This is a genomic window from Paenibacillus sp. LjRoot153 (genome assembly GCF_964253085.1).
In the GTDB taxonomy this organism is placed as follows: Bacteria; Bacillota; Bacilli; order Paenibacillales; family NBRC-103111; genus Paenibacillus_E.
In genome coordinates this window covers 3,170,927-3,401,612 of sequence record NZ_CAXUQH020000001.1, presented here as the reverse complement: position 1 = coordinate 3,401,612, position 230,686 = coordinate 3,170,927, and the positions used below count along the sequence as shown (strand labels likewise).

Genomic DNA, 230,686 nt, shown 5'->3' with positions numbered 1-230,686 from the left:
GCACCCTCTAACGCTTCCCTGCGATCCGTTGTCGCTTGAATCTGAATCGATAGGCCATTCTCATGGATATCTCTTTGGCAGAGCTCCGTCACCATCTCTAAATTATGTGGATTAATGTCTGTAAAAGCCACTTGAATGTTATGAAATTCAGGTACAGCTAATAAATCTCGTAGTAATCCACGTGTGAATCCGATACTTCCTGCGCCAATGAATGTTACCTTAAATGCCATATATATCGCCCTCTCTATCACTTCGTCTATGCTTCACATTGTACCAAGCAAAGAGAGAAAACGTTATCAAATTTCTAACCTCATTGTACGCCATGTGTCAAAAATCCTAACTTCCTTCTGGATACATATGCTTGTGCGTGTTCATCGACTTGCGAAAATCAGTAGGCGTAATATTCGTGTGCGCCTTGAATAACATATGAAAATACTGACGACTGCCCACCCCGATATACTCAGAAATATCCGCAATCGGAATGTCTGTTTCGAGCAGCAGCATTCGTGCTTTTTCCATTCTTATTTCGGTTAAATATGCCATCAGGGTTTGTCCTGTCACCGCTTTGAATATGCGCTGTAAATAGCCTGGATGTAAATTCACAGCCCCTGCAATCTCTTTAACTTGAATCTCACGATCGTAATTTTGATGCATATAATCCATGCTTATCTTCACATACCATTCGCTTTGCACCAAACTATTGCTTGCAGATTCACGGCGTAAACGAGCGATTCGGATCAGCAGTTGAGCAATCAGCAGTTGAATCATCGACTCACTCTTGTCCGCTGGCTTATCTAGCTCTAGCACCAAACTTTTCATCACATGATAAACTTCATCTGGATCACGCAGCACTAAGTAAGCGGTCTGAACTTCCAATAAAGAGTTCAATTGTTTCTCTTCCGCGGCAAGTTGTTGTAAAGAGGGCATCACGCCCTGATGCGGTGTAAAGCGAAATTCCACATTGAGCATGCGACATGGCTCATCATCTTCAACAATAAGTCGATGGGCAATATTGGCATTGAGAAGAATGAATTCCCCTTTTTTCAATTTAACTCGTTCAGTTCTTGTTGGGGAAAGCTGTATCTCTATCTCACAAAAACCTTGTATGGTATACATGATCTCAGTCGCATCATGTCGGTGAAAGGGCATATGAAAGCCTTGCCATTGTTTAAAATAATAAGCAACCACTTGAGGATGACAGGGGTGATCCGGCGACAAAGCAGGAAATAATCTTGTTGATTGTGGCATCGGGAACTCCTTTCCATCCGTTCATATGATCATTGTACTCCCCTGCCTTCAAAAAGAAAATCCCTTCCATAAGGAAGGGATTCGTCATACATTTAGTCTCGATCCGTGTACTCATCATTCGAAAAAGGATGACTTAAATTATCCATAATTTCTTCAACAGCCTCACTTATCATATCCGTCGGAGTTGTATCTTCTTCATCTGGCAGTGTTGGAATTGTATCATTGCAAACGTGATCGAAATAGTGACTTTTGTCCATCGACATATGCCTCCTCATTCATATCTTCCTAATAAACTGTACTCGTTTGCTTGTTTTGTACACTTTCCGCTTACTTTATTCACAACTTCCCTAATTTCCACAAATCGCACGCAAGATCTCCTTGCCTAAATGGTTGATATGAAGTAAATTAAACCTATATGAACGTATATCAACACAAATAAACCAACTCTAAGGAGAGATTAAACCATGGATATTCGCTATGCGTCCCACCCGAATGAAGTTAAACAATTTGATACTGAACGTTTACAAGCTGAATTTCAAATCCAATCGTTATTTACTGAAAACCAAGTGACATTAGTTTACTCACACGTTGACCGTTTTATTATTGGCGGAGTTTTGCCTACAACTGAAACGCTTAAATTAGAAGCTGACACGAAAGAAATGGCTGCTGACTACTTCTTAGAGCGCCGCGAAATCGGCATCATCAACGTAGGAGCAAGAGGAACAATTACAGTTGATGGTACAGCATACACGATGGATTCCAAAGACTGCATTTACATCGGTCTTGGCTCCAAAGAAATTTCCTTCGCAAGCGATGATGCAGCGAACCCAGCGAAGTTCTACTTCAACTCCACACCAGCTCACACAACGTACCCAACAGTGAAAGTGGCGATTAGTGAAGCGACACCTGCTCACCTAGGCAGCATCAACACTTCTAATGAGCGTACAATTTATAAATACATCCACTTGGACGGCATTCAAAGCTGTCAACTTGTTATGGGTATGACATTATTGAAACCAGGCAACATGTGGAACACAATGCCGACTCATACGCACAACCGTCGTTCTGAGGTTTATTTCTATTTTGACATGCCAGAAGATGCCGTTGTCTTCCACATGATGGGTGAACCGCAACAAACACGTCATGTTGTTATGCGCAATGAGCAAGCTGTTATCTCACCAAGCTGGTCTATTCACAGCGGTGTTGGTACGAATAACTACACATTCATTTGGGGTATGGCTGGCGAAAATCAAATGTTTAACGATATGGACGCAGTTGCCATGCAAGATTTAAAATAATCGGTAATCCCATTACAAGAACGGATGAATCCCGATGAATCCATTACGTAGATATGAAACGATCATGGAAGTTTTACTCGCTCAGAAAGAAGTCACCGTAAATGAGCTGAGTGAACGTCTAGAAGTAACAGGAAAAACCATTCGCGAGGATTTAGCCAAGCTCGAAGAAAAAGGGCTGCTTATCCGCATTCATGGCGGTGCTATGCTAGCTCAAAGTGATCAGTTAGGCATTCTCTCTGCGAAAGAACCGAATATCAAGCATGCCGACAAAAAATCGGAGATTGCATCTCTCGCACTCCGGTACATCCAGCCTCGCGATATTATCGCACTGGATGGCGGCTCGACAACGCTTGAAATTGCTAGGCGGCTGGATAATCAGCCGCTTACCGTTGTAACCAACGATCTTTACATTATTTCTGAACTTGTCCATAAGGATGAAATTCGGCTTGTCGTGCCTGGCGGTTATCGTCTGCGCAACATGCTTGCCGGTCCAGAAGCTGTAGACTATGTGCGAGGCCTCAACATTCAGAAATCGTTCATTTCTGCCACTGGGGTGCATCTGCAGCATGGCTTTACGATTTATACCAATGATCTAGTTGAGTATAAGCGGGCCTTAATAAGTGCCAGTGCAACCGTCTATGGGGTTATCGATCACTTCAAATTCGGACAATGTGCGTTGCGAACCTTCGCATCCCTTTCTGAGGTAGCTATGATTTTAACCGATAGCGGGTTGACGGAAGAAACGGCTCAGCAGTTCCGCGAAACGGGCATCCAGATTGAAACACTTTAAGAATAAGTTGCAAAGTTGAAACCTATAATTTCTTTTTTGGAAAAGGAGTACGTTATGACACTTTTTAATCTCTCGGGAAAAACAGCATTCGTTACAGGTGCTTCAGGCGGCCTAGGCCAAGCCATGGCTATCGGTCTTGCAGAAGCAGGCGCAAACGTAATTGCAGTATCCTCATCTGAAAGCGTTCAAACCGTTGAAGCGATCCGCGCATTAGGCGGCAAAGCAGAGCTTATCGCAGCTGATCTAAGCAATGAAGACATCCTTGAAGATGTTGTTGCTAGAGCGATTGGTATTTACGGCGGCATCGATATTCTAGTGAATAATGCGGGTATTATCCGTCGTACACCAGCAGTAGACCACGCGCGTCAAGATTGGCACGATGTGATTGACCTGAACTTGAACTCGGCTTTCTTCCTTTGCCAACTGATTGGTCGTCATATGATCGAACGCGGCAGCGGTAAAATCGTGAATATTGCCTCGATGCTAACGTACCAAGGTGGAATTAACGTGCCAGGTTACACAGCAAGTAAGCATGCGATTGCAGGTGTGACGAAAGCATTAGCGAACGAGTGGGCAGGAAAAGGCATCCAAATCAATGCCATTGCTCCCGGCTATATGACAACAAATAACACGGCTCCAATTCTCAAAGATGAGAAACGTACGGCTTCTATCACTGAGCGTATTCCAGCCGGCCGTTGGGGTTCACCAGAGGATTTGAAAGGTCCTGTTGTCTTCTTGTCTTCGGGTGCTTCCGATTATATGAACGGACACGTGCTTTGCGTGGACGGCGGATGGATGGCCAGGTAGATGGGCATCGGGACACTCGCTCATACCGTCGGCCATCTGCCCTTGAAGGAATTGACAGCGAAGTTAAGCGGACGAGGCATCGACTTCGTTCAATTAGCACTTAGTAAAGCGATTAGCGATTATGATTTAAGTCTTGGGAAATTAAGCCCAGCTCTCGCCTATCATATTGGCGAGCAATTTCATCGCGCTGGTGTGCGGATTGGCGTGCTCGGATGTTACATCAATCCCATTCATCCCGATCCGCAGCAACGTCGCTATGAAATCGATAGATTCAAAGAGCATTTACGGTACGCCAGAGACTTTGGCACATCCATAGTCGCGACTGAAACGGGTGATCTGACAACGTATCTTGCGGATGATGCTAGCGGGTATGAGGCCAAAGGATGGTCCATCCTGAAGCAAACGGTTGAGGAATTAGCAGAAGAGGCCGAGCGTTGGGGCGTTCATATCGGATTAGAACCGGTTTTCACGCATACTTTATCCAGTACAGAGAAAATGGCACGAATCCTAGAAGAAGTTCCTTCTAGCACGTTGGGTGTCGTTTTCGATCCCGTTAATCTGCTGCCTCCAACTGTGGTTGAACCGCAAGATCAAGGAGCTTTCTTGGATCATGCCTTCGCAACTTTTGGCAGCCGAATAGTCCTGACTCATTTGAAAGATTATGTAGTCAAAAATGGTCAAAAAAATGAAATTGAGTCCGGCCAAGGAATATTTGAGACGTCAGCTTTCTTGAAAAAGCTGCACCAATACAAGCCAGGCGTTGATATTTCATTGGAGCGACTCGAAAATCATACGATCGAAGAAACGTTTAAGTATGTTAGAGGTCTTTTATAGTGAATCGACCCCCGATCTCTCCCTGGAGAGGTGTCGGGGGTTTCTCATTACACTAGATACTTAGGACACGGTCGCTCCTCTTCACTTTTTAATATCCGCTTCAGTAAGTACTTCGAATTTATCGCCGAGGTGCTGCTGCAGCGCCTTCAAGGTCGCCACACCAACGGCAATATCCTCCTCGCCTGCCCCTCCGCTCACGCCAACCCCGCCAATGACTTGACCGTTGACCACGATAGGAAAGCCACCTACAAAAATAGCAAACTTCCCCGGCATCATGGCGTGAATGCCAAACGCTTCCCCATGGATCGTCGCTGGCCCGCCAGGTTGATTAAACAGGTGCGTCGAACGTCTATGCCCACTTGCCGTAAAAGCTTTCGCCATTGCCAGCTCAGGGCTCGTGTTGCGTGCCCCGTTCATTCGCTCTAAGGCTAACAAATAACCGCCTTCATCGACGATACAAATCGTTTCTGCCGCTTGAGCTTCCTCCGCAGCTTGAATACCAGCAGCAATCATCACCTTCGCTTCCTCGATTTCTAGCTTCAAGACGGATCTCATGATGCATGGCCTCCTTTGTCGAACCTTATCCGCTTGGCACATTACAATCTCACCTTCGGCACATTTTCCATTTATATGGGGTTTTCGGCGGAAAAAGTCGCATGAGTGACTAGCTAACGAGAATTTTGGCGTAAAAAAAGCCCACACAATCTCCACTGAAGGAGACTGAATAGGCTTGATGCAAATGTTACTTATTCGGTTGTTGCGCGCGAGCTGGTCGGGTCGGACGTTCTACCCAGTTCTCACGGCTCATGCGTTTCACTTGATTAATTGGATTCGAAAGATCAATCACTTCTGCTTTAAAAGGCTGCTCTGCTGCAAGCTTCTCTTTGTAGCTTGTGCCAGGTGCAGGACCGCCTCCACCATTCCGTTTTCCCTTGTTCCATACGCGATTCTTGCTCATGCCACCACTCCACCGTTTTTTGTTTAAGTGTAATGGCAGTTACCAAAAAACGCAAATGCAGATTTCACAATAGAGCAAGCTGGATGCGCGGTGACGTTGGACTAATGGAAAAAGTTGAATTTACGGCGCAAGGAACCTCGAACTACTCTCAGCCTTCTATATCGCCACTGCCTATTTCCAAGCACACACTCTGACTTCTATACCACCACTGCCTTCCTCCAACCACTCACTCTGTAAAATAACTGGAAAACATGAAGCTACTTTCACACAGAATCGCTAATGAAAGAGAATAACTGGAAAACCTACAGCTAATTTTCACCGATTGGCTGATATCAAACCAAATCGCTGAAATTAGCTGCATGAAATCCAGTTATTTCAGATTTTCAAGCAAATTCAGCGAAATTAGATGTACATTTTCCACTAATGACGTGGCGGAAGTGGGGATGGCCTGTTTGACAAGGGGCGCTGATTGTCTGGTGAAACGCCTAGAGGAGCGCTAGTTCCCCTAACTTTACAGATCGAACGCCTTCGCAAGCAAGCGATACGAATGCAATCGCGCTTCGATGTTATGGATCGGCGAGACAACCATGATTTCATCCGCTTGATAAGCTTCATTCAGCTTCAAGATCTCTTCTTTCACTTGCTTCGGTGTACCAACTATCCGTCTGTGGCGGCCATTGCGAATCATGGCATAGTCATTCTCCGTATACGGGTAATTGAGCGCCGTATTCACTGACGGGAACGACGGCAGCAGCATCCCACGACCTAAAGACAAGAAGAATAAGTCCGTGCTCAGTGCCAGTTGATTCGCTTCTTCCTCCGTATCCGCGCAGATGACCAACACGGCTGCTAGAGAGTGTGGCTTCTCATTCAAGATCGACGGTGTAAAATGCTCGCGATAAATTCGCAGCGCCTGCTCACAGTCCGCATTCCCAAAAAATTGCGCGAAGCCGAAAGCAGCCCCCTGATCAGCAGCAATTCTTGCGCTGTCATAGGAAGAGCCGAGCAGCCAAATTTCCGGTGCCGTCGGAATGATCGGCGATGCATGCAGAGCGGCGAATCTATGCCCCGCTGGAAGTGAATCATATAAATAACCCGTCAAATCAGCGATTTGCTGAGGGTATTGGTCAACACCTGTATATTTGCCCTCTTGCAGCGCACGTGTGGATATCGGCATGCCGCCTGGTGCACGGCCAAGCCCAACGTCAATACGCCCCGGATGCAGCGCCTCCAACAAGCGGAAGTTTTCAGCAACTTTATATGCGCTATAATGAGGCATCATGATGCCTCCAGAGCCTAGTCGGATGCGCTCTGTTTTGGCAGCCAAATGCGCGATCAGAACCTCAGGACTCGAATGCGCCAATGCTTGTGAAGCATGATGTTCCGACACCCAGAAGCGGCTGTAGCCAATTCGATCTGCTTCTTGTGCGAGTTCAGTCGTCTCAGCCAACGTCTGCGCGGCATTACGACCTTCTCCAATTTGCGATTGATCCAAAATACTTAATTTTAACACTTGAATTCACCCCCACATAACTGTAACATAAAAAAGAACAGAATAGCAAAAAACACGTATATCCACCTAATAGCTTCTCCAATTCACGAATTTAATGTAAAAATCACATGAACATTCATAAAGTGACAGAATCTCTTATTTTACACCTCTACCAAACTTATCCATAAGATGGTATTTTATTATATACATCCTAGCGAAGGAGCGATTGCCATGAAAACTATTTACGAGAATTATAGAGGTTTCAAAATAAACAAAGATGATAGCACCTATAACGCTATTCACGCGGATCGCATTATTTTTACGCAATCTCCGTTAAGTCAAGTTCTTGACTCCATCGATCATTACATTGATGTGACAGGAATTTCTGATTCATCTGAAGACCTATCTGCCTTTCCACAAAATTAATCAAGCACTTCCACAAATGTGGATATAAGAATGAATTGGAGCACCTACTGTCACCTGGTTGAAATGAGAAGTAATGCCGTAATAGAGCTACGGCGGTATGTACGTGGATGCAAAAAACGCAACTGTCCTTTTTGGGACTGTTGCGTTTTTCTATTTCTCAGTGACAATAGCAACTACAAAATCACATGTTTCACCTTCATTAAATCCGCGACTTTCTGAAACTGGGACGCATTGTGCCCAATCGACATCGCGCAGTGATGCGTCGGCGCTTCTGCAAACCAGCGTGACATGTACGCATCCGGATGCTCACGGAACCTCACCGGCGTCTGTGTGTTGCCGATTTTCATAATCGGCCCGTTCGTGGACTCGCCTTCGCTGGAGATCAGCTTCAGCCTCCCATCGCCAGTCTGCGTCACGTTCAGCGTCGTGATCGCGCCCGTCTTCACCTTGGCTTCGACGGACACGCCGGTCCCTTGCTTGCCGTGATACAGCCCCATGCCGCGCAAAATCGGCTTCCCTTCGGAAATCGCGATGTGGAACGGACCGTCATGGCCAAGCAGAATCGTCTCGTCGATATAATCCACGACGACAATTTCCGAGAAGGAGCCGCCGACGCCGAGAATATCGCTGATTTTCATCGCGACAGCCGTCTTCAGGTCTCCTTCACCTGAGCAAGGAATGCCACGCGCCGTAAGCAGCGAGTTACCGACAATGAAGCCGCCTTGCAGCTTCTCGTACTCACCACCAGGCGCGCCATGGTAATAGTACGACAAGGCGTCTAAATCATAGGTACGCACAAGCTTCTCTTGCGCGGCAGCTACCCGACATGACCACTCCAGCTGCTCTTCCGTTGGCTTCTTCGCAATCGGATCCGAAGGGGAATCACCGCTAATTTGGAACATGTCCTGCAGTTCATCCAGCTTCCTCTTCACATCCTGCGGAGTCACTTCTCGCAGCATGCGGTCCAGATCACACATTTCAAGCACTTCCACGTGAAGACCTGTCTGTGCAGAAATCATCGTAAAATCACTGTACATATCGAGCATCCCGCTATAGGTATTGCCTAAGAAACCGAAGCGGCTATGCTGCAAGGTTCTAGGTACTCCTGCTGCCCGCACCCACTCTTCAATCTCTTTCCACGCACGCACCGCTTCACGGCGCTCATGTGTCACTTCATCCGTCAATGAGATGGCTGGCGTATAGTCAAGACCCAGCATGCCATTGACAACTCGGAATGGGATACCAGATCGGTTGAACACATTAGCAAACTCAGGCACTGGACAAGCGCCACAATGCGCCAACCATTCTCCTGTCGTCGACTGCTCATAATTAAGTCTCGCTGTTGGCTGTAAATTAAGGAACACAACAGGGGCTTTACAAATTTGATGCACTGGCAATACGGTAGAACTCGTGGAGTATGTTGCTGCATGGCAGAAAACAAGATCTACTTGCCGTTCATTCAGCCACTCCCCTGACTTCCGTCCTTCCCCTTCCGTATCTACGAGCCCGTAGTAATAGACGTCTGCCCAGGCGGACATTTTCCGCTCAATGAAACGTCCATATTCTTCTAATCGCTCTTTTAAACCGGGGAACTGCTCCCAATATGCTCGGAGTCCAACAGAATATAATCCAATTCGCGGCTTGAGGCTTGCCTTAATCGCTGGGTAAATTGACATTGAAGCATCTCCATTCGTCCATAAATAATAGCTTTATAAACTAATTGTAATGGCTTACAATCAAGATAACATCCAAGGATCTTGGTTAAAAATAATAGAATCTTGTGACGATCTCGGAGGCACTTCTCTCATGAAAGAAAATTTCACTACCGCGTGGTCGGAAGACTCGATTCGTTTCATCTCTAGCCCCTCCACATTTGCCAAAACGAACCTGTTTTATGTACAAGAGATAGGTCACTTCTATACGCTTCCTGGCTATTTTACAGAACGGGAAGGACTTGATTCCTATTTGATTGCTTATATTTTGAAGGGTGCAGGTCAACTGACTTATCGAGATAGCACATATCCATTAGGAGCTCATCAGTTATTTTTCATCCATTGTGATAGCTATCATCACTATTCAACTAATCCCCAAGAGCCCCTCGAGCTACTCTGGGTCCATTTTCACGGGAGTGCTGCAACAGCCTATTATGATCACTATGCAGCGTCACGCGAGCCTGTTTTACAGTTAAATAACCAATCGTCCGTATCAACTTTACTGCGTCAAACCTTGCAAATCCAACAACAAAGAAACGCGGCTACAGAGTTCCTCACATCGAAGTTTCTCGTTGATCTGCTGACGGAGATCGTCCTCTTCGCACAGCAAATAGGCTTATCCGAATCGGACAAGCCTGCTTATATCGATGCTATTTGTCAGACCCTGGAATCTAAATTTACAGAATCCATCTCATTAAACGAGCTTGCTCACCAACATGCGGTTAGCAAATACCACATGGCCAAACGGTTTAAGCAATACACAGGCTTCTCGCCTCACGAATACGTGATTAACATCCGAATGACTCATGCTAAAGAACGCTTGAAATACTCCGATATGCCTGTATCCGAAATTGCAGCCACCCTCGGCATCGACAATGTCAGCCACTTCATCAATCTGTTCAAAGACCGCACCGGTGACACGCCGCTGGTCTATCGCAAGAAATGGCAGCGGCCTCGGTAGAGAGAGCGAGATTTAAGGGTTGCACATGCACTTTGCAGCTCTCCTGCCCTACTTCAAATCCGTCTCATCCAACACCGCCGGAATCTCAATCCATACCCGTACTCCCTGATCCTCCCGCAACGCATACTGCAGGCCAAAGCCTTCCCCGAAATGCAGCTGGATCCGCTTTTGCACATTAATAATACCGAATCCCTTGCTGCTCTCTTTCCCCTGCAAAATGGCATTCAACATCCCGATATCTGCGGGTCGATAGCCGTTGTCCTCTACGCTGATAATCAGTTTACCTTCCGTATGCTTCACCTTGATCCAAAGCTCCCCATCATGGCTCATATTCTTGATTCCGTGGAGGATGGCATTCTCAATAATCGGCTGCAGGAGCACCTTCGGCATTAGAAAACGTTTGGCCTCCTCTTCGATTTCCCAATACGCCTTGAACGCATACTCATAGCGGAATAACTGGAGCCGTACATACGCCTCGGCATGATTGATTTCTTCCATCACCGGAATGAGGAGCTTGCCCTTACTAAGCCCAATCCGCATAATGAGCGACAAATCCTTAATCATTTCGGCCGATTCCGCCGCCCCCTCCATTAACGTGTGCCAGTAGACGGACTCCAACGTGTTATAGAGGAGATGTGGATTGATTTGTGTATGCAATATCGACAATTCAACTTCCTTATGCTTTAATTCAAGCTCATATTGATCATAAATCGTCTGATTCAATCGATTCGTCATCCGGATGAAATGATTACTCAGCAGTACGATCTCATTTTTACTTTCTGCATGCATGGTAATGGCCAAAGGTTTTCCTGGGTGATAGGAATTCGTAATGCGAGCCAGCCTGGAAATCGGCTTCAAGATCGATTGAATAAAGTACATACTCGCCAAAATCAAAATCAGGAAATAAATCAACATAATCCAATCCACAAGGCGCTGGACTGAGATATGATCACTAATAATCGATTCGACTGGAACACGCATTAGCAGTTTGGTTGCCGTTATCTCACTCGTGTGAATGACCGACATGATCTCTTCATTGTTCTCGATTTGCTTATAAACCCCTTCTTCCTTACCTTCGGGCACACCCATTTTCGAGCCAATCCCGAAAGCCTCGGTATTCGTCGCCAAGACGGTGTTATCGGGATCTAGCAACAGGATTTGCGCATCTTTGTACTTATCAAAAGGGACGAAATCCATCTGCAATGGCGTTTCAATGCCCGAAACAACCAAGTAGCCGATAACCGTTTCACCGTTGTAAATACTGTTCAATTGCCTCAAATAGGCTACAGTTTGTGTGTTGTTCGGGTTATATCCGAATTTATCAATGACTCGAATAATCCCCTTTCCTTTCGCATTACTAACCGCTTTATACCACGAAAGATCCGTCATATCCGTCGAATAGAACACCCCGTTATTCAACAGGTCAGAATTAGGGACGAACGAATATAACTTATCCTTATCCGAGAAAAACAACGAATACCGCACGGCATTCGTGGAATAATTGTTCAAATATTTATCTAACGTTTTGAAGATCTCAAACCGTTCATATTCGGAGGATGACGGAACGCTTACCAGTTGTTGGATTTCTTGCGAAATCATAATTTTTTCCGTTTTTTCTTCAAAATCGCTGCTTTCACGGTCCAGTGTCAAATGACTTCCCCGGACTAATTGGAGCAGAGCTGTCCCTACTTGTTCCTCTGTAATGGATTCCAGCTTCTTGGCAACGACCAAATCCAACACGAGTGTTGGAATCACAACGAAGACGATAAGCAGCAGGATCAACTTTTTCATCAACTTCATATTTTGCAGCATTTTGCGCATCCCCTCTTACCATCCTTTCAAAAAGCTTTCCGTCAAGCTGCCAGTAGCAGCACCGTTGTTAGTTAGGCTATCTGTACGTTCGCTATGCCGGAAAGAAACTCCTTTAAACGCAAAGAAAACGCCTCCAGAATTCACTTTCTGAAGGGCGCTTCTTCCTATCCTTTCACACTGGATACCGATAAGCCACGAATCATAAACTTCTGGAAAATCAAGAAGAAAAGTACCGGTGGGAGCATCGCCATGGTCAACACCGCAAATCGTACACTCCATGGAATGACTGAGTTGGAATACACCACATAGCGATAAATACCAGTGGCCAGCGGGTACATGCTTTTATCCGTCATTACGATATTCGGCCAGTAGAAATCATTCCACGTTGTCGAGAAAGACAGCATGAGCAGCGTGCCAATGATCGGAGTTGACAGCGGAACCGCAATCCGAATGAAGGATTTGAATTCACTTGCCCCATCGATACGCGCAGCTTCCAGGACTTCCTTGTGAATGCCATCGAAGAAATTTTTGAGCAGCAGCATGAAATAGGCATTCGCCGCCGCGGGCAACCAGAACGCCCAGTAGGTATTGATCATCCCTAAGCTTTTCAAATTCAAAAAATTAGGTACGATATACGTTGCAGGCGGAATCAACAGTGTCGAAAAGAAGAAAAGTGTTATCCATCGCTTGAACGGGACTTTCAAATGAGATAACGCATAGGCGGCTAACCCGATAAATAGAAGGGAACAGACCACATTCCCAACATAAATCACGAGCGTATTTTTCAAAAAGGTCACTAATGGAAGGTCGAAGCTATTGAATGCATCATCATAATTTTCCCAAATCCAATGCTTCGGGAAAAAGGTTGGCGGAAAAGTGAAAAACTCTTCCCGCGTTTTCAGTGAGCCAAAAAACGTATTCAGAAACGGATAGATCGTCGTAACCGCAATCGCCACGATAAGCAGCACCATGAGGGTGTAACCGAGTTTGACGGAACCTTTTTTGAAATCATGCTGGGAGATTAACCCACGTTCACCTTGCTTCACGCTTTCTCCCCCTTACGCTGCATGACGTTGTATAGGATGGTCATCCCTATGAGTGCGAAGAACATCAAGCTGCCCATAGCACTAGCTTTACCGAATTCGAGATCGCGGAACGCCGTGTGGTTAAGCCATAGCAAGTACGTCAACGTTGCATTATTCGGACCGCCATCTGTCATCGATAATTGCGCTTGGAAGCCTTGAGAGGTCGTGATTAGTTGAAGAACAAGCAAGAGTCCCATTAAAGTTTTGATGCTAGGCAAAATGATATAGCGAACACGCTGCCATACACTTGCACCATCGATCTCAGCGGCTTCGTATAAATCCTTCGGAATCCCGACGATCGCCGCAATGTAGATTAACGTAGCACCCCCAAAGCTTTGCCATGTTTCAAGAACAACAATTGAAGCCATCGCTAATTTCGGACTAAAGAACGAAACTTGGTCGATGCCTATTTTCTGCAACAGACTGTTAATCGGCCCTACGGCATCAAAGAACCACATCCACATACCGTACAAAACAATGGCGGGCACCGCACTAGGTAAATAGCTGATGATACGTGCTGCCCCTTGAAACCGACGAAGCTCAGAAACCGCGATCGCGACTAATGGTGGGATCCAGAAGCCCAGAATAATACCCAAAGCCATATAGATCAATGTATTCTTAATTGAAATCCAAAGCAGATCATCCTTCAGAATACTCATATAATTTGCTAAGCCAGTGAAATGATTGCCATCTACAAAATCAACGTTATAGAAGCTATAGAAAATCCCTTTGAAAATTGGCACCCACAGAAAAATAATGAATAACACGACTTCCGGCAAAATAAACAGCGTACCCCATAAATACCAGTTCATTTTCTTCTTCGACACTTTGCTTACTGCGATAGGTTGTGAACTCAGCTCTGCATCCATCCTAAACACTCCTTATAGTGAGAAAACCTCTACCCACGACCACTCCAAAATAAGCGGCCGCAGGTAGAAGTAAGTTAGGCTTACCTATTCGACCTTCACTTTGTCAAACGTCTCCGTTTGCACTTTGGTCGCGGCTTCAGACAGTGCTTTTTTCAAGTCCACATCTTTCGTCGTAAACACTTTTTGAATGACATTCGCCATTTCCGTATAGTACTTTTGAGCTTCGTATTGCGCTTCTGGCTTACCATCCCATAGAGCCAACAATTGCGGATCGTATTTGAAGACGTTATCATATTTCGCTAATAAATCGGTATACTTTTTACCGAAATCTGAGGAATCTTTCCAGTAGTTGATCGGTTGCGGAATGTACACGCGGTTTTTACCTTTACGATCTTCGATTTCTTTCTTCGTGGAGTTCAAGAAATCATCCGTGAAATACTCATCCGTAATCCATTTGAATGCCATTTCTTGTTGATCTTTATCGCTCTTCGGATTGATGACACGATAGTTACCACCAAGAACGCCCGTATGCTTACCGCCTTTCGTAAATGAAGGCATAGGATACACAACGAGATCATCCTTGCTGATGCCGCCTTCATTGATCGCCGTATCCGCTGCGTTACCGCTTCCGCACATTACCATCGCACCGCGTCCTTGGGCAAAGGCATTCAATGCATCGCCATAACCTAGAGCCCAGTTTTGTGGAATCAGGTTCTCATCCTTTAGTTTTTTGTAGAATTCAAGCGCTTGCAAACCAGCTTCTGAATTGAAAACGCCGACTACTTTACCGTTTTCTAGCTTTTGAACATCGCCACCGGCTGCATAAAGGAAATTGGTCCAGTTCCATCCTGCTTCGGGTCCTTTGCCCATTGGAATAAAGCCTGCGATCCCTTTGGCTGGATCATTGATTTTGCGAGCTGCAGCGAGCAGATCGTCCCATGTCCAATCCATAGGAGGAAGCTCAACACCTTTATCTTTGAACAACTTTTTATTCAATGTAATCGTCATGACATAACCATCAATCGGTACACCGTAGGTCTTGCCGTTCACAACAAATGGCTTGGAAAGCAGATCATTCATATCTTTGGCATGCACCCATGAACTCATGGAATCGGTAATATCGGCAACCCATTTCTTATCAACAAGCACCTTACCTTCCGTAGCATATGTTGTATACTCAGTTGGCGCACTGTTCGAAGCCATTTTGATCCCGATTTCGAGCGGATTGTACTGCCAGTCGTCTTTTTTGAAATCTGCATTCGGGAATTTCGTTTTAAATCGAGCAATACGCTGATCCAATTGATCATTTTTTTCTTTTTGATCTGCTTTAAAGCTCTGTGCCGTAATCGTTACTTTTTTCGCAGCTGGTGCAGCTGTTACAGCAGCTGGCGTGGATTCTTTTGCCGCTGGAGCTGGGCTTGTCGTGCTTGATGTTCCATTGCTTGAACTACACCCTGCGATCAATACCGTTAACGCAATCGCACTCATTGTAGACGCTTTCTTTACTCTCATGTTTGGTTCCCCTTTCGAATCGCTTCTCACTTGTCGTTGCCACAGTTTTGATTATAAGGGGAGTTCAAAGCAAGGGCGATGTGTCGTATTACGCTAAGTATGTCGTATGTTACGCACCTGATTGCTTCACTTCTGAGATATTAATTCCGAAATGTTTTTTGAATATTTTGCTAAAATGCTCCGGAGATTCATATCCGATTTCTTCGGAAATCTCATAGCGTCGTTTATCGGTCGTCAGGATCAGACGCTTCCCTTCTTCCATCCGCAGCTTCGTGACATAGTCCCAGATGTTCGTTCCCATCACTTTTTTAAACAAAAAACTTAAATAATTCGGACTTAGATGCACCGTATCAGCAATATCCTGCAGTTTCAACCCTTTGTTGCAAAAATGCCCCTCAATATACACTTTCGTCTCAAATACGATTCGGTTATTCGCCTCATCTACGCCAGCTATGGTTAGGTCGGGATTCGAATTGATGCTGTCTTTATCCTCAATATAGAACATGTAGTGGCCCTTATTGGTCTCACAACAAGATAAGCTCTCGAGCGCTTCCTTGTACATCACCGGCCACTGCGTAATGCCTTCACGTATGCGGCTGATTCCGATCTGACTCTTCACATTCAAATATTTCAGCAGATTGGTATGAATCATTTGAGCTACCATCAACAGCTGGTTCACCCGCATTGAGCCCCTGCTCTCCTCTTCCGTTATTTGCAGCAGCAAGGTGAAGGTGGAATTGTGATTATTGAAAACAAGATGGTTCCACTGACTCGCGGTCTCCTCCATAATGTTCAAAGCTGCGTATTTCAACAAACTGCGATCCTTCAACGTGGATATTTCCTGATCATGAATACCGCCACGTTCTAATGATAATTTGATGGTCAACATGCTAAAATACGTGCCATTCATACGATTATCTAGCGTCTCTTTTATGGTAGGTACCTCGGACTCATGTATCATTCCAGTCACCAATTCATTCAAATAATAATTCGTCTCATGCGTCATATGGCCAGGCAGGGTACGCGAGCCTTCCCAATTCGCAAAGCGCTGACCCTTATCTTCCTTTTCCTTCAACAGCTTGGTCACAACGGAAATGAGATGGGGCGGCGTAATCGGCTTAACCAAATACTCTTTTGCTCCAAAACGGATCGCTTTCTGTGCATACTCAAACTCACCATGTGCCGACAAAATCACTATCGGAATTGAAGGATCCTCTAAGAAAATATTCTCGATCAACTCGATGCCATTCATTTTCTCCATCTGAATATCTGTAAATACTAAATCTATTTTCTCCAAATGTATAAAATCCAGCGCCTCAAACCCGTTATACGCGATGAAAACCTCGTTAATGTCCAACTTGGACTGCTTCAAAATCGTCGCAACACCCTTGCAAATCATCGGCTCATCATCTACAACCAAAATATTAACCATGCTGCCACCTCGTTCATTTACTTGCCATAATTCCATTTTATTGTACAACAATCGATGTGAATATGTGTTTTATTACGTTTATTGTGTGGGATGTGTGGATTAGGGGCGTGGAGTGAGTAACTCGATTTTTTGGAGTTACAGAGCTATAATTGCCGCTGTCGCCTCGCGTAACTCGATTTTTTCGAGTTGGATACACCAAACCTTTCGCTTCCAAATCTCGCAATACTTTTCTACAAGTCTCGCTTTTAAGCTGAAGCCATGTACTTACGTCCGTCACTCGAAAAGGTTTATTACCTAGTAACGAGAATCTCAAAACTTCCCGCTCATAAACAGGCAGTTGGAGCAATCCAGCACCTTCCACGTTACCGATTCGACCGATTAATCCATACAGGTTTCTTTGACAGAAACTCGGCTTTCTTTCTAGTTCATCTCGACTATATGGGAAGTAGGTGTAACCGAGTATCGCAACTGAACGCGTACGCGCCCTCTCAAATGAGAAACGGTCTCTCGTGATTTTCTCCGCATGGGTGACGAAACTGTCTTCCTCGAAAACGGTCCGTATTTTAGGGTGAAACACGTCGCCATATATTTTCACACCTGACAAGCTCGTCATTTCATATTCAAGTACCAATCCATCCAACGAACCCAAAACAGGCAGAAGCGCTTCTTCCAAAAGTTTCTTCGTTCCTGTCAGGTCCCTCTGAAACATCTCCAGCCTCTGACCTGCCTAACCTGCTCTTCCCAAAAAAATTTTCATACTCCTTCTCGAACACTGCGATCATCTCCTCCAAAAAATAAAACGCCGCCAGCTCAAAAAAAGAGCTAGCGGCATATGCTTTACGCTTAAAATCATTCTTATCTTCAAGATACCAAATTACTTGACACTTAGCAAAATGAATCTGTTTCTAATCATTACATCATCTCTTAATTAATTTGAAGTCATCATAATGGAAACCTGGTGCAACTACACAGGAAACCAGAACGGGTTCATCGCCTAGCGGTCGCGCCATTTGCCATACATGTGCTGGGACAAGAGCCTGTGGATGCTGACCGTTCAGCACATCAGGACCTAGAATAATTTCTTGTGTCGCTTTAGGTTGCTCACTCGTTCCTCCTAATGTAAGCACGATCGGGCTGCCGGAGTGCCATAACCATAACTCGTCGGACAATACGGTGTGCCATTCCGAAAATTCATCTGGATGAAGCAGGAAATAGATCGAAGTTGCTGCGTAACGCGAACCGGAGTAGGCTTCATTGAGTACTTCTTTAGGGATCTCGAATGAGGCTTTCCATAGTTCCTTGTACCATCCACCCTCAGGATGCGGTTTCAAATCTAACGTTTGAACAAGTGGTGAAAGTTGTTTGGTAATCATATGATTTCTCCTATTTCTCTCTAAACTTACAAAGTATGAATTATACCATAAGGAAGTCTCATATTGTATATGTAAGAATTTCCGAAACCGCCAACCGATATGTACGTATTGAAAAAGGAATCCATCTAACAAATGCTGGGAAACGAGGGATGAAGATGTCAGATAATCTAAACCTTCAATTGAGGGTAGCGAAAGAACGGATGTTTCGGCTGCACAAAGCAGAACGCAAAAGAGAAGATCTTCTGAATAGAGCATATGAACAGGAACGTCTCATACGACGGCTTGAGTTACAGCTTGAATCGGAGCAGGCAGATGTAGAGCGATTGACGCGACTTTCACTAACAAATCTGTTCCACACGATTCTTCGTAGTAAATCCGAGCAACTTGAAATGGAACGGCAGCAAGTCCTTACCGCTGCACTTCAGTTAGAAACTGCCAAACAGGCGCTTCTGGATGCACAGAATGCCTTGATTAAAGTCGGTGATGACCTCGCCAACTATCAACGTGCAGAAGACGACTATAAGAAGCTTATGGCTGTGAAGGAATCCGCACTCTTAAACGCACCACTATTATCAAGTGAGCTGGAAAGAATGGACGACAACATCGATGATCAGAAGCTTTTGGTGAAAGAGCTGCAAGAAGCCCTAACTGCTGGAAAGCTTGTACTAGCTTCTTTGACAGATGCTTCCACTAGTTTGGAGAAAGCTGAAAATTGGGGAAAATGGGACTTATGGGGCGGCGGTGGCATGATTAGCACCCACGCAAAACATAGTCATGTGGATGATGCCAAACGGTTTATTCATCAGGCTAATCACCAGATCCTGAATTTCCGTGATGAACTAACCGACTTGAATCGGAGTTTTCATATTGAGATTGATATCAGCGACACGTTGAAAATGGCCGACTATTGGTTTGACGGACTCATTGCAGACTGGATTGTCCAAGGACGTATCACAAATTCACAAAGCCAAACACTCTCTGCAATGAATAAAATTCGACCCGTCGTTACTCAGTTGCAAAAGGAGTTTTCAGCCGCAGATGCGACTCTATCAGAACTGATTACGAAACGGATCAATTGGATCGAAGAGTCTAGCTTGGACAGTTGATACAAAGAGCCACTCCCAACCAACGTTGAGAGTGGCTCTTTCCATATCCCAGCTTCTATTTCATCTGCTGTAACAAATTCATACAATAAGCTTCACTTTGTAAGGAACGAAAGCAACATCACCAACTAAAGCGGCTTGGTCATCTATCCTCGTACTAGTGTGCACATTTTAGAGTTATCGGTAATTCAAATCACTCACTAATAACGCCTTTTCTTAAAATAATATTGGCATACAACGCCTTTTCACTCGTCGCCACAATGGCATATGCTTTCTTCGCTCGCTCATAAAATGCGAATCGTTCCACGTACTCAATAGCTGGTGTTGCGTGTTCACTGATGATCTCCTCATATTCGCCCCAGATCGGTGTTTGGGCAGGATCTCCAGGAACGACTGCCATAAGCGCGACAGGCTGATCGCTGTATGTATCCAGTGGATACAAGGATAATACCGCTTTCAACAATTCCGGAACCCCATGACCATCAGAACGTAATAGACGATTCGCATGACTGGCTGCCGGGAAATTCCCGTCTGCCAAGATGATTTCATCCCCATGCCCCATCTCCATTAGCACTTTGAGCAACTCAGGCGAAAGGATAGAAGGTATTCCTTTTAACATCATCAACATCTCCTAAATAAGTTTGTGTTACCGATAACTCAAAATTAACAACTTTATGTCTTGCTGTCAATCCTTTATTTCTATACAATATGAAATAAACGGCTACATCGTCCTCTTAAGCGGAGTACGCTTCATCAAAAGTCTAGCCCTTGTAATGTGCGAAACATATACTTTCTATGATTTCAAATTAAACGATATTAGGCTGGCAAAGGAGATTAGCACGTGATAACAATCTATGACATCGCCGAGAAGGCCGGTGTTTCCGCGATGACGGTTTCCCGTGTTATCAATAACACGGGTCGTATCAGCGAAGAAACGCGTAAACGAGTGCGGAAAGTCATGGAAGAGCTCCACTACATTCCGAATGCATTGGCACGCAGCTTAGTTTCCCAGAAGACGCATCTCATTTCCCTGCTCATTACGGACATTACCAATCCGTTCTATACCACACTAGCACGAGGCGCTGAGGATGCAGCCAAGAAGGCGGGTTATCGCTTGCTTTTTGCCAATAGTGATGAGGATTATGCGAAAGAAAAAGATTACGTCGATATGATTCTATCTACACGTGTGGATGGTGTTTTATTTGCGCCGGCTGGCGATCATTCTCGCGACAACTTATTGCAATTACAGAAGCATCAGATTCCTTTCGTTGTGTTGGACCGTGAAATCCCTGGGATTGATGCGGATGTCGTCCTTGGTGACAGCAAAGAAGGTGCCCGTAATCTAGTCGAGCATCTGATTGCGCTTGGGCATCAGCGTATTGCCTTAGTTAACGGTACACAGGACGTTTCAACAGCTCGATTGCGATACATAGGCTATAACGAGGCACATCGTCTTAACGGACTTACCCTCGATGATTCGCTCGTGGTCCATCTCGGGTATCGTGATTTCCACGATGACTCCGCTCTCGACGGACTGCTCCAGCTTGATGAGCCGCCTACGGCTATTTTTGCAGCCAACAATATGTTGGCCGTTGGAGTCATTCAATCGCTGCGCCAACGAGGCTTACAAGTGCCAGGGGACATGTCTGTCGTTTGCTTCGACGACTTCGGACCCGCAGGTGCGATCAATCCTTTCCTCACCGTTGCCGCACAGCCCGCTTATCAATTTGGGCAACTTGGGATGCAGCTGCTAATTGAACGCATTGAAGGCGGAACTAGCGATGTGTCTCGCAGAGTCATACTGCCCTCTGAGCTCATCGTTCGCTCGTCAACACAACCTCTCTCGTAGAGATAGCGAGCTATTGTTCTTCCCATTTATGAACAATAGCCGCTACAATCTCTTCCTTTGTCTCCTCGGTTAATCCATTCCGAAGTTCAGTAATAAATTCAATAAAAAGCAGGGATAAGAGCTCATTCATCTCCATATTGAGCGGTTGATGATGTTTCCAATTCATATCGTCGAAAAAAACACGCATCCGATTGACCTCGGCTGGGTGCAGTCTGACGTTGAGGGTTAAATGAGCAGCACTATCCGAATCGCCCTCCTGAAAGGAAAGTCCCCATTGAAAACCGGGTACAGTTCCCCCGTTCGGTCGCTCATTCGTGTTTACACGGGCAACAATTCCTCCAAATTTGCTTCTAAGCTGTAAAATGTATGTATATAGATCCTTCCCCTTGCGCACATGATCCATAAAATTATCAAATAATAGTTTGACTAGGAATGTTTTGTTGATTCCGCTTAACTCTTCTTGTGATGTATAGACAATATCCTCCAAGAAAGCATCTGCTCGGTTAAAATAATCCCGAGGTGCCCTCACTTTAACCGTCTGGTAAATATCCGTATCCGTTGCTCCCCGTTGAAATAAGCCCGTCCATGATTTTAGTGTGAGCATCCCGAATTCCCCCTTCTTGTCCCCTCTTAAACTATTATTCCAAATCTAGCAGAAAAATGACTACAACTAAAATGAGACTGCCAATTAAATCTTAGCGAATATGACCTCGGTCATACTTATTTTTGGTGGTGATCAGCGCTTTCATTGTTTATGATGAGACTAAGTAGTATAGCGGCGATCTAATGAAGCTGGAGGATACACACATGAATGCAGTAACGACACGGAAAGCGATAGTAATTGGAGCGGGAATCGGTGGATTATGTACGGCCTTGTCACTTCAGCAGCAGGGATGGCGAGTCTCGGTTTACGACAAGGCATCATCACTGAGGGAAGCCGGGGCTGGAATCGTACTCGCAGCCAACGCCATGAAAGCACTCGATCTGCTTGGCGTAGGGGGAACAGTCCGGAACGTGGGGGCACCTGTTGTTCAGGCTGACATTCGAACCTGGGATGGCACAATGATTACGAGTCTCCCAGCTGCCAAACAAGCGGTACTATACGGAACGCAAAGCTATGTCATTCATAGAGCTGACTTGCAAGCAATTCTTGCGCAAGCAGTAACGGCGACAACTCCTATACAGACCAATAAACAATGGATCGACGGGAAACACAGTGATCGAGAAGTAATCGCTATTTTCAAAGACGGTACACAGGAGGAGGCTGATGTCATTATCGGTGCCGATGGTTTTCACTCTGCCGTACGAGAACGACTTTTTGGGCAAAGCCCAGTCCGTTATTCGGGATATATTGCTTTAAGAGGAGTTTGTACACAGGAGGAGGCGCACAACACAAATGATGGCGGGGGCTTCGAGGCGCTGGGACCGGGAAGACGCTTCGGCCTCTCGAGTCTCGGCAACGGCCGTGTATTCTGGTTTGCCGCAATTAATGCACCACAAGGAAAACTACCTCCGGTTGAAGAAAGGCAATCTGAGCTGCTACGTCAATTTCACGGTTGGTACAGCCCAGTCGTGTCAGCTATTGAAGCAACGGAAGCATCAACCATCCTGGCCCATGACATCGTTGACCGCCCCCCATTACCAAGGTGGAGTTCAGGCAGGATGACATTGCTCGGCGATGCCGCACATCCGATGCTGCCCAATTTGGGACAGGGAGGTGCGCAGGCAATTGAAGATGCTATTGTACTAGCAAGGTGCCTCCGAAATCGTGAAATTCCGGCTGCACTTTCAGCATATGAGAAGGAGCGAATGGCTCGAGCTAACCGAATCGTGCGAATGTCTCGGTCAATGGGACGAATGGTTCAACTTGAGAACCCATTACTGATCTACTTACGCAATAAGCTGCTAGCATCCTTGTCTGATGCCCGTTATATAAGCCGCTTCGATCCTATCATTGGTTATGAGGTGTAGTATAGATATAAAATCTTTTTTACTGCTAGATACTGCACATTGGCTACTTTGCAACATAAATTGGTTTAAGCGCAGATATGTCAAAGCTGCAAAACCGGTATGCTTTAAAGCCAAAGGGTGAACATAGATGGAGAATACGAAGTTAGATGACTTAAGAGATCGAATTGATGAAATTAATGAGAATCTGCGAGAGCTGCTCTCCGAGCGAGCACGCATTACCCAAGAGATCGGCCAGGAGAAGGAAAAGCAAGGCGTGCCGAAATTCGACCCGCTTCGCGAGAAGAAAATGCTAGACGCCTTGGTTGCTCGAAATACAGGTCCTTTCGATGACGATACAATTCGTCACCTTTTTAAACAAATATTCCAAGCCTCACTGACCTTACAACAAACGGTTCACAAAAAGCAACTGCTTGTTAGTCGTAAACGGCAGCAGGAAGATACCATCATCCATCTTGGTCCTGCTACTATTGGCGGGAGTAAACCGATCATGATTGCAGGTCCTTGCTCTGTGGAAAGTGTTGAGCAAGTACGCACTGTTGCTGCCGCATTAAAAAGCGCTGGCGTGACCGTGCTGCGCGGCGGTGCCTTCAAACCTCGAACATCGCCTTATGATTTTCAAGGATTAGGCTTAGAAGGTTTGCAGATCCTCAAAGCAGTCGCCGATGAGTTCGGACTTCAGACGATCAGTGAAATCGTGGATCCCGCACATATCGATATTGCGGGTCAGTACATCGACGTGATCCAAATTGGCGCGAGAAATATGCACAATTTTGAACTACTGAAGGCGGCAGGCGAGGTTCGTATGCCCATTCTTTTGAAGCGCGGCTTGTCTGCTACGATCGATGAATTCCTGCATGCTGCGGAATACATCCTATCTCGCGGCAATACGCAGGTTATGTTGATTGAACGCGGTATCCGAACCTATGAGCGGGCAACGCGAAATACACTCGACATCTCGGCAGTTCCGATTCTGAAGCAAGAAAGCCATTTACCTGTCCTGGTCGATGTGACCCATTCCACGGGACGCAAGGACATCTTCGCCCCTTGTGCTAAGGCCGCTTTGGCCGCAGGAGCGGATGGGATAATGGTAGAAGTCCATCCGAATCCGGCCACAGCTCTTTCTGATGCTCAGCAGCAGTTGACGATTGAGGAGTTCAATCAATTTTATGCGGCGATTCAGCAATCCGGATTGTTTTAACAATTATTCTCGATTCCCACTCAAAAAAAGCCCCCAACCCACTGCAAGTGGAATCGGAGGCTTCTTACCTATACCGTTTTATCTACAAAGGAAATTTTATTGTTTTCAGCAAATTTTTTCAACTTAGACGCCATAGCCGCGATGTCAAAACGGTTCAACGTTCTGTTATAGACCCAACGTGGAGACTTGCCTGTCAACTCAATGATAATTTGACCTGGCGCGTGTACAATCTCTTTAATATTCTCCGCACCCAGCACTAATTCACGAGCTAGACCTCGCTTCGAGAGATTCGTTTTGGTCACTCGCAAGTACGGTCTCCGCACGAAATAAATGAGTACACCAACTACCAAATAGCTAAGCGTAGTATACCAGTACATTTTGTCCCCTTCGGTTTTCGTCAACGTAAACAACAAGAAGAGCGAAACTACGATGAAAAACGCAGCCAATAGAATGCTTCTTCCTTTAAATACGACCGGACGATCCGGATCCGTTGAAATAGGCGCCTTCCCTTGTTTGGTACGGGTCAGGTTTGCCTTTTTCGTATTTTTACTTACCATTCTTTCCCACTTGCGTGACATGCCTTTCACTCCCTGCATAATAGTTACCATACTTCTCTTCTCATAATCCCATACTTGCGGCAGAATGTCGATATTTAGCTTGGACGCGTAGGCAAAAGGAGCCCTCTCAGGCTCCCCCTCTACCTTATTCATTCACATTCGAATTGTACAGATTTCCTCCGCCTGTACGCACATCGTTCGCCGCTGTGGTCCCTGTTGCCGCACTTGTTGCATAGACGACGTAGCCTGTCGAACTATCCAAATTCACGGTATTATTATTAAAAGAATTATTCACACCAGTCGCATATTCCGTACCATGCGTACGAACTTGGAAGGCATCTACAACGTTCGCGTTGCCATTTCGATATCCTTGATTATAGCGAACGATCGTATTCACACCTTTTACGTCAATGAAGCTGTCTGCGCTATTCGCCCCACTTATACCCGTACCATTAAACGTACAGTACTCGATAATCGTTCCGCTCGCGCCTTCCTTCACATCGATATGCTCTGCTGTAATACCGCCATCGAAATTCGTATGACTAATCACGTTTCCTGTTACAACATGCTCATAAGGCGAGCTGGAATCGGAACCAACATAAGCACCTTCCCCATACCCTGCTTGATACAACCCTGTATCGTAAATAAGTGAGTACGTCAATGTATTGTAGGAACTGCCGTCCCGGAAATGGACACCCTCATCGCCAACATAATGAACTTCTACGTTGTTCAGCAGATTGTTATTGCCGTTGTCGATGATAATTCCTTTCTGCGCATTCATGATTTCAACATCCCGGATCTGCCAATAGTTGCCCGTCAGGTGAATACCATAGGAGCCATCGTTCACATTCACGCCCTTGAGCACAGCTGGATTAGCAGCATCACAGCTCTGCAGAACGATCGGGTTGGAAGCTGTTCCACTTTGATCCGAATAGAATAATCCTTGCCCGCCTGGATCGCCGCTGGTCAAACGATCACCAACATAATTGCCAGGGGCAAGCAGAATGATAGATCCTGCTGTCGCATTTTTCATGGCATTTTGAATGGCGGCCGTTGTTGTCAGTGCATTCGTACAACCAGTTGGTGGCGTTCCCGCAGAGGTAGTTACATTGATCGTGCTGCTTTGACTCGAAACATTCCCAGCCGCGTCCTTCGCTTTAACATAGTAGCTATACGAGGTAGACGCCGTTAAGCCAGTATCACTTGTGAAAGTGCCCGTAACTGTCTTGAGGAATGAGCCATTCCGATACACATCATATCCCGTTACGCCTACATTATCTGTAGATGCACTCCAGCTTAGATTGATTTGACTGCTGGAAGCTGCTGTGCCGCCCAATCCACTAGGAGCTGTCGGCGCTTGAGTATCCCCTCCCGTTCCACCGCCGCTTTCGACAACAAGCTGCGGCTTATTCGAGGCATTCTCATTACTATTCAATGTAGTGTATTTACCCACACTTTCTTGCAGTGCAAATGAAACAACACCATCTCCTGCTGCTTGTGAAGTCACATAAGCTGTAACATCAATCTCGTTGTAAGTCGTTGTCGTATTAATTGCAACACTACCTGCTGAGCTGCCGACCGTTGGTTTCGTACTCCAGGTAATCGCGGATTGCGTCCAGCTGTCTGTCGTTTGATACGCGGATAATACCGTTGACGCGGATGCACTGCCATAAATGCGAAGCTTGGCACTCGTTACGCCCGAAAGGCCAGAGAGACTATATTTGAGATACGTATACCGAGATGCACCTGGATCATTTTTCACATACAACGAAGTGGCTGTTCCATAATTGCTTGTCGGGTTACCTTCATGCACATAGGAATCATCAGAAGGGCTTAGTGTGGTTGTCGCCGCTCCTGCCACTACTGGAATTGCAAGCAGCATTACGGTTGAGAATAGCGTGACAATCCCTGCCTTACCTTTCCATGCTTTGAAAAGCTTAGTCATTATTATTCCTCCTCTGACTCCATTAGATAGCGCTTACAAATAGAATTATAAGAGATCATCGCATGCACATGTTTCCTGCTATTGTTCAGAACTTGTACTGTGTTGCTGTCTTTTATACCTGCATGCGATACGACTTCGGTGTCGTTCCAAGAACAGTTTTAAACACACGTGAAAAGTATGAACCATTCTGAAAGCCCACCTCCTGAGCGATAAAGCTAGCAGACTTCGACGTGGTCTCAAGTAGGAGACATGCTTCCTTTAATCTGCGGGAAATAATAAATTCCGTTATGGTACGTCCCGTTGATTGCCTGAAAATATGAGATAAATAAAAGGTGGAGAGATGCAAATCATCCGACATCCGTTGCAAATCAAATTTATCCTTGTAATGCCTTTCGATCCATTCCGTGATCTGCCCAGCCGCATGGTTACTGCTCAGCTTTTCCTTCTGTTCCTGGCAAATTTCACATTCATAAGGCTCAAGCTGCTGAAGTATGGATAATAGGCATAAGACAAATTCTTCTTGCTGTTTATGCGTCGAGACACGACTTAGTTTGCTATGTAAATGTTCATAAAATTTGGCTAGATGCTGCTGCTGAGGGATCACATGATTGGTTAAGGATTGCTTCCAAAGTGTGTTAAACCAGGTACGAATACCGCTAAACGCACGCAGCGCTGTATCCAATCTGTAAGGATCAAACATAAGGATAGATCGAACAAATGGACCTTGAATTTGAATGCGATGCAATTGAAAAGGTTGGAAAATCAGAAGGCTGCCTGGCTCAATATTGTACCAGCGTTTGTTCACTTCCACACGGCCTATTCCTTCATACACATAGAGGAATTCCATACAAGAATGAGCATGATAAACCTCCCAATTCTGCATTCGACTTGATTTCTCATGATTCAGATGAAAGGGTTCTTTAGTGACATCTACACTTGTGCTAAGTTTCAACAGCTATCCCTCCCGATTTTGGAAATAGTTGGACGCTTTAAGCGAGCGTGAGCACACTCTATCACTTTCTTGCACAAAACAATTGTACAAATTCTAGGATTTCCTGTGTTTTGTTTAGGTCGATGCACGCACAAAAAACAGATCCTGCCATTTTCCCTTACGAGAAAATAAACAAGATCTGTTTAACATAGCATGTTTATACGTTGACCTTATCTGTACGTTTTTCCGGAGCTTCCAGATGCTCAGGCGCTTCTTTCCCTTCGCCGACGAGCTCCCTGGCTGAATTTTTAAATTCATGCAAGGTACGCCCTACCGCACGACCAAGCTCAGGCAGCTTAGACGGCCCAAACAAGACCAACACAACCACTAAAATTAACATGAGTCCAGGTAATCCAATATTTTGCAGCATACGCACATCATCTCCGTTTCCTTAGTCCTGGTTATGGTGCTTTGGATACACAGCTACAGCTTCAATTTCAATTAACCAGTCAGAGCTAACAAGGCTTGCAATACCAACCGTAGAACGTGCTGGCTTCACAGGATTCGCTTCTGTACCAAAAAATTGCGCATAAGCGTCAAACCAGCCTTGATAATCAAATTTACCTTCTTTAGCTGCATCTGGCGTAACATAGACTCGAAGATAAGCAACATCTGCAAGAGTGAGGCCTTTATCCTTTAATTGCGTTTCAATTGCCTTGAGAATACCTATCCCTTGTGTTTTCGTATCCCCATAGCGTTCATATACGGTCTTGCCTTCTTTATTGATAACAGGCGGCACGGTACCGCTTGTGAATAAATAGGAGGATCCCGCTGGAACCGATACACCTGCAGCAATCGAAGAAGCAGGATTACCATAAAATTCGACTTCGTTAATAGGCTCTGCATTATATTTACTTGACTTCTCTGTCCCAGCCGCATAAGCACTAACACAAATTAGACATGAACCAACGGTAGCTGCTACGATCGTCTTCCACTTTTTCGTTATAATCATCATGATTCACTCCTTCTCCTCTACTCTTTCATGACACGCTCATGTATCTCGGTAACGACTTTCCGCGCAGACTCAATAGCCCCGGCTTGCCAAGCAGTGATATAACTGATGTGCTCCCCTGCCAAATAAATACGTCCATCTGGTTTGCATAGGGTTGGATAGTAGTTCTTACGATCGTCTGCTGTGTAAGAAGCCCAGCCGCCGAGATTATATTTAATCTTCTTCCAATCCACGGAGAAAGAGGTTTCAAACTCCTTGTGGTATTGCGGATGAATCTTCGCACCTTGGCTTAAAGCATAATCCTCTCGGGCAGCAAGTGACATATTACCAAGCTTATCTGCATTTCCTCCGAATGAATAATAGCCTAATAGAATTCCTTTTTTGGAAAAATAGTCATTCGGCGGGTAATAGATATTGGCAATATCCATATTCGTCAATGAGCTTCCGCCATAAATCATCTCATCTTCTTCCCAGAAGCGGCGCTTGAATTGAAGACCAATTTTTCCTGCAGACGCATAGCTAATTTTAGCGATAGCCGTGGACATTTCGGGAGAAAAGTCTGCTTTAATGTTCTTGAGGACAGGAAGCGGTATGGTACAAATGCAGAAATCGCCAGCAATCTCTTTATTTGCTCCGTTATTCAAGTCCTTATACAAAATACGAACGCCATCGGAAGACTGTTTAATCTCGTGCACTTCCGAATTGAATTGAATTTTATCGCCAACGCGTTTCTCGAACGCCTTAGCAATCATATCCATCCCACCTACAGGGTGGAACATCATCATTTGCTGATCATAGCCATACTCACTACTGAGAAATTGACCAAAACCAGAATTAATAATCGCTTTTAAACTAAATGGATCCTTGCGAACACCTGCGTCAAATTTACCGCCCGGCTCTTCCACATAGCCAGCTCTACTTGAGCCTTTATAGAACAGATCCGCATTCAAATCTCCTTCACTTTTTAAATACGCAACGAGTTTCGTTTTTTCTTCTGTCGTCAAAGGTAGGTCTAACGCACTCTGATTTACAGCCTTAGCCAGCATTTCTGCGACATAACCACGTACATCGGCTTTGGCCTGCCGCTTAGGAATTTTTACACCTGACAATTCGCCTACATTTTCATTATAGTAGTATCCGCTCTCGTTCACATTGTTAAAGGGTTCTATGGCAACACCGAATTTACGGGCATAATCAAGCGTCACATGAAATTGTGGGATCCGCATCGGCCCTGCGTTGAAATACATGCCATTATCGAAGCGAGCCACCTGCTTCGTGCCACCGATCTCTGTAACCGTCGTCCCTCTGCGAACCGTCCACGCTCGTCCGCCTGAACGTGCTCTCGCTTCCAGAATGGTACATTGATAACCTGCCATTCCCAGTTCATATGCCGCTGTCATCCCAGCAATCCCACCACCTAGGATGATGACTTTCTTTCCATTGCGATTGGTCGATGTAAGATCCCTTCCCGATGGCGGTGTATAGTCTGCGGCTTTCATCGTTTCCGGGGAGAGTAGGCCTAAAGTACCCATCACACTGAATATTGCGGCTGACCCTCCTAATTTGCCGACTGTTGTTAAAAATTGTCTACGTGTAATTTGATCTTCTTGGATCGGTGTCTTCTCCATGCTTCCATCTCCTCGTGTTTAAGTTTGGCTATCCGCTACTTAAACTTAACAGCGAGGGCATGGATAAGTCACCAATTTGTGTTAGAAAACATCACATAAATTCTAGTTATACTAAGATAACCAACGCTTATTTGATCGTTTTTCCAGATAATGATAGAGTTTCATTAATAAATGTCACTTATAAGTTAGTTAACCTTACATTAAACTGGAGGGATAGGCTGATGATGACAAAGAAAAAGGTAATTCAAATTGGTGTAGTGAGTGAACTAACAGGGTTAACAGAAAGGCAAATTCGATATTATGAGGATCGCAAGCTTATTTTTCCAGATAGGAGCAAGGGAGGCGTTCGTAAATACTCATTCGAGGATATTCAAACGATTATGGATATACATTCAAAGCTAACTGACGGCTTTCATACTGTAGAATTAAGACGAATGCTTGCCGGTTCCTAGCACTTTCATATCAATTAGACTGGAGGACTCCCATGCAAATTAAAGAAATGATGTCACTGGTCGAGCATTTAACAGAATTGCGTACACGCATTATTCGTGTCCTTTTTGCCGTAATCCTTACTTTAATCTTTGGTTTCATTTTCGCCCAGCAGATCTTAACTTACCTCAAACACAGCTCTACAGCATCCGGTATTTCGTGGCACGTATTCTCACCAATGGATGGCATTCGTATTTATATGTTAATTGCATTCGCAGTTTCTCTCACATTGACTCTTCCGTTCATCCTTTACCAAGTATGGGCTTTCGTCAAAAAAGGACTTACGAAGGAAGAACAAATCGCCACACTGCGATACATCCCCTATACGTTCTTATGCTTCTTAATTGGTTTAGCTTTTGGTTACTTTGTTGTGTTCCCGATGTGCATACGGTTTACAGTGGGAATAACCGAAAACCTTGGTTTAACGCAAACCTATGGTGTTGCTCAATACTTTAGTTTTATGCTCAATATTATTATTCCGTTGTCTCTAGCCTTCGAACTACCAATTGTCGTTATGTTCCTTACGAAGTTGAAGCTGCTGAACCCTAAATTACTACACAAAGTCCGCAGATACGCCTATCTGATTCTTATTATTACAGCGAGCTTGATCTCTCCACCTGATTTAATCTCGCATCTGATGGTAGCCATCCCTTTATTTGCTCTGTATGAGATCAGCATTTTACTGTCTCGTTTCGTTTATAACGGGCAGCTTCAAGAAGTGGAACAACAGCACCTCGAATATAGCATCTCTTAAAATAGTGCTTCTCTCTTATTGTTCAACTTTCTCAATTCGGATATAGTTACTTCATACTTCTGCCCTCAGAAAAAGGTGAACTATGCGAATTGAACAGCTTAACTATATCATCGAAGTTAGTCAAACCGGCTCTATTTCTTTAGCAGCTGAAAAGCTTCACGTATCCCAGCCTAACATCTCTCAAGCGATTGTCAGCTTAGAGGAAGAGCTTGGCGTGAAGCTTTTCAATCGTTCACGCATTGGAGCCGTACCTACAGAAGATGGAAAATTAATTATTAGCAAGGCTATAGAAATCATGAATAAAGTGGAAGAACTTAGAGAAACGGCAGGTTTTCAATTCAATCAACTGTCAGGCTCACTTTCCATCGCCTCCGTACCGAGCCTTTGTTTAAGTATTCTGCCTCCAACATTGGCTATCTTCAAAGATAAGCACGCTGATGTAGAACTTGTCATGTTGGAGATGAATTATCCACAGATTGTTCAAGAGGTCCTCGGTGGACAAGTCGATTTGGGACTCATCGCTGTCTCAAGAAATTTTCAAAGTCCCCATACGCAGCTGATCTCGGAACATTTGATGGACTGCCGAATCATGGCCTATGTGGGTAAAAAATCCCCTTTATCGCAGCGAACTAGTATCTCTATTGAAGAACTCCTTCTTGAACCTCTTTTGATTTCCTCTGATTACCTGATCAACATATTCAAAAAGCACGGAGATCCAAAAATCTTATTTAAGCTCGGAAATTCAGAAGCAGCTAAACGGATTATTGCTGAAGGAATCGCGATTGGCTTCTATACGGTAACGGGTATGCGTAATGATCCTTATTTGGAAACGGGAAACATCGTTGCACTCGAAGTCACTGGCGTGGATTTCGGGGTTTCTTTCCAAACCTTACGCCTTAAGACCCGCCATCTGTCACTGCCTTGTAAAGAATTTACTAAGGAACTCAAAACCATTATTGCCGCAATGTGACATCCGTGATCTCACATATCAACCATTCTAACCTTGATTCCTACTATATCTGCGAAAAACCATAAATCCCCTTATTAGAGCTCGAAATAATGTGCCACATTTGTCGAAATTAGACTAACATTATTTAGGGCTTTTCCCTCATTGTCCCTTCCATTTCTTTCAGCTATAGTTACCTCATATCAAAAATCTAGGCATATTCAATACACCCATCTCATATCATGTATAGTTGCTTATTTCTGAAAACCAAATGTAATTTTGCAGAAAACTAAGTTGAACCTTGAAGGGATGTTGATTTCGTATTCTTACTCTAGAGAAAATCCAATTCATCGAGACACAATGTATCAATCCGCAAGATGCTATTATTATTCGCCTGCTTATCGAGGGTGTCGCCCCTCACGAAATTGTTTATTTAAAAAGTAATTCCTTAGATGAAAAAAAACAAATACTTACCGTCTCTGATGCCGTAGGGGGCAAAAGGTACATCCCAGTTTCCAAGCTTTGCGTGGAACGGTTTCAAGCCGCTCTGAAACAAACCAAATATATAACGACCTCGTGCAATCCGCTTCAACCTAAGAAAATTACGGACTTAAGAAATAGTCCTTTTCTTATCAAAATGAGTATGACCGACTATGTCGCAAATCGAGCGATGATTACCGAATTGGATTCTGTTATTCTACGAACGATTTACATGCGACTACGCCGTTTAGCTGAGTATTTCTCCCTTCCTGAGCTTACTCATTTAACAACAGTTAAGCTTGAAATGAAACAACTCGCGATGGTATAGCGTAATCACATTAAAGGCCAATTGGCCTTTTTTTGCGCAAAAAAAATGGATCTCCTTTTTCCCGGAGATCCATCTGTTTCAATCGGTTTGAAGACGATGAACACGTTGTCTTCGTTTCAATAACTCTGGCAGCGTAATGCCTAGCATCGTAATAATTACACCTAGCCATTGCAGTCCACTTACAGATTCGTGGAGAACGATGTAGGACATAATAACAGCCGTCGGCAGCTCCGCTGCGCTCATGATCGTAGCCATACCGCCGCCAATACGTGGAACCCCAATCGCAAAGAACAATGGTGGGATCACGACACCGAACAAGGCTAGCAGCAATGCCCATGGCAATAGTGATTCATGCAACGATCCATTCCACAAGAAATGAGGTGGAAAGATCAGCATGACGATGATAAAGGAGCCTGTTTGCATCACAGCACCTCGTGTGATTGGCGCAATTTGCTTAGCAACCTTACCACTCATGGCAATAAACAACGCGTATGTCAATGCGGATAGCAATCCTAAGCCCACTCCAAGCCAAGAGGGTGCTTCTACCATGCCTTTTAGATAACCACTTGCCATAATAATGCCTACAAATAAGAAAATAAGTGCGATGAGTTTATCTTTGCTAGGACGTTTACGATCCATAATAGCTTCCAGGACAATACCAATCCATGTAAATTGAAATAATAAAAGAATGGCAAATGATGCTGATACATATTGCAAAGCTGCATAATAAAATATCCCGGTTAAGCCTGAACTTGTCCCTACTAACATAAGCAGTAGAGCATTTCGAGGTGAAACACGAAACGTTTGGGCTTCCGCTGATCCTTGTTTAGCTGATTTGGCAGTTACGAACGCCATGATCCACATCATGATTAGTCCAAAAAAGATTTGTGAGCCAACCACCTCACCCACATGAAAACCAGACTCGTAGGCCTTCTTTACGAATGTTGATAACAACCCGAAACTGCAGGCGCCAGCTAATACATATACGTAGTATTTCATGCTAACGACCTCAATAAAATATCTCTGACCGTGTCTCTTGTCATCACTTTGTATTGGCCAATAGCTGGCTTCATAAATGATTTATGCACCAATTCCTCGATACGCTGATCATCAATACCATAATAACCAAGCTGACTCGGCGCTCCGAGGGAATCCCAGAATTGACGTAAGGCCCCAATACCTTCCATGGCCACTTCGTGATCCGTTTTTCCCGAGTTATCGATTCCGAAAACGGACATAGCCAACTTCTTCATCCGCGAAGGATCATCTTCCGCACAATGCGTCATCCAGTTTGGGAATACAATGGCGAGTCCCCCTCCGTGAGGGATGTCGTAAACGGCGGATAATCCATGCTCAATTTGATGAGATGCCCAATCGCCACCATCTGTCCCGCAAGACAACAATCCATTGAAAGCAGTAGTTCCTGCATACATGATCGTCGCACGATGCTCGACATCTTGCAGATTAGACAGTAGCTTCGGTGCTGCTTCCATTACGGTCAGCAAGACAGCTTCCATGAAACGATCCATCATCGGGGCATGTTCGGTTCGATGGAAATATTGCTCTAGTACGTGGGACATCATATCCACAATCCCATATACCGTCTGATCCAATGGAACGGATGTGGTATAGGCAGGGTCCAAAATAGAAAAAGCCGGATATGCCAATGGACTACTCCAGCCGCGCTTCTCATTTCGATCCCAATTGGTAATGACAGAGATGTTATTCATCTCCGAGCCTGTCGCGGCTAGTGTTAATACTGTCCCGAGCGGCAGAGCCTTCTGCGGTTCAGCTTTCCTTGTAATGATGTCCCAAACATCTCCCTCGTAATAAACACCAATAGAAATGGCTTTGGCGCAATCAATGACACTTCCGCCACCAACAGCAAGGATGAGATCTATCTGATTCGCACGGCATAGCTCAATACCTTTTTTCACTGTTGTCAGTCTCGGGTTAGGCTCAACGCCAGACATTTCGACAACAATCCCTTGCCTATCTAAAAGCTGCTTCATCACAGCATCGTATACACCATTTTTCCGGATACTACCTCCACCATAAACAAGCAGCACGCGTTTCCCGGTATTTCCTAGCTCTTGTTGCAATTGCTTGATCTGACCTTCGCCAAACCATAATCGAGTCGGATTAAACTGAATAAATGATTGCATATGTGTGTAAACTCCTTCGATGACTAATATCTACAGAAGTATATCACAAGTCGATTTCAATAGCATTGGTAACACCTTTGGTATAGACACATCCTTTCCATGAGAAAAACCGCACACCTTTTAATAAGATGTACGGTTTGGAGCACTTATATGCGATGTAAAGGAAGTGAGAATGAAATGCTGCAGCCCTGACCTAAGCGGCTTTCCGCCCAAATTTGCCCTCCGTGATACTGCACTATTTCCTTGGCTATTGCGAGTCCTAACCCGCTTCCGCCTGAGTTGCTTCTCGATTTGGATACCTTATAGAACCGTTCGAAAATATGCGGTAGATCTTCCTCGCTAATCCCCACGCCCGTATCCGTTACCTGAATAACAAATTCAGAAGGCTCTTCCCTTATCTGGGCATGAACATGAATAGAACAGCCTCTGGTTGAAAATTTAATTGCATTATAAATAATATTAGCATATACCTGCTCAATCCGATCCACATCCACGGTCAGCATGTCCTGCCCATCCATCTGCGCCATATTCAGTGTGTAGGTAATCCCAGCATTTTGTGTATCTAGTTCGTATTTAGCAAAAAGCTGACGAATCATCGTCACACACGACGTTGACGCAAGCCTGAAATGGAACTGCTTCGTTTCAAGTCGACTCAGCTGATACAAATCCGTAATTAATCGTTGAATTCCCACGATGCGCATATGTACCACGCTCAAGTATTTTTTCTGCTCCTCAGGTTCCTGGATGACATCATCCAGAATTGCTTCTACATAACCTTGGATCGATGTAAGTGGAGTCCCTAGATCGTGTGAGATATTCGATAAGAGATCACGCCGCGAAGTCTCCATCAAGATTAACTCATTCGTACGTTCTTTTACCTTGGACTCCAGATCATTGTATAATCTAGCATTTTCAATAGAAATCGCAGCTTGAGCTGATAATAACTTGATCACATCTAGCCGATCTGATGTAAATGCATTGCGAATTAAATTATTTTCCAAATAAAAGACGCCGACTAGATTCCCTTGATGTAGAATCGGTTCACAGAAGATTGATTTACTCTCCGCCTGTCGTATGTATGGATCGTACGAGAAAAGCGTTGATTTCTTCGCATCATCTAACACGATTCCCTCTTTCATACGCGCAACATACTGGATCACGGATTGGGGAACATTATCACGTGATTCGAGTAAAACAGAGCTAACCATACAGGAATCCTTCCCCGCACTCGCAAGCATCTCTGCTTCAACGTACAAACTATCCTTATCTTTCAGAACAAGAATACTTCTCTCTGCACCCGAAGAATACGTAACAATCTCCATCAATCGTTTAATTAGCTGCTCTAGATTCACTTCACTCGAGAGGGAACGCGATGTATTCATAATCGTTTTGAAATCAATAGCTTGCAGGGAATAGTCACTGATTTTGGTTGTTGCCCAATCTGGAGACTCGCCTCGACCTGTAAAATAAGCCGGATATCTAAGTCTTAGATCATCTGCTTTCGCTTTCGCCCCCCAGTTGACATAACCAAAGTAAGCATCAACGAAATATGTTTTAGCGAATTTTTCGCGGCCACTTTGCTTGTAATACTTCCCTGCAATTTCGCAAGCTATTGCTTCATGTTGAATAAATCCTTGCTCGCGCGCTTGTCGTATTGCAGATTCATATCCTTGTTCGGCTAATTGCCCAAAACCCCTCACACGATTCCATTCTGCATGCATGAGCAAGGTGAGATGAGCATAGTTCTCAGGACAATGAGCTGTCCACTTGTCCATTTTTCTAAGCATTTTCTTAACTCGCCTAGCAAGCCATTTCTGTTCATCACTTGTGACCTCAGGAAATACCGCTGCAATAGAGAGGACATAATAGAAGTAATTTTCAGGTATATGAAATAAACCAAAAGATGCAGCTTGATATAACTCTGTCGACTTCCCTGTCTTCACCGCATCTTCAAAGTAACCGAACAAGAAGTACAGCATCATTTTTTTCACCGAATATACATGGATAATTACCTGATTCGGGTGAAATTTAAGTTTACTAACGAATTGTTCTTCCTCTTCCTGATGATTGCCGAAAAGAATCGGATTCACTGACATTCCTTCCAAATTTAAGGTCAGCATTCGCAGCATCTCGAGCATGAGCAACGTATCATGATGATTCGTCTGTTCCAAAATACGATAGTTTTTAGCCAAATCTTCTTTAACTTCTGCGAGTACGGCTCCTTGAAAATCCTTCATAAGCATTTGATAGGTTAGCGCATACCCTGCAAAAACGAGGTCGCCGTCTTCAATGCCGCACCGAAACGACTCTTTCAAATGTTCCAGGCAGAGTCGTAACGATTTCACCCAAGGGGTAATAAACAATCCCAAAGAGAAATAACTTTTACTGCGATATTGGTGAGACTGAAACCTTGCGTTCATACGCTCGCCAAGTTGACCATATTGATAGCCCCGCTGGTAATCCCCAAAGCCCGATCCAAGAATCAATCCGTACGCGCCATAAACATACGCCATGGAAGGCGTATTCCCATACTTCAAAGCAAGCTGTGTCATAATTAACATAAAAGGGACGAATAAATTAGTATTTACGAAATAGGCAGACACCGCGACACTCATCATCAGATCAATTAATTTCATCCGAAACTTGTCTTCCATAATCGGTAAATCATATAGCTGGAGCGTACTTCTTCGCCCTATCAACCTTCTCACATTCAAGTAAGTCATGACGATGTACATGTTGGATGGTGCTTCAGATAATCGAATGCCATGCTCCGCTAAAGCTTTTAACCCAACCTTGATACTCTGGTGATGCTTGCCAATATTCGTGTGCAGGACCACTTGCAGGTTATATACTTCTAGCTTCTGCTCATTTGATAATGGCCCTTGCAGCAATTGCTCGTATAGAGTTTCTGCTTCCTCTGCTTGACCACTCAGATAGAGGCCTTCCGACTTCTCCAAGCGAATCGCAAAACTTAATTCCTCCTGCTCAAAGCCCTCAATCTGATCCATTACTTCTAATGCTTTATTAAAATATTGGATAGCTGAACGGTACGCATTAGAGGATTTTGCTTTGCGTCCCGCATTATAATTAAATTCGAGTAATTGAATTAATTCATGATGCATGCTGAGCAGAGCTGAACCTAAATTTAAATGATTAACAATTTCAAGCAGACGCTTCTCAATCTCGTCATTCGCTAGTTCTTTAAGCAGCATTCGAGCAATGCTTAGATGCATCCCAGGCAGCTTCGCTTCCTCAACGGAGCCATATACAGCTTCCTGGATGGAATCATGAACAAACATAAAACGGATATCTCTCGCAGCCGCTTTTCCCTGGGCGTCGTTATAGAATTTGTAATCCGTACCTACGGGGATAATCAAACCATTCTGTATCGTCACTTCCAGCTCTTGCAAAGCGTCAACGAAGGATTTTCCCATAATAATACCCAATGCTTCCAAGTCAAAAGAAACACCTAAACAGGCAGCTAAGCGCAATACATTCTGCGTATTAGGCGGCATTCGGTCTAATTTCTCAGCAAGAAGAAACATCAGATTGTCTGTAATTCGCAGTTTTTGAATCTCGTTCATATCCCAGATCCAACGATTCTCCTTATAATTAAAGGAAAGCAAATCTTGCTCATGCAAAGCCGTCAGAAACTGTTTGACGAAAAACGGATTGCCTCCGGTCTTCTGCAAAATAAGCATAGCCAGCTCTGTGACTTGCTCCTCATCCGAAATCAATGACTCGGCTACCAAGGTTCGAACATCCTCTAGCTTCAACGCTCTTAGCACGATTCGATCCATAACAAGGTGCTGCGGCAGCTTATCGAGTAATTGAACATGCATAGAAGACAACCAATTCGTATCATACTCACCGCGATAGGAACCAATAAATAAGAAATATTTCATTTGTGTATTGTTCAATAGCAGATCCAAAAATTGTAAGGAAGCCGTATCTGCCCACTGTAGATCATCTAAGAATAGAACGATCGGACGATCCTTCCCCGAGAAAATCAACAAAAATTGCTGCAGCAAATAATGTAGGCGGTTCTGCGTTTCTTTTTGTGGAAGCTGCTTCGCGTTGGGCTGTTCGCCAATCAGTAAAGCTAACTCAGGCACAAGATCGATAATTACTTTGCCGCTTGTTCCTAATACACTGAGCAACCGATAACGGTACTCTTCGATTTGGCGATTTTCACCTGTTAGCAGCTGCCTCACTAGCTCTCGCATCGCTTGTGATAGAGCGTGATAGGAAACGTGCTGCTTATTCGGCTCGAATCGCCCTGAGAGGAACCATCCACGGTCTTTCATAATCGTTTTCATCGTTTCTGCAATTAGGAACGTCTTACCAAATCCAGACTCCCCTGTAACCCATACCGCTTCCAGGGAGCCATGAATAGCTTGCTCATACACATGCAGCAGCTTATCGATCTCTTTATCTCGCCCATATAAGCCTTGTGGAATCTGAAATCGATCTGTCATATCATACATTCCTACAGTAAATCCTTGAATATCCTCTCCTGCGTTGATTCGCATCAAGCAGTACTCGAGATCCTGCAGGATGCCATACGTGCTTTGATAGCGATCCTCGGCATTTTTGGAAAGAAGCTTCATGACCATATCTGAAATCGGCTTAGGAATACCGCTCAATAATTCCTCAGGCGGCGAAGGGGTCACGGCTAAATGACCGTGAATTAATTCCACTGGATCTTCTGTTTGAAACGGCAATCTCCCCGTCAGCATTTCATAGAACGTAACACCTAATGAATAATAATCCGTCCGATAATCGATGATCCGATTCATGCGCCCTGTTTGCTCTGGGGACATATATTGAAGCGTTCCCTCTAGCATTAAAGGATCCAGCATTTCTTGCCGTTCTCTTGTAAAAGAAGAGATGCTGAAATCGCCCAGTTTCATAATTTGCTTTTCCCAATTCACAAAGATATTGCTAGGATTAATATCTTTATGTATGACATACCTTTTATGGACCTCTCCAACAATCTTGACGATTTGAATGGCAGCTGTTAAGAAGTCCTGAATGGACTTTCTGAACATTGGGAATAAATTTGCTAATGCTTCGCCATCAAAGTCTTCTAAAATCAAAGCAAAATTATTCTGGAATTTTGGAAGGGATAATGGTTTAAGCACGCAGGGAATATCCAGCATCTTCCCAATCTCATACTCGCGCTTAAGTCTGGCAATATCTGAAGATATCGGAAAATCAGAACGAAGTGTCTTAATCATTACTTTCTCCATAGACTGCTTTTGAACCGCACGATATAGGACAGTCCGTTCATCCTGGTGGATGGGTCTGATGTACTCAAAATCCGGAAAAATCAACCTAAAACCCCCTCACAAAATTGCCTGTCAGAACTTAGAATTTAGAACTTTGCCATTCCAAGGAAGTCCTTTTTCGAAGCGCTTCTTGTCATTCTGTCGAAAAACCTTTAACACATCGATATTACCCATCTCGAATTTATACATGTCCCATATTTCACATGCTAACTCTGTTGATTCATCTTGCCTCAGTAAGGCATTGACCGCTCGTCTTGCTGCTTCATTAGCCCCTTCCATCGTCGCAAGATTCGTGTTCGTACGCACATAATCTGACGCTAAGAAGAGATTTGGAATGCCCGTGTAAGCTTCAGGCCGATCTTCCCACGTACCGACACGATTAATGAACAGAAGGGCTTCATTCGTGCAAGCTTGTGCCACTTCATCATATTGAATGTCACTATCCAAAAACCAGGAATGAAGATTCTCGTCCCTCAAAATAACGGCGCCATCTACATTCAGACTTTGCTTCATCTGAGCCCACACTTCTTCCTTAATTTCTTCCGGTGTACAATGCGTTGCCGGCTTACCGTATAGAATACCAGGGGCATCCCAATCAGAAATATCAATGGAGAGCACCCCTTTGACACTGCCATCACCATATTCACTTAAATTGACATCTGGCCAAAATTGTTTCTGGGAAACGGAAGTCAATGACCATGGTGCATCCAAGTAAATCACATGACCATGCGTTACCGGGACGTCCTCTTTCAAATAATATTGAATACCGTTCATCCATGCGACCGAATCCACGAGTCTCTGAATACCCTGAAGTGATGGATCCGCCTCGAGCATAGCCTCAGTAATTAACGGCCCCATCACCTCAACAGGGAACGCAGCGATATAGTAATCCGCTTGAATGTGGATCGTCTCTCCGTTCTCAGTAATCTCCGCACTGCGAATAACCCCATCAACGCAATGGATACGCTCCACTTTGGCATTTAAATGATAGTCGACGCCTCGCTCCTGAAGAAATGTCAACCATGGGTAGATCCATTTGTCATTCGTTGGCCCATTCAAGAGACGCACAAAACTCTTTCCTGGCGTAGATAGATTAAGCGTCATCTGAGCAGCTACAGGCCCTACAGTTTGCGTACTTGCAACTTTGGATTGACAGGCAACCAGCGTTTTGGTGAACCCAGCAAATATATTCTGGAATGCAGGAGATTGCTTCTCCGCCTCTATGAAATCCCACCAATCGATCGTTTCATATTCCTTACGAATACGCTCTTCACAGCTTGTCATGACTTGCCATAACTTCCGACCATATTGCTCTAAATCTTCTGTCGTAAGCCCCAGCTTATGACTCATCAAATCCTTCGCCAGTACAAAATTATCCTTGTTGACTACGATTTTAGCAGGGAGAGGCTGCAGTGGCGCTGTATTGGTAGCGATATCTAATCGCGTTACTTCCATTAAATTATCATAGACAGTTTTATTTTCGTAAGGTATACGTTTCAACGTATCAATGACATGCCGATAAAAGCGCGGGAATAAACGAAAGCCGTGTTCTCCCGGCAGATCCCTTCTTCCACCTTTTCCGCTACCTACAAAAGGCATACTTCTTGCTTTCCCGCCTGGAATACTCTTAAACTCGTAAACAGACACTTCATATCCTCGTCCGATCAGCTCATGAGCAGCACTCAACCCAGCAACACCGCCACCCAAAATTGCGACCTTTTTCAACATGCTTCCTCCTCATTTTGGCTTAATTTGTCAAAATTTATGATTTCTCTATCATATCATTTAGGTCCTCTTACGCATAGAATAATCCTACTAAAATATAAGAGAGTAAGTTTGCAGTTGCAGTAATTGGCTCAATTTTCTCAAGAATATTCCAATATGAAGGAAAAAGATGTACAGTTAAGTTAATTAACAATTAGATTTCAATAACGACTGCTCCTAAATTCCTATCCGCCTTCGAATCCTTTATAATAGAAAAGTAAACCAATCATACACGCCAGAGAGGATGGTTATTCCATGCCCGATCGAATAGGTACACGATACGTGCCAACTACACAAATCGTCTCTTTCCCTCATGGAACTCTCCATTATGGTGATGATGTATTTCTGACTCGCAAAGTCTTACTGTATCGTAAAGCGCTTCGTCACAATCAACTCGGTGTTGATTATATAAGCTCACTTCAGGATAAAGCCGCGTTTATTCACGATGGATTTCATCACATGTTGGATACTTCTATCGCCGAGGATGCCGTCACCATTATTTTGCAAGCGAAAAGCGGTTCACTGTTTGCTCATTCTATGTTTAAACGCAAATGGACCTATGCTGCCGTTGTTGCGATCATTAGCGACTTAGGAGTTTCCTTGCTGGATGCCATGGAAGACAAGATTACGGGTTTTTCCGTACGTCCAGATAATTTATGGTTAACCGATCAGAATAAACTTTCCGTCATCAACTATTGGGAGACAGATGAGCCCCAAGAGCAAGGAGCCGTTGGCCTTTGCCGTTTAATGATTCAACTACTCACAGGGAGCGAAACGATTTCAGATGCATTCGAGGTTATGCACACGAGTCTGGAGCGCGCTTCGATTCCAAGCGCGACGACAGAGCAGAAATTAGCTTTAATTCGCCTCATCAAATTTATTTGTCATGGGCAGTCCTCGCTCTCTTCGCTCGTTTTCGGACTGCGGAGCTTACCTCCTTCTGTCCCTAGCAACAAAAGTATAAAACAAGCTGAGCCGATCCTTGAGAAATCCCCTGAAGTGCTGCCAACAGCACAATATGAGAGCCATACCCGTTCTAATCGCTCGGCTAAACTGATTGCGCTAGGCGCCGTTTCAGCTCTCGTGATTGGAATTATCTCCGTGTGGTATCTGTGGCCAGAGCCAAAAGTTGTGCAAACTGTCGTCATCATCTCTCCGACGCCTACAAGTACGCCAATTGCAACCAGTAGTCCAAGTGCCACACCAAACGCTAAGCTAACGAGCATGAATGAAGCCCCCGAGGAAACTGTCGTACCTAATCTAGTAGGCAAAACACAAGCGGATGCGGAACAATTGGCACTAGCTGCCGGACTCCACTACAACTTCGTCATTGAAACAAGCACACAGACGAAAGGTACAGTAACGAAACAGGAACCAAAAGCTGGAACGAAAGGCTTGGTCGGGGATAATGTAACGTTTTGGGTGAGCAAGGGGGCACAGTAAAGAGACAAGAGTGGCAAAGAGTCAACGCGAGCGCTGTACGGCGCCAGGAGAGGGATGAACGCGAGTAAAAGGCTCATGGTGAATAAGTGAAAGATCATTGAGCATACAGCCAGAATGACGCGCTAAGTGACTGCTTGGGTGAGCGAAGCGGCACAGTTATCACACACCAAGCACATAATGCACGCCATTCAGCTCACTCCTCTGCAACATCCAGTTGCCAGAACCATCTCGAGCACCATTTCGGGCTCCAGGCCCAGCTTTAACTGGAATACCTACAGCTAATTTTAGGTAAAATAGCTGAATTTTACATTTAGATGGATAAACTCCTGTTAAATTTCGGATTTCTGCTGATTTGGCAGGGAATGTCCGAAAATAGCTGGAGTTTTTCCAGTTATTTACCTTTTCTCAGTAGATTCAAAGGAAATAGATGGACATTTTCCATCTATTTCACATTTAAGAGCCAACAGAGGTATGATCACCTCTCGAAAGGGCTGTCAGCAGAACTCTCGGCATCTTCGCAGGTATCTACTTCCCCATTCAAAACACGCCTATTCACGCAAACTAAGAATCAACTAGTTACCTAAACACCAAGCTCTCCTCCACAAGTAGCTAATTTGGGTTGCGCTCGAGAAGTTTCGGAACGTCGAGCGGCAATTCGGTTCTCACTGAATTGCGGTATGCAGCCTCCCGCGGCAAACAAAAAAGCAGTTCTAGTCGCTAACGACTCGAACTGCTTTCCATTTTAAGCGTGGAAATCTTGACCCGAACGAACTTCCTTCACATAACCCGCGCGGATAACGAAGTCGCCGAAGTGTTCTTCAGCTTGACGCTCTTTGGCGTAATGAGGGATGATCGTTTGCAAGGAATCTAGAATTTCGGATTCACCGATGTTTTCTTTGTACAATTTATTCAAGCGGTTTCCTGCGAATCCGCCACCGAGGTACATGTTGTACTTGCCTGCAGCCTTACCGATAAACGCAAGTTCAGCTAGCATAGGTCGTGCGCAACCATTCGGGCAACCTGTCATCCGAATCGTAATTTCCTGTTCACGAAGGCCTACACCTTCAAGAATGGACTCAACTTTCGTAATTAAAGAAGGCAGGTAACGTTCCGATTCCGCCATCGCGAGTCCACAAGTTGGGAACGCGACACACGCCATTGAGTTTCTACGCAATGCAGAATAGTGAAGACCATCTGTAATGCCGTGATCTTTGATCAGGTCTTCAATTTTCTTCTTTTTCTGAGCGCTTACGTTGCCGATGATCAAGTTCTGATTCGACGTGAGTCGGAAATCTCCACTGTGGATCTTAGCAATTTCACGAAGACCCGTCATCAGACGATAGTCTCCATCATCCATCACGCGACCGTTCTGAATGAACATCGTGAAATGCCATTTGCCATTGCTACCCTTCACCCAACCATAACGATCACCGTTGGATTCAAAATGGAAGGAACGAGCTGGTTCAAGGTTCCAACCCAAGCGCGTTTGTAGTTCATTCACGAACCACTCAATACCGCGATCGTCGATTGTGTATTTGAAACGAGCATGCTTACGAACGGAACGATCACCGTAATCGCGTTGGATCATGACTGTTTTCTCAGCTAGATCAACAGCCTGCTCCGGTTTAATGAAGCCGATCACTTGACCCACTTGCGGATAAGTTTTGACATCACCGTGTGACATCCCCATACCGCCACCGACGGATACGTTAAAGCCCACCAAACGGCCTTCTTCAATTACCGCGATGTAACCAAGATCCTGTGAGTAAACGTCTACATCGTTGGATGGTGGAACTGCGATACCGATTTTGAATTTACGCGGCAAGTACACAGGTCCGTAAATTGGCTCTTGCTCTTCCGCGTCGCGGCTATCGACGATTTTCTCGCCGTCTAACCAAATCTCATGATACGCTCTCGTACGTGGGTCCAAGTGGTTCGAGATGCGATTCGCCCACTCATATACCTCGCCGTGAACTTCGGATTGGTATGGATTCGGGTTACACATCACGTTACGATTCACGTCGCCACATGCAGCAAGTGTACTAAGCATGGACGCATTAACTTCTTGAATCGTTTTCTTCATGTTCCATTTGATCACGCCATGCAACTGGAAAGATTGACGCGTCGTAAGACGAATGGTGCCATTCGCATACTTCTGAGCAACGCGATCCATCATCAACCATTGGTCAGAGGTTACGATACCGCCAGCAGCACGTACACGCAGCATGAACTGGTAGGCAGGCTCTAGCTTCTGCTTCGCACGTTCGTTACGTAAGTCACGGTCGTCCTGCATGTAGCTGCCATGGAATTTCATCAAACGGTTATCATCCTCGGGGATGGAACCTGTGATGCGATCCTCAAGCGTTTCTTCTAGACTTCCGCGCAGGTAGTTACTGCGAATTTTAATTTGTTCAACATCACTATGCGGCGCACTATTCTTCGATAGTAAATTATTTTCTGACATCTTGAGCTTTCTCCTCTCGCGATCGCGGGGATCCCGTATTAATAAACATCCCGTTGATAACGTTTTTGCTGTTGCATATTAGCCAAATATTGCACGGATTCTTCGTTATTTAATCCGCCCTCTTGCTCAAGAATCGTGAGCAGCGCAGCATTCACATCGTGTGCCATCTTCTTCTCATCACCGCAAATATAGACAACAGCGCCTTCTTGCAGCCATTGATAAAGCTCGCGACTTTTCTCTAACATGCGGTTCTGTACGTATACTTTTTGATCCGTATCACGGGAGAAAGCAACGTCTAATTTCGTTAGAACGCCATCTTTCAACCAACGCTGCCATTCAACTTGATACAAGAAGTCTGTAGCGAAGTGTTGATCCCCATAGAATAACCACGTTTTTCCATCTGCACCCGTCTCTTCTCTCTCAGCAAGGAAAGAACGGAATGGCGCTACGCCAGTGCCAGGTCCAATCATAATGATCGGCGTTTCTGGGTTCTCAGGCAGCTTGAAGTTCGGGTTGTTCTGAATGTATACCGGCAACGCTGCACCTGATTGTGCGCGCTCTGCCAAGTGAACGGAACACACACCATAACGATTACGTCCATTCGCTTCATAACGAACCGCACGCACTGTGATGTGTACTTCATCCGGTGAAGCCTTGGATGAACTTGCAATCGAATACAAGCGAGCAGGCAATTTGCGAAGCACAGCTACGAATTGACTAGCAGACACACCTTGTAAGGAGAAGTCTTGCACCAAATCCAATAGATCGCGACCAGCAATGTATGATTTCAACTCAGCTTCATTGCCAGCAGCAACAAGCGATTGGAGCTTATCGTTTGACGTCAGCTTTGCCACTTGCTCCAGTAAAGGTTTCGTCAATACCGTGATTTCATAATAACGAAGCAGCGCTTCTTGCAAAGGACGCTCTTCCCCATTTTTGTTTACAGCAACTGGCGTGCTAGCATTCCAGTCCATCGCTTGAATCAATTCATTGACAAGACGTGGATGATTCTCCGGGAATACACCTAAGCTATCGCCTGGTTCGTATTGCAAATTGGAACCCTCTAAGGAGATTTCCACATGGCGCGTTTCACGATCGGAGCCGCGGCCATTCAAGTTCAAGTTCTCAAGTACTTCCGCTTGGAACGGGTTCGTTCTGGAGTATTCCGACTCCGCGGAAGCTGCACTTCCAGCTACGGCTGCTGCGCCACCAACGGAGACACTAGCTGAAGAAGCGTTCAAAGCGTTAAGCACGCTTGTAACCCAAGCCGCAGCCGGCTCATCAAAGTCAACATCGCAATCAACACGTTCAGTTAAGGATTTACCACCAAGCTCCTGCAATCGCTTATCAAAATCTTTACCCGTTTGACAGAAGAATTCATAAGATGTATCACCCAGCGATAGAACTGCATAACGAAGCTCTTCTAATTGGGGAGCTCTTTTGCTATGAAGGAATTCGTAGAATGAGATCGCATTATCAGGCGGATCGCCTTCACCGTGTGTACTTACAATCATGAGTAGGTTTTGAACCTTCTTCAGATTGTTTGGTTTGAAGTCGCTCATCGAGGAGAGCGTGACTTGGAACGCTTGCTCTTCTAGCTTCTTGGCAAGCTTTTTAGCTAATCCATGAGAATTACCTGTTTGGGATCCGAAAAGCACAGTAACTTCTTTCGAAATGACAGGTTGACTAACTACAGCCGTTGGTACGGAAGTAGCAGGCACTGCCACTGAATTTGTCGAACCTTGTTGAGCTGTTAGATAGCCACTCAGCCAAATACGTTGCGTATCTGTTAACGTTGGCAGGACACGGTTGAGCAATTCGACTTGCTCTTGGTTAAACGGACTGTTTAAGACTTGAAGTTCCAACAAAATCCACCTCATCAGCATGTATTGATAAGCTTTGCTATTTTTCGCACTATTTTTACTCTCCATTGAAAACTAACATAGTGCGCACCTTAGGTCAATTAGAATCATCTTATGAGACTTATAAGGGGAATTGATATATGGTTAAATTGGTACTTTTCATGCAAAAAATGACCCCATTTCGGGGTCATTTCAACATTTTCTGACATATTTAACCTTTCACAGCTGACCCTACGGTCATCGCTTTCTCAACTTGCTCACTGAAGAGGACATATACTAAGACCGTTGGCAAGCTTGCAATTGTCATCGCCGCCCCCATCGCGCCCCAGTTCGTTGTAAACTGGCCTTGGAAGAACAGTAATCCGAGCGGTAAAGTTTTCAGCGATTCTTTGGTAATTAAAATGAGTGCCATCGTGAATTCATTCCAAGAGGATAGGAATACGAAAATGACCATTGTCGCCATTGCCGGCTTGATAATTGGTAAAATGATGGTATAAAACGTCCGATATATGCTCGCCCCATCCATACAAGCGGATTCTTCAAGCTCGACCGGTATGGAACGAAAAAAGCCGTAAAACACCATGCTGGAGAACGAAATATTAAATGCAATATAAGGAACGATGAGTGCACCATACGTGTTGGCTAAGTGGAAATCACGAACAAGAATAGCCAATGGGATCATGATCACTTGGACGGGAATGAACATCCCAATGACCACATAGATTCTTGCCACCTCTTTGAAGCGCCATTGCATGCGAGCAACCGCATAGGAAAACGTTACGGAGAGGACAATCGTCCCTACAACGGTGCAGGCTGCCACGAGCAGGCTGTTGCTAAAGTACTGCGGTACATTAAATTTGGACCAAGCATCCACATAATTTTCGAAGCGAAAATGAGTTGGAATCCCGAAAGGATTCGTTACGAAAATTTCATTATTATTTTTCAGCGAATAGAAGATCATCCACAATAACGGATACACCGACAATCCCGCATACACCCATAAAAGGATGCCAAGGAGCGGATTTTTTTTACGTAATTTGAGTAGGCCGTTCATCTTTAACATCCTCCTTAAAGTTTTCGTAAGAAAACTGGCTTCGTAAGCATTAACTTAAAAGGTAATACGTTCACGTGCGATAAGTTTATTAATCGCTAAAGTTACGATCAAACATTCAATAACAAGGAACGCTGCTGCCGCACTGCCATAACCGAATTCGCCAACACGGAAAGCAGAACGGTACATCAGGTACGTCAACGTGTAAGTGGAGTTACCTGGCCCGCCGCCTGTCATGATAAACATGTTAGCAAAAGCATTCAACCCGCCTGTAATCGCGAGGACTAGGCAAAATTTGTACGTCTCTGCGAGCATCGGAATCGTAATCTTCATATGTGCTTTGAATTTGGAAGCGCCGTCGATACGTGCAGCCTCTAAGTACTGTTCAGGTACAGACTTCACAGCCGCAAGAAGCAACGCAAACTGGTAGCCCATATACTGCCAAGCATTTACGAAGGCAATCGCGAAAATCGCTGTTTTGCTGTTCGTCAACCAGTCTTGACGATAGGAGATGCCTAGCGCTTCAAACACCTTGTTGATCAACCCATACTCACTGTTATACATCGCCAACCAGAGCTGACAGACGACTGTAATCGAGAGCACGACCGGAATGAAGTAGGAAATGCGCAGAAGCTTACTCCCTTTGAAGCCCTCGGCTACGGCAAAAGCGAGCACCGACCCGATCCCAATTTGCACAATGGCTAGGATGCCTGCAAACACGAGTCCGTTATAGAGGGACGTATAGAAAATACTGTCTTCAAACAATCGCGTGTAATTATCTAGGAAAATAAACGTGCCTTCGCTCAAACCATCCCACTCGTAGGTACTGCGGTAAAAGGTTTGTAAAATCGGATAAAACACGATCACTGTATACAAAAGGAGAGCCGGCAGCGTGAACAGCATGATCGCCGCTTTATTTCCCATGAATTTGCGCATGTCATCACTTCCTTTATAGAGTAGAAGACTCACCATAGGACGAGACGTTCCACGGTGAGTCTTCCATGTCATAGAATCACATTTATTTCGCTGTTACGGCTGCTTTATTCAAATCTTTCACGAATTGATCGGACGTATAGTTACCTGTCATTAGGTTTTGTGTAGCATCTTCAAGTGCTGCTTTGAACTTCGGATTGGACAAGCCCCATGAGAACGCAGTTGTGCTTGTGATTTTCGGAATATCCTTGGAAAGCTGATCCATCATAGGAGGGAACTGCTTCACAATCGGCTTATCAACTTTAGTAGCTACAATCGGGTTACTGCGGTTCGTGAACTTGTACTCGGCATATTTCAAGGAGATGAACGATGCAACTTTCGCTGCCAGCTCTTTATCCTTCGTGTTTGCGGAGACGGCATATCCACCTGGACCACCGCTGCCACTGAATGCTGTTTTACCTTTTTCATAAGCGGCTGCATCAGCTGCTGGCAAGTACATGTAACCGGCTTTGTCGCCAAGTGCTTTCGTAGCTGCTTCAATTTCCCATTGACCGTTAATGAACATGGCTGCTTTTCCTTCATGGTAAAGTGCCGCGGCTTGATCATAGTTCAAGTTCGTTGCGCCTTTTGGCAGCATGCCTGCTTTCACAAGTTCAATGATTTTATCAGCAGCTGTTTTGTACGCCGCGTCTTCTGCTTTGGCCGTACCTTTATCCAACTTGTTGATACCGCCTGGCTCAGCACGTGTTACGAACATGTCATACAGCGCTACGCAAGGCCATTTCTCTTTGGCGAAAATGGAGAGCGGTGTAATACCCTTCGAATTAAAGGTTTTAACAGCCGTCATCATTTCATCGTAGGTTGTTGGCACTTTCACGCCGTTTTGTTGGAACAGATCTTTGTTGTAGTACAGGAGAGCTACTTCATTTCCTGCATATGGGAATGCGTATGTGTGACCATCATCCGTCACCAATGTGTTCATGGCGCTTGGCTGCATTTTGTCCTTGAAGCCAAACTTCGTTACATACTCATCCAACATCAGGATGTTATTGGACTTTTTGAACGTGTCAATAATGTCTAGACCTGCTTGGAAAATATCTGGCAAATTACCAGTCGCTGCATACGTCTTCAACTTCTGACCATCATCTTGTGCTTGGATATCTAGCTCTAGCTCGACATTCGGCATTTCCTTTTTCAATTCAGCTACCGCATAGTCATAAGGTGTTTTCGTATCTTCATCTGCATATTGCGCATAAATTCGTAGTTTTACTGGTTTCGCATCCGCCTTAGCCGGTGCTGTCGTTGCTGCAGCTGTTGCTGCTGGTGCTGCGCTGGTTGTTTCTTTCGGTTTTTCTGTGGAACCGCAAGCTGCTAGGCTAGTCGCCGCGAGTAAGCTTACGAGAGTAACTGCCATCTTTTTCATGTGTAGACCTCCCAATAATTCTTGTGCGTTTCTCCTCTTTACATCCTCAGTATAGAGGCAAAAACCCACAGTGATAATGGAATAACTGAGGGCTTCTTGTAAAATCCGCACATTCGTGTGCAGTCGTTATAAGCGATTATTTTCATACTCACTGGGCGAATAGCCGAAGAATTTTTTGAAGCTTTTGCTAAAATAACTAGGGTCATTGACCCCAATCTGCTCCGCAATATCTGCCAACCGAATGTTGCCCTTGCCTAGTAATTCCTTCGCTTTGTGCATACGCACATGCGTCACATAATCCGTTACGGTCATCCCGATTTCCTTCTTAAATATTGCCCGCAAATAGCTAGGGTTAATGAACACCTGCTGGGCAATCTGATCCAATTGGAGCTCAGAATCCATATATTGCCCCTCGATGTATTCTTTGGCCGATTGAGCAATCTTCGAGGATCTCGTCTTCTTGTGCTTGTTCGTATATTGAATCGCCTTAGCGAAAAGCTCCTTGATCCATGTCGATGTGCTTTCTATCGAACCCAAGCGCTTGATTTCACTATAGGGATAAAAGGTTTCGCCGAAGCAATCCTCAATGGGATGCCCCATCTCCGTGACGTAGGACAGGCAAACAGAGATTAGTCCCATGGAAATCACATAGGTATACTCCAATGACAACCTTTGCTCCCGAATGGATTGGAAAACTTCTTCCAGTTTATCATCTACCTTATCCGCATTATGCATGCGTAAGAGCACGAGGAGCTCCTCGTTGACTTCCGTTGGGTAGAGTGCCTGCTTGCCAGAATCGAGCACACTGGAACCATATGAGATGACGCGATCGTTTCCTAATACGAACTTGTTCTGTAAAGCCTCTAACGCTTCTAGGTACGAGGTTCGAATACCGCCGTAGCCAGACTGACTCCGACCGACACCAATGGTGATCGTGAATTTCAAATACTTTTTGATCAGAAAAATGAGCTTCTCATACCCTTCCAAGGCAGGAACCTCGAGTTCTCTGTTCCCTTGGTGCTCCACAAGACAAATAATCCTTCCTTCTGGTCCGTTGAAAATAAGATGATGCCCGGTTTCCTCCAACGCTTCGTTCAAAATGTTCGTAACGGCATATTTCCACAGTAAACGCTCGCTCACTTGGTTCCATTTGACATCCATATGGTCAATCTCAATACACGCAACGACGAACAATGAGGAGGCGAAAGATTCCCCGAGTTGCTGGAGCTTCTGGGTCGTTTCCTCTGGGGACTGATGATATTCACTGCTAAGCAAATGGTTCAAGTAGCTTTCTTTCATCAATTGCTGATTTTCCTTGAGAGTGGATCTTTCTTCCCTCGCTTTTTCATGTTCTTTCTGCAGCTTCAGCAGCGTTAAAATGAGTTCATCCTTGGAAAAAGGCTTGAGGATATAGTCTTCCACGCCGAGCTTTAGCGCCTTGCGCGCATAATCAAATTCATTATGTCCTGTGATGAGCACCACACTCGTAGCCGGGTAGTGCTCCTTTAACTGCTCAGTAAGGGTTAATCCATCCATGAAAGGCATTGTGATATCTACAAGCGCTATATCAGGTTGATGCATTTGAACTTGCTCGAGGGCTTCGATCCCGTTCTTCGCTTCGGCGCAAAGTTCAAAGCCATAGGCCTCCCAGTCTAATGCTGAACGCAAATATTCACGGAAAATCGATTCATCATCGACGATTAATATTTTCTGCATACGTTACTCCTCCGTACTCTGAAAAGGCAGCCATAGTGTAACTTCCGTGCCTTGTCCTTGTTCACTTGTAATTTGCAATCCATATTCATCTCCATAGTACAATTGGATGCGGTCATTCACATTCTTGAAGCCATATCCCACGGCCTCTTGAGGAGATTCCGTCTTTTTCACAATGGATTTGAGCCGATCTGAATCCATGCCCACGCCATCATCTGCGACAATGATTTTTATTTTGGCATCGACAATTTCGCCTGTTACCTTAAGAAGTCCAAGACTTCCTTTCGTTTTGAGCCCGTGATAAATGGCGTTTTCAATAAGCGGCTGTATGGTCAGTTTCGGAATTTGACCGCTTAGCACATCGTTATGAATATCAAACTCATACGTAAATACATCAGAATAGCGAATTCGTTGGATGGATAAATAATCTTTCGCAATACGAATTTCTTCTTCAATCGTGATGGTTTCGCGGCCTTTACTAAGCGCAGCGCGATAGAAATCGGCCAGTGCTTTCGTTGTCCGCTGCACATCGCGGGTTCGTCCCATTTCTGACAGCGTGTAGATGACATCCAACGTATTATATAGGAAATGTGGCTTAATCTGCGCTTGAATGAGCGCGAGTTCGTATTCACGCTTCTTCTTTTGCTCCCAATTAATGTTGGTCAATAGCTCCTGAATCCGCCGAATCATGGCATTAAAGCCAGAAGACAGCATCCCAATCTCGTCCTCCGAATTCACTTGGAATTCGATGTCTAAGCTGCCCTCCTTAACCTTCTTCATATATTTCGTGAGCCCCATAATAGGCTTGGCAATCAATTGAGAGAGCATGCCTGCGCCAAGAAGCGCAAAAAAGAGGCAGACAATCCCCAACAGCGCGATGAGTAATGTAATTTTGCGCGTATCTGCCGTTAACGAGGCTAGAGGTGCCATCGAGATTAATTTCCAACCGAAGCTAGGTACGTCGGAACTTACGACGAGCGTTTTCTCATATTCAAATGAAGTGGGCTCAGAAGAATGCTTACTAGATGTGATCCAACGCTTCATTTCAGGAATCGCCACTTCTTGGAGCACATCTTCTGGATGCTGCGAAGAGGTAACAACACCTTCATCATCAACGATAAAGTAGCTTCCATCTTGGATCGAACCGATTTTCTGATAAATCGCGGATAAAGAACTCTCTTTGATATTGAGTACAAGCAGACCAAGTTTCTGCCCTGTATAAATATTCACGATCCGTTTGCCCAAGGTCATCACCGTTTCTTGTGAACCATTGGTTAAATAATCTCTGCGCTGCATGGGGAACCAAATGTTATTCCCGCTTGATGTATCAATTTGCTTCAACATGGGACTGCTCGTGATCCAATCGCGATTCCGCTCCATGAGTACATTCGAGCCATATATCCGATTATTCGTATCAATGAATGCTGCTGACTGCACATCGGGAAAAACAAGCAAAGCAAAGCTAAGTTGATTCGTGATCTGCGTGTACATTTGCAGGCTAGCTTCTGGTGCGGCTAAGGATTGTGGATCCTCGACAATAACCTTGTTCAGATTGATCGTTAGCATATTTGCGCAGCTCTCTACGTTCGTTAACATACCTGTAATGCGGGTAATGATGAGGGAGGAGTTGTCCGACACATTTTTGATCGTTTTTTTGACGATTGCGTTCGTATACACCTGGTTCGAAACGAAACCCAGCACAAACAGGGGGACAAAGATAAGTGGAAAATAAATGAGAATGATTTTATATCGGATGCGTTGGTTGCGAAACCAGTGTGTTGTAGGAATCAACTTCTGAAGTATGTGCATGAGCGTGCCCTCCCTTTAGCGAAAACAAAAAATCCCCTACCGTGCAACGTCAGGAGCTCCCTGTCCGTTACATTGTAAAGGATTCATACCTTTTTTTAAACTCGCCACTTGGGGCGAACATTAACTTGTGCTTTCTAAAGTGTTATCTCGGAATAAACTAATCTGTCTAGCTTGAATTTCTAATAGTAAAAACATAAGAAATTCCTTACTCAGCTTCATCCGGCTTGCATTTATATAGGCATCAACAAGCGAGTCATTGGAGATGGCTTTCAAATTTTCGCGATCATTCATTGTGCAACAACCATTTCGATTTTTCTTCTAGCATCGACATCATTTTTTTCATCGATTGTAGGATTTGTTCATCGGAGGGCAAGCATATATTGCCATAAGATTGTTGTACAACATCCGTTAACACCGAATCAAAAATGCCATTAAACTGCTCTGATTTCACATGAACCCCTCCTAATTTTCATTTATTTGGAAATTCTTATTACTATCTTATCTTGAAGCGAGTGAAAAAACAGCGCATTTTTTTTTGCATCTCTTACATCTTTTTTTTCTATATTATGTAATTTCGTTTGCATTCAGGGAGTCGTGACAAACGGTTTGTGGCGTGGGTTTGCGCAGGATAGTACGTAAGAACTATGTCGAGGTAGTGCGTGAGTAGTGCGTGGGAAGTGTGGAACGAATTAACCTCCAAAAGCACATGTCGCGCTTGTGTAAGTCGATTTATTCGACTTACACAACTCCAAAACCCCATGACGCACTCGACGAGATGATTCGATCTTCTCATTCTGATTTTTCCACTGGCTCAGGTCCGGTTACTGCCACGCAACGTATAGTCCGAATTTGCCGAACTAATCCCACTGAGTGTTTCATTAAAGTTTAGTTAGTCCTAAATAGCCGAACTAAATCGCCCCAAACAACTCTCACGCGAGGAAAATGGCTAGTTAGTTCGGTAGAATCGGACTATTGGGCATTTTCACAAGTAATCCTCGTATTAATTCGGAAATATCGGACTAAATATCAGCTTCAGCAGGCGAATCCGAATAGCTTACGCACTAGCCGCGCATTCACCTAACATCAAAAACGCCGCCACCTCCGGTTTAACGGAGATAGCGGCGTATGCCAGCATTACTTTTAATCGCGATGATGCTGATGATGCTCAACAATGCTCGATGCTTCCATTAATTCTCGCATGACGTCTGAACGCAACTGTTGATTCGTGTATTCACCTTTTACAAATAGATGCCCCTTCTCACTGGAAGTATAACGTGGCGGAAGCTTGTTCAGCGCGATTGCCAATATATCTTCTTGGCAGGTTAAACAATCACACTTCAATTCATAGTTCTTCCGAAATTCTTCAAACAACTGCTTAACCACGGTTTCCATTGCGTTGATGACAGTCATCTGTAACTCTCCCTCTAAGAACATTCGATAAGTCTATTATACTCGATAAACTTAGAATGACAAAGATAAGGAGTTTGTGCGTTGTACTTGAAATTGATAAATTCCTGAGCCAAGCTCGATCCTTACATCGCCTTCGTCTTCCCTAGCACCTCGAATGCCCGCTATGGTATCTATCTTCTGACCCTGACATGTCACTTCCGAAAGAGTCGATCCAACTAAGATGACCTCTCCGCTAGTGTTTGGCGGGAGCTGGAACGTATACCGGATAACACCTTCTTCTGCGATAGCCCATTCACTGCGAACCTCCCCGTAATTCGTGTTGAGGGATGCTTTAGCATGCGTAAGCCCAGAATCTGGCCGAGGTCGGAAGGTCATGCGTTTGTACCCTGGCTGCTGGTCGTCGGAATCCAAACCAGCCACTTTCCGATACAACCAATCGCCAATTGCACCGTATGCGTAGTGATTATAGGAATTCATATCATCGCTCCAGAACGTACCATCCGGTTTGATGCCATCCCAATGTTCCCAAATCGTTGTAGCCCCTTTATGAATCGTGTACAGCCAGGAAGGATAATCCTCTTGCATGACAAGCTTGACAGCCACATCATGATAGCCATTCTCTGTAAGTACATGACACAGATAAGGTGTGCCGACAAAGCCCGTCGTTAGATGATAATTTTGCTCTTTGACGTATTCCACAAGGGTCGCTGCCAAGCGTTCCCGTGTGCTTCCCTGTACAAGTCCGAACATCAACGGAAGCACATGCGCAGTCTGCGTATGTCCTGCCAGCCTGCCGCTTGGCGTCACAAACTCCGCAGTGAAAGCTTCAACGATGCGCTCATAGAGCGCTGAGAATTCAGCAACATCTTCTTCGCGTCCTAGGACTTCAGCTGTTTTGACAAAAAGCGAAGTCGAATACGCATAGAAGCAAGTTGCAATTAAATCTTTCGGCGTTGCCCCGATATAACTGCCTTCTTTGGCGTCCAGTCCGAGCCAATCACCGAAGTGGAAACCCGTTTGCCACAAGTATTCATTCTCACCTTGCTGACGGATGTAAGTAATCCAACCTTTCATACTGTCATACTGCTCTTCCAGCACACGCTGATCCCCATAGACCTGATAAAGTGTCCATGGACAAATAACCGCCGCATCTCCCCAAGCTGCAGAAGAATGATCTTTCTCTTTAAGCACATTCGGGATCACGAAGGGGACGCCACCATCTGCGCGCTGATCCGCTTTCAAATCTCGCAACCATTTACTGAAAAAGAGCGCCACATCATAGTTAAAGGCCGCTGTACGAATGAACACCTGCGCATCCCCCGTCCACCCCAGCCTCTCATCACGCTGCGGACAGTCTGTCGGCACATCGAGGAAATTGCCCCGCTGCCCCCACACGATATTGCGTTGCAGTTGATTCAAAAGTTCATGCGAACATTCAAACGTCCCCTTCGCCGCCATATCTGTGTGGATAACCAGCCCTGTAAAACACGAAGCATCGAATGCAACACCCTGTGGCCATCCCATAACTTTGACGTAACGGAAACCTTGAAAGGAGAAATGAGGTGCATAAGATTCTTCATCCAGCCCACTGCAAACGTAGGTAACCGATTGCTTGGCCGACCTCAGATTGCCAATATAGAAATCCCCTTGTGCATCAAGTACTTCTGCATGCAGCAGTTCAATGCGTGTACCCGCAGGCAGCGTTAATCGCATCTGTACTTTCCCTACCATATTTTGCCCAAAATCAAGCACAGTCTCCCCTGACGGGGTTACGATGACAGCGACAGGCTGCAGCTGTTCCGTCACTCGGGAGGGTTCATTCTCTTGCATAACCAGTGTTTCCTTGCCATAGCCGAGTTCAACACTCGGAGCCCATGCTTGGTCATCATAACTCGGCAGACTCCAACCCGAAAGCTCTAAACCAGCATCATAGATTTCGCCATGATATAGCTCTGACATACGAACTGGCCCAAGTGACGCTCGCCAGGAGGAATCGCTGACTACGATCACTTCGGTACCGTCCTCATAGACGATATGCATTTGCATGAGCAGTGCCCTTACGCTTCCAAAAACATTCCGCTGCTGTGTCCACGCTAAATTCCCTTTGTACCAACCGTTCGCCAATACCGCGCCAATGGTGTGCTGAGTCCCTGAGATCAGACTGCTCGTAACATCGTAGGTCTGAACCTGCAGACGTTGCTTGTAGCTGGTCCAGCCTGGCGTTAACTCCCAATCGCCAACTCTCGTGCCATTGAGCTCCAGCTCATATACACCGTGACTTGTCGCATAAATCGTCGCCTTGCGAATCTGCCCGCTTACTTGGAAAGTTTTCCGAAGGTAGTAGGCTTCTTCCGCATCCGGGTCTATATGAGAAGGATCTGGCGTAATCCATTCCGCTTGCCAATCCGCTATTTGAAGCTGCCCCATTTCCCAGTAAGCGATTTCACTCCATGGCGATGCCAAACTAGATTGATTCCATACCTTTACGCGATAGAAATAACGAGTCCGCGGCAGCAGCTCAGGTCCTGCATAGGCAACAAGCACAGATTGATCCGAAGCAATACGGGCTGTATCCCAAACCAAGCTCGCTGGTTCGAAATCACCTGGGTGCATACTCACCTGAATCTGATAAGCTGATTGCACGGTAGCGTTAGTGTCTGCTTCGAGCTGCCAAGTAAAGCGTGGTTGCGAAGTGTCCAATCCGATTGGATTAACTTGATATTCACAATGCAAAGCAGAAATTCGAATAGAACTCATAGGTTTCTCCTCCTAGATACACGGGCTGTCGTGTGAGATGTGCATGCTATTCATTGCACCTTTACGACTAATTGTAGAGTATCCCCCCTCTTGTTTATAAGGTGTATCCGGACATTTATATAGGTGAAATACGACAATATCTCTTTTGTATTGCGATACCCTTAATTTCCATGTATAAATCGAATAGTATAAAGTTATATGAACTCATAGATAGGAAGGCGCTAATTATGCTACAAAAAACACATAGTGTCGCTGGAATGATTGCAGCCGAAATCGTACTCATTCATGGCGACATCAGCTTCTTCACATGGGATGCCGCAGGTTCTCTATTACTCGGTTGCTTAGCGGGTACCCTAGCCGATGTAGATAAACCAGGTTCCACCATGGCCAAGGTTCTCTTCCCTTTATCTGCACTGCTTCATGTTTTGAAAATCAAACATCGAACATTGACGCATTCCTTGCTTTTCATGGCGCTTATCTTGATGATTAGCTTACCTCTGCCCCCTTTATATTTTTGGGTATTCATCCTAGCGTATGCTTCACATCCGTTAATCGACCTTCTCAATGATCGTGGTGTCCAGCTCTTCTGGCCAATCCCGTTCAAAATCCGACTGCTCCCCAAATGGATTGCAATCGATACGGGCTCCCCGAGTGAAACTGTATTTCGTTGGTTTCTACTCGTTGCCTGTCTTGTACTTCCATTTTGGAACTATGTGTTGCCATATCTGCCTTATTCACTTACAAAATGAAACAAAAAAATCGCTGATTTGGCTGACCAAATAGCGATTTTTCTTCATATCTACTATTGCATAGGTATCGATAGTTCAAAACAAATAAAGCCTTCCTCCAGTTTAACTTCTATCGTTCCCCGATAATACTCAACGCGTTCCTTAACAACCGGCAGGCCGAGCCCTTGATGTCCACCTTCTGACTTAGTGCTATAGCCGATTGCGAACAAATCCGTGTCATCTTCCAGATTAAAAGTTGGATTCACCCGATTCTTCACGGAAATCTTCACATCGTTCGATTCCTTCCAGCCTTTTACAGAAACTTCTCGCTCTTCTACTGGGAATTTATTCGCCTCATCAAATGCATTATCAATGAGATTACCGATAATTTTCACGAGATCGACCGATTTCACACCAAGAGACAACCCATCCAGACCTGTGAATTCATAGCTAAAAGAAACTTTAGTTCGCATCGCAAGCGTTATTTTCGATTGAATCAATGCAGCGATAGCTGGCTGACCAATTCGAATAATATCATTGACTTCATTAATTTCCTCAATTAATTCCTCCATATAGCGCAGTTGATCCTCTTTTTCCCCGTTTGTCAATAAGGCATATAGGGTTTGAACATGATTTAGGAAATCATGTCGTTGACTACGTATCGTTGCAAACATAAGGTCTACATTTTGAATATACATCTCTTGTGTGGACTGAACAGCTGTTTCACGTGACTTCGTAATGAATCGGAATACCAGAAATACAAGAATACAACTGAATACGGTAAACAGAACAATGATCAGAGCAACACGAATTAGTTGGTCATTTAACGTCTTTTGTATGGACTGGTAGTCCGAAACAATGGCTATCACATAAGGAATTTCTCGCTGAACATCCGTTATTTTCTCTTTAATTGGCACATACACAAATGTCTTAAGAATCGGCTTTCCTTCGTAGCTTTCAACCACACTTACTGGCTTTTCGTCCTGAATGGCTCGTTTGAAATTCGTAAAATCATTCACATGGATGATGTTATGCGTACCAAATAGCACAGGACGGTCATAAATGGAAACATACATAATACCATTCGGTCTCGTATATTCCTTCGGCTTCGTACCGAATGTGATCCCGTTTAATCCGGAAATTTCTATAATATCCGGATTGGACGTTAGTGTTTTTTTGACAATCGTATCTGCGCCAATAATATCCTTGAACTTCTTAATTTTATCTACATTCACAAATACACAAATGATATAATTCGTTTCCCCATCGTAATAATAACCAAATTTACTCACATCGCTTGTGCCCGAAGCAGGTACTTCATAAATCCCCGCCCAGAAATTAGGAAGTTTTTGCCCTTCAGGTATCGTAACATTGTGATTTTTCATCAATTGGTCAAAAGCAGTAAACCAATACCCAAACGTAATTGTGCTTGTGAGCGTAAGTTCATTGGGATCAGAGGATTTACCAACCATGATATCATCACCGATGCCGCTGCGCTTCATAAGCGAAAATCCATCGACACCTGCTTCTGCTGCAAGTGTAGCTAGCTGTTCATTCGTCACCTTCTCGATATCTGGATCCAGTTTACCTTTGGCCAATATAGCTGCAGATCGCAATTGTTCCCCAATCAGATCCTCTACGAAGAAAGCTCCCGCTTCCGACTGCTCAATCGACGTTCGGATTTGATTCGCAGTCGTTGCCATCTGTTCTGACATTGCCTGCGTCAACAGGGATTTCGCATACCAATAATAGGAGCTATTGTTCGTAATTAATAACAAAATTACAATAATAAAAGTGATATAAATAATTCTTCTGTTTACTCTCATGAAGTTGTCACACTTTCCCATTTTGTATGCTAGACATTACAAGTCTATGCAAAAAAAATTTATGATGCATTTTGTCGAATAGCGCAGATATCGCTACCACGTTATGTTAGTATAGTAGCTGGAGAAATTGTTGTCTATTAATTAAAAGGTATTCTCACCTTTATTTGGTAATATTATAAAATTGCGGGAGGAATCTTCATATGTCAGCAACTGTATTAATCACTGGTGCATCCTCAGGGATAGGTGAAGCCTTTGCTCGTAAATTGGCTGCTAAAGGACATCCACTCATTCTTGTAGCCCGGTCCAAAGCTAAATTAGACGAGCTAGCCAACGAACTGTCCCATACATACGCTATTGAAGTGGATGTAATCGCTATTGACTTAACAAGCGTGAATGCTGCTGCTGAAGTGTACAAACAAACTGAGCAGCTTGGCAGGCATGTTGGACTGCTCATTAACAATGCTGGCTTTGGTTTAAGTGGCGAGTTTCTAGCTCATTCCACTGACAAATATCAACAACAGATCACTTTAAACATTGCCGCTGTTGTGGATCTAACACATTTCTATTTGCCTGCCATGGTTCAAAAAGGAGAAGGAGCCGTTATCAATTTAGCCTCCTTATTAGCCTTCTTCCCGTTCCCGTATTGCTCCGTGTACAGTGCAACCAAAGCTTTCATCCTTTCTTTTACTGAATCCTTATGGGAAGAATATCGCCACAAGGGGATCCAATTTCTAGCGTTGTGTCCAGGTCCTACAGATACGAAGTTCTTCGATAGCGCCAAGGAAGTTGAAACGAAGAGCAAGCGGACACCTGAACAAGTCGTTGACACAGCACTGAAAGCACTTGGCAAACGTTCATCTTTCGTCCTTGATGGAGGCAATAATGCCTTCACTGCACTACTCGCACGGATCCTTCCGAGAAAAACAATCCTTAAGATGTTTGGGTCGGCCATTCGCAAATCCATGCAGCATAAATCGTCTTAATTCAGGACATCACAAATAATTCCTCCTGCCGATTGCTTTACTTGTTTCAAGGACTTTAGTAGTATAGCTAATATCGAATGAAACGAGGTGCTAGACTTTTGTCCAATGATGAAATCATATTGACCCCTAAGGGTTTACGCAGTTTAGAGCTAGAACTTGAAGATTTGAAAACAGTGAAGCGTAAAGAATTAGCAGAACGTATCAAATTAGCGATCTCATACGGTGACCTAAAAGAGAACAGCGAATATCATTCTGCCAAGAATGACCAGTCTTTCATGGAAACACGCGTCCTCACGATTGAACGGATGCTCAAGAAGGCCAAAGTTGTGAAGAACACAGGTACATCCAAAGTGCAAGTTGGTTCCACTGTCGTATTGAATGACGTTGAATTCGCCGAAAAAATCGAGTACAAAATCGTTGGTTCTCAAGAAGCCAATGTCAACGAAAATAAAATTTCGTATGAAAGTCCGCTTGGCATCTCCCTCATGAATAAGTCGGTAGGCGATGTCATTAGTGTGAACGCACCAATGGGCATCATAAGCTATGAGTTGCTTGAGATTCGAATTTAAGCGCTAAATAAAGAAAAGCAGTTCGTAACTAGAAGCTCTAGTTATGAACTGCTTTCTTTTATTGGACAGCTTGGAGGAACGCAAACGCCTTTTCCATCTTCTGTATATAGGCGTCATCTAAGCTCGAACACATCCATTTCACATGTCCATCCCCCGTACCTAGCAGCTGGTCGCTATCCTGCAACACCTGCATTAAGTGATTCACAGTCCCTTTACTTCCATCTACAATTTGAATGTGATTCGGTAGGATCTGACTCAAAATCCCATTATAAAAAGGATAATGTGTACAGCCGAGTACAACCGTTCCAAATGTACTTAGATCAAATGGAGCCAATTTGGCCTTAAAATAATCCACGATCTGCGGACCATCCATAATGAGATTTTCACAAAATTGGACCAACTCCGGAAGCGGTACGGAATCAACCATCCCCATATCATCGATGCGGGATACGAGTTCTCTGTATTTCGCCTCCTGAAGTGTAAGCTGCGTGGCGAATACGAGTACTCTTTTGCCTGATGAACGATTCATCTCTACAGCTGGTTTCACAGCAGGCTCCATCCCAATGATAGGGATCTGGTGGATTCTCCGTAACTCTGCAATCGCGATACTCGTTGCTGTATTACAAGCGATGACAAGCGCCTTAATATCTTCTTGAATAATGGTATCAACGGATTGCTTGACGAAGGTTAGAACCTCATCTTTCGATTTAACACCATACGGAACATGCGCGGTATCTGCAAAATAAACAAAATCTTCCTGAGGCATTCGCTTCATGGCTTCGTTCAGAACCGTGATTCCACCTAAACCTGAATCAAAAAAAGCTATTTTCATCCTATTCACCCTATTTATTATCGTTCTGTCATAAAATACGTGTTCAAAAAGTCCAGTTTTTAAAGTAGTCCTGCTGTGATAAGTCCGTTCCTTACTCCTTCTTCATCCACATGTGTGGTCACATGATCAGCGTATGGCAATAAATCTTTATGCGAATTACCCATTGCGATGCCGAAGCCGACATAGGAAAGCATTTCCATATCATTCAAACCGTCACCGAATGCAACCGCATCTTCCGGCTTCAAGCCTACCAACTCCAGCATTGCGGCGATGCCTTGTGCCTTGGATCCGCCAGCAGGCAGGACATCCATGGCATGTTCATGCCAACGAATGAGCTTAAACTCCGAAAGCAGCCCTTCATACAAATGCTCATCTTTCGCTTCACAGTGGAGGAAAATTTGATAAATATCGTTCGATTTCCAGAAATGCGGATCGTAGCTTGGTAAATCAACCTTCAACGAGGATACGGAGTTATGTACAAAAGGGTGATCCTGTGCATCCGTTGCAAACGCATGCTCGCCTTCGAATACGAGAGAATGCTCGTGTGTTGCTGCCAGCTCGACCAAAGCTTCGATCGCGCTTTTGGCAATTACGCGGTGGTAAAGTGGCTCACCTTTGTAGACCGCATATCCGCCATTTAAGCATACGTAGGAATCAATGCCAAGCAGCTCCGCCAGTGGCTTGATAAAATAAGGTGCTCGTCCTGTTGCGATAACGGGTTCGATCCCGCTCTTTTTCAGTTGGTGAATCGCCTTAACGGTGCTTTCAGGCACCTGCTTGTCCTCATTAATTAACGTGCCATCAATATCAAAAAATACAATTTTGTACACAGTAGGGTTCTCCTTTGCATTCGGAAGCAGCAGTTGCCGCCCCATGTCTCTTTCTCTCAATTAAACACCAAATGCCCGGAAAAAACAAAGAAAAAAGAGAATCCCTTGGGCTTCTCTCCCACTTTGCCTATACAATACTATCAATTATGCCAAAGGCTAACGCCTCTTCTGGACTCATGTACCAGTTCCGTTGATGTTCCTTCACACGAGCCAGCTCTTCCGCTTGAAGATTCGTTTTGGACAAAATGCATTCATCATAGATGTTTTGCAGCCTCTGCGTTTCATCCACACGATTTTTCAAATGCTCCAAATGACCATCAATATGCGTGGAAACGGAGTGATACATGAAGGTACTCAGTCGTCCTGCATGCCTTTTGTGCCCGCTGACTGCGATCAGCAGACTCATACTAGCCGCTAGTCCGTAAACATAGGTGTGAATGGGTGTTTTACTGTTCTCGATCACATTAATAAGACCAAAGCCATCGTATACACTGCCTCCGTTACTGTTGATGATCAGGTCGATGGGCACGCGTTTAAAGTCCTTTTCCTTCTTGTCTTTGTCATCATCATATTGATTAATTTTCATAATTTGCTCGACAATCGGTTTCACAGAGGTCTTATTGATGCCATCGAATAGATAAAGGGTTCTGTCACTCATAACATGCCTCCTGTCCGTATGGCCTTGTATTACAGTAGTCTATTCTCGGTTTGGAAACTTTGTAACTCTTTGCGTGATGTTTTCAGATTTTTGGGCGAAAAAGAGCCCCTCCTACCCCGCAAAAGGGAAGAAGCGGCTCTCCTAGCTACTTTTAGTAAATACTCACATTATCATATTTGCTGTTCGCCCGATGCGAGTAAAGTCCAAGTTGTCCCGAGGTGAAACTCGTATCTGTCGTCGTCAGCAGTTTAATTCCGTTCACCCAGAACTCTAGCGTGCTGCCATTCACCACAGCTTTGAAGTCATACCAAGTTCCTAAGGTGAACGTGAAAGGCACGGTGACGAGATCGGTAGTCGTACCTCCGACGACTTTCAGGATCTTCAGACTATTCGTGGACTTATAGTACATGAAGGTATAGTAATTGTTCGCATCCACGCGACGTGCAACGAGACCAATACCAGCTTGATTGTTGGCATCGAAGCTGTCAGCTTTGACTTTTGCCGCAACCGTATAGTTCTGCCAAGTGCTCAATCCGGAATACGCGTTGATATTGGCAGCTGCATTGTTCGACTGGTTATACACCTTCGTCCCATCGGTAACAACGCTCCAGGTGCCACCTGTTATTGCCCAGCTTGAGGCTGAACCCGACTCATAATCATCGCCGAAAACGGGTGCCACGCTTACATTATCAAATTTGGCATTTGCTCGGTGTGCGTACATTCCGATTTTCCCTGCAGTGATCGTCGTATCCGTCCCGGTTAGCTGCTTCGTCCCATTCACCCATAGCTCTAGAGTGGACCCGTTCACGACAGCTTTGAAGTCATACCAAGTGCCTATGTTGAATGTAAAAGGTGTCGTAACGACATCCGAAGCAACGCCAGCGGAAATCTTGGTAATTTTCAACATATTCGTCAGCTTATAATACATAAAGGTATAGTAATTGCTGCTATCCACGTACCGAGCCGCTACGCCAACTCCAGCATAATTCCCCGCATCGAACGCATCCACTTTGAGTTTTGTAGACACCGCATAATGCTGCCAAGTACTATCACCGATAAAAGCAGTAGCTCCACCAATCGTTGTATTCAATTGGTTATATACCTTCGTGCCATCCGTAACGACGCCCCACGTTCCACTTGTTGTCGACCACCCTGCTGCTGTACCAGACTCGAAGTCATCACTCAGAAGTACGATCGAATCGGTGCTCGTCATGCCAGGAGTGTCGTCTGTTTGGAAACTAATCGTAACCGTATCCGACGTACCGCCTGCTTCACTGAACGTTAAGGTCTTGGAGTAATTTGAATTTGGTGACAAACCGAACGTATTAATTGTAAAATAGATCTCCCGCTCCCCTCGCAAATTCCCTGAGGATTGTGTAAGCGCAAGCCAATCCCCTTGACCGCTAGCCGTCCAATTCGTGCTCAAACTGCCGCCTTTATTGACGATCTTCAATTTATGCTTTTGAGAGCTGTTCGTCACATTCTTAACGCCAACGTTGATGCTTGCGGGGACATCAATCTTCGCTGCTGGAACGCTCCCCAATGCACCAAGTTGATTCGTTTCTTGGAACTTCGTAATCGTTCCCTTTTTCGCCGTTAATTTCAATTGCAGCCATTGTGCAGAGACACCTGTAGGCGGCGTAAACGAAATCGCTTGCTCCACTTTGTTGCCATACGGCACCGAGACATTAAATGTACCCGTTTGGAAACTCGTGTAAGTGCCATTCACAGGATTCAAATATCCCGCTTCCCAATTCACATCCACACTCGTTCCGTCCTGCTGCTCATCGTTATACACAATAATTGTTCGAGTTGTAGCCGTACCTCCCGAAAATATAAGAGGTGAAGCCCCGATCAAATTATTCTTATCCCCATCCTTATCAAAAGCAGCAACAGGTGAGTACGTATTATGGGTGTACTCATACGAATCTGACTTGATAAAAGTTGGTTTCGCTGGATCATACGCGTTAAACACAGGTCGATCAATCGCGACCGGCTTTAATCCTGGTGCCGTCTTATTCGACCATGTCGGATACAACGTATCCTCCGTCACTTCATAGGCATAGATCCAATTCGCATAATAGCGAATATCCGCAAAACCCGCATACCTCATCGCTCTGGTCATCCGATCTGCCGCACGATGCCAAACCGCCTGTGAAACGAGATTATCGTTCCATATATCCTTGGCTAACGTTGAATTATACGTTCCATTCGCATTGAGCGTCGGCCATCCACCCGAAGGTGTGTAGGCTTCCCCCTCGCCTTTCGGCTTCGTACTATTATTCGTGTACAGTCCATACATCGTGCTATTGTTCAACCAGCCTATTTGGTAACCGCCCGTATAGTGATGATTCTCTTGATCTGCCGTTGTAAAGTCATCCTGAATAATTGGTTTCGATGTATCAATCGATGTGATTGCCGCTGCAATAGTTGGATGTAGAATTGTCGTATTGCTGCTCGTTGAACTCCAATTTTCATTTCCACCGCTCCAGATCACAATACTTGCATGATTCTTCCTCGCATTCACCCATTGTTTAACCCATTTCGTTATGTGATCCATCGCATCAGTTGTATAACTATGCACACTGTGATACTGCCAGTAAGGCGTCTCATCAATGAGAAGTAAGCCGATTTCATCCGCATAGTCGTATACTTGCTTGATCCCTCCGTGAATGTGCGTTCGCGCAACGTTGTAGGTGGTTTTCCATTCATCCATGGTTTGTTTAACCTCTGCAATGCTCGCATTCGCATACGATTGCGATGAGCTGTTCGCTGCGCCATGTGCGCTCCCTGTTGCCCAGTTGAACTGCAGCGCATCTCCGCGGAGGTTCGTTTTGATGCCATTCAGCTGATAGTAATTCGTATTTACGGCAAACTGTCTAAATCCAAACCGCGTTGCCAAACTGTCGATTGTAACTGCACTTTGAGTAAGACTCGTGTTCAAATAATAAAGCTTAGGATCGTGTGTCCACCAATACTTCGAATTCGTCCAGGAAACTGCTGACCATGTTACTGTTTGTGAACTGTTGGCCGCCACAGTCACGGTCTGGTCAGAGAAAGTCATCTCTGTTCCTCCGCCAACGAGCTGCGCACTATTCTTCACAGTGACCGTTTGGCTGATCGCTGTCGCGTTCGTCACCGTCGTTTTCACCGTCATTTCGTCGTCGAAAGGTGACGTGTTATTTTTCAAATCGGTGATGACGAATGTATCTGAAACAAATACTTTGGGATAAGCCACTAACGCTACGTCATCGTTGATCCCGCGACCTTGCCCCCAACTCTGATTGTCCACACCAATAGGATATAGGGATTTTCCACTTGCATCCTTGGCATCGGCTGGCAGCGCATAGTAACCCCACACACGTACTTCTAACGTATTCGTCCCCCCAACAATAGCCAGAGGTGTGATATCCAGCTTATACGGCAGTCTCGTCATCAAGTAACCGTCTGTTTCTGTCGCAAGTTGTGTGCCGTTAACGAACACTTTGGACAGCGGGCCGATATTCTCGAGGTCAAGGAAAATTTCCTTCCCTGTCATTGATGAGGGCACAGTGAAATTCCGTTTATATACGCCATAATTCAGTGTATTCCATGATGTTGGGTACCCGAAGCCAGCAGGTGAATCCCAATAAGAAGGAACCGTAATATCATAACGGGTCGCTCCGCATTCGGATAAAAGTCCCACACACCATTCAATGAAACCTGCTCCCGACTCGTATCTGCCTGTGCGTTGTTTGTCACTGAAAACAGTGTACTTATCACTAACGAAGTGAATAACAACAAGACGATCCTTAGATTCATTTTGCCTAAACTCCACGGTATTCGCATCTAACGTCCTCCTTCAAATGAGTGATCCACAACTAATGGTAAGCGCTTATACATCTTCCCCTATCAATCCCCTCCTCTCATTCGCAGCCTCTTATTTCTCAATTCGCTTGGATAGACACATCCTGTTCATCCACCATTATCGCCACACGACACTCGACGGATTGGGTTAACTGAATCTGAATGTTCACACGACCTTCAACCTCATTCACCTTCAAAAGCTTCAACTGCCACGCCTCACTCTCATTCGTCTCACAATCAGGCAAACATAACGTTGCGATTACCGTTTTTTGTGTAAAAGATTGACGGTACGCTATGACAGGGATCGCTTGCTTCATGCCATAATGAACTGATCTCCACCCCTCTTTCGTCGAAAGAGACGCCTGAGCCCCTGCACTCCCAGCCCAGTACATCCGACAACCCGCTATCTTATCTTGCTCCTCCTCGAATGAAATTGCCGCTTCCAAGACCTTATCAACCCTACGACCCCGATCCGCAACCCTAGCTTCATTGGACAAATGAAAATTCTGCTCGATATCATGCATGCCTACACCTTCCAACCAATCCACGACAAGGAGGAACGGTAACTCCTTCCCCATCAGAAGCCATCTCCGATGCGTAACCGGCTCACTCAAACGCGCATAACCATGATGCGATGCATCAATGAAATCATAAACCTCGCAAGACAACCAGCGATGTAGCTCAACAGTCGCTTCCGGCTCTCCCCATTGCTGCGTCGATAGGTACGGTGTTTGATCCTGACCATCGACCGTGATCGTGTTATGCGCGCAAGTTCCTTTGAAATACCGCCGCCATTCTCCCTCTTGATACGTGTATCGGCCTGAATCTCCATATATCAAACGTCCACTATGCATCCATTCAAAATGCAGCGCATCCGCATGACCATGTGCCCCGCCCAGCGGTGCTGCGTCAAAGAACACATACTGCTGCGCATCTTGCATCACATAATATCCCGAATCGGGGAAGGCTACGGTTGACCGAATTTCCTTCTCCGTTCCTCCCATCCGCTCCGTCCAATACACGAACTTCTCGCTTCCTAACAGCCAGAGCATATCCTCACTGATCTCGCCTTGCTGGCAGATGGCTTCATCCTCACAAATTGCGCCTATAAAACCGACTTTCGCTCGCACATGCGCACCGCTATCCGAATCGGATAGCGCGACAGCCTTACCATCTGGCCGAATCGTCGCTACGCTAAAAGCCACCATCGATTTCAGCTTTTCCAGATAGCTGTTAGGAAAAGGATGCCCCGTCTGCTTCGCCAGTAGAAACGGCGTTCCAAACATATCCAAGCTGGCCGTATGATAATGCGGTGTCAGCTCATTTTGAATCCCATCCGCACGAATCTGATCGTGCAGACAAAGCATAAGCCGCTCTTGGGCAAGCTGGCGCCAATATGGCGCCTCCGCATGATCAGCAAGGAACGTGCCAACCATGAACAACCCTTGCATATGCATGGTGGCATGATTGATCGAGGTTTCTCCCAGATACCTCGACAGAAACGTCGCCTGTTCGGCCAAGCTGTCTCGCCACTTTCTTTCAAAATCACCATCCAACAGCGCACTATGGCTCATCAACATATATCCCCAGACCCAAGATTGCACACGCAATCCCACTTCGAGTAATCGCCATGGACCAGGCCGTTGGAAATACACCATCTTCTCGTATGTTAGCGAGGTTGGCTTGGGATTCTGCTCGATCCAACTCGTGATATGCCGCTTATAAGCCTCCACATACCGTTCATCACCTGTTAATAAATACGCAATTCCCAAGTCGCGCAGATGCCAATGTCGATTGAGAATCCATGTATACTCCAGGTCCTCCGTAGGATTGTACAACCAATCAGGACTCAAACCGTGATCGATCCACTCTCCTGCAGCCATCGTATAGGGAAGCTTGAACTGTCCCCCACAGGAATGGTCAGCTTGCTCCAAAATTTGTTCCACACGTAGAGGAAAATACGCTTTAAACGTCCCAGCCGCTTCACACAGCTCCGCATTGGTCAGATAAAATTGCATCATATTCTCCTTCACTCATTCGTATTAACCTTTGACCGAACCCGCTGTGACACTAATGAACGATTTGTTGGCAAGGATATACACGACGAGTATCGGCAAAATCGACATACAGGCGCCAGCGAGCATAATGTGCGTCTCCGCAGCGGCTGAAGTGCCATAGCGCAGGCTGGCTAGCCCTACGGTCAACGTTTGAAGCGCTGGCTTCGTCATCGTGAATACCAACGGCAGAATGTATTCGTTCCATGCGTTTCGAAACACGAACAACCCAGCAACGCCAAGCCCAGGCGCTAATAACGGCAGGATAATCCGCCAGTAAATACCATACACACTGCAGCCATCAATTTTCGCAGCTTCATCTAGATCACGCGGAATTCCTTTGAAGAAACCAATCAACGTAAAGAACGTTGCTGCATGACCACTAATCAGAATGATCACAACGCCCCATAAGGACTTGTGCAGATTCAAATGCACCATCAATTCGAATTGCGGGCGCAGTACAACAGCGCCGATCGAGATGAACATCGTGGACGCGAGCAGCGCCACATAGACTTTTTTACCTGTAAACTCCTGTCGATCCACCGCATAAGCAGCTAACGAAGCTACAAGTAGACTGCCTATTGTGGTTGCAATGCTGACGAACAAGCTATTCATTGTAAAATGAGCGAAATTCGCCCCCTTCCACGCTTTCACGTAATTGGAGAACTGCCAGACGGATGGCCAGAACGTCGCGCCTGTAGTTACTTCTGCATTCGTTTTGAAAGAACCAAGCACAGCCATGATGACCGGAAATAAGGTGAACACCACAATTAGAATCAGAAATACCCAGAGAATGAGCTTACCTGCTAGTTTCGCAATTATCAGTGAGATATAGGAGGGTAGCGAGGTTGTTTTGTTATTCGTTATACGAGTTGGAACCGTCTGCATATATGCCTCATCTCCTATTCGTTAATCTGATTCAAGCGTTTAGATAAGTAGAAGTAACCTAACGTTACAACGCCTACAATCAGCGCGGATACGAAACCAACTGCACTCCCGTAACCGATTTGTTGCTGTACAGCACCGCCGGCCGACGATACGGGGAAGAAGAGCTTATACACGTAGAGATACATGACTTCTGTTTTCCCAATGGGCCCGCCTTCGGTCAACACCATGATGCTCTCATAGCCTTTTAAGGCTGCTGTTATGGCGAGTAGTACGATCATTTGCAGCACAGGGCCTAACATAGGGACAGTGATGTAAATAAATTTCTTCCAACCATTTGCCCCGTCAATTGCGGCACTTTCGTACACGTCCTGCGGTATATTTTGCAATCCGGCGAGGAACAGCAACATGTAATTCCCGATGGCACCCCAAATGGCGATGATGATCATCGTGAGCATGGCGAACTTCGTTCCCAGCCAATCGATATTCGAATGGATAATCCCGTATTTCACAAGATATTGATTAAGAATTCCGTTATACGAATTGAAAATGACGTAGAAGACGACGGACATAACAGCTGTACTAATGACCGTTGGTAGAAAATAAATGGCACGAAACAGATGACGTCCACGCAATGCCCCACTAAGAATCACGGCGAGCACTAAGGCGATGGGTAAGGTTAGAATGATTTTGCCCCCAGCATACACCAAGGTATTGATAACAGATTGCCAATAAGTGTCATCCTCATACAGTCTTCTGAAATTATCTAAGCCATTGAACGTTTTAGCACCATAACCAGGATAGCTGTAGAACATATAGCGCATGGCCCACCCTAACGGGTAAATACTAAGCACCAAGGTCAGAAAAAGACTCGGAAATGTAAGGATATAAGGGGCAAGCGCATGCTTTCGTTTCATCATTGCAAGGCTCCTTTCTGCTTGAGAAAAAGCGCTACCCGCTTCAAACACACGGTTTCAAGCGGATAGCCTCCTCTTCTAGCGTGATCTTATTTAACTAAACTGCCTTGCAGATTTTTCGCATCAAAGTCAGGAATTGGTTGATTTTTCGTCGTACCCGTTTGCCTAGCTTTATCCAAAGCGGTGTTATAGCGTGTCGACAGATCTGTCGTTATTTTATTCACATCGCCGCCCTCTAGGATGTATCTCAAGGCTTCATCGCCCAAATTCTTACCTTCCGGAGTCACCGCTGGGACAACTGGGAACAGAGCGTCATATTTGTTAGGTAGGAACAAGTCCATATTAGCGAAACCTGGTTTCTTCGCAACGGCCAGAACGTCCGGAACAGCGGAGATCCCTACGCTATCTTCTTGGTATGTTTTCAACACTTCCGGTCCGTACATCGTTTCGATGAATTTCCACGCTTTCGCTTTGTTCGCCGATTTCGCACTCATCGCGAGCCAAACCGTCGCATTCGAGAAAGGCGAAGCGCCATTGATTGTGCCATCTACCGTAGGAAGCGGCGCCGCACTCCATTTGATTTTCGCTGGGAATTGGTTCTTGTATACACCCGGTTCACTCGCATGGTTGATGTACATGCCGATTTTACCTTCCGCAAATTGTGCACGGAGCGGGTCGATATCAAGTAGTTCAAAACCAGGAATCATACTGCCATCCTGCTTCATTTTGCGCAGAGCCTCGAGCATTGGGATTTGACTAGCGAAGTCGAACTTGCCTGTTTTGAAGTTAAAGCCATCCAGGATCCCTGTGCTCAGCGCGACAATCGGTGAAGCGGAACGGCCAAAGCCTCCGTTATTTTTGAAGTTACCTGCGAAGCCATAAGCACCAATATCCTTCCCAGCAACGGTAAGCTTCTTGGCTGTTTCGACCATTTCATTGATCGTTTTCGGCGGTGCAGTAATACCCGCTTTTTGGAAAAGATCGACGTTATAGATAAGGCGCCAAGTGATACCATAGTTCGGCAAAGAGTAAATTTTATTATCCACACGGTTCCCGTCGTCGATGATGAGGTTCTTGAAACGGTTTTTGAATTCAGGGGTCATGTAGGTATCTAATGGTTCTAAGTAGCCTTTCTTGATGAACGGGGCAAAATTAGAGCCTGATGTCTTAATAATGTCCGGTGCTTGATTACTAGCGAAAGCAACATCCAAAGATTGCTCATAGTTGTCAGCCATGATCGTGACTTCTACTTCGATATTGTCCTTATTCTCGGCATTATACTTCGCGATCTCCGCTTTGATATGATCCGATGCACCACGGTCGTTCGTCCAGTAAGTTAGCTTTGTTTTGGGGCCGGCTGCTGCTGCTGGCGCTGCGGAACTTGCCGCTGCTGTTGCTGCAGCTGTTGCTGCAGGGCTTGCAGATGTATCCGCTGTATGGCTGCTCCCGCAAGCAGATAAGGTGACTAGCAGAGCTGCGGATGCAGCGAGATGAAACGGTTTCTTACGCATAAATGGTTGGCCTCCCTTTTCTTTTCCCATGTGTTTACTTCTAAAGTGTAAGCGAATTCACTCTAGCTGTGAGGAGGGTAAAACCACTATTCACTAGGAAAATATGATTGTATTAGGACGGTTTATAGATTTGCTTGAACTCCGTCGGTGTCATCCCGACATGTCTCTTGAACACGTCTGTGAAGTAAGAACGATCCTCGTAACCCAAATGAATCGCAACTTCTTGCACCTGCTTATCATCAAGGAGCATCTCCTTTGCCTTCTCGATTCGCAGTCCGTTCATGTAGTTGATGAGCGTCGTCCCTGTCACCTTTTTGAACAGATTCGCAAAATAACTGCCGCTCAAATACACATGCTTCGCTAAATCAGTGACCGTTACATTCTTGTCCAAATTCTCTCTCATATAGTGAATCGCCTGGGCGATGACCGAATCCGCTTCCAGCTCACGCTGCTTCTGCAAAGCGTCGCAACCTGCTGAAACCAATTGATCGAGTAATTCATTTAACTCACGCAGCGTCAAGCGCTCCCCCTTTTTCAGAAGATCCAGCTTCGCTGTCAGTTCGTCCATCCCACTTGGCATCGTAATTTTCTCAGCGAAAATGCGATTCATAAGCAGCCCTAGCTCATAGCACACATTCATCACATCGCTAGGTTGTACCCCCGAATAGCTATGTACAATGCTCTGCAGAAGAGGCAGTGCTCTCTCTTTATTGCCCATGCGCAAGTAATTGAACAACTCTTTTTCTTGCTCGGCACTATGTCTAGAACGTGTAACAGCATGATGTTGAATATCTTCATAGTAGAAAACACTATTCCCGCCTGTATAGAAATTGTGGGACAAGGCTTCCGTTGCCTGCTGATAAGATTGGGGCAGCTCGTGAATCGTTCTGGCCTCAAGTCCGACACCGATAGAGATCGTGTAGCGTGAGTAGTTCAGCATATGCTCGCGACACTGTTCAGCCAGCGTAACGATATCCATGTGAGTTGGCACATTCAGCAGACAAATGAAGCCGCTCAATTGCTCCCGGAATACAATGGATTTCGTGACAGAAACGAGTGTTTCTTCGAGGATGTTTTTTACCGCAAACCGGGCCAGTTCAACGTCATGAATGCCATGGGTATCCACTTGCTTCGCAAAGCCATCGATTTCAATGCACATAATGATGAGGCGCTCCCGATTTAGATCGAGCTTCAAATAGTCCCAACGCTCCTTCAGTCTGGATTCATTGGCGTTGTAACGCAGCAACAGATGCAAATATTCTTGACGCAGCAGCGGCATGCTTTCCTTAATTTGGCGTTCCATTTCGCTTTGTTTGGCAAAATGGACACGATCCAGCTCAATTTGCTCTTTCGCTTTCTGCACAACCGCTTCAATCGCCGTTTTCAAGAACGGCTTCGCTATAAAATCGAACGCACCTAGACGAAGCGCTTGCTGCGCATATTCGAAATCCGTATAGCCGCTGAGTAGGATTACTTTGCAATTGGGCATCACCGCTGTGATCGCTTTCGTCATCTCCAAACCATCCATTCGCGGCATCCGAATATCCGTTAAGACGATATCTGGCCTGAGATCTAAGACCATCTGCAAGCCGTCCTCTCCATTGCCTGCTGTCCCTACTACTTGCACACCATGTATGTCGATTTGGATCAAATCAGCGATCCCTCGAACGACACTTCTTATATCATCAATGACACAAAGTGTTATATCAGCCCTATTCATGTAAGACTTCCCCCTTAATCGGTATCGTTATATACACCTTTGTCGCTTCAAAAGGCTCACTCGAGAGAACCATCGTTGCCTCGCCGCCATAGTACAGTAGCAAGCGGTTGAAGACATTCCGAAGCGCATAGCCTTTCTTCTCTGTGTTAGGATGATTCAGGCTCAGTTGCAGCTTATCTGCATCCATGCCGGAACCGTTATCTTCAACAACAATATGCAGTTGTTGATGATCGGATGTAAGTTCGATACGAATCTTACCGCCAGATTCCATATGCTCAAACCCGTGAAGCAAACTATTCTCAACCAAGGGTTGGAGCATGATTTTCATAATGGGCAGTGCTAGGCTGGTATCACTGCTTACTACAATTTCAAAGTCAAAAAGCTCCTCATAGCAAAGCTGTTGTATCGTCAAATACTGCCGCACATGAAGTAGTTCTTTCTCGACCGTCGTCCATTCTTCGCCATGATTGAGGCCTAATTGAAAGAGCTGTGATAAGGCGATGACCATCGACTTGGAGTTGTCCAATTCGTCCGTTTCCATTTTCCAAATGATCGTATTGAGTGTGTTATATAAAAAATGCGGTGAGATCTGTGCCTGCAACGCCTTGGCTTCGGACTTGCGTTTCTCTCGTTCAGCGTCCTTCACTTCGTCGATGAGTTCATTGATTTCCAGCAGCATGCTGTTAAATTTATGGCCTACCTGACTGACCTCATCTTGATAATGGCTCTGGAATCGAACAGACAGATCATTGCGTCCTACCTTACTCATCAGCATTTGCAGATGATACAGCGGCTTCAGCAAAATCGCCGAAAGCACATTCGACACCAGTACCGCCATAATGATGCAGACGAGCATAATGATGCCGGTCGCCCATTGAATCCAGCTCAAATCCTTGAGTAGATCTGATCTCGATTGGACGCTGAGCAGCAGCCAGTCCGGATTGAATTGTAAAGTCGCGTAGTTGACTAGATCGTATTGCGCTGCTATGCCGACCTCGAAATGCCCCCTTGAGCTCGTCCCGATGTGTTCCTCTAGGAATGTTTTGTCATAGCTTTTGGGCAGGTTTGGTTGGTTTAGCAGAACACTATCGGCGTTCCGATTTACCAGAAATAAATTCTGATCTTCCTGCTCTGTGTGCCGGTCGGACAGCATGCCTTGGATCGCCTTCTCGTTCAAATTCACAACGAAATACATGTTCGGGCTCTCACTAATGGATTTCATAACTAATGAGATGACACGATCTTTCCCTTGAAAAAGAAGATCTTCATGCCCTTCGACCCAGAAGGGCTCTTTGGTCGATTGCGCTTTCTCGTACAGCGGCGAGTCATAGAAGGAGTATCCTTGATTCCGATAGTAGCTAGCAGAATAAAATTCCCCAATCGGCGTCGCGATAAATATCGACTCTATTGACGGCTCTGCCAGCTTCGCCTGCGTGAACGCCGAGTTCATCGCCGTCATATGCCCGTAGTAGCCATCCTTCTTGCCGGCAGCCGAATCCTTCGACATTTGGACAAACGGCTGGGAGATCATAATATTCAGCACCGAAACAAGAATTTGCTTCGCTTTCTCATCCAGCACACGAGCGGATGTGTTCAAGTTATCCTGGCTTAATTGAAACGTATTCCGCTCGATGACACGCGCACTTATATAATAAGACAGTCCCCCAGTCGCCGCGATCGAGATGGCAATCAGCAGAACGAACGACACCCACATGCGCTTCTTTAGCGTAAGTTTGTACAATATGGTCTTCATGAACGGTGCACCCCCATGCTCACATTGTATCGCAAACGCTTTCAGGAGGGATATAGAATTTTCCCGTGCATTGCAACCTCTCACATCCACTAGCTGAGCTAAACCTTAGTCACTTTAACGTGCTAAACCCTACCATCCACCAGCTATCTACTTCCACCACGACTCCCCTCACTCTCGTGAAGGGGAACGTGGGTGCACTAATCGAGCATTTTGGGCCGATTTCTGGCATAAAAGGAACGTAGATGCGCTATTTAAGTCATTACACCAGGATTTATACATTTCAGTAAGAATAAGACATCTTCGTTCCCTTAAATCGCCATATTTCGAGATCTCGTACATGTGAACTGTAACCTTGGATTTCAATTGCAGCCCTAGCATCCCCGGCATATAGGCAAAATCCAAATAGCGATATTCATTCTCTCCTCATTTGGGCATAAACAAAACGCCGCTTCCACCACGATCACTGAAAGGACTTACTCCTCAGTAACCATGATAAAAACGGCGTGTGCTTCACGACCCATTTCATTTTATTTGATAATAGTATACTAGTTTAAAGTGGCATCATACCAGAAGAAAATTGCGTTTCATTCCATTTCGGTACGAAGTTGATAGTCTGCTAGAGAAACCGTTTGATCTTCTGAAACATGGACGCCTTCAGATTCTAGCAAAAACCGCTGCAGCTGCGCACCCTCATCATCTTGGATCACGATTTCTCCACGAACATTGAGGACTCTGTGCCAGGGGAGACGAAACTTTTTGCTCATGGCATGCAGAATTCGCACAACTTGCCGAGCTGCTCTTGGACTCCCGGCTTGCCGCGCGATTTGGCCATACGTCATCACTTTTCCTTCGGGAATGGATCGGATGACTTCGAGAACTCTCTCCGTAAAAGGTGTCATTGTACCGGAAGGAACTTGATGCATACAGGCTGAGACATCTCAAGTACACTGCCAGTTGGGACTAGTTTCCCAGTCGTCTCATCGCGCGCAAAGCTAACGATATTGTCGGAATCTTTATTCGCGACTAGGACAAAACGTCCATCAGGCGAAATCCCAAAATTTCGTGGGTGCTTCCCAAGGGTTGGTGCATGTTCCACGACAGAGAGCTTTCCTGTTTGCTTGTCAATGGCATAAACTACGATGCTATCGTGTCCGCGGTTGGAACCATAAAGGTAGCGTCCGTCAGGTGAGACGTGGATGTCTGCGCACCCATTTTCGCCATCGTAGGAGGCTGGCAGGGTTGGAATCGTTTGGATTTCTGTTAGTTTACCGTGTTCTTCATCATAGCTGAATGCTGTAACCGTGGAACCGAGCTCATTAATCACATACCCGTACTTATAGGATGGGTGGAAGGCAAAATGGCGCGGCCCCGACCCAGGCGTGACAGACACTTCGCCATGTGGAATGAGACGCTTAGCGGCAAGATCGAGTTTGTATAGAATAATTTTATCAAGGCCTAAATCACATGCACCTATGAAACGATTCGCACGATCAACGAAAACGGAATGCGCTCGCGGCCGATCCTGTACGGGAAGTAGGCTCGCACCATGATGCTGCTGAATGTCCGCGGAAGTCCCAATCAGGCCATCGGCTATAATTGGAGATAAGCCAACCATACCACCATGATAGCTCGTAACCATTACGACTTGATTCATGTTGTCTAGCTGAATGTGGCATGTTGTCGCAGGCAGCGTGTTTTCCTGATTAAGTAGTGTTAATTCACCCGTTGCTGGCTGGATGGTGTAGGCACTAGCTGCTCCACATTTCTGACCTTCCGCACCAACACCTTCACCTAGTGCGTATAATCGCCAATTTGCTGCATCGACAGCTAGAAAGGTTGGATTTTGGAGACCCGTTACGTTATGGGTAAGCGCTAAGCTACCTGTTTCTGCATCAAATTGTGCCGTATAAACCCCCGGATTCTTCGCTTCGGCATAAGATCCAATAAAGGCTAAAGTTTGTTTCGTTTGTTGCTGCTTGTCCACGGATGTCACTCCCATTCATCTAATTTCACTATGAGCATTATCTCAAATCTGCCCCGTGTGGGCAACTATTTGATTAACTGTGGGGTTGGAGAAGTGAGATTAGCGGGAGAGTAATTTTCGCATGTTTTCTGCCATGAAAATTACTCATGGTCAACAACGCAAGGTAATCTACACAGATAACCTTTTTAGGTTGTTGACCATAAGTAATAATACCCGATCCAGACCGGCTAGGACGATCCTTCTCTATTTAAACAGCAGATGAAATATACACAGAGTAAACGGCATTTTGTGTAACGTTCATATTTAGGAATACTGAAATTGCATCATTTCTTATGACAGGGTTACCAGCTATATTACTGGTCCATGTTACTGTGGCATTTGGAGTGACTGCATATGGAGCACCATTGGAAATACGCACAGGCTGCGCTCCTACATCTGTAGGTCTAATTGAGAAAACTATGGTTCCAGTAAGGGCAGCCGTAGTTGTAAGAGTAATTGTAGATATGATGTTAGCTGCTAACGGTGCCGCTGCAGTATTAATAACATCAAAACATACTTGGAAAAGATACACTCCAGCAGGTAAGTTGTTTACATCTATTGCCCCAGAAAAAGCAACTACGCTTCCATTCGCAGCATCGACATAAGGTACCATATTGGAAAGCGCTCCAGGCGACCCTGCTAAACGTTGAAATCCTGCATTATTTCCACCAAAATTAAGAATTTTAGTGAAAGTAGTTGGTGTCGCTCCGGTTGCACCAGTTGCTCCAGCTGCTCCTGTTGCTCCTGTTGCTCCGGTTGCTCCAGCTGCTCCGGTTGCTCCCGTTGCTCCGGTTGCTCCGGTTGCCCCTGTTTCTCCAGTTGCACCAGCTGCTCCTGTTACTCCAGTCGCTCCGGTTGCACCAGTTGCTCCTGTTGCACCAGCTGCTCCGGTTGCACCAGTTGCTCCTGTTGCTCCAGTTTCACCTGTTGCACCAGCTGCTCCGGTTGCTCCTCCTGCTCCTGTTGGCCCAGTTGCTCCGGTTGGTCCCTGTGGACCACCAGCTGGTCCCGTCGCTCCGGTCGCTCCTGTGTCACCTGTTGCACCAGTTGCTCCGGTTGCCCCTGTTGCTCCGGTTGCTCCTGTTGCTCCAGCTGCTCCAGTCACTCCGGTTGCCCCTGTTGCTCCGGTTGCTCCTGTTCCTCCAGTCGGTCCAGTCGGTCCAGTCGGTCCAGTCGGTCCAGTCGGTCCAGTTACTCCTGTTGCACCAGCTGCTCCTGTCGCTCCTGTCGCTCCCGCTACTCCTGCTGCTCCTGTTGCTCCTGTTGCTCCTCTCTTCCCTCTCTTCCCTCTCTTCCCTCTCTTACAACACTTTGATGATGAGGACGTTGTCGTGCATGTTGTCGTGGACGTTGTTGTACAACAACAATCTGATTTCGATTTTTTCGGGTTTTTACTCATATAAATTTGTAGCTCCGGCTCAATCGAATCCACGACATGTTTAAGTTCCTCTTTATTTAACCGCTCCAATTATTCCACCTCTTTTTCATTGATTTAATAGTTTATGAACTAGAAAATATATTGCGAGGGCTAGAAGAAAAAACAAGCGTTTCCCTAGTAGAGTGACATTTCGCATGAAATCTTAATACTATATTATGTAAAAATACAACTTACAAGAGGTGGCAGAATGAGCATCAATGGTAATCTTTCTATCCCACATTTTCACATTACTGTAATTCCCGAGCAGCTCGAAAAATTAAACAAGAACGTGCACTTAGAGCTATGGATCCCAGCAGTCCTTCGCCTTGATCAAGATGAATATCAAATAAAGCTGGCATATCGTGGCTCGCATACCCGTAAATTTCCAAAAAAATCGTTTCAGGTCAAGTTCATTTCACCAATGGTGTACAAAGGAGAACGGGAATTTCATCTCAATGCCGAATATGCAGACCCCTCACTCATAAGAAACAAGCTTTCCTTTGACTTTTTTACCCGTATCGGTACCCTATCACCACAAACCTACCATGTGCTGCTGTCTATCAATGAACAATTTGCCGGTATTTATTTGAAGCTTGAATCTGTAGATAATCATTTTTTACAAACAAGAGAATTGCCGGACGGGCCGATTTATTACGCCATAAATTCGAATGCCAATTTCTCGCTTCTTAATCCTAAAACCTCTGAAGTTAAGGACTCCCTTGAAGAAGGGTATATGAGAAAGTGCGGAACGGCTGCGGACGATGCCGATTTACGCACGTTTATTTATAAAATCAACACAACCCCAGTCGCTCAATTTGAAGCCGAAATTGAAAAGCTGTTGGATGTCGAGAGTTACCTTCGGTGGTTAGCGGGAGCCGTATGCACTCAAAACTTCGACGGCTTTATTCATAATTACGCTTTATACCGAAATAGAGAAACAGAAAGGTTTACTATCATTCCGTGGGATTACGACGCAACCTGGGGAAGAAATGTGAACGGACACGTACTGAAGCATACGTATCTTCCGATAGAGGGGTTTAATACACTCACTGCGCGTATCTTGGACGTGTCCTCGTTTCGCTCATCATATTGTAGTCTTTTGCTTGCCATTTTTCGCGAGCATTTTACGGAGATGGCACTGGAGCCTGAAATTATTTCACTGCAGCAATTGCTTCATCCATTTATCCATCTTGATCCTAATAAAAAAGACGGCAATGGCATATTTTTAGACGAGCGAGGATTCATTCTTTCTTTTATCGAGAAGCGGAGGACATTTTTGATGGAGAGTATAGAGTCGTTTCAAGCCCAAAAATAAGGTAAACAAAGCTCAACCTCTGACCAGATCGTCCACATATCGGACGAGCGTGGGCTTCAACCTTAGGATCTCTCCACTAGTTGCCTGTTAGCTACGAAACGACTTGGCACGTACCTCGAATTAACTTGCATCTATTTGTTGTACCTAGCTTTGCTAGGCGCGCTAAAACATAAAAACCCCACTTCATCGAAGCGGGGCTTACTCTATCTATTGTCGCCTGCTTCTTCAGCCGGCAATTAATTCCTACACCTTACGCGAAGTCAACTTCGCTTGGGTCAACAACATCAAGTAGTCGTAGCCGCCAGCCTTGGAGTCCGTACCGGACATGTTGAACCCGCCGAACGGGTGCACGCCGACAAGCGCTCCTGTACATTTGCGGTTGATGTACAAGTTACCGCAATGAACGGTCTCCAACGCTTCTGCGATGCGATCTTCGTCCGTGGAGAAGTAAGATCCCGTCAACCCAAACTCCGTATCGTTGTACATCGCAATCGCTTCTTGCCAATCTACGGCTTTCGCGATCGCTAACACAGGTCCAAAAATCTCTTCCTGCATCAAGCGCGCTTTGCCGCTCACATCTCCAAACACGGTTGGCTGAATGTAATAGCCATTACCTTCTGCTTTGCCGCCACCTACTAGCAGCGTGCCTTCGCTTTTGCCAACTTCGATGTAGTCCAAAATCCGCTCATACGATGCTTTATCAATCACCGGTCCTGCCGCGAAGTTCAACTCCGGCAGACCGCTCTGTAGTCTGTTCGTGTATGCGACAACCTTCTCCACCACTTCATCGTAGACGGACTCTACGATAATCGCACGGGAACCCGCGGAGCATTTCTGACCTTGGAAGCCAAAAGCCGAAGCCACAATCGCAGCAGCAGCTGCATCTAGATCCGCCGTTTCGTCGACGACGATGCCGTCTTTTCCACCCATTTCAGCGATTACTCGCTTAATCCAAATTTGTCCTGGGGCCACATCAGCAGCCAAACGGTTGATCCGTAAGCCAATTTCTTTCGACCCCGTGAAAGAGATAAACCGAGTTTTCGGATGCGTCGTCAAGTAGTCGCCAACTTCAGCACCGCTGCCTGGAATGAAGTTAATGACACCCGCAGGCAGACCAACTTCTTCCATCAAAGCAACGAATTTATGTGCGATAACAGGCGTCGTAGAAGCTGGCTTCAGCAATACCGTATTCCCCGAAACAACAGCAGATACCGTCATCCCTACGCAAATCGCAAGCGGAAAATTCCACGGCGGAATTACAACGCCAACGCCAAGTGGGATATAGGAAATCTGGTTGTTCTCACCAGGAATTCTTACCAAAGGTTGTGTCTCATTGATCCCGCTCAAACGGATCATTTCACGCGCATAGAACTCGATGAAATCGATCGCTTCCGCGGTATCGACATCGGCTTCTACGTAGTTTTTGCCGGACTCAAGAATCATTAGTGCTGAGAATTCATGCTTCCGATCACGCATAAGCGCGGCTGCTTTGAATAAATATTCCGCGCGTTCTCTAGCGGGAACCTTTTTCCAGGACTCGAAGGTTTCGAGTGCAACGTTCATTGCTTTTTCAGCCAAAGCTTGATCCGCTTTACTCACGTACCCGATCACTTCATCCACATTGCCTGGATTGATCGATGTAATCTTCGCTTCTGTCATGATCTTCTCAGTACCAATATATAGCGGGTACTCGAGCCCAAGCTCGCCTTTCACCTTTGCGATCGCCGCTTGCATCGCCTTCATATTGTCCTCTAGAGCAAAATTCGTAAACGGTTCATTCGTGTATGGAATTACCTTTGTTGATAATGTAGTCATGTATAATGGCTCCTCTCCGAATAGAAAGCTTATTTTTATTTGAACATATTCTTAAGAACAAACCAGACATTCGCTGGACGTTCTGCTAATCTTCTCATGAAATATCCGAACCAATCGACGCCATACGGCACATAAATGCGGACACGATAGCCCTCTTTCACAAGCTGCTTTTGCAGGTCTTCACAGATCCCATAAAGCATTTGGAACTCGAACTGATCTTTCCCGATGTTATTCTCACTCACGAATTGCTTTGTAAAATGAATAATCGCCTCATCATGGCTCGCAACCGCGGTATAATGCCCGTTCATCAAATGCTTTTGAATGATCACTTTGTAATTCTCATCGACTGCACTTTTCTCTGGAAAAGCAACCTCTGGAGACTCCTTATAAGCGCCTTTAACCAATCGCAAATTCGCGCCTAGCTCATGTAGATCATCCATGTCCTTCAAAGTACGGAACAGATATGCCTGTATCACGATGCCTACATTTTCGTATTCTTGACGCAGCTCCCGGTAAATATCAAGCGAGACCTGACAGTGCGCATAATCCTCCATGTCAATCCGGACAAAGTTGCCATGCATCCGCGCACGCTCCAGAATCCTTTTCATGCTGCTTACGCAAAGATCTCGGCTAATATCTAGCCCTAAGGAGGTCATTTTCAACGATAAATTGGAGCGAACACCCGACTCCGCAATCGCATCGAGCGTTTGGATGCACATCGCAGCCGATTCCAACGCTTCTTCCACGCTAAAAACAAACTCGCCCAAATGGTCCAACGTCGCCACGCGGCCATCTTGATTCAATCCACGCACCGCATTGATCGATTGTTGAATCGTTTCACCAGCTACAAAACGTGCTGCGCCAAAACGGAGTCCATATTTCTTCGCTAAGCGATTGGCTGCGCGACTTTTGCCTAGGGATTGAAATATATTACGCATCATGAGTTCCATCTGTGGTTGCCTCCAAGGAGAAATTGTACACTTATGTTTAATTTATAATCGAATTATACACTTAATTTTTGATTTTGAACACTATATGTTTAAATATTTTTAGAACTTGTACAATCTTTCTTAAGAACCATTCATATCTGTACAATATTCAACTAAGGGCTGGGATGTGTTGAATCGTCTACCTTTTCATGGTAAATTAAAACCAAATATGGCGGATAAAAGAGGGTTAACATGTTCATTCCTGAACACTTTCCATTGCACACACAGTTTCAAACACTTCCTATAGAGACGACACTTACGGAGCTCACTTCTATTCTTCAAACAGGAACAGCCGCTATCGTTCAACAAGACCGTGTCGTAACGTTATTTACACCAGAGGATGCAGAGTTGTTAAAAGCTTTTCAATCATCTTCGGTGCTTGCACACCTTGTAAACATGGACTATTTTAAAATTCCTAGTTGTTCAATGAAGGAGCTTAGCAATCAAGACCACATTCAAAAGCTTATACGTGGAAGAATTCGCCCCTTTCTCTGCATCAAGGAACAAGACACCCTTCTAGGTTATGTCAGCCTTGCTGCGTATGCTGATTACGTGATGAAAGAGGGGCAGAAGTGGTACGCCTACTTCACTGCCCTAGCCGAAACCGTAACCGACGCCGTAACCGTCGTGGACCGAGAAGGGGCCGTGATTTGCTGGAACCTAGTCGCGGAAGATCTTTACGGATTGCCGCGTGCAGACATTGTGGGGAAGCGAATTGGGGAACATTTTGACGTCGAAACCTTGATGGTTCTGAAAATACTAGATGAAGGCAGGCTCATCCGCAATACGTATCACCGGCCAAGACCTGAGACGCATGTCCTCATTAACGCTTCGCCGATCAAAGATGCCGCAGGCACAATCATCGGCGGTATCGCGACAGAACAAGATATTACCCAATTGGTGCGATTGAACGAACAATTGACTACCGTTGAGTCAGTTGGGCTTCCTAGTGAAGCGTCGCAAGAGGACCCTTTTGCCCTTATTAAAGGAAAGGGGCCAGCCATCGGCAAGGTTATCCAATGGGCCAAAAAAGTCGCGGCTACGGATACCCCAGTCCTACTCATCGGAGAATCAGGGGTTGGGAAGGAGCAGCTCGCGCAAATTATTCATCAATCGAGCTCACGCTCGATGCATCCTTTTTTAACCGTACATTGCGGCATTGTACCAGCAGGCATTTTGGAGACGGAATTGTTCGGCTATCAAGGCGGGGCATTTAGTGGAAATGAAAGTGGTCAACCCGGCAAATTAGAACATGCCAAAGAGGGTACACTATTTATTAACGATATTGAGAAAATGTCTCTGGAACTTCAAGCCAAGCTCTATCGCTACATCACGCAGCAAACGCTTGTCCGCTCCGGTGGCAATCAACCGATCAATGTTCAAACGCGCATTATCATTGCAACCACGCAGGATCTAGCTAGCAGGGTTGCTTCCCAAGATTTCAGAACTGACCTTTACTATGCGCTTAATGTCGTCTCTATCCGTATCCCTCCTTTGCGTGAACGGAACGAGGATATCCCGGCGATGGTTCATATGTATTTGAAGCAATTTTCGATGCACTACCAGAAGCCAGCACCTGTCCTTTCCCCCGAAGTGATTCTGGCGCTGTCCCAATACGATTGGCCTGGCAACATTCAGGAATTGAAAAATGTCATCGAGCGGTGCATTATTTTAAATGAAGATGAGATGCTCACGCTTGAACATTTGCCACCTGCCCTCCAAGAGCAGCAGCCAAGTCTGATTCAGGATGCAGAAGCGTACGGTTTTCAACTGAAGGAAAAAGCTACAGAAACGGATGAAATCACGTTAATCGAAGAAGCTTTAGCCAAAACAGCGGGTAACAAAAGTGCAGCAGCAAAGTTACTTGGGATCTCTCGCGGAACGCTTTACAATAAGATGAAAGAATTCGATTTGGAGTAAATAGAGTGCACGTAATAAGAAAAAGCTCAAGTTACTACCATTCATCCCTAGTAATAGACTGGGTAATGAATAGGAGTTACCTTGAGCTTTGTTATTAATAACCTAACTATTATCTAAACATTAGTTAATCGTAATACCTGCACTAGCAAAGCCTATTACAGTTTCCAGAAGATCCAGACCGCCTGTATCGAGGGAGAATACCATTAAGAGGCGATCTTGTGCTGCAACTGCCACATTAACTGGAAGTATTGCATTCCTAGTCGTACCTATATTAATTAAACCAGTTAATGCTGGAGTCAACGGTAATACAGCAGAGGTCGGCGAGAAGATATTGCTGCCTGCAGCTGCTCTATATAAGGTTGCCCTGATCGTGACTGGGCTTGCCACCGTGACGCCAAGCGTAACACTGAAAAATGCAGATATAGATGTGACTGTTCCGGCGCGAGGCGAGGAGAATGCGAAGTCGAGAAGTCCACCGCTTGCCGAGAGATTGATAGTTGCTCCACCAACAACAACATTATCGACTGAACTTCCGAAGCCGATAAGGCCTCCAGTGTTGAGCACACCTCCTATAACCGATGCTAATGCTACTGGAATACCTGATGCAAATGGAATAATGGATCCCGGTCCGGCCGCTCCCGTTGCTCCTGTCGCTCCAGCTGCTCCCGTTTCACCTGCTGCTCCAGCTGCCCCCGTCGCACCTGTTGCTCCGACTGCACCAGCTGCTCCGGTTGCTCCGGCTGCTCCAGCTGCTCCCGTTGCTCCTGTTGCCCCGGTTTCACCTGCTGCTCCGGCTACACCCGTTGCTCCGGCTGCCCCTGTTGCTCCTGTTGCTCCGGTTTCACCTACTGCTCCGGCTGCCCCCGTTGCTCCGGTTGCCCCGGTTTCACCTGCTGCTCCGGCTGCCCCTGTTGCTCCAGCTGCTCCCGTTGCTCCTGTTGCTCCGGTTTCACCTACTCCTGGTCCCGTTGGTCCCATTGGTCCCATCTGACCTGTTGGCCCCATTGGTCCCATTGCTCCCACACCCGTTGGACCCATCGGCCCCATTGGTCCCATTGCCCCCACACCCGTTGGACCCATCGGCCCCATTGGTCCCATCGGACCCAAAGGACCTAACGGACCCATTGGTCCCATTGGTCCCATTGGTCCCATTGGTCCTGCTATTCCTGGTGCCCCGGTTGGTCCGATGCCCCCAATTCCGTATGGTCCTGTTGCTCCACGAGCCCCTGTTTCACCCTGCGGCCCCATCGGTCCATGGTCCCCTTTATCGCCTTTGTGACCTCTCTCACCTTTTGGACCTGTTGGACCTGTTGGTCCATGGTGTCCATGGTGACCTTGATCCCCTTTAGGACCTGTTGGCCCTGTTGGTCCTGTATGACCTCTTTTGCCTTTATCGCCATCTTCGCCTTTTTTCCCTTTTGGCCCTATTGGTCCTTGCGCTCCAGTTGCACCTGTTGCTCCTGTTGCACCGTGTGCGCCTGTTGCTCCTGTTGCACCGTGTGCGCCTGCTTCTCCGGTTGCACCTGTTGCACCTGTTGCACCGGCCGCTCCCGCTGCTCCAGTAAAGCCTCTGAAACCACGTGGACCGCGATTTCCTTTTGGACCTTTTTTACAGCATTTTCGCTTGATTTTCACGATAATAATCTTGCGGCAGTGCTTTTTCACTTTTTTCTTACGTTTGTGACAGCCACATCCACTAACTTTATGGAGCTTCGCCCCACTTTTTTTAATTATTAAACGCTTTTTCACTGTCATGGTACTTTTCTTTTTGCCAACTAAGAGACTCAATTACAACACCTCCTGTGATGCTTCATCATACGGATTATCCCAGGGGTTTGTCTGTACTTTTTGGCATTAGATGGTTGTCCATTACAAAATATGCATATGACTATATGTATTGAAAATGTGTTTCTTCAATAGAAGTAAGAGTTAAAGCTACCTACCTCGAGGAGGTTGAATGCAAGTCAGCCACTACCAAATTAATATGACGTACAGTTTATTATAATAAAAGTAGGCAAGTTGGTTTGGATAATCATACTGGTAATAGTGAAATAATAGTAAAAATTACACAAAAAAGACTCTATTTCCTAGATTTCATTCCTATCAAACATCTTAGGGTAATGAAAACTGACAGAATAGAGTCAATTATAAAACTGCTCCAAGTGCAATAGTTGTCATAGTAATTGCTCCACCAGATTCAAATGGAACATAGGCGCCTGATCCAGGTATACCTGTTGCTCCGGTTGCTCCTGTTTCTCCTGTTGCCCCTCTGTAGGCCTCACTTTGGACGTAAAAAAGGCATCCGCAAAACTGCGGATACCCTGCTCAATCTACCTTTGGTCACTAATTGAAGCATTGCTATTATTGGATGATAACACTGTCAAAGGATCGTAAGGCGTACCAGCTATTGTACCAGATAACAATGCAATATCAAATGCATTTATTGGAATTCCCCATGAGTTGCCTGAAAAAACAAAGATCGCCTGATCAACTACAAATCCACGAGTATTATAAACTACATTACTAATGATTTGACCAGTTGAATTTGGATTTAAATAAGCTGGTTGCCTGAGTGAATAAAAAATATTATTTTGAACAATTAGATTTGTTACATTAGATTGCGTTACAAATCCACGATTTACTACCCAACCTGTTGATGGTCCTGCTTGAGGCGGTCCATAAATAATATTATTAGTAAGCATATGATTTGTTCCGGCTAGTTGAATAAACTCAGTCGCATAAGGAACATCACTAGTAATTGTCAATCCGTCTATTGTTACACCATTACCCGTAACAAGAAAAGGAATTACGGCAGCTTGTAACGATATTAGGGTATCAGGATATCCTCTTAATGTTACCCCAGCTTTATTAATTACTATTTGCGAAACAAGAGGATAAGTTCCTCCTAATATATGAACTATTCCTGTTGGGGATACAGCCGTCACACCTTGTTGTATTGTACCAAATGGACTAGCCTGTGTACCATCTCCTCCAACTGCTCCTACTTGAACAAATACTTCAAATGGGTTGGGTTGAATCGAACCCATTGGTCCGGTTGCTCCTGTCATTCCCCGTTCACCAGTTGCTCCTGTTGCTCCTGTTGGTCCTATTGCCCCATCTGCTCCTGTTGCTCCTGTTGCTCCAGTTGGACCCTGTGGACCACCAGCAGGTCCCGTTGCTCCTGTTGCTCCTATGTCACCGGTTGCACCAGTTGCCCCAACTTCTCCTGTTGCTCCTGTTGCTCCTGTTGCACCAGTTGCTCCATCTGCACCTGTTGCTCCTGTTGCTCCTGTTGCTCCTGTTGCACCAGTTGCCCCAACTTCTCCTGTTGCTCCCGTTGCTCCGGTTGCACCAGTTGCCCCAACTTCTCCTGTTGCTCCCGTTGCTCCTGTTGCACCAGTTGCCCCAACTTCTCCTGTTGCTCCCGTTGCTCCTGTTGCACCAGTTGCCCCAACTTCTCCTGTTGCTCCTGTTGCACCTGTTGCTCCTGTAGCTCCAACTGCTCCTTCTACACCCGTTGCTCCGGTTGCTCCATCTGCACCTGTTGCACCTGTTGCTCCTGTTGCTCCTGTTGCTCCATCTGCACCTGTTGCTCCGGTTGGTCCCGGTGGACCACCAGCTGGACCCGTTGCTCCGGTTGCTCCTATTGCTCCTGTAGCTCCTGTAGCTCCAGCTCCTGTAGCACCTGTCACTCCTGTTGCTCCTGTAGCACCTACAGTTCCTGTCGCACCAGTAGCTCCTGTTGCTCCTGTCGCGCCTGTTGCTCCTGTCGCACCTGTAGCACCTGTAGCACCTGTCGCACCTGTAGGACCTGTCGCTCCTGTTGCTCCCGTTGCTCCTGTAGGACCTGTCGCTCCTGTTGCTCCCGTTGCTCCTGTTGCTCCTGTTGCACCTGTCGCTCCCGTTGCTCCTGTTGCTCCTGTTGCTCCTGTTGCTCCTGTTGCTCCAGTTGCTCCTGTCGGACCATCACCACCATCAGGAAATTCAATTTCAATTTCCCCACCGTTGTACAATTCAATCTCAATTTCCTCGACCTGAATCCAATCTATGTCTTCTAGAAAATCCTCAAGCTCGGACATTCTTTGAATGGGGCCATCGCCTATTTCGAACTTTATTTTGTATTCTTCTTCGTTAAAGTACTCAATTTCTATTTTTTTGATGTTCATTATTCCCACGATTCCAATTAAATTCATTAACTGAGCAAGTTTACTCAAAGAACTTACACCTCCTTATGATTTTAATACTAGTTACCTGCAATAAAGATATGTTTCTTTTAATAACACCAACCTCCCTTGCTTAAAATGAAACTACTCTAGTTTCCTCGTATAGTATATGTGTACAAACTTTCAGCGCATGGACGAATGAGAGAGGACAAATGATTGAAAAAAACATTATTTGTAAATTATTGATTGAATTAGGTGATGAAATTCGGGACTAGAGCCTTTCATCGCACTTCTAAACACATTTCGAACATGTAATAGTTGATAGACTTCAACTCATATGTACCTCAAAAAGAAGCGGCTGCGCCCAAATTTATGGGGAGCAGTCGCTTCTTTTATAAACCTGATGTATCCATAATATACTGCATCACCGTATCTACCTTTTTATCGCTAGGAACAAGAATTCCTAATCCATTATTCGTGCTAACGCGATGGAAACTTAGAGAGAAAGTCGTTACTTTTAAGAAATCTTCTATTGCTGTCAACACACCGTTTTCTTCCCCATATTCCTTCAGCGCATTGTACTGGGTTTCATTAATACCCCCTGTTTCAACGAGCTCGCTGGAGCCAGCTAACATCCCTTTTTGCGCATTTGGTTTAAGGTATTGGTTGGGAATGGTTTCCGGAAAGTAGTAAGAATCACGTCTTCCATATGGCCACTCCGTATCATGAAGAATGACAATCGGAAATTTGCCTGATCTAGTTGCCATTTGCTCAATTGCCATTAATTCATGATAAACGGTGTACCAATTATGGTCTCCGTCGATGAGAAATACATCTGCAGCTTGAATCTCTGATAATACCTCCAGACTGTGCTTTTTATGAACGACTAATTCCTCTGAAAATACAGCTTCATAAGCATAAGTATTAAATCCCGGTGCAGGATCAATGACCGTTAGCTTACCGTTCATCATTTTACAAAACTCAAGCAATTTTATGGTGGTACGACCACCTAGGAAAACGCCAATTTCTACAATGTGTGTAGCCTCGTATTTGATTAAAATGGGTTTAATTATTTTTTCAAAAAATCGATTCATACCGCACCTCCTCTTTGATCACCATATTCTGTCAAAGGAATTTTGGTTCGATATAAGCATCCTGTATACAAAAGATTCTCATGGTAAGGGGCATACCCTTTACTCACATGCCGTGCCCTCTAATTGAAACTATGAATAGTTTAGAAAGACCAGATTCAATTTTATTCCATGTATAGAAAGTGAGTGAACACGTTGATTACCATAAGTCTGTGCCTAATCGTTAAAAATGAGGAGAAAACACTTCGATCTTGTTTATCTTCCGTTGCGAAAGCGGTTGACGAGATCATCATCGTAGATACCGGTTCTACCGACCAAACGAAATCGATTGCAAGCTCCTTTACGGATCACATCTACGATTTTAAATGGATAGATGATTTCTCGGCAGCGCGTAACTTTGCTTTTCGGCAAGCCACGAAAGACTACATTCTATGGTTGGACGCGGATGATATTTTAAAGGAAGAAGATTGCAACAAGCTCCTAGCGTTAAAAACTGATCTGGAGCTATCCGTCGATTCGGTCACGATGTTTTATAATTATGCGTTTGATGAATTTGGCACCCCGACTTTCAGATTTAAGCGCAATCGGTTAGTAAAACGAGAGAACAAGTTCAAATGGATTGGCGCGATTCACGAATATTTAGAGGTTAGCGGGAATATTGTGGACTCTGACATTACCGTTACGCATTGCAGAATCCATACGAAGAGCGACAGGAACCTCAAAATATTCCAAAATAGACTGCTGCGTGGTGAGACGTTCACACCAAGGGATTTGTATTACTACGCGAATGAATTAAAAGATCATAACAAGTATGCAAAAGCAATTATTTATTACAATAAATTCTTGGCGAATGGCAAGGGCTGGGTGGAGGATGAAATCTCCTCTTGCAGTAATCTAGCGGATTGTTACCATCAGCTAGGCAACAGTGAAATGGAATTACAGTCCGTATTCCGATCCTTTCAATATGACAGCCCGCGTGCTGAGTTCTGTTGTCGTCTAGGCTATTATTTTCTAAACCGTAAGCAATACGAACCAGCTGTGTTTTGGTACAAATTAGCTTCAGAACTGCAGGTCCCTGCACACAATTTGGGATTCTCTAATCCTAAATTTTCAACATGGCTGCCACATCTACAGCTCTGTGTCTGTTATGACCATCTAGGGCAACACACCAATGCTTATAAGCACAATGAAATTGCCCGCACCTACAGACCCAAAGATCGGAGTATCCTGCATAATAAAAAGTACCTTGAATCCGTTCTGCATCTTTCGGACAGCTCCGAAGCCGCAGAAAATGAGAAATGAGAAAACAGCGGCTGCGCCTAATGAACCGAGGCGCAGCCGCTGCTTGTTGTTACTATCAACTTTCCTCATCAATGATTGCTTGATATATGTCAAGATATTTATCTGTCATCCCGCTTGTAGTAAACTGCTCAAGCACATATTCGCGGAGCTCATAAGGATCGGGCAGTGTCTCATGGATCAATTTGTTCCCCATCTCTTGAACAGAGCGGCATATTAATTGAGGAAAACCGCTCATCACCTCAGGAACAGATCCATTTGGCAAGGCCAAGACAGGTGTTCCACATGCCATAGCTTCAATCATGACGAGCCCAAAGGGCTCCTCAACCAGCGTCGGAAATAACATGCATCTGGCATGCTTCAATAAATCTTGACGCGCTTGACCTCCGACTTCACCGACATATTGAATAGATGGATTCGACATGGTCTTGGAAAGAATCTCCTTATGGAAATATTCATGATCATAAACGGGTCCTGCAATAATTAACTTTTGGTTAGATCGCTCCGCCGCTTCAATCGCATGATGAACACCTTTGTAAGGAAGAATAGCTCCAATGTATAGCAGGTAGTCACCCTTTTGATCAGAAAATTGAAATTCATCGGGGTTTAATCCGTTATAAACGACGTGATCATGAGGGCTGCCGAATAAGTCCCGATGTCTTTTGCTCAAATATACGGCATGTTTCACCGGATTGGTTAATGGATTATGGATCGTACAGACGGTCGGTACAGCGAGTTTCTTTTGGCCAACAACGGAAAGCTGCGTATGGTCATGAATGATATCGACCCCTGGTGGCAATGTTAGCTTTACAAAACTAGGAATTTGCCACATGTCATGACCGACATGTAAATAAGGCATCAGCTTCCCTCGAATCTGACTTCCAAATGGAGCATATAGAATAACTTCATGACCACGATCTGCAAGCTCCTCTGCCAACGTATAAACTACTCGCTCTATACCGCCGTATTTTACGGGTGGAACGGGAAGATAATCTGGACTTATCAGAGCAATCCTCATTCCTTTTCCCTCCTACAAGTTTCCAATGAGACACTATTTATTACGAATAGGTATATAATGTCGTTCTATTCGGAATGGCTTTTCTCGTTCCACAAGCTCTGAGGGATTGTATCCAAACTGATCAAGCTCTAGCCCAGATATACCTAGCGACCATTTCTTGGAAAACCGTTCTGCATTCGAATAAGCGCTTGCTGAATAATTGGTCTTGTTCGATTGGAATGTACTTCCTCCATAATGATGAACATAAACGTCATTCGCTACCCACAGACTTTGACCGCTGATTCGGGCTCGCAAACAGAAATCATCATCCTCATAATTCCCTGGGAAAAACCTTTCGTCCAGTCCGCCAATTTTAGCAATGAGATCTTTATGAAAAAGCATGCAATGCCCGATTAATTTAAGAGGGAAGAAGCCTTGATCTTTATGCTGGAGCGACCAATGTAAGGCGAAAACCTCCATCTCCGCAGAGCTTTTATAGGGAACATTGTAGACGAGCTGCGACCAAGCGACATTATTAGAACGAGGTCCAACTATAGCGATGTTGGGGTCCCTCTGAAGGCATCCCAGTAAACGAACCAACCAACCTCCGGTCACTACCGTATCGTTGTTCAGCAAACAAATGTAATCACCATCAGCTTCTGCGATCCCTTGGTTGTTTCCAGCAGCAAACCCCTTATTTTCTTGATTGCATATAAGCTTAGAGGAAGGGACTGTCCGTAAATATTCCACGGTACCATCCGACGAACCATTGTCTACAAACACAAACTGAATCCTAATGCTGTCATCCGCATGACGTAAAATACTTTCCACGCACTCTTTCGTAAATTTCAAGCCGTTCCATGTAAGCATGACTATGGAAATAAGCGAAGACATCCCATTTCCCCCTTTCAACTCGCCCCTTTATCATCTAAAATCACCATATTATAAGTATTCATTTGATTTTCATATGGTGCAGGCTCGGTGGAACAACTATTTAAACAGAAAAAAAGCCCCTTTCCTAACTTCGGAAAGAGGACATAGGGTTAGCATTCAGCACCGCTCATCTCATTAGTAAAAAATCGTTTATACTCTTTCGGTGTTAGTTTAGTAGCAGACTCCCCTACGTAATGGAATTGCAAGGCCCGACGTTTCTTGGTTGATAGATTATATGGTGTTCCATGCTTGAGTAATCCGTGGAACAAAAGTATACCGCCAGGTAACAAAGGTACCGCGACATCTTTCTCCACTTGTACATGAGCATCACAAAGCTGCCAGTCTCGAATGGCATAATGTGGCGTCGCCCCATCGGCATGGGAACCAGGTATGACATGCATACAACCATTATCCAGCGAAGCCTCATCAAGGGCAATCCATACGCCGACCACAGGTTTCTCATAAGCCAAATTCCCATAGGCCATATCTTGATGCCACGGTTTCTCTCCACCTCCGTGTGGAGGTTTAAGCAATGCCATATCCTGAACTAACCGCGGTGTTTCTCCCAAAATATCTTGAACGATGGCAAGAATCGCAGGATGCTCCGCAATTCCTCGCAAGCGATCATCCACCTTAACGAACTCATGTACCTTTCTAAATGCTAGTTCCTTCTCTTCGTCCGTATTCAATTCACTCTTCGGCTTCGAGAATTGGATTATTGCCCCTTTATTATCTTTAAATATAAGCTCGTACAAGGCTTCTTTCGAATTCTGAATGTCTTCCTCATCTAATACATGTTCTACCGCTGCGAAGCCATTTCTCCAATAATCAGCGAGATGAGTCTCATTCCAATTTTTACTGCCTTCAATTTTGTCTGCAATACGGTCGTAACGGTAAAGTCTTGCTGAAATTTCTTCAGGTGATTGCTCGGTTGGTTCAGTTCTAGCCATAACGGTTACCCCTCCGTTTAAATAATTTAACTATTCATAGCTTTATTATATGAATAGAAAATAGTAAAATAAATGCATTCAAGCACTATACAATTTGCACTATTTTACATAGAGGAGCCGTGAGTCTTGATGACCATTTTCACATCGCAAGCGATTCAACTTAATCCCTATTTCGGTAAAGTAATCTGTGAAGTGAATTGGAAATGGAGCAGCCGCGAGAATGAGCCTTTCCAAGACTTCGATTTCTGGTATGTATGGGATGGTGAAGGGGAGGTCACCTTAAATAGCAAACGTTACCACGTTAGTGGCGGCGATTGTTTCCTGTTTAAGCCAGGAGACCTATCCAGTGCTAGGCATAATCCAGAACACCCGCTTACCGTTACGTATATTCATTTCTCTGCCGAAGGGGATCATTCGTACCCGATGTCATTGCCTTCTTTCGTTCATTTCGATCCCTCCGAGTTCCATGAGAACTATCTAGATCGTTTCGTACAAGTACGACACACCGAGGCGTATGGGCATGAAGAAGAGGCGAAAACGCTGCTTAAGTTGATTCTATTGCTTTTTGAACGTCAAGCACCTGACCATCAACCTCAAGGTGATCCGGCGCGGCGCTCGATGAATCGTGTGATGATGGATATCGCGGCCCACATTCGGCAAGATCCCGGACGGCAGCATAGTATCCAAGATTTAGCTAAGCAAGCGCATCTCTCTCCACGTTATTTCTCTTTAAAATTCAAAGAAATCATGGGCCAGACGATTGAATCGTATCTGATCCAATCCAGAATTGAGCGTGCCTCCTATTTGCTTAAGCTAGGGATGAATGTCAGTGAAGTCGCTGAAGCGCTGGGTTATCGAAGTATCTATTTCTTTAGCCGCCAATTCAAAAAAGTAACAGGAACGAACCCCTCTCAGCTTCGCTCTTGATAAATATTTTTTGCAACTTTGGCTGAGCATGATAAAATGTACATTCACGACAGCATCGCGCTAGTACATCAAGGAAGGTTAGGTCATCATGCATTCATCCAATTTATTACGCTCGTTTAACTTTTTGTATTTCGCTTTACTTGCCCTCTTCGTCTCCTTTCTCCCCGTCTATTTAGACGCACAGGGACTTTCCACATCACGAATTGGACTGATCATCGGGACTGGTGGCTTCATCGCCATATTTTCGCAGCCATTATGGGGCATGATCAGTGATCGGACGAAAACCATCAAAAAAATCATGCTACTTCTCCTCTTCTGTTCCACCATCATTGGGTACTTGCTGTACGATTCCAAGAGCTTCATCGTGCTGCTTCTATTTACTATGTTGCTTTACTTTTTCTTAATGCCGTTAGATCCGTTAACGGAAAGCCTTAATTTCCAGACCGCGGAACGCCTTGGCACGAGCTATGGTTCCATCCGTACTTTCGGAGCGGTTGGCTACGCCGTGATGTCTTTAATAGTTGGCTACGCGGCGCAATATTTCGGCATTCATAGCTTGGCCTACCTTTTTGGCGGCATTGGTATGTTGAGCTTAATCATTTGCTTGGCGTTGCCTGATGCTCCTGTGACTGGGAAACCAATCTCCCTGCGCAGTTTGCGAAATTTTCTAAGTAATAAAGAAACCATTTGGTTCATGGTCCTAATCTTCATTTGCGCAGTCCCGCAACGGATTAACGATACGTTTCTTGGTGTCTATATCCGTGAATTAGGCGGGAGCAATCATTTGGTTGGCATAGCATTCTTCTTCGCAGCTGGAAGTGAAATTCTTGTATTTGCCTTAAGCTTCTGGTGGCTTCGAAAAGGCAAGGAACTAGCGCTTATTTCATTCGCTGCCTTCTTCTATTTCTTGCGCTTCTTGATCAGCGCTTGGATGACGGATCCGCATGTGCTTGTTGCGATTCAGCTCCTCCAAACGTTTACATTCCCGATTTTTTACTCAGCTGCGATTCAGTACTTGTATCAGATCGTCCCTGAAGAGTGGCGCGCAACTGGACAGACCGTGCTAGCTATCATCTTCTTCGGGGTCTCAGGTATCGTCGCTTCTTATCTTGGCGGATGGTTCTATCAAGCCTTTGGTGTACACACGTTATTTACCTGGGTGTCGGTCTTGTCATTCTCTGGATTCTTGTTAAGTCTGGTGCTGCGTGCGGTCTATCGTAAACAGAAGCTGGCAACCTAAGCTTTTTCTGCTAAAATGATAGGATAGAGATGAAACGGGGGCACATCATGGATTACATTATATTAGATATCGAATTTAACGGCCGCAAGTTTGCCAGTGATTTACCAATGGAAGTGATCGAGATCGGCGCGGTTCGACTAGACGCTACACTTAATCAAGTAGATGAATTCTCAGCCTTGATTAAGCCTGTATACTTCTCCAAATTGAACGCATTTATTAAGAAAAAAACGGGGATTCCCCAAGAAGATATTGATGAAGCGGCTGGTTTCCGCAAAGTGATTGCCGACTTCTTGGCTTGGCTCGGACGGAGTGATGAATTACTGCTTGTCACATGGGGTGGTGAAGATCTCAAGCGAATCGTGTTTGATACGCGAATGCACAAGCTAGATGATGCGTATTGGATGGCAGCCCACTATTTCGACTTATTGAAAGGGTTCACCCGCTTCAAAAAAGTAACGAACGACGTCAGCGTCGAAGCAGCACTTGTTGATTTGAACATTGTCGCTGAGGGTACAGCTCACAGAGCCTTGGACGATGCGAAGATGACAGCGGAGGTATTCCGCTCGATCTTCACCGAACTGGACTTTGAACGCAAACAGCAGTACGTGGATATGTACACGAATGCCAAGGAACGCAGGCTGATCAAAACAGCCGTGAAAACCATCACGACACAGAAAGTCGTTCCGACCTGGGAGCTTTTCGTCGAGAAGTATTTCGCTGATAAAATCGAGGCAGCCGACGCTAAAAAAATCGCCGAAATGCAGACGCTATTCGCCGCGGAAGTCGCGAAAGGTGTGCCAGCGGCAAAACCCACGGGGAATACAGCGGCTTCGGGAAATACGGCACGAAATACAGCAGGAAATACGGGGACTTCGAGTTAACGTCACCCACAACGAAAAAGCCAATCCGACCGGTACCACTTGCTTAGCAAGTTATCGATTGGATTGGCTTTTTATGATTTCAACTATTACAGCTGATCTACACCTAGACGGTTCGAATAGAACCCAGGGATCACCTTGTCTTTGGTCGTCTTAGATCCGCCTAACTGCAAGGAAAGCAAAGTATCTGTTAGCTCCATAAACCACATCTCATCTTTGATGCCAAGGGCTAAGTCGATCATACTGCGTACGCCATCCTCTGAATCAAGTCCGCTTATTGGTAGTGTCTTCACACTGGATAGTTTCACTTCAATTTGATGTCCAATAACTTCATCTTGATCGGAAGCAATGACATGAACGAAGGCGATACCATGCTGCCAAGCGATCGCTTCCACATACCCATGAACCATTTCATCTTCACTTGTTGTTGCGACTACCCAATCACCAATTGCAACATTCAACATACGCCTCGCCACCTTCACTCGAAATGTTAATTCATACTGTAATTATAATAATTACAGTATAAATTGTCAAGTGGCGCTCTATTTCAAGCCAGTCGTTGCAATCCCGTCAATAAATTTCTTCTGAGCGAAGAAGAATACGAGTAAGAGTGGAACCGTAGCCATTACGGATGCTGCCATTAATAAGTGCCAATCCGTACCTGCTGTATCGGTGAATAACTTCATGGCAATCGGTAATGTAAACAATTTCGATGAGCTGATGTAAATTAACGGATCAAGGAAATCTTCCCAACTATTTAAGAAAGTGAAAATAGACAATGTCGCGAATGCCGGTGTTGCCATCGGCACCATAATGCGCCAGAATGTCTGCCATGGCGTACTGCCATCAATTTCAGCAGCCTCGTCCAAATCCTTCGGAATTGTAATGTAAAACTGACGAAGTAAGAACACGCCGAAGATTCCACCCGCACCAAGCATTGGCGGGATGATTAACGGGAAGTGATTATTCACAAGCCCTAGCTTAGAGAACCAGATAAAGTTCGGAATAATCGTAACCTCATTCGGGATCATCATCCCGCTTAAGAGAATGAGGAATAACGTATTTTTGAATGGAAAATGAATCTTGGCAAAAGCAAAGCCGGCTAACGCACCGAAGATGCACGTTCCAACGGTTACGATAATCGCGATATACAGGCTGTTCGCATAATGGGTTAAAAATTGCGGCTGCGTCGTAAATACTTGCGAATAGTTAGACCATACAATCGGACTCGGAATCCATTGCGGAGGAAACGAAAATATTTTCGTTTGATCCTTGAGTGATGTGGTCAACATCCATACAAATGGCATCAAAATAACTGCCGAAACGATGGTTAGAAGGAAATACGTTAACGCATTTCCTAGCATGCGCATGGATTTATTGCTCATGATGCACCCACCTTTTTCTGAAACTCCATTGTACCATGGTAAGTACGAGTACTAAGAAGAAGAGGATAAACGCAACAGCGGATGCGTAACCAAGATCATACGTTTTAAAAGCTAGCTTATAGATGTAGTACACGAGCACACTTGTACTATTTCCTGGACCACCATCGGTCATAACACTGATCTGCGAGAACACTTTCAGTGAGCCGATTAGCGTAATGATTAACGTTAGGAATAAAGATGGCGATATCATCGGTAACGTAATTTTCGTAAACTGCTTCCACTTGGATGCTCCGTCAATCGTTGCAGCTTCATAGTACATTTTCGGTACATCTTGCAGCGCTGCTAGGAAGATCACCATGTTCATACCTACTTTTTTCAATACGCTAACTAGAATCACGACTGGCATTACTAATTTGGTATTGTACATCCAAGCAGGTCCGGTTATACCGAAGAAATGCAATATTTGATTCACCAGCCCGGCATCCGTTGCGAATACATATTTCCAGACGATCGCCCACACGATGATGGAGGTAACAACTGGCGTGAAGATCGCGGTACGGAAGATGCCAACCCCAGGAAGTTTTGTCGATAATAGAAGAGCAAGTCCCAGCGCTAGAATGAGATTAAGCGGGATTAGTCCGGCCGAGAAATAAAACGTATTTTTCACAGATGTCCAGAACAGCTCATCCTTTGTAATGATTTGCACATAGTTATCTACACCTACAACTTTCGTTGCATGTAAAAGTGAATAGTCGGTAAAGCTAAGTCCGAAAGCACTAATAATGGGTCCAGCCATGAAAATCAAGAAACCAAGCATCATAGGTGCAATAAACAAATATCCATACATCGCATTTCTGCGTTTGGTTCGACTGAAAGTATTTCTTTTCTTCTTAACTGCGGCTGCTCCTGGCACCTCGAGGGTGGCCGTTCTATACGTTGCCATGGTGTTCGCTCCACTCCTTTGTGAGAAAATGGCCAAGCTGTTACGGCTTGGCCACAGATTCCGTCCGATTATTGCGCTAGAACCGCATTAACGTCTGTTTCCATCTTTTTCAGGATGTCAGGAACGGTACCTGCTTGTGTATAGATCGCATCGAAGTGCAGCTTCATTTTGTCATCAATTTTTTGGAAGTTAACGAATCCTTGACGTACGCGAGCAGCAGCCATTTGATCCAATACCGCTGTTTTCATGCTTTCAGGAGATGGTCCTTGTTTCAAGAAGCCATCGGAGTTTAGAACCGATTTACGACTTGGTACGAAGAATTGTGATGTGATTGCCATATTTTCTTTGTTACTCAAGTATTTAACGAATTCAATTGCTTCAGCGGTATTCGCGTTGCCTTTAGGAACCATGTAAGCTGCGTATCCAAGCGTAGTTCCTTGACCGCCAGCTGCTTTCGGCATAGGTGCGATATCCCACTCGAAATCTTTGATCGCTTTCGCTTTGCCCATGTAGCTAAGCAAATCTTGTTGCATCCCGATTTTGCCGGATTCGAACGCCGTTTGGTCACCTGGCTTCGGATGAACCTTAGTTTTGAACATGGAATCACTGAAGAATTGCAGGGCTTGCTGACCTTGTGGTGTGTTTAATGCTAATTTCTTACCATCTTTGGTGAAGAAATCAGATCCGTATGCCCAAACCAACGTTTGTAGTGACTCGATCCAGCTTGGGCCCCATCCGCCTGGGCGAATCAAGTTCATGCCGTAGATGCCTTTATCCGGTTGCGCAATCGCTTGAGCTGCTTTATTCATTTCATCATATGTCCAGTTGCCATCTTTATAGAGTTCAGTCGGTGTTTTCAATCCTTTATCTTTGAACAAGTTTTTATTGTAGTACATCATGTTCGGCGGTGTGGAGAACGCTACCCCATACAATTTGTCTGCTTTGGTCACGAGTTCTAAAGTGGATGGAACGATATCGCTTGCATCGTAGGCCGTATCGGTTTTAATCGCTGAAAGATCTTCCATTTGTCCCGCTTCTAGGAATTGTGGAATCCCTCTTTCCAACATCCAGATCACGTCTGGCGCTGTTTTGGAAGCGAGCATGACGGACATTTTCTGCAAATAATCAGCCGATGGAATGATCATGACTTCTACGTTGACATTCGGCTTCAACTTTTTATAATTCGCAATCATGTCTTCATACATTTTCTTATGCGCGTCACTGCCCCAAATACTGAAAGTCAGCTTGACGTCCTTCGCTGGCGCTTTCGTTGCATCCGCTGCCTTGGAGCTAGCAGGAGATGTTGAAGCTGTGGATGTCGTTTCTTTCGTCGAGCCGCATCCTGCAATAAAACTACTAACTAACAATACGGAAGTCGTTAAGAGTAGAGCTTTCTTCATTGTGTTTAGTCCCCTTTTTCATTATGTGGTATGAAGCGCTTTCATACTCTTATTATAAACCTTGCCTACTTTCAGGATAACGCCACAAAATCCATAAAAGGTTCAAAATAGCAAGGTAATCGCTGCCCAAATCAAACCTATTACTGTTCCCGAAACTCGGATGGTGTACATCCAGAGTGCTGCTTAAACAACGATGCGAAATATTTATGATTGGCAAAACCACACATCATCGCCACCTCGGCAACCTTTAATGTCGTTTCCTTCAACAGCTTCCTCGCCTTCTCCATGCGTCGTTCTGTCACGAAATCCGACAAGTTCTGGCCCGTTTCCCGCTTAAACATATCGGATAAATATTTCGGATGCAAGTACACCCGTTCAGCTAGAAACTGCAAGGAGATGTCCTGATTAAGATACTCATTTACAAGCTCTTTCACTCTGCGAATTAATAAACGGTCTTTATCGTCATTGACGACCGTCGCCGTTGTAATCTGGTTGGGCTGCTTCGTTGCATTGATCTGCTCACTAATTTTCTGCAACACCCGGGCTAGCTCTACACGTTCAATGGGCTTCAATAAGTAATCACTTACCCCATAACGCAAAGCTTCTCTGGCGTAAGCAAATTCATCATACCCGCTGATCACGACAAATAAGAGACTCGGGTGAGACTCTTTCGCTCGCTTGATCAACTCAATCCCATTCATTTCACTCATGCGAATATCGGTAATAATGAGATCCACTTGATCTTGCGTTTTCAACCAATCCAACGCCTCACGGCCGTTACTTGCTTCGGTTATGCGCAGTTTCGAGGTAATCACATCTTCAATAATTTTCTTAAGACCCTGCCTAATTTTCTGTTCATCTTCAACTAGCAAAATATTCATCTGACTATTCCTCCCACTGAAATGGTAAACGAATACAGAAGGAGGTGCCTTCGGGACCCGTATGTGCAATTGACAAACCGTACGACTCGCCATATAAAATCACAAGACGCTGATGTATGTTACGCAGGGCAAAACCTTTCGACTTCTTATCGGAAAGCAAACCTGATTGCTGACGTTCTGGTTCAATTAAGCGTTGTTCGACTAGCTTTCTGCGCTCTGGATTAATGCCCTTCCCGTTATCCGTGACATATACATAGAGATCCTGCCCCTCTGCTTTGGAGGTAATCTGAATCGTGATCGGATCCTTGCCGAGACCGTGTTCAATCGCATTTTCAACTAGAGGCTGAAGAATAAGCTTAGGGACCATCGCATACTCGTGCGAGAAATCCACAAGGATTTCAGCGCTCAACTGATCTTCTAGACGGAAGCTCTGTATATTCAAATAGTTTTGGACAAATGCCAATTCATCCTTCAAATACACGAATCTCTCTTGTTTATCCACCGTATACCGCAGCAGCTTTCCTAGGCTCGTGATAACTTGAGATAGCTCGTTATTACGCTCTTTCACCGCGACCATATTAATGGATTCTAACGTATTATACAGAAAATGAGGATTAATCTGACTTTGCAGCGCATTCAACTCGGAATCCTTCTCTCGCAAGCGAAGCTCGTACATCTCTTTAATCATAATATCTAGGCGAGAAACCATGCTGTTAAAGCCTTCTGTCAACAAACCGATCTCATCATTCGAATGAATTAAGGCTCGCTCTTGAAAATCACCACTCTGAACGCGTCGCATTTTGCGCTGTAGATGTAGGATTGGCTTCACAAGCCGATTTGATGTGAACATGGCCGCGATGAAGGCGAAGATGAGTGAAGCCGCTGAAATCCACAGAGTGAAACTCGTGAGCTTGCGTGCATCTGTCAGCAGATCCCCCTTAGGGATCGTCCCTACAATTCGAAGTCCGCCATACGCGGTTGTTCGCAAAGAAGTAAGCGTATCTGAAGAACTCATACCAACAATATCATCATAGGATGGGATGTCTGCTTCTTCCGTAAAAGGATAAATGGGCTGCAAATTTTCATTGAACACATATAACTTACTATTTTTAGACACCTTGACCGATGAGAGGATTTTCTCAAAGCCTTTACTCGTCAAATCAACCTTCACATAGCCGAGCTCGCGATTCGTAAGCGGGTTTTTGATCAATCGGGCAAAAGAAAAAGCTTCCTTCGGCTTATCGAGATAATAATTCCACTCCACAGGGGGCAGAATGACTAATCCGCCATCTTTCTGCTTCACCTGCTCCATCCAACTCGATGTGCTCGGCTCCCAGTTGCCTTTAATCGTTTCGGTTAAATTGCTGAATAACGTGCCGTCCAGTCCAAAAATGAACACACCCTCTAGCTCGGTCCGATCAATAATAATGGAAGTAATGAGTTGACTCATTTTGGTTTGCTCTTCAATTCCCTTGTAACTGCCGCCTTCGGTTGCTACTTTATGCTTTTCTAGAATTTGCAATAAATTCGGGTCGTAGTACAGCGCAATCGTGATTCGCTCGAGTTCTTTCACATACCGCTCCAGGTTAATGGACAGTTGTTCGGCAATTTGATCGGAATAGGCCTTGGCATCTCTTTCGACATTGGCCGAATACTTCTGATAGGTTAAATAACCACTAAATAAGAATGGCAACGTTATCATTAGGCAAAATAAGACGAGAAATTTCATCCGTATGGACACGAACGGCAATTTATTTAACCTCACAAGCTTCCCCCGCTTTAAATGCGTGCTAGTATTGTAGGAAAGTATAATTTGTCCCTGTAAAATTTACAAGTTAGTCCTGACATTTTATAATAGAGACATGTGTTCTTATCGTTGGTTTCTAAAGGAGTTTACTCATGTCTTCTACACCTGTTTTAAATGATGACCAATGGCCGAAATTGCTCGAATATGTAGCTGAAACGTATAACGAAGTTACGCTAAGTCGGGGCTTTCATTTCTATAAACAGCAGATGGTTACGTCTCTGAATATTGCAACAGAACTTAGGAAGGTTAACGCCGTTGTGGAAGAGTTTGGCGAGAAATGTCAGGTTGGGATTGACCTGAATCTGTTGAAAGCAAGCTCCTGCACCTGTCCTGTTAAGACGGCCTGTAAACACGTCGCTGCAGCTTTGATGGAGCTGGCAGATCGCCAAGGCTATCCAGCCTCCCAAATCATGAATGCCAAGATGGCGCTGAAACGAGTAGCTGCGCAATCCTCTAACGTGTCTACGTTGGAGCAACTGCCTGGGATGACTGTAGATGGATGGCACAAATTCATGGAGCATTACACCTACCATCTCAAACCATCCTACGATCAATGGAACTATGTTGAATTGCTGCGGGGGCAATTTGCGAATCTCAAGCGTACACCGATTCGGTTCTCCGAAACGGATCTGTTTTATTTCGAATGCCATCAGCGGCTGTTCATTTTGCGTAAAATCATTGAGCAGAATGCCCAAGCTGGTGTCACGTTCTACACGGCTGCAACCGTCTATCATTTGAGTGATGAGCTGGATGAGTGGTTGAGAGAAACGGCTGATTCGTTGGATGACGGGCAGCATGGGGAGAGATTCACACAAACTACCGCTTATCTTCGCGCGCAAATGGCGATTGAATCACCAAAGAAGCTGCACCACTTCAGGGTGTTTACGACGTTCTGGGCTTATCATGTTGCAGCTGAGGAACGCCTGATAGCCTCTGAGATAACCGCTTTCGAAGAGATGGAAGCAGCAGATCTCTCCTTTTCCCTATGCGCTGGCCGAGCCTATCTGTATCTTCGACAAGGAAGATCCCATCTGGCCTGGGATACCTTAGCCTCACACGCGACATTCAAGGAAGCGCCCACGATTCTGTTCGTACCATACCTTGACTACATGAAGCATGCTCAGGATTGGCAAGAGATTGTTCAGTGGTTGCGAAGATTGAGTTCTTTCTATCATGGAAAAAGACATCTCGAAGTCGACGTCTACGTCTCCTACTGGAAGCTTGTCGTCGCTGAACGGCCTGAAGCGGAGCCAGACATGTGGCAGTCGTTAGAAGAGCTTTTGCCAACTACGTACCGGATCATTGAAACCCTCTACTATGAGAAGCGCCAATGGAAGCCGTGGATCGAAATGCAAATTGCACAGGGCTACGACCCTTTTACACATCGAGTGAATGTGCTGCAGCCCATTGAGAAGGAGTCGCCTGAGCTACTACTACCTTATTATCATCAAGCGGTGGAGCACTATATTCGGCTCAAAAATCGTCATGACTACAAGGCAGCAGTACGGCTGCTGAAACGTTTGGAAAAGGTATATAAAAAAATGAAGCAACCCGAACGATGGGAAGCGTTCTTCACCCGATTCGTCAGTCGGTTTAGCAGGCTGCGTGCCTTGCAAGAAGAATTGAAGAAAGGGAAGCTGCTAGAATGAGCACCAAACTGCACGAAATGTCGTTATGTATGTCCCTAACGGATAGTGGAGATGCCTTGCTCTGGGGCTTCAAAGATGGCCGCGATGTCTCGGGTGACCACTTTCGTAAGCTCTTATTCACGTGGCATGAGCCTTCGCTCTATGGCACTTTACTAGAAACGCAGCAAGCTGGCGAGCTTGTTGTGACGATTCTCCCTGCGGAGCAGGTTCTTGCCTTCTTTGCCGAGCCCAATTTCATGGATATTGTGAGCTGGGAAATGGGCACTGAATCTGCAAAGATGATGTTACGTGTTGCTCCACTTCTCTATGAAGCTGCTCAGAAAGGGCTCTATTTACCCAGCTATGAGGACTTCCGCAATGGTCAGTTAGTATGGACTTGGGATCGAAATGCGGAAGAACTGGCAGACGTGGATTGGCACATGCTGGGGAGCATGGATGACCTTGGCGAGGCTGGTTTGCGCGCCGCCTTTTCGGCTGCCGTCGTAGAAGCACATTATGCAGATGCGACTGCAATGGCCGATTTGCGTCGAGATTACCCGGCATTGTTTGCGACGAATCGGAAGGCCAACATCGCGGACGATTCTCCCGCTGCTTTTACGGAGAATGAATGGCTCTCTGCCATGGGCTGGCGACCAGACTTAGCACCTTTCCGCCCTGCTCTGCAGCTGCTTGAGCCCGATGAGCTTGAAGAAGACTGGCGGTTGCGACTCGTACTGCAGGACAAACATGACAGTACCCTTCTGACCCCGATCAGGCTGCATGTGGATGGAACTGCTTCAGGCCAATGGGCGTCGGAGTGGACGCCGCATGTGGTGGAGCGTGCTCCCGGCTGGGTAACGCGCTTATTGGAAGCACTGCCTCGCATGGCCGATGATGGAGAACTGCTCGCTCATCCGATGAGCGATGACTCGGCCTGGACGTTCCTGACCAAGGACAGCCGCATTTTGCTGGAGGATGGCTGGAACGTCATGCTGCCAGCTTGGTGGGAAGCCGCAGCGAAGCGGAAGCCTCGCCTCAGTGCCAAAGTCGCTGCAGAAGCAGGTAGCGGTGCCGGCGGCGGTGGCGGTGGCAAAAGCGAGTCCTTGTTCGGCATGAACTCGCTCGTCAATTTCGACTGGCGGATCGCCATCGGAGATTCCGAACTGAGCGAAGCGGAATTCAACAGCCTGCTTACCCGCAACGAACGGTTAGTTCGTTTCCGAGGGCAGTGGATCTATTTAGACCCTGCCTTCTTAGAACAAATCCGCCGACTCATGGACAGCATCGATCCAGCTGAGGGCTTGTCGCTGCAAGACATTTTTCAGCTGCATTTGTTGAGTGAGTTAGAGCGGGATAAGGTAAAATCCTCCTCCTGGGACGGCGATCATCTCGATGAGATTGATCCTGAAGAGGAAGCTCGCTTACAACTAGAAGTGGAGTTGAACGGACATCTACTTAAGTTAGTTCGACAGCTAGGACAGCCTTCCGATCTAGAGCTCATCCCCGTGCCGCAAGGGCTTCGCGCCGAGTTGCGCGGCTATCAGCACCAAGGGTTTACTTGGCTAACCTATCTGAGAAAGTTCGGCCTCGGCGCTTGCTTAGCTGATGATATGGGACTTGGTAAAACCGTCCAATTCATCACGTATTTATTGCATCACAAGCCGGTTTCTGAGCAGCCTGCGTTACTGATTTGCCCTACTTCTGTACTGGGTAACTGGCAGAAGGAGCTTGCGCGTTTCGCACCTGAACTTACTGTTATGCTGCACTATGGGAAAGGTCGTTTGGGCGGAGCCGCACTGGATGATGCTTTACAAGGAGTCGATATTGTCCTGACTTCCTACACGACAGCACTTATGGATCAAGAAACTCTTCAGCCATACATGTGGAGCTCCCTCTGTTTGGATGAAGCTCAGAATATTAAAAATGCCCAAAACAAGCAATCCGCCGCCATCCGCTCATTGAACGCTGTTCATCGTATTGCCCTTACGGGTACGCCGATTGAGAATCGATTATCAGAGCTGTGGTCCATCTATGACTTCCTGAATCCAGGTTATCTCGGAAATCAGCGCGGTTTTCAAGTTCGCTTCGCGAATCCGATCGAGAAACATCAGGATACGGAACGGACTGCGCAGCTTCAACAGTTGGTTAAACCATTTATGCTGCGCCGTAAAAAGAAAGATCCTGCCATCCAGCTCGATTTGCCGGATAAGCTGGAAATGAAGGTCTACATCAACTTGACGGCAGAGCAAGGCGCGATGTACGAGCAGACCGTCAAGGATTTGATGGAGCGCATGAAGAAGCTAGAGGGCATGGAGCGCAAAGGCGCGATCCTTGGCGCTTTGACACAGCTGAAGCAGCTGTGTGATCATCCGATGCTGCTCACGAAGGAAGCGGAACTGGCGGAGGGAATGGCTCAGAGCGAAGAAAGCCGCGCTGAGTTGGTGTTGCGCTCGGCGAAGCTGGAGCGGCTTGTTGCGATGGTCGATGAGCTCCGCGACGAGGGCGATTCGTGCTTGATCTTCACGCAGTATGTGGGCATGGGCCGCATGCTGGCGAGTGTGCTCTCCGCGCAGCGCGGAGAGCCGGTGTTCTACCTCAACGGGAGCACGCCGAAGCAGGATCGCGACCGCATGATTGAACGGTTCCAAGCCGCTGACGGCGAAGGACCGAGTATTTTCGTGCTGTCGCTGAAAGCCGGCGGCGTCGGGTTGAATTTGACCGCGGCGAATCACGTGTTCCACTTCGACCGCTGGTGGAATCCCGCGGTCGAGAACCAAGCGACCGACCGCGCGTATCGAATGGGCCAAACGCGGAACGTGCAGGTCCACAAGTTCATCTCGCTCGGCACACTGGAAGAGCGGATCGACGAGATGCTCGAAAGCAAAATGAGCCTCAGCGACAACGTCATCTCCTCCTCCGAAGGCTGGATAACCGAGCTTTCGAATGATGAGCTGCAGGATTTGTTTACACTGCGGAAATCTTGGTAATTGGTAGTGACATTGCGATGAAAGGGTTGTCTCCGTGTAGATTCATCTACGGGAGATGGCCCTTTTCTGCGTCGTTGCAGAATGGCGGCGGCCTATGCGGCCAACTCTCTCGACTTAGTTCCCTCATGCGTCTTAAACACCACAGCTCATCCGAATGTTATACTAGACGTATATAATTCATCAAATTTCGACATCAACTTTCACAAAAGGAGACCCAACCATATGTTTCAATTGAAACTTGTCATACCAGCAACTTCCCTGCTCCTGACTGCAGCACTACTCTTGGGCAGTACACCAGCATCCGCAGCCTACTCACCCTCCGTTAACGCATCTACGAAACTCGTATATGCTTCCGGCAAAAACTTCACAGTCAAAACGGTCACGGTTGACCTTACCGATCCAATGCTTGAACTTGTTCCTGCTTTAGCAGATGGTGGTATCGGACATGACGACGCTATGCAATCCATCGTGGAGCGAGAGAACGGTGTCGCGGCGATTAATGGAACATTTTTCAATGCCTACGAGTCTGATCCATATATTCGCTACCCCAACGGGACGCTGCTGAAGTCTGGTGAGCCGATGCATTCTGGGGAAAATCAGACGCTTTTTCTAAACAAAGATAAGGTGCCTGACATACAATTCGTCAATCTCGACATTGCCATTCGCACCAGTGAAGGCGGCGGTACTTACACCATCAACCCATGGGGTATTAACAAATATTACGGAGACACGAGCACTGATCAGATTGTCTGGTATACATCGGATTTTGGCCGCTGGATCGGCTTCCCGAATGGTACCAAAGTGGTGATCAGCGATGGACTTGTCACACGGATTACGCAGGAATCTGTATCGGTCCCGGATGGTGGCTATGTTTTATTCGTCGGCAACAGCGCCAATAATAAACAAAACGTCCTAACCAAACTGGACGTAGGTGACAGAATCACGAAGGATATTCTTGCGAAGGGTGAGGGCGGAAGTAATCTTGACGCCAAGACCTGGCTGTCCGCCATCGGCGTAGGTCCAAAGCTCGTAACAACCGGCGTCTCGGATATCAATGTGAGTAGAGATGGCTTTACAGATCCGAAAGTCACACAATCCTCCGCGGCAAGAAGCTTCGTTGGGATTGACGGCTCTAACCGCCTAGTGATGGCCACAGTACCTAGCGCCACCTTGTCAGAGCTAGCTGCGATTTCGATTGCGCTTGGATTGAAAGAAGCGATGAATATGGATGGCGGCTCCAGCTCCGGACTTTATGCGAACGGCACCATGATGACCTATCCAGGTCGAAAGCTTAGCAATGCTCTTGTCGTTCGCAAATTGGACAAGCCTAAAGTACAAATTGATATTAACGGACAATATATCTCGGATTTTACCGGCTTCATCGATAAAGAAACAACTGTTGTACCTATTCGTCCTTTTATCACAGCAATGAACGCCAAATTTACCTGGGATGCGTCAACGCGAACAGCCACGATTACTAATGCTGGCGTTACGTTGAAGCTGCAGGATGGAAGTTCTGTCGCTACTGTGAACGGAAAATCCGTTTCTGTCCCTGTTCCCTTGCAAATCATGGGTGACAGCCGGATGTATGTCCCGCTTCGCCTCGTTGCCGAATCGCTCAAAAGCACGGTCGACTGGAACAGCAAACTGTACCGCGCATCGGTGCGCTTGCCTTAATTTCATCCTATAGTTACAAAAAAGCTGGCAGTTCAAACATGAGAAAATGTTTGAACTACCAGCTTTTTATTATGAGATGATCTGGCTCTAATCGGCATTAGAACTTCCTCACAGATTGGAAATGATGGCTTCGATCTTTTTCTGCTGTTCGTTGATTTTCGGAACATATTCCGAAAAAGACGGTGACAATTTATCTTCAGCTAGCCTATTCAGTTGTAACTCAAGCGCAGCCTTGTACCGGTCCGAGTCCTGTAAAAAACCTACCTCTCTTGCACATATCGTCAATTCGCTCCAATCTGCAAATGAAGATATGCCGAGAGTGCTTTGATTTTGTCCGAAATGAATGCGGAAATAACTGAGAGGTTCAGGTAAATAGACGGCGTTGCCCCGAACAAGAAGCGAGAGCCATGTCGCCAAATCATTGAGGGTCGTAAACTGTCTGCCGCAAAGAATGCCGAACGGTTCTTTTAAATCCCTTTTTCGAAAAAGCACAGTAGTCGGCTCTCCGATCACATTATGTCCGTCACTCAATATGTCATCGCCAAAATCAATTCCGTTCAACACCGTCGTCTCATTGTACAATCTTCGTGTTGCATATACAGCAGATCTTTCGTTCCCGGATCCATCGATCAATTGGCGGTAAGAAGTAACTAGCGCGACATCCGGTATCTCTAGATAGCATGCCATCATTCGTTCAATTTTCTCAGGGTGAAACAAATCATCATCCATTAAATAGTTCACATATTCACCAGAGGATAGTTCATAACACTTGTTCCAATTTTTAACAAATAGCACGGTGTCGTTTTTAACATACTTGATATTCGGATATTGTGCCAGATAGGGCTGCATCATAACCCATACGCCCATGTCCGTGCTATCATCACATATGATGATTTCAATATTTGGATAGGTTTGATGAATGGCACTTTCTAGCGCTAACTTCAAATAATGGGGCCTGTTATAAGCAGGGATCAGAATACTGACAAGCGGCTTCCTTTCCATATCATTCCTCCATTTACTGGGTCGTTGTTTCATTATCTTTTCGGAGAACTTCTGGCAGTTGACCAGTAAATTTAACTGCTCTTTTCCAAACATACGGGTGTGTGGGGTGAAGATCTTCGCTGCCTTCCGACCAACTCAACCACTTATTGTAGTACCAAGCTTCACGGTCAAAATCTAAAGCATGGCCCCACGAATTAATTTTGCGGTATACCTCTTCATCACCAAGTACATAACTTCCGTGATAACACAACGAATCGAGTACTTTGATTTTCGCAGAGTATCCTGAACCGCGATGGCTAGTAAACCAAATGTTGCGCTTGCAGTTCATAGCTATATTAGGACGATAACCATATACACTGGATCCCGCTTCATTTACCAAGATGTAATCCCAAGATTTCCAGAAACTGCACCAAGGGGTTTCATAACAGTCATAATCAGGTTCGCTGCTGATCGTGTCAATCATCCTTGCATAATCTTCATTAGTATAGAATTCATCTGCATCTTGAACGATTAAGAAATCAAATCCATCCTCTCTGGCTTTTTTCAGACAAGCGTTCCTCTGGTCGTGTTCCCAGTCCCAAACCCCGTGAATGATTTCTATTTTATCAGCGTATTTAGATTGCATTAATATATTAAGATCGGCAGTGTTTGTCATGACGTCTCTGGCTTGAGGATTGTAACTCCACGGGACTTTGCTATATGCGACGTAAATCTTTTCAACAAATGGATCGCAATTTTCTAACATCTTTAAAATAAATTGCTTTGAATCAAATAGGAGAATATGTGCCGCAAATCTTTTAGGCGTTGTAACCACTATTTTCAACCACCCTCACCATGAAGTTTATCTGTTCCAATTTCCATAGAAACAGGATAACGCTTACTGTCCTGAATTCTGTTTATGATCCATTTGTTTCGAAAACATGCTCATAAATGTAAAGGTTTCTCCTTTAATTGGATGAATCCAATAATAATGAGGAGCTATTTTTGCCGCCTTCATTTCATCGTAAGAAATAGGTTTTACAGTACGCACGTATTGCAGGCTTTCATCATAATTCCATGGATACTCCCGGCACTTTCCTCCATATTTCATAGCGAGTGTGGCATAGAGCATTTCTTCCATTGCAAAGGTATCCGTTGCCGCCAACAATTGCTCGAGTTGATTATAATCGGTCTCATCCAGTATTTTCCTAACTATGGAACGGCGATAAACTTGTGCGGGATTAAAATAGCGTACAAAGTAGTCTGTCTGGAAGAACGGTTGCCAGCGATGCCATTCATTCCACAGCGTAACCCCCGGATAAAATTGCGGATTATCATGTACTGAACGTTGTATTTGCATATGAGCTCCCATGCAATCATAGCCTTCCATTACCTCTTCGATGAACGACTCAAAACCGTGCTTGATAAAAAGCACGTCAGAGTCCAGATTAATGAGGTAATCGTACTCAATGTTCGTTTCTTCCAGCCAATTCATAACATCATATAGAAATCTGCCTAATTTTCCGTATTGTAAGGGCCTGCTGTACGGACAAATGGGAATGCCTTGGCAACTGCCGAAGTCCTTATTTGTCCCTCCGTTGTATAGTACAATCCTGGCATTCGGAATGTAATGTCGAATATTTTTTAATTGCTCTGTTAGCACACTTTCGTTCTCATGTGCCAATATTGTAAAACAAATCATATAGGATCACATCTTTCAAGATAGATTGAACCAGCTTAAGTAATCGATTCGAAACCCGTGTGTCGCTGCCCGTTGTTTTAAGTAAAATTGCGGTGAATATAGCTGCCATGTTTATACGATATGCGCAAATATTGATGGTTTCTCATCCAGGAGTCCACCCGTTTCTCGAACAATTCACCTCCGTATACCGGGTATCTTTGCGATGCCGGATGTTTTTCATTGTAGATGCGCGCTCTGAAGTCCTCCGTACGAATCAGATAGCATTGATCCGAAAATCCATACCCCAGATAAAATTGATCATTCTCCTCTAGAGATTCCTGCTTCGCATACTCGTAGCTAAAGTTCCAGGTCGGATTTGCAACTTTGATTCTGGGGTCATCTTCCATATTCTGAAGCGCTGGCTCCACCCATTCGAGCGGCCCCGCTAGGATCGAATCACTGGAGAAATGGAGCAAATAATCCGCCCTGCACAAGTAAATAGCGACGAGCTCGGAAATGGAATAATAATAGCCTCCGTTAAAACTGTCTTTATCGATTGAAAAGAAGTCCAGCGCCTCACTTGCATAACGATCAACGAGGGTATAGGTAGTGAGCACGCCACTTTGAACCAGCTTGTCGGCATAAAAGCTAACCTCTTCTGGATCGTTCACGTTATTGATGTATAAAACTGCTTCCTTGAACTGAAACCGATTGTAGCGAAGATTTGTTTCCAGACGCGGTGTTTGAAGAAGGTGACGCCAATCCTTTTCATAGCATTTCGTCTCAAAGGTCACGTTCCACCGTTTCATATAACGCCTCCTTTCTCAGACACTACGAAAACCTTGCTCATAAGATATGCCCTGGCAGGTCCGCCTGCAACGGCTAGAACCCCATAGTTCATCCAATAATTCCCAAGAAGGGGCTTGTCTATAATTACCAGTGCTCCATGGTACAAAAAAGACAGCCTGTAAGTAGAGGGATCTACTTACAGCTGTCTTTTGGTATCTAACATATATGGCCTAACCAATCAATCTAGCTTAGTGCAAACCTTCTAACGCAACGTCTGCTCGTGCTTCTTGATGTGCTTCCGTCTTGCCGCGGCGTAGGAAGAATCCGAGAACAACTCCGCACATCGCGATAATCATCATACAAGTGAAGGTATACCCGAATGCATCAGGAGCTACGGATAGCATCGACTTTTGCATATCTGCAGGGGAGCTAACTGGCAGCTTCTGCTCGGTAATCAACGTTGTCACACGTGAAGTTAAGATCGTTACAACGATCGCAACACCGAAGGAGCTGATAACTTGCTGCATCGCACTTGTCAACGAAGTAACTCGGCTGACGAGGTCTTGCGGAGCTTTTTTGATCAAATGGGAGTTAATTGGCATCATCATGAGCCCCATACCGGCCCCAGCCATCGCTAGTGGTAGAATAAGATCCGTTCTTTGCGTGCTCAAATCCAAATGAGAATACTGGAAAATTGCCCCGGAAACCAAGGTAAGACCGATAACAACTAACCAACGAATTCCAATTCTATCGAATAAATAACCGCCAATTGGCATCATAAGTCCAGACGCGATCGCTTGCGGGAACAGGGTCAAGCCGGTATCAAATGCACCGTAACCACGGGCTTGCTGTAGGAATTGCGGGAGAAGGAATATCGCCCCAAACATACAGAATTGGATCACCCATTGAATGAATATACTAAAGGAAAAATCGAATGATTTGAAAACGCGAAGCTCAAGCAATGGAATTTTCGTTCTGAGCTCAACAATGACGAAGGCAATCAAAGCAACGGCGCCAACGATGATACCACCAAGCGCTTTATCGGATGTCCAACCTGAAGCACCTTGGGAAATACCATAAGATAGCGAAGCGAAAGCAATCGGACCCAGGATCATACCTGGAAGGTCGAAGCCAGCAACTTTTTTACGTGCCACAACAGGTAATTTCCACAATCCGAAAATAAAGCTGAAAATACCTACAGGCAAATTAATGAGGAAAATCCAGTGCCAAGAATGGTATTCGACTAACCACCCAGACAAGATTGGCCCAATAGCTGGCGCTAATAAAATAGGTACGCCTAGCATACCCATGACTTGCCCGATTTTGTTAGGCGGACTAAGTCTGTATACATACGCCATAGCGACTGGCATCACGAAGCCCCCGCCTAAGCCTTGCAGTACGCGGAAAAAGATCAACATTTCTGCCGTGTTTGGTGTTGCACATAATAGTGATGCAATTGTAAATAAAAGTACGGACGTCAGGAAAACATTTTTTGCTCCAAAACGGTCAGATAACCACCCCGCTAATGGAATTACCGCAGCGGATGCCAGCATATAACCAGTTACCGCCCATTGAATTGTAGGTAGATCTGTTTTAAAGTCAACCACTAACTTCGACAATGCAACGTTCATTGCTGTCGTGTCGAGGATAACCATGAATATGCCCGTAATAATAGCAATTAGCGGCACCAGAATGCTTGTAAACTTAAATTCCGGCTCTGTTCCACCGGATACAGCTGTTTGACTCATTCCTAACTCCTCCTTAGACAATTTCTCTCTTCACGTGTTACAATATTTACAGGACAATTGTCCGCTACCCCATATTACGGACAATTGTCCGCAAAGTCAAATGATTTTTTCATGGACGATCTCTCTACCAGGAGGCACGAAAATATGAAACATCCAGAAGATCATCATCAAGAAATCTGTGAACTTGTAAAGGATGCAATTTCACCAAGCAGTCGCCGTGGCGAACGTGATACGGAGTATCGTCGTCGCATCCTTTCTGCTGCTCGCACACTTTTAGAAACGAATGATATAGAATCCGTCACGATGCATCAAATTGCGAAGGAATCCGGTGTGGGCCAAGGAACCTTATACCGCCGTTATACGCATATTGGCGATGTGTGCAGCGATTTGATTAAGTCAACGACTACGCGGTTTATTGATATGCTTGAGGAAAAGTATACAAAAGTTGATCCTGTTGGACCAGGACTTGCGCAGCTATCCGCTTGTATCCATGATGTCATTGATTTCGTCGACGAGAATGTCACTCTCTTGTCCGTCATCTCTTCCATGCATGCGGACAAACGCAGCATCAGCATTCACAAAAAGCCCTTCTTTGTCAGACTTCGCAATATCCTAGCTCCACTCATTCAACATGCCATTGAAAATGGCGAGATCGAGGACATTGATGTCACCTTGACGGTCAATACGCTTCTCATTTCCCTTTTTCCGGAACAGTATTTGTACCACAAAGACGTACTTGGTTATACGAAGCAGCAGTTTACTGATGGCATATGTCGACTATTTGTAAAAGGAATATAAATGGATGAAATCAGATATGAATGCAAGTCAGCGTACCTTTTGGAAGAAATATATGGCGAAAGCGAGAATTGATGTCGACTATGCAGCGTACACGAAAGTCACACGAAGCTGGAACGATGAGATCCCCGCGTGTCCTGTCAATCGGCTGTATTTTATTATGGAAGGCGAAGGTTTTCTTAAAATAGGCAATCAAACCTACTATCCGCGTCCTGGCGAGCTCTACCTTCTTCCTGCTGGCAGTGACCAAGCCTATGGCACAATTAGTGAGGATACCTTCGGTAAGTATTGGTGCCATTTCACTGCGAAAATCGGTGATCTGGATCTCTTTCAGATTTTGCACACTAGCCCATCGATTGTCGTCAAGGACACGTTAGCCCTTGGGCAAACGTTCGAGAAGTTGATTGCTCATCGTCGAAGCGATGCTTTATCCGCCGAATTTCGGGTGACGGGCATCCTTCATGAACTAATCGCGGATTTCATCGATGGCAATGCTGCCGTGAAGCTGAATTTAGCTACGACCCCAACCCACGAGAAAATGAATGTTGTGCTGCGCTACATGGAGCAGCATATGGCGGATCAGGTTTCGATTGAAACGCTGGCCCAGCTCGCTCATTATCATCCGAATTATTTCATCAATGCGTTCAAACAATTTACGGGGTACTCCCCGATCCAATATATGAACCATTTGCGCTCCGAAAAAGCCAAAGATTTGCTCCTGACGACGGAGATGAATGTCTCCCAAATTGCCGATTCCTTCGGCATGGAATTATCGTATTTCTCCCGGATGTTCAAGGAGCAGACGGGATTTAAACCAACAGCGTTCCGCGATCTGCGGCCGCGGTGAGTTTGGGATTCAGTTGGTTGACTGCAACGCTCGATGTACCATTAGCCTCAGCCACACAAGCATAAGCACCAACACCAACACCAACACACCCAACACCAACATCAACACCGCCGCCGCGCCACTTTTAACTGTAAAATAGGTAGTTAATTTCTTATAAAACTAGCATAGAAGTGAATTAGATGGACAACCTCCATCTATTTTCGGGAGATTTGCCATTTTCGGCTGAATATGCCTGAATTAGCTGTATGTTTTCCATTTATTTCATTTCAATTGATGTTTTTGAGTAAATTAACTGTATGTTTTCCATCTATTGGTGGGCGGAGGGGCTGGGTTACTTGGGTGAGCAGGTGTTTGGGAGGACTGGTTACTTAGGAGTGCTTGGTGTTGAGAGGACTGGGTTGCTTGGGTGTGGTAGTTACTTAGGAGTGCTTGTTACTTGGAGTGCTATTTACTTGGAGTGTTGGTTGCTTGTGCAGCGGGCTTGGAGTGCTAGTTACTTGGGAGTGCTGGTTACTTGGAGTCCTAGTCACTTAGGAGTGCTGGTTACTTAGCAGAGCTACTTACTAGGTAGGAGTAATTTCTTGAATGAACAGGTGATTGAATAAGTAGATTAGTGGTGGTTGTGCTACATTCGTACATTGAAGGAGCTGTCAACCGTAAGTGTAACCGAGCCAAATGCGAGGTTACACTCCCCCATAAACAACCAACCCCCATCACATTGATGGGGGTTGGTTGTTTATGGTTAGTACCTTACGGATAAAACGCGTTTTTAGCGGTGGTCGTTGGACACCAACGCGCGCCTAACAGGAACTTAATGAGTGTGTCCTTCGCTCGCTCCGTACCAACGTAGCGCAAGGATTCAGCCGCATGCGCACGCACGTAGCGGTTCTCATCATCCAGTGCGATTTCCAAGTGTGGAATCGCTGCCTCGGCACTTGCCCCTAAACGGGACAAGGCCAAGCTGGACATGAACCGCACCTGCGCACTTTCATCCCGCAGTGCACTCCCTAAGCATTCCACCACTTGATCGTGCCCTGATTCCATAAGACCAAGGGCATCCACAACTGCGCAGCGGATCGTCTCCGACGGATGCTGCATCAAGCTAACAAGTGCAGGTACTGCCTCGCTGGCGAATCCTCTCAATTCTCCAAGCGCGAACACTGCATGCGCGATGACCTCTTCGGAATTCGCTTCCGCCCCTTCTTTTGGACCCGATTCCAACGCTGCAATTAATCCGCTTACTGCCTCTCTACCCGCTACGGATAAGCCATAAGCCGCAATTCGCGACACATTTTTATCCTCGCTATGAAGTGCTTGAAGCAATGCTTCTACACCACTTTGACCGCTTGCCGCAAGCTCGTATGCCGCATTAATGGCTTCGGGCTCGAAGCAGCTCAACCCCGCTGACAATTCCTTGATCCGCTGCGGATCAGAAGTAATCGTATCAGCCAAACTGCCGACTTGTCCCGACAGCCAATTCCACGTTTCTTCCCACATCAAATCATGCTCAGCGATCGGCAGCTGCAACCCCTCCGGTTTGCGCCATCCGCTTTCTTGATTGTTCCAGCTTGGCGATTGCGGAAGCTCGGTCCGCATAAATTCAAACTTCAACATGTAACGGGGCTGACCCAACACATTCGGAGTGGAGCGGTGCCAAATATCATAATGTATCAGCGCAAACGTCCCCGCTTCCCCACTCGCCAAAATCTCTGCCTCTTGTTCATTCCCTTCAAAAGTACGAGATTCATAGTTTTGCGTACCTGGAAGTACGCCTGTCGGCCCTAATTCCACAGGTGTATCCTGTGGGAAATACATAATCATTGCCCATTGCGGGTGATGATTGCGCATCCTTTTATAACCCCAATAGCTATCTTTATGCCAACCGCCGGCTACGCTAGAAGCATTGAAATGCCCATGGCGATGCGCATGCATCATATAATTAGGTCCCAGCACACTGGTTAACGCTCCCGTTACAACGGGATGATCGAAAACTTTCTGCAGCTCGCGGATTCGTGGTAATAGATTGTTTCCTGGATTGCCTTCCTCGGTGTACACCGTGTTCAACTGCTCTACCAAACTTTCATGAAATTCACGTGGAAAAGCTGTTTTGAGAATCAGGCAGCCATTCGTAATAAACGATCTCATTTGCTCATCAGTCAATAATAAGGGTGTATTGCTCTGCATTGTCTCTGCCTCCTTGGCAAGTAAGGAATGTGTGAACCATGCTTTTATTATATGAATGATGATTCGGACATTAAATAAACAATCTTAATCCGTGCTAGCACAAAATTAAGGTATTATTATCAACCTAGTTTAACATTGGCGCACCAATACGCTTTGCATATCTCTCCTATTTTGGTATAAAGTTAAGATGAAATCGAATAATTGCTAGTCTTACACCCAATTTCCTATCCAATCTTGTGATCGAAAGAACTTTTTATACATTTTCAAGAAAAGAGATGTTACGCGATGACTTACCCTCAGGATTTAAAAGAACGAACGCCGCTTTGGGACAGCAACTTCCCTATCCGATTCTATAGAAACCAACCCTCTCCTCTTGCAAAGGATGATACTATTCTCAATTTGCATTGGCATGAGCATTTTGAAGTTATCGATATGCAGGTAGGTAAAGCGGTGTTTCACATCGCCAGTCGACCCTACGAGGTCAAAGCTGGCGATCTACTTTTCGTTCCTGCTGGTGCGCTGCATGTGGGCTATAGCTTGGAGCATGAACCGATAGAATATGTAGCAATTGTGTTTAATGCATCTTTGTTACGAGTGATAAATCCCGATCCGATCTATGAAAGATATATACTTCCGTTCCTGGAAGGACGCATTCTCCCACCCGCTATGCTAAAAGCAAATGATGAGCAGGCCGCCCCCTACCGCCGACTTATTCGTGAATCGACGGTTGAATTTGAACAGAGATATCCCGCTTATGAACTAGTGATCAAGCATAATTTCCAGCTGTTGTTCACCTTGCTTGCTAGGCAATTTCTACCGGAGAAATTCGTTGCCAAACCTATGCCAGCGCGTCATACTGAAGCGTTCAAGCCATTAATTCAAAAGATGGAAGCGCAGCTATCTGAGCCTCTATCCGTGGAACAAGCAGCGCGAATTGTGAATCTGAATCCGTTCCATTTTTGCAAAACCTTCAAAAAACTAACCGGACGCACTTACATCGACTATATGAATTGGCTGCGAATAAATGAATCGGATCGTTTACTTCGTGAAACGGAATGGACTGTAACAGAAATTGCCGAGCGAATCGGCTGTGGGAATGCGAACTATTTTACGAAGCTTTTCAAGAAATATCGAGGCTTCCCTCCCTCTGAGATACGTAGAAAACAAGAAAAAACTTAGCTGTACTTGCAAACGTCAAGGCGAACATGTAAATGCGGCACGGCCCATATGAGGAGCACAATGTTGGAGGGAACTCTTCTTTTGGAGCTAGCGGGAAGAGATCTTTTTGGCAGGAAATATGTGAAGTGGCTGAAGGCAAGATGACGAAGGCTGAAATATTGGATCAGTAGGAGTTCAGCCTTCATCGCATCGGTCCTAGCTTATAGAAGCGCGGGCATGACGTAACTATAGACGGCAATAAAGTGGCAGATACTTCCCGCCAGTACAAACAGGTGCCAGATCGTGTGATGGTAGCGTAATTTGTGCCAGAGGAAAAAAGGAACACCGCCAAGGTAGCTCATTAATCCGAGCCCTAGCCAAGTAAATGCCATATGAGGCAGTCGCACATAAAGTGGCATAATAAAGAGCATCATGAAGGCTCCCATGCCTAAATACATTAGCAGCCCCCAAGGCATAAAACGTTGAATGATAATATGCACATACCTTACACCGCCGAAGGCTAGCGCCCAAATGACGATCAGCAGCTCACTCGCAATGCGGCTATGCCAGGTAATGAGCAGGAAAGGCGTATAGGAACCCGCCATGGCGATGAATATCGCCGCGTGATCCAGCTTCTCGAAGCGTCTCCCCCACATGGGTGAGCGAGCACCATGCAGCAGTGTCGAGGACACATACAGTAGGCAAAAGGAAACTCCGAACACTGCGTTGCTCGCCGTGTACAGCGAATCTTCAAAAAGCGCAGACCGCTGCAAGAGCAAGATCAGCCCATAGACGCTTAAACACACGCCAATCCCATGGCTAACCGTGTTTAAGCGTTCTTCTTTTCGTGCAAGTTGATCCTCCATGGGCCAAGACACTCCTTTCGCGTGTTTGTACTAGTTTTTCCCATGGAGGTGGCGCGTATGTATGAAATGTAGTGCGGCGGTGAGTACACTTGCCACTGCTGCGCCTGAGTTAGTCGGTTTCACTGACTAACTCCACTCCAATTGCCACTCCTGCTCGCGAATTAGTCGGTTTCACCGACTAATTCCAAGGCAATTGCCACTCCTGCTCGCAAGTTAGTCGGTTTCACCGACTAATCCCACTCCAATTGCCGCTGTTATACGCAAGTTAGTCGGTTTCACCGACTAACAAACCACTTCCCTCAGTTCTTACCATGCAAGAGGGTTACCGCCTTTTCAGTAAACATGAACTTATGACTTCTGGCTAATCCACCACCAATGGGTAAAACTAATCCTTTCTCTACTAATTTGCGTAAAATTTTTCCACATGCATCTCTTTTAAGCTGCAACCACTGGCTCACTTCCCTCACTTGAAACGGCTTATTACATAGCATGGCAAACCTCAAAACCTCCCGCTCATACACCGGTAGCTCGAGCAACCAAGCTCCTTGCGTGTTGCCGAATCGGCCTATCCATTCGTACAGATTTCTTTGGCAGAAACTCGGCTTTTTCTCGAGCTCATCTCGACTATATGGGAAATACGTGTAACCGAGCATCGCAACGGATCGAGCACGTGCCCTTTCGAATGAGAAGCGATCTCTCGTAATTTTCTCTGCGTGCGTGACAAAACTGTCTTCCTCGAACACGATCCGCAGTTTGGGATGACACACGTCCCCAAATATCTTCATCCCTGACAAACTTATCATTTCAAATTCAAGTTCCAAACCTTCAAACGTTCCCAATACAGGCAACAGCACCTCCTCCATAAGTTTCTTCGTACCCGTCAGATCCCTTCGCAGCATTTCCAGTCTCTGACCTTGTGCAAGTCGAACTTGCTCATTCCAAAAGATTTCATACTCCTTCTCAAACACGCCAACCGCCTCCTTAAAAAATAAAACGCCGCCAACTCCTACAAATAGGAGCTAGCGGCGTGTGCTTCACGCTTTATATGATTGCTTCTTCACAATATCAAAATCTAGAACACTTCGCAAAACAAATATGATTCTCCTCCTGAGGGATCGCGTTATAAAAACGTACATTTCAAGGCCGAGTTCCTGAGTGCTCCTTCTTCTTTTTAAGCAACAAAGCAGTCAACTCTTTATGATGCTTGAACATGATGAGAAGTGTATTACCTACCCATATCCACAACAGCATCGCCGCCGCATCCCTCACGTACAGATAAACGCCCAAAAGCAGCATCCCGATTACAACCTGCTGACCATCTACCTCCGACGATATCGGTTTCCATTTGTTAATGACCTTCATCCCACCTAGCATGACTGCCAAAATAATCGCTAACGCAAGTGACACTTCAAACTGTGTCAATCCGCTCCAAACGCCGAAAGTGACGGCGATGGCTTTGCCCCCTTTTCCACGCAAAAATGGCGAAAACGCATGCCCAAAAATTGGCGCCAATCCGATAGGAATCAAAGCATATCCCGTCATCCCGCCAACTTCCACTGCCAATAGAATGATGAGATACCCTTTGATAAAATCGAGCAATACCCCCGCAATGCCCAGCCGATATCCCGCCGCTTTCCACAAATTAAGGGCACCTGGGTTGCCGTCCCCGACGGTTTTCAAGTTTTTCCGAGCTAACCGACCTAACCAATAACTAAACATGAGCGCACCTGATACAAAAGCACAAATCGTCCAAACGATGATCATTGCTTTCGCCTGCTTCCTACTTTGACGTGCCGCCCTTTCCAGGCCACATGCCCTAGAAATACGACCTGATACATCGAGTACAGCATGACCATAATGAAAAATAACGTGGACACAATGTGTAGCACAGGCGTAACAATGCCGAAAATTCCAACGTATTTTACAAAATAAAAGAGCTGTGCCATGTACAAGAGGTAGCCGATTAAAAGCGGAATGCCCCATGATGTCGTTAGGAAAAAAGGGAAAGCTGCTGAGAGGATCAGCCCAATGACCCAAATCGCGGTAAGTGTAAGGGTACCTGCTTTGAGTTTAGATGTGCCTAGGACAGCGCCTTTGCCGAAGCCTTGGATCTGACTTTTTAACCCCTGAGGATACATCCGAAAAGAGACTAGCCCATAACCGATAAAATTGTTCACTAAGATGCCTGCCCTTGCATACGTAGCACCGAGATTCAGGTCATCCAGCATTTCCGATTTGATGCCTTCATGGCCTTTGACCGATTCGTAATCTTCCCTAGTCGTTAAAATACAAGACCCATAGAGGCCTTTCTGATTATTATTTTTCTCAAAAGGAGACGTAAACGCAAATACACCGAGCACATTAAAGATGAGCGCTAGTCTCTCTCTTAGATTCTCCGTGTAATGGTAGGGAACGATTGACAATACTCCACCTAATTTATTCCGCGCTTTTACCAAACATTCTAATGCCCGCGGTGCAAATCGAATATCTGCATCCAGGAAAGCAATGAGATCGCCGGTGGCGTGGGAATAGCCGTTCCATACGGCCCAGTTTTTGCCCGTCCACCCGTCAGGCAGCTTGGGATTGGAAATCACGGTAACACCGTAATCTTTAGCGATTTCCTTCGTGTGATCCTCCGAAAAATCATCCACCACGATGACTTCATAGGGTTCCAAGGTTTGAATTTTCAATGCATGAAGAAGGTGAGGGAGATTGTCCGCTTCATTCCTAGCTGGAATAATGATAGACAACTTAACTTCATTCAGAGCTTGATCGGTGCTGCGGGGTATCACTTGTCTTCTGAAGATCATGAAACCAGACAGACACCCTAGGACACATATGACTAGCAACGCCATCCTTGGAACTCCTCCTTCACATCACACTGTTAACGGATCCTGAGCGAGACATTTTCCGATCCGGGAATACAGGCTATATAGATGTATATGAAAGATCAATCGCTTCTCATGCGAACAATTCACTCGGTATGTTATAATATTGCTTATCACTTACTAGGAGGCATACCTTGCCTATGAAAATCTATGTCATCCTCTCTTTTGATGGGGAAACACTTGAGAATGTTTATGTCGGTCCCGACGAGGAAAAAGCGCTCGCGTTTAAACCAGCTGATTTTGAAAATTGCGATGCACTCTTTGTGGAAATTTGGGAAGACGGGGAAAAGACCGATGATTTCCGTTTAGAAGAGGAAGAATTGGAAGACGATGATGAGCAAGAAGAGGACACAGAATTAGATAAAGAAGAAGACAATGAGGAAGAAGTGAAATAAACTTCCGTCTATATAGAATAGAAAGGTTGATTACATATGGCTTATGCGTTCGCGATTGAACCAGCTGCGTTTACTCGTTTTGATGAAGAGTCCGAGCTGATCGAGCAATGTAAAGAATGGGGTTTAGTTTCTGAAAAAGCGGTAAAAGCGAAAGCCTTCTTCTATAAAGGGAATAGCCTTAATATAGCATGCAATATCGTCGGTCTCGTGGATCCCATGACGGCTGTCATTGAATTGGATACGAATCAGCTGCACTGCATTCATCCCTCCTATTTGAAGGAAATGCAGGCTGCGAACTATAGCCAGCGTGGTGCGGCTCTAACTGAAGATGCTGCCGTAACGGACGAATTGGAGACTGCTGAGCCGGAAGAAAAGCCAGCTAAATCAGCAAAAAAGGTGAAAGCTGAAGTTATTTCTGAAGATGGACAAGCAGCTCCTGCTGAGAAAGCGCCTGCTAAGGAAAAAACGAAAAAAGAGAAAGCCCCTAAACTGGAGCTTCCTGAAGAAAAAGTGAAAATGAAGGCCACAGTTACCGAGTTTACGACCGTACCGAACAACTTCTCAGACACCGATGATGAAGTTATCATCTATGAAGCTGTATCCATTCTGGATCCAGCAATTGAAGTCGGCACCGCGTGGTCGAGCCACAGCGCAACGCTCAAAAAGCTCGAGCTCGCCGTCGGCGACACCGTCATTTTCGAGTGCAAAATCGTCGCGAAGAAGCTGAGCAAGCATCCGGTGCCTTATAAGATCAATAATCCGGGGAAAATGCAGAAGGTAACGGATTAAGGAACTGATAGAGCTTCAGCCCCTTGTGGGGGCTGGAGTTTTTTGTTGGCGGGGCGGCTGCGCGGTAAGCATGCTGATACTGCAAGCGGAATAAGGCCCAGAAGGGGCCTTATTTTCTGGTGCGCTGGCTGACGGGCTGACTTTAGCGCCCTAAATGGGCGCTATTGCCTTCGCCGCGCTCGCTTTTCTGGCGCTTCGCGCACTTTAAGGCCCAAGAAGGGCCTTATTCCTCGCGCGACGGCAGGCGAAACTGACTTTAGCGCCCTAAATAGGCGCTATTGCCTTCGCCGCGCTCGCTTTTCTGGCGCTTCGCGCACTTTAAGGCCCAAGAAGGGCCTTATTCCTCGCGCGACGGCAGGCGAAACTGACTTTAGCGCCCTAAATAGGCGCTCTCCCCTTCGCCTCGTTCATCCCCTCCACTTCGTCCCACGGCATAAACTCATCCTCATCCACTAAAGACTATTACCTCAAAACCTAGCTACTCCACACATCATCCCCGCCAACATACACACTTCACACAAACGATATGCGAACGAGCGACATGGACACATACCACACACCTAAAAGCAGCTAGATTTGCACTTGAAATTCAGATCAATTGAAAGCAAAAGAGCCATAATCCTCACCTACGGACCGACGTTCTCAATTAAGTTATTATATCTCTCCCATCACCTAACACACCATCTCCTGTTGCCAAAGGCACTCTGCAAATTCACCCCCACATGCTATAATTAGCATTGAGAAAGGTGCTGATCAGATGGCTCCCAACCTGACAACCATGCAGCCGGTCGAAACGATCGGTATGCTTGCGGATTATCATTTCCCGCCTTACATTACGTTGGCCCATATGTTCCATGCTCCGCAGGGATGGGCGATACGCAACCGAGAGATGACGCAGTTCATTTTACAATATGTTGTGGATGGTTTTGCTCATTATCCTGTTGAAGACATCCCCTACGAGACGCGCCGCGGTGATCTCTTATTTCATCGTCCGAATGAACGTCACTCGATTATTAAAGAAGATCATAGTCCTTATGTATGCATTTCACTTGTCTTTCATTTCGGTACGTCTGCGTTCCCATACGAAGATATCTTCAAACATAAGCATCTGCTTGGTAATTTCGCGGATCATCCGGTAGAAACGATGTTATCCCAACTTGTTTCGCATTACCGCCAGCCAGGACTTGTTCATCAAATGCACTGTCAAAGCTTACTCATGCGTATCCTTGCTGAAGCCGCGCAAGCTTTCGAATCGGGTTCAACCCGCGCCAAAACGGATGCACTCACGATGCCCAAACTCGTCTTAATCAAAAACTATCTCACTGAGCACTACAGCCGCGAAATTCAAATTAGAGAACTGGAAGATGTTTCTGGGCTCAGCAAAAATTACATTTTGACCTTATTCCGCCAACATGTCGGCATGTCTCCTATGCAGTATTTGACGTGGATTCGCATCAACAAGGCAAAAGAATTAGCCATACACAGCAGCCTTTCCTTCAGTGAAATTGCAGATCGCGTCGGCTATTCGGATGTCCATACATTCGGACGCATGTTCAAGAAAAAAACGGGGCAAAGTTTAACTCAGTTTTGTTCGAATTTGATCTATTCTTAGATCGTCGGGAGGGGGCTGGGATAGCGACTGGTCGAGGTTGGATCGAGATGGTGGCGGCGACTTTTCGGGGCTGCCCCTCCCCCTCCAACACTAATAACTGGAAAATCTATAGCTATTTCAGCGTAATTTACGCAATAAATGAAATTAACTGGATTTTATGTTGCTAAATATGTCCTTTCTACCCATTTCGGCCAAATTCCCACTAATTAACTGTAGATTTTCCATCTAATCGCCTAAAGTGAGGATTTCCCTAGGATTTAACTGTATTAAATCCAGTTATTACCACAGGTCGGAGATTGCCGCCTCATCGCCCACACAACAAAAAGGCCGTCCCCCCTTAGATTCATCTACTTGGAGGAACAGCCTTGTTTTCACCTATCTTTACTTAAGCACGCCAATATTCCGTATGCGTATACCGATACGTCGTTGGCACCCGCTTCGTACCTATCGCGAAAGCGCCTTTCGGCTGATAGTCATACGGAGTTTCTCCCGACGTATAGGCCGCTTCTTTGCGCTTTTCGATGCAATCGACGAGCAAATGCTGCTTCAACGATAAATACTCTAGCGTATGCGGACCAAATTCCGCTTCGATTTCACCAGGGCGGAACTCGTAGTACACGGTACGGCGAAGCGCATTGCCATCTCCCTCAGGTGAGCCATGCAGCAGCTGAATATTGTGGAAAATGACATCCCCAGGATTCATTGGCACGGGTACAGCATCGCTGACATCAAAGCCTGGAAGCGCGCAGCGTTCCTCGGCAACATCAACTGCCCAATGATTCGAACCAGGAATAACCCACAAGCATGACTTCAGATCCGCCTCATCCAAATAAAAATCAACATTGAAAATCGGTCTCGGATCTGTACAGCCCTCAGGCACTAACGCATCGCGATGCCAAGGCACGCTGGCCGCTTGATTTGGAATTTTCACAACTAAGGAATCCCAGGTAGGAATGAAGTTAACTCCTTGAATCTTCGCTACAGATCGTAAAATAAACGGATGCGCAAGCAACGCCTTATTCGCCTCTTGCTTGTCAATAATATACTCGGTCCGCCAATATTTGCGTTCACCATTTTTCCTCACACGGTACATATAATCCTCATCATCGCTGCCAGCCATCCCAATTTCTACGGCCTTCATCGTTTGCTCCTGTAAGAGTCGAAGCTCCTCTCCAACTACCACATTACGAATAACAAGGAAACCATTTTCTAAGAAAAACTGTGCTTGTTCACTCGTAATTTCATCTTGCAATAAAGCATCGGCTTCCGGTATATGGATCTTTTGTTGGCTCATGTGAACAACCCCCTCAAGTAACTTTCATACCCTTACTTTACTGCAATGGTTAACGAAAATCTTTAGTCTAAACAAGCATTTTGGTTGCCAAAAGCACACTGTCCGATTTGATATTCTTTTGGTGTCATACCGACGGACTTTTTGAACAACTTCGTGAAATAAACCGGATCCGAGTAACCCACAAGCGAGCCTACTTCGTACATTTTCACATCCGGGTAATCCTCCAAGATATGCTTCGCTTTCACGATTCGTAGATCAGTCACGTAGTCGGTGATCGTCTTCTTCGTTTCCCTTTTGAACAATTTGCACAAATAACTAGGATTCAAACCTACTTTAGCGGAAAGCTCATTCAACTCAAAGGCTTGATTCAGATCTGACTCCAGCATACGGATGACATCCGCAATGATTTGCTTCTTGTGCACCTTAGGTTCCACAGTTACGAGATCAAGCGCTTCCTTTTCAGATGAATCCAGCACTGTAAAACGCTCCCCAACTCGCTTCAAAACTTGAAATAAATCCTTCTTGTTCACCGGCTTCGACAAATATTCTTCCACACCGAATCGAATCGCTTGACGGGCATACTCGAATTCGTTAAATCCACTTAAAAGAATAATATGAGCATCCGGATGCTCTGCCCTTGTTCGTTCGATCAGCTTCATCCCGTCCATCATGGGCATTTTGATATCGGTCAGGAGTATCTTGCAATCCGCAGGTTCCCAGCCACTCATTTTATCCATCGCTTGAATCCCATTTGCACACAACCCTATAATTTCAATAGGTAAATCCATCGCCTCAACCATGGCTTGAAGTCCTAATCGAATCCGCTGTTCATCATCGACTATCAACATTTTCATCGTCATCTTAAGCGCTCTCCTTCCAAGCTTCCAGAACGGGTAGGACAATCGTTACGGTAGTGCCGACCCCGATTTCACTGCTCACTTGCAAACCATATGAAGCACCATATTGCAAAATAATTCGCTCATTCACGTTGGCAATCCCGATGTTATTGCGATTTTCTTGCCGCAAGCCTTGCATGGCATTCCGAATGATTTTCAGCTGCACATCTTCCATGCCGCACCCGTTATCCCGAACGGTAAAATAGATCGCTTGCTTATCGACGTAAGAGCTAATTGTAATTAGACAATTCTCTTCCTTCATTTCAAAACCATGCAGAATGGCATTTTCCACGATAGGTTGAAATAATAGTTTAATAACCGGGTAGCTCAGATGAGCCTCGCTGATGTTTAACTCCAGCTGAATATCTTTGGAGAATCGAAAGTTTTGCAGTGCCAAATATTTCTCCAAATGATCCAATTCCTTATGAATCGTCACCTGATCCGTACCACGCAAAATGCCATACCGCAGCAGCTCCCCCAAATTGTAGGTCATTTCCGAAATCTCATAATCTCGCTTAACTTCAGCCGTCATACGGATCACTTCCAGCGTGTTATAGATGAAATGAGGGTTAATTTGATGCTGCAGCGACCTTAGTTCAGCCTCCCTTTTGCGATTTTGCGTCTGATAGACTTCTTCCACCAGCTCATTAATTCGTCTAATCATATTATTAAAATGCTTCGCCAGTATGCCAAACTCGTCCGAATACTTCACCGGAATTTGAACGTCCAGATTCTCCTTGTTAACCTGTTTCATTGTCCTCATTAAAGTACGCAATGGCCGCGTCAACGCAATGGCAATGATAGCTGAAGTCACTAAGGCCACAGTAATCGAAAGCAAGACGAGAATCATCGTGAAATCCCTCGTTACCCGCGTTTCCTCTGTCAAATGATCCACAGGAATGAATACAATTTGCTTCCAACCCGTTACTTCAGACGTTGTATATGAGGTTAAATACGACTTCCCTTCGATCGTCATCTTATAGCTGCCTTGTGCCCCAACGGCTTTTTGTACGAGTTCATTGCCAGCAACATTCGTAGATATCCATTTCTGCTCGCTATCGTAGATCACCGTATTCTGATCATCAAGTACCATCGTCCGACCTTTGGTAACCTCATCTAACTCACGAACGGCATCCCCGATGACTTGAATTCTGGAGTCAAAGATAATCATGCCAATGCCTTCTAATGAATTCGTATTCTTCAATTCTCGCGCAATCGAGAAATAATATTTATCCGTATGACCAACGGTTATTTTCTGTGTGGAGATGACAATGGAGGAGCCCTGCGCATTCCGCACTTGTTGTCGTAAATCGACGGCCTGCTGCCGGATGTCGGCCCGGATCGTATCATTTTTGGTACTGTCGTACATGTTGCCATAATTATCGAATATGTACACGGACTCCGTATCATTCTTCAAGCTGTTCAAACCTTTGACGAAGTTCTGGAGGCGGTTATTTTCTTCCACCGTTTTATTGGGATTGGCGAGGGACTCCTGAATATCCTGCATATAAATCTGGCTGCCCGTCACACGCTTAATATCCGAGACGTACTGGTCTACCCGTTCCAAAATTTTCTGTGAAATCTGGTTCACATAGAGGGCCGTATTCTTTTCAATCGACTTTGAATAACTCGAATAGGAGATCATCGAGATCGTAACAATCGGCACTGTGATCAAAATAACAAAAACCGTAATCAGCTTTTGAGTTAGTGATAGCCTCACAATCCAATGCCATATTTCGCTTCGCACAACAAGTTCCCCCCAGCTCTTTCGCAGGAATGTAAGCCCTTTCTTTTTAAAATCCAAGAAAACCCATGGCTCTATAGTAAGGGCCTTGGGTTACTATTTCGACTCACAAACAGCTGTGTCCTGCTAGCATTTTACTTCACAGATCCATTCGTAATTCCGGAGAAAATGTACCGTTGCAGGAACAAATACAACAAGACCGTCGGAAGTAGGATGATAAGAATGGCCGCACAGATCAATTGCCACTCGGCGCTATTCGTACCTGTAAATTTCATCAAGGTTGTCGAAACCACACCTAGCTTCTGCGAAGGCATATACAAATATGGCGTGTACATATCATTATAAATCGAAATTGTTTTTAGAATAATGACCGTCGAAATGGCTGGTGTCAGAAGCGGAATGATAATGCGATAGAAGATACCATACAGGGATAAACCTTCGATCATCGCATTCTCATCAAGTTCATATGGGATATTACGAATGAACTGCAGCAAGATATAAATTTGGACAACATCCGCTCCAATGTACAAGAGGACTGGGGCGAAATGCGTGTTGAATAAACCTAACCATTTGATTATAGAGAAAATCGCCACCTGTGTTGTGATCGCTGGAATTATCGCCGCTCCGGTATAGAGCCCAAGAATGAGAAAGCGGCCAGGAAATTTGAAGCGCCCGAGCACGTACGCCACCATTGTCCCCATGACGATATTCCCGATTAATGATAAGCCAATCACAATTGTCGTATTCAGAAACGCCTGCCCAAGGTTCCCCCGTTCAAACACGATCTGGAAATTCTCAAAATTAAGAAAGGAGTTCGGCAGTGAAAACGTGCTGGACATGCCATATTCCTTGCTCCCCTTAAACGCGTTTACACCCAAGATATACAAGGGGAAAAAGATAATCAGGCTTGCCAAGGACAGAAGCGTGTATTTCACTGTCGATGTGATGGGTCTTGGTTTCATGGTGTCACTCCTCCTTTCCTCCGACAATTCTCCGTTGTGCGGATACTACGACAATCACGACGATCATCAGTAGTACACTCATCGCTGAAGCGAGTCCAAAGTTGTTATATTGAAACGCGGTCTCCACTGTTTGCTGAACATACGTTTTACTTGCCGCCAAAGGGCCGCCTTTGGTTAAGACGAAGGGAAGGTCGAATACCTCCAATGCCCCAATCACAGTCAGAAACAGATTAAGCTCGATAATTTTCCTCATACCAGGTATTGTAATGTAGCGAAGCACTTGGAATCTTCGTGCACCGTCTATTTTTGCTGCTTCATAGAGATCTTCAGGGAGCGACTGAAGTGCCCCTAAGTATACAACCATATTAAAACCCATAAATTTCCACACACCGATTGAAGCTAAAGATACGTTGACAAGACCTGGCTTACCTAACCAGGAAATCGGATCCATGCCTAGCAAACTTAAGAAATAATTCAAGGAACCTGTGTTGGTATCGAAAACATAGCCGAACATAAACGCTACAGCGACCCCATTCATAATGTAGGGCAGGAATAATATCGTCCGAAACACGTTACGTCCCTTGAGCTTACTGTTCAACAGTACCGCGAAGAAAAAGGCAATAACATTTTGCAGAATGCCACCTACGAAGTACGCAACATTATGAAGGAAAACATAGAAGACTTCCATATTCCCCATAATTTCTTTGTAATTTGAAAATCCAACCCACGTTTTAACCGGTGTTAATCCATCCCATGACGTAAAGCTTAAGTAAATGAGCCTAAAGGCTGGATAGTAGGTAAATGTCAAAAGCAGCGTGAGTGGCACGATAAGGAACGATAATATTAAGGTAATTTTTTGTTGTTGGTAGCTCATCTCCATACCTCATTGCTCTTTAATTTGAAAAAGAGGACTGAATGCTTGCGAATGATCATTCAGCCCTCTTACGATTATCGCTTACTTACCGAGCGCTTTCTTTGCTTCTACCCATTTTTTGTTGTATTTATCAAATACTTTGGCCACATCCGTTACTGCTACTTCTTGTGCGATATCGTTAAGGTCGATTTGTGCTTTGTTTTGGATCGCCATAGCGTCACTGTTATCCGCAGCGATTTCAACGAAATTCAAGTCTTTCGTTGCCAAGAAGTCAGACAGTTGCGTAACCGAGGACTTCTTATCCTTCAATGATGGAATGAAGCCAGCGAAATCATCATAACCAGAATCCTCAATTAACCATTTCACGAAAGCTTTTGCCGTTTTGAGGTTTTTGCTGTTTTTGCTTACTGCATAGAAATAATCAGGTGTCATTAATGTAGTCAGCTTACCTGAGTTATCGAAAGGCATTGGGAAGAAGCCTACGTTTGCACTTTCTGTACCATTTTCAATAACTTGTGGGATAACCCAGTTCGGCAAGAGGTACATTGCCATTTTACCAGAGGCTACATCCTTCTTGGATTGCTCCCAGTTGGAAGAGTTGATATCTTTCTCCACATAACCCTTGCTGATCATCGTTTTGAGGATACCTAGTGACTTGGCGAAGGCGCCATTCGGGTCAAAAGCGTTCTCCTGCTTAATGCGATCATTCCAGAAGTTCGGATTGCCGGACATCGCTACCGCTACGTGCTGCCATGTGTAAAGCGGCCATTTGTCCTTGTAGTTGGTTGCAAGAGGTACAATTCCCTTCGCTTTCAGCTTCTCAGATGCCGCATAGAATTCATCGAGTGTCTTCGGAAGCGCTGTAATACCGGCATCAGCGAATGCTTTCTTGTTGTACACAATCCCTGTAGTGGAACCGCCTGTTACGAGACCATAGGTGCCGCCGTTCGCTGTTTTGTAGTCTTTAAAGCGGATTTTATCATTCAAACCGAGGTCATCCAGTGGGGCAAAATAATCAGGGAGCTGTGTATTCGGAATGTTCGGAATCAAAACAACGTCTGGCACTTCCGCCGTGGCCAAGCGTAATTTGATAGCGGCTTCATAATCTTTCAGCGCTTCGAATTCTACATCCGCATTCGGGAACTTTTTCTTGAACGCTTCGCGATATTCTTTCAGCTTCGTATCTATTAAGTCTGTGCGGTTCGTCGCAAACACGATCTTACCTTTAATATCATCATTCGGATTCGCTGCTTTGGGAGCTTCCGTCGCTGCTGGTGTAGCCGCCGCCGTCGTAGCTTTCGCTGCAGGTGTTGGGCTAGCTGTTGTAGTTGTGGATTCCGATCCGCATGCTGCGAGTAAAGTTGTGAGCAAACAAATCGATGTTGTGGCTACTAATGTCTTCTTCATCCTATTTCCCCCAATGAACTAGTTTGTGTAGCGCTTACATTTTTATTATAAAACGTCCATGCCTCGAGTAAAATGGCACGCATTTGTTTTTCCTTGTACTGTATTTCCACTTTTCGGTGGAAAAGAGCTAAATTAACGGGGGCCGAAGCCCCCATTTCACTCATTTTACTATATCGAGCTTATGCAGCAGGTTATAAAAGACAATGGCAGCTTCAGCACGAGTTGCAACAGCTTGCGGTCGGTAGGATCCGTCCGGATTGCCGCTTAATAACCCTGCGGCTGTCGCTTGACGTATTGATGCCTCTGACCATGAAGACATGGAAGCAGCGTCTGTGAATGTGATTGTTGCAGCAGGCTTCACCGTTTGCGACAACTTCGTTAATGCTTGTGCTCGACTGAGCATAACCGCCATCTGCTCACGCGTGATGGTCGCATTTGGCTGGAAGCTGTGGTCTTCGAAGCCATCCACCAGACCTAACTCACTTGCAGCATGGATCACTGAGGCATACCAATCCTGTGCGCCTACATCAGTGAATTTGGCTTGCGTACCTTTCGACGGTACGATCCCCATCGCTTTCACCAGCATTGTGGTAAACTCTGCTCGTGTGACTGCGCGATCCGGTGCGAACGTGGTGTCCGTCATGCCAGTCACCAGCAGTTTGGAAGCTAGAGCTCCAATCGCAGACTGAGCCCAATGTGTAAGCGGAACATCCGTGAAATGAGCTTGATGGGAGACAATTGCATATAGGCTATTCCCATTTCTGCTTAATACCGCTTCTACCCCATTCTCATGCTGATGGAAAGAGGCTGGTACAAACGTCATCGCTCCTGTTATTTCGTCAATAACGACAACTGTAGCAGAAGACAGATCGCTAAGGCTATTCGTTAAGATGCTCCGAGTAAGGAATAACGACCCAAAATTATCAATTTCGGTTTGTTTGCCTCCACTAGACACAAGCAAGCGGAAAGATACCGGCGTACCGATCAATGTTATGCCTTGCTTTTCAGCTGCTTTGCGAACTTGGTCAGCTTGCTCCGCAGATACTGGCGTGATTGCTACATGCAAGCTAGCATCCCCAGTATCTGTACCAATCGCTTTCAGTATGGCAGGGTTAGATAGCATTTGGAGTGGGATCTCGTAAGAACCCGCTTCGTTTTTCAGAGTAACCACTGTATTGGCGAGTGCAACAGGATTAGCTGCAAGTGCTTTGGACAGTAACGAACTTGGAAGCACAACTTCATCCGTTTCCTTCATGCTGTATGCCAAAACAAGTGGCGTCCCGTGCTCTTTCGTCAACAGAAGCTCCAAAGCCTTTTTCAAATCCGCTTCTTGAATGATGGCTTGACGTACGTCTATACCTTGGCTATCAGTGACCGTTTGGCGTTTGAATGCCTCATTCGTCAACTCAATTTGATTGGCTTTCTCCAAAACGGTTGGTGCAGGTATTGTAGCTCCAGGTGAGGATGAGCTAGTATCTCCTTGATCTACCGGGTCGACAGGATCTACGGGATCTACTGGATCTACGGGATCTACAGGATCGACAGGATCGACAGGATCTAATGGATCTGGTTCCTCCCCTGTTTTATAAACTTTAATGGTATCGAAATACAGCGTCCCTTGGCCGATTGCGCCTTGTGCTCCTTGATTCACATAAATCGAGAACTCTTTAATCGCATCCAAATTGATGACATTGTCACCGCTTGAGCTCCATGGTGCTTTGGTAAACTTACTAAATGGCAGCTTAATCACACTTGATTTGTCATCGCCCAGCTCGATATAAGACTCCCAAGCTGAGCCATCTGACTCTAGGAATTGTATCGTCAACTTACGATTGGAGGCATCCTTTTTCAACCAGAAACGTATGCCTTCATACGCTCTCCAGTCTAAAGCATCGAGCTTTTTATTCACGCCGGCGAAATTCTTCGATGCCGTTGGCAGCTCATACACATATTTGCCTCCGAAAGGTCCAGCCTCTTTCTGATCTGCGACCGGTGTTAATGTAACTGTCCCACCGTCTTTGTTCGTGGAATAAGATCCGCCTGCCACGAGTTCACCGCCGCCATAATAGTCGAAATTATCAATCGTCGGCACTTGATCAATCGCGATGGAATCGATATACATGGTATTCGATCCAACTTGCCCCGCACCCTGATTCACGAAAATCGCATAGGACGCAATTTCAGCTCGATCGAGCTTGCCGTCCCCCTTCGACCATGTTTGATTGCGTGCGAAACCACCAAACGGAATTTGAATGACATTTGCTTCCGATGAAGTCATCATCGTCTGCGCTTCCCAAATATCCCCGTCACTTTCAGTAAATTGGAACGTAAGTCCATGCCCCATTGAATCTGACTTCAGCCAGAAGGATAGCGCATTGCCACCACCCGCTATATTGAGCTTCCCGAGTGTCCGTTTGACACCGGCATAGCCTTTCCCAGCTGTCAATGTGTAGGCGAGTTTAAGCGCATGCCCGCCATCTTGTTTAATGCTATTTTCTAGGGTAGCTGTGATTTCAGCGCCGCTTGAATCTTTGACATAATCAGCTCGGACTCCTGCATCGGTTGAATAGAAATCGAAGTTATCGATCTCACGCAGCGAAGCCGCTTGAATATCATCCAGATACAGTGTTCCTGCACCATTTCCAACGGAACCTCTATCCACATAGATGGAAAATTCAGAAACAGACGTTAAATCAAGTTTCCCATCAACCGCTACTGATTGCCATCCTGCCAGATGGAAGGAACCAAAAGGTATCTTCATCAGCGTGCCATTCGTATGGTTGACATACACCTTGGCTTCCCAATACTCGCCGGTTGCATCCTTTAATTGATACGTAACGCCTCGTCCAGCTTCCCCTGCTTTCATCCATAGCTGGACACCATTGTTGGCCGACCAATCCGCACCTCCGATGGATTTGGTTACACCCGCATATCCTTTGGCAGCAGTCAGATCAAAAGCAAGCTTGAGTCCAAATGCCCCCGATTGCTTCGTCTCCGCATCGAGAGTTGCTGTTATGGCATCCCCACTAGAATTTCGGTTATATTGGGCTTGCAACTTCGCATTGTCGGAAGCATAATCTTCGTAATTGTCTACAACAGGCGATTTATACAACCGGAAATCATCCAGGTAGACAGAACGTGTAACGTTGGCTGCTCCATCAATGTTGATACTAAATGTCGTAATGGACGAAAGATCAACGACATTGTTCCCAACACCTTGATGCGAGTTTTTCCACCAGTCAGGCACATAAAATTGGTTGAAAGGCAACTTAATTAACTGCGGCCCACTGCCTGATACCCCAATGTCCTTTTTCCAAACCTCACCTTTCGTAGCACTTCCTTCATTAAACTGAATAGATATTCCTGTGTAAGCTTCTGCAGGCTGTACCCAGAAAGAGATACCGCTGCTGCCAGACCAATCCGTATTCGTAATTTGCTTTTCCATGCCCCCCCAGCCTTTGCTAAGCGATGAGGTCAATTTCAAACTGTAATTCCCTTCGGATTTATGAACGTTATCCAAACTTAATTCAAGTGGTGAACCGGATGTATTCACGGAATAAGCACTTTTGAGCATACTATCAGAGCCTGTATAACTCTCAAAGTTCTCAATGATATCACTTTTTACGTTGGAAGGTGGCTCTAGCTTTTCTGAACCCACACCAATTTGGATGCGACCTACTTGTGGACTCCAATATTCGGAAGCGAAGTTCGCTGGAATAACTGGGAACACAATTTTCAAATATTTCGTTCCAGCTGGCAAGGTGTAGGCGGTGTATACCATTCGGCTCCACCAACCCTCGCCTGGCACCTCATCTACTTGAACTTGGCTAACATTCGTGTAATGTTCACCATCCGGCGATGTTAAAAAAGTAAAATTGGGAAGCCGGTACTTACTTGGTTCTTGTCTAGCAAAACTCGTCATGACGAAATAATTCATATCCCCCGCTGTTTGATACACGAAAGATTCCGCATTATTTGCTGTTCGTACGAGTCGTTTCAAATCGTTGCCAAAATAAGTGCCCCCGGACTCGAACCCTAGGTTAGGCGAGTGGTCGGCCATTTTCAGCATATTATTCATTTCGTCTGTCAACACACCATTGGTAATCGCAACGCTTGAAATGGCATCCTTATAAATAAGCTCTTCACCACTTGTATGGTTATATACGATTTCAATATTGCCTAGTTGAGACTCTCCATCTCCTTCTGGGAAGGTTACTTTGAAATATTTCGCATCCGTAGGCAATGTATTTGATTGATACACAATTTTACGCCAATCACCACCGCCAGCATCCGATTTCTCTACCTGAAACTCTGTGTAATTGGTTCCATCCGAAGAAATCCAGAACTTGAATTCATTATTCGGATGATTCGACTTCCGGAATGCAGTAGTCTTTAATGACAATGCTCGCAAAGCACTCGAATTCGTTGGTGTCGATGGCATTGCATACGCTACGAATTGATCAACGGCATTCGGCTGCAACTTGAGTCGATAATGATCGCCTCCGAATAAAGCTGGATCCAGATCATCTGTGGTAAATTTCAAATCGGTTGAGAATTGATACATTTTGCTGTAATCAATGAGCTCATCCTGAATGGCATGCTTCGCGATGACTGGGCCTACTACTGATGAATATGTGGATTCACCAACGGTATTTCGTGCCTTCGTTCGATAGAAGTACGTAGCACCTGTCACAGAGGTCATATCATCAAATAAATCTGTTTTGTAAGCGTCGTAAACCTGAGCTCCAACAATATCCCAAGGCCCATTGACATACACGGAACGTTCTACAGTATAGGCCGTTGCACCAGTTGACCCCTTCCATCCGATACGGGAGACCGTATCAATCGGAAGCATAATCGGTGCTTCAGGTAGTGGTAGAGCTGGCTTTGAAGTAATCCTGCGAATCTCATAAGCTTTATCCCGTAACAGCCCCAATACGGATGATTCCTCAAAACCTTGCTCGCCTGCCGGGAAGCCTGGCCATTTATACGCTTCATAGAAAGTCCCGCCATAGGTGCCTTCTGTATGTCGGAAGAAGCCGCCATCCTCACTGTGATACCGCAGGCTCCAAATCAGGGCACCACTGGTACCGTTTTCAACAACATTGTTTAAGAAAGGTATCAATTCTGTTTTTGGAATAAAGCCAAATTCCCCTACATAGAATGGTTTTTTCCCTTTTGCCGTATTCTTATCGATATTGACTTGAGAAGCAAAACTAGCGTAATGGTTCGGATAATAATGATTACTTACGATATCAATAGGAGAACTTTCCTCTAGCGAACTGGCATCAATGCCGTATTTACCGTCAATGAGCAAGTGATTGTTATCAATATTTTTGATAAAAGCACCTATTTCAGACGTCCATGCAGAAGTTGGAGGTGTTAATTCATTTCCTGTCTCCCAAGCTAGAATGGCAGGATCATCCTTGTAAAGCACGTTTGTTATCGTATTCCTACGATGCAATACATATGAGATCGTATCTTTAAAATCCTTTTTGATGTCCGGATCCGTCCAGAAGGCATCCTTGCTCTTCCCGTGGAACTTGGCATACTCACCAATTCCGCCCCACCACTCATATTGATCAACGAAAGGGATGATAAGACGAATTCCGTACTCGTTGGCAAGTGCAAGCGCACGGTCTAATGCAACAAACGCTTCTTCATTAAACTGATTAGGTCCAACGACATGTCGAATCATGCCAGGGTAATCGGTATCCTTTTTGACAGAAAGGACATAGGTTCTCGTGGCTGTAGCTCCCATTTGCTGCAAAGCTTTAAATGCATCTCGCTGCTCCCATTCTGTGGGAACCTGCCAATAACCATCCTCGACCATCGTTAGCGTAGGCACATTCGCCCCAATAAAACGAAATTCGTTGGCGCCATCCATCAATTTATCCCCTGATCGTGTAATAAATTGGGTAAGCACTGAATTTGATTCCGCTTTCATTTTTGGCGTGCCTGCAAAACCGCCCATGAGCATAGATACCACTAAAATGGTTACTACAAGCTTTGCACACATGCTTTTCAAACGCATACGTTCGCCCCCTCGTATCCTACATTTTGTATCATTTTAATTATAGGAGGGATAATCGATGTTTGAAATGTACTGGCTTGGCATTTTATTGGACTCTATTGTCCTTCTATCGCTTGATTGCTGATTAACGACCATGACGATTTTCGATTGTTACCTCTCGCGTGGAAAAAGAGTTGGAGTAACTATTGAGGGGGAGGTTAGGTTGGTGGTGCTCAAGCCAATTAACTGGAAAACCTACAGCTAATCTAGAGAAATATACCCGAAAATTTGATTTAGATGGAAATTATGTAATTAATTTCTCTATATATGAACATTTCGGTAATAAAGGCTAAATTTAACTGTATGAAATCCATTTAATGTCCAATTTGACGGAATTTCATGGAAATTAACTGGAGGAAATCCATCTATTCGCGGCGAGAATTCAGATCCCTAAAACACAAAAAAACACCAGACCATGTCGGGTGCCTTACACTGGGTAGCCCCAGCTGGTTCTGCTATGCCATTCTACTCGCCTAATGCTTCAATCTTCTTCTCGCTTCGAGCTCCTGCTTCAGTGCTTGTTCCACCAACTCGGCCATCATGTCGAATTTCTCAGCAACCGTGTATGGAGACAAAGCCCCACAGTGCGAACAACGCTGCGTATGGAGTTCTGTTGGTTTGGAACACGATTTGCAAGTAATCATGAGAAGTTATCCCCTTTGTGTAAATAAGATACATCTATTATACACATCTGGAGAGTATCACACACCTTTAGATAGAACGGAAGGTTCGTGGTGAACTTCCATATTTCTGCTTGAAAGCTCTTTCGAAATGCGTTAACGTATTGAACCCTGATGCGAAGCAGATTTCAGTAATCGGAATATCCGAGGCTTGCAGAAGTGATTTGGCAAATTGCAACCGTAACCCTTGTAAGTAGATTTGGAACGAAATACCTGTCATTTTATGAAAAACGAGACTAAAATAATTCGGCGCCAATCCAGCTTGCTTAGCAGCATCTTCCAAACGAAGTTCTTCCCGAAAGTGATGATGCATATAAACAAGCGCTCGCTGAAGCGTTGAGGACTGAGACGGCGTGACCTGCAACTCGGGCTGACCTTTACGTTCTTGGTAAGTTCGAAATAAATACAATAAGATTCGCTCGAAAGCTCCTTTGATCAAAATAGAATGTCCTGGCCTCTTCATTTGAACCTCATCACGAATTAGTTGAAACTCAGACTCTATGACCTCATGATGTGCCTCATTCAGGCCAACCATATATTCCGCAACTTGCCCAAACATAAACTCTCGTAGTTCTTGATCCAGCAATTCCTCATCAAACACAAGATTATACAGCTCCATAGGCTCATTCGGATACGAATAGATTTCGTGGAAATCTGCGGGAGTTAATAGAAACAAGCTGCCTTTCTGCAGCTCATGCTCTGTTCCATTCACAATATTCTTACCTCTGCCTCGAACCACAAAGCAAAGCTCATAGAATTCGTGCCAATGTAGTTCATGGTGCACATTAATATATTGGAAATAAATTTGAAAGGAGGATGCAGGATGAATAAATTGTTCATTCGTTAATCTCACCGGTTGTTTCTTCATCCGCTTCCTCCTTATAGCCAATTTTGTATATCATAAGATTTCCCTGATGGTAGTCAAAATTCCTTCTACTCTACATTCGCATATTTATTTCCAGCTAGATCTTTGCCGCGAGCCAACCATACTTTGAAATTCGGGTTTTTATCCTCAAAGACCTTTGTATCTGTGGAGAAATAACGCATGGTATAGCCACAGCGGCGGAATTCACTCTTGTTGGGATCAGCACCGTGAATGATACGTGAATCATGCAGCGAGCATTGACCTCTTTGCAACTCAAAATGAACGGCTGTGGATGTGTCCATATTTTTGATTTGCGTACTGAAGAGGTTTTTCGTACCGTCTACATTCTCGTATTCTGAAAATCCATTGGCGTGCGTACCAGGAATGACTTGCATACAGCCATTTTCCTTTGTGCTGTTATCAATAGCCAACCATACGGTAATGATGTTATCGAAGTTACTGACGCGGCCTTTCCAATACGCAGAATCCTCATGCCAAGGCGTTGCTCGGCCTACAAACGGATCCTTACAAATAAAGTGTGAAGACCAAAGTCCAATGTTAGGTCCGATAATCGGCTCAACCAGATCCAACACTTCTTCGGATAATAGAAAGTTCAGCAAGCGATCCTCACGGAAATGCGGCGTGTCTAACTCGTCAGACAGCTTACTGCCTTTTTGCTTCAGCTGATCCTCAAATAACTCTGTTAACTCGGCTAATTTATCAGCGGAGAATAACTGCTTATCATACAGTAAATACCCATTCTTCTTATAAAATGCTACTTCTTCTTGCGTTAATTTACTCATCCTGACCCCTCCTGTAAGTGTATTCTTAGCTACACACTTACTATACCTCGGAGAAGGATTCAAAGGCTTATCATAAGCTTAGAAGAAGTTAGCATATCTTCAGATCATTTACGTCCAGAACCAGAAAACAAGTAGCAGCATCGTGAAACGAACGATCTCATATGAGGTATCAACAGCCACCACAAGCCAGCTTTTGAATTGCCACACCTTTTTGCCAACCGTGAATGGAAGTGTATAGCCCGCTGCTAGCAGCATAGTAAACCAGAAGGCATTGGATAATCGTTCTCCATCATAAGCAAATGCCTGTCCACCAGCTTTCCATAGCTCTAAACATATTGCGAATGCAATAGAGGTTACGAAAGATACAAAGATATAAATCACAAAAGACTGGATCTTAGCCGCTTTACTTACGTTAAGCTGAACTTGGTAATTTTTGCCATACATATGCTTCTGATAAGGCTTTGCCCATATCACTGCCATCCATAGAAAGCCTAATACTAATGATAAAATCCCAGTAACTAACACAGCCCAATAATTAATTGCATCGAATAACATATCGAATCTCCTCTTCTCGCTTATGTAATTTTACGAAACCATTTGGTTTCGCTTGTCATTATATACAACCATTTGGTTTCATGTCAATCCCTGTTTTTGTAAAAAGGTATGCGGAAGTCTAACCGTTTTTCATGAAATTCCACTCTTGTACATATCAACCATTCACCTAATGACATATGCATAGAATTAGATAAACCTAATCTGGTTTATGTGAGGTGAACTTTCGTATTTGCAGCAGTACCCAGTTGTATAGAAATGAATCTCGATAGCAATTTCGCAGCATTTGTAAGGGCATTAGAACGTACAATTCACTTTAAAATACGTGATGGAGTGATGGTGGTGGAAAATTATCAAGTTGTTCCCTGGATAAATGATGTTTTAGATCCAGGAGTCGTTGCTAACATGTATGTTCCTCCTGGTTTAGAAATGCTGGCACGAGAGGTATTGGGACATTATGACTTACAGGTCCATGATATGCTTTTGATTACCTCTAAGCCGGATAAAGGCGGCGCTATTTGGAAGATCGGCACAAGTAAGGGCAATCTCAGTATCAAATGTTTGCACAGACGGCCTAGAAGAAGTCTTTTCAGCGTTGGAGCTCAAGCGTATATGTCCGGTTTAGGTCACCGAGTTCCGTCTTTCATTCCTACAAAGGAAGGCCATTACTACGTAGAAGCAGGTGGTAAGCTCTGGATCGTTACAGACTGGATCGAACCGCTGGTACCGGTATCGAAAGTCGATCTAGATGGAGCGTCTCAGCTGTGCTTTGGCTTAGGTGAATTCCACAAAAACTCCAAAGGCTATGTGCCGCCAAGCGGATCGGAGAAATCCTCGCGCATCTACGGCTGGGGCAAATATTACGAAAAAATAATTGCCAAAATCGGCTGGTTTCAGGACATCGCCCTCGCCTATTCTGATACTGCAGCAAGCGCAAACTTACTTGCCGTCATTGAGGAATTCAAGCGGCAGGCTAACGACATGTATCTTCGTTTCCAGAATTCCCCATACAACGCAATGTTAGCCAAAGGTGAACCCCACTGGGGGCTTGCTCATCAAGATTTTGGATGGTCAAACGGTCAAATGGGACCTGGTGGTATCTGGGTTATCGACTTAGACGGCGTTTCCTACGATCTGCCTATTCGAGATCTACGTAAGTTGATCACAAGCACCATGGATGATATGGGTGTGTGGGACTTGACCTGGATTCGCGGCATGATTGACGCTTATCATCGAGCTAATCCACTTGATCAAGAAACCTTCGAAATCTTGTGGATCGATATGGCTTTTCCTAATGAATTTTATAAGCATGTCAAAGAAATCGTGTTTAATCCTCAAGTTTTCCTTGACACTGAACTTGCGTCGATCCTTCAAAGAGTGATGACAACGGAAGCAAGCAAATGGCAAGCACTAACCGAACTTGAAAAAGATAAAGCAAACTACCCAGCTGGAGACTACTCGTTGGATTACGTCAGACCGTCTATCCAACATCCTTCTGTTGTACTTCCAGGAGATGTATTAACGCCTATTTACGCTGAAAGGCCGGTTACGCCAGTCGTACCTGCTGTACCAGTTGAGACAGTCGTGCCTGCTGTACCTGTCGAGACAATCGTACCTGCTGTACCAGTTGAGACAGTCGTACCTACTGTACCTGTCGAGACAATCGTACCTGCTGTACCAGTTGAGACAGTCGTACCTACTGTACCTGTCGAGACAATCGTACCTGCTGTACCAGTTGAGCCATTCATACCTTCTACGCCTTCTGTTGAAGAGATCATACCAGTTCCACTTAAGCCAGAGCCAGTCTATGCAGAGTTACCTGAAGTAGCAGAACCTGTTTACGACAAGAAACCCGATAAAGAGGAGTTCATCCCTGTACCTGTTACACCAGAGCCTGTAGCGGTTAAAGTTCCATCTACTCGAAAATCTAAAAGCGACTACGCCGATACGCCAGCTAAATCAGAGCCTATTTCGGTTCCAGTTACACCAGAGCCCGTTTACGCAGGAGACCCTGCAGCCGTTGCCATACCTTCAATACCAGCGGTCCCTGTTCCAGCGTTAATCCAAACTCCTGCTCGCGGACAGAAGCGATTTAAACTTCGCGTTCCAAGGAAAAGGCGTGCTTTGAGAAAAACCAAAATCATCAAGAAAACCCGTTATCTAAAACGCAGAAAATTGAAAAGACTTACGAAATGGAAACGCGTCTCGGTTGTTAAAATCATTTGGGGTTACAAAAAATGGCGTGCTAAGAAAAAAGCGAAGCCTGTATTCCGTTCTCGAAAAAAACCAATTCAACGTAAACTGGGATTTAAGAAGCCTGTTAAACGTGCAGTGAAACCAACGATGAATAAAATACAACGACCCCGAATGAATAAGAATGTACCGCCGCCGTGGAAAAAAAGGCAGATTCAACCCAGAAAAAGGACTGCCTGAAGAAAGGAAGTGTTAACTCGTGAACATTCTGATGATTTGTACGGAAAAGCTACCTGTCCCCAACATTCGAGGGGGAGCTATTCAAACCTATATTGACGGTGTGGCTTCGCTGCTAAGTAAACATCACAGAATTACCATTCTAGGAAGAACGGATCCTGAATTACCAAACGATGAAGTCATGAATGGTATCCGCTATGTTCGTGTGGAATCACATGGACTACTTGAAGCTTACGCTGCAGGGGTTATCCAATTCCTTCAAAATACACCGGAACATTATGATATTATTCAAATTTTCAACCGCCCTTTATTAGTCCTTCCTGTTAGGGAAGTTGCACCAACATCACGAATTATTCTGAGTATGCATAACGATATGTTCAATCCCTTTAAGATCGAGCCTAACGAGGGGAATAAAGTTATCGAACAAACTGAACGTATAATCACCATTAGTCAATATATCGGAGAGGCCATCTGTAATTACTATCCCCTTGCAGCAAGCAAAATAAAACCGATCTATTCCGGCGTTGACTTGAATCGCTTTGCTCCATGGTTAGAGTCCGAACAGGCAAGGAACGCTCGAGAGAGCTTAAGGGCAGAACACAATCTTTCTGGCAAGAAAGTCATCCTGTTTGTCGGAAGGCTAACCCGTAATAAGGGGCCCCATGTCTTAGTACGTGCGATGTCTGAAATTAACCATTCAGATGCTGTTCTCGTTGTTGTTGGAGGCACCTGGTTCAGTGATAACTCGGTAAGCGACTATGTTGCTTACGTCAGAGCACTAGCAGTTCGCTCACCACTTCCTGTCATTACGACTGGCTATGTTCCTGCGCAAGATGTTCACCGTTGGTTCTGTGCAGGAGATGTCTTTGTCTGCACGTCGATTTGGCAGGAACCGTTGGCACGTGTCCACTATGAAGCAATGGCTGCTGGTTTACCATTCCTCACAACAGCTAGAGGAGGCAATCCGGAGATCGTCAAGAATAATAACGGAATACTCATCAATAACCCTGAAGACCCAAAGGAGTATGCACAGAAACTCAATTCATTGCTATCTGATATGAATCATGCACGTCATATGGGAATCAATGGGCGCCGACTGGCTGAACAAAATTATGCATGGGAACGCGTTGCTGGGGAAATTCTAGCCGTCTGGGAACAACGATAAGAAAAAGAATAAGTATAATGCTTGCTAGTTAGACTAAATGGCTGTCCCACAAGTAGCTATTCCTACTTAGGGGCAGCCTATTTTTCCTGGAGAAAGAAGAATAACTAGGCTTGTTAACCGCTGATTCCTGATTTGCAGGAAAAACCTCTTTCTGCAAGTATGGATCCTCTGCGAAACTTGCAGAAGCCCTAACAAGAGTAAGAGGTTTTCCATGTAAATAATTCAAACTAAACTAAATCTTAAGCTTCTTCTTCTTCTTCGTCATCATCATCGTCATCTTCATCATCGTTGTCATCATCGTCATCGTCATCATCGTCGTCTTCATCTTCTTCATCTGATTCTTCTTCATCGGCTACAGCTGATACTGTTACTTCTTCATCTTCTTCGTCTTCTTCATCTTCATCATCTTCGTCTTCTTCGTCTGATCCTTCCTCATCTTCTTCGTCTTCTTCGTCATCAGCTGCACCAAACTCTAACTTGGTACCGTCTGCTAATTCCACCTCAGCTTCATCAACTTCCGCCCAAGCGATGTCATTTCTTAAATCATTGATTTCAGTTAAATCAACCTTGTCTTTGTCACCGTTCACATACTCCAATGAGATCTCTGTCACTTCGGGATGCTCTTTCAAATAACTTAGTAATTGTTCTAAACTTTCCAAATAAATCATTCCTCTCGCCATAAATTAGAAACTTAATTGTCTCCATGTATACTATGATTTTTCCTACTTCATGCTTAGGCTCTTGATAGAGTAGATTGGCGGATTATGATTGTTCCTTGAGCAGCTTTTCCATAATACGTATACATATCAGCTTATTTTCCCTGTGAATAGCCCTTACATTTCATATTTCTTCATCATAAATTAATAATGTCTTCATATAGACAAGGAGGTAAAAGCTTATGAAAGGATTAATTCTCTGTGCAGGCAAAGGTACTAGACTCCAACCTTTTACTAATATTAAACCTAAAGGTCTGCTTCCAGTGGCGAATAAACCCTTAATTCATTATGGTATTGAAAAGCTAGTGGAATTAGGCATCGACGAGATCGGAATTGTAATTCGGCCCAATCTTCATGCCATGTTTATGGAAGAAGTAGGTGCTGGCGAGAGGTGGAATGTCAACATCACATATATTTTCCAAATTAATCCTTTGGGTATCTCAGACGCTGTGAAACACGCCGAGTCTTTCATGGAGAACGAATCCTTCGTGCTGCTTCTGGGGGATAATTTGATTACCCAAGATCTACATGGTTTATGTCACGCAATTACACATGCGAACCATGATGCAGCCATCCTACTAAGAAAAGTGCCGAATCCAAAGGCGTTTGGCATTGCCGAAATTGATAAAGATCGAATAATTGGTCTGGAAGAAAAGCCTTCAGAGCCCAAGTCAGATCTTGCGGTTCTGGGGAGTTATGCGTTTAAACCAAGTATCTTTCAAGCTGTGCATGCGATCAGTCCCTCAGCCCGAGGCGAATATGAAATTACGGATGCGATCCAGTGGCTGATCCAACACCAATTTTCGGTTGCTTATCAAAAAACAGAAAAGAATTTCTCTGATGTTGGTACTATGGAAGGCTGGCTGGAAGCGAACAGGTGGATGTTGAAGCTCATGGAGGAAGAAGGTTCGCTAACGTTACCAACCAATCTCCAAGGAAACACTTTAATCCCACCTGTATGCATCGATCCAAGTGCTGAATTAATTAATTGTGTCATTGGACCTTATGTGACGATCGGACCCAATGTCAGACTCGAAAGTTGTAAATTAGACAATAGCATTTTGCTAGAGTATGCCATTCTTAATCCTAACCATTATCCAATGACGAACTCGATTATTAGTCCACAATCGATGTTTGTGCAACAAGACGGAGGGTCAGGAAAATGAACATTCTAATCATGGGTATGGGGTATGTAGGCGTTACGACTGGCTTGGTATTTGCAGAACTCGGCTGGCAAGTTACGGGGTTAGATACGGATACAATAAAAATTCAGGCATTATCTGAAGGAGAATTATCCTTTTATGAACCAGGATTGGACCTGTTATTAAAGAAACATATTGAATCCGGAAAAATCAATTTTACTTCCTCCCCCGAAAAGGGAATTCGTGAAAATGATATCATTTTCATCTGTGTTGGCACCCCCTCCGATAAAGATGGAAGCGCAGATCTTCAGGCTGTTCGAGGAGCAGCCCAAAGTATTGGAACTTTCATGGATGACTATAAAATTATTACTGTGAAAAGCACAGTTCCTATAGACACAAACCGTAAATTAGTGGAGTGGGTCAGAGAATCCCAAATCCATCCCCACCCCTTCGATGTTGTCTCTAACCCCGAGTTCCTTCGGGAAGGCAGTGCCTTGTATGATTCACTGAATCCGGATCGCATAATAATAGGAAGCGATAATGAGCACGCAGCAAATGTCATTCAATCCCTATATGGCAGCATAGATGCCCCCATTTTTGTGACCAAACCCCGAACAGCGGAATTGATCAAATATGCATCGAATGCCTTCTTGGCAACTAAAATTTCCTATGTAAATGAATTAGCAAGACTCTGCGAATCGTTGGAAGTCAATGTTACCGATGTCACCAAAGGAATGGGAATGGACCAAAGGATTGGCCGTCATTTTCTAAAAGCTGGGATCGGTTATGGCGGATCTTGCTTCCCGAAAGATAGCATGGCTCTCTTATATACGGCGAAAGAGCAGCATGTTGATCTGAGCATCCTTGAACGAGTTGTTGCCGTCAACAACTCACAGTCAACACACTTTTTGAACATATGGGAACAAAAAATAGGTGGATTCAGCGGTAAAACCATTGCGATTCTCGGCATTTCCTTTAAACCGAATACCGATGATTTAAGGGAAGCACCAGCACTTTCCATCATTGAACAATTACAGGATAAAAAAGTGAACCTCAGAGTACACGATCCCATTGCTAAGCTGCCTGAAGCTCTTCGCTCTGATAAGGTTCAACAATTCGAAACACTTGAAATCGCATTGCAGCATTGCGATGCAGTCATCTTATGTTCGGAATGGAAAGATTACATTGGTGCAGATTGGGCGCAGTTACGAACATACTTGAAAGATTATTATGTTTTTGATGGACGAAATGTGCTGAGTGGCAAAGAGATGACCAAGCTAGGCTATGCTTATTATGGCATTGGAAATAGATAATCTGCTTGAGATGGGAGGTTACTTGCAAATGAAAATACTCGTCACAGGAGCAGCAGGTTTCATCGGATCTCATCTTTGTGAAAAACTTCTCCAGGATCCACGCAACGAAGTCATTGGTTTGGATGCCTATGTTCAGAAATCCCCAACCCCTATGCAAGTTAGGAAATATAACCTGCGGTATTTGCTTCCTCATGATCGATTCACTTTCATAAATCAAGATCTATTGCAGGTGCCATTGTCGGAAATTCTTCCTGGCATAGATATCGTCTACCACTTGGCTGGGATGCCTGGCGTGCGTTCCAGCTGGGGGGAAGATTTTAAAACCTATGTCACCAATAACATCGAAGCTACCCAGCGGCTGTTAGAAGGTTGTCGAACATATCCAGTTGGCAAATTTGTGTATGCATCAACATCCTCCGTATACGGCGAAAAAACGAATCAAGTGAATGAGGCCGCTACAACAGAGCCACTCTCGCCATATGGAGTCACCAAACTGACTGGAGAGCAGCTCTGTAAGGTTTATGCGACCAAAGATGAGCTACCCCTTGTTATCTTACGTTTCTTCACTGTCTACGGTCCTAGACAGCGTCCTGACATGGCCTTTCATCGATTTATCCAACATATTCGGCAAAATAAACCAATCCCGATCCACGGTGATGGATTGCAAACTCGTGACTTTACATTTGTTGGCGACTGTGTGGAAGCCATTGCAGCAACGGCCTACACAGCGAACATCGTTGGCGAAACCATCAATATCGGAGGCAAAGAGCGTGCCTCCGTACTTGATTGCATCGCCATTCTTGAAGAGCTATTTGCTCGAAAAATAGACAGGCAATTTCTTGGCAAGGCCTCGGGAGAGCCTCGTCATACCTGGGCTGATATTAGTAAGGCACAATCACTGCTCGGCTACCAACCACAAACCGATTTACGCACTGGATTACAAGCGGAAATCATGGATTTATCCCAGACTCCTTATTTATAAGGAGTCTTTCTGTTGGATGAACTTTCTTACAATGCATTGTGCAAATAAATTCGTAATTCGGACAAAAATTAGACCCATTTAACATTAAAAAACGCAGTTAACGTTTGCAATTCCCACTCTAATCGTTTATATTTTTATCTTGCTGGCTATCCTACTATCATAGAATTCGGATTATTTAACAATATAAGCCAGTACATAAATCATGATGAGGTGTTCCCAAATGACATTGAAAAAAACGGCTGCAGGGCTTCTTATATTAACGATGGCAGTTACAGGCGCTGCATGTACGTCCAAAGATTCCACAAGTTCTCCGACACCTGCTGCGACAGCAACAGCAGCTCCACAAGCAACAGCGGCAGTGACGCAAGATGCAACGAACATGAAAGGCTATATCGCTGCTAGAATTGCACGTGAGAAAGTAGATTACTTGTTCGCCGAAGCCAAATCAGCAGACGGCGCATTCGTTGTAAATCCGATTGCTGCAACAGATAAAGAGAAAGCAAAGAAATTTCTATCTAGCTACGTCGATGCCGCGATGCTTGATACTTTAGTGAATCATTATGTAACAGATACGAAATCTGGTACGACATTCTTAACGAACACGAAATCGTACTTCACTTCCAATATTTTAGCGACCAAAAAGGAAGAAATTACGTTCGATAAAGCCAACACGCCTGAGCTCGTGAAATTCACGACGAAAGATGGCGTTACGTATACAACGAAAAAAGTGAACGATAAATTCCTTCTTTCCGAAGTGAAATAGTACTTCCAAAAATAAAAAGTGGCTGTTTACAAGTCGTTTCGCGCCTTGTAAACAGCCACTTTCACATTTTTATCTATTCCGCAAAATAATTGCTTTCATGCAGCCAGTCCGCGATTTGGAACGATCGCAGGATATGATTTTTCTCCGCATCCTGCGGCTCGCCAACGAGCGTACCATTGTTGAGAATGGTGAAATTTCGATTCGTATTCACGAGGATTTTGCCCATCGCGGTTGACTCAAATTTCACTTTATCTACGCCCATCAGATAGGCAAGTGTAGGTAAGGTGTCGATCTGTCCCCCGATGGTGGGAATCTCCTCACCTTGCATTCCTTTACTGTAGATAATGAATGGGAGCTGCAGCGAGTGCGTTCTCCAGGCTTCATTTTCTAAGGAAGGGATCGCGTCAACTTGGTCTTGATAGTACTTATGCACACCTGTATGATCCCCATATATCGCGACTACCGATTGATCTAACAACCCTAATTGATCCAACTTGTCTAGGAATGCGCCAATCTGCTTGTCTGTGTAATTGATCGCTTGGAAATAAGCACCCATAATCGTCTTATCCAAGCTTGGATCGAGATGAAGTGCTCTCGTCTTCTCCGGTAAATCGAAAGGACCGTGGCTAGACAATGTAATGACATGCAGCATAAACGGGGATTGGACATTTGCCATTTTGTCCCCAAGCTGCCGGAGATACGACTCATCAGACAAACCAAGACCGACTGTATCGTCTTCCTTGTACTTGCGTAGGTCCCAACTTGTTTGGTACCCAATATTGTGATGAGCCTCGACCCAGTTCCAGCTTCCCGCTGGTTCCGAATGCGTGGAAATCGTCTGGTAGCCCATCCCTTCCATCAGCTTTGGCAACGAATTATAGGTGTTGGTTGGATACCGAAAGAAATTCGCACCAGATCGAATTGGGAACACGGATGTCGTCGTCATTAAATCACTATCTGAACTCGTCCCATTGTTAACCTGCTCATAAAATTGGTTAAAATATAAGCTATTACCTAGTATTCGGTTTAGGTTCGGCGTAATTTCCTGTCCATTCACCTTTTCACCAATAACAAAGTTTTCAAGTGATTCTACTTGGATGACAATGAGATTCTTCCCTTGAAACTTCCCTTTGTAGCTATTATCTGGCAGCCCTTCCGCATTCCCTGTAAGCCAGTCCTGTACTTCTGTCCGTTCTTGATCGGCAAGTTTGATGTTATTCGATGCACCAAATAGTCGTATGCCATCATAAAGATGATAGCCAATAGGTGACATATCTGACATAGATTGAAAAGGAGCCCAGCTAAGATTAAAGAACATCATCTCACCTTTGGTCGTATTCTTAACATCAATACGATAGTGTTCGTAGGAAACAATGCCCACAGCAAGGATGATTAGCAGGACCGCTAGAATTGGCTGCCTTTTGTTTTCACGTCGGCGCGATACGATCGATGTGTTTCTATAGCGGAAAAGTGCTGCCGCAGCAATCACCACGAGATCCACAAACAACCATAAATCAAACGGGCGTATAAATGTCCAAAGATTATAATCGAGAGGATTAAATCCATTGGGATGAGCAAGAAAGCGAAGTGATAGAAACGCTGAATATGCTCTGTAATACACTAAATCGCAAAACAATAATAAACTAAACAGCACCTGTATACCGATTAAATAGTTGCGACGACCTCGCTTTTTGAAGAATAGTCCAAAGGCGACAACAAATACGATGAACATAAGATGCGACATGACGGGCGGAACTGTGAAATACATTTTGCCAATATTGATCCCCGCCATATCAGGTGCATGAAGAGCTGCCAGCAAAAGCTGGGACTTCCATAAGATCGCAAAGAACGTATACATCGTCAGTTTCTCACTGCTCACGACTAATCGAAGGACATTTTGAATCGTGTTGCGGATAGTTTTTCTTTTATAGGATGATAATTGCAGCAAAAGCGGTTCACCTCATACCTCTTGATTTCAAGCCGATTTCCCCATTTTAACACAAGTTACTCGGGTATGTTGCTTACAAATATTGCAATCTAGCGACAAGCAAAGGTCAATAAACCGCTTCCACAAAGAAAAAGAACCTGAGACGAGTGCCCCAAGGTTCTTTCAACTGGTACGTTCTCCACAAAAATCTAGTCGTTACTTGAGATAAGTCAACAGATTATAGATCAGAACTGCAGCCTGAGCACGATTCGTCGTATCCTGTGGAAACACTTGATTCGCATAGCCATGTACTAACCCTATTTTAACTAAAGCAGCAACACTTGATAGGGCATAATCAGAAATCATCGAGGCATCATCGAAAATAGTAAGATCCGATTGATCTCCTACACTTGTGAGATGATTGGATACGCGCAATGCTCGATCTGTGAGCACCATCATATCCTCTCTCGTAATCGAAGCTTGAGGATGAAACTGATTCGCTTCATCTCCTTGCACAATACCCAAACCTCTTGCAACAACTACTGGCTGCGCATAATAAGCATCAGCTTCGATATCATCAAATGGTTGGTGGGCAGTCCCCTTCAAACCGAGCGCTCTCATCAAAAGCACAAGGAAATCCGCACGCGTCACCGCCGAATCAGGACTGAATTGTCTCTCACCTGTACCATTTACGATCCCTTTGGAAGCCAAATCTTCAATCGCCTCCAAAGCCCAGTCGAAGGATTCAAGATCATCGAAAGTAGATGGATTGTAGATCGTAAGTGTTGATCTCACATTCGTTTGCTTGGTAGAGCTAACGAGCTTGGAATCTACGACCTTTACACTACTTAGTGTGAGTTCATTTTTTCCGTTCTGGATTGCTTGAAAATGCAACTTGATTAAGGACTGCTCACCTTCTAATCCTTTCCCTTTTCCAACCTTTGTATGCGCAAGCTGAATATGGGAGTCCTTTACAATCGGTGGAACAGAGAACCCAGGTGCATCGGATTTGGCATCTATGAATGTTAACCTTGTAGGATCATACTCCAAATTAATTTCGAAAGCATAGACGTCGAGCAATTGATGTCCCTCTATGACCACTTCAATGGTGTCACCCTGATTCGGTATTTGTGATGAAAGCTTCATTGTAAATGTGCTTGACTCATCGGCTTCAGAGGCCCAACTGGTTGTAGGAAGAATCCAACTTATGAAGAGTACGATTACGAAGCTTATTTTCATCCATTTTCGCAAAACCATGTTCGATGTCCTCCCTCAGCACTCAGAACGATTCATCCCCATAAAATGAAGATCGCCCGCTATGAAAATATACAAAATGTATCATAACGGGCAATGTTTATTACTGTTGTAGAATGCGCTGTGCAACAGCAGCCAAATCTACCAGATCCACTTTGCCATCCCTGTTGAAATCAGCGTTCTTGAACTGTGCCCAATCTGTATCTGCGGATGTTTTGCCATAAGCCGCTGCTACATTGGCCAAATCTATGACGGAGAGGATTCCGTCATTATTCAGATCTCCTGGGTTGCCAATGTATTTCAGCGAGTCAAAAACTTCTAATGCTTGCTGCAGATTCGCTATCGCTTGCGTCACTTGCGGTCTCGTAACCGCTGGATTCGCAGCAACACTTCTTGCAGCATCAATCGCAGTCTGTAGTACAGCTTTCGCACCTGGCGCATATTGACCACTGCTATAGCCTTCTGTAGCGGCATCATGCAAGGATTGCGCTGTCTCGATCTTACTGTTCAGAATCGACAGATCGATAATCGCTTTCACCAGAATCACTTGGGAATCTGGGCCGAGGTTCGTTGCCGTCTGCAAATCAGCTAAGGCAAGACTGTCTAGCAGGATGATTGTGGACACATCGTCACTTGGCGTTAACGCTTTCCAATGTAGTAGCATCAGAGGTCCGTTGACATCACCACCAACCAATTTCGCAGTCAGAATGCGCAATTGTCCAGCTCCAACCTTTTGACCAATAATCGTAATGGCAGGATTCAATGATTCCACCGACTCAAATTCAAGCAAGCCTGCGTCAAAAGACAATTGAATATCTTGTGCATATACGCTGGAAACGACATCAGACAAACTTATCGTAGTCTCAAAAGATTGCCCGCTTGTGACTGTCGAAGGTCCCACTATGGCAGCTGATGCCGGAACGGAACCGTACACTCTCACCTCATGAACAGACCACCAACTGGCGTTCGTACCCGTTTGAACTACTTTGAAATATCTAGTCACCTGTGGAGCAAAATCAACTGAGATTATCTTGTTGGTACCAACTCCAGTCGCGATAGGACTACCCCAAGTCACACCATCATTGGATACGTATAACGCATATCCACGTGCATAATCATTATTGCTGCCTGTTGAATCCATCTCAATGCTATTGATACTCGTTGGTACCTTCATATCAATGGTGAACGATTGCTCTGGCGCTGGCGCCATCGGCTTGCCCGCGCTCCAGCGCGTACCCATATCGCCATCAATGAGATGAGCTGCCGGATCGGCTGACGTCGAGGTTGCTGTCCAATCTGAGCGATCTAAGGCTCTCTTTGGCGTTGTTACGCTTAACGCCGCACTTAATGCGGATACGTTATTTCCGCCATCTTTGGCTTTTACCGTGTAGCTGTAAGTCGTCAGTGGTTTTACCGTTGTATCCAGATATTCAGCCGTTGTTGTGTGGCCAATGAGCGCCCCATCCCGGTAAACATCATAACCAGTGACATTGAGGTTATCTGTCGATGCGGTCCATCCAATTTTGACACGATCATGTGCAGCCGTCTCTTTGAGAACCAAATTCGTAGGCACACTTGGGGCTTCCGTATCCCCTGCATCTGTTCCATAGAAGTTAATCGTCTGTCTTTGCGAACTGCCAGAAGTACCATACACACGCCCGCCAATACCATTAATAATATGTGTGATTTCACTGCCCGCTGTCCCATTTAACCAAATCGTTGTCGCATGATGAATTTTGACGCCCGCCGCATTCGGTACTTCAATGGCATTTTCCAGCTTCACCGCTGCATCTCGAAAATAGGAGTACACGCCAAGTCCCCAAGCTTCATGTGTCGTGACGGTATCAGCTACTTTATAAGAGGCATAGCCATTCTTGCTTCCGTCCATCCAAGCCGCTTGATTCGGCACATCATACGGAATCTCTGACTGATAGAAGTAAACACGACCGCCGTTCCCATTCCATAACGTTTGATACTCATTGTGATGCTCATTAAATAAACCATATAAGGTCACATCATCACCATTCACAATGAGGCCATTGGTCGAAACGTTCTCTGTCCAACCCGCACCTGCACCGTGGTCTGCCCGCCACATCCAGAAATGATCACCGACAATGTCATCGCTGTTAATGATCATTTGCGCTTTATTTTGACCAACAACAGCGCCTCCAGTACGGAAGAATAAGTCATGCAGTGATGTTGGGTTAGCTGCGTGATCCAATGAGCTTCCTGTTGGTCCTACTTCCAACAATGATGAGGTTGCATTAGGCCCCGCCTCATACAGCAATCCTGCCACCTTCACCCCATCCACATCAGCAATTGTCATAGCTGGCTTATCTGTCGTTGGAATGAGCGTCGGCATCCCGATGCCCAGTACAACTGTATTTGCATCATTGATACGAATTGTATCATCAATGTGATAAATTCCCGGCGTGAATAGCAAATTCTTGCCATCCGCCAATGCCGCATTGATATTCGTGGCACTCGTTGTTGCTGGTACATCCGCACGTACAATATAGAATTGATCGATACTAATGGAATCTCCTGGTGTTGAGCCATTTGCCCAGCTTGCCCCTTGCGTATTCTGAGAAAGTGACGGAACGAATACTTGATATTCATTTCCGTTGTTAATGTAGAGATAAGGCTTCTCTCTTATAACAGGTGTGTTCTCAACAACCGTATAAGGTGGATCCGGAAAGTTCCCAGTTGGCGTATTCTTGTCACCGACGAACACCATGTTCCAAACCCCATTGGACCAGCTCGACCACTGACTGTTTCGCGAGAACCATTGTTGCTGTGAAGCCGGTGTTACTTGACCATCTACGATGGAATCCGCAAGGAAGCCGCCGCTTGCCCATCCTGCACCCCAACCCGAATCAAAATCGAACAAATTTAATTTCCCTTTGATATGTAAACGCCTGAGTGGCGCCGCTTGTGAAACGGCGATTTGCGTAGTACCTGCTGAGAAATGAGCCGGTGCTGGCGGTGTATAATTGAAAGTCGGATTAATGCTCAGATTCTCAATCCCTCGCCAAAAGTTACGTGTCGCATTCCCATTATCCCAATCCGCATTCACATTCAGTCCGCCATTGATCAACACATCATCTGGATTGAGCCCCAGCCCTGAAGCTTGTGTGTTAAACCCAATAAAGTAATTGCCATTATAGGTACCGGGTTTAAACAAGAACGCGTCTCGTTCCGTACCAAACTCATTGGACTCTTGTCTTGTGAATACTGCATTCACAGCACTCTGAATGTCAGCTGCAGGCATATCGGGATCGAATACATACACATTTGGACCAAAAATCGATGAATTGGCATCACTGATTGTTGTTGCTGCACTGGAAACACCAGGACTCCACAGACTAATTACGATTGCCATCATCGATACAGATGAAACCATTTTTTTCAAACTACGCATTGTATACCTCCCTTAGATTAGAAACGATCTATCCTGCTCCACATTCTATTGGTAAGCGATTACATAATTGCTCCGATCACCCTCTCATCTTGCAAAGTAGGATGCTGACTCGTAGTTGGTATCTCCATCATAGAAAAATACGGCTTTTAATGAAAGCGGTAAACTTAAGAAGATTAGGAGAGTTACTTAAGGTTTTGGGATATTTTAACTATAACGACGACCTTGCCTTATTCTACCTTACTTATGGATATGCTGAAGAATAGCGGGTCGATATCCGATCATTTTCTACCCTGGTCCTTATCCTGTTCACCTTACGAAACATGTGAAAATCCTTAGAATGAAGTAGAGTCAATCAATCAGGAGGTCGAACATGAAAAAACTAACTTTAATCTCTACAGCTTTACTTGCAACAACCGTTCTTGTATCCGCATGTGGAAACGGCGAAGAAGCTGCTCCGGCAGACAAAGGCACTACCGGTGGGAAAGTGAAGCTTACCATTTGGCACAACTGGTCCGGTCAAGATGCGAAAGCTGTTGCTATGCGTAAAATTCTAGATGATTTCCAAGCTCAAAATAAAGATATCGAGTTGGAGATTGAAGGTCTTCCAACCGACGGTTTGAAAACTCGTCTAAAAACAGTTGCAGCAGCCAATGAAATGCCTGATCTATTCGTGATGTGGCCAGATGCGATGACGAAGGAATTCGTTAGCGGAAACTTGCTGCAACCGATCAATGAGTTCTTGGATAGCAAGCCAGAATGGAAAAACAATTTCATCCCAGGCGCTTTAGACGGATATACCGTAGATAACAACATCTATTCCGTACCGATGAACCTATCTCCAACTTCCTTTATTTATTACAATAAAGCGCTTCTTGATCAATACAAAGTCGCTGTGCCTAAGACATGGGATGAGCTAATGGCTGCTGTCAAAACATTCAATGACAACAAAATCATTCCAATCGCACTTGGAAACAAAGCTAACTGGGCTGCCCAATCTACGATTTTCAGCGGACTAGCTGATCGTATGACGGGTTCCGATTGGTTCCTTAAAGCCGCTAAGCAAGATGGCGTGAAGTTTACAGATCCTGAATTTATTCAAGCCTTGAAAAAGCTGCAAGAGCTAAGCAATGCGAAAGCTTTCCAAGATGGCTTCAACAGTATTGATCAAAACCAAATGAGACAACTGTTCTATCAAGGTAAAGCTGCGATGTTCATCGATGGTGGATGGGCAATGGCCGACGTCGTTCAAAATGCACCGAAAGATTTGCTTGCCAACACACATATCGCTTTAATGCCATCCATTGCAGGAGGAAAAGGTGATCCTCAATCCACTTCTGGTGTGGTTGGAACTGGACTTGGCGTTAGCAAAAAACTTACTGGAGCTAAGAAAGAAGCCGCTCAAAAATTATTCTACGCACTATCTGGTCCTGATGGACAGCAAGCAACGTTGAACAGTTCCACATTGGTTAGTTACAAAATTGAACTTGATCCTTCAAAAGCAAACCCGCTATTCGTTGAACTCAACGATCTTATGAAAACAACGAAAATTACACCAGTTTATGATGCTAAACTAAGCTCCGCTGCTGTTGAAGTTATCAATAACGGTCTACAAGAGCTTCTAATGGGTGGAAGCGCCGAAGCAATTGCTAAGAAAATTCAAGACTCACAAGCTGCTTCTCTAGGCAAATAATACGTTATCGTACAACCAGCCCTCCACATCTGTGGCAGGGCTGGCTAATTTCATACATGAAGGAAGTGAGATTGATGAATGCTGCTTACGTCCGCAGGTTTGTTTTTATGAGCCTTGCCCCTGCGATACTTGTTTATGCCTTATTTGTGTTTGTCCCCGTTCTCTGGTCAGGCTATTATAGCTTCTTCGACTGGAAAGGAATTGGTACGGCGAAATTTATCGGTTTGAAAAACTATGTAGAAATTATTCATGATCCTATTTTTTGGACATCCTTAAAGAATAACCTTATTTTTCTTGTTGTTGCTGTGCTCGGCCAGCTGCCAGTCGCGCTCATCCTTGCCATTCTGCTGCACAAAAGCAATGCACTTCAACGCTTCATCCGTTCTGCTGTTTTCGTTCCGATGGTCATGTCTTCGGTCGTTATCGGAATGATCTGGCAATATATTTATCATCCGCAAATCGGTATTCTTAACCTTCTCCTAGAGAAGCTAGGTTTAGAATCTTGGAAGCTGCAATGGTTATCGGATCCTAAGATTGCCATCTTCGCCTTAGCTCCTCCTCTGATTTGGAGCTTTGTCGGTTTATATCTCATTATTTTCATCTCTGCTTTTCAAAATATCCCTGGTGAAATTCACGATGCTACGCTAATCGATGGCGCAGAAGGTGCACGCAAGTTATTTTCGGTTACCCTGCCTATGATGTGGAGTACGGTACAAATTGCCATTATCCTATGTATTTCTGGAAGCTTGAAATCCTTCGATCTCGTGTATGTCATGACGAAGGGCGGACCTGCTCACGCGACAGAACTGCTTGCTACGTATATGTATAATTCGACTTTTTCCTCATACCGATATGGATTTGGCAGCGCCATTTCGACAACTATCGTCTTGATCAGCCTTATTTTCATTGGGATTAGCCAATGGGCAACAAGTCGTAAATCCAAAGTATAACGAAAGGAGGAAGCTGACTATGTCTTCTATTCCCATTCAAGTAAAATCAACTGCAACAACTCGCAAATTCTCGTTTCAAGTATGGAAACAAGGCGCACTCTGGACGTTCCTGACCTTGTATGCGATCCTTACGCTTTATCCGTTGTTTTGGCTCGTTATTTCCTCATTTAAAACGAATAGCGAATTCTTTAACCATCCGTTCGGGCTGCCCCAAGTATGGAAATTCTCGAATTACGCAACCGCATGGCAAGCGTCCAAAATGGGTACGGCTTTTCTCAACTCAGTTATCGTCTCGCTTGTCTCACTTGCACTTACGCTATTTCTAAGTTCATTAGCAGCTTATGTATTAGCTAGAATCAAATTCCGCTTCAAGGGCATTATTCTCGCATTTTTCGTCATTGGGATGTTGATCCCTATTCATAGTACGTTGGTTCCTTTGTTTATTCTCATGAAGCAAATTGGACTATTGAATACGTACTGGGCACTTATCTTGCCTTACACCGCTTTCGCATTACCGACTGCCATCTTCGTTCTTACAGCCTATTTGGCTTCTGTACCCAAAGAAATCGAAGAAGCGGCCTATATTGACGGAACTAGGCTTTGGGGTGTATTTTGGCGCATTATGCTGCCGATCTCTCTGCCAGCCCTATCGACAGTCGTCATTCTGAGCTTCTTGCATTTCTGGAATGACTTCTCTTTCGCACTTGTGTTTATTAGCAAAAGCAGTTTAAAAACATTACCGCTAAGCATCGCTAATTTCGCTGATGGCTACCAAACGGATTACGGCTTAACGCTCGCCGCTATGACGATCGCTGTTATTCCGACAATCGCCGTGTACTTGGCCTTCCAAGAGCAAGTTATGAAAGGTATGACCGCAGGAGCTGTAAAAGGCTAATTGACTTCTACGATCCAGACAACGAGTAAGGAGATGACACGTGTTGCGTAAGTGGTTCAGCTATTCCTTACAGCGTAAGCTATCCTTCATTATGCTTGTCACAACATTAATCCCCCTCTTGTTTCTGGGTACCTTCGCTTTTACAACATCATCGGATATCACACAAGAAAAGGCACAGCAAGCAGGCTTGAATTCGCTGGCTCAAATGGATGCCAAATTCCAGTTCATCTTGAAGGATGTTGAGAACATGTCCATTTTCCTCATCGGTCAACGAGATATTCAATCGTATTTGAAGCGAACCGATGAGAACTTGGATGCACAAGCACAAATCCTTGGTCTAATGACGAATCTGGTATACACCAAGGATTACATTTCAAATATCACCATCTATCCTAGCAACAATACGATGCCCCTTTCTACGTCTACGATCTACAATTCGAGTTTGGATCAAGAGATCGCCATTAAACAGATTACGGACAAGCTGTGGACGGGCTTATATCACATTGAGAATTATTTGGGTAAACGTCAAGTATTTTCCTTTATCCGCCCCATACGCGCTATAAATACCTACCAAACTCTTGGTTGGCTGTCTATCAGTGTGGATGAGCAAGTGCTGTCTCGTATTTGGTCCGTTCCACAATTAGCAGATGGCTATGGTCAAGTAGCTTTGTTGAATGATCGAAATGAAATCATGTCTTCAACCTCCAAAAGTTGGCTGTCACAAGAAGCCGATAGCTTGTTCCCTGGCATAACGGATCGCGTTCGGGGCCATACTTCCGGCGTATGGACGTCAGGTATCGGGAAATCACAGCAGAGCATTCTATTTTATCGAGAGCCGATGATCAATTGGACCATTGTTGGCATTATACCGTCGAAGTTATACAGTGCTCAGAATCGATACATTTTGCAATTAACAGCCGTTGCTGTGGCGCTTTCGGTCCTTACCAATGTGTTGCTCACCATATTCGTTATTCGTAAGGTCACCACGCCTCTCGGATCGTTAACCCGCTTGTTAACCAAAATCAATCCAGATGAACCTTTACCCCACTATCCGGTTTACACATCAGATGAAATTGGGCGACTAGCTGGCAGCTACAATTTGTTAAGCACACATATCGAAGCCTTGAAAAGGCAGCTCATACACAATGAAACGCGCAAAAAAGAAGCGGATATGCGCGCATTGCAAGCCCAAATCAATCCGCATTTCCTCTATAACACGCTGTCTTCGATTCATTGGATTGCATTGCTCAATGAAGAAAATCGCATCGCAGAGATGGTCGGTGCCTTAAGTGATTTCTTGCGTTTCAGCTTGAATAAAGGCAAAGAATATTGCAAAGTCTCCCAGGAGCTGGCTCATATTCGCAATTATGTGCAAGTTCAATCCATCCGATTCCCGGATGAATTTACCGTGGACTACGTGGTCGACGCCCGACTTAATGATACTTTCATGCTGAAATTGCTGCTTCAACCGTTGGTTGAAAATGCGATGATTCATGGCATTCAAATGAAAGAGGAACCAGGTATCATTTCCATTTATGTTGAGCTGAAGGGCAATTCGATGTATGTCAAGGTGATGGATGATGGCATTGGGATGACCGAGGAACGGCTACGAGAGGTCACTGAAAGTTTATACCCTGCTGAGGAAACGATAGCAAATGATGCAAGTTATGGACTGCGTAATGTGCATGAGCGCTTGCAATTGCATTACGGGCTTGATTCGGGGATTAAGATCGAGAGCCGATTAAATGAGGGTACGTGTGTGTCATTTTCGATCCCAGTTTTGGAGGATAACCATGAAAATCTTGATCGTTGATGACGAGGTCATCATCCGAACAGGCTTGGCCAAAGTTATTAATTGGAAAGAGATCGGACTCGAGCTGCTTAAACCAGCTGTTTCAGGTGAAGAGGCCCTTCGCCGAATACCTGAGGAACGTCCGCATATTTTATTAACGGATATCCGAATGAAGCACATGAATGGGTTAGAACTTGCCCTTAAAGCGAAAGAAATCATTCCCGATATCGAAACGATTATCTTATCTGGGTACGATGATTTCATGTATACACAGCAAGCGATTCGGCAAGGTGTCAGCGACTATCTCTTGAAATCAAGTCGGCCTGAAGAGATTATGAAAACCGTCCTCCAAGTCAAACAACGCATTGAGGATAAATGGAAGCATCTCAATCAGGATCAATATAAGAACAAAGAAGTTCGCAATCGTTTGTTTGAACGCTGGATCATTGAGGGGGAAACCGCCGCCGTCGATGCAGATATGCTGCCGGACTACCTTCCTCGCTTATTTCTCTCACATGAGCATGAGCAACCCAAATTTCAGACCTACGTTGTCACCGCTGAAGGATGGGGAGAAACAGCCTCCGAGATATCCTTGTTGCTATTCGCTGTAGACAACATGCTGCACGAAATCTTGCAATGTGAAACGTTGATATACAGGCAGCGAATTGTCGTGGCGCTTCCCAAAACAAGTGCATCCGACTTCTTCGATCATCCTGAGTCTGCGAAGCAAAAGATCGAGCGGCTGCTCAAATGTAAAGTCAGTATATCCGTCGGCGAGGTCGTTCATCAACAATCCGATTTATATAAGTCGTATGTTACGGCGGACTATGCGTTTAGCTATAAACATCATCTCGATGAATCTATACTGATTTATACAGACATTGTTAGGCGTAAAGGCGGCAAAACCGTCTTCACCCATGAAGAGGAGCTTGAGCTCTCTTCGATCTTGTTGGATGATGACTCCGTCGCCTTGAAGAACTGGGTTCAGCGCTATTTGCAATCCGAACTTAGCGACCCGCACATGACGATCGAATCCCTTGAATCGTTGGTTCGTTCAGCTGCCCTGTCCGCACATCGTTGGCTGGAACGTGTATTAACTGCAACGGGACGACAAGGAGCATTGAATGATCAAAATATCGCCTTCTTCGTTAAACGGGATATTGTACTCAAGGATGCGTTATTTCAATATTTATTGACCCTTATGGAGCTGTATCATCATCGATTAGGTAACGGACAAGCCACACATACACAGAAAGCTATGGCCTACATCCATGAGAATTTGGGGAAAGATGTTGGGTTACAGCAGGTTGCTAAATATGTGCATCTGCATCCGAATCATTTGAGCGAAGTTTTTAAAAAGGAAGCTGGCATTACGTTTGGTGATTATGTGACACGACAAAAAATTAATCGTGCCATGGAAATTCTAACCGTTTCCCCTGCCAAAATAGCCGATGTCGCAAGCTCAGTCGGATTTGAAGATATTAAATATTTCAGCCAAGTGTTTAAGAAATTCACTGGCAAAACGCCGAGTGAGTTCCGGGAGGAAGCAGTCCTTCATCCCGCTGCTCCACCTCCAAAATTGTAACAATATTATGGTGTACGAGGAGAAATCACAGATGGAATTATCAGGATTATGGCGATTGCAGCAGTTCGAAGTAGGACAAGTTCGACCACTTGAAGTCGCGGCAGCATGGCTAGATGATCGTTTCTGGATTACAGCGAAAGTTCCCGGGGATGTCCATTCCGCCCTCATGGAACGAGAATTGATTGAGAATCCGTATTTCGGTCATAATGATGCGAAAAGCCGCTGGATCGAACAGAAAGAATGGTGGTACCGCCACTCCTTCAATTATTCATTAGGAAATGTGAACGATGAGAAAGAGAAGCATGAACTTACGTTCGAAGGTCTCGATACCTTTGCAACGATCTATGTGAACGGCAAAGAAATCGGAACAACAAACAACATGCTGATGGCACATACCTTCGATGTTACGCGTGTCATTCAAGATGGTAAAAACTCCATTGCCGTTAAGTTTGATCCTTTGCATTTGCATAATAAGGATAAAGAATTATTCCAATGGTCCTCGTATACCAAAGAGCGCCCATGGCTGCGTAAAGCTGCGATGAACTTCGGCTGGGATTGGGGTCCACGCATGGTCACAGTTGGTATCTGGGGCAAAGTCTTTATTGAGCGTTACCGCCGCGCGAAGCTGGACAGTGTTTTTGCAAGAACACGCACGATCCGTGACACGCAAGCTGAAGTCCAAGTTGATGTCGACGTAACCACACTTCGCAAAGATGTACAGAAGTCGTGTGACATTCGTTTAGTGGACGCAACTGGTCAAGTTGTTGCTTCTGCGCAAGGGAATGTGCAAGCTTCTGAATCGTTTACCTTACAAGTTGCTGATCCGCAACTTTGGTGGACACACGACCTTGGCAAGCCTTACTTGTACGAGCTGGAAGTTGTCTTATATGCTGACGGTGAGCAAGTGGATGCGTATCGCAGACCGTTTGGTATCCGTACGATTGAGCTGCAAGTGAAAGATGCGGAAAGTCAGAATGCCTTTGCCTTTGTGCTAAATGGCGTCAAACTATTCGCCAAAGGCACGAACTGGATTCCCGCGGATCACTTCATCGGAAGTATTCCAGATCAACGATATAGAGACTTAATTGATCTTTCGGTTACATCGAATCAGAACATGCTGCGCGTATGGGCAGGTGGCATCTATGAGAAGGATGTCTTTTATGAAGAGTGCGACAAGCGGGGCGTGCTGGTTTGGCAGGATTTTGCCTTCGCGAATGCGTTGTTCCCAGATTTCAACCGTGACTTTATGGAGAATGTCCGCAGTGAGGTTATCTATAACATCAAGCGCTTGCGTAATTATACCTCCCTTGCACTCTGGTGCGGGAATAATGAAATTGACTGGCTGTATGATATGAAGTCCGCTGGCGGTGACATCAATTGTCCGTTCTATGGGGAAATCATTTACCACGAGCTGATTCCTGATGCGCTTGAGGAGCTCGATGACAGTCGTGCTTACTGGCCATCTTCCCCATTTGGGGGCAATGATGCCAACGATCCAGATGTCGGCGACCGCCATAACTGGCAGGTGTGGCACGGTTCCGTTTACCCGCGTCAATTCGGTGATGTGCCTTTGCTGGATTACAGTATTCAAGGCGTCACGTTCAAGAATTACAAAAAAGACTTCACCCTTTTCAGCAGCGAATTCGGTATGCATGCCTCGGCTAACCGTTACACACTAGAGAAAAACATTCCGAATGGCCAATTCTACTGGAACAGTGTTGAAATGGCTTACCGCAACAAAGATACCAATCACCAAAAGGGAATTCTTCTCATGGAAGGATATACCGGTATTCCGACCAATATTGAGGAATATATGAATTTCTCCATGCTGACACAAGCCGAAGGCTTGAAGTATGGCATTGAGCATTATCGTCGGAACAAGCACCGCACGAGTGGTTCCCTTATCTGGCAATTGAACGATAGCTGGCCAGGCACGAGCTGGTCGCTCATTGATTATGAATTGCTGCCGAAGGCTTCCTTCTACTATGCGACGAAGTTCTATCACCCGCTTCTGCTCTCCATCGATCATGAGCCTGGGCAGGACTTGAACGTGTGGGCTGTCAACGATACGTTGGCTACGTTACAAGGGCAAGTTCACGTAACGGTTTATAACTTCGCTGGAGAAATCGTGTTTACGCATACGTTCGATGCTGCTGTAGAGGCGAACACAGCGATCCAGTTGGGAAGTCTGCCTGAAGCTTGCGTTTTAAATGGAGCATCTGCGGAAGAAGTTGTTGTCCGTGTTCACACGACAGACTGGGCTGCGCCTGATAATCTTCATTACTTGCGCGATCAGAAAGATCTTCAGTTCCCTGCGACTTCGCTTAGCGTGAAAGTCGATGCAGAGACGCAAGCTGTGCAGATTACCGCTAATGGCGCACATGCACGCATGGTGAAGCTGGATCTGCCACAGGGTAACATTCGCTTCAGCGACAACTTCTTTGATTTGCGCGCTGGTGAGCAAGTGATTGTGCAGATTAGTGATCCCGCGGGAGACAAAGTTGATTTGAGTCGTTTGAGCGTGAGTGCAATGAATTTATAAAAACAAATAGAGACTAATCATACTTAAAATCTGCTATTATGCATCTCTTTCTCAAAATAAATATCAGCGTATAAAGACAAAACCACTCCGTCCAATGGAGTGGTTGCTTTCGATTGAACATCTCTTTTATTGTTTGCGAGCCACTTGTCATTGTCCCAACCAATAACATCCATTTCAGGGAAATTGTATAAACTCCAATAAAGTTCGGCATACTACAGGAACAAATTACTAATAAACATCGGAGGTTTTAATGAAAAATGGTTCCATAACGTTTTTACAAACATCCATGATGTTTATGCTTTCTGTTGGGCTACTGAACCATGTCATTATCATTCCGTTGGTGTTAGAAAAATCACAACGCGACAGCTGGATCTCCGTGTTGCTTGCAGGCGCTTTTTTTATGATTTGGGTCGTTCTGCTCTATTCGGCTATTTCTAAAAATCGAGAGATACGTTTTTTTCAATGGGTAAAGCTTACTTACGGTGCAACGATATCCTACCTTCTGGCAGGGATTGCTTGTTTGTACCTGCTTACTTTGTCGACGATTACGTTAAAAGAAACCGTTACCTGGATTCATCTCTCTATTTCGACTCGAACGCCAACATTAGTTATAGCGGTTGCTTTGTTGATTGTTTGCGCTTTCAATGCTTATAAAGGGATCGAATCTATAGCCAATACAGCAGCAATCTTTTTACCCTTAGTTGTAATTTTAGGATTTTATGTAAGCATTGCTAATTATCCAAATAAGGATTACTCCTTACTTAAGCCATATTTGGAGCATGGCATGATGCCAGTCTGGCATGGTGTTATTTATGTTGAAGCCGGACTCATCGAAATGTCATTGCTTTTATTTATGCAGCATCACATTCGTACTCGCATTTCGTACATGTCCCTTGTGTATTTGGCCTTGATACTTTTAGTTCTTACCCTTGGTCCTCTTATCGGGGCTATCATCGAATTTGGTCCTACGCAAGCATCACATTTGAGGTTCCCCGCCTATGAAGAGTGGAGACTCGTGACGATTGGCCATTTTATTGAACACATGGATTTCTTAAGTATTTATCAGTGGTTCAGCGGGGCATTCCTAAGAATTTCTCTGACTCTTTTTTTGATCAACGATATTCTAAATATTGTGAAAAAAGGGAAAAAGTTGTTTTTTCTTACCCTCACATGTGCTATCCAGTTAATAGCGATTAGTTGGCCCTTTAGCGATCCTAAATTTATCAACCTGATAACAGAAATTTTGTTACCCGCTATTTTTTGGGTGATGTCGTGCTATTTCCTAATTGTCTTTGGATTAATTCATTTCGGAAACAGATGGAGAAGAATAAAATCATGACCAATACGTTAGATCAACTGGATTCTATGAATGATGAAATATATCAAACATTTCGGCAACTGTTCAAAGACTGTAGCGATGTACACACGAATAAGCTGACTGTTCCGCAAAAGAGCGGAACTTCATCCACTTTACTCCTGGTATATTGCGAGGGGTTGTGCGACGTTACTCGGATCAATGAGTTTTTTATTCCCCACCTGATTGAAATGTTTAAAAACCATGTCATTTCCGATGACACTGAACTCAAGCAGCACCTGCCATTCCAGCTTAGCTCCATACCGCAAGATCCGGATTCTGATTTTATCATGAATAGAATATTTAATGGTGAATTAATAGCTTATTTTTATAACACAGCCTCCATGTTTGCATGGAATCTGGCCAATGCACCTCAAAGGAAAACCGAGGAAACGAATGCGGAGATTTCAGTAAAAGGTCCTCGGGATGGTTTTATTGAAGAAGCGAAGACCAATGTAGCATTAATTAGAAAAAGGTTAAAGACGAATGCTCTGGCAGTTGAAGAATATATACTCGGTACGCAGACACAGACGAAAACAATGCTGCTATTTCTGAAAGATGCCATTAATCCAGTCGTTGTAGAGGAGATTCAATCCAAGCTGGCCAATGTAAATGTAAAAGGTCTGATCAGCAGTACTCAACTGGAGGAGCTGCTAATCGGTAATACCTTATTCGCGAAGTTTGCGTATACGGGCAGACCGGATTTTGCGGCGAACTCACTTATGCACGGTAGGTTTGTCATTGTGGTCGAAGGTTCTCCAACGGCGATCATTGGGCCAATTAACCTTACCTTTTTGTTTAATACTTCGGAAGATGCCTATACAATTAATTTGTTTGTCATGTTTACACGAATTATTAGGCTATTCGGTATCTTTCTTTCTGTATTTCTTCCCGGATTTTGGATCACGCTAATTACCTATCATCAGGATCAACTTCCGTTCACTTTGCTCGGAACACTTGTTATGTCAAGACAAGGTGTTCCGTTGCCGGCGACTCTCGAAGCCGTTGTCATGATTTTACTTTTTGAATTGTTTCGTGAAGCAGGCATGCGCTTGCCATCCACGATCGGACAGACTGTATCCGTTGTGGGCGGATTGATAGTCGGACAAGCGGCGATTAGCGCGGGAATGACGTCACCAGGCAGTCTTGTGGTTGTAGCCATCTCGGTATTAGCGTCGTTTACCATGGTGAATCAAAACATGGTAGGCTTAGTTAGTCTGCTGCGCTTAGCCGTATTACTGATTAGCGGTGTATTAGGATTGTTCGGATTATTGATATGTATTTTATCTATTGCCATTTATATGGTCAATCTGCAATCGTTTGGCGTTAAATATTTAAGTCCTATAGCTCCGATCAGTTTCCGTGACCTTTACAAGACTTTATTCCGAATGCCTTGGGGGAAGAAGGAGGGCATACCAGACTTCACCAGAAAAACTGGAGATGAGGAACCGTGAGGATAATTCAACAATTACTGGTTTTTGGACTAGTTTCTCTAATGCTTACCGGATGTTGGGGAGCAAAAGAAATTGAACATCTCGCATATGTCAATTCGATCGGAATTGATTACGTGAAAGGCAAAGTCGTATTTTATACCAAAACGATTAGTTTTTCTAATATTGCCAAGAAAGAAGCCGGGGCAGGAACTAACAAGGAGCTGATTTCCATTGGCAAGGGTGAAGGAAAGACAGTGGATGAGGCTGTCTTTAATCTCTACAAATCGGCGCAGCAAAGACTATCCTGGAGCCACGTGAAAACCATAGTGTTCACAGAAGCAGCGCTGCGACAAAATGTCATTCATAGTATTTTAGATCAAACGGACAGATATTTCGAGTTTCGGTACACCATTTGGACGATGGCAACCCGGAGTCCGATCGAGGATTTGTTTAGCGTATACCCTATCCAAGGCATGTCTACCCTTTATACGCAATTAAATAACCCGCTTGACCGTTATTCTCAAAGCTCCATGATTGCCCCACTCTATTTGTACAAATTTATTTGGAAATGGGAGGAAAACGGACAGATATTGCTCCTTCCCGAATTAAGTATCAATGAAGATAGCTGGGTAGAGAATAAGAAGTCGACACCACAGCTTCAACAATATGGGGTATGCGCCATTCAAAATAAAAAAATGAAGGGGTGTTTTAAACTTGACGATATTACAGGCCTGCGTTGGATGGAGAAAAAAACGGTACGCACCCCATTACAGCTTCAGATTGATCAAGAGCCGTTGGCGATGATGGTTGTCTCAAAAATTAAACCTTCCATCGAATTCAAGCTGTCAGATGGAAAACTAACATTTCAAATTAAGGTCAAAGCGCAAGCTTCGATTACGGAACAGGAAAAGCCTGCTACCGAGAAAGAACTGATAGATCTCGCAAATATGGAAATAAGAAAGCAGATTCAGAAAACGTATCTGATCGGACTTAAATCAGGCGCTGATCTTCTTGGTCTTTCCAATGTTCTCTACCGATCCAACCCCAAGGAATGGCATCGCTTGAAGGAAGAAGGCATACTACCATTAAAGCCTGAATCTTTAGAAGAGATTGATGTGAATGTAGATTTAGTCGATGTGGGGATTGCTAAAATAATTAAAAAATAAGCAGCGTTCAAAAGAACACGATACAATGAATCAATCTATCTATCAATTAACAAAAACCTTCACTTCCACTTGCGTGGCGGTGAAGGATTCTTTCACATTGCTACAGCTTATTTAGTTCTTTCGCAACAGCTCGTCCCGCTACTCGTCCAGTAAATAAGCAGCCTCCGAGGAACGTCCCCTCCAGCGCACGATACCCGTGAAGACCCCCACCTCCGAAACCGCTTGCCTCACCGGCAGCATAAAGTCCTGGAATCGCCTCTCCCGCCTGATTCAGCACACGACCAGATAAGTCCGTTTGTAATCCGCCTAACGTTTTACGACTAACGATATTCAATCGCACAGCGATAAGCGGTCCATTAGCTGGGTCTAGTAGACGATGCGGCTTCGCAACACGAATTAATTTATCCCCGATATAATTACGCGCGCCTCGAATGGCTGTGATTTGCAGATCTTTGGTAAAGGGATGCGCGATCTCTCGATCTCTCGCTTTAATTTGCCGCTCAATATGGTCAAAATCAAGCAACATCTCCTCCGTCAATGCATTCATCCCAGCGACCAGCTCAGCCAATGTCGGAGCAACGACGAAATCCTCTCCCTTATCCATAAAAGATTGCACCGGAGCCATCGCTCCTGGCAATGCTCTAGACAACACTTTACGGATGCTTTTTCCCGTTAAATCTGGATTCTGTTCGGAGCCTGACAACGCGAATTCTTTTTCAATGATTTTCTGGGTCAAAATAAACCATGAATAGTCGTAGCCAGACTTTTGGATCGTCTCTAACGTGCCTAACGTATCAAACCCCGGGAAGTTAGGGGCTGGAAAACGCTGACCACGCGCATCTAACCAGAGTGAGGATGGCCCCGGAAGAATACGAATACCATGATTATGCCACACTGGATTCCAATTCTTGATCCCTTCCGTGTAGTGCCACATCCGGTCGCGATTCACTATTCGCCCTCCGTATTGCTCCGTAATGGCGAGCATCCGGCCATCGACATGTGCAGGCACACCAGTAAGCATTTGCTTAGGTGCTTCACCAAGCCGACTCGGCCAATATTGGCGGACTAATTCGTGATTAGCGCCAATTCCGCCGCTGCTGACGATGATCGCCTGCGCTTGATATTCGAAATCGCCAATCGCCTCACGCGAGCTCGCTTCCCCGCGAGCCACCGTGCTAGGCACAAGCACAGAACCTTTAACCCCCGTGATGGCACCACCGCTCAGAATAAGCTCATTCACGCGATGACGCGGTTGGTACACAACGAGTCCATTAGTCATGTGCGCCCTGACTCTCTTCTCAAACGGCTCAACGATGCCTGGTCCTGTTCCCCAAACGATGTGAAAACGAGGTACTGAGTTGCCATGCCCCTCAGCCAAATAACCTCCACGTTCGGCCCAGCCGACAACTGGGAAGAAGCGGATCCCCATGGCATGCAGCCATCCGCGCTTCTCACCAGAGGCGAACTCGACATAGGCCTCCGCCCACTTGCGGCCCCAGTAATCCTCGTCATCTTCCCGATCAAAGCCAGCTGACCCCTGCCAATCCTGCCAGGCCAGTTCTTGTGAATCTTTAATACCCAGCCGGCACTGCTCGGGGGAATTAATAAGAAACAAACCGCCGAATGACCACCAGGCTTGTCCACCAAAGGATGCTTCCGGTTCTTGATCCAGGAGCAGCACCCTTTTGCCAGCATCCGCAATCTCTACCGTTGCCACTAAACCCGCGAGTCCTGCTCCAATCACAATAACGTCATAGTCCATGATCGAGTTCTCCTTTGATACTGTCTCTTCTCTAGCTAGTCTTTTCGATCTTTTGCCAAAAAAATGGCCTCCTTCTGACCACTATAGCCAAAAAGGAGGCAATTCATAGGAGGAATGTCCCTCCGATTACGAATCCTTGAGATCTTCTTCCATGTCGTCAATGACGACAAGTGGTTTTTCAAGCGTAAGCTTTTTCAGAGGCTTCACCTCAATCGCCCTAGGGCGTGTGTCGCCATAAAGCTCAGTAAAGATCTCTTCAATTTCATCACCTGTCAAATCTTCTCGTTTCAGCAGCTCTTCCGCAATCTTGTGAACGAACTCCGTATAATCGGTTACAAGCTTCTTGACCTCAAGCATTTGCTCTTTGAGCAGCTCATTAATTTGTGGTCGAAGCGCCTTGAGACCATCCGTACGAGAACCGACGGCCAGGAAGCTGAATAGCTCATCGCCCATTCCGAGCATCCCGAGATACGCACCTGCGATTTGGGTCGCATGCTGTAAATCTGATGTTACGCCGTTTAATTTCTTGTGCAGGAATTCATCTTCTACCGCACGGGCAGCCAGACATACCTGAATTTCTGCTAACATCTCAGAGTCGCTACGGTTATATCGCTCATGTGTCTCCTTCGTAGCCGAAAGTCCAAGAGCGCCGCCACGACGGATAATCGTAACCTTCCAAACACGTTCATGAGGCTTCAGAAGAAATTGGGCCACTGCATGACCTGCTTCGTGATAAGCGACATTCCGCTTCTCATCATCGCGCATCGAGCGGAGCGGTTGTTTGAGCCCCCACTCATAGGTTTCCATAGCGGCTCGGAAGTCTTCATAGCTCGCCGCCTGTGCTCCACGTTGATGGGCGATAACGACGGCCTCGTTGACGATATGTTTAATTTGAGCTGGGCTGTAACCAATGGAATCAAGACCTGCTTTTTCCGCGGTTAAAGTTTCGTCCAGCTTGACCTTTTTCAAATAGTATTGGAAAATATCAACCCGACCATCATAATCCGGGACATCCACCCAGAGCTGTCGATCGAAACGACCCGGCCTGAGCAAGGCAGAATCGAGCACATCAGGTAAGTTGGTCGCTGCTACCGTTAACACGGGTGGGCGTTCTGCCTTTTTACGGCGTAGTCCAAGAGAGCGCAGCATCTTTACAATTTTAGAGGTATCAATATTAGGTGGGTCCATTTGCAGGAGCAGCTCGTTCAGCAGCCCGGAACCGCCGCCCATCCCCATCATGCCCATCATCCCGCCGCCAGCACCGCCGCCTTGTCGGCTCATCCCGATGGCATCAATCTCATCTATAAAAATGATACAAGCGCCGTAGACGCGTGCAAGCTTGCGGGCTTTTTTGTAAATTCCCATCACCTTGAGGTTACCGACACCGAAGAACATATTCTGAAAACTTGGTGCAGATGCATAGGCAAAAGGAACTTGTGCTTCATTCGCAATAACCTGCGCTAAGTATGACTTCCCAGTACCTGGCGGTCCACATAGCAGCAATCCGCGAATGGCTTCGCCGCCCATTTCCTTGAACTCTTTAACACCTTTAAGCAGGGTAACAATCCGTTTCGCATTTTCCACAATTTCAGGGTTTCCACGATAATCATCCCATGTTGATCCGGTCTCTCCAGGCAGAATCCAATACGTTCGTCCTCGAGCAAGGAACCAAAACAGCGCAACAAATTGAATGATCATAAAGGCCATGGCGAAAACCAGTTGCATCAGTAAAGTCGCAACACTTATCGCTATCCCCCAAGCGGTCGGCCCACCTGCCCATAACAGCCCGCCAAACAACACGATGGCTGCTAGCCAGAGGATGAACTTTCGCCATCTAATCCATTGATATCTCCTCATGGCTACACTTCCTTCATATGATAAAGTTTGAATATCCCTATGAAAAAAACTCATTTCTAGACCCTGCTTGAAGCAGGGCCTCAACAAACTTATTGGAATCTTTTAATGATATCCATCACATACTTGATCATCACAGCGAGACCGCAAATGAAATAAAATATCACCACAATCCATCCTGTTGGATCAAATGAAATCATAGATAATAGAACCGTCAGTGGCAGCACATAGTATAGGACATCTTTCAAATAACCTAGCACGAGTGTAGGACCAAAGGAGCCAACCCAGAAGGATTTGAAGAACGCAATCAGAAAATCGATCAACATGAAGCCAAAAATGCCCCAAATCGTGTAAATTATCCAGCCCTCAATTGTATTTGTCACTTTTCATCACCACCTTCCTACATACTATGCTAGGAATTGGGACGGGTGAATGACCCATAGGCGGGAACGAATTAGACTGAAATATTTCACTTCTATTACTTACTTCATTTAGGTTTATTTTCCTTCTCACTCAGGATTGTTTTAAGAAAAATATATTACTTTTTTTAAAAAATAAGACCGAAGAATGCAGCGGAATCTTTGAAAATCCACCAAAAAATAGCTTCGAGATTGCGAAAGCGTAACCAAGCTAATGATATCCAACGATAGAAACCGAAAAAGTTTTCCTTTTTTTACAAATCAACACCCAGAAAAACCCATCTATGACCGAATACTGTTAGTAAGATTGACTAACTTAAGCATGCACAGCAGGGTCGTAATTTTCTACTCATTTATTTTATTAAGGAGAGAAGAAAAAGATGAAGCATTCGCGTATGAAAAAACTGCTTATCCCCACTCTAGCCCTCACACTTGTCATGACTACTGGCACAACGGCATTCGCGCAGAACGGTCGCGACCACAAAGATGATGATCGAAACAGCAACTCACGCCAAAATTTTGACAAGCGCCCACAAGCCGCAATTAAATTTGACTTCAAAGACATCAAAGGCAAAGAATTCGAATGGGCCTTAAGCTACATTATGAGTCTAGTCTCTAGGCGTATTTTCGATGGGTATCCCGATGGCACCTTTAAACCACAAGAAACGGTAACACGCATCGAGGCCATCACGGCAGCTGTACGGTTAATGGGGCTTCGAGATCAAGCCGAATCCGATGCAGAGAAATCGACCAAACTAAATTTCAATGACGCAGCGAGTGTGCCTTCCTGGGCCGTCGGTTACGTAGCTGTCGCATTGGAGAACGATCTTTTCGCCGAATCGGATACGAACGTCAACCCCAATCAACCAGCTGATCGACTCTGGGCCACAACGCTCCTCGTGAAAGCTTTGAAGCTTCAAGACGAAGCTGAAGCCAACATGAATGCAAGGCTCCCTTTCTCAGACTCATCCAGCGTACCTGCGGGTTCCGTGGGATATGTCAAGGTCGCCGTCGACAAAGGTCTCGTAAACGGATTTGAGGACAATACTTTCCGCCCTAAACAGCTCGTAACTCGCGCACAAATTGCCGCCTTATTAGATCGCGCTGGCAATCAATTGCCGAACAGCATTGACGGACTCGTAACAGGAACTGTCGTAGCGCCTGTCAGCGGTAATATCTTAACCGTCCGAACGAACGGTCAGAACATCAATTTGACATTAAATCCCGATGTGTTTATTTATCGAAATGGTGCCAAAGTCAGTCCTTCCGCTTTGCAAATTGGGGACGTTCTCAAGATTCGCTCCAACGACAATTCCATCATTTATATTGAAGTCACTCAACCCAGCAGTGGCAACCCGACTACGCCTACACAAGCCGTTGGTGTCAAGACGGGGATGGTAACTTCCGCGATAACTGGCAATACACTCACCCTCTTAAGTAATGGGCAAACGATTTCCCTTCCTTTGAATAGTAATGTTCTTTACTTCCGTAATGGCGCTCAAACGACGGCCGCAGGCTTACAAGTAGGTGATATTGTAAGCACACGCTCCTACAACTATGGCATCAGTTATGTAGAAGTAACGCAATCTGTGGGCACCGTTGGGACGCCAACGAATTTCGCTTCAACGATAACCGGCACGATGACCTATCCGATCAGCGATAACACGTTACTTCTAACCACGTCCAACCAACTTCAAGGCGTTTCACTGAACAGTAATACCATCGTTTACAAAAATGGTGCATTTACAACTCTTTCAGCGCTTCAGGTTGGCGATATCCTAACAACGTACGCCTATAATCATATGGCTGCTATTATTGAAGTAACCAAAAGTGTGTCCCCAGTAACGACGACAGGTGAGATGACGGGAACTATTTCTGGCCAGATCAACAACAACTTAATCACGCTCACGAGTGGCGGACAATCTTACAGCCTGCAGCTACACGCAAACACCTCTATCTACTCCGATGGTGTTCAAACGACGAGCGGCGTATTGTTACCAGGTCAAGTCATTAAAGTGCATTACTATAACGGTGTTGTGCTGCATGCCGAAGTCCTTCAGCGTGCAGATGGCACCTCGGTTACACAACCGACAATTGCCCAGCTCACAGGTACGGTCATTTCAGCTACGAACAATCTCATCGTGATTGTAAATGGCAATCAGGCGCAAGCGATTAACTTGAACGACAAAGCATTCATCTATCGCAGCGGCACTCAAGTCAGCGGTTCAGCGTTGCAGCCTGGTGATATCGTCAAAATCCGCTCCTATAATAATTCAGCTATCTATGCTGAAGTCACACAGCTCACCAACGGTAACACTCAGAACTTCAGTGTTTCTGGCACATTTAACAGTGTAACCTTTACGAATCAAGGCAAGATCGCCACAATCGCCATCAACCAAACAGGATCGAATGGAAGTAACGTGACAACCACTTACAACGTGTCCTCATCTGTAACTATTACTGGCAACATTTCAAATTTGGTGCAAAATCACGCCATAACACTGCAAGGCACAGGTGCCTTGATTACGAAGATTAACATTCAGTAGTCAAAGAAAAGCGGGTCTCCCACAAGCCATGTATGTGGCGGGGGGCCTTCTTTTTTTTGAGAAGCCACCACAGGAAATCGTTCCTCTGTAACTTGGAAGTATGATCCACGTACGAGATCCACCAAGAAGCCACCTCCAAATCATCTTATTCGCGTCGGGAATACCGCTGTGATGTATGAAAAATGCAAAAGCTCTTTTTGGTCTGAAAGGTTGCTCTTTCGCACTAATTCTCAATATTCAGCCTATTTTGCTTATAATAAGTGTATTTTCGCGTCTTTGACCATTGATTTCAGTGTGACAGGCGCGCAGATGGGGGTGAGTTGTGAGTGGGGGCTAACGATTCGAGCGCTTCTCGCATCTGTAACCGCGTTTTTCACCGTTACAGCGCAGGGGCGGGACGGTTCGAGTGCTTCTCCAATCTGTAACAGCGTTTTTCACCGGTACAGCGCGAGAACTTGACGATTCGAGCGAACCTCGCATCTGTAACCGTGTTTTTCACCGGTACAGCACGCACATAAGCCTTTCTGCCTCACTTCCCCCCTTGCAGCCACAAATTTGCGCAAAAAAGGAGCTAAGCGCAACACGCTTAGCTCCTTTCCACACTATCAGGGCAGCAACGATGCCCCCTAAATCACCGCAAATACAAGCTTAGCGGCTGCAGCTTCAAGTCCTTCAAGCCGGCATGAACCAGCTTCGCAATTTCAATTCCACCCTGCTGCTGGAAATGCGTGTTGTCTTCCACGCCATCCGGGAAATTCATGAATTCACCTGGCGCCAGCCACATGAATAATCGTTTCGTGCCCTCTGGCCCTACTGATTCAAACAAAGCCTTACTCCTAGCAGCTAGATCAATCAATGGTACTTCTTCAGCCGCAGCCAACTCACGCATTGCTATCAGATAATCGCCGTGCGTATCACGCAGCGTACCATCTTCCTCGAAAAACCGTCGTTGCACGGACGTGACCAGAATCGGATATGCGCCTCGCTCCCGAGCACCGTCGATATAAATTTTCAGTGTTTCCTTGTAGGATGAAAATGGCTCTGTAAACCGTGCTTCATCTGGCTTCTGGTCATTGTGACCGAATTGGATGAGCAGGTAATCGTGGGGCTTGATTTTGCTCCAAATCGTATCCAAGACACCTTCGCCTATAAAACTCAGGGAGCTCCGGCCTGACAAGGCGTAATTAGCTACCGCCGCATCTGCTTTGACGAATAGTGGGAGCATTTGTCCCCAGCCTGCGTACGGATACCCTTCTGTCGGCTGGTCGGTCACGGTAGAATCTCCTGCTAGAAACAGCGTACAAGCTGTAGGCATTGGCTCGATTTCCAACGCATTGATGCGCGGTGCCCTACCCGTGAACGTAAGCTTCAGCTGCGAACCTGTGACCCAGATGGAGAAGCTCGAACGAGCAAAATGCCCCGCAGAAGTACGTTGCTTATGAAGCACAAGCCTTCCTTCTCCCGTAGTGATCGTCGTTTCTGTTTCAGCGATTTCATCGCCTAGTAGGATCGAAACGCGATATGTCCCGTCCGGAACATCCACCAGAAACGAAGTGTCCAGCGGAATACAGAAATCCCTGCGCAACGCACCTGGCTCGTCTCGATCCTTAGCATGAACATTCTTCACATTGCTAAATCCATATCCAACCGATTTCTCATACTCGGTATGCGGAGTAATCTTGGTGTAACCTGACTCCGGGTTCCCAACCCCGAAATCGAACTTCAATGCGTGTGCCATCGTAGATTTCCTTTCTTCTCACAACGAAATTTCGCCGCCAGGATATAAGGTTGAGCTGGACAAGCGTTTGGGCTGCGGCAGTTGTATGCCAGATAGACCTTCTCGCAACGCAAGCGGCCCACTTGCATAAATAGCGGCGGTGTCATCCGTATAAATGATTACTTGCTCTGTTCCACTACCACATACATCGGCATGTACAGCATATCCGTTTAGCGGAAATTCAACAACAACATTCATCTCACCATCATACAAAGATGGCCAGACGCCACCACCTCTGCGGTAGGCAAGGATCAGATCCGCTGAATCCACTTCCCAGCCACGAAGAGGCTCAATAATCGTCAGCCAACCCTCCGTTTGGCGATCTTCTTTCCATATTTCTTGACCTTCATTGTCCAAGAGAAATAAGGCATCTTTGCCTTTCAATCCCTTTCCATCATCCTCACGAACGAGGCGATCCAGTCCTGCAATTTGCAACCCTGGCTTATCGCTGCAGAATCTGCCCAAGGCGATATGCTGCGATTCAATCGACCCCTCATAGCGCCACAGCTCTTTCCCAAAGCGGTCATACATCACCGTAACACTTCCGCCAATCACAAGCTCGGGTTGTCCATCCCCATTCACATCCCCAACCCAGATGCAGTCGGCATGATCTTCAAGATCCTTACAACTCCAGAGCTTCTGACCATCATGGTCCAATAAATCATAGCCAGCCATGACCTCGTCTTTCCCGTCTCCATCCAGATCATATACCCATGGAAAATGCCCAGGATTACCTTCATGCGACCATAGTAGATTAAAATGACGATCGAACGCCCACATCCTGTGATAGCGGTCTTTCAGGATAATGTCACTGGCATAAGCTCCGCCAGTCAAATTCGCCACGATGATGCAATCATGAGCATGCTCATGCGGCAGCTCGTACGAAGCTTTCACCTCACCAGTCCCCCCGTTCAGGATGAGAAACCGCCCATCCATCACGCACAGTACTTCCAACTGACCATCGCCGTCAATGTCAGCAATTTGTGCAGGGTAATCTGACCCTGCACTTCCAGCTCCCGAATCAGGCTTGCCTGTCTGCCACAACAGATTGCCCTCTAGATCAAATGCCGTCAGGCATTGCACCTGATGGGGAATATATCGAACATCCTGCCGATTGTCAGGATGCACGAGCAGCATCTCCATGCGACCGTCACCGTTCAGGTCGCCTAGGAGCATTTTACAGCGCGGACCAGCCGCACGAATGTCTATTTTGCCAATCAAATAAGGCTCCTTACTCGTGTGTCCCACAGCTAATTCCTCCTACTAATCCATCTATTGGGGAAGCCAATCCGATATAAGCTCAAGTGCGATAATCGTATTCAATGACCATTGTGCGGCCTCATTCGTATTCATCCAATCGATCTCTTGCAAGGTATCCACGTGCGTAACGATGGAAGCCTCCTGCTGTAGATCAACTTTAGCAAACGCGCTTCCGAGCAAAATGGACCAGCACTTCTCAGCCGTCTCATCATCCCGCTTATAAAATGCACCATACGCAGTGATCGCTGCACTGAGCACAGGATGCTCGAAATGTTTCGTGGAGATCTGACCGTGAGTCAGCTTATCCTTCTGCTCCTGCGTTTGGTTATAATACACGCCGAGCTCCGCCATCATGTCTTCCCATTCAGGGTCCTTCAACATGCCGGCAAGCTCGAACCACACCTGTGGTCCTCCCATACAAATAGCCAAGTGTCTGCCCCAATTATCGTCACCAAGTGGCGAGAGAACGCCTGTTTTCGGATCATACCCATAGGTTGGTCCCGAGATAAGCCCATAATTGGCATTCTTAATACAATTGATGCCCACCAAAATTTTATCCCGATACGACGTATCCTCATAGCGCTCCCAACGCGTCATCCAGTTCGAGCTGAACGCCGCCCAATCCGGACCCACACGAATATGCGTTGGATGCTCATCCTTCGGAAAGTAAGCGCGCATCGGATCCAAATTCACCGTGGTGAAATCCGAATCACGCACTTCATCCATGATATCCCCGATCCGCTCATCGGCGGTCAAATAATAGAAGTACCGATGTAAGCCCGCCATCCCAATCCGAGCTTCCTTACAGCCACAGCCCCAATGAACAACATTGTGCCGAGAGCCAAGTCCCGCATATTCGCCGAAATGGTACAGGTCCACTTCACTTGTGTGCCGAGTCATCGCTTCTGCCATCCGGAAGATATCCGCTCGACCCGTGCGCAGGAACATAACCCATAGCCACATGTTAGGCGCAAGTTCTGTATTTTGCCAAGCACAGCCGCCTAAATCATAGTTCCATACATGCCTAACTGGATCATAACTATGCATGTAATCGCCGTAATCCCAGAACCCGTACCACTTTCGTTGCTCAACTTCATCTTGATAAAAGGTAATAATGCCATCCAGCCGATTCTCCAGCTGCGCCTTCATTTTATGACTGCGGTCTGGCAAGCTCCAATAACCAAAAGCCCCCGACGCGTGATAATACGCAGGCTCGCAAATGAGCAGCGATGGATTTTGCGTCTCCTCCTTCATGTGCTGCAGAATCTCCCTATCCGGCGTCTCGCTCGTGCACCACAGCATCAATTCACTCGTATTCGCAATGCCATATGGCGTAGCACGCAACTCTTCGGCCCCTTCATACGAGGATTCCACGTGTGTTTCTGTATCATAATGGCGAAGGTCCATCGGTGTCCCGTCTGGGGACCACAACCAGATCGTGAATGCAGCCGCAGGCGTTGCTGTACCGTGTACCTCCAAGCTAGATGGATGCTTCTCCCAAAAGTGTCGCAACCCCACCGCTAAGCCGCCGCCTTCACCGCCGACATAGCCCAGCCCGCCAGCGCGCGCGCCGTCTGTCACCTTGACCCAGCTGCAACCAGCTTTCGTCCGCTTACAAATACGATAATGTTCGGATGAATCTTGTACGAGTTTAAAGCTATCCCATGTTGCCGAATCATCCAGCAGCCCAAGGAAATACGCATCCTCTTTGGGGTCAAATGTAGTCAACTCGCCTGCCGTTTGACGCTCAAATAACTCCCTATACTTTCCTTTTGTTCGACGGGTGTGCAAGGTTTTGGGCGATTCGCTGAAATATCCATGATCTCCTGCAAAACGGATATGACGATTGTAGTGGGTCCCTCTCATTGGCACCGTGAAGCGAATGCCTAAGCCTTTAATGAAATCCTCATGGGGATTTCCATCATAATGAAACGTATGCACAAGTTTAATTGTTTCCTGCCCTGCATACACATACATACGCAGTGAAAAAGGCAGCCACTCTCTAGTGCCCATCGTCGAGCGAAGCCTGCCGTCAAGTTTAACGACAGCCCGAATCGGACCGTCTTGTTCAACAACAGCGTGTATGACACGGCTTTCGAAAGTCTCCTCACGGCTTATCCGTACACCGGACGCCTCGCTCAGTTCCTCTTTCAATCCGATCAGCTCTCCGCCGCTGCATATCTCGTTGCCTTCACGAACGATGCTGCGAAGCCATTGTTTCCCCTGCTTGCCTATTGTGCAAATCATGACGCCTGTATCAAGCGTAATGATATCGTCGGTTTCCGTTACGATCATACGGTGATCATACTCGGGGCCAATGCCTTTACGAATGGCAAACTCTTCGACAGTTCCGGGATGGACTGCCGCGGCATGCGCGGACCATTTCACGCTGCCATCCGGCCAGTAAGCGGTCGGCCAGCTTTGTACTGGCACAGCGCCAAGGCCGTCATCCGTTTCCAAACACAATGACTCCTCCCGCCCAAGCTCGCCCTCGCGCCAAGGAATTCCCCATGTTATCCCTACAGGTTTAGATGCCTCTTTGTTTAACCAACGCAGCTTAATTGCCAGATCTGAAGCCAAGCGATCATCTCCTTTTCACATGTAGCCCTATTGTAGAAAGAGGAGTGCTTGCGAACAAGCGGACATTATTGCAAAGCTATGATCGGACCGTTTGCACTTTTTTGGCGGCATTATACATTATTGCTAGGATGTTCGACTGAGCTCACGATAGCGTGTTGGCGTCATGCCCTCCAGCTTTTTGAAAATCCGATTGAAATACGTATGTTGGTATCCCACCTGATCGGCGACATCGTTGATTCGCATTTCCGAATCTCTTAGCAACTCTTTTGCTTTATCCATGCGCAGCTCCGTCAAGTAATCAATAAAGTTTTTGCCGGTCACTTGCTTAAAGGACCTGCTTAGGAAAAAAGGATTCGTCCCCGTATGCTCCGCACAATTATCAAGCGAAATATCTTGTCTATAATTATTTTGCAAATAAATCATCGCTTGTTCGATAATGCGTTTCACTTGCGCGTCCGAACGACCTGACATTTCCCTCATGAAGGGACTTAGCACTTTATCTTGAAACCAAGCAAGAATTCTCGTAGACTCTCGAATCTGGGAAAGTTGTTCATATAAATTCGCACCCTTGAAGAGGCGATTCGGATTAATCCCAGACACCATGATGGCGTGCTGAACATTGCCAAGCAAATGCAGCATCCCTTGCTGAACTTCAATTTCTTTGGCTCCTTTGCAGGTTAACACCTCCAGGAAAGACACCAGCAACTCGCTCGCTTCCCCTTCTTTCCCTGTCCGTAACGCTTGAATGAGCTCCCGCTCCTGTGTAAACGGATATTGCAACTCCATGTCTTCATCTCCTGCAAAATTGTCATGCTCCATATCGATAATCTGATTCACATTCTCGAAGTAACGATAGCTGACCGCTTGCTTCGCTCGTTCAAATGCAATTGGGACATCTGAAATCAACGACACCGGCCGGCTTATCGCCATGGTCATGCGCATTTTCAAAATACGGTTAATCGACTGCTTCAAATCGTCACTAAATGCTTGGGAGGCTTCCGTATAGGATTGATCCTCAGGCAGAATGAGAAGAATACCTGCTGTTAAATCGTGAAAGTTGAGGGTATGACTTTGTTCAAAATACTGAGCTGCCAGCTCGTCAATCATATTCACGGCCGCAAAAGTAACAAGTCCCTCTTCACCTAACCGGAAGTTCCCCTCCATGCTTGTCATCCCAATCAACTGGACATAGAGGACAACGAATTGCTTATGCTTCACGTCCCACTTAAAACGCTCCATCCGATGACGTAAATCGTCCTCAGAATACGCATTCAAATATCCTTGCAGCAGTTGGTGCAGAAAGCTATCCTTGAGGTGGGGAAGTTGTTCCGTCAGCTTCGTGTTCAGCTCCAGACTCTCGTTATGCAAATTCATCCACTTCGACTCCAGCAATGTGAATTCATCCGCATGCTCATGGTGAGTTACGCCTCCGCCCAGCATCGCAACAAGCCTTTTGACAGGGACATAAATGCGACGTGATGCCAGCCATGCAAGAATAGCCGCTAGCAGCAATACTGCAAGACTTACCGTGATAATCAACTTGGAAATAAAAACTACGGGTGATGTGATACTCGAAATCGGTGATGCGGATACATAGGTCCAATCTTCCGCAATGCGAGCCAAACTTCCGTATGATACCGTAAACGTGGTGCCTTTCCAATCCATAAAGAAGGAGCCTTCGTTACCTGCTAGTGAGGTAATTTTGTCACGAAGAGCGCTTACAAATGGAGATGACGACGTATTCCCGTTCGCTGAAACGAATAGTTCTCCAGCATTCTGAATCAAGAATGTCTCCCCGCCATCATAAGGCGTCAGCGTATTGAGCATATTGGCCACCTTCTGGCTATCAAAACGGAAAACTAATACCCCGAACGGCTTCAAACTTCCACCGGGAACTTGATGAACGAGCGTTAAATCTTTGTTATCGGGACGATTCGCGTCAAACGACCATTGCGTCCAGTAGGTCGTATTTTGACCGTGGATGAGAGGTTCATATCTGGAAGCAGTAGCTGCTGTACGATCATCGATCTTCATATATTCAGGGTTGAACAGAACGGAGCTTGTTCCACCCACGTAAAGTTCTGCATGCTTCACCATCGCATTTGAGCCCTGCATGGCGACCAGCGTTCTGGTAATATCCTGAGTCCGTTCGAAATTCCTTACAAAATCATACCCGTTTAAGCTATAGTCAAACTTATTATCGAATGCCCAATGGGATAGCAGCAGCTCCAGATTGCCTAACTGGTCGTCGATATTTTGCGATCGTTGTTCGATTTGCCGATAATGCAATTGAAGAAGCTCACTTTCCACGCGCCCGCCTGCCATCCAATACACGAGCACCCCCATCAATAGTCCAGGAATACCCGAAACGATGAAAATCGTGATCAGACTCTTTTTGTAAAAGCGACCTTGACCCCCGATCGTTTTGCTTAAACTTCTTGCCAGACCTTCTTTCATTGCTCGGAACATGCTCTCACCAACCGTTCGAAAGTTTAGTTTGGAGCGAAGACTTCACCTTAGAGCGTATACCGATTAGGCGTGGGGTGGAAGTTAATTTCCAGTGGAGTTTCATTACTTTTCCGACTTTTTGCTTGGCGTTGGAATGTAAGCAACTCTTTTAAGCCAACAGAAAGAGCACCCTTTCGGGTGCTCTTTACTCCTGCTTATTGCTTATTTCTTAGTAGCTGCATACAAATCATTCATTTCCTTCACCAAATCATCCCCGCCTGATTTCTTCCAAGTTTCGAAGGCTGCTTTTAAAGCTGCTTCGTCACTTTGACCAACGATGAATTTAATACGCGCATCATTGATGATGTTATCCAGCTGTTGGCCTTTTTGCGAGTAAACCGTGGAGATGAATGGCTCAACTGGGTTAGCCACGATGTTCGCTTCTGCTTCTTTTTGAATCTTCGTTGTTTGCAAACGAAGCGGTGTTTGCTTCACTTTCAAGCCGCGGTCCTCCGGGATAAATGGCAGCATTTGATTCAAGCCTTCAACTTCAGATTCGAGAAGAGCAGTATCCTTGCTCACCACAAGTGCGTCGCCATCCTTCGTATAATGCTTGCCTTCAATACCGTAGCCAGCTAACGTTTGTAGATCTGGCTCATTCATTTGATCCAAGAATTTCAACACGCGTTTGAGCTCATCCTCTGTTTTCACACTGGACTTCGAAACTGCTAGAATACCTGCAAATCCGGAGGTAGGCAGTGCTTTTAAGCCATTTTTACCAGTCACGCCAATCATATTATCTACATAGTGAATGTTAGGATTATCTTTGCCATCTTTGGCAAGCGCTGCATGAATTTTATCATCCATACGCGCGGCATTGTCTGTTACGTCTACGATGACCCCTGCTTGATTGTTGGCAATTGGGTCGTTCCACTTCGCTGAATCAAACACAGCGAAATCCTGATTGATTAGCTTCTCATCGTATAGCTTCTTCATAAACTTTAGTGCTTCGAGATACTCTGCGGTTTGAAATTCAGGTACAAGCTTTCCGTCCACAACACCCCATTTGTTCGGCGCTCCGAACCAAAGCTTCATAATATCGAAGCTGCTTGCCCATTGCCCCGTCCATTTGACCAATACCATGCCGTACGTGTCATCTTTGCCGTTTTTGTCAGGATCTTTTTCTTTAAACGCTTTGAGCATATTGTAGAAATCGTCAATTGTTTTCGGAGGTTGCAAGCCAACAGCCTCCAACCAATCCTTGCGATAGTTGATACCATTTCGACCCAATGCACGTCCACGGTAAATACCGTAGTTTTTCCCATCAACCGACGAGTTGTTCATTATTACTTGGTTTGCTTTACTGAGATTAGGGTAATCTTTCAAATACTTGCCAATTTCCCAGAATGCACCCGATTTCGCAGCGTTAACGAAACTAGGGTTCTTCACATCGCCAACGTAGATGATATGAGGCAGCTTCCCTGAAGCCAACGTAATATTGAACTTATCCGTATAGGATGCGTTCGGCACCCACTCCAGGTGAATATTCGTATTCGTTTTCTTCTCAATTTCGGTCGTAACAGGACCATCATCCTTCGGAAAATTCGTTTTGAAAATAGGAAGCATGATACTCAGATCAAGCGGAGCTAAGTTCTCAGGAGCTTTCGTCTGTGCAGCCGCTTGTGTCGCGGAAGCGGATGCTGCAGGTGTTGCTGTTCCGCCTTTGTCACTACTACAACCAGCGATAGTCGTCATTACTGCTGTTCCTACAGTTGCTACAGTTACCCATTTTTTCGCATTTTTCTTCATCTAAACATGCCTCCTTTAGAATATGGACTTGCCTCTATCTGAATCCGTTACCCCTTGACCGAACCAATCAAGACCCCTTTAGCAAAATGCTTTTGCAGGAACGGATAGACAAACAAAATTGGAATAGTGCCCACAACGATAACGGCCATCTTAATGGATTGCTCGGGCGGTTTTACGAAATTCGGATCCATGGAATTGAGATCTCCAGCTGCAGCCTGTGACAACAGCACAATCTGTCTGAGCATCACTTGCAGCGGCCATTTGGCAGGATCGTTAATGTACAGCAAAGCAGAGAAGAAGTTGTTCCAATGGCCTACGGCATAAAATAACGTGAACGTTGCCAGGACAGGCATCGATAATGGCAGTACGATCCGCCAGAGAAGACCGAGCTCTGTACAGCCATCGATTTTCGCCGCTTCCTCCAGCTCCGGTGGGAGCTCTTGGAAAAAGTTTTTGACAATAATTAAGTTAAAAGCACTAATCGCACCTGGAATCATTAAAGCCCAGAACGTATCCAGCATATGAAGCTCGCGAATAACGAGATAGGTAGGAATTAATCCTCCGCCAAAAAGCATGGAGAAAATAATCAAATTTAGCACGGTATTCCGTCCCATTAAACTCCGCTTCGATAACGCATAAGCCATCGTCACTGTGAAGAAGAGGTTGACGAAAGTACCGACGACCATGACATAGAGTGATACACCAATACTTTTCACAATCGTATCCGTTGAGAAAATAAACCGATAGGCGGTTAATGTAAATGTCTCTGGTATGAGGAATACCGAACGTTGCGTCAACTCTGCATCCGATGCAAAAGATCCTGCAATCACATAGAGAAATGGCAGAATGGCAACAATCCCAATAACACCCAGCACGATATAGTTACTTACATCGAAGATGGTTCCGGAAACGCTCTTATATTGCTTTGCCAAAACCTCTCTCCTCCTTTACTTATAAAATTCGTATTAGTAAATGCCGGATTGTCCGAACCGTTTCGCCGTCCAATTCGCACCAAGTACCAGAATGACGCCAATGACTGCTTTAAACAAGCCAACAGCCGTACTATAGCTAAACGCTCCTTGTGTGATCCCCATCATATACACATAGGTATCAAATACTTCGGCTACATCCCTGTTTAAAGGATTCAGCATGAGGAAAATTTGCTCAAAGCCATTATCTAGAATATCCCCCATCCGCAGGATAAGCAGGATAACAATTGTACTTCGAATCGATGGCAGTGTAATGTGCCACAACTGTCTCCAGCGATTGGCCCCATCCATAATGGCTGCTTCGTATTGCTCTACATCAACACCAGCCAGTGCTGCTAAGAAAATAATCGTTCCAAAGCCGCATTCCTTCCACATCGTCTGGACGATAATCATTGGTCGAAACCATTCAGGAGTCGCCAAAAAATTAATTTTGTAACCGAAATATTTCTGTAAAAGCTCGTTGATGAGTCCGCCTTCCGTAGTAAGGAAAACATAGGTCAAGCTGGCCACGATCACTAAGGATATGAAGTGCGGCACATAGATCAAGGTCTGAATGGTTCTTTTATACATATTTACCTTGATTTCATTCAGTAAGAGTGCAAGTATAATCGGTGCCGGAAAGTAAAACACCAGATTATATAAGGAGAGCAGCAACGTATTACGGAGAAGCATGAAAAATTCGGGATTTTGAAAAAATACACGGAAATGCTCTAAGCCGACCCAGTCGCTCTTCCAAAATCCTAGAAATGGCTGATAGTTCTTAAAGGCAAGCAGCACACCCCACATGGGCACATATTTAAAAATAATGAAATACAACAAGCCCGGCGTTAGCAATGCGTAGATCCATTTATCCTTGCGCAACCTTGCCCACACCTGTGATCTGCGAAGCTCTTTCACTTCGGTCACCTGAACCAGCTCTCTGTTGTTAGGAGCAGCTGCCTGCTTCATCCTTTTCACCTCCATGTCATGATCGCCTTGTGAGCGTTTGTACCCCTATTATGCAACTCCTCTGATTTACCGCCTATCAGACATTCTTGTAAGCCCTTCCATCCTGTACATTCCACCATGTATCAAGAAAGTGCAAACCGATCAAAACAGTTGAAATCCCCTAATATTTCCAGCAAGAATGTGTTATTGCCCCTGATGCATGGTAGCACTTATAGTAGTAGAAACTAACTTTTAGATGAAGAGGATGGATGATGATAATGAGTAAAAAGCTATATCATGGCGCGGCCTGGTATCCTGAGCTTTGGGATCAATCGGTCATTGAGCAAGATATCGTTCTTATGAAGCAAGCAGGCATGAATGTCGTGCGAATCGGCGAATTTGCTTGGTCTAATATGGAACCAACGGAGGGGAATATTGACCTTGGATTTTTTGTGCAAATGGTTAACCTCCTCCATCAAAATGGGATAGAAACCGTTATGTGTACACCGACTCCAACGCCGCCAATTTGGTTCACACACGATCATCCTGAGCGGATGTATGTGAATGAGCAGCTGCAAGTTATGGGACATGGATCGCGTCAGCATGCTTGTACGAATCATCCTTATTTTCGAGAAAAAGCCTCCATTATTACTGAGCATATTGCGAGGGCTATTGGACGCTTACCAGGTCTGATCGGTTGGCAGATTGACAATGAATTCAAAGCGCATGTATCCGAATGTTTGTGTGAAACCTGCCTTGTACAATGGCATGAATGGCTTGAAGCGCGTTACGAAACCGTTGAGAAGTTGAATGAGGCGTGGGGCACGCAAATTTGGAGCGAATACTACCATAGCTTCGAGCAAGTGCCGCAGCCTGGTCCTGTGCCGTTCTTGCACAACTCTTCCCTCAGTACGATGTACCAACTATTTTCAATGGAGAAAATCGCTCAGTTCTCAGACGAACAAGCGGCGATTATCCGCCAATTCTCGGACGCGCCAATTACGCATAATAGCAGTGTCGCTTTCAGCGTGGATAATGAACGTTTATTCCGTGAGTTGGATTTTGCGTCGTTCGATACGTATGCAACATACGATCATCCAGCGAACTACTTATTAAATAACGATCTGTGGCGGAACTTTAAGCGCGGTCGAGATTACTGGATCATGGAAACGAGCCCCTCCCATGCTGCCTCACTTGCGAGCTACGCAAAGCCGCATCCAAACGGCTATCTCAAAGCCGAAGCCGTTGCCGCATATGCACTGGGAGCAGAAGCCTTCTGCTATTGGCTATGGAGACAGCAGCGAGCAGGCTGCGAGCAGCCACACGGTTCTGTTATCAGCACATGGGGCAAGCCAACGGTTGGATTCCCTAATGTGCTCGAGGTTGAGCAGGCTAGAAAAGAAATCGAAGCCACGATCCTAGCGACGCGACCTACGCAAGCCGAGGTTGCCATGACCTATTCCGATCGCTCCAAAGCGTTTCTGAAAACCGAACCGCATCAAAAACTGAATCATCGCGGTCTTGTAACCAGTTTCTATGAGCGGATACTCCATCTAGGGATTCACCGGGACATCGTGCCGGAAGGTGCAGATCTAGCTGGTTACAAGCTGTTATTTACGCCTTTCCTCCCTTATATCTCATCGGATCTGATGAAGCGTGCTTCTGCTTTCGTTGCCGAAGGCGGTGTATGGGTGGTTGGCCCTCTCTCCGGTGGCCGCACCGAAGAACACACGATGCATACGCATGCTGCGCTCGGAGATTTGGAGCACCTCGCCGGTGTGGAAACGGTCTACACGTTCCCCATGGACGGCAGCGGATCGATCGGCAGCGCCTTTGGCGTCGCTGCCCCGCTTTCGCTTTGGAGCTCCGTCTTCGAGCCGAAGGAGGCTGTCGCCGTTGGTACCATCGAATCGGGGCTGACACCAGGGCTGGCTTTCATTACCGAGCGGGCGTATGGCAAAGGCAAGATCGTAATGCTTGGCTCAATGCCGACCGGCGAGGAAGGCGAGTTGCTGTTAAACCAGCTTATCCTGCGATATGCGGATGATGCTGGCGTTACCCTCCGTACCGATGTGACAGCGGGTACGATTGTTGCACCGAGACATGGCGATGGCTGCGAGGTATGGGTCGTGGTTAACATGGACGGTGCGGGCGGCAGCGTGACTCTTCCACGTGATGGCGTGGATCCGATCACGGGAACTGTCTACCGTGAGGGGCAGCTAACACTTGGCCGGTATGAACACAAACTGATTCAATTCACAGCTGTGTAACAAAGTCACTTAATAGGCTTTTTCCTTTAGCAAATTTGATAGGTCAACTGGGTAAATGCACTGACAAGCAGCGTGAACCTCACATACGCTGTCTAAAAAGAGGTGTAATCCCTATGCCCACGTATAAAAGCAGTTCAATCAAGAGCAAATGGCGTAAAACAAAATGGCTGCTTCAGCAACCTAAATTGCGCCACTATGTCCCTCGAACGTTGCTTTTTACGCAAAATAATTTGCATACGATGCTAAATGATTATAAGACCGTTTTTTTCAAACCTACAGATGGTTCCGGCGGTTCAAACATTATCCGCATCAAGCAGAGGACCAAAGGCTTCCAAACCCAATTGAATCGCACGAAAAACTTTTATATCACGCGGCAAAAACTGCACAGCAAATTGTCCAGCCATGCGGGGAAGCGTTCCTATTTACTCCAGAAAGGGATTAAGCTCGCCAATACAAAAGGTAGACCTTTCGATATTCGCGTCATGGTGCAGAAAACGAATCAAGGTAAATGGGTCAGCACGGGCCTCTTCGCCAAAATCGGAAGACAAGGCAAAGTAGCTACGAATTATAATCAAGGCGGAACGATAGGGTATTTCAAACCTACGATGCTCGGTGCAGGCTATTCCAATTCTGAAATCCAAAAGCGGGAAGCGCATTTGAAACAGATGGGTGTTTCGGTTGGGTATGCCTTTGATAATCACAAGCGAGGATTCAGAGAACTGGGACTTGACGTCGCGATCGATTCCAAAGGGAAACCATGGATTCTAGAAGTGAATACGCGACCCCAGTTCTATCCGCTGAAGAACATGTCCAATCGCAAGCTGTATCGACGCATGGTGGACATTGGGAAACAGTATGGGCGGAAGAAGTAGATTGTTGGATTCTTATAGCTTTGATTTGGAAAATAGATGGATTTTCTCCATCTATTTTTTCGTTTTTTCGCTGTTTTTAGGAAATAACAGGAAAACCTCCAGTTAATCTTGACGTTTCTGTGCGTTTCGCAGAGAATGGCCAAAATTAACTGGAGGTTTTCCATTTAAACTTAATTTTTAACGATTATTCGTAAAAATAGCTGTAGATTTTCCATCTAATCACTGCGGGAGGCCGCTAGAGTTTGGCGCTGCTGCCTTCTAACAACCATTCCCAAAGCTATTTTTCTTCGAATTCAACACCTCAGCTAGGAACGTCAAGGTTAACCCTTGGCCCCACCCTTGGATGCGTTTGTCCGGCACGCCTTTGTAGCCTTCCGCGTTTTTCATGACAGCCGTTCCCGCGGATACGCCTGTTACTGTGCCTTCCTCAGTAATTCGAGCTAAGATACCGTCGATCGACTTCTGTGTATATTTGTTGTACAGTCTTCCTCGCGTTAGTAAAGCTGTGGCAATACCGGCTGATCCGGAAGTCTCCAGCGGAGCTGTCGAATCATTAAGAATGGTGTGCCACAAGCCAGACTCATCCTGCAACCGGACAAGTGCGCTTAATTGATCACGCAATGAACCATCAATAAGCATGAAAGAAGGATGAGTGACTTCTACGAGATGGAGTGCGCGCGCCATCGTAAGCGCTGCCCAAGAGTTCCCGCGTGCCCAGAAGATGGCGGACATATTATTTTGAGCGATATTGTCCCATCCATGATAGTACAGGTTGGTCTTAGAATCCTGAAGAACATTCTCATGTCCATGATACTGCTTCAAGCCTAGCTCGAAATAATCATCATTATTCAGCAATATACCAACACGAAGTAGGAAGTACCCCGCCATAAACATGGTATCTACCCATGCTTGTTCAGGAAAGTTATACGTTTCGGAATTAACGGTATGCTGGAGGATGTCTTCCCCAAACCGCTCCGCTTGTGTCGTAAGGAATTCCGCCATTTCCTTCACAGTGTCTAAATATTTTTCATCATTTGTCACTTCGTATAGGGTAAGAAGGGAGTGTCCGATGGACACCGCATTGACCGAAAGCTTCGGCAAGCCATCCTCCATATTTTCATCCACCCAAGCTTTCAACCTAGTTAGATACGATTCATTACCTGTTGCCGCATAGGCTTCACAAACCCCATAGAATGCGACACCACCTGGCCAATCCCATCCGAAGTCCATTCGAAACGTGCGCTCTACAACACGGTCAATTGCTGATCTGATTTCATTTTCCTCAAATACGAGTTTCGGCATGTCTATAAGTTCTCCTCTCATTCTCTATCCTTTCAAACCGCTTGTGCTAATCCCTTCAACAATGTACCGTTGGAAAATGAAGAACACGACAACAATCGGTACAAGTGACGCTGATGCCATTGCGAACATGCCGCCCCAGTTGTTCACTGACTCTCCGTCCAAGAAAAGCTTCAAGGCCAGGGAGACCGGGTACATACTCGGTTTATTTAAGTAAAGAAGCGGGTTAATAAAATCTTCCCAGCGCCAGTAGAAGGAGAAGATCGTTGATGTAATGAGCGCCGGAACAATAAGTGGAACCAAAATCCGGAAAAAGATGCTGTATTTACTGCAGCCGTCCATCTTAGCGGCTTCATCGAGCTCAATGGGAATCGTCCGAATGAATTGCATAATCAGGAAGATAAAGAATGGGATCGCAAAGAACTGTGGCACGATGATCGGTTTAAAGGATCCTATCCATTCTAACTTCGCAAACAATACGTATTGTGGAATGATTGTAACGTCATGCGGCAGCATCATGGTTAGCATCATACAACCGAACCAGAAGTTTCTTCCGAAAAATGGAATACGGCCAAAAGCATAAGCAACGAGGGCTGAACTGACCACCGCCCCGATCGTAGACAGGATCACGATATAGAACGAGTTCAGGAAAAAGCGGCCAAACGAATTGCCTGCGAAGCCTTTCCAGCCCGTTTGAAAGTTTTCCCAAGCAATCTTGCTCGGAATCAAACTGTACGCGGTTGAGAAAATTTCACTGTTTGGCTTCAGAGAGCTTGCAAGTAACCAAATAATTGGGTACATCATCGCGAGTGACAATAGGACTAAAAGGAGATGATAGCCAAAGCGTTTGTAGTTGTTCGAATATGCCATGTTATTTTTCTCCTTTGTTTTCGTAATAAACCCAGTATTTCGAAGTTTGGAAAATAACAAGTGCAATGATACCAACAAGAATTAGCATCACCCACGCCATTGCGGACGCATAACCCATTTCGTAGAATTGGAATGCTCTGCGGTATAAGTACAAAGAATAAAGCAAGGTATTATCTAGCGGTCCGCCTTCGCCGCGTGAAATGATATAGGCTGGCGTAAAGGTCATGAACGCAGAGATTGTTTGCATGATCAGGTTGAAGAGAATAATCGGGCTGAGCAGCGGAAGCGTAATTTTGAAAAACTGGCGAATTTTATTCGCGCCATCTACGCTGGCCGCTTCATAATAAGAAGCCGGAATATTTTTGAGTCCTGCAAGGAAGATCAGCATGGAAGAACCGAACTGCCAGACGGACAAAGCAATTAGTGTCCATAGCGCCGTGGACGGGTTCCCGATCCAGGACGTATCCGTATGAATACCGATAACGCCTAATGCGGAATTCAGCAAACCTTTATCTCCGAATACTTGCGTCCACATAATGGAGACCGCCACGCTGCCCCCGATCAAGGAAGGCAAGTAAAACGAGGAACGGTAAATGCCGATACCTGAGACAGCTTTATTAAGTAGTACGGCCACCATCAAGGCGAATGCGAGTCTCAGCGGCACACTGGCGAACACGTACGTAAAGGTGACACTGACGGATTTCCAATACTTGTCGTCCGCGGTAAACATTTTTTCGTAGTTGTCAAAGCCGATAAAATTCGGTGCATCAAACAAGTTGTAATCCGTAAATGAATAAAAGAGTGAAGAAATGATCGGATACAGCGTGAAGATGAGAAACCCCAGAATGAAAGGGGAAGCAAATATGTACCCCACCAGGTTATCGTTATAGCGCAGCTTGTTCATTGGTGATCAACCCCTAACCTCGATTTATGAAGCGGAAGCCTCGCTTCCTCTCTTCTCTATCTTTATTATAAAAGAGTTGACCCGCTGCCAGAAGGCAAAAAACCGTTCTGTTTGTATAAATAACAGAGTCATAATAACGGTTATACTGTCCTTACATGCTTTTTTTGAACATGAAAAAAGCCTCCGCAAAGTTGCATGCGAAGGCTTTCGGGTCAAGCTTATTTTTTGTTTTTAGCCAAGATTGCGTTAGCGTCCTTACGGAATTTCGCTGCGCCTTCTTGAACCGTTATTTTTTTGTACATGATTTGTTCTGCAGTATCTTTCAACAGTTTCTCTACTTCAACGGAGCCAATCGGATTTGGCGGATCCATTGGGGAAGCGTTTTTCTCAGCCCATGCTACGTACTCAAATACTTTCTTTTGTTCAGGTGTCAATAGCGGCATCAAAGCTTCTTTCACTTTGGAGGAAACCGGTACACCGCGCTCACCCATGATGATTTTGTTCGCGTCGATATCATTGATCAAGAAGTCGACGAATTTAGCTGCTTCTTCTTTGTTTTTGGAGCTTTTAGCAACAGACCAGAACATACTTGGTTTCAAGAACAGCGCTTTGTTTTGACTCCAGCTTGGCGTTTTCAATACATCCAACGATCGCTTCGCAGCTGTATTGAAACCAATGAACTGATTGGACCAACCAAATGTGGCAACCGCATTGCCTAGAACCATTTCGTCGTCCTCCGCCGTTCCTTTTTTCTGTGCCAGCTTGTCTAGCGGCAATAAGTAGCCAGAATCATACCATTTTTTGTACATCGTGTAGTAGTCAACAAACGCTTTATCATCGGAATAGCCAAGACTAGCGCCATCTGCCGCGTATAGCTTTTGACCAACGCTTCTCAAATAGAATGGGAAGTACACGTCATGACGAAGATCACCGGCAAGCATCTTGCCTTTGGCTTTCAACGTCGCGCCAACTGCGTCCAAGTCAGCGAATGTCCAATCTTCCTTCGGCGTAATGCCATTGTCTTTCAGCATTTGCGGGTCAACGGTAGCGCCCAGGGCATTGGATCCTGCGCTTAACGCAACGAGTTTACCGTCAACTTTGCCGCCGGAAAGATTGCTTTCAGCAATATTTTTCACGTCCAGCACGCCGTTTGTTGTAAATGGTGTCAAATCTTCCAATTGACCTCTGCCACCGTATTGTGTCAGGTAGGAGATGTCCATTTGAAATACGTCAGGTAATCCATTCGCAGCAGCCTGTGGTGCAAGCTTCTTCCAATAATCGTCGAATGCTGCATATTCTGACTCGATTTTCACATTTGGGTGCTTTTGCTGATACAACTCAATCACTTTCAACGTATAATCATGACGTGCTTGTCCGCCCCACCAAGCAACGCGCAAAGTAACTGGATTTGCTTTGGCACTAGTCGTAGGTGCTGTACTTGCTGCTGGGTTAGTGCCTGTGTTTGGTGTGCTTGTTGAACCGCTAGAACCGCTTGTCCCACAACCTGCAAGTAATAGCGCGGCCGAGATGACCGTAAACATGACTTTTTTCATCTGTAATTTCCTCCCCAAAGTTGTAATCGGTTTCTATCTACTCGTATTATGCCGTTGGAAAGAGGAAACGTTAACCCAAAATACAGACCTATTTGTTTAAAATGCAGAGGTCTCTGTCGATTTCATGTATTCAGATGGGGTTGATCCTCGGTATTTTTTGAATACTTGACTAAAATATTGTGGATTGTCTCCGAAACCAAGTCGTTCAGCGAGTTCGAAAATTTTGATATCCGTATCTTCTGCAATCATTTCAGTGGCACGATTAATTCTAGATTTCATGACAAAATTGGAAAACTTCTCTCCGGTTTCCTTCTTAAATAACTTCCCAAGATAGTCTGCATTCATATACAGCATTTCATGCGCCACCCAATTCAAGCTGAGTTCCGAGTTCCCAAGCTGGGTATTGATAACATCGATCACTTTTTGAACAATCGCGCTATGTTTCACTTTGTTCAGTCCATAGAATCGTTCCGTCATGGTTATGACAACATTCTCCATAAACGTCTGAATCATTTGCAGCGTGTTCATTTCTACGATCAAGGGAATTTGCGTAAAATAGTGATTCATTTCTTCTGGTGCGCACTGTCGAACTAGGGATACAAATTGCTGAATGACATACGATTTCGTTACATCAATATCAAGCTGCGCCTCTTTCAATCCCCCGATAAAGGCATGCAAAGCGGCTTCCGCTTCCTCGCGGTGACCAGATCTCACTGACATATTGAGACGTTCCTCGTCCCAACCCAGCTCCTTCGGCGATGCTTCCTGCGTGACCTCTGTATCTTTGCGGGTAATGAGACTTCCTTCCCCCAAATAAAAGCGATAATTCAACAGATGCAGGCATTGCTTATACAGAGATCTAGCTTGCGTAATGTGGCTCGGTTCACTAAGCGCGATTGTGGCATCCCTTTTATAATAACTCTGAAACGTGTCTCGTATATGGTAGATCCGCTCATGAAGCAGATCGATTTGATCTGATTCTTCCAGCAAAATTAAGACATGATTCCCAATTGTCGTACTGAGGAGAGGACTAACTAGGATTTCTTGGGCAATATTCTTGATGGCAAACAAATACTCAAACTCAAATCCTTCTTCCAACTGAAACAAGAGAAGTCGAATTTGGTAATCAAAGTCAAGCTTAAATAAGCTTCGGAAATAATCCCAATCCACATTACCATACGTCTTATTCGTGACAAACTCCTTGAGGAATTGTTCTTTCACATGCGGCATCACTTTCTCAAGCTCTGCTTTCATGTTCCGAACGAACGACTCCTTGCTTGTCTCCTGTTCAAGCTCAGCCACGATTTCCTTAAGCGCTTCCCCGATCTTCCCTTCATTCGTTGGCTTGAGTAAATAATGCTTAACACCATACTGCATCGCTCTGCTCGCATAGTCGAATTCACCAAAACCCGAAAGCAGAACGAAGCGAATATGCGGATACGCTTCATGCACACGCGCCACAAGCTCAAGCCCGTCCATCCCAGGCATACGAATATCACTTATAATAATATCAGGCGCCTGTTTCTGTATACTTTCAAAGGCTTCTACACCATTGCGCGCAGTCCCTATAAGCTCCGTTTGTAAAGAAGACCAATCCACCATACGTGAGATGCCATCCAGAATAATTCGCTCATCATCAACTAACAATACTTTATACATGCCTTATTCCTCCTGTCCTTTAGGTAAACTCAGAATGATGGAAGCCCCCTGCTCGGCCGACTCATCCACTCGAATACCATACGCGTCGCCAAAAGCAAGCTTAATCCGATCATCAATATTCAGGAGTCCGATACCTTTCCCCTTCGTCGTCACTTCACCGCTACGCAGCCTTTCAATCATGCCATTAGGGAATCCTGGTCCCGTATCATCAACAGCAAGGAAGATGCCGTCTTCCGTACTCCAGCCTCGGATCGAAATTTCACAAGGCTCGATGGTTGACTCCAGCGCATAATGAATAGCATTTTCCATCAAAGGCTGAAGCGTCAGCTTGGGAATCGGGCGACTCATTAATTCTTCAGGCACATCCAGCCTAAATACCAATCGCTCTTCGAAACGAATTTTCTGAATCGTCACATAACTGCGGACGATATCGATTTCCTCACCGAGTGTAATAATGGGTTCCTTCAAATCGACAGAGTGGCGAAGCAAATACGCCAGCGCTTCCACCATCTCGGAAATTTTGGATTGTCGATTCACTTTCGCCATCCAATTAATCGATTCCAACGTATTGTACAGAAAATGAGGGTTAATTTGGGACTGTAACGCCTTAAATTCCGTTTCTTTAATCAGTAGTCGATTCGCATAATTTTCCTGAATCAAGGTATTGATGCGTTCTATCATGAATCGGAAGCTTCGCTGTAAGAGCCCAATTTCATTCATGGCCACCTGACCGCCTGGCGGAAATAAATTCGCCTCTTCGAAATTCCCTTTCTCCGCCAGCTTCATCCTTACCATTAACTCATCGATTGGCCTAGTTAAACTATACGAGAAACGTATGCCTAACAAAATCACAACCACGAATATGGCAATAAAGACGAAAACGACCATTTCCTTGATAAATATGATTCGATCAAAGATTTGATTAAATGGCGTTATGTTTAAGTAAGTCCAACCTGTATTCAGTGACTGGATTTGCGCGATGAAATATTCTTCGCCGTTAATTTTCTGGATTTCATAGCCTTTACCAGCGTTCATAGGCTTCGTAATCCGACTCCAATCGAAGGAAGGTTCACTAGGAAAGATCACATGTTCATCGGAAACAATCATAACATCGCCCTCTTCGGGTGCGATATCGCGTACAAGCTTCTCAATGTTGATTCGAATGACCAATGTCCCTAAATAGTCCAAATCAAAGTTTGTTTTGTGAAAAGAGCGAATTTCCCGCGTTGCAATCAACGCAGAATCCTTACTATCTGGATATATCCACCGATTTTCCCCATTGCCTTCCGCAGCCACATTCAAGATGTGTCTTTTCCGTTCAGCGTCCATTCGTAGAATGTTGCCGCCCTCATGCTCATTTCCCTTGGCATCCGTAATTTGGATGGAAAATAAATAGGGTTCCTCTCCAGAATAGCTGATTAATCGATCTACCAAGTATTGACTAATTATGAGTCGGTCATAATCGGATGGATTTCTTTTGAGTGAAGTCAACCATTCCTGAACCTGCTCCTCTGCCAAAATCCGGTAGGACAGCTGCTGCAATCGCTTAAGCTCTGTTTCGATCGCGGTAGACGACAAATTGAGTACGCGTGAAGATTTATCATAAATTTGCCCATCGTAGATCGAAAACACATATTGCTGGATCAAAATGGTAAATGCCAAAGAAACCGCGATAATCATCGTTATCAAAATCGACAACTTATTTTTGATCTTCATATGCCGATACGTATCTATGACTGAACGTAATCCCATCGTTAGCCGACTCCCTATTTCGTTTTATCATCGATTATGGCATCCAGAAGGACAATGGTCAACGGTCAACGGTCAACGGTCAACGGTCAACCGTCAACCGCCAAAAGTGAAATAGACCGCTTCCCTTGGATACAAAGGAAACACGGTCTTGTTATTATTTTCAGGAATATAATGCGAAGATTCGTAAACTGTGGGAAATTACCCCCGATAGCTGCGTGGTGAGACCCCCATATAAGTCGTAAATGCCCGTGTGAAGGCATACAACTCGGAATAACCCAACGAATAGGCAATTTCTGTTACGGATAACGACGTGGTTTTAAGCAGCTCGGCCCCCTTCTCCAAGCGCTTTCCAGCTAAGTAACGCTGCGGTGAAGTGCCATACTTCTTCAGAAATGCGGCATACACATGGGACCGATGGTAGCCAAAATGGTGTGCGGCATCCTCTACGCGAATATGCTCGGTATAGTGTAAATCGAAGAAATCCTTCACCTGTGCGAGCCAATTCTCTTTCTCATTGGTGACAGAACGGTTCGCTTGCAGGTTCATTTTATAAAAAAGATCACTGAGTGCCCGCTGCTCGAGAAACATATTTTTCTTCGTCCCCGAAATGGCACCAATCACGCTTCGTAGTGCTTCTCCAACTTCTTTATTCACCATTCCATGTAACCAATACTTATTTGGCGTTAGCCCAAACTCCGCTGTTAATAGCGGCAATTGATTGCCTTCCATAGCTAGCCAAATCATTTTTAACGGCGGAGTGCTGTCTTCCATTTGCATCGTTTCATACACATAAGGACGTCCAGGAAATAAGCAAAATAGATCTCCCTCGCTTAATTCGACGGTATGTTCAGGTGTAGTCACCCTTACCTTGCCTTGCACAATCCAATGAAAGCTAGTTTGTTCAATCACTTTGGGTCCAATGTGATACGTGGACTTGGCTATATTCTGTCCAGCTCGTACGATCCAACAACCGCTTGCAGTTTGAAAGGGGTGTGGAATAGCGAACCATACATCAGCGAATTCCATCTCATATTCTTGCATCCCAGACCTCCTGCCACATGATACTCATACCTTCATTCTATAAAAAAGTCGACATAATGACAACTTTCTAACATTCTATCATGTTGTTTTCTTCCTCGTATTTCTATACTAAACATAGCATATAAGAAGAATACAGAAAGGCGGAGCAGCCCCTTGAAAAAACCGAATATTCTACTCATCACAAGTGATCAGCAGCATTGGAACACGATTGGCGCTTTTAATCCAGAGTTATCCACGCCTAATTTGGATCGACTCGTTCAAGAAGGAACGACATTTACACGCGCTTATTGCCCCAATCCGACATGTACACCGACTAGATCTTCCATTATAACCGGACAATATCCTAGCCAACATGGTGCATGGACGCTCGGCACTAAGCTTTTGGAAGATCGCCATACTGTCGGGGAAGATTTCAAGAAAGCGGATTATCGAACAGCACTGATCGGTAAAGCACATTTTCAACCGCTCAAAAGTACAGAGGAGTATCCTTCTCTAGAAGCTTATCCAATCCTGCAGGACCTTGATTACTGGAAAGCATTCGATCAACCCTTCTATGGCTTTGACCATGTTGAATTAGCACGCAATCATACGAATGAAGCTCATGTGGGACAACATTATGCGCTATGGATGGAGGAGAAAGGTCTCACGAACTGGCGGGATTATTTCTTAGCTCCGACAGGAACAATGGATCCTAAACAGCTGCATCATTGGGCCATTCCGGAAGAGTTTCACTATAATACGTGGATTGCAGAAAGAACGAATGCTTTGCTTGAACAGTATAAGGAGTCCGACGAAGGCTTCTTCCTATGGTCGAGCTTCTTCGATCCGCATCCCGACTATCTAGTCCCTTCGCCATGGGACACGATGTATGATCCAGAGAAGTTGACCATCCCAACTATCACACCTGGCGAGCATGAGAAGAATCCACCACATTTTCAGCTAACACAAGAAGAGAATCCAGACTTTTCCTATTTAAAAGAAAGTGGCTATGGCGTACATGGCTATCACTCGCATTCCCATCTGTCAGAAAGTGAGCGAAAGCAACTTGTGGCCACCTATTACGGCATGATCAGCTGCATGGACGCACACATTGGCCGAATTTTAGATCGGTTGGATGCGCTTGGGCTTGCCGAGAATACGATTGTCGTATTTACCACGGATCATGGTCATTTCTTCGGGCAGCATGGCCTTCAATACAAAGGCGGCTTCCATTATGAGGACTTAATTAAGCTGCCATTCATCGTCCGTTATCCTGGTCAAGTTCCGGCGGGCAAAACCTCGAATGCGATCCAATCTCTCGTCGATCTTGCGCCTACTTTTCTCTCCATGGCTGGCCTGCCGATACCTTGCTTCATGACGGGTGTCGACCAAAGCAGCGTGTGGACAGGTCAAGCAGAGCGCGTGCGAGACCACGCGATTTGCGAATTCCGTCACGAGAAGACGACCATTCACCAGAAAACATATGTGGATGATCGTTATAAGCTAACCGTCTACTATAATCAAACGTATGGCGAGTTATTTGACCTTCAAGAGGATCCCGGTGAGATTCGTAATTTGTGGGATCATCCCGATTATAAAGATTTGAAAGCTCGCCTGCTGCTGTCCTATATTTGGGCAGAGCTGGGGAAAGAACCGTTAGCGATGCCACGGATTTGGCATGCTTAGATAGAAAAAGCTCCCGCGCATACAATCGCTGGGAGCTTCTATTTCTTACAGAACCGTTTGAAAACCTGTCTTATCGGCATGTTTATATTTAATACCTGAATCACGCGTCGATATGACCATCATATCACGCCAAATCAGCAGATCCGTCACCTCAGCTTGTGCATTTAACGCGTGCAGTATGACGTTGCCTCTGATCTCGCTCAGCTTATACAGCCCCGTATTGGCACACACATAGACTTCGCCGCGATGAGTGACTAAGCGATTCAAGAACATCCCCTCAAACCGATGCTGATTGAATCCGCCGTTCTTATTACCCACGACTAAGCCTCCACGCTCCGTCGTCCCGACCAGCTTCGTGTTGAACACAGCTAAACTAGTCACCGCTTGATGAAGCGGCATACTGCACCAATCTCCAGTAAATAAATCATAACAGGCAACGCCATCCTCATAGCCCAGGAATATAAAATGAGGTGTCACTAACAAATCATAGGTTTTCTTTCCCCGGAAGGCGAGTGGCAGCCATTCATCATCATTTCCACATAGCAAACCGTTCTCCGTGAGAACAAATCGATCCCCCCAACCAATTGACGCATAACAGGGATCGGTGACGCTCGTTTGCTGCCATATCTCTTCCTCTAAATGATACAATCCGTGGCTCGTAGAAGCGAATAATTGCGTCTCCACCCAATCTAATCGGTACACATGAACCTGTGCAGGCAAGCCTTCTGATGCGCTTTCCCAGGAACGTAACGGCGAGAACTGTACCACACCATGCCCTTCAGTTCCCGCATACAATACGCCGTCTAGGGATGCTGTCAACGTAGTAAACTTTAGAGACAACAATTCATTGGTGGATTGCCAAGTCGAATTTATTTCCATGAAGTCCTTCCTCTCTGCAGCAGCTACATCTGCGACTTTCCAAATACACATCTTTCACAAGTCTGAGATAATCGAGCGATTGTTCCATTGTGAAATGGTTCGTCTCGATGCGATGCTGCTTGCCGCTCATCAGATTGACGACTTGCAGCTTCACAGGTTTCCCTCCGAACGCCTTGTTACAAAAAACAACCGACATATGTGTAAACAGGGCAAGTGAAGCCACGCTGTCTTCCATGACAAATTTATGAATCACAGCGGATTGTACCGAAGATTCCATCACCTGAACGATCATGGATAATCCCAGATCTAGCTCATCAATCCATACATCCATGCTTTCAAATAAAAGGAGTGGCCATTCGATCCGACTTTTATTCGTCAGAATGTGATATAACTGATCAATGACGCGATGCTTAACCTCGCTATAAAAGGTATCGGTCCCGAATTTTTGCACTTTATTTGTCCACTTTTTCTCGAATTCATTCTTTAAAATAAGTCGTGTCCGAGCAGCAGGTGGTAAAGTGTACCATGCGTTGATCGCGTGATAAGCTGCGAATTGGGTAAGCTGCTGCCAATTCAGATCCTGCGAATCTGTTCCACGATCTTCATGAGTAAGGGTATGCAGCCAGCGCTCTAATTGAAAATCTGCAATAACCTGCAAGTTTCCGACGCCAATACCATTCTCGCTGTTATTCATATCGACTAGCCCCCTCATGATGCCGTTCACTCTCGCCACCCATTGATAATCATTTTCATTTAGCTCTCTACACCGAATGATAATGGTTCTCATTGTCATTGTCAAGATGAATGCATACACTTTGGAGTCTTTTGACAATATGTCAGAATACGACACCAACTTTCGAGCGACATCGCATCCTAAATACGTTAATCTATGAAAAATGATTCATAGGAGGCGTACTAGGATGCAAAACTTACAAATCTGCGGATTGGGTTTTATTGTGCTATGTATTATGTACTATCTCGTCATTGATGTTTTCGAGAAGAGTAAGCGCCTCAGACAGACGGCTTCCAACCTGCAAGAACCACTGACTGCAGCGATTCCTACTGTTACCATCCAAGTAGCTCCTCCCATTCAGGAAGGTGTGTATCCCATGTATATCGACTGTAGTCGCAACGAACAATTTATCCCGCCACACTCGAATAACGCCTTAACCCCTGTGACCATATAAAATACGCGCCCATTACGACCACCATCGTTACGGCTGGAACGCCCCAAGCGGCCCAGCCGTATTGCTCTGGTCGTAATAGAAACGCCGCTGGATAGAAGCTAGCCAATGAATACGGAATGACGTAAGTTAGCAATCCACGTAGAATGGGGTGAAAGATTTGCATGGGATACCTTGTAAAATCATATAACCACGTTACTGGATAAATCAGAGATCGGATCTCCTGAAACCAGAACGTTAATACACTAATCGTTAGTAGAATCGAGAATTGAATGAGTGCACTACATAGCAAAGCGATTACAACATATAGCACGCTTAAGAACGTCCAACTCATATCCAAATGGGACGCCGCATACCCCATAATTGCGATACCTGTAATCAACTGGCCGACACCATTCAATTCTTGCGAGTAGCCTATGGCTTGAAAAAGTACGCCAACAGGCCGCACCATCATCATATCCATCCGTCCATTCCGAATGTAGCCTGTTAGCATGAAAGGCGCATTGAAGAAGGTTTGATTCAGAGCTCGACCCGTGGCGGCAAGTCCGAACATAAAGACTAACTCGTTGTAGTCCCAGCCTGCCAACATCGGAATTCGATTGAAAATGACTGTCAAAAAAATCAGCATACTTCCCTGCGCAATGATCCCCGCAATGATCGCAATAATCGTATCCGCACGATATTCAACCAGCGTTTTGACGTACACTTTTATAAAATGACCATACATCCCTATCAGATACGCTACCTGCTGCATGAAGCTTCTCTTTGGTGCTAACATCCTCTCACCCCCCGTTAATCGCTAGTCGCTTCGCTGCTTTCATCCACAACAATCGACTAATAACAATCATAACAAGCGCCCACGCAAGCTGCTCCAAGAGCGCGAAGCCCATATGTACACCCGTCAGCTTGCCTGTATAAATCGATAATGGAATATAGGCCATAGCTTGAAAAGGTAGATAGGTAAGAATCGTTTGTAAGCTGCTTGGAAAGAAATCGAATGGGATCAACGTTCCTGCGAAAATATCCATCATCGCTCGCTTCGCCAACTGTACCCCGAACGTATTCGTCGTCATGAACGAAATCATCATAATAATCGAGTTAATGCTGAAAGCCACTAAGAAACCGATGATTAGACTTAACACAAAGGCAGCCCCAGCAGCCAAACTCGGTGGTGATTGAATCCCAAGCCCGAAGATCAGCAGCAGAAGCGCAGGAATATTCACCCACAGCATCTCCACGGCAAAAAAGCCTGCGGCTTCTACAAAACGTTGTACTTGAAAGTCCACCGGTCGAATCAGATCCAGCGCAATGTCCCCGGAACGGACTCGTAACGCCATGGCGTATGTGGGTGCACGCTCTGCGGGTGACCAGCGTGCAAAGTTAATCGTTTGGCCCACCATGACATAGGTAATTAATTGCTCCCAAGGCAATACCTGCCCGCTGCCATACATATAAATCGCTTTCCACAGCATGTAATAAAGCACACAGAACATGAGCGTTGACACGAGTGTCATCATAAAATCAAATCGAAACTGCATGCGCTGGCGAACCGCAATTCGGGACATTCCGCCTAGTCGTCTAAGGGTATTCATGAGCTGATGACCACACCTTCCAACTCGCGTTGAGGTTCCTGCGGTGAGCTTGCAAGACCTTCCCTATAAATCCGGGAAATTAAGGCGTCGATATTCTCATCTTGCATGGTCAGATCACGCGGCTGTGTTTTCTCTAGCAGATGTTTAAGTAATGTGGACGTGTCGATGTGATGCTGATCATAGGAAATTTTGAGCATCCGCTCTTCAACCAACGTGACCACATCGAAGCCAATGAATAGCGAAGCAGCCGCTTCAGCATGCCTTGTATCCTCGAAGGTAGCTTTGATTTGGCGCTCTGTCGCATAATGATCGCGAATATGCTGCAAGCTGCCATCATAAATTAGGCGCCCTTTATCAATAATCATCGTTCGGTGACATAACCGTTCAATATCATGCATGTCATGTGTTGTCAGCAGCAGTGTGACGCCTTTTTCCCGATTGATCTTCTCGATAAAAGCACGAATCCGCTCCTTGGCCACAACATCGAGCCCAATCGTAGGCTCATCCAGAAAAAGGATATCCGGCTCGTGCAGCAAGGAAGCAAGGATTTCACACCGCATCCTCTGACCAAGTGAAAGCGTTCTCACCGAACGATTAAGAAGATGCTCAACCTCCAGAACCTGTGCAAATTCACGTAAATTTCTGTGGTATTGCTCCCAAGAGATGCTATACATATACCGTAATAAATCATAGGAATCCTTCACAGGCAAATCAAACAGCAGTTGACTTCGTTGTCCAAATACGACACCAATTTGATAGGAGCTCATCTTTCTGCTCTTATGCGGAATCAAGCCCGCCACCTCAATACTTCCACCGCTCGGCTCCAGGATGCCGGTCAGCATTTTGATCGTAGTCGATTTGCCCGCGCCATTCGGTCCCAAGTAAGCGACGCTCTCTCCTTTTTCAATGGAAAAAGAAATATCCTCCACCGCGACCATCTCTCTCTTCTCGGGCTTGATTAAGCTCCTTATTGTTGCGAATCGCCCCGTGCGTCTCACATCGGTTTCAAATGTTTTCCGTAAATGCTTAACCTCAATTAACGACAATGCGCTCTCCCCTTTGGTTGCGATAGTCCGAACTGAATCTCATTCATTATACCAGTGTTCCAAATGATGGTAACTACTTTTTCGTAGCAAGAGAGAAGATTGTAATAAAAAGTAGCCCTCATCCGAAGATGACAGGCTACGTTGACTGGCTTAATATAGCGGATATTTGACCCGCAGTTCTTCCCGGAACAAGACAGTGGAATCATTTCGAATATAATGACACACATAGGAACGGCGCCAGCGATCCTTGCTACGATTTTTGTAAGACGAGTGAATGAGCAGCTCATGAAAAAATAAAATGTCTCCTTTTTCCATGACAACTGGAATCTCTCGACTCAAATCTACACCTTCCGTTTCATCTGTCCAGCTTTCATGCTCTTCGAGATTCGTTACTTTCCCATGCGGAAGCAAGCCCAGCTTGTGCGTGCCAGGGATGACCCACAAACAGCCGTTTTCTTCATCCACGACTTCCTCCAAAGCAATCCAAGCAGCAATCATCGACTTCGGGTCATCCTTAATATAGTAGTAGTCCTGATGCGGCGCTTGTCCTGGTGAGCCTGGCTCCTTATAGAAGTACATACTTTGCACACAAACGGCCTCATCACCCATCATTTGAGCAAGAGCTCCTCGCACAACTGGGAGCTTCATGATTTGTCGTGAGAAACCGTCTTGCTTATGCGGATTAAATAATCGCACCGAGAACCGGTCCTTATCTGATACTTGCTGACCGCCTTTTTTGGGGAGCGCCCATTCGGCTATCTCATCTGCTGAACGTATACTGTGAATGTGTCCATTAAAGGCATCTACAAGATCTTCACTACACCCTTTTTTCAACAAATAATACCCATGCTCATGAAAAAACGCTAATTCTTTTTCCCCTAACGGTGCCAATCGATCCTTAACTTGACTTTGCATATTCAGTTCCCCTTTCAAAATATAAGCTCTAGCTCTATACTTAGCATACAGAAGCACTCCCATTTCGAACATGGCTGTGATTGATGATTATATATCTGTAATTGATATTCATGAAAATAGAAAAGTTGAAATCCTCTTCCATCAAATCATCGAAAAGGACCCTAATCATGACCTCAGAACCCACTATTCACATCCCTAAAGTACAGGCTGCAGTTGGAGGAACCGTCGTGTACCCTCCTGGCAGTCGATTCGGCCCCCGTATTCAAGCGGATCTGCAGCTAGTCTTGCTGCATACTGGCGCAATGACCGTGTACATTGATGAGGTTCCTCATACGATTCAACCTGGGCAAGTGATTCTCCTGAAACCAGGACATCAAGAACAGTTCTTGTTCGCGAAGGAGCAAGAAACCTGGCATCGCTGGATAGCCGTTCATGTTGGTGAGCTTTCGGAGCATCAACGCGACCAATTGGAGCAATTGCCACATACACAAGCCATAAGTGAAGAGATGAATCGCTTAACGGACATCCTGATTTCCTTAAGATTACGTTACGATGCGGCCTCGGAAACCCTTTGCAGTCTGGGACTAGCGGCTATTCAGTTATTTATCGCAGAATCGACTAGCAATCATATGCAGCATACGCACCCTTCAGTTCTACATGCGAAGCAATACATCGAGCAACAATTCCATGATCATCTCTCGCTGGAAGGCATTGCCGAGGAAGTCGGACTTTCCCCAGAGCATTTAGTTCGTTTATTCCGTAAGCACGAAGGTATCACACCGATCAAATTCGTATGGAACTATCGCATTCTCCGGGCTAACGAGTTACTGACGCAAACCGGCTTAACCATTGGCGAAATCGCTATGCGCTGCGGGTTCAAGAACTCGTTTCATTTTGCTCGCGTGTTCAAAAGCACAACAGGCACCACGCCTTCCGATTACCGGCACGGGAACTGGCGAAGGAAATGACAAAGAAGCTGATCTATGATCAGCTTCTTGTCTAGCCAGCGCTTTCCTGGCTCCGCCGAGAGGGATTCGATTCGGTTCGGCACCATCCGGCACATCTAACTGTAAAAACTACAGCTAATCCTCCCTATTTTATCAAATCCGATCAACTAGATGGATTTTGTACAGTTAATTTCGCCTGATTTAGCTGAAACAGCCGATCACGGGTAGTTTAACTGTACTTTTTCCATCTAATCAACCAGACCAGCCTTTTTGGACGAAAATAGATGGAGGTTTTCAGTTAAACTCCGAAAGACGCATCCAACATCATTTATGGCAAATTCATGGTTGGCGTATTGTTCGGTTTTAACGGTTTTGTGCTCGGTGATTATGACAGTTTTACGAGGTCCGCGATCCATATCGAGTCTAAGATTATGATCGTACCATTCGATCGCAGCCCCAGTCGGCTTATGGCGCTTCAATCCACGCTTTACTCATGCGCGCTAACGCGATTTTACTGCCCGCAGGCTTTTCGTACAAGACGAATATGGTTTTATCAGGCGCAACACCAATATCCGAGTAGCCATTTGTTCCAGCATAAATTTCTTTGGACTTATACCAAGTGGACGCATCGTCATTGCTCATCCGAATCGTCATATTGGTACGTGTACTCGTGTTCGCTGGGTTTGTAAACAAAATCGTAGAAGCATCATATCGCTGTATACTTCCTGCTACGATGGGGTCAATTAAGGTGGTATCCGATACCGGCGTGCTCCAAGTTCCATTAACCCCCGTGGATGTGGATACAGCACGATAATCACTGCCCGGATTTCGCATATTCGTCATCAACTTGCCATCGGACAGTTGTACCATCATATTCTCGTGTATGAGCGAAAACCCGGATGGATTTGGCACTTTCGAGCCTGCATTCCACGTCACACCGTTGTCCGTGCTATAAATCGAGGCTACGGTTGAATTCGTCCAATTTGACGTCGTGATATAAATCGGAACGAGCAGTACGCCATTACTCATTTGAATCCCGTGGCCCGGTCCCATGCCAGCACCCGCTAGGTTAGCAAAATATTTCGCGTTGCCCACCGTTTTGTACGGTGTCAGGACAGACGTAATATCTTGCGCCGCCCCCCACGTTACACCGTCATCGTTACTCGTACGGATGAAGTACTGGCAGTTACCCCAAATCCATCTGCTCCACAGCAAGTGCACTCGCGTGCCCGTATTCTCTGCAAGGAGCATGGGATTCATTTCGGCGTAACCTTGCGATTTACCAGGCGCCAGGATAACTTGACTCGAGAACGTTGTTCCACCATCCGTGCTTCGCTTAAAGACGATATCAGTTGGCGTTTGATCTCCGCCAGTACGAGCTTCTGCCGCAACGAGCACCGTGCCGCTTGCACTTACGACAATGCTGGGAATGCGATACTGACCATAGCCCAAGCCATCGCTTGTCGTAAACAGCGTTTGTTCCGTTAGGAACGCTAATTCTTTGACCTGTGCAGCAGTCAGTGCCACATTGTAAACGTTCACAAAATCAAGTGTGCCCGAATAGTACCACTGGCCACCACCGCTGTCTACATTTCGCCCCACCCACATACCATTGATATTCGTCACATTGGTGAAAAAGCTGGTTGATGCCGAACTCGCTTTTTGATAGCCATCCACGTAAATTTTCGTTCCAGAAGAGCCAACCGTGAGTACCGCTGTATGCCAATTCCCATCGTTGTAGGTCCCTGAAGCGCTAAGCTGTGTGGCATAGCTGCCATTTTCTCGATTTTCGAAATAAACCGTCCCATTATTCATGGTGAAAGATAAATTACTTGAAGGATCATTGGTATCCGATACACTAAGGAACGTCTTGGCAACGGCCGTGCTCGTCGATTTAAACTTTACCGAGATGGAGCCTTGCGTTAGTGATGAAACCACGGTACGATCTGCCGTTTTGTCCACGTAGTCCGTCGTTCCATTAAATGTGCTGTTAATCGCATAGTTCAGAATACCTGCAGGAACGGATGCTTCTGCGGGGTTACCTTGAAAAGTAAGCGCCGTCATAAGTACGGTCATACAGAGCAGCACTCGAATAACCTTCGTTACTGTAGTCATAAATAATTACCTTCCTCTCACTCGTCTATTGGCGAATCTTTTTCTTTTTCCAACCTTAGCTTGCAAGCTACCTCCCTTCCTCCTATTCGTGAACAGGCATCCACCTGCCCGACTAGCTCTATCATAGAGCGTCTTCTCTTCCTTGATAATCCCTCGAACTTGACTTTCAGGGGCTCTTTTTTGACCAACCTTCACGTTATTTACTCTAAAAATACAAAAAGCCCCCGCTCTATCGCGTTATACGATAAAACAGAGACTGTCCTCTCATCTATGCTCGTTCTTCCATCACTTTCATTCCCACAATTGCAGTGCTGCGCCAATCATACCGCCCCAATTGCCACGATAAGCTGGCTCAATTCGAACACCATCCAACATGGAAGGCATAGATCTACGTGCTACTTCTTTCCGCAACTCCGCAAACAAGCGCTCACCTGCTTCGGCTACCCCGCCGCCAATCACGATTAACGAGGGATTAAACATATGGATGTAAGAGGCAATGGCCGATCCTAGAGCCGCCAAGGTTTCCTGCATCAGCTCATTCGCCGTCGACTCTCCTGCGTTCCACCGGGCAAACACTTCGCGCGTATCCACCGTGTCATCAGGTTGACCCATTTGGGCAAGCTTCTCGCGCATTCGCCTCGCAATCGAAGTCCCTGACGCATATTGTTCCAAACATCCAATCCCGCCGCATACACAAGGGATTCCGCCGAAATCAACCGAAATGTGGCCAAGTTCACCGCCACCGCCCCATGCGCCGTGGACGAGTCGGCCATCGACAACGAGCGCACCGCCAACCCCAGTCCCAAGTGCAAGACACAGGAAATGTTCCGCACCTCGTCCAGCTCCCAAAAGTTTCTCCGTCAGTGCGAGCACATTCACATCGTTATCGACGATGACAGGCAGCTGAAAGTGCTCCTGAAGAATGTCCTTAAGCGCCGTTCCCGCATAGCCGGGAATCAGTTCAGACGCTGAGCGAATCGAGCCCTTCTCCCAATCGATTTGCCCTGCACTACCGACACCAATGCCTTTCAAGCACAAGCCCGGCATTGATCTTTCGCCTTCCGCAATCACCTCTCGAATGGCTTTCTCAATTCGATCTACCGTGCTCACTTCGCCCGCCATTGTCGCCAAGCTAACCATACCTAACACATCACCTTGTGCATTTACGAGGCCAGCGTTGATCTTGGTACCGCCAACATCAACGCCAATCACGTAATCCGCTAGGGGGTTATACCCATACTCTTCCATTAGAATCCCCCTAGCCGCGTTGATTCAACGCCTTAATATAACGCTCTGTAATGAGCTGCGGTCGTGTAATCGCACTCCCAACCACGACATAGGCGGCGCCGCAGGCAATCGCTTTCACCGCTTCCTCCGGTGTCCAGATCCGGCCTTCTGCTACAACAGGGACGCTAACTTTTGCACATAGCTGTTCAAGCAATTCGAAGTCAGGCCCTTCTTGCTGCGTGCTGTACGGTGTGTAGCCGGCAAGGGTCGTCCCGATGCAATCGACACCTAGTGCTTCTGCTGCCATTCCTTCTTCCAAGGTTGAAATATCCGCCATAACAGCAGCTCCCATTTCGTGAGCCCATTCGATTAGCGGTTTCACCGCTTCCAATCGGTCTTCTCGATTCGTTACATCCAGCGCTACGATATCTGCACCAGCCATTATGATGGCTTTTACTTCGTCCAAAGTTGGTGTAATAAACACACTGGAGCCAGGCATATCTCTTTTGATAAGTCCAATCACAGGCACGTCTACTTCTTTTTTAATCATTAAAATATCGTGAACTCCGTTCGTCCGAATGCCAATGGCACCCGACTGGACAGCTGCTCTCGCCATTTTCGCCATTGCATCCCCGCCATGAAGAGGTTCATGCTCCAATGCCTGACAAGAAACGATCAAGCCGCTCACAGGAAATATTTCTCTACGTTCCATCCGAATCGCTCCTCTCTTATGACTTTGCCAGCTCAACCAGCGTCATGATTCGCGTATTCAACTCTTCGATTCGTCCTTGATCCCCCGAAGTGCAAGGTAATAACGGCATTCTCGGCTCTCCAATATCGTAACCACGCAGCTTTAGAATCGCTTTGCAAGCCCCGTACAAGGATGGGAATGACAGTAATTCAACAATGAGCTCGTTTACCTTGAACTGCCATTCCTGTGCTTCGCGCATATTTCCTGCCACATAGCATTGCTCAATTTTGAGGAAAAGCTCCGGCATCACCCCATAAGTTCCGCCAATGCCTCCGTCTGCGCCAATACTGCGTCCAGCTAAATACTGCTCATCAGGTCCGTTGAATACGAGAAACTCACTGTCTCCCGCCGCTTTGAATTGCTGCAACTCAAAGGTGCTTTCAGCCGAAATTTTCACACCGATAACCTTGTCCTGTGCGGCCATTTTCGTTAACAGACTCTTCGATAAATGAAAGCCCGTCGTTTGCGGGATATGATAAATGATGAACGGCAGCGAAGTACTGTCAATGATCGCCTGCCAATGCCCCTCCACACTATCAGGTGACAAACGATAATAAATCGCAGGAACCGCTGAAACCGCATGTGCCCCAACTTCCGCTGCATGTTTAGCAAGCTCGACACTATCTCGCGTGGCAGCTGCTCCCACATGAGCAATGATCGTCAGCTCATCGCCAACTTCCTCCATCACAGCCGCAAGGATTAGCTTGCGTTCTTCAACCGTTTGAAGCATCCCCTCTCCTGAACTGCCGCCTACATAAAGCCCCTTCACACCAGTCGAGGCATAATAACGAGCTAATCGACGCACAGCGTCTGTATTCATTTCTCCCTGCTCATCGTAACTTGCATATAAGGCGATAATAATACCGCGGAATGGTTCTAAATCATAAGATTTCATCTGTGTTTTCCTCCGAATGTTGGACTAAATAGAATTGTGTTCATGTTTGCTAACTGTTATCTTCCATCCCACTACAGCACCCTTAACCCTTGACCGCACCCATCGTAATCCCTTGTGTAAAGGCTTTTTGGAACACGAGAAAGATCGTAATCATTGGAACAGACGCGAGTGCCGCTCCTGCCATCATGATTCCGTAGTTGGTCGTAAATTCGCCTTGCATCGTCGCTACCCCTAGCGGCAGTGTCATCATCGAGGTTGACCTCGTCATAATGAGCTGACTGAAATAGTCGTTCCAAGAGGCAATGAAAGTAAAGATTGCAAGCGCTCCTAGCGCTGGTTTAAGCAATGGCAAGATAATCGTGGAGAATAGTCGGATTTCGGAGCAGCCATCAATCTTCGCCGCTTCAATTAACTCCCCTGGTACAGTCTGAGCGAATTGTTTCATCAAGAACACACCAAATGGCCAACCAATCGCTGGTAAAATAAGTCCATGATACGTATTGACCCATCCGAAGTCAGCCAACATCGTAAAGAGCGGAACAAGAATCACTTGTTTCGGTAAAGCCATCGCAGCGATGAACATGGTAAAAATGATTTTCCGGCCAGGGAACAACTTCTTAGCCAGGACATATCCGGCAGAAGCGGAAACCAGACAGACAGCGAACATTTCAACCACTGCAATGACGAAGCTGTTTAACGTCCAACGCCATACCGGATTCTTAAACAAATCCGCCCAGTTCTGTAAGGTCGGTTTGAGCGGGAACCATTCTGGCGGAATTTGTGTTGCCACCGTTTGAAATTTAAAGGCACCTGTCACAATCCAATAAAACGGAAATATAAAAAACAACGTAGAAAGGATCAATAATAGCGTAGAAAATCCGTTAAATACCCTTTGCCCAGCGTTTACTTTCATGATGTCCCCTCCTAGTACTCAACATCGCTGCCAAAGAATTTAAATTGAATCAACGAGATAACCCCGATAATAATCGCAAGGAATACGCCCATAGCCGAGGCGCTGCCGAAATGACCAAGCACGAAGGCTTGCTCGTACACGCCATACATGACGGTCGAGGTACTATAAACAGGCCCGCCAGAAGTAAGCAATTGAATTAAGGCAAAGCACTGAAACGTGTTGATCGTCGTTATGACGATAATATAGAGATTGGTCGGCATGAGCATGGGCCAAATAATTTTCATAAAGATTTGCCACGGTGTCGCACGGTCGATTTCAGCCGCTTCGATATATGAAGTTGGGATATTGCCTAGGGAAGCCACGTAAAGAATGATTGGCTGACCCACTGAGGTTGTGATCAAAACAGCGATAATCGCTAGTAGAGCTGTCCGCTGGTCACCTAGCCATGAAATCGGCTCTAGACCAATTAATCCCCCTAAATAGTTGAGAATGCCATAATTCGGATGATAGATCCATCCCCATACAACCGTAATACTAACAACAGATGACACGGCGGGCAGATAGAAGACACCTCTGAAGAATGACCGAGCAAATTCTTTCTTCTTATAAATCGAAACCGCTACGAAAAGAGAGAAAACGATCACAATAGGTACCGTTATAACGACGAGCAGGAGCGTATTTCGCATCGATTTCAGAAACGTTTCATTATGAATCAAATCTACATAATTATCGAATCCTATAAAGTTAAACGTACGCAAGGAGTAATCGAAGAAGCTTATATAAATCCCTTTCACCATGGGATAGGCAACAAAAAGCAGAAAGAATCCGAGTGCAGGCAGTAGAAAGACATAGCTCATAAGCCAATCTCGACGTATGTAACCTTTGGTTTTACGAACCGTTACCTCCATGTTTCTTCCCTCCCTTTCTTTTTTGAGATGAAAAGAGTAGAGTACGATCGCACTCTACTCTCAGAGAACATTCCTCGTGCTTATTTGGAAGCTGCTTGATCTTTCTTCGCTTTCGCAATGGCCTCGTTCGCTTTGGCAGCAAAGCTATCCAATGCTTCCTTACCTGTTGCTGCGCCTGTTAACACACGTTGCAATTCTGGGAACCAGAAGGTACGAATTTCCGCGTAACCATCGGCAATTGTCGGTGCATCCGTGATGAATTGACGAGCAGTTTCTGCGTATTTGTACTCGGCATCACTATAGAGGCCTGTAATCGACGTACGTGCAGATAATCCGCCGGTTTGAATCAAGTTCTTCTTTGCATATTCGGGATCATTTGCAATGAAATCAACTAACTTCTTCGCAGCAGTAATCTTGTCCGCATTTCCGTTATTAAACACGGCCATACCGCCCAAATACGGCTCAAGCTTAGGCTTAGATCCATCTAATGTTGGGAATGGCAATAGAATATCTTCGAATTGCACCTTTTTGAGCGGAACGTTCTGCGCTTTCAGTACGGCTGAATAGTTCAAAGTAAAGGCTAATTTACCTTGCAAGAATAAATCGTTTACATCCGCAGCTGCTAAGGAGGCAGAACCGGACACACTGATCTTCTCCTTCGTCGCCTTAGCTACCCAGTCCAATGCTTTCGCGGCATTATCGGTATTAATAGCTACTTTGGAGTTATCCTCACTCAAGAACCTCGACACACCTAAGTTGGCAATATAAGCACGTGTTCCTTGATCTCCTGCCGTACTCTTAGCGAAGAAGCCCGTTGGAATAATGTCAGGCGCTTTCTCCTTCACGGCTTGCAAGGCTTTCTCATATTCAGCCACTGTCCACGTCCGATCAGGGCGACTTAGCGGTAGTAAATCTAGGGCTCCAATTTTCTCAAATACCGTCTTATTGACGGCCATCATGAATGGAGCCGTATTAATCGGGTACATATAAATCTGGTCACCAACCATGGATTGCTTCCACAAGGCTGGTGTAATATCTTTCTTCACATCTTCGGTGACAATGTCATTCAGCGGAGCTAGTAACTTCTTCTTACCCCAGTCAATGATACGTCCTGGAGCATCGTAAATCACATCTGGTGCCGAGTTCGATGCGATGGCCACATTCAGCTTTTGCGGACCGCCTTCAAAGGTAATCATTTCTAAGTTGACTTTAATCTCTGGATTCTTCTTGTTAAAAGCTGCAATAATCTGCTTCTCGTATTTCCCAACTTCCCCATCCAACGGTTGAAAGTTCGGAAAGTTCCACCACGTAATCTCGACTGGCTTCGCAGCCACTGGACTCGGTGTAGAAGCTTTGGCGCCCTCCGTACTCGTGGCTGTGTTTGCTGGTGTATTCGTAGATGAATTCGTACATGCAACTAACTGTGACCCGACAAGAGCAACGCCAATCAATGTCATAAGTCCTTTTTTCATAGCCCTCATGTGAGCACCCCCGTTATATTTTGTGGAATAAACATGCTTCGTTTCATTCCGTGCCCTAAGCATACGTGATATTGAAAACGAGGAGAATCCCCGTATCTTTACATTCATAGTCGTATTCTGACCTGTTCGTTTTCTAGCAAATGAGAGCCTCATTTCCGATAATTTTAGTGTTATACTTGAGTTACCGCACGATTTCAAGTCCTAACCATCTGGGGGAACTTCATGTATAAACTACTAATTGTCGAGGATGAACCTCTGATCAGAGCTGGCTTACAGCATTATTTTGACTGGACAGCACTTGGTGTCACTACGATTGTTGAAGCTGAAAATGGGAAGGAAGGCTGTCTTACAGCTCTTCATGAGCAACCTGATCTGATCATCACCGATATTCGCATGCCTGAGATGGATGGACTGCAGATGATTGAACACATTCGAGCGACACGACCGGATACCCTCTTTATTATTTTGACTGGTTTCAATGACTTTGAATATGCGCAAAAGGCAATTCGTCTTGGCGGCGTGCATGCCTTTCTGTTAAAGCCTCTGGAATATGAAGAAAGCTTTTCGACCATTCAAAGCTGTATGTCTACCCTTAAGCAAAGACGAAATGAACAGCTACTTCGAACGAATTTGGAACAACAAGCCAACGAAAACCAAAGCTTTAAAAGCAACCATTTGGTCAAGTTTTTACTGGAAGATGAGCATGCAGCTTGGGAGGAAGGCGTTTCTCAGCAGTTAAGCGACTTCAGAAGCAAGACCATCATGTATCAACCTTTTGTTGTCACATGGTTACCTCCGAATGCCACACAGACTTACGAAAGAAAAGAGTTTCGCCAGCGAGCCGAGCGCATCATTCAGTCCGCATTAGATACTATGTATGACTCCAGTATTCCCAGTCACTTGTTCTTATATATAGATAGAACCAAATGCTATGCAATAGCGCTAATGGATGATCGAACAAGTTCGTACAAGGCCGATCACGTCTCGCTTCCAACCTACGATTCCTGCTTTTTCATAGCCATTGGTAAATCAACGACAGATAGCTCGCAATTAACGCAACTGCTTCGTCAAACGGATCAAGCGCTGTATCAACGCTACTATCATGTCAATCGACAGCTCTTCTTACCGAACGAAACCAATGAGACGCATACTCGTGTCAAAGATACCCGATTACTTCTGGAAGAGGCCGATAGGAACCGACTGATCTCTGGACTTGAAAGTGGTAATAAAAGTGATATAGAGCTGCTAATGCACCGCCTTGCCACGGACTTACGTACGCATATGCCCCACACTTCGCTGGATCGAGGGTTCGCCTTTATACAGGAAATCATCTCCACCACGATTCGCTTTGCCCATCGGAATGGCATTCCTGTGGAGGGCGTTTACAGCGAAAAGCTTATTAAACTGACGTGTGTCGATGATTTCCCAACGCTTGATGCCCTTTTCAGCTGGCTAGCAGCTTGGATGGTGCAAGTCAGCGAAATGTATCGAGATGAGTTCTCTTCAACGAATCATCAGGATGTGCTTATTTTTGAGCATATTGAAGCTTATATCAAAGAGCATATCGACCAAGATATTACACTGCAAATGGTAGCCGATCGTTTCTTCTATAATCCATCGTATTTAAGCCGTATTTTCAAGAGAAAACTCGATAAAAATTACATGCGGTTTGTGACTGAAATTCGCATCCATTATGCGCAAGAATGCTTGAAGAAGCCTGAGTATCTAGTGACGGATGTGTGCACGATGTGCGGGTATAAAAGCTACAAACATTTCGTCAAAACCTTCCGAAGTATTACGAATATGACGCCAACCGACTATCGGAAGAAATGGGGGTGGTAAACCTTTGAACACATGGCGACGGCTCTCGCAGTATTACCGGATGAAGCATGTCAACCATCAAATATTCGTGCTAATGATCCTGATTATCACCGTTCCCTTATTGATTATTTCGGTCATTATCTATTTCTTTTCCATCCAAGCCGTCAAAAATGAATACCAGAGCTCCTCGAACCTTATTCTCACGAATCTGTCCTTCAATATTGACCAATATTTGCAGAGTATCGAGAAAGGAACGCTAAACGCTCAAATGGATGGGCAACTGCAGAATGCGTTAGAGCACTGGGTTGCTGATGGCGACGAGAATAGTAATGATCAACGTATTCAATACGGGAACACGATTGAGCACTTTGTCAGTTCGATCGAAATGACGATTAAAAATGTGGACAGCGTGCAAATTTACGCAGGTTCTCGTGTCTTTTACTCAGCAAATTTCAATCGCTCGGACTACGATGTGAAAGAGTTCACGAAGGAAGACTGGTACTTACAGACACAGCAAAGTAAAGGTGGAATCGTCCTGTTCGGAACTCACCTCCCCTTCCATCGTGTGAATGCCAAGGATCCCGTTATTTCCATCGCGAGGGTCATTAATAAAGTCGGAAGTAAACAGCCACTCGGGGTTATGCTTATTGATATTCGGTTGGATTCTTTACGAGAAATATTGAAATTGTCCGAGACGAGTAAACGCAACTTCACGATTATAGATAGTCAGGGTGCTAGTATTTATAATTCCGAAAGTACGTCTGCGAACGCAAATGTACCGATCACACTAGAGAATGAGAAGCTTCAGACTGTTTTGAATGCTGAAAATGGAAGCTTTTACGCGTATTTTGCCGGTACCAATTCGTTCATCAACTTCGTGACCTCGCCCTATTCGGGCTGGAAGGTTATTCAATCCATCGATGAGAAAGAAATGACGAAGCAAGCGGAGATTTTGATCAAAATCATACTAGCACTTGCCTTCTTATCCCTAGGAACTGCGGTGTTATTCATGTTCATTCTTTCCGCGCGCGTGACGAAGCCTATCATTCTACTGAGCCGCAAGGTGAAAATGGTTGGCTTAGGCAATTTCGATGTCGATCTTAGCTCGGATCGGCAGGATGAGTTCGGCGTGCTGTATCAAGGTATCCGCAAAATGCTCGAAGACCTGCAGAACTATATTGAACGTTCCTCTATGGCCAAAGCCCAGCAAAAGGTCGCACAATATGGCGCTTTGAAAAGTCAGATCAATCCGCATTTTCTCGCCAATGTGCTGGAAACGATTCAAATGAAGGCGATCATCAGCGGACAACGAGATGTCGGTGAAATGGTCGGCATCTTAGGCCGCCTGTTCCGCATTCATATCCAAACGGGTAAAGAAACGGTTACCTTGCAGGAAGAATTGATCCACATTCGCCTGTATGTGAAAATCCAACAGCTGCGCTTCGGGGATAAAATTCAGTATCGGGAAGAGCTCTCGGTGAATAGTGAGACTTTGCAGGTTTTGCATTTTTCGCTACAGCCGCTAATCGAAAATGCCTTCGTGCATGGATTGGAACGGAGCAGTCATGCAGGACTATTGGAAGTATCTTCCGCGATATCGGGGGATGACTTACTGATCCAGATCAAGGATAATGGAGTTGGCATGGATGAAATCAAGCTTGGGCAGCTGCGAAATCGGCTTGCCCAACCTTCAGATACACTCGATGAAACACATATTGGTATCAAAAATGTGCATGATCGTATCGTTTTCTACTTTGGTGACTCGTATGGGATTGAAGTGGAGAGTCAGTTAGGCGAAGGGACCATCGTTCGGATACGCATTCCTGCACTCACAGTAAGGAATTAACTCCTACAACGACCACTTCAGGAAGACAGACCAGGACGACAGACCAGGACGACAGACCAAGACGACAGACAGGAGGTCCTTATGCTAGGACTCGCGATTTTACTTGCTTTTAACTTCATTGGCATTTGGCTTCAAACGAGCTTTCACATCCCGCTTCCCGGGAATGTGATTGGACTTATTCTTTTTACCATCGCCCTGTTTGCAAAGCTAGTTAAGCTCGAATGGGTGGAAACGACGGCCAATTGGTTCACGGGCCATATGATGCTTTTTTTTCTACCGTTTGTCGTGGGAACAATGGCATTCTTCCCTCTGATCGGGCGGAATTGGCTATCTATCGGGGTTGGCGTCATGGGGAGTACAATTGCTGTCCTTATCGTAACTGGATTTATTACCTCCAAATTGCAACGTCATGAGGAGAAAGGGCATCGGATGCATACAGGTGCTAATGGGCAAAAGACAGCTGAAGGCGGGATACAATGAGCACTTCAGCATGGCTTATGAACCCGATGTTTGGCATCGCACTCAGTGTTATAGCTTATACGGGTGCTCAGTTAATTCATCAACGATGGCGTTGGTTGCATCCACTCTTTGTTTGCTCAGGCTTCATTATTTGCCTCCTGCTTATCTTGCATATCCCTTATGCCGCCTATAAGGTAGGGGCTGACATGATTACTGTGCTGCTTGGCCCAGCAACTGTGGCTCTAGGTGTGCCGCTATACAAAAATGCCGGCTTAATCAAAAAGCATATAACCAGCATCTTGATTGCCGTTACGATCGGTTCCCTATCCGGTATTGTCACCGCCGCTACTCTGGTTGGACTGCTCGGCGGAAGCCGCGAGATTCTGCTCAGCATGCTGCCGAAATCCGTGAGCTCGCCGATCGCCTTGGAAATATCGCGCCATCTCGGCGGTTTGCCCGAGCTAACGGCAGTGCTAACGGTGCTAACCGGGCTGTTCGGTAGCATGATCGGCCGAAAGCTGCTGACTTGGCTCGGATGGCGCGATTCGCTGTCCATCGGGATCGCCGTTGGCACCGCTGCGCATGGCATTGGCACCGCACGCCTCCTCAAAGATTCGGAGGAGGAAGGCAGCATGAGCGGCTTCGCCATGGGCGTTGCCGGGATTATTACGTCGATTTTATTTATTCCGGTATATTGGTGGTTTAGCTAGAAGGATGCGCGTAGACAGATGTGTGTAGAAAGAAGCGTGTAGAAAGAAGCCCCCATCTCGAAGCGATTGCTTCAGGTTGGGGGCTTTATTGGTTCCGGAAGTGGAAGGTTGAGGTGCAACAAATTACCTGTAAAAACTACAGCTAATTTACTACTTTTGTGGCGATTATGGGCAATAGATGGATAACCTACAGCTAATTATTAGCAATTTGGCGATTTCGAGTGAATTTGGTGTAATTAGCAGTACATTTTCCAGTTAATCCATCTCGAACGCTGAAATGGACAAAATTAGATGGATGTTTTCCAGTTATTTGGAAATCGGAAGCTAGCAATGTGCCATTCTTGCTCAAAGTAACTCCGCCAATGCCCTTGCGTATAGCGAATGCCCGTATTCATTCGGATGATTGACGTTATTCATCAATAAACTCGCGTTTGATTTGCCTGCAGCTAATTCTGCTAACCATAGCTTCTGAGCGTCCGCGAGTGCAACCTTATACTGTGTGGCAAGTCGTCGCAAACTGTCTGCATATTCTGCTACATTTTTACTCGCGAAATGCCACCGTAGATTAGGTTGGCAAGGTGTGATTAGGATGATAGCTGCGCCCGTCTGTGCCCTCAGCTGTTCGATCATTGCCGCTATATGTCGTTCAAATTCAGGTGGTGGAACGTCATTCCCTCTTTCCACATCCCAATTTTGATCATTCATACCATAACCAATCGTCACCACATCTGGTTGACAAGCGATCACATCCTCTTGCAGACGAAGCAATCCGCGCCGGCTTGTTTCGCCGCCTACGGCTTTCATCGTCAGCGTAACTTCTGACGATGCAAATCGAGAGCGTAATTGCTCTGCAAATCTGTGAGCAAATGTGAAGTTCACATTGGGAATCTCGGCGCCCATTGATATGCTGTCACCGAGCACGACGAGTGAAATGGCACGCTTCTCTTTCAATCGATGTTGCCAGTGGTCAACATCATCAGCATTTGCCACGCCAGAAACAACAGCCTGCTCTTTCTCATATTCATAATCAGCATACACGGTATACGCCACATTCGAAATCATCCCATAATCGCGATGATCAAATCTTTCCAGGCCATGCAAGGGATGGTCTCGCCAATCCGGAATCGCACCAGTTGCCATCCGATAGATCGTTCCATCTTCCCCATCGATCATGTAGTCAATCCCCAGCTGGAATCGCCGATTATCGGGGTGTATGGCATCCGGATGACTCCTCAGCTCCAAACGCCTACCGCCGCAATGCGGTCGATAACGCATCTTTTGCTTCTCCATGCCGGGGAAAACGAACGTTTCCCCTAGTTGACTTTGTAGCTCCATTGCTCGTCTTCCCCTTTTTACACTTACCAAAGTAAATCTATTCGACCTGTAATTCCCTCTAGATAAATTCGATCCACTTGGCAAGCATCCGTAAGATTGAGAAACTCTTTCTCATTTAATCTAACTTCTACAATACCCGCCGCAATAGCCTCAACGGGTGGAAATAACGTGAGATTGGCATCTTTCAAATTCCAAACGGTCAGATTCCGCCTAGGCTGACGATTCCGAGTTGGGAACGCCTGATTTTCTCGGCAAAGCACACTCGATTTCTGCTTTTGCGAAACCACTATACGGCATTCCTCATGGAAAGTGCGGTCTAATGCGTATAGTCCCGTGTCGCTCCCTAACTGAACCGATTGTCCAGGAAATAACGGCACACCCTCTGGCAGCCCTACTTGCAATTGAACTGTCGTATCCTGCTTACAACCCGTGAACCAGAAGGCGTTCTCATGACGCGAGATGAAAGTTAGCGCCGAGTGCGACTCGGTTGTTTGCTTCTTCTGTACCAAATGATAACCATATGGCTGCAGCATATATCGCAATAATACCGAAGAATCATACCATTCTGCCTCTTGCCGAATCGGCAGATGCGTTACACCTGCTGGCTGGAATGGTAAAGATCCGTGCAACCAACCGATTCTTCCACCGTTCCAATCTGCGTCACATCGTGTTACAGCATAGGCGCGTTCCTCCCCATTTTGAACAGCTAAGGCATGTACCGTTGTACTCGAATCTGCGTTCTCCCGGAGCGTTAAGCTCAGCCCGCCATCCCCAATATCAGCACGATGCCTAAGCTTTGGTGTTGATACATTCTCCCCAACCTCATCTTGTGCAAGGGATATGCTCAGCTCAAAATCACCTTCTAAAGGCTGCACTCTCTGCAATTGCAGCATCTCCAATACGGTTGATTCCAGCACATCCCCATAGAGCAGCACCTGACCGCCATGGCTTACAAGCACATCAATCTCAGCGACCAAATCCTTCGTTAATCCTGCTGTCGAAATCAATAGCACGGTGCCTTTTAGCTTCTCCTTAGCCTCCGGAGTCATTGTTCGAAAGGTATCCGTCCCGAGCACGGTATTCAACGGCAATCCTTCATTGATCGCATTACGAATGAACCAATCGTGAAAGAACACACGGCCTGTCGTCTGGCGATCCTCTTGCAGCACTTTATGCAGCTCACGAAATGGATACAACCAAGTGACAATACCTAGCTGATCAGGTGCATCTTTGAGCGCTTTGCGAATGTGCGGAATAATTTCAGCTGCACTTTCCGCTTGGAGTTCCCCATACTCTGTATCAATCGTTAGAATTTGAACGACGCCCGGCGGTTCTACACTTCCCTCTGCATTCACCCTTGCCGCTGCCAGCGGGCAATAAATATCGTGTGGCTCCCGATCATAATAGTCGAACCAAGGATTTTGCCAGAACCAAGGATCATTCGCGTAAAAACGGTACATATAGGTTTCCTTCGGAAGCTCGGCAATCCGTGATAAGTAACCTGTGATTTCGAGTCCAAAATCGTAATTCAACGCTCCCCAAGGGGAGTTCGGAGGTGGATACATCAGATATCCCTTGTCATACAGGTCTTGCATGGGCACATAATCTTTGGCGAGATCCATCCCAGTCCCGTAATTCGTTCCTCGTATTTCCGTTCGAATATCTGGGCACTCCAGCTTGAACGCATCCCAAAACGATAACATCTTGGTCGTAACTTCCTCGTAATCCGCAATCGCTAGCTGCGTCCCATCATAATTAGCACCCAGATAGGTCCAGGGAAAATACGATATCGCAAATCCATTGGAGAACCATATATAATCAAACCCAAGTGCAGGTAAATAACTAGCGCACTGCTTTCCTAGAAATTCGCCAAAAGGTAAATCCTCCGGTATGCCATTTGGATACGCCGCATAGTTCACGGAGTCAGCCTTCATCTTGGACCAACTACATACGACGGTGTAGTGTGTTTTTAGCGAAACGTACGTACCGCCGATCTCGGCTCGATTTATTTCTGGATGATCCTTATATTTAAAATCCGAATAAGCGAATTCTGGTCCCGCATCGAAGGTAGCACCAACCTCCAGCTCGACACCAAATTTCTCCTTAGCGATTCGCTTGAATGAATCAATTACACGTTTCAGATCCCCATAAGTGAAGGTAACAGGCTCACTGGTATAGAGACGAGCAATATGAGGGTCCTTGCTATTCGTGACATGACCGAACATTTCCTCATTCGCAAACCCAATGTATCTCGCCCATTCAAAAGGGACATCCAGCTCCCCCTTCCAGGTCAGGATTTCACTGCCATCCGAAACCCATAGCAGCATGGAAGCCTCCTCTG

Annotated in this window: 180 protein-coding genes (2 of these 180 cut by a window edge); 58 read left to right on the top strand and 122 right to left on the bottom strand. The window is 45.5% G+C overall.

What is annotated here, in order from left to right:
* The 3 genes from ACSQ8P_RS14135 to ACSQ8P_RS14125 all read right to left on the bottom strand — a co-directional run.
* Window positions 1-230: the beginning of an alpha-glucosidase/alpha-galactosidase gene (locus ACSQ8P_RS14135; protein WP_436235783.1), read on the bottom strand. The gene continues 1,276 nt to the left of window position 1, outside the view; the window shows 230 of its 1,506 coding nt (coding positions 1-230); it begins with the start codon at window positions 228-230; its stop codon lies off the left edge, out of view.
* A gap of 106 nt (window positions 231-336) precedes the next feature.
* Complete coding sequence (locus tag ACSQ8P_RS14130; RefSeq protein WP_436235782.1) at window positions 337-1,248, bottom strand: AraC family transcriptional regulator; 912 nt, start codon at window positions 1,246-1,248, stop codon at window positions 337-339.
* A gap of 92 nt (window positions 1,249-1,340) precedes the next feature.
* Window positions 1,341-1,505 (bottom strand): hypothetical protein, encoded by a 165-nt coding sequence (locus ACSQ8P_RS14125; protein ID WP_436235781.1) that lies wholly within the window; start codon window positions 1,503-1,505, stop codon window positions 1,341-1,343.
* Window positions 1,506-1,712: 207 nt separating this feature from the next.
* Between ACSQ8P_RS14125 and kduI the strand changes: the two genes are divergently transcribed.
* From kduI to ACSQ8P_RS14105, 4 genes are read left to right on the top strand one after another with little or no spacing between them, the layout of a single operon-like run.
* A complete protein-coding gene (kduI, locus tag ACSQ8P_RS14120) occupies window positions 1,713-2,546 on the top strand; it encodes a 5-dehydro-4-deoxy-D-glucuronate isomerase (RefSeq protein ID WP_056609867.1) in 834 nt (277 codons plus the stop codon).
* A 34-nt stretch (window positions 2,547-2,580) separates the two neighbouring features.
* Window positions 2,581-3,336: a DeoR/GlpR family DNA-binding transcription regulator gene (locus ACSQ8P_RS14115; RefSeq protein ID WP_436235780.1), complete on the top strand. Its 756-nt coding sequence runs from the start codon at window positions 2,581-2,583 to the stop codon at window positions 3,334-3,336.
* A 54-nt stretch (window positions 3,337-3,390) separates the two neighbouring features.
* The gene (gene kduD / locus ACSQ8P_RS14110) at window positions 3,391-4,143 is read left to right on the top strand and encodes a 2-dehydro-3-deoxy-D-gluconate 5-dehydrogenase KduD (RefSeq protein WP_436235779.1); all 753 of its coding nucleotides are present in this window, start codon (window positions 3,391-3,393) and stop codon (window positions 4,141-4,143) included.
* Entirely contained in the window at window positions 4,144-4,977 is an 834-nt protein-coding gene (locus ACSQ8P_RS14105; RefSeq protein ID WP_436235778.1) for a sugar phosphate isomerase/epimerase family protein, read from the top strand. It abuts the gene before it with no gap.
* A gap of 81 nt (window positions 4,978-5,058) precedes the next feature.
* Here ACSQ8P_RS14105 and ACSQ8P_RS14100 read toward each other — a convergent pair whose 3' ends face one another.
* From ACSQ8P_RS14100 to ACSQ8P_RS14090, 3 genes are all read right to left on the bottom strand, one after another.
* Window positions 5,059-5,532, bottom strand: a complete 474-nt coding sequence (locus ACSQ8P_RS14100; RefSeq protein WP_436235777.1) for a GlcG/HbpS family heme-binding protein — start codon at window positions 5,530-5,532, stop codon at window positions 5,059-5,061.
* 187 nt (window positions 5,533-5,719) lie between these two features.
* Entirely contained in the window at window positions 5,720-5,935 is a 216-nt protein-coding gene (locus ACSQ8P_RS14095; RefSeq protein ID WP_171635149.1) for a hypothetical protein, read from the bottom strand.
* A gap of 511 nt (window positions 5,936-6,446) precedes the next feature.
* Window positions 6,447-7,448 (bottom strand): LLM class flavin-dependent oxidoreductase, encoded by a 1,002-nt coding sequence (locus tag ACSQ8P_RS14090; RefSeq protein WP_236291048.1) that lies wholly within the window; start codon window positions 7,446-7,448, stop codon window positions 6,447-6,449.
* Between the two features lie 210 nt (window positions 7,449-7,658).
* Between ACSQ8P_RS14090 and ACSQ8P_RS14085 the strand changes: the two genes are divergently transcribed.
* Window positions 7,659-7,853 carry a hypothetical protein gene (locus tag ACSQ8P_RS14085; RefSeq protein ID WP_436235776.1) on the top strand — a complete coding sequence of 65 codons (195 nt, stop codon included), beginning with the start codon at window positions 7,659-7,661 and terminating at the stop codon, window positions 7,851-7,853.
* 173 nt (window positions 7,854-8,026) lie between these two features.
* On the opposite strand, the gene ACSQ8P_RS14080 is transcribed toward ACSQ8P_RS14085, so the two are convergent.
* Window positions 8,027-9,529, bottom strand: coding sequence for an L-fucose/L-arabinose isomerase family protein (locus ACSQ8P_RS14080; protein ID WP_436235775.1), 1,503 nt, complete (start codon window positions 9,527-9,529; stop codon window positions 8,027-8,029).
* A gap of 130 nt (window positions 9,530-9,659) precedes the next feature.
* Here ACSQ8P_RS14080 and ACSQ8P_RS14075 point away from each other — a divergent pair, with 130 nt between their 5' ends.
* The gene (locus ACSQ8P_RS14075) at window positions 9,660-10,526 is read left to right on the top strand and encodes a helix-turn-helix domain-containing protein (RefSeq protein ID WP_436235774.1); all 867 of its coding nucleotides are present in this window, start codon (window positions 9,660-9,662) and stop codon (window positions 10,524-10,526) included.
* A gap of 48 nt (window positions 10,527-10,574) precedes the next feature.
* On the opposite strand, the gene ACSQ8P_RS14070 is transcribed toward ACSQ8P_RS14075, so the two are convergent.
* From ACSQ8P_RS14070 to ACSQ8P_RS14040, 7 genes are all read right to left on the bottom strand, one after another.
* Window positions 10,575-12,347: a cache domain-containing sensor histidine kinase gene (locus tag ACSQ8P_RS14070; RefSeq protein ID WP_436235773.1), complete on the bottom strand. Its 1,773-nt coding sequence runs from the start codon at window positions 12,345-12,347 to the stop codon at window positions 10,575-10,577.
* A 155-nt stretch (window positions 12,348-12,502) separates the two neighbouring features.
* Window positions 12,503-13,384, bottom strand: coding sequence for a carbohydrate ABC transporter permease (locus ACSQ8P_RS14065; protein WP_436235772.1), 882 nt, complete (start codon window positions 13,382-13,384; stop codon window positions 12,503-12,505).
* Complete coding sequence (locus ACSQ8P_RS14060) at window positions 13,381-14,292, bottom strand: carbohydrate ABC transporter permease (protein WP_436235771.1); 912 nt, start codon at window positions 14,290-14,292, stop codon at window positions 13,381-13,383. Before ACSQ8P_RS14060 ends, ACSQ8P_RS14065 begins: the two co-directional genes overlap by 4 nt.
* An 84-nt stretch (window positions 14,293-14,376) precedes the next feature.
* A complete protein-coding gene (locus ACSQ8P_RS14055; RefSeq protein WP_436235770.1) occupies window positions 14,377-15,804 on the bottom strand; it encodes an extracellular solute-binding protein in 1,428 nt (475 codons plus the stop codon).
* A 109-nt stretch (window positions 15,805-15,913) separates the two neighbouring features.
* Complete coding sequence (locus tag ACSQ8P_RS14050) at window positions 15,914-17,236, bottom strand: response regulator (protein ID WP_436235769.1); 1,323 nt, start codon at window positions 17,234-17,236, stop codon at window positions 15,914-15,916.
* 37 nt (window positions 17,237-17,273) lie between these two features.
* Window positions 17,274-17,945: a hypothetical protein gene (locus ACSQ8P_RS14045; RefSeq protein WP_436235768.1), complete on the bottom strand. Its 672-nt coding sequence runs from the start codon at window positions 17,943-17,945 to the stop codon at window positions 17,274-17,276.
* Between the two features lie 208 nt (window positions 17,946-18,153).
* On the bottom strand, window positions 18,154-18,606 hold the full coding sequence (locus tag ACSQ8P_RS14040; RefSeq protein WP_436239523.1) for a cupin domain-containing protein: 453 nt from the start codon (window positions 18,604-18,606) through the stop codon (window positions 18,154-18,156).
* Between the two features lie 158 nt (window positions 18,607-18,764).
* Between ACSQ8P_RS14040 and ACSQ8P_RS14035 the strand changes: the two genes are divergently transcribed.
* Window positions 18,765-19,715 (top strand): hypothetical protein, encoded by a 951-nt coding sequence (locus ACSQ8P_RS14035; protein WP_436235767.1) that lies wholly within the window; start codon window positions 18,765-18,767, stop codon window positions 19,713-19,715.
* Window positions 19,716-19,905: 190 nt separating this feature from the next.
* Here ACSQ8P_RS14035 and fucU read toward each other — a convergent pair whose 3' ends face one another.
* Window positions 19,906-20,331 carry an L-fucose mutarotase gene (gene fucU, locus ACSQ8P_RS14030; RefSeq protein ID WP_436235766.1) on the bottom strand — a complete coding sequence of 142 codons (426 nt, stop codon included), beginning with the start codon at window positions 20,329-20,331 and terminating at the stop codon, window positions 19,906-19,908.
* Window positions 20,332-20,553: 222 nt separating this feature from the next.
* Between fucU and ACSQ8P_RS14025 the strand changes: the two genes are divergently transcribed.
* The gene (locus ACSQ8P_RS14025) at window positions 20,554-21,561 is read left to right on the top strand and encodes a LacI family DNA-binding transcriptional regulator (RefSeq protein ID WP_436235765.1); all 1,008 of its coding nucleotides are present in this window, start codon (window positions 20,554-20,556) and stop codon (window positions 21,559-21,561) included.
* 10 nt (window positions 21,562-21,571) lie between these two features.
* Here the strand turns inward: ACSQ8P_RS14025 and ACSQ8P_RS14020 are convergent, their stop codons facing one another.
* Window positions 21,572-22,165, bottom strand: a complete 594-nt coding sequence (locus ACSQ8P_RS14020) for a hypothetical protein (protein WP_436235764.1) — start codon at window positions 22,163-22,165, stop codon at window positions 21,572-21,574.
* Between the two features lie 203 nt (window positions 22,166-22,368).
* On the opposite strand from ACSQ8P_RS14020, the gene ACSQ8P_RS14015 reads away from it, so the two are divergent.
* Both ACSQ8P_RS14015 and ACSQ8P_RS14010 read left to right on the top strand, forming a co-directional pair.
* Window positions 22,369-23,532: an FAD-dependent monooxygenase gene (locus tag ACSQ8P_RS14015; protein ID WP_436235763.1), complete on the top strand. Its 1,164-nt coding sequence runs from the start codon at window positions 22,369-22,371 to the stop codon at window positions 23,530-23,532.
* A gap of 127 nt (window positions 23,533-23,659) precedes the next feature.
* Window positions 23,660-24,730, top strand: a complete 1,071-nt coding sequence (locus ACSQ8P_RS14010) for a bifunctional 3-deoxy-7-phosphoheptulonate synthase/chorismate mutase (protein ID WP_436235762.1) — start codon at window positions 23,660-23,662, stop codon at window positions 24,728-24,730.
* A 68-nt stretch (window positions 24,731-24,798) separates the two neighbouring features.
* Here ACSQ8P_RS14010 and ACSQ8P_RS14005 read toward each other — a convergent pair whose 3' ends face one another.
* The 6 genes from ACSQ8P_RS14005 to ACSQ8P_RS13980 form a co-directional block, all read right to left on the bottom strand.
* A complete protein-coding gene (locus tag ACSQ8P_RS14005; protein WP_436235761.1) occupies window positions 24,799-25,440 on the bottom strand; it encodes a hypothetical protein in 642 nt (213 codons plus the stop codon).
* Window positions 25,433-27,232, bottom strand: coding sequence for a CBM96 family carbohydrate-binding protein (locus ACSQ8P_RS14000; protein WP_436235760.1), 1,800 nt, complete (start codon window positions 27,230-27,232; stop codon window positions 25,433-25,435). The genes ACSQ8P_RS14005 and ACSQ8P_RS14000 overlap by 8 nt, the downstream gene beginning before the upstream one ends.
* A gap of 112 nt (window positions 27,233-27,344) precedes the next feature.
* On the bottom strand, window positions 27,345-28,184 hold the full coding sequence (locus ACSQ8P_RS13995) for a helix-turn-helix domain-containing protein (protein ID WP_436235759.1): 840 nt from the start codon (window positions 28,182-28,184) through the stop codon (window positions 27,345-27,347).
* 196 nt (window positions 28,185-28,380) lie between these two features.
* Window positions 28,381-28,593 carry a twin-arginine translocase TatA/TatE family subunit gene (gene tatA / locus ACSQ8P_RS13990; protein WP_436235758.1) on the bottom strand — a complete coding sequence of 71 codons (213 nt, stop codon included), beginning with the start codon at window positions 28,591-28,593 and terminating at the stop codon, window positions 28,381-28,383.
* Between the two features lie 21 nt (window positions 28,594-28,614).
* Window positions 28,615-29,178 (bottom strand): RidA family protein, encoded by a 564-nt coding sequence (locus ACSQ8P_RS13985; protein WP_436235757.1) that lies wholly within the window; start codon window positions 29,176-29,178, stop codon window positions 28,615-28,617.
* A 17-nt stretch (window positions 29,179-29,195) separates the two neighbouring features.
* Window positions 29,196-30,803 (bottom strand): FAD-dependent oxidoreductase, encoded by a 1,608-nt coding sequence (locus ACSQ8P_RS13980; protein WP_436235756.1) that lies wholly within the window; start codon window positions 30,801-30,803, stop codon window positions 29,196-29,198.
* A gap of 221 nt (window positions 30,804-31,024) precedes the next feature.
* On the opposite strand from ACSQ8P_RS13980, the gene ACSQ8P_RS13975 reads away from it, so the two are divergent.
* From ACSQ8P_RS13975 to ACSQ8P_RS13960, 4 genes are all read left to right on the top strand, one after another.
* Window positions 31,025-31,255, top strand: a complete 231-nt coding sequence (locus tag ACSQ8P_RS13975; RefSeq protein WP_436235755.1) for a MerR family transcriptional regulator — start codon at window positions 31,025-31,027, stop codon at window positions 31,253-31,255.
* A gap of 32 nt (window positions 31,256-31,287) precedes the next feature.
* Window positions 31,288-32,046 carry a twin-arginine translocase subunit TatC gene (gene tatC, locus ACSQ8P_RS13970; RefSeq protein ID WP_436235754.1) on the top strand — a complete coding sequence of 253 codons (759 nt, stop codon included), beginning with the start codon at window positions 31,288-31,290 and terminating at the stop codon, window positions 32,044-32,046.
* 82 nt (window positions 32,047-32,128) lie between these two features.
* Window positions 32,129-33,016 carry a LysR family transcriptional regulator gene (locus tag ACSQ8P_RS13965; RefSeq protein ID WP_436235753.1) on the top strand — a complete coding sequence of 296 codons (888 nt, stop codon included), beginning with the start codon at window positions 32,129-32,131 and terminating at the stop codon, window positions 33,014-33,016.
* 502 nt (window positions 33,017-33,518) lie between these two features.
* Window positions 33,519-33,800, top strand: a complete 282-nt coding sequence (locus ACSQ8P_RS13960; RefSeq protein WP_436235752.1) for a hypothetical protein — start codon at window positions 33,519-33,521, stop codon at window positions 33,798-33,800.
* Between the two features lie 78 nt (window positions 33,801-33,878).
* Here the strand turns inward: ACSQ8P_RS13960 and ACSQ8P_RS13955 are convergent, their stop codons facing one another.
* The 4 genes from ACSQ8P_RS13955 to ACSQ8P_RS13940 all read right to left on the bottom strand — a co-directional run bounded on the left by ACSQ8P_RS13955 (window position 33,879) and on the right by ACSQ8P_RS13940 (window position 42,984).
* Window positions 33,879-34,799, bottom strand: a complete 921-nt coding sequence (locus ACSQ8P_RS13955; protein ID WP_436235751.1) for an EamA family transporter — start codon at window positions 34,797-34,799, stop codon at window positions 33,879-33,881.
* The gene (locus tag ACSQ8P_RS13950; RefSeq protein WP_436235750.1) at window positions 34,796-35,965 is read right to left on the bottom strand and encodes an iron-containing alcohol dehydrogenase; all 1,170 of its coding nucleotides are present in this window, start codon (window positions 35,963-35,965) and stop codon (window positions 34,796-34,798) included. The genes ACSQ8P_RS13955 and ACSQ8P_RS13950 overlap by 4 nt, the downstream gene beginning before the upstream one ends.
* 146 nt (window positions 35,966-36,111) lie before the next feature.
* Window positions 36,112-41,301: an AAA family ATPase gene (locus ACSQ8P_RS13945; protein WP_436235749.1), complete on the bottom strand. Its 5,190-nt coding sequence runs from the start codon at window positions 41,299-41,301 to the stop codon at window positions 36,112-36,114.
* 27 nt (window positions 41,302-41,328) lie between these two features.
* Window positions 41,329-42,984 carry a hydroxysqualene dehydroxylase gene (locus ACSQ8P_RS13940; protein WP_436235748.1) on the bottom strand — a complete coding sequence of 552 codons (1,656 nt, stop codon included), beginning with the start codon at window positions 42,982-42,984 and terminating at the stop codon, window positions 41,329-41,331.
* Window positions 42,985-43,275: 291 nt separating this feature from the next.
* Here ACSQ8P_RS13940 and ACSQ8P_RS13935 point away from each other — a divergent pair, with 291 nt between their 5' ends.
* The gene (locus ACSQ8P_RS13935; RefSeq protein WP_436235747.1) at window positions 43,276-44,463 is read left to right on the top strand and encodes a PASTA domain-containing protein; all 1,188 of its coding nucleotides are present in this window, start codon (window positions 43,276-43,278) and stop codon (window positions 44,461-44,463) included.
* A 742-nt stretch (window positions 44,464-45,205) separates the two neighbouring features.
* Here the strand turns inward: ACSQ8P_RS13935 and cysI are convergent.
* The 11 genes from cysI to ACSQ8P_RS13880 form a co-directional block, all read right to left on the bottom strand.
* The gene (gene cysI / locus ACSQ8P_RS13930; RefSeq protein ID WP_436235746.1) at window positions 45,206-46,927 is read right to left on the bottom strand and encodes an assimilatory sulfite reductase (NADPH) hemoprotein subunit; all 1,722 of its coding nucleotides are present in this window, start codon (window positions 46,925-46,927) and stop codon (window positions 45,206-45,208) included.
* Window positions 46,928-46,965: 38 nt separating this feature from the next.
* Window positions 46,966-48,792, bottom strand: coding sequence for an assimilatory sulfite reductase (NADPH) flavoprotein subunit (locus ACSQ8P_RS13925; protein ID WP_436235745.1), 1,827 nt, complete (start codon window positions 48,790-48,792; stop codon window positions 46,966-46,968).
* Between the two features lie 208 nt (window positions 48,793-49,000).
* Entirely contained in the window at window positions 49,001-49,843 is an 843-nt protein-coding gene (locus ACSQ8P_RS13920; RefSeq protein WP_082595236.1) for a carbohydrate ABC transporter permease, read from the bottom strand.
* A gap of 54 nt (window positions 49,844-49,897) precedes the next feature.
* Window positions 49,898-50,776, bottom strand: coding sequence for a carbohydrate ABC transporter permease (locus tag ACSQ8P_RS13915; RefSeq protein ID WP_436235744.1), 879 nt, complete (start codon window positions 50,774-50,776; stop codon window positions 49,898-49,900).
* An 82-nt stretch (window positions 50,777-50,858) separates the two neighbouring features.
* A complete protein-coding gene (locus ACSQ8P_RS13910; RefSeq protein ID WP_436235743.1) occupies window positions 50,859-52,196 on the bottom strand; it encodes an ABC transporter substrate-binding protein in 1,338 nt (445 codons plus the stop codon).
* 126 nt (window positions 52,197-52,322) lie between these two features.
* Window positions 52,323-53,912: a response regulator gene (locus tag ACSQ8P_RS13905; RefSeq protein WP_436235742.1), complete on the bottom strand. Its 1,590-nt coding sequence runs from the start codon at window positions 53,910-53,912 to the stop codon at window positions 52,323-52,325.
* A gap of 3 nt (window positions 53,913-53,915) precedes the next feature.
* Window positions 53,916-55,718, bottom strand: a complete 1,803-nt coding sequence (locus tag ACSQ8P_RS13900) for a sensor histidine kinase (protein ID WP_436235741.1) — start codon at window positions 55,716-55,718, stop codon at window positions 53,916-53,918.
* Window positions 55,719-55,838: 120 nt separating this feature from the next.
* Window positions 55,839-56,009: a sporulation histidine kinase inhibitor Sda gene (gene sda / locus ACSQ8P_RS13895; protein ID WP_436235740.1), complete on the bottom strand. Its 171-nt coding sequence runs from the start codon at window positions 56,007-56,009 to the stop codon at window positions 55,839-55,841.
* A complete protein-coding gene (locus tag ACSQ8P_RS13890) occupies window positions 56,002-56,169 on the bottom strand; it encodes a hypothetical protein (RefSeq protein ID WP_436235739.1) in 168 nt (55 codons plus the stop codon). The genes sda and ACSQ8P_RS13890 overlap by 8 nt, the downstream gene beginning before the upstream one ends.
* 689 nt (window positions 56,170-56,858) lie before the next feature.
* Window positions 56,859-57,128, bottom strand: a complete 270-nt coding sequence (locus ACSQ8P_RS13885) for a late competence development ComFB family protein (RefSeq protein WP_436235738.1) — start codon at window positions 57,126-57,128, stop codon at window positions 56,859-56,861.
* Between the two features lie 51 nt (window positions 57,129-57,179).
* Window positions 57,180-59,885, bottom strand: a complete 2,706-nt coding sequence (locus tag ACSQ8P_RS13880) for a family 78 glycoside hydrolase catalytic domain (protein ID WP_436235737.1) — start codon at window positions 59,883-59,885, stop codon at window positions 57,180-57,182.
* A 227-nt stretch (window positions 59,886-60,112) separates the two neighbouring features.
* Here ACSQ8P_RS13880 and ACSQ8P_RS13875 point away from each other — a divergent pair, with 227 nt between their 5' ends.
* Window positions 60,113-60,634: a metal-dependent hydrolase gene (locus tag ACSQ8P_RS13875; protein WP_436235736.1), complete on the top strand. Its 522-nt coding sequence runs from the start codon at window positions 60,113-60,115 to the stop codon at window positions 60,632-60,634.
* A gap of 53 nt (window positions 60,635-60,687) precedes the next feature.
* On the opposite strand, the gene ACSQ8P_RS13870 is transcribed toward ACSQ8P_RS13875, so the two are convergent.
* Window positions 60,688-62,439, bottom strand: coding sequence for a sensor histidine kinase (locus tag ACSQ8P_RS13870; RefSeq protein WP_436235735.1), 1,752 nt, complete (start codon window positions 62,437-62,439; stop codon window positions 60,688-60,690).
* 200 nt (window positions 62,440-62,639) lie between these two features.
* On the opposite strand from ACSQ8P_RS13870, the gene ACSQ8P_RS13865 reads away from it, so the two are divergent.
* Together ACSQ8P_RS13865 and greA are read left to right on the top strand one after the other, a co-directional pair.
* Complete coding sequence (locus tag ACSQ8P_RS13865; protein ID WP_436235734.1) at window positions 62,640-63,422, top strand: SDR family NAD(P)-dependent oxidoreductase; 783 nt, start codon at window positions 62,640-62,642, stop codon at window positions 63,420-63,422.
* Window positions 63,423-63,520: 98 nt separating this feature from the next.
* Window positions 63,521-63,991 carry a transcription elongation factor GreA gene (gene greA / locus ACSQ8P_RS13860; protein ID WP_436235733.1) on the top strand — a complete coding sequence of 157 codons (471 nt, stop codon included), beginning with the start codon at window positions 63,521-63,523 and terminating at the stop codon, window positions 63,989-63,991.
* 58 nt (window positions 63,992-64,049) lie between these two features.
* Here the strand turns inward: greA and murI are convergent, their stop codons facing one another.
* The 13 genes from murI to ACSQ8P_RS13795 form a co-directional block, all read right to left on the bottom strand.
* The gene (gene murI, locus ACSQ8P_RS13855) at window positions 64,050-64,823 is read right to left on the bottom strand and encodes a glutamate racemase (RefSeq protein ID WP_436235732.1); all 774 of its coding nucleotides are present in this window, start codon (window positions 64,821-64,823) and stop codon (window positions 64,050-64,052) included.
* A 59-nt stretch (window positions 64,824-64,882) separates the two neighbouring features.
* The gene (locus ACSQ8P_RS13850) at window positions 64,883-65,698 is read right to left on the bottom strand and encodes a Cof-type HAD-IIB family hydrolase (protein ID WP_436235731.1); all 816 of its coding nucleotides are present in this window, start codon (window positions 65,696-65,698) and stop codon (window positions 64,883-64,885) included.
* 82 nt (window positions 65,699-65,780) lie between these two features.
* Window positions 65,781-66,311, bottom strand: a complete 531-nt coding sequence (locus ACSQ8P_RS13845) for an ATP-dependent Clp protease proteolytic subunit (RefSeq protein ID WP_436235730.1) — start codon at window positions 66,309-66,311, stop codon at window positions 65,781-65,783.
* A 151-nt stretch (window positions 66,312-66,462) separates the two neighbouring features.
* A complete protein-coding gene (locus ACSQ8P_RS13840; protein ID WP_436235729.1) occupies window positions 66,463-70,128 on the bottom strand; it encodes a family 16 glycoside hydrolase in 3,666 nt (1,221 codons plus the stop codon).
* A 109-nt stretch (window positions 70,129-70,237) separates the two neighbouring features.
* Entirely contained in the window at window positions 70,238-72,178 is a 1,941-nt protein-coding gene (locus ACSQ8P_RS13835; protein WP_436235728.1) for an alginate lyase family protein, read from the bottom strand.
* Window positions 72,179-72,199: 21 nt separating this feature from the next.
* Window positions 72,200-73,099, bottom strand: a complete 900-nt coding sequence (locus tag ACSQ8P_RS13830) for a carbohydrate ABC transporter permease (protein ID WP_436235727.1) — start codon at window positions 73,097-73,099, stop codon at window positions 72,200-72,202.
* A 14-nt stretch (window positions 73,100-73,113) separates the two neighbouring features.
* Window positions 73,114-74,016 carry a carbohydrate ABC transporter permease gene (locus tag ACSQ8P_RS13825; protein ID WP_436235726.1) on the bottom strand — a complete coding sequence of 301 codons (903 nt, stop codon included), beginning with the start codon at window positions 74,014-74,016 and terminating at the stop codon, window positions 73,114-73,116.
* Between the two features lie 86 nt (window positions 74,017-74,102).
* Window positions 74,103-75,524 carry an ABC transporter substrate-binding protein gene (locus ACSQ8P_RS13820; protein WP_436235725.1) on the bottom strand — a complete coding sequence of 474 codons (1,422 nt, stop codon included), beginning with the start codon at window positions 75,522-75,524 and terminating at the stop codon, window positions 74,103-74,105.
* A gap of 112 nt (window positions 75,525-75,636) precedes the next feature.
* The gene (locus ACSQ8P_RS13815) at window positions 75,637-77,244 is read right to left on the bottom strand and encodes a response regulator (protein WP_436235724.1); all 1,608 of its coding nucleotides are present in this window, start codon (window positions 77,242-77,244) and stop codon (window positions 75,637-75,639) included.
* Entirely contained in the window at window positions 77,237-78,997 is a 1,761-nt protein-coding gene (locus ACSQ8P_RS13810; RefSeq protein WP_436235723.1) for a sensor histidine kinase, read from the bottom strand. Before ACSQ8P_RS13810 ends, ACSQ8P_RS13815 begins: the two co-directional genes overlap by 8 nt.
* 584 nt (window positions 78,998-79,581) lie before the next feature.
* Window positions 79,582-79,896, bottom strand: coding sequence for an MGMT family protein (locus tag ACSQ8P_RS13805; RefSeq protein WP_436239522.1), 315 nt, complete (start codon window positions 79,894-79,896; stop codon window positions 79,582-79,584).
* Window positions 79,893-80,981 (bottom strand): lactonase family protein, encoded by a 1,089-nt coding sequence (locus ACSQ8P_RS13800; protein ID WP_436235722.1) that lies wholly within the window; start codon window positions 80,979-80,981, stop codon window positions 79,893-79,895. The genes ACSQ8P_RS13805 and ACSQ8P_RS13800 overlap by 4 nt, the downstream gene beginning before the upstream one ends.
* 247 nt (window positions 80,982-81,228) lie before the next feature.
* Window positions 81,229-82,488 (bottom strand): collagen-like protein, encoded by a 1,260-nt coding sequence (locus tag ACSQ8P_RS13795; protein WP_436235721.1) that lies wholly within the window; start codon window positions 82,486-82,488, stop codon window positions 81,229-81,231.
* Between the two features lie 157 nt (window positions 82,489-82,645).
* Between ACSQ8P_RS13795 and ACSQ8P_RS13790 the strand changes: the two genes are divergently transcribed.
* Entirely contained in the window at window positions 82,646-83,752 is a 1,107-nt protein-coding gene (locus ACSQ8P_RS13790) for a CotH kinase family protein (RefSeq protein WP_436235720.1), read from the top strand.
* Window positions 83,753-83,995: 243 nt separating this feature from the next.
* Here the strand turns inward: ACSQ8P_RS13790 and pruA are convergent, their stop codons facing one another.
* Complete coding sequence (pruA, locus tag ACSQ8P_RS13785; RefSeq protein ID WP_436235719.1) at window positions 83,996-85,567, bottom strand: L-glutamate gamma-semialdehyde dehydrogenase; 1,572 nt, start codon at window positions 85,565-85,567, stop codon at window positions 83,996-83,998.
* A 35-nt stretch (window positions 85,568-85,602) separates the two neighbouring features.
* Window positions 85,603-86,517, bottom strand: coding sequence for a proline dehydrogenase family protein (locus ACSQ8P_RS13780; protein ID WP_436235718.1), 915 nt, complete (start codon window positions 86,515-86,517; stop codon window positions 85,603-85,605).
* Between the two features lie 231 nt (window positions 86,518-86,748).
* Here ACSQ8P_RS13780 and ACSQ8P_RS13775 point away from each other — a divergent pair, with 231 nt between their 5' ends.
* A complete protein-coding gene (locus ACSQ8P_RS13775) occupies window positions 86,749-88,476 on the top strand; it encodes a sigma-54 interaction domain-containing protein (protein WP_436235717.1) in 1,728 nt (575 codons plus the stop codon).
* Between the two features lie 120 nt (window positions 88,477-88,596).
* Here the strand turns inward: ACSQ8P_RS13775 and ACSQ8P_RS13770 are convergent, their stop codons facing one another.
* The 3 genes from ACSQ8P_RS13770 to ACSQ8P_RS13760 all read right to left on the bottom strand — a co-directional run bounded on the left by ACSQ8P_RS13770 (window position 88,597) and on the right by ACSQ8P_RS13760 (window position 93,733).
* Window positions 88,597-90,264, bottom strand: a complete 1,668-nt coding sequence (locus ACSQ8P_RS13770) for an exosporium glycoprotein BclB-related protein (protein WP_436235716.1) — start codon at window positions 90,262-90,264, stop codon at window positions 88,597-88,599.
* Between the two features lie 542 nt (window positions 90,265-90,806).
* The gene (locus ACSQ8P_RS13765) at window positions 90,807-92,690 is read right to left on the bottom strand and encodes a collagen-like triple helix repeat-containing protein (protein ID WP_436235715.1); all 1,884 of its coding nucleotides are present in this window, start codon (window positions 92,688-92,690) and stop codon (window positions 90,807-90,809) included.
* Window positions 92,691-93,031: 341 nt separating this feature from the next.
* Window positions 93,032-93,733: a class I SAM-dependent methyltransferase gene (locus ACSQ8P_RS13760; RefSeq protein WP_436235714.1), complete on the bottom strand. Its 702-nt coding sequence runs from the start codon at window positions 93,731-93,733 to the stop codon at window positions 93,032-93,034.
* A gap of 183 nt (window positions 93,734-93,916) precedes the next feature.
* On the opposite strand from ACSQ8P_RS13760, the gene ACSQ8P_RS13755 reads away from it, so the two are divergent.
* Window positions 93,917-95,032 (top strand): glycosyltransferase, encoded by a 1,116-nt coding sequence (locus tag ACSQ8P_RS13755; protein ID WP_436235713.1) that lies wholly within the window; start codon window positions 93,917-93,919, stop codon window positions 95,030-95,032.
* 55 nt (window positions 95,033-95,087) lie between these two features.
* On the opposite strand, the gene ACSQ8P_RS13750 is transcribed toward ACSQ8P_RS13755, so the two are convergent.
* The 3 genes from ACSQ8P_RS13750 to ACSQ8P_RS13740 all read right to left on the bottom strand — a co-directional run bounded on the left by ACSQ8P_RS13750 (window position 95,088) and on the right by ACSQ8P_RS13740 (window position 97,909).
* Window positions 95,088-96,047 carry a glycosyltransferase family 4 protein gene (locus ACSQ8P_RS13750; protein ID WP_436235712.1) on the bottom strand — a complete coding sequence of 320 codons (960 nt, stop codon included), beginning with the start codon at window positions 96,045-96,047 and terminating at the stop codon, window positions 95,088-95,090.
* Between the two features lie 33 nt (window positions 96,048-96,080).
* Window positions 96,081-96,920 (bottom strand): glycosyltransferase family 2 protein, encoded by an 840-nt coding sequence (locus ACSQ8P_RS13745; protein ID WP_436235711.1) that lies wholly within the window; start codon window positions 96,918-96,920, stop codon window positions 96,081-96,083.
* A 149-nt stretch (window positions 96,921-97,069) separates the two neighbouring features.
* A complete protein-coding gene (locus ACSQ8P_RS13740) occupies window positions 97,070-97,909 on the bottom strand; it encodes a phytanoyl-CoA dioxygenase family protein (RefSeq protein WP_436235710.1) in 840 nt (279 codons plus the stop codon).
* Window positions 97,910-98,038: 129 nt separating this feature from the next.
* On the opposite strand from ACSQ8P_RS13740, the gene ACSQ8P_RS13735 reads away from it, so the two are divergent.
* The 3 genes from ACSQ8P_RS13735 to ACSQ8P_RS13725 all read left to right on the top strand — a co-directional run bounded on the left by ACSQ8P_RS13735 (window position 98,039) and on the right by ACSQ8P_RS13725 (window position 100,957).
* Window positions 98,039-98,836, top strand: a complete 798-nt coding sequence (locus ACSQ8P_RS13735; protein ID WP_436235709.1) for a helix-turn-helix domain-containing protein — start codon at window positions 98,039-98,041, stop codon at window positions 98,834-98,836.
* A gap of 88 nt (window positions 98,837-98,924) precedes the next feature.
* Complete coding sequence (locus tag ACSQ8P_RS13730) at window positions 98,925-100,076, top strand: MFS transporter (protein WP_436235708.1); 1,152 nt, start codon at window positions 98,925-98,927, stop codon at window positions 100,074-100,076.
* A 47-nt stretch (window positions 100,077-100,123) separates the two neighbouring features.
* On the top strand, window positions 100,124-100,957 hold the full coding sequence (locus tag ACSQ8P_RS13725; RefSeq protein ID WP_436235707.1) for an exonuclease domain-containing protein: 834 nt from the start codon (window positions 100,124-100,126) through the stop codon (window positions 100,955-100,957).
* 86 nt (window positions 100,958-101,043) lie between these two features.
* Here ACSQ8P_RS13725 and ACSQ8P_RS13720 read toward each other — a convergent pair whose 3' ends face one another.
* The 6 genes from ACSQ8P_RS13720 to ACSQ8P_RS13695 all read right to left on the bottom strand — a co-directional run bounded on the left by ACSQ8P_RS13720 (window position 101,044) and on the right by ACSQ8P_RS13695 (window position 107,265).
* Window positions 101,044-101,418 (bottom strand): hypothetical protein, encoded by a 375-nt coding sequence (locus ACSQ8P_RS13720; RefSeq protein WP_436235706.1) that lies wholly within the window; start codon window positions 101,416-101,418, stop codon window positions 101,044-101,046.
* Window positions 101,419-101,496: 78 nt separating this feature from the next.
* Window positions 101,497-102,339 (bottom strand): carbohydrate ABC transporter permease, encoded by an 843-nt coding sequence (locus tag ACSQ8P_RS13715; RefSeq protein WP_436235705.1) that lies wholly within the window; start codon window positions 102,337-102,339, stop codon window positions 101,497-101,499.
* Window positions 102,329-103,282 carry a carbohydrate ABC transporter permease gene (locus ACSQ8P_RS13710; RefSeq protein ID WP_436235704.1) on the bottom strand — a complete coding sequence of 318 codons (954 nt, stop codon included), beginning with the start codon at window positions 103,280-103,282 and terminating at the stop codon, window positions 102,329-102,331. The genes ACSQ8P_RS13715 and ACSQ8P_RS13710 overlap by 11 nt, the downstream gene beginning before the upstream one ends.
* A gap of 68 nt (window positions 103,283-103,350) precedes the next feature.
* Window positions 103,351-104,682: an ABC transporter substrate-binding protein gene (locus tag ACSQ8P_RS13705; protein ID WP_436235703.1), complete on the bottom strand. Its 1,332-nt coding sequence runs from the start codon at window positions 104,680-104,682 to the stop codon at window positions 103,351-103,353.
* Between the two features lie 140 nt (window positions 104,683-104,822).
* Window positions 104,823-105,563 carry a response regulator transcription factor gene (locus ACSQ8P_RS13700; RefSeq protein WP_436235702.1) on the bottom strand — a complete coding sequence of 247 codons (741 nt, stop codon included), beginning with the start codon at window positions 105,561-105,563 and terminating at the stop codon, window positions 104,823-104,825.
* Window positions 105,564-105,567: 4 nt separating this feature from the next.
* Window positions 105,568-107,265 (bottom strand): sensor histidine kinase, encoded by a 1,698-nt coding sequence (locus ACSQ8P_RS13695; protein WP_436235701.1) that lies wholly within the window; start codon window positions 107,263-107,265, stop codon window positions 105,568-105,570.
* Window positions 107,266-107,462: 197 nt separating this feature from the next.
* On the opposite strand from ACSQ8P_RS13695, the gene ACSQ8P_RS13690 reads away from it, so the two are divergent.
* The 3 genes from ACSQ8P_RS13690 (at window position 107,463) to ACSQ8P_RS13680 (ending at window position 113,662) form a co-directional block, all read left to right on the top strand.
* Window positions 107,463-109,019, top strand: coding sequence for an SWIM zinc finger family protein (locus ACSQ8P_RS13690; RefSeq protein ID WP_436235700.1), 1,557 nt, complete (start codon window positions 107,463-107,465; stop codon window positions 109,017-109,019).
* Complete coding sequence (locus ACSQ8P_RS13685) at window positions 109,016-111,985, top strand: DEAD/DEAH box helicase (RefSeq protein WP_436235699.1); 2,970 nt, start codon at window positions 109,016-109,018, stop codon at window positions 111,983-111,985. Before ACSQ8P_RS13690 ends, ACSQ8P_RS13685 begins: the two co-directional genes overlap by 4 nt.
* A 222-nt stretch (window positions 111,986-112,207) precedes the next feature.
* A complete protein-coding gene (locus ACSQ8P_RS13680; RefSeq protein ID WP_436235698.1) occupies window positions 112,208-113,662 on the top strand; it encodes a stalk domain-containing protein in 1,455 nt (484 codons plus the stop codon).
* 108 nt (window positions 113,663-113,770) lie between these two features.
* Here the strand turns inward: ACSQ8P_RS13680 and ACSQ8P_RS13675 are convergent, their stop codons facing one another.
* The 5 genes from ACSQ8P_RS13675 to ACSQ8P_RS13655 form a co-directional block, all read right to left on the bottom strand.
* Window positions 113,771-114,664 (bottom strand): glycosyltransferase family 2 protein, encoded by an 894-nt coding sequence (locus tag ACSQ8P_RS13675; RefSeq protein ID WP_436235697.1) that lies wholly within the window; start codon window positions 114,662-114,664, stop codon window positions 113,771-113,773.
* Window positions 114,665-114,677: 13 nt separating this feature from the next.
* Window positions 114,678-115,478, bottom strand: a complete 801-nt coding sequence (locus ACSQ8P_RS13670; RefSeq protein ID WP_436235696.1) for a glycosyltransferase — start codon at window positions 115,476-115,478, stop codon at window positions 114,678-114,680.
* A gap of 63 nt (window positions 115,479-115,541) precedes the next feature.
* Complete coding sequence (locus tag ACSQ8P_RS13665; protein ID WP_436235695.1) at window positions 115,542-116,138, bottom strand: hypothetical protein; 597 nt, start codon at window positions 116,136-116,138, stop codon at window positions 115,542-115,544.
* A gap of 284 nt (window positions 116,139-116,422) precedes the next feature.
* The gene (locus ACSQ8P_RS13660) at window positions 116,423-117,133 is read right to left on the bottom strand and encodes a hypothetical protein (RefSeq protein WP_436235694.1); all 711 of its coding nucleotides are present in this window, start codon (window positions 117,131-117,133) and stop codon (window positions 116,423-116,425) included.
* 228 nt (window positions 117,134-117,361) lie between these two features.
* Window positions 117,362-118,861 carry a DHA2 family efflux MFS transporter permease subunit gene (locus tag ACSQ8P_RS13655; protein ID WP_436235693.1) on the bottom strand — a complete coding sequence of 500 codons (1,500 nt, stop codon included), beginning with the start codon at window positions 118,859-118,861 and terminating at the stop codon, window positions 117,362-117,364.
* A gap of 144 nt (window positions 118,862-119,005) precedes the next feature.
* Between ACSQ8P_RS13655 and ACSQ8P_RS13650 the strand changes: the two genes are divergently transcribed.
* The gene (locus ACSQ8P_RS13650) at window positions 119,006-119,659 is read left to right on the top strand and encodes a TetR/AcrR family transcriptional regulator (protein WP_436235692.1); all 654 of its coding nucleotides are present in this window, start codon (window positions 119,006-119,008) and stop codon (window positions 119,657-119,659) included.
* A gap of 4 nt (window positions 119,660-119,663) precedes the next feature.
* The gene (locus ACSQ8P_RS13645) at window positions 119,664-120,503 is read left to right on the top strand and encodes a helix-turn-helix domain-containing protein (protein ID WP_436235691.1); all 840 of its coding nucleotides are present in this window, start codon (window positions 119,664-119,666) and stop codon (window positions 120,501-120,503) included.
* Window positions 120,504-121,253: 750 nt separating this feature from the next.
* Here ACSQ8P_RS13645 and ACSQ8P_RS13640 read toward each other — a convergent pair.
* Window positions 121,254-122,687, bottom strand: coding sequence for a HEAT repeat domain-containing protein (locus ACSQ8P_RS13640; RefSeq protein ID WP_436235690.1), 1,434 nt, complete (start codon window positions 122,685-122,687; stop codon window positions 121,254-121,256).
* Window positions 122,688-122,972: 285 nt separating this feature from the next.
* Here ACSQ8P_RS13640 and ACSQ8P_RS13635 point away from each other — a divergent pair, with 285 nt between their 5' ends.
* Window positions 122,973-123,866: an AraC family transcriptional regulator gene (locus ACSQ8P_RS13635; protein ID WP_436235689.1), complete on the top strand. Its 894-nt coding sequence runs from the start codon at window positions 122,973-122,975 to the stop codon at window positions 123,864-123,866.
* A gap of 200 nt (window positions 123,867-124,066) precedes the next feature.
* Here the strand turns inward: ACSQ8P_RS13635 and trhA are convergent, their stop codons facing one another.
* The 4 genes from trhA to ACSQ8P_RS13615 all read right to left on the bottom strand — a co-directional run bounded on the left by trhA (window position 124,067) and on the right by ACSQ8P_RS13615 (window position 127,566).
* On the bottom strand, window positions 124,067-124,711 hold the full coding sequence (gene trhA / locus ACSQ8P_RS13630; protein WP_436235688.1) for a PAQR family membrane homeostasis protein TrhA: 645 nt from the start codon (window positions 124,709-124,711) through the stop codon (window positions 124,067-124,069).
* Between the two features lie 299 nt (window positions 124,712-125,010).
* The gene (locus ACSQ8P_RS13625) at window positions 125,011-125,679 is read right to left on the bottom strand and encodes a hypothetical protein (protein WP_436235687.1); all 669 of its coding nucleotides are present in this window, start codon (window positions 125,677-125,679) and stop codon (window positions 125,011-125,013) included.
* Window positions 125,680-125,848: 169 nt separating this feature from the next.
* On the bottom strand, window positions 125,849-126,475 hold the full coding sequence (locus ACSQ8P_RS13620; protein ID WP_436235686.1) for a glycerol-3-phosphate acyltransferase: 627 nt from the start codon (window positions 126,473-126,475) through the stop codon (window positions 125,849-125,851).
* On the bottom strand, window positions 126,472-127,566 hold the full coding sequence (locus ACSQ8P_RS13615; RefSeq protein ID WP_436235685.1) for a glycosyltransferase family 2 protein: 1,095 nt from the start codon (window positions 127,564-127,566) through the stop codon (window positions 126,472-126,474). Before ACSQ8P_RS13615 ends, ACSQ8P_RS13620 begins: the two co-directional genes overlap by 4 nt.
* A gap of 173 nt (window positions 127,567-127,739) precedes the next feature.
* Between ACSQ8P_RS13615 and ACSQ8P_RS13610 the strand changes: the two genes are divergently transcribed.
* The 3 genes from ACSQ8P_RS13610 to ACSQ8P_RS13600 all read left to right on the top strand — a co-directional run bounded on the left by ACSQ8P_RS13610 (window position 127,740) and on the right by ACSQ8P_RS13600 (window position 130,395).
* The gene (locus tag ACSQ8P_RS13610) at window positions 127,740-127,994 is read left to right on the top strand and encodes a hypothetical protein (RefSeq protein ID WP_436239521.1); all 255 of its coding nucleotides are present in this window, start codon (window positions 127,740-127,742) and stop codon (window positions 127,992-127,994) included.
* Window positions 127,995-128,030: 36 nt separating this feature from the next.
* Window positions 128,031-128,783 (top strand): hypothetical protein, encoded by a 753-nt coding sequence (locus ACSQ8P_RS13605; RefSeq protein WP_436235684.1) that lies wholly within the window; start codon window positions 128,031-128,033, stop codon window positions 128,781-128,783.
* A 778-nt stretch (window positions 128,784-129,561) separates the two neighbouring features.
* Window positions 129,562-130,395, top strand: coding sequence for a helix-turn-helix transcriptional regulator (locus tag ACSQ8P_RS13600; protein ID WP_436235683.1), 834 nt, complete (start codon window positions 129,562-129,564; stop codon window positions 130,393-130,395).
* 385 nt (window positions 130,396-130,780) lie between these two features.
* On the opposite strand, the gene ACSQ8P_RS13595 is transcribed toward ACSQ8P_RS13600, so the two are convergent.
* The 11 genes from ACSQ8P_RS13595 to ACSQ8P_RS13545 form a co-directional block, all read right to left on the bottom strand.
* The gene (locus tag ACSQ8P_RS13595; protein WP_436235682.1) at window positions 130,781-131,689 is read right to left on the bottom strand and encodes a phytanoyl-CoA dioxygenase family protein; all 909 of its coding nucleotides are present in this window, start codon (window positions 131,687-131,689) and stop codon (window positions 130,781-130,783) included.
* Between the two features lie 62 nt (window positions 131,690-131,751).
* Entirely contained in the window at window positions 131,752-132,549 is a 798-nt protein-coding gene (locus ACSQ8P_RS13590) for a response regulator transcription factor (protein ID WP_436235681.1), read from the bottom strand.
* Between the two features lies 1 nt (window position 132,550).
* Window positions 132,551-134,332, bottom strand: a complete 1,782-nt coding sequence (locus tag ACSQ8P_RS13585; RefSeq protein WP_436235680.1) for a sensor histidine kinase — start codon at window positions 134,330-134,332, stop codon at window positions 132,551-132,553.
* A gap of 131 nt (window positions 134,333-134,463) precedes the next feature.
* Window positions 134,464-135,291, bottom strand: a complete 828-nt coding sequence (locus ACSQ8P_RS13580; protein WP_436235679.1) for a carbohydrate ABC transporter permease — start codon at window positions 135,289-135,291, stop codon at window positions 134,464-134,466.
* Between the two features lie 4 nt (window positions 135,292-135,295).
* Window positions 135,296-136,165 (bottom strand): carbohydrate ABC transporter permease, encoded by an 870-nt coding sequence (locus tag ACSQ8P_RS13575; RefSeq protein ID WP_436235678.1) that lies wholly within the window; start codon window positions 136,163-136,165, stop codon window positions 135,296-135,298.
* An 81-nt stretch (window positions 136,166-136,246) separates the two neighbouring features.
* A complete protein-coding gene (locus ACSQ8P_RS13570; RefSeq protein ID WP_436235677.1) occupies window positions 136,247-137,572 on the bottom strand; it encodes an ABC transporter substrate-binding protein in 1,326 nt (441 codons plus the stop codon).
* A 160-nt stretch (window positions 137,573-137,732) separates the two neighbouring features.
* Entirely contained in the window at window positions 137,733-143,606 is a 5,874-nt protein-coding gene (locus ACSQ8P_RS13565; RefSeq protein WP_436235676.1) for a carbohydrate binding domain-containing protein, read from the bottom strand.
* 512 nt (window positions 143,607-144,118) lie between these two features.
* On the bottom strand, window positions 144,119-144,289 hold the full coding sequence (locus ACSQ8P_RS13560) for a hypothetical protein (protein WP_436235675.1): 171 nt from the start codon (window positions 144,287-144,289) through the stop codon (window positions 144,119-144,121).
* Between the two features lie 67 nt (window positions 144,290-144,356).
* On the bottom strand, window positions 144,357-145,193 hold the full coding sequence (locus ACSQ8P_RS13555; RefSeq protein ID WP_436235674.1) for a helix-turn-helix domain-containing protein: 837 nt from the start codon (window positions 145,191-145,193) through the stop codon (window positions 144,357-144,359).
* 65 nt (window positions 145,194-145,258) lie between these two features.
* Window positions 145,259-145,993, bottom strand: coding sequence for a phytanoyl-CoA dioxygenase family protein (locus tag ACSQ8P_RS13550; protein WP_436235673.1), 735 nt, complete (start codon window positions 145,991-145,993; stop codon window positions 145,259-145,261).
* Window positions 145,994-146,101: 108 nt separating this feature from the next.
* Complete coding sequence (locus ACSQ8P_RS13545; RefSeq protein ID WP_436235672.1) at window positions 146,102-146,548, bottom strand: DUF1761 domain-containing protein; 447 nt, start codon at window positions 146,546-146,548, stop codon at window positions 146,102-146,104.
* Window positions 146,549-146,887: 339 nt separating this feature from the next.
* Between ACSQ8P_RS13545 and ACSQ8P_RS13540 the strand changes: the two genes are divergently transcribed.
* Window positions 146,888-148,978, top strand: a complete 2,091-nt coding sequence (locus ACSQ8P_RS13540; RefSeq protein WP_436235671.1) for a CotS family spore coat protein — start codon at window positions 146,888-146,890, stop codon at window positions 148,976-148,978.
* Window positions 148,979-148,997: 19 nt separating this feature from the next.
* Window positions 148,998-150,140, top strand: coding sequence for a glycosyltransferase family 4 protein (locus ACSQ8P_RS13535; RefSeq protein ID WP_436235670.1), 1,143 nt, complete (start codon window positions 148,998-149,000; stop codon window positions 150,138-150,140).
* Window positions 150,141-150,379: 239 nt separating this feature from the next.
* On the opposite strand, the gene ACSQ8P_RS13530 is transcribed toward ACSQ8P_RS13535, so the two are convergent.
* On the bottom strand, window positions 150,380-150,799 hold the full coding sequence (locus tag ACSQ8P_RS13530; RefSeq protein ID WP_436235669.1) for a hypothetical protein: 420 nt from the start codon (window positions 150,797-150,799) through the stop codon (window positions 150,380-150,382).
* Window positions 150,800-151,038: 239 nt separating this feature from the next.
* Between ACSQ8P_RS13530 and ACSQ8P_RS13525 the strand changes: the two genes are divergently transcribed.
* The 4 genes from ACSQ8P_RS13525 to ACSQ8P_RS13510 all read left to right on the top strand — a co-directional run bounded on the left by ACSQ8P_RS13525 (window position 151,039) and on the right by ACSQ8P_RS13510 (window position 155,056).
* On the top strand, window positions 151,039-152,022 hold the full coding sequence (locus tag ACSQ8P_RS13525; RefSeq protein ID WP_436235668.1) for a sugar phosphate nucleotidyltransferase: 984 nt from the start codon (window positions 151,039-151,041) through the stop codon (window positions 152,020-152,022).
* Window positions 152,019-153,311 carry a UDP-glucose dehydrogenase family protein gene (locus tag ACSQ8P_RS13520; protein WP_436235667.1) on the top strand — a complete coding sequence of 431 codons (1,293 nt, stop codon included), beginning with the start codon at window positions 152,019-152,021 and terminating at the stop codon, window positions 153,309-153,311. Before ACSQ8P_RS13525 ends, ACSQ8P_RS13520 begins: the two co-directional genes overlap by 4 nt.
* A 28-nt stretch (window positions 153,312-153,339) precedes the next feature.
* Window positions 153,340-154,293, top strand: a complete 954-nt coding sequence (locus tag ACSQ8P_RS13515) for an NAD-dependent epimerase/dehydratase family protein (RefSeq protein ID WP_436235666.1) — start codon at window positions 153,340-153,342, stop codon at window positions 154,291-154,293.
* A 220-nt stretch (window positions 154,294-154,513) separates the two neighbouring features.
* Entirely contained in the window at window positions 154,514-155,056 is a 543-nt protein-coding gene (locus ACSQ8P_RS13510) for a hypothetical protein (protein ID WP_436235665.1), read from the top strand.
* A 73-nt stretch (window positions 155,057-155,129) separates the two neighbouring features.
* Here ACSQ8P_RS13510 and ACSQ8P_RS13505 read toward each other — a convergent pair whose 3' ends face one another.
* From ACSQ8P_RS13505 to ACSQ8P_RS13495, 3 genes are all read right to left on the bottom strand, one after another.
* A complete protein-coding gene (locus ACSQ8P_RS13505) occupies window positions 155,130-157,004 on the bottom strand; it encodes an LTA synthase family protein (protein WP_436235664.1) in 1,875 nt (624 codons plus the stop codon).
* A gap of 195 nt (window positions 157,005-157,199) precedes the next feature.
* On the bottom strand, window positions 157,200-158,240 hold the full coding sequence (locus ACSQ8P_RS13500; RefSeq protein WP_436235663.1) for an S-layer homology domain-containing protein: 1,041 nt from the start codon (window positions 158,238-158,240) through the stop codon (window positions 157,200-157,202).
* 100 nt (window positions 158,241-158,340) lie between these two features.
* A complete protein-coding gene (locus ACSQ8P_RS13495) occupies window positions 158,341-161,658 on the bottom strand; it encodes a discoidin domain-containing protein (protein WP_436235662.1) in 3,318 nt (1,105 codons plus the stop codon).
* A gap of 370 nt (window positions 161,659-162,028) precedes the next feature.
* Here ACSQ8P_RS13495 and ACSQ8P_RS13490 point away from each other — a divergent pair, with 370 nt between their 5' ends.
* The 9 genes from ACSQ8P_RS13490 (at window position 162,029) to ACSQ8P_RS13450 (ending at window position 175,065) form a co-directional block, all read left to right on the top strand.
* Window positions 162,029-163,348, top strand: a complete 1,320-nt coding sequence (locus tag ACSQ8P_RS13490) for an extracellular solute-binding protein (RefSeq protein ID WP_436235661.1) — start codon at window positions 162,029-162,031, stop codon at window positions 163,346-163,348.
* Between the two features lie 74 nt (window positions 163,349-163,422).
* Window positions 163,423-164,298 carry a carbohydrate ABC transporter permease gene (locus ACSQ8P_RS13485; protein WP_436235660.1) on the top strand — a complete coding sequence of 292 codons (876 nt, stop codon included), beginning with the start codon at window positions 163,423-163,425 and terminating at the stop codon, window positions 164,296-164,298.
* A gap of 19 nt (window positions 164,299-164,317) precedes the next feature.
* A complete protein-coding gene (locus ACSQ8P_RS13480; RefSeq protein ID WP_436235659.1) occupies window positions 164,318-165,193 on the top strand; it encodes a carbohydrate ABC transporter permease in 876 nt (291 codons plus the stop codon).
* Window positions 165,194-165,233: 40 nt separating this feature from the next.
* Window positions 165,234-167,006, top strand: a complete 1,773-nt coding sequence (locus tag ACSQ8P_RS13475) for a sensor histidine kinase (protein WP_436235658.1) — start codon at window positions 165,234-165,236, stop codon at window positions 167,004-167,006.
* On the top strand, window positions 166,987-168,570 hold the full coding sequence (locus tag ACSQ8P_RS13470) for a response regulator transcription factor (RefSeq protein ID WP_436235657.1): 1,584 nt from the start codon (window positions 166,987-166,989) through the stop codon (window positions 168,568-168,570). Before ACSQ8P_RS13475 ends, ACSQ8P_RS13470 begins: the two co-directional genes overlap by 20 nt.
* Before the next feature lie 31 nt (window positions 168,571-168,601).
* Window positions 168,602-171,112, top strand: coding sequence for a beta-mannosidase (locus ACSQ8P_RS13465; RefSeq protein WP_436235656.1), 2,511 nt, complete (start codon window positions 168,602-168,604; stop codon window positions 171,110-171,112).
* A 250-nt stretch (window positions 171,113-171,362) separates the two neighbouring features.
* Window positions 171,363-172,451 (top strand): GerAB/ArcD/ProY family transporter, encoded by a 1,089-nt coding sequence (locus tag ACSQ8P_RS13460; protein ID WP_436235655.1) that lies wholly within the window; start codon window positions 171,363-171,365, stop codon window positions 172,449-172,451.
* Window positions 172,448-173,920 (top strand): spore germination protein, encoded by a 1,473-nt coding sequence (locus ACSQ8P_RS13455; RefSeq protein ID WP_436235654.1) that lies wholly within the window; start codon window positions 172,448-172,450, stop codon window positions 173,918-173,920. The genes ACSQ8P_RS13460 and ACSQ8P_RS13455 overlap by 4 nt, the downstream gene beginning before the upstream one ends.
* Window positions 173,917-175,065 carry a Ger(x)C family spore germination protein gene (locus ACSQ8P_RS13450; protein WP_436235653.1) on the top strand — a complete coding sequence of 383 codons (1,149 nt, stop codon included), beginning with the start codon at window positions 173,917-173,919 and terminating at the stop codon, window positions 175,063-175,065. The genes ACSQ8P_RS13455 and ACSQ8P_RS13450 overlap by 4 nt, the downstream gene beginning before the upstream one ends.
* Before the next feature lie 100 nt (window positions 175,066-175,165).
* Here the strand turns inward: ACSQ8P_RS13450 and ACSQ8P_RS13445 are convergent, their stop codons facing one another.
* The 3 genes from ACSQ8P_RS13445 to ACSQ8P_RS13435 form a co-directional block, all read right to left on the bottom strand.
* On the bottom strand, window positions 175,166-176,827 hold the full coding sequence (locus ACSQ8P_RS13445) for an FAD-binding dehydrogenase (RefSeq protein ID WP_436235652.1): 1,662 nt from the start codon (window positions 176,825-176,827) through the stop codon (window positions 175,166-175,168).
* A gap of 126 nt (window positions 176,828-176,953) precedes the next feature.
* Entirely contained in the window at window positions 176,954-178,684 is a 1,731-nt protein-coding gene (locus ACSQ8P_RS13440) for an AAA family ATPase (protein WP_436235651.1), read from the bottom strand.
* A gap of 89 nt (window positions 178,685-178,773) precedes the next feature.
* Window positions 178,774-179,064, bottom strand: coding sequence for a hypothetical protein (locus ACSQ8P_RS13435; RefSeq protein ID WP_436235650.1), 291 nt, complete (start codon window positions 179,062-179,064; stop codon window positions 178,774-178,776).
* Window positions 179,065-179,495: 431 nt separating this feature from the next.
* On the opposite strand from ACSQ8P_RS13435, the gene ACSQ8P_RS13430 reads away from it, so the two are divergent.
* Window positions 179,496-181,646 carry an S-layer homology domain-containing protein gene (locus ACSQ8P_RS13430; protein WP_436235649.1) on the top strand — a complete coding sequence of 717 codons (2,151 nt, stop codon included), beginning with the start codon at window positions 179,496-179,498 and terminating at the stop codon, window positions 181,644-181,646.
* A 631-nt stretch (window positions 181,647-182,277) separates the two neighbouring features.
* Here the strand turns inward: ACSQ8P_RS13430 and ACSQ8P_RS13425 are convergent.
* The 7 genes from ACSQ8P_RS13425 to ACSQ8P_RS13395 form a co-directional block, all read right to left on the bottom strand.
* On the bottom strand, window positions 182,278-183,384 hold the full coding sequence (locus ACSQ8P_RS13425; protein WP_436235648.1) for a rhamnogalacturonan acetylesterase: 1,107 nt from the start codon (window positions 183,382-183,384) through the stop codon (window positions 182,278-182,280).
* 18 nt (window positions 183,385-183,402) lie between these two features.
* Window positions 183,403-184,599, bottom strand: a complete 1,197-nt coding sequence (locus tag ACSQ8P_RS13420; RefSeq protein ID WP_436239520.1) for an FG-GAP-like repeat-containing protein — start codon at window positions 184,597-184,599, stop codon at window positions 183,403-183,405.
* Window positions 184,600-184,695: 96 nt separating this feature from the next.
* The gene (locus tag ACSQ8P_RS13415; protein ID WP_436235647.1) at window positions 184,696-187,263 is read right to left on the bottom strand and encodes a hypothetical protein; all 2,568 of its coding nucleotides are present in this window, start codon (window positions 187,261-187,263) and stop codon (window positions 184,696-184,698) included.
* A 123-nt stretch (window positions 187,264-187,386) separates the two neighbouring features.
* Window positions 187,387-189,720: a helix-turn-helix domain-containing protein gene (locus tag ACSQ8P_RS13410; protein ID WP_436235646.1), complete on the bottom strand. Its 2,334-nt coding sequence runs from the start codon at window positions 189,718-189,720 to the stop codon at window positions 187,387-187,389.
* A 213-nt stretch (window positions 189,721-189,933) separates the two neighbouring features.
* On the bottom strand, window positions 189,934-191,520 hold the full coding sequence (locus tag ACSQ8P_RS13405; protein ID WP_436235645.1) for an extracellular solute-binding protein: 1,587 nt from the start codon (window positions 191,518-191,520) through the stop codon (window positions 189,934-189,936).
* Window positions 191,521-191,567: 47 nt separating this feature from the next.
* Window positions 191,568-192,452 (bottom strand): carbohydrate ABC transporter permease, encoded by an 885-nt coding sequence (locus ACSQ8P_RS13400; RefSeq protein ID WP_436235644.1) that lies wholly within the window; start codon window positions 192,450-192,452, stop codon window positions 191,568-191,570.
* 33 nt (window positions 192,453-192,485) lie between these two features.
* The gene (locus tag ACSQ8P_RS13395; protein WP_436235643.1) at window positions 192,486-193,457 is read right to left on the bottom strand and encodes an ABC transporter permease; all 972 of its coding nucleotides are present in this window, start codon (window positions 193,455-193,457) and stop codon (window positions 192,486-192,488) included.
* Window positions 193,458-193,714: 257 nt separating this feature from the next.
* Here ACSQ8P_RS13395 and ACSQ8P_RS13390 point away from each other — a divergent pair, with 257 nt between their 5' ends.
* Entirely contained in the window at window positions 193,715-195,706 is a 1,992-nt protein-coding gene (locus ACSQ8P_RS13390; RefSeq protein WP_436235642.1) for a beta-galactosidase, read from the top strand.
* 113 nt (window positions 195,707-195,819) lie between these two features.
* On the top strand, window positions 195,820-196,578 hold the full coding sequence (locus tag ACSQ8P_RS13385) for a YheC/YheD family protein (protein WP_436235641.1): 759 nt from the start codon (window positions 195,820-195,822) through the stop codon (window positions 196,576-196,578).
* 258 nt (window positions 196,579-196,836) lie between these two features.
* Here ACSQ8P_RS13385 and ACSQ8P_RS13380 read toward each other — a convergent pair whose 3' ends face one another.
* The 7 genes from ACSQ8P_RS13380 to ACSQ8P_RS13350 form a co-directional block, all read right to left on the bottom strand.
* Window positions 196,837-197,880, bottom strand: coding sequence for a glycoside hydrolase family 88/105 protein (locus ACSQ8P_RS13380; RefSeq protein WP_436235640.1), 1,044 nt, complete (start codon window positions 197,878-197,880; stop codon window positions 196,837-196,839).
* A 24-nt stretch (window positions 197,881-197,904) separates the two neighbouring features.
* Window positions 197,905-198,681 (bottom strand): carbohydrate ABC transporter permease, encoded by a 777-nt coding sequence (locus ACSQ8P_RS13375; protein WP_436239519.1) that lies wholly within the window; start codon window positions 198,679-198,681, stop codon window positions 197,905-197,907.
* Window positions 198,682-198,748: 67 nt separating this feature from the next.
* On the bottom strand, window positions 198,749-199,651 hold the full coding sequence (locus ACSQ8P_RS13370) for a carbohydrate ABC transporter permease (protein WP_436235639.1): 903 nt from the start codon (window positions 199,649-199,651) through the stop codon (window positions 198,749-198,751).
* Window positions 199,652-199,869: 218 nt separating this feature from the next.
* Complete coding sequence (locus tag ACSQ8P_RS13365; RefSeq protein ID WP_436235638.1) at window positions 199,870-201,204, bottom strand: ABC transporter substrate-binding protein; 1,335 nt, start codon at window positions 201,202-201,204, stop codon at window positions 199,870-199,872.
* 96 nt (window positions 201,205-201,300) lie between these two features.
* The gene (locus ACSQ8P_RS13360) at window positions 201,301-202,863 is read right to left on the bottom strand and encodes a response regulator transcription factor (RefSeq protein ID WP_436235637.1); all 1,563 of its coding nucleotides are present in this window, start codon (window positions 202,861-202,863) and stop codon (window positions 201,301-201,303) included.
* A gap of 3 nt (window positions 202,864-202,866) precedes the next feature.
* A complete protein-coding gene (locus ACSQ8P_RS13355; RefSeq protein ID WP_436235636.1) occupies window positions 202,867-204,615 on the bottom strand; it encodes a sensor histidine kinase in 1,749 nt (582 codons plus the stop codon).
* Between the two features lie 198 nt (window positions 204,616-204,813).
* Complete coding sequence (locus tag ACSQ8P_RS13350) at window positions 204,814-205,656, bottom strand: AraC family transcriptional regulator (RefSeq protein WP_436235635.1); 843 nt, start codon at window positions 205,654-205,656, stop codon at window positions 204,814-204,816.
* A gap of 153 nt (window positions 205,657-205,809) precedes the next feature.
* Here ACSQ8P_RS13350 and ACSQ8P_RS13345 point away from each other — a divergent pair, with 153 nt between their 5' ends.
* Window positions 205,810-207,321 (top strand): sulfatase family protein, encoded by a 1,512-nt coding sequence (locus ACSQ8P_RS13345; RefSeq protein WP_436235634.1) that lies wholly within the window; start codon window positions 205,810-205,812, stop codon window positions 207,319-207,321.
* Window positions 207,322-207,366: 45 nt separating this feature from the next.
* Here ACSQ8P_RS13345 and ACSQ8P_RS13340 read toward each other — a convergent pair whose 3' ends face one another.
* The gene (locus ACSQ8P_RS13340; protein WP_436235633.1) at window positions 207,367-208,200 is read right to left on the bottom strand and encodes a hypothetical protein; all 834 of its coding nucleotides are present in this window, start codon (window positions 208,198-208,200) and stop codon (window positions 207,367-207,369) included.
* Window positions 208,166-208,894 carry a hypothetical protein gene (locus ACSQ8P_RS13335; protein ID WP_436235632.1) on the bottom strand — a complete coding sequence of 243 codons (729 nt, stop codon included), beginning with the start codon at window positions 208,892-208,894 and terminating at the stop codon, window positions 208,166-208,168. The genes ACSQ8P_RS13340 and ACSQ8P_RS13335 overlap by 35 nt, the downstream gene beginning before the upstream one ends.
* Before the next feature lie 226 nt (window positions 208,895-209,120).
* On the opposite strand from ACSQ8P_RS13335, the gene ACSQ8P_RS13330 reads away from it, so the two are divergent.
* Window positions 209,121-209,387, top strand: a complete 267-nt coding sequence (locus ACSQ8P_RS13330; RefSeq protein WP_436235631.1) for a hypothetical protein — start codon at window positions 209,121-209,123, stop codon at window positions 209,385-209,387.
* On the opposite strand, the gene ACSQ8P_RS13325 is transcribed toward ACSQ8P_RS13330, so the two are convergent.
* The 4 genes from ACSQ8P_RS13325 to ACSQ8P_RS13310 all read right to left on the bottom strand — a co-directional run bounded on the left by ACSQ8P_RS13325 (window position 209,341) and on the right by ACSQ8P_RS13310 (window position 212,937).
* Window positions 209,341-210,162 (bottom strand): ABC transporter permease, encoded by an 822-nt coding sequence (locus tag ACSQ8P_RS13325; protein ID WP_436235630.1) that lies wholly within the window; start codon window positions 210,160-210,162, stop codon window positions 209,341-209,343. The two genes, ACSQ8P_RS13330 and ACSQ8P_RS13325, sit on opposite strands and share 47 nt — an antisense overlap.
* 4 nt (window positions 210,163-210,166) lie before the next feature.
* Window positions 210,167-210,976, bottom strand: coding sequence for an ABC transporter permease (locus tag ACSQ8P_RS13320; RefSeq protein ID WP_436235629.1), 810 nt, complete (start codon window positions 210,974-210,976; stop codon window positions 210,167-210,169).
* Window positions 210,973-212,022: an ABC transporter ATP-binding protein gene (locus ACSQ8P_RS13315; RefSeq protein ID WP_436235628.1), complete on the bottom strand. Its 1,050-nt coding sequence runs from the start codon at window positions 212,020-212,022 to the stop codon at window positions 210,973-210,975. The genes ACSQ8P_RS13320 and ACSQ8P_RS13315 overlap by 4 nt, the downstream gene beginning before the upstream one ends.
* 150 nt (window positions 212,023-212,172) lie before the next feature.
* Window positions 212,173-212,937, bottom strand: coding sequence for a phytanoyl-CoA dioxygenase family protein (locus ACSQ8P_RS13310; protein WP_436235627.1), 765 nt, complete (start codon window positions 212,935-212,937; stop codon window positions 212,173-212,175).
* A 110-nt stretch (window positions 212,938-213,047) separates the two neighbouring features.
* Between ACSQ8P_RS13310 and ACSQ8P_RS13305 the strand changes: the two genes are divergently transcribed.
* Window positions 213,048-213,905 carry a helix-turn-helix domain-containing protein gene (locus ACSQ8P_RS13305; RefSeq protein WP_436235626.1) on the top strand — a complete coding sequence of 286 codons (858 nt, stop codon included), beginning with the start codon at window positions 213,048-213,050 and terminating at the stop codon, window positions 213,903-213,905.
* A 444-nt stretch (window positions 213,906-214,349) separates the two neighbouring features.
* On the opposite strand, the gene ACSQ8P_RS13300 is transcribed toward ACSQ8P_RS13305, so the two are convergent.
* The 7 genes from ACSQ8P_RS13300 to ACSQ8P_RS13270 form a co-directional block, all read right to left on the bottom strand.
* Window positions 214,350-215,999 carry an exo-alpha-sialidase gene (locus ACSQ8P_RS13300; RefSeq protein ID WP_436235625.1) on the bottom strand — a complete coding sequence of 550 codons (1,650 nt, stop codon included), beginning with the start codon at window positions 215,997-215,999 and terminating at the stop codon, window positions 214,350-214,352.
* A 291-nt stretch (window positions 216,000-216,290) separates the two neighbouring features.
* Entirely contained in the window at window positions 216,291-217,247 is a 957-nt protein-coding gene (locus tag ACSQ8P_RS13295) for an ROK family protein (protein ID WP_436235624.1), read from the bottom strand.
* Between the two features lie 10 nt (window positions 217,248-217,257).
* A complete protein-coding gene (locus ACSQ8P_RS13290) occupies window positions 217,258-217,938 on the bottom strand; it encodes an N-acetylmannosamine-6-phosphate 2-epimerase (protein WP_436235623.1) in 681 nt (226 codons plus the stop codon).
* Window positions 217,939-217,954: 16 nt separating this feature from the next.
* Window positions 217,955-218,872 carry a dihydrodipicolinate synthase family protein gene (locus ACSQ8P_RS13285; protein WP_436235622.1) on the bottom strand — a complete coding sequence of 306 codons (918 nt, stop codon included), beginning with the start codon at window positions 218,870-218,872 and terminating at the stop codon, window positions 217,955-217,957.
* An 82-nt stretch (window positions 218,873-218,954) separates the two neighbouring features.
* The gene (locus ACSQ8P_RS13280) at window positions 218,955-219,785 is read right to left on the bottom strand and encodes a carbohydrate ABC transporter permease (protein WP_436235621.1); all 831 of its coding nucleotides are present in this window, start codon (window positions 219,783-219,785) and stop codon (window positions 218,955-218,957) included.
* Window positions 219,786-219,796: 11 nt separating this feature from the next.
* Window positions 219,797-220,693 (bottom strand): carbohydrate ABC transporter permease, encoded by an 897-nt coding sequence (locus ACSQ8P_RS13275; RefSeq protein ID WP_436235620.1) that lies wholly within the window; start codon window positions 220,691-220,693, stop codon window positions 219,797-219,799.
* Window positions 220,694-220,773: 80 nt separating this feature from the next.
* Window positions 220,774-222,174 carry an ABC transporter substrate-binding protein gene (locus ACSQ8P_RS13270; protein ID WP_436235619.1) on the bottom strand — a complete coding sequence of 467 codons (1,401 nt, stop codon included), beginning with the start codon at window positions 222,172-222,174 and terminating at the stop codon, window positions 220,774-220,776.
* 222 nt (window positions 222,175-222,396) lie between these two features.
* Here ACSQ8P_RS13270 and ACSQ8P_RS13265 point away from each other — a divergent pair, with 222 nt between their 5' ends.
* The 4 genes from ACSQ8P_RS13265 to ACSQ8P_RS13250 all read left to right on the top strand — a co-directional run bounded on the left by ACSQ8P_RS13265 (window position 222,397) and on the right by ACSQ8P_RS13250 (window position 227,010).
* On the top strand, window positions 222,397-224,016 hold the full coding sequence (locus tag ACSQ8P_RS13265) for a response regulator transcription factor (RefSeq protein WP_436235618.1): 1,620 nt from the start codon (window positions 222,397-222,399) through the stop codon (window positions 224,014-224,016).
* Between the two features lie 4 nt (window positions 224,017-224,020).
* Window positions 224,021-225,841 carry a cache domain-containing sensor histidine kinase gene (locus tag ACSQ8P_RS13260; RefSeq protein WP_436235617.1) on the top strand — a complete coding sequence of 607 codons (1,821 nt, stop codon included), beginning with the start codon at window positions 224,021-224,023 and terminating at the stop codon, window positions 225,839-225,841.
* An 81-nt stretch (window positions 225,842-225,922) separates the two neighbouring features.
* Window positions 225,923-226,321 (top strand): CidA/LrgA family protein, encoded by a 399-nt coding sequence (locus tag ACSQ8P_RS13255; protein WP_436235616.1) that lies wholly within the window; start codon window positions 225,923-225,925, stop codon window positions 226,319-226,321.
* Entirely contained in the window at window positions 226,318-227,010 is a 693-nt protein-coding gene (locus ACSQ8P_RS13250) for an LrgB family protein (RefSeq protein WP_436235615.1), read from the top strand. The genes ACSQ8P_RS13255 and ACSQ8P_RS13250 overlap by 4 nt, the downstream gene beginning before the upstream one ends.
* Window positions 227,011-227,355: 345 nt before the next feature.
* Here ACSQ8P_RS13250 and ACSQ8P_RS13245 read toward each other — a convergent pair whose 3' ends face one another.
* Entirely contained in the window at window positions 227,356-228,345 is a 990-nt protein-coding gene (locus tag ACSQ8P_RS13245) for an SGNH/GDSL hydrolase family protein (protein WP_436235614.1), read from the bottom strand.
* A 23-nt stretch (window positions 228,346-228,368) separates the two neighbouring features.
* Window positions 228,369-230,686, bottom strand: partial view of a hypothetical protein gene (locus tag ACSQ8P_RS13240; RefSeq protein WP_436235613.1) — the 3' portion only. 145 nt of this gene lie beyond the right edge of the window; 2,318 of the gene's 2,463 nt are visible here — the last part of the coding sequence; its start codon lies beyond the right edge, outside the window; its stop codon occupies window positions 228,369-228,371.

Coding starts and splice junctions, on each gene's coding strand:
- ACSQ8P_RS14130 (WP_436235782.1), bottom strand. CDS start 1,248: ATGCCACAATCAACAAGATTATTTCCTGCTTTGTCGCCGGATCACCCC.
- ACSQ8P_RS14125 (WP_436235781.1), bottom strand. CDS start 1,505: ATGGACAAAAGTCACTATTTCGATCACGTTTGCAATGATACAATTCCA.
- kduI (WP_056609867.1), top strand. CDS start 1,713: ATGGATATTCGCTATGCGTCCCACCCGAATGAAGTTAAACAATTTGAT.
- ACSQ8P_RS14115 (WP_436235780.1), top strand. CDS start 2,581: ATGAATCCATTACGTAGATATGAAACGATCATGGAAGTTTTACTCGCT.
- kduD (WP_436235779.1), top strand. CDS start 3,391: ATGACACTTTTTAATCTCTCGGGAAAAACAGCATTCGTTACAGGTGCT.
- ACSQ8P_RS14105 (WP_436235778.1), top strand. CDS start 4,144: ATGGGCATCGGGACACTCGCTCATACCGTCGGCCATCTGCCCTTGAAG.
- ACSQ8P_RS14100 (WP_436235777.1), bottom strand. CDS start 5,532: ATGAGATCCGTCTTGAAGCTAGAAATCGAGGAAGCGAAGGTGATGATT.
- ACSQ8P_RS14095 (WP_171635149.1), bottom strand. CDS start 5,935: ATGAGCAAGAATCGCGTATGGAACAAGGGAAAACGGAATGGTGGAGGC.
- ACSQ8P_RS14085 (WP_436235776.1), top strand. CDS start 7,659: ATGAAAACTATTTACGAGAATTATAGAGGTTTCAAAATAAACAAAGAT.
- ACSQ8P_RS14080 (WP_436235775.1), bottom strand. CDS start 9,529: ATGTCAATTTACCCAGCGATTAAGGCAAGCCTCAAGCCGCGAATTGGA.
- ACSQ8P_RS14075 (WP_436235774.1), top strand. CDS start 9,660: ATGAAAGAAAATTTCACTACCGCGTGGTCGGAAGACTCGATTCGTTTC.
- ACSQ8P_RS14070 (WP_436235773.1), bottom strand. CDS start 12,347: ATGCGCAAAATGCTGCAAAATATGAAGTTGATGAAAAAGTTGATCCTG.
- ACSQ8P_RS14060 (WP_436235771.1), bottom strand. CDS start 14,292: ATGGATGCAGAGCTGAGTTCACAACCTATCGCAGTAAGCAAAGTGTCG.
- ACSQ8P_RS14055 (WP_436235770.1), bottom strand. CDS start 15,804: ATGAGAGTAAAGAAAGCGTCTACAATGAGTGCGATTGCGTTAACGGTA.
- ACSQ8P_RS14050 (WP_436235769.1), bottom strand. CDS start 17,236: ATGGTTAATATTTTGGTTGTAGATGATGAGCCGATGATTTGCAAGGGT.
- ACSQ8P_RS14045 (WP_436235768.1), bottom strand. CDS start 17,945: ATGTTTCAGAGGGACCTGACAGGAACGAAGAAACTTTTGGAAGAAGCG.
- ACSQ8P_RS14035 (WP_436235767.1), top strand. CDS start 18,765: ATGTCAGATAATCTAAACCTTCAATTGAGGGTAGCGAAAGAACGGATG.
- fucU (WP_436235766.1), bottom strand. CDS start 20,331: ATGTTAAAAGGAATACCTTCTATCCTTTCGCCTGAGTTGCTCAAAGTG.
- ACSQ8P_RS14020 (WP_436235764.1), bottom strand. CDS start 22,165: ATGCTCACACTAAAATCATGGACGGGCTTATTTCAACGGGGAGCAACG.
- ACSQ8P_RS14015 (WP_436235763.1), top strand. CDS start 22,369: ATGAATGCAGTAACGACACGGAAAGCGATAGTAATTGGAGCGGGAATC.
- ACSQ8P_RS14010 (WP_436235762.1), top strand. CDS start 23,660: ATGGAGAATACGAAGTTAGATGACTTAAGAGATCGAATTGATGAAATT.
- ACSQ8P_RS14005 (WP_436235761.1), bottom strand. CDS start 25,440: ATGAATAAGGTAGAGGGGGAGCCTGAGAGGGCTCCTTTTGCCTACGCG.
- ACSQ8P_RS14000 (WP_436235760.1), bottom strand. CDS start 27,232: ATGACTAAGCTTTTCAAAGCATGGAAAGGTAAGGCAGGGATTGTCACG.
- tatA (WP_436235758.1), bottom strand. CDS start 28,593: ATGCTGCAAAATATTGGATTACCTGGACTCATGTTAATTTTAGTGGTT.
- ACSQ8P_RS13985 (WP_436235757.1), bottom strand. CDS start 29,178: ATGATGATTATAACGAAAAAGTGGAAGACGATCGTAGCAGCTACCGTT.
- ACSQ8P_RS13980 (WP_436235756.1), bottom strand. CDS start 30,803: ATGGAGAAGACACCGATCCAAGAAGATCAAATTACACGTAGACAATTT.
- ACSQ8P_RS13975 (WP_436235755.1), top strand. CDS start 31,025: ATGATGACAAAGAAAAAGGTAATTCAAATTGGTGTAGTGAGTGAACTA.
- tatC (WP_436235754.1), top strand. CDS start 31,288: ATGCAAATTAAAGAAATGATGTCACTGGTCGAGCATTTAACAGAATTG.
- ACSQ8P_RS13965 (WP_436235753.1), top strand. CDS start 32,129: ATGCGAATTGAACAGCTTAACTATATCATCGAAGTTAGTCAAACCGGC.
- ACSQ8P_RS13955 (WP_436235751.1), bottom strand. CDS start 34,799: ATGAAATACTACGTATATGTATTAGCTGGCGCCTGCAGTTTCGGGTTG.
- ACSQ8P_RS13950 (WP_436235750.1), bottom strand. CDS start 35,965: ATGCAATCATTTATTCAGTTTAATCCGACTCGATTATGGTTTGGCGAA.
- ACSQ8P_RS13940 (WP_436235748.1), bottom strand. CDS start 42,984: ATGTTGAAAAAGGTCGCAATTTTGGGTGGCGGTGTTGCTGGGTTGAGT.
- ACSQ8P_RS13935 (WP_436235747.1), top strand. CDS start 43,276: ATGCCCGATCGAATAGGTACACGATACGTGCCAACTACACAAATCGTC.
- cysI (WP_436235746.1), bottom strand. CDS start 46,927: ATGTCAGAAAATAATTTACTATCGAAGAATAGTGCGCCGCATAGTGAT.
- ACSQ8P_RS13920 (WP_082595236.1), bottom strand. CDS start 49,843: ATGAACGGCCTACTCAAATTACGTAAAAAAAATCCGCTCCTTGGCATC.
- ACSQ8P_RS13915 (WP_436235744.1), bottom strand. CDS start 50,776: ATGCGCAAATTCATGGGAAATAAAGCGGCGATCATGCTGTTCACGCTG.
- ACSQ8P_RS13910 (WP_436235743.1), bottom strand. CDS start 52,196: ATGAAAAAGATGGCAGTTACTCTCGTAAGCTTACTCGCGGCGACTAGC.
- ACSQ8P_RS13905 (WP_436235742.1), bottom strand. CDS start 53,912: ATGCAGAAAATATTAATCGTCGATGATGAATCGATTTTCCGTGAATAT.
- ACSQ8P_RS13900 (WP_436235741.1), bottom strand. CDS start 55,718: ATGCACATACTTCAGAAGTTGATTCCTACAACACACTGGTTTCGCAAC.
- sda (WP_436235740.1), bottom strand. CDS start 56,009: ATGAATGATCGCGAAAATTTGAAAGCCATCTCCAATGACTCGCTTGTT.
- ACSQ8P_RS13885 (WP_436235738.1), bottom strand. CDS start 57,128: ATGACTGTCATCAACGCAATGGAAACCGTGGTTAAGCAGTTGTTTGAA.
- ACSQ8P_RS13880 (WP_436235737.1), bottom strand. CDS start 59,885: ATGAGTTCTATTCGAATTTCTGCTTTGCATTGTGAATATCAAGTTAAT.
- ACSQ8P_RS13875 (WP_436235736.1), top strand. CDS start 60,113: ATGCTACAAAAAACACATAGTGTCGCTGGAATGATTGCAGCCGAAATC.
- ACSQ8P_RS13870 (WP_436235735.1), bottom strand. CDS start 62,439: ATGAGAGTAAACAGAAGAATTATTTATATCACTTTTATTATTGTAATT.
- ACSQ8P_RS13865 (WP_436235734.1), top strand. CDS start 62,640: ATGTCAGCAACTGTATTAATCACTGGTGCATCCTCAGGGATAGGTGAA.
- murI (WP_436235732.1), bottom strand. CDS start 64,823: ATGAAAATAGCTTTTTTTGATTCAGGTTTAGGTGGAATCACGGTTCTG.
- ACSQ8P_RS13850 (WP_436235731.1), bottom strand. CDS start 65,698: ATGGGGCGGCAACTGCTGCTTCCGAATGCAAAGGAGAACCCTACTGTG.
- ACSQ8P_RS13845 (WP_436235730.1), bottom strand. CDS start 66,311: ATGAGTGACAGAACCCTTTATCTATTCGATGGCATCAATAAGACCTCT.
- ACSQ8P_RS13835 (WP_436235728.1), bottom strand. CDS start 72,178: ATGATGCAATTTTATCTGACCAATGCGGAGCTGTGTGAAGCGGCTGGG.
- ACSQ8P_RS13830 (WP_436235727.1), bottom strand. CDS start 73,099: ATGCAGACGGTTCCAACTCGTATAACGAATAACAAAACAACCTCGCTA.
- ACSQ8P_RS13825 (WP_436235726.1), bottom strand. CDS start 74,016: ATGATGAAACGAAAGCATGCGCTTGCCCCTTATATCCTTACATTTCCG.
- ACSQ8P_RS13820 (WP_436235725.1), bottom strand. CDS start 75,524: ATGCGTAAGAAACCGTTTCATCTCGCTGCATCCGCAGCTCTGCTAGTC.
- ACSQ8P_RS13815 (WP_436235724.1), bottom strand. CDS start 77,244: ATGAATAGGGCTGATATAACACTTTGTGTCATTGATGATATAAGAAGT.
- ACSQ8P_RS13810 (WP_436235723.1), bottom strand. CDS start 78,997: ATGAAGACCATATTGTACAAACTTACGCTAAAGAAGCGCATGTGGGTG.
- ACSQ8P_RS13805 (WP_436239522.1), bottom strand. CDS start 79,896: ATGACACCTTTTACGGAGAGAGTTCTCGAAGTCATCCGATCCATTCCC.
- ACSQ8P_RS13790 (WP_436235720.1), top strand. CDS start 82,646: ATGAGCATCAATGGTAATCTTTCTATCCCACATTTTCACATTACTGTA.
- pruA (WP_436235719.1), bottom strand. CDS start 85,567: ATGACTACATTATCAACAAAGGTAATTCCATACACGAATGAACCGTTT.
- ACSQ8P_RS13780 (WP_436235718.1), bottom strand. CDS start 86,517: ATGGAACTCATGATGCGTAATATATTTCAATCCCTAGGCAAAAGTCGC.
- ACSQ8P_RS13775 (WP_436235717.1), top strand. CDS start 86,749: ATGTTCATTCCTGAACACTTTCCATTGCACACACAGTTTCAAACACTT.
- ACSQ8P_RS13760 (WP_436235714.1), bottom strand. CDS start 93,733: ATGAATCGATTTTTTGAAAAAATAATTAAACCCATTTTAATCAAATAC.
- ACSQ8P_RS13750 (WP_436235712.1), bottom strand. CDS start 96,047: ATGAGGATTGCTCTGATAAGTCCAGATTATCTTCCCGTTCCACCCGTA.
- ACSQ8P_RS13745 (WP_436235711.1), bottom strand. CDS start 96,920: ATGTCTTCGCTTATTTCCATAGTCATGCTTACATGGAACGGCTTGAAA.
- ACSQ8P_RS13740 (WP_436235710.1), bottom strand. CDS start 97,909: ATGGCTAGAACTGAACCAACCGAGCAATCACCTGAAGAAATTTCAGCA.
- ACSQ8P_RS13735 (WP_436235709.1), top strand. CDS start 98,039: ATGACCATTTTCACATCGCAAGCGATTCAACTTAATCCCTATTTCGGT.
- ACSQ8P_RS13730 (WP_436235708.1), top strand. CDS start 98,925: ATGCATTCATCCAATTTATTACGCTCGTTTAACTTTTTGTATTTCGCT.
- ACSQ8P_RS13725 (WP_436235707.1), top strand. CDS start 100,124: ATGGATTACATTATATTAGATATCGAATTTAACGGCCGCAAGTTTGCC.
- ACSQ8P_RS13720 (WP_436235706.1), bottom strand. CDS start 101,418: ATGTTGAATGTTGCAATTGGTGATTGGGTAGTCGCAACAACAAGTGAA.
- ACSQ8P_RS13715 (WP_436235705.1), bottom strand. CDS start 102,339: ATGAGCAATAAATCCATGCGCATGCTAGGAAATGCGTTAACGTATTTC.
- ACSQ8P_RS13710 (WP_436235704.1), bottom strand. CDS start 103,282: ATGGCAACGTATAGAACGGCCACCCTCGAGGTGCCAGGAGCAGCCGCA.
- ACSQ8P_RS13705 (WP_436235703.1), bottom strand. CDS start 104,682: ATGAAGAAAGCTCTACTCTTAACGACTTCCGTATTGTTAGTTAGTAGT.
- ACSQ8P_RS13700 (WP_436235702.1), bottom strand. CDS start 105,563: ATGAATATTTTGCTAGTTGAAGATGAACAGAAAATTAGGCAGGGTCTT.
- ACSQ8P_RS13695 (WP_436235701.1), bottom strand. CDS start 107,265: ATGATAACGTTGCCATTCTTATTTAGTGGTTATTTAACCTATCAGAAG.
- ACSQ8P_RS13690 (WP_436235700.1), top strand. CDS start 107,463: ATGTCTTCTACACCTGTTTTAAATGATGACCAATGGCCGAAATTGCTC.
- ACSQ8P_RS13685 (WP_436235699.1), top strand. CDS start 109,016: ATGAGCACCAAACTGCACGAAATGTCGTTATGTATGTCCCTAACGGAT.
- ACSQ8P_RS13680 (WP_436235698.1), top strand. CDS start 112,208: ATGTTTCAATTGAAACTTGTCATACCAGCAACTTCCCTGCTCCTGACT.
- ACSQ8P_RS13675 (WP_436235697.1), bottom strand. CDS start 114,664: ATGGAAAGGAAGCCGCTTGTCAGTATTCTGATCCCTGCTTATAACAGG.
- ACSQ8P_RS13665 (WP_436235695.1), bottom strand. CDS start 116,138: ATGAATTGGCTGGAAGAAACGAACATTGAGTACGATTACCTCATTAAT.
- ACSQ8P_RS13660 (WP_436235694.1), bottom strand. CDS start 117,133: ATGAAACGGTGGAACGTGACCTTTGAGACGAAATGCTATGAAAAGGAT.
- ACSQ8P_RS13655 (WP_436235693.1), bottom strand. CDS start 118,861: ATGAGTCAAACAGCTGTATCCGGTGGAACAGAGCCGGAATTTAAGTTT.
- ACSQ8P_RS13650 (WP_436235692.1), top strand. CDS start 119,006: ATGAAACATCCAGAAGATCATCATCAAGAAATCTGTGAACTTGTAAAG.
- ACSQ8P_RS13645 (WP_436235691.1), top strand. CDS start 119,664: ATGAAATCAGATATGAATGCAAGTCAGCGTACCTTTTGGAAGAAATAT.
- ACSQ8P_RS13640 (WP_436235690.1), bottom strand. CDS start 122,687: ATGCAGAGCAATACACCCTTATTATTGACTGATGAGCAAATGAGATCG.
- ACSQ8P_RS13635 (WP_436235689.1), top strand. CDS start 122,973: ATGACTTACCCTCAGGATTTAAAAGAACGAACGCCGCTTTGGGACAGC.
- trhA (WP_436235688.1), bottom strand. CDS start 124,711: ATGGAGGATCAACTTGCACGAAAAGAAGAACGCTTAAACACGGTTAGC.
- ACSQ8P_RS13620 (WP_436235686.1), bottom strand. CDS start 126,475: ATGATCATCGTTTGGACGATTTGTGCTTTTGTATCAGGTGCGCTCATG.
- ACSQ8P_RS13615 (WP_436235685.1), bottom strand. CDS start 127,566: ATGGCGTTGCTAGTCATATGTGTCCTAGGGTGTCTGTCTGGTTTCATG.
- ACSQ8P_RS13610 (WP_436239521.1), top strand. CDS start 127,740: ATGAAAATCTATGTCATCCTCTCTTTTGATGGGGAAACACTTGAGAAT.
- ACSQ8P_RS13605 (WP_436235684.1), top strand. CDS start 128,031: ATGGCTTATGCGTTCGCGATTGAACCAGCTGCGTTTACTCGTTTTGAT.
- ACSQ8P_RS13600 (WP_436235683.1), top strand. CDS start 129,562: ATGCAGCCGGTCGAAACGATCGGTATGCTTGCGGATTATCATTTCCCG.
- ACSQ8P_RS13595 (WP_436235682.1), bottom strand. CDS start 131,689: ATGAGCCAACAAAAGATCCATATACCGGAAGCCGATGCTTTATTGCAA.
- ACSQ8P_RS13590 (WP_436235681.1), bottom strand. CDS start 132,549: ATGACGATGAAAATGTTGATAGTCGATGATGAACAGCGGATTCGATTA.
- ACSQ8P_RS13580 (WP_436235679.1), bottom strand. CDS start 135,291: ATGAAACCAAGACCCATCACATCGACAGTGAAATACACGCTTCTGTCC.
- ACSQ8P_RS13575 (WP_436235678.1), bottom strand. CDS start 136,165: ATGAGCTACCAACAACAAAAAATTACCTTAATATTATCGTTCCTTATC.
- ACSQ8P_RS13570 (WP_436235677.1), bottom strand. CDS start 137,572: ATGAAGAAGACATTAGTAGCCACAACATCGATTTGTTTGCTCACAACT.
- ACSQ8P_RS13565 (WP_436235676.1), bottom strand. CDS start 143,606: ATGCGTTTGAAAAGCATGTGTGCAAAGCTTGTAGTAACCATTTTAGTG.
- ACSQ8P_RS13560 (WP_436235675.1), bottom strand. CDS start 144,289: ATGATTACTTGCAAATCGTGTTCCAAACCAACAGAACTCCATACGCAG.
- ACSQ8P_RS13555 (WP_436235674.1), bottom strand. CDS start 145,193: ATGAAGAAACAACCGGTGAGATTAACGAATGAACAATTTATTCATCCT.
- ACSQ8P_RS13550 (WP_436235673.1), bottom strand. CDS start 145,993: ATGAGTAAATTAACGCAAGAAGAAGTAGCATTTTATAAGAAGAATGGG.
- ACSQ8P_RS13545 (WP_436235672.1), bottom strand. CDS start 146,548: ATGTTATTCGATGCAATTAATTATTGGGCTGTGTTAGTTACTGGGATT.
- ACSQ8P_RS13525 (WP_436235668.1), top strand. CDS start 151,039: ATGAAAGGATTAATTCTCTGTGCAGGCAAAGGTACTAGACTCCAACCT.
- ACSQ8P_RS13520 (WP_436235667.1), top strand. CDS start 152,019: ATGAACATTCTAATCATGGGTATGGGGTATGTAGGCGTTACGACTGGC.
- ACSQ8P_RS13515 (WP_436235666.1), top strand. CDS start 153,340: ATGAAAATACTCGTCACAGGAGCAGCAGGTTTCATCGGATCTCATCTT.
- ACSQ8P_RS13510 (WP_436235665.1), top strand. CDS start 154,514: ATGACATTGAAAAAAACGGCTGCAGGGCTTCTTATATTAACGATGGCA.
- ACSQ8P_RS13500 (WP_436235663.1), bottom strand. CDS start 158,240: ATGGTTTTGCGAAAATGGATGAAAATAAGCTTCGTAATCGTACTCTTC.
- ACSQ8P_RS13495 (WP_436235662.1), bottom strand. CDS start 161,658: ATGCGTAGTTTGAAAAAAATGGTTTCATCTGTATCGATGATGGCAATC.
- ACSQ8P_RS13490 (WP_436235661.1), top strand. CDS start 162,029: ATGAAAAAACTAACTTTAATCTCTACAGCTTTACTTGCAACAACCGTT.
- ACSQ8P_RS13485 (WP_436235660.1), top strand. CDS start 163,423: ATGAATGCTGCTTACGTCCGCAGGTTTGTTTTTATGAGCCTTGCCCCT.
- ACSQ8P_RS13480 (WP_436235659.1), top strand. CDS start 164,318: ATGTCTTCTATTCCCATTCAAGTAAAATCAACTGCAACAACTCGCAAA.
- ACSQ8P_RS13470 (WP_436235657.1), top strand. CDS start 166,987: ATGAAAATCTTGATCGTTGATGACGAGGTCATCATCCGAACAGGCTTG.
- ACSQ8P_RS13465 (WP_436235656.1), top strand. CDS start 168,602: ATGGAATTATCAGGATTATGGCGATTGCAGCAGTTCGAAGTAGGACAA.
- ACSQ8P_RS13460 (WP_436235655.1), top strand. CDS start 171,363: ATGAAAAATGGTTCCATAACGTTTTTACAAACATCCATGATGTTTATG.
- ACSQ8P_RS13455 (WP_436235654.1), top strand. CDS start 172,448: ATGACCAATACGTTAGATCAACTGGATTCTATGAATGATGAAATATAT.
- ACSQ8P_RS13445 (WP_436235652.1), bottom strand. CDS start 176,827: ATGGACTATGACGTTATTGTGATTGGAGCAGGACTCGCGGGTTTAGTG.
- ACSQ8P_RS13440 (WP_436235651.1), bottom strand. CDS start 178,684: ATGAGGAGATATCAATGGATTAGATGGCGAAAGTTCATCCTCTGGCTA.
- ACSQ8P_RS13430 (WP_436235649.1), top strand. CDS start 179,496: ATGAAAAAACTGCTTATCCCCACTCTAGCCCTCACACTTGTCATGACT.
- ACSQ8P_RS13425 (WP_436235648.1), bottom strand. CDS start 183,384: ATGGCACACGCATTGAAGTTCGATTTCGGGGTTGGGAACCCGGAGTCA.
- ACSQ8P_RS13420 (WP_436239520.1), bottom strand. CDS start 184,599: ATGCTCCTAGGCGACCTGAACGGTGACGGTCGCATGGAGATGCTGCTC.
- ACSQ8P_RS13410 (WP_436235646.1), bottom strand. CDS start 189,720: ATGAAAGAAGGTCTGGCAAGAAGTTTAAGCAAAACGATCGGGGGTCAA.
- ACSQ8P_RS13405 (WP_436235645.1), bottom strand. CDS start 191,520: ATGAAGAAAAATGCGAAAAAATGGGTAACTGTAGCAACTGTAGGAACA.
- ACSQ8P_RS13395 (WP_436235643.1), bottom strand. CDS start 193,457: ATGAAGCAGGCAGCTGCTCCTAACAACAGAGAGCTGGTTCAGGTGACC.
- ACSQ8P_RS13390 (WP_436235642.1), top strand. CDS start 193,715: ATGAGTAAAAAGCTATATCATGGCGCGGCCTGGTATCCTGAGCTTTGG.
- ACSQ8P_RS13385 (WP_436235641.1), top strand. CDS start 195,820: ATGCCCACGTATAAAAGCAGTTCAATCAAGAGCAAATGGCGTAAAACA.
- ACSQ8P_RS13380 (WP_436235640.1), bottom strand. CDS start 197,880: ATGCCGAAACTCGTATTTGAGGAAAATGAAATCAGATCAGCAATTGAC.
- ACSQ8P_RS13375 (WP_436239519.1), bottom strand. CDS start 198,681: ATGATGTACCCAATTATTTGGTTACTTGCAAGCTCTCTGAAGCCAAAC.
- ACSQ8P_RS13370 (WP_436235639.1), bottom strand. CDS start 199,651: ATGAACAAGCTGCGCTATAACGATAACCTGGTGGGGTACATATTTGCT.
- ACSQ8P_RS13365 (WP_436235638.1), bottom strand. CDS start 201,204: ATGAAAAAAGTCATGTTTACGGTCATCTCGGCCGCGCTATTACTTGCA.
- ACSQ8P_RS13360 (WP_436235637.1), bottom strand. CDS start 202,863: ATGTATAAAGTATTGTTAGTTGATGATGAGCGAATTATTCTGGATGGC.
- ACSQ8P_RS13355 (WP_436235636.1), bottom strand. CDS start 204,615: ATGGGATTACGTTCAGTCATAGATACGTATCGGCATATGAAGATCAAA.
- ACSQ8P_RS13350 (WP_436235635.1), bottom strand. CDS start 205,656: ATGCAAGAATATGAGATGGAATTCGCTGATGTATGGTTCGCTATTCCA.
- ACSQ8P_RS13340 (WP_436235633.1), bottom strand. CDS start 208,200: ATGGAAATAAATTCGACTTGGCAATCCACCAATGAATTGTTGTCTCTA.
- ACSQ8P_RS13335 (WP_436235632.1), bottom strand. CDS start 208,894: ATGAATAACAGCGAGAATGGTATTGGCGTCGGAAACTTGCAGGTTATT.
- ACSQ8P_RS13330 (WP_436235631.1), top strand. CDS start 209,121: ATGCAAAACTTACAAATCTGCGGATTGGGTTTTATTGTGCTATGTATT.
- ACSQ8P_RS13325 (WP_436235630.1), bottom strand. CDS start 210,162: ATGTTAGCACCAAAGAGAAGCTTCATGCAGCAGGTAGCGTATCTGATA.
- ACSQ8P_RS13320 (WP_436235629.1), bottom strand. CDS start 210,976: ATGAATACCCTTAGACGACTAGGCGGAATGTCCCGAATTGCGGTTCGC.
- ACSQ8P_RS13310 (WP_436235627.1), bottom strand. CDS start 212,937: ATGCAAAGTCAAGTTAAGGATCGATTGGCACCGTTAGGGGAAAAAGAA.
- ACSQ8P_RS13305 (WP_436235626.1), top strand. CDS start 213,048: ATGAAAATAGAAAAGTTGAAATCCTCTTCCATCAAATCATCGAAAAGG.
- ACSQ8P_RS13300 (WP_436235625.1), bottom strand. CDS start 215,999: ATGACTACAGTAACGAAGGTTATTCGAGTGCTGCTCTGTATGACCGTA.
- ACSQ8P_RS13295 (WP_436235624.1), bottom strand. CDS start 217,247: ATGGAAGAGTATGGGTATAACCCCCTAGCGGATTACGTGATTGGCGTT.
- ACSQ8P_RS13290 (WP_436235623.1), bottom strand. CDS start 217,938: ATGGAACGTAGAGAAATATTTCCTGTGAGCGGCTTGATCGTTTCTTGT.
- ACSQ8P_RS13285 (WP_436235622.1), bottom strand. CDS start 218,872: ATGAAATCTTATGATTTAGAACCATTCCGCGGTATTATTATCGCCTTA.
- ACSQ8P_RS13280 (WP_436235621.1), bottom strand. CDS start 219,785: ATGAAAGTAAACGCTGGGCAAAGGGTATTTAACGGATTTTCTACGCTA.
- ACSQ8P_RS13275 (WP_436235620.1), bottom strand. CDS start 220,693: ATGGAGGTAACGGTTCGTAAAACCAAAGGTTACATACGTCGAGATTGG.
- ACSQ8P_RS13270 (WP_436235619.1), bottom strand. CDS start 222,174: ATGAGGGCTATGAAAAAAGGACTTATGACATTGATTGGCGTTGCTCTT.
- ACSQ8P_RS13265 (WP_436235618.1), top strand. CDS start 222,397: ATGTATAAACTACTAATTGTCGAGGATGAACCTCTGATCAGAGCTGGC.
- ACSQ8P_RS13255 (WP_436235616.1), top strand. CDS start 225,923: ATGCTAGGACTCGCGATTTTACTTGCTTTTAACTTCATTGGCATTTGG.
- ACSQ8P_RS13250 (WP_436235615.1), top strand. CDS start 226,318: ATGAGCACTTCAGCATGGCTTATGAACCCGATGTTTGGCATCGCACTC.
- ACSQ8P_RS13245 (WP_436235614.1), bottom strand. CDS start 228,345: ATGGAGCTACAAAGTCAACTAGGGGAAACGTTCGTTTTCCCCGGCATG.